Here is a 171,304-nt window from a genome sequence, read left to right as displayed (position 1 = left end):
GAGGACGGACACCCCCCGGCACGGCCCCGACCCACCCACCGAACCGTCGGCGCTACACGCACCCCCACCCACCCCGCACAGGCGCCGCAGGCATCGACGCGCACCCCGTGTGGCGGACACCTCACCCCTCTGCCGCACTCCCCGGAACCGATCCCGCCGGGGGACGCGTCTTGGGGGGCGTGCAGCGTCAAGGCTCCATCGGCGGCAGCGCCGCGATCCGCATCCGTGTGACGGGAGGCGTTCTCCTGGTCGCACACCTGGCGTTCGTCGCCTGGCTCACGCTGCGCCCCCTGGACGTCCCCTGGGTCACCCCCGCCAACCTGCACCCCTTCGCCGGCATCAGAGCCGACCTCGCCCTCGGCTGGCAGGAGGGCGCCCGCCGCATCGCCGAGGGCCTCGCCCTCCTCGCCCCCCTCGGCGTCCTGATCCCGACGGCACACGGCAGCCTCACCGCCTCCCCCCTGGGCTCCCTGGTCCGCACGGTAGCCGCAGGCGCCCTCATCTCCCTCGGCATAGAGCTGCTGCAAACCGGCGTCCCCGGCCAGGTCGTCGACGTCGACTCGCTGCTCCTCAACACCCTCGGCGTGGCCCTCGCCCACGCGGCGATCGTGCCCGCCGCACGCATCCACCTCCGCCGCAGGTCCGAGCGCGCCGACCGGGCAACCACCCCCCAGGATGAGCCCTCTCAGGGTCGCACCCCGACGATTCCCAGGGTCGGGATAGCTCCGTAGAGTGACGCTTTGCCCGGTTCGTCTTCGTAGCGTGGATGTCAGATGAGGCACCCACTCGAAGGCCCCACAAGGGAGGCCTTCGACCGACGCTCGCGAAGGAGCCGCACCATGACCGCGCTCGCCCGACCCACCAACGGCCGCATGATCGGCGGAGTGTGCGCCGCGCTGGCACGACGCTTCGGCACCTCCGCGACGACCATGCGCGTGATCTTCCTGCTCTCCTGCCTGCTCCCGGGCCCGCAGTTCCTGCTCTACATAGCGATGTGGATCCTGCTCCCCTCCGAGGACAAGGCAAAGACCAGCACGGCCTGGTAATCCACCCATCCCCACCTCCGCCCCCGTCTCCACCCCATCTCCGCCTCCACTCCGCACGCACAAAGCCGCTGGGGCGCACCCCATACACAAGGGGTGCGCCCCAGCGACGCGTTCCGACCGGGCACCCCCGGCCGACCGAACTCAGCCGAGCGGAACGCCGTTCACGGGCAGCCCCTGAGTGGGCAGCCCCTGAACCGGCAGACCCTGCACCGGCAGCGCCTCGGCCGTCGGCAGCCCCTGCACCGGCAGCCCGCCGAGCAGCCCGGCGACCACACCGGTCGGCCCGCCGGCCAGCGCCTGCTCGGCAGCCGGCTGCGCGGCCGACAGCCCGGTCGCGAGCGCCTCCTGCCCCTGGGCCACACCCGCCCCGGTCGCACCGGGCGCCGACTGGGCAAGGTTCTCGGCGGGGAGCGTCCGGGTGACGTTGTCCAGCGCCGAACCGGCGGCGTCCGGCGCGACCGGCGCGGCGTTCGCGGCACCCGCGCCCGCGGCGGCGAAGGCGGCACCGAGAGCGGCGACACCGAGGGTCTTGGCAGCAGACTGCTTCATGAAATGCGTCCTCGAAAATTGGTTACGGGGATGTAAGCGGTTCTCGACCGTAAACACGCCCCGCACCCGGCCGCAAACATCGAAATGCGGACGGATTGTGAATGCCGCCCGCATTCCCTGTGACCACAAGACTCCAGGTCAGCCCGACTCTTCCGCAGAACCGCTGGTAGACGCGGTCTGCCGGAACAGCCACTCGGACTTCAGTTCGGCATATCCGGGCTTGATGACGTCATTGATCATCGCGAGCCGTTCATCGAAAGGAATGAACGATGATTTCATCGCATTGACGGAGAACCACTGCATGTCATCGAGCGTGTATCCGAAAGCGTCGACAAGATGCTCGAACTCCCGGCTCATACTCGTATGTGACATCAGCCGGTTGTCGGTGTTCACGGTCGCCCGGAAGTGCAGCCGGCGCAACAGCCCGATGGGATGCGCGACGTACGAGTCGGCGGCCCCCGTCTGGAGGTTGGAGCTGGGGCACAGCTCCAGCGGGATGCGCTTGTCCCGTACGTACGACGCGAGCCGGCCGAGCTTCACGGAGCCGTCGGCATGCACCTGGATGTCGTCGATGATGCGCACCCCGTGCCCCAGCCGGTCGGCGCCGCACCACTGCAGGGCCTGCCAGATGGACGGCAGCCCGAACGCCTCGCCGGCGTGGATGGTGAAGTGGTTGTTCTCGCGCTTGAGGTACTCGAAGGCGTCGAGATGCCGGGTCGGCGGATGCCCGGCCTCGGCGCCCGCGATGTCGAACCCGACGACGCCCATGTCCCGGTAACGGTTGGCGAGTTCGGCGATCTCCAGCGCGCGGGCGGCGTGCCGCATGGCGGTGAGCAGGGCGCCCACGCGGATGCGGTGGCCGTTCTGGCGCGCGAGCGCCTCGCCCTCGCGAAAGCCCTCGTTCACGGCCTCGACGACCTCTTCGAGGCTGAGCCCGCCTTCGAGGTGCTGCTCGGGCGCGTAGCGCACCTCGGCGTAGACGACCCCGTCCTCGGCGAGGTCCTCGGCGCACTCGCGCGCGACCCGGACGAGGGCGTCGCGGGTCTGCATCACGCCGACGGTGTGGGAGAAGGTCTCCAGATACCGCTCCAGGGATCCGGAGTCGGCGGCGTCGCGGAACCAGAGCCCGAGTTTGTCGGGATCGGTCTCGGGGAGGTGGGAGTAGCCCGTGTCGCGGGCCAGCTCGACGATCGTGCCGGGGCGGAGCCCGCCGTCGAGGTGATCGTGCAGCAGAACCTTCGGCGCCCGGCGGATCTGGTCCGAGCTCGGGGTGTTCGCCTTCTGGGCAGTCTCGCTCGTCATTTCCGCACCATAACGCCTACGCGCGTAGATCACCTGCTGAACACCCCATTCTCCCGCTTGTACGAATTCGTCGATACGTAACGGTGACCCCGAGGACGGGTGGCGTACACCCATGCTTCTGACACTGTTCTGTCATGGCACAGCAAGCGACGCCGGTGCGCAGGGTCCGGCTGGGCAAGGCGATCGGGCCGGAACCGACGGCGGTGAGCGGAGTCGTACTCCTGCTGCCCGGAGGTGACGAGGTCTCACATCGCAAGCCGGCGGCGTTGTTGGCGACCTCCTATGTACGGACGCTGGGCCGTCGCCTGATGCGGGCGGGACGCGACGACGGCCTGGCCACACATGTCGTCCGCTACCGCTACCGCGGCTGGAACGGCAACGCCGCGAACCTCGCCAGCGACGCGCTGTGGGCGGCCGACGAGGCCGTACGGCGCTACGGGGACGTCCCGGTGTGCCTCGTCGGGATCGACATGGGCGCCCGGGCGGCCCTGCACGCCGGTGGTCACGAGGCCGTCAACTCCGTGCTGGCGATCGCCCCTTGGCTGCCGGAGGAGGACATGGCGGCCGCACCCGAACCGGTGAAACAGCTCGCGGGGCGGCGCGTGCTGTTCGTGCACGGCACGAACGACGAGCGGACCGACCCCGAACTGTCGTTCCGGCTGGCGGAGCGGGCGAAGAAGACCAACCGGGAGGTGTGCCGGTTCGAAGTGCACTCCGACCGGCACGCGTTGCATCAGCACCGGGACGAAGTCCTCGCACTGGCCCAGGACTTCGTCATGGGGGCGCTGTTCGGCAGGGCGTTCTCGCGGCCGGTGGCCGACGCGTTCGCGGCTCCGCCTCCTTTGGGGCTTCGGATGCCGTTGGCTGCCGGGTTCGGGAAGTCGTTGCGGCGGTAGCGCCGTCGGAGTGCGGGGTTCGTCGGCGCGTGCGGGTTCGTCGTGGCTGGTCGCGCAGTTCCTCGCGCCCCTAACTCGGCAGCAGGTTGCCCCTTCTCGACATGAGGAACTTCTTGAAGGCGGCCACCGGCGGCGTGTCCGGGCGGTCCGCCAGCCATGCGACGCCGATCTCCCGGGCCGCCCTCGGGGCCGTGACCGTCAGTTCCACGACTCCTGGGCGGGGTACGGCCGGCGGGGGAAGGAGCGCGACCCCCAGGCCCGCCGCCACCAGGCCCCGCAGCGTCTCCGCCTCCTCCCCCTCGAAGGCGATGCGCGGCTTGAAGCCCGCCTCCTGGCACAGGTCGTCGGTGATCCGGCGCATGCCGTAGCCGGGTTCCAGCGTCACGAACGTCTCGTCGGCGGCCTCCGCCAGACGGACGCGCTTGCGCGAGGCGAGGCGATGGTCGGCGGGCACGACGAGGCGCAGCTTCTGCTCGTCCAGGCGGCGGCCCACCAGGTCGGGGGCGTCCGGCACCGGGGACGTCAGGCACAGGTCGAGCTCGCCGGACCGCAGCCGCTCGATCATCGCCTCGCCGTAGTTCTGGACCAGGCTGAAGCGGATGCGGGGGTGGTCGGCGCGGAAGGCGTGGATCAGGCCGGGTACCGTCTCGGCGCCCATGGTGTGCAGGAACCCGAAGGCGACCTTGCCGGTGGCCGGGTCGGCGTCGGCGCGGACCTCGTCGGCGGCGCGCCCGATCTCGGCGAGGGCTCGTTCGACGGAGGCGAGGAAGGTGCGGCCGGCCGGGGTCAGCGAGACCGTGCGGCCGCGGCGGGCGAACAGGTCGACGCCCAGGTCCTGTTCGAGGCGGACCATGGCGCGCGAGAGCGTGGACTGCGGGACCCGCATCTCCTGGGCGGCGCGGGTGACGTGCTCGGTGCGGGCGACGCCGGCGAAGTGGGCCAGGCGTGGCGCCAGCAACATCGTCATGTCTTCTGTGTCACTGGATGGTGACAGACGAGCTCGTGACCTCTGCTGATGCTCCATGGGAACGATTATGGCGAATCCATGCATTGGACGGATGAACGCCGCCGTACGTAGCTTCGAAGCATGTCTCCCGCCAGTACCAGGGCGTCCATCACCGTGGACGCCACACCCGCAGTCCCCGTCGTCGACTCCCGTATGGCCCCGGGCGGCCCCGGCTACCGCCGGATGAGCTTCGCCCTCTTCCTCGCCGGCGTCGCGACCTTCGCTCTGCTGTACTCCACCCAGGCCCTGCTCCCGCTGATCTCGGGCGAGTTCGGGGTGGCGGCGAGCGAGGCGAGCTGGACGGTGGCGGCCGCGACCGGCGGTCTGGCGCTCTTCGTCCTGCCCATGAGCGCGCTGTCGGAGCGGTTCGGACGCCGCACCGTCATGACGGCGTCGCTGGCGGTCGCGGTGACGGTCGGGCTGCTGGTGCCCTTCGCGCCGAACCTGACGGCCCTGGTCGTGCTGCGGGCGGTCCAGGGTGCCGCGCTGGCGGGTCTGCCGGCGTCGGCCACGGCGTATCTGGCCGAGGAGGTCCGGCCGAAGGCGCTGATCACGGCGATCGGGCTGTTCGTCGCGGGCAACAGCGTCGGCGGGATGAGCGGCCGGGTGATCACCGGCTGGGTCGCGCAGGAGTGGGGCTGGCGGGTCGCGGTCGGTGTCATCGGCGCGCTCGCGGTGGCCTGCGCGGTGGCGTTCCGCCTGCTGCTGCCGACGCCGCGCCACTTCAAGGCGGGCTCGCTGCGCCCGCGCGTCCTGGCCCGCACCGTCCGCGACCACCTCGCGAACCCGCTGCTGTGCCGCCTGTACGCGATCGGCGCGCTGTTCATGACGGTGTTCGGCGGCGTGTACACGGTGATCGGCTACCGCCTGACCGAGGCGCCGTTCTCGCTGCCCCAGGGCATCGTCGGCTCGATCTTCCTGGTGTACCTGGTCGGCACGGTGTCGGCGTCGACGGCGGGCCGCCTGGTCGGCCGGCTGGGCCGCCGGGGCGCGCTGTACGCGGCGGGCGGCACGACGGCCGCGGGCCTGCTGCTGTCCCTGGCGGACTCGCTCCCCCTGGTCCTGCTCGGCCTGGTCCTGATCACCGGCGGTTTCTTCGCGGGCCACGCGGCGGCCTCCTCGGCGGTCAGCAAGACGGCCACGACAGGCCGCGCCCAGGCCGCCGCGCTGTACCAGTCGGCCTACTACGTCGGCTCCAGCGCGGGCAGCACGGTCGGCGCCATCGCCTTCCACGCGGGCGGCTGGGCGGGCACGGTCGGCGTCGGCCTGCTGGCGGTGCTCGGTGTCGTGGCGATCACCGTCCTCGGAACGCGTGCGGCTCGGGCCCAGCAGCGGCTCGCTACGGCCTGAGCCGCACGTCCCCTTTCCCCCCGACCGGGGTCGGCCGGTCGGGGGGAACGGCTTTTGTACGCCTCTCACCTGGGTGTTCGTCCGCTCCAGGGGCCGTTGTCAGTGGGCTGCGGTAGCTTCCAAGTACTGGGCGCAAAGGCGCGACACAGCACGGCCACAGGGGTGGGTGGACGATGAGCGACGGCACGGTTACCAAGACGACGGACCTCGATGTCAGGCTCGAGAAACACCGCGTCGAACTGACCGGGTACTGCTACCGCATGCTCGGCTCGTCCTTCGAGGCCGAGGACGCGGTGCAGGACACGATGGTCCGGGCCTGGCGGAGTTACGACAAGTTCGAGGGGCGTTCCAGTCTCCGGTCGTGGCTGTACCGCATCGCGACGAACGTGTGCCTGGACATGCTGACGGCCGGCAACAAGCGGGCCCGGCCCATGGACCTGACGGAGTCGACGCCGCTGGCCCAGGCGGCGCTCTCGCCGCGTCCGGACAACACCTGGCTGGAGCCGATGCCGGACAGCCGCGTGCTGCCCAGCACCGAGGACCCGGCGGAGGCGGCGGTCGCCAAGGAGTCGGTGCGGCTCGCCTTCATGGCCGCCCTCCAGCAGCTCCCGCCCAAGCAGCGCGCCGTGCTGATCCTGCGCGAGGTGCTGGCCTGGCGGGCGAACGAGGTCGCCGAGCTGCTCGGCACCACGGTCGCGTCGGTCAACAGCGCCCTCCAGCGGGCCCGCGCGACGCTGGCCGAGCAGCAGCAGCCGGGCGCCGCGGCCACCGTCTCCGACCCGCTGGACGACGAGCAGCAAAAGCTCCTGGACCGCTATGTCGCCGCCTTCGAGGGCTATGACATGACGGCGCTGACGGCCCTGCTGCACGAGGACGCCATCATGACGATGCCGCCGTTCGACCTGTGGCTGACGGGCCACGACGACATCACCGGCTTCATGACGACGCTGGGCTCCGCCTGCGAGGGCTCACGGCTGGTGCCGGTCCAGGTCAACGGCCTGCCCGGCTTCGCCCAGTACAAGCCGGACCCCGAGGCGGGCGGCTACACCCCGTGGGCGGTGCAGGTCCTGGAGATCTCAGACGGCCGGCTCACCGGGTTCCACTTCTTCCTCGACACCAAGCGCTGGTTCCCGCTGTTCGGGCTCCCCCTCCACCTCGAAGCGGAGGCCGACCAGGTCGAGCAGGGCGTGTAGCGCGGGGTCGGGGTCGCGCAGCCTGATCCGCCCCCCGGCCCGCCGCGCGGCGAGCTGGAGCCGCGCCAGCAGGTCCACGACACCGAGCCCAGGCGGTCCCAGCCCACCCACATCGCACACCACGACTCTCGCCCCACCGGCCTCCAGTCGGGCACGTACGTCGTCGCACAGCCCCGCCACCTCGTCCCGGGTGACGGGGCCGGCCAGCACGAGTACAGCGGGTGTCATGGCGTCCACGATCGGTAGACCGGGCGGGGGCGGATAACTCATCGCGGCCGGAGCCCTCCTTCCGATGCGCGCTGCGCGGCTTCCGTGGCCGGCCGGGGTGTCCGCCGACCGAGATCACATTGACCCGGTCCCCTCCTTCCCAGGAGGGTTTGCTGTATGCCCCACGTATCACCTCACCCCCGAATACCCTGCGGACTGCACCCCGCCAAGGAGGTTCCGTGCAAGGGGTGTTGACGGGATTCGCGGTGATCGCGGTCGTCATCGCGGTGGGTTATGCGATCGGCCGGCGCGGCTACCTCGGCGTCCACGGCCGCGAGGTCCTCACCAAGCTGGCCTTCCATGTGGCCTCCCCCGCCCTGCTGTTCACCACCCTCGCGCAGACCGACCTCTCGGTGATCTTCTCCAGCCGCCTGCTGGTGACGGCACTGAGCACGGCCGCGGCGGCCGGGGTCTTCGTCGCGGTGGGTGCCGTACGGCACTGGGGCGTGGGCCGTACGACGATCGGCGCCCTGTGCTCCAGCTACGTCAACTCCGGCAACCTCGGCATCCCGATCGCGGTGTACGTGCTGGGCGACGCCTCGCTGGTGGCGCCGGTTCTGCTGTTCCAGCTCGTCGGCGTCACCCCTGTCGCCCTGACGATCCTCGACCTGTCGGGCAAGGGCGAGAAGGGCCCCCTGTGGCGCCGCCTGCTGACACCGCTGCGCAACCCGATCGCGCTCGGATCACTGGCGGGCGTGGCGGTGTCGGCGACGGGACTGCGGATCCCGGCCCCCGTCCTGGACCCGCTGACCCTGATCGGCGGCATGTCGGTCCCGGCGGTCCTGCTGGCCTTCGGCATCTCCCTGTGCGGCAGCACGATGCCCGGCCGGGGTCCCGACCGCCACCCGGTGTTCCTCTCGGTCGCCCTGAAATCCCTGGGCCAGCCCGCGGCGGCCTGGGCACTGGCGGCGGGCGTCTTCGGCCTGCGAGGCGCTCCGCTGCTCGACGTGGTGGTGACCTCGGCACTGCCGGCCGCACAGAACCTGTACACCTACGCATCGAGCTACCGCGTCGCCGAGCGGCTGGCCCGGGACTCGATCCTGCTGTCGACGGTGATCTCGGTGCCGGTGTTGGTGGTCGTTGCTGCCTTGCTGGGCTGACGGTCAGTCGACCGGGAACTCACCGGTGTCGATCGTGACGTCGAACGGCTCCGGCAGCTTGATAGGGTCGCCGAACTTCACGGCGCTCAACACCCGGTACACATCGCCTTTCGGCTCTCCGAAGAGCGTGGCGGTGGGGCCGCCGGGGGCCCAGCGATCGATCAGCAGGTAGAGCGGGATCCCGGCGGTGGCGTAGGCCGCGGGCTTGCTGACGCGGTCGTGCTGGGCGTTGGACTTGGAGGTCACCTCCACGACGAGTTCGGCCAAGGCTGCCGGGATGTGGGATTCCGCCTCCGCGCACTCCTGCACGGGAGCCACGAGCAGGTCAGGGATGAGCATGCCCAGACGTGACGGCACGGCGATCGCCAGTGTCTGGAAGATCCCCCAGTCCTCGGGGATCGCGGAGTAGAGGCGACGCTGAATTCGTTCCGCGATCACGTTGTGGCGGGATGCGGGAGCAGGTGACACGGTGATGATCCCCTCGATGATCTCCACCTTGCTGCCCTCGGGCCATTCCATCTCCTCCCAGTACCGGACGAGGTCGTCCCAGGTCTGGTCGGGGTCCTGGCTCACGGTGAGTGCGCTCATGGCGATCTCCTATCGGTGCGTCACCGATCCCAGCATGCCGAACGGGACCGGCGGCGGTCCACCGGTCCCGTTCACCCGAAGAGGGAAACTCCAGGTCAGGCGATGCGCTCCAGCACCACCGGCGACGCTGTGAAGTCCGTTCCCGCGGCGGCGATGTCGTAGGAGCCCTCCACCGACTGGAGGGCGTACTCGAAGCGCTCCGGGGTGTCCGTGTGCAGGGTCAGCAGGGGCTGGCCCTGCGTCACCGTGTCGCCCGGCTTGGCGTGCAGTTCCACGCCCGCGCCCGCCTGCACCGGGTCCTCCTTGCGGGCGCGGCCGGCGCCCAGGCGCCAGGCGGCGACGCCGATGCCGTAGGCGTCGAGGCGGGTCAGGACGCCGGAGGAGGGGGCCTTGATCACGTGCTGCTCGCGGGCCACCGGCAGCTCCGCGTCCGGGTCACCGCCCTGGGCCGCGATCATGCGCCGCCAGACGTCCATCGCCGAGCCGTCGGCCAGGGCCTTCGCCGGGTCGACGTCACGAACACCGGCCGCCTCCAGCATTTCCCTGGCCAGCGCGATGGTCAGCTCCACCACGTCCGCCGGGCCGCCGCCGGCCAGGACCTCCACCGACTCGCGGACCTCCAGCGCGTTGCCGGCCGTGAGTCCGAGGGGGGTGGACATGTCCGTCAGGAGCGCGACCGTCTTCACGCCGTGGTCCGTGCCCAGGCCCACCATCGTGGACGCCAGCTCCCGCGCGTCCTCGATCGTCTTCATGAAGGCACCGGTGCCGACCTTCACGTCCAGGACCAGCGAGCCCGTGCCCTCCGCGATCTTCTTCGACATGATCGAGGAGGCGATGAGCGGGATCGCCTCGACCGTTCCGGTCACGTCCCGGAGCGCGTAGAGCTTCTTGTCCGCGGGGGCCAGGCCGTCGCCCGCCGCGCAGATCACCGCGCCGGTCGTGTCCAGGACGTGCAGCATCTCCTCGTTCGACAGGAGGGCGCGCCAGCCCGGGATCGACTCCAGCTTGTCCAGGGTGCCGCCCGTGTGGCCGAGGCCCCGGCCCGAGAGCTGGGGGACGGCCGCACCGCAGGCCGCGACGAGCGGGGCCAGCGGCAGGGTGATCTTGTCGCCGACGCCGCCGGTGGAGTGCTTGTCGGCCGTCGGGCGGGACAGGGACGAGAAGTCCATGCGCTCGCCGGAGGCGATCATCGCGGCCGTCCAGCGGGCGATCTCACGGCGGTTCATGCCGTTGAGCAGGATCGCCATGGCGAGCGCGGACATCTGCTCGTCGGCGACCTCCCCGCGGGTGTACGCGTCGATGACCCAGTCGATCTGCTCGTCGCTGAGCTCGCCGCGGTCCCGCTTGGTGCGGATGACGGAGATGGCGTCCATGGCCATGGCTTTGCTTCCTTCCGAGGGTTCCAGAAGCCGTACGGCCCCTCCGAACCGGTCGCATGGGCGACTCGGAGGGGCCGTACGGGAATTACTTGCGCAGGTGGCCCGGGCCGAAGGCCTGGGGCAGCATCTCCGACAGCGGCAGGATGCCCGCCGGGGTCTCCAGCAGGAGCTCCGGGCCGCCGAACTCGAAGAGCAGTTGGCGGCAGCGGCCGCACGGCACGAGGACGTCGCCCTTGCCGTCGACGCAGGTGAAGTGCGTCAGCCGGCCGCCCCCGGTGTTCTGCAGCTCCGAGACCAGCCCGCACTCGGCGCACAGGGCGAGGCCGTACGACGCGTTCTCGACGTTGCAGCCGGTGATCGTGCGACCGTCGTCGACCAGCGCTGCCACGCCGACCGGGAAGCGGGAGTACGGGGCGTACGCGCGCGACATGGCGTCCAGCGCCGCCGCGCGCAGCTTGTCCCAGTCGACGTCGTGAGCGGCGGGCGACATCACTTGCCCTGACCCTTCCGGTACGGCAGGCCGTCCGCCTTCGGCATCCGCAGGCGCTGCGCGGACAGCGTGAGAACGACGAGCGTGACGACGTACGGCGTGGCGGAGACGACCTGGTTGGGCACCTCGTTGGTGGTGGCATACCAGGTGTACACCAGGGCGCCGACCACCGCGGTGATCATCGACGGGGCGTACTTCTTGCGGACCACGAGCCAGATGGCGCCGATGATCAGCAGGAGCGCGCCGAGCAGCAGCAGGGCGTGGACGTTGGTGGACCCGCCGCGCAGGTTGAGGCTGTCGGTGTAGCCGAACAGGCCGGCGCCGAGGGCGAGGCCGCCCGGCATCCAGTTGCCGAAGATCATCGCGGCGAGACCGATGTAGCCGCGGCCGCTGACCTGGCCCTCCAGGTAGAAGGGGTTGGCCACGATGGAGAGGAAGACGCCACCGAGACCGGCCAGGCCGCCGGAGATGATCACGGCGATGTACTTGTACTTGTAGACGTTCACGCCGAGGGACTCGGCCGCGATCGGGTTCTCACCGCAGGAGCGCAGCCGCAGACCGAAGGCGGTGCGCCACAGGATGTACCAGGTGCCGGGGATCAGCGCCACGGCGATCAGGGTCAGCCAGGAGACGTTGGTGACCAGACCGCCGAGCAGGCCGGCGATGTCCGAGATGAAGAACCAGCCCTGGTTGTTGAGGTCGCGCAGCCCGTCCGACAGGCCCGGCACGGTGAAGTGGCCGAGGGTGTCGACCGCCGGGGACTGCTTGGCGGAGCCGCCCGCGTGGCCCTCGAAGGCGAGGGGCGCGAGGTAGCGGGTGATGCCGAGGGCGAGGATGTTGATCGCCACACCGGAGACGATGTGGTTGACCCGGAAGGTGACGGTGGCGATGGCGTGCAGGATGCCGCCGATGCAGCCGCCGAGGATGCCGACGACGACACCGGTCCACGGGCCCCACTGGAAGCCGGCCCAGGCGCCGAACCAGGTGCCGAGGATCATCATGCCCTCGAGGCCGATGTTGACGACGCCCGCGCGCTCGGCCCAAAGACCGCCGAGACCGGCGAGGCCGATCGGCACGGCGAGCTGCAGCGCGGTGGACATCTGGCTGACGTTGGTGATGCCGTCGGCGTCGGTGATGATGCGGACGATCGAGGTCAGCGCCAGGGCTCCGACGATGACCAGCAGCAGGACCTGCCACGACAGGCGGCGGCCGGTCGGCGCCGCGGGCTGCAGCGTGGGCTGGTTGACGTCGACCGCTGAGGTCTGCGGGGTGGTCATCGGCCGGCCACCTCCTTCTTGTTGTTGTCGGCGCCGAGGACGTGACCGGCGGCCAGTTCGGCGCCGACCCGGCGCTGCTGACGGCGCAGGCCCCACTCGCGGACGGCCTCGTAGGAGACGACGACCGAGAGCACGATCAGGCCCTGCATGATGACCGCGATCTCCTTGTCGTAGCCGTGGAAGTCCAGCTCGGGCGAGGCCTTGTCGAGCCAGGCCCACAGCAGGGCGGCGAACGCGATGCCGACGGGGCTGTTACGGCCGAGCAGGGCGATGCCGATGCCGAGGAAGCCGATGCCGGTGGGGAAGTTCAGGCTGTACGTGTGGGTGTCGCCGAGCAGGATCGGCAGACCCGCCATGCCCGCGATGCCGCCGGAGAGCAGCATGGCGGTGAGCACCATCCGCTTGGGGTCGACACCGCTGGCCGCGGCGGCGGTCTCCGAGGCGCCGGAGGCGCGCAGGTCGAAGCCGAAGCGGGTGCGGTTGAGGACGACCCAGTAGGCGATGCCGAGCAGCACGGCGAGGAAGACCAGGCCGTAGATCTCGCCGGCGTCGCCCATGCCGATGCCGGGGACCCAGCCGGACTCGTGCATCTCGCCGGTGGTGTTGTTGTTGCCGACCTTGACGCCGAAGACGTCGGGCAGCCACAGGTAGGCGATGACGGAGGTGGCGATGGCGTTCAGCATGATCGTCGCGACGACCTCGCTGACGCCGCGGGTGACCTTGAGGATGCCGGCGATGCCGGACCAGAAGGCGCCCGTGCAGACCGCGGTGAGGATCAGCAGCGGGACCTGGAGCGCGGCCGGCAGGTTCGCGTGGGCGCCGACGACGGCCGCCATCATGGCGGCGAGCTGGTACTGGCCGTCGACGCCGATGTTGAACAGGTTCATCCGGAAGCCGATGGCCACCGCCAGGGCCGCGATGTAGTACAGCGAGGCCTGATTGATGATCAGCACCTGGATGTCGGAGTAGCCGAGCTGCTCGAACATCAGGGTGTACGGCTCGACGGGGCTCTTGCCCGAGGCGAGCAGCACGATCGCGCTGAGCACGAAGGCCACGGCGAGCGCGATGACCGGTCCGGCCACCGCGAGGAGCACGCGCTCCTTGTCGAACTTCTTCATCAGCGGGCCTCGTCTTCGCCGGACTCGGGGGACTTGCTCAGGTCGGGAGTCTCGGGGGTCGTGTCGTCGTGCTCGAGGTGCCCGGTCGCGGCACCCGTCATCGCCGAGCCCAGTTGCTCCGGCGTGATGGTGGCCGGGTCGGCGTCCGCGACCAGCCTGCCGTTGTAGATCACGCGGAGGGTGTCGGACAGGCCGATCAGCTCGTCCAGGTCGGCGGAGATCAGCAGCACGGCCAGGCCCTCACGGCGGGCCTCGCGGATGTGGTCCCAGATCGCGGCCTGCGCGCCGACGTCCACACCACGGGTGGGGTGCGCGGCGATCAGGAAGCGCGGCGTGTGGCTCATCTCGCGGCCGACGATCAGCTTCTGCTGGTTGCCGCCGGACAGGGAGGCGGCGGTGACGTCGATGCCGGGGGTGCGGACGTCGTACTCCGTGACGATCCGCCGGGTGTCCTCCTGGGCCGCCTTCGGGTCCAGCCAGACGCCCTTGGCGAGGGGCTTCTCGGTGACGTGGCCGAGGATGCGGTTCTCCCAGAGGGGGGCCTCCAGGAGCAGGCCGTGCCGGTGGCGGTCCTCGGGGATGTAGCCCACGCCCTGCTCGCGGCGCTTGCGGGTGGACCAGGCGGTGATCTCCTCGTCGATGAGGGTGATCGTGCCGGAGTCGGCGCCCTTGAGGCCGATGAGCGCGTCGACCAGCTCGGTCTGGCCGTTGCCCTCGACGCCGGCGATGCCGAGGACCTCGCCCGCGTGGATGGTGAAGGTGATGTCGTCGAGCAGGGCCTTGCCGCCCACCGCCTCCAGGCGCAGCTTGTCGACGGTGATGACCGGGCGGTCGGTGACCGTGGACTCGGCGGTCTCCGGCGTCGGCAGCTCGCTGCCGACCATCATCTCGGCGAGCTGACGCGGCGTCGTCTCGGCGGGGACGGCCGTGCCGACCGTGGTGCCGCGGCGGATGACGGTGATCTCGTCGGCGACGGAGAGCACCTCGCCCAGCTTGTGAGAGATGAAGATGACCGACAGGCCCTCGGCCTTCAGCTCGCGCAGGTTGTCGAAGAGCGCGTCGACCTCCTGCGGCACCAGGACGGCCGTCGGCTCGTCGAGGATCAGCGTGGTGGCGCCGCGGTAGAGGACCTTGAGGATCTCCACGCGCTGGCGGGCGGCGACGCCGAGCTCCTCGACGAGGCGGTCGGGCTCCACGCCGAGGCCGTAGCGCTCGGAGATCTCCTTGATCTTGCGGCGGGCCTTCGCGCCGATGCCGTACAGCTTCTCGCTGCCGAGCACGACGTTCTCGAGGACGGTGAGGTTGTCCGCGAGCATGAAGTGCTGGTGGACCATGCCGATGCCGCGGACGATGGCGTCGGCCGGCGACGAGAACGTGACCTGCCGGCCGTCGATCGAGATGGTGCCCTCGTCCGGCTTCTGCATGCCGTAGAGGATCTTCATCAGCGTCGACTTGCCGGCGCCGTTCTCGCCGACGAGGGCGTGCACGGTGCCCTTGCGGACGGTGAGGTGGATGTCGTGGTTGGCCACGACGCCCGGGAATCGCTTGGTGATCCCGGCGAGTTCGACGGCGGTCACCTGACCGTTGACCGCCGCGCCGGCCGGAGGGCTGCTGGACGCGTTGATGGCGCACTCTCCTGGAGACGGGGGTCGTCTACGCGCGTAGCGCCCCTATGGCCTGAAAAGGGGCCGACGCACCGCGACAACGGGGTACGGGGAAAGCCCATGGAAAGCCTCCCCGTACCCCGTTGAGCGGACGTAACCCCGGGGTTACCGCTGCTCAGGGTGTAGCTTCACTCAGCTAGTCTTGACCTTGATCTCGCCGCTGATGATCTTCTCCTTGGCCGTCTTGATGGCTTCCTGGACCTCGGCGTTGTCCGCGAACTTCGGGTTGGAGTTCGACAGGCTCACCTCGCCGGTCTTCAGATCGCCACGAACGATACCGGTCTCGGGCTTACCGTCCTCGACCGACTTCGCCAGGTTGTAGACCGCCTTGGCGACGTCCTTCATCGCCGAGGTCAGGATGGAGTCCTTGTACTTGGCAAGGGCTTCCTGGTTGTACTGGTCGGAGTCGACACCAATGGCCCACACCTTGTTGGCGGCAGCGGCCTCGATGACGCCCTGACCGGACAGACCGGCGGCGGCGTAGACGACGTCGGCCTTCTTCTCGATCTGACCCTCGGCGGCCGACTTGCCCTTGTCCGGGCTGGCGAAGCCACCCTCCTCCGCGGTCTGCGTGAGGTACTGGGAGAGGACGTTGACCTTGGGGTCGGTGTCCTTGACGCCCTGCTCGAAGCCGGCCTGGAACTTGTGGATCAGCGGGATGTCCACGCCGCCCACGAAGCCGACCGTGTTCGTCTTGGTGGTCTTGGCCGCGGCGACGCCGGCCAGGTACGAGGCCTCCTCCTCGGAGAAGACCAGGTCGGTGACGTTCTTCGCCTCGACGGTGGAGTCGTCGACGATGCCGAAGGTGGTGTCCGGGAACTTCTCCGCGGCGCCCTTGACGGCGGTCGCGTACGCGTAGCCGACACCGATGACGGGGTTGTAGCCCTGCTTGGCCAGCGACACCAGTCGCTGCTCCTTGTCGGCGTCCGTCTCACCCTCGGTGGGCTCGACGTCCTGCGTCGCGTACCCGAACTCCTTCTTCGCCTGCTCCAGACCCGCGAAGGCGGCGTCGTTGAAGGACTGGTCGCCCTTGCCGCCGACGTCGTACGCGATGGCGAGACCCTTGTCGCCGCCCTTCGAGTCCGAGGAGGCCTCGGTCGAGGTGCCGCCGCAGGCGGAGAGCGCGAGGGCCAGAGAGGCGGTCGCTGCGCCTGCGACCGTGATCCGGGAAATCCGGCGCATGTGTGGTGACTCCTGTCGGTACTGGCGGGGCCGGGGAAGTGCGGGTGCGTTCCCGCGTCGTCCGGTGCTTGGCTCTCGTCGTGCCGGACGAAGGTCCTCGTAGCGGAGCTACTAGGGCCTTTGGCCGGTGCGGCGAGAGTGCGTGCCGGGCGGCGTGGGGGCGTGCCTGCACTTCCTCGGGGTCGCCCAGCGCCGGACGGTACAGCTCGGGACAGCTTCACAGCTACGGCGCTGGCTTTCGCCGCAGAGTAACGCGCGTAGACCTCCCACGAAACCCCTTCTGTACACCTTGTTATCCCCCCGTGGCCAAGTCCACTCGCGGCCTTGACCAAGGGCTTGCCGACAGCAAAGGAGGGACGACGGCGGGTGATCCACTGCGACCTGGGAAAAGCCGAGCGGGCGGGCATCCTCGGATGCCCGCCCGCTCCGCGTTGCCGCGACCGCGATTACTCGGTCTTGACCTTGATGGAGCCGTCGATGATGCCTTCCTTGGCCTTCGCCACGGCGTCGGACAGGCCGGCGATCTTCGCGAACTCCGGGTTCGACTCGGACAGGCCCACGCCGTTGACCTTCAGGTCGAACGTCTGGGTGCCCGTCAGCGGCTTGCCGTCCTCGACGGACTTGGCCAGCGTGTAGACCGCGCCGCCGACGTCCTTGAGGGCGGAGGTCAGGATCGCGCCCTTGTAGTTGGCGAGCGCCGCCTGCTTGTACTGGTCGGAGTCGACACCGATCGCCCAGACCTTGGCCTTCGAGGCGGCCTCGATCACGCCCTGGCCGGACAGACCGGCGGCGGCGTACTCGACGTCGGAGCCCTTCTCGATCTGGCCCTCGGCGGCGGCCTTGCCCTTGTCCGGGCTGGAGAAGCCGCCTTCCTCGGCGGTCTGCGTCAGGTACTGCGACAGGACCTTGACCTTGGGGTTGGTGTCCTGGACGCCCTGCTTGTAGCCGGCCTCGAACTTGTGGATCAGCGGAACGTCCACGCCGCCGACGAAGCCGACGATGTTGCTCTTGGTGGCCTTGGCGGCGGCGACGCCGGCCAGGTAGGAGGCCTCCTGCTCGGCGAAGACGAGGGAGGCGACGTTCTCGCCCTCGACGACCGAGTCGACGATGCCGAAGGTGGTCTTCGGGTACTTCTTGGCCACGGCCTCCATCGCCGGGCCGTACGCGAAGCCGACGCCGATCACCGGGTTGTAGCCCTGCTTGGCGAGGGAGGACAGACGCTGTTCCTTGTCGGCGTCCGTCTCGCCCTCGGTGGGCTCGATGTCGGCGGTCTTGTAGTTGAACTCCTTCGCGGCCTTCTGCAGGCCCGCGTAGGCGGCGTCGTTGAAGGACTGGTCGCCCTTGCCGCCGATGTCGTACGCGATGGCGAGACCCTTGGTGTCGCCGCTGCCGTCGCTGCCGCTGTCGCTGTCGCTGCTGGTACCACCGCACGCCGTGGCAGCGAGCGCGATCGACGCAACCCCCACCGCGACACGGGTCAGTTTGGATGTCCGACGCATCGTGAAGTCCCCATTCTCCAAGCCCCGCAGTGGGTGCTGAGTTCGGCGCACATTAACGCGCGTAGACACTCCTGGGAACGGGGTTTCGTCTTGCCGTTATCCATTCGTGCCGATGGCCGGTTACGGCCTTGTGAACCATCGGATCGAAAGGCACGCATGGGGCGTCCGCACCTGAGGTGCCTTCGCCCGGATGACACACAGGACCGCCCGCCATGCGGCCAGACTCCCCCGGCCGTGCGCGAGCCGCAACCGGAACTGCTCCGGGGGTGCGACGCCGCGACGGCCCGTGGCCGCCGGACGACCGCACCCCTGGGGCGGCAGGCCCCGGCTACCCGGCGGCGTCGAGGAGTGCCGCCGCGGTGAACAGCTCCACCCCGGCCGTGATGGCCGACTCGTCGACGTCGAAGTCGCCCTGGTGCAGGTCGCGGCCGACCCGGTCGCCCGGCGTGCGCACCCCGAGGCGGGCCATGGCGCCGGGGACGTGCTCCAGGTACCAGGAGAAGTCCTCGCCGCCCAGGCTCTGCTCGGTGCCCTCGACGGAGTCCGCGCCCCGGCGGGCCGTCATGGCGTCGTGCAGCAGTTCGGTCGCGGCGGGGTCGTTGACCACGGGCGGGACACCGCGGATGTAGTTGATCTCCGACTTGGCGCGGTGCAGGTTGGCGACCTCGTCGATCGCGGCGACCACCAGGTCCGGCGCCTGCCGCCAGGTGTCCAGGTCCAGGCAGCGCACGGTCCCGGAGAGCTCGGCGTGCTGCGGGATGACGTTGGGCGCATGGCCGGAGTCGATCCGTCCCCAGGTCACCGCGAGGCCGCTGCGGGCGTCGGTGCGCCGGGCGACCAGCGCGGGCACGTCGGTGACGACCCGGGCGGCGGCGGTGACCAGGTCGGTCGTCAGATGGGGCCGGGCGGTGTGCCCGCCGGGCCCGTCGAGGGCGATTTCGAGCCGGTCGCAGGCCGAGGTGATCGCGCCCTGCCGCAGGCCGATCTTCCCGGCGTCCACCTTCGGGTCGCAGTGCACGGCGAGGATCTGGCCCACCCCGTCGAGCACGCCGCACTCGATGACGTCGGCGGCGCCGCCGGGGAGCACCTCCTCGGCGGGCTGGAAGATCAGCCGCACGGGGCGGGGCAGCTCTCCGCGCTCGAGCAGGCCGGCCAGGACCAGCCCGGCGCCCAGGACGACGGCCGTGTGGACGTCGTGGCCGCAGGCGTGCGCCCGGTCCGGCACCGTGGAGCGGTACGCGCAGTCACTCTTCGTGTCCGGGATGGGCAGGGCGTCGATGTCGGCGCGCAGGGCGAGCATGGGCCGGCCGCCGTCGAACTCCCCGATGTCACAGATGAGCCCGGTTCCGATGGCGAGCACGCGGGGCTTCAGGCCGGCCTTCTCCAGGCGGGCCTTGATCGCGGCGGTCGTACGGAACTCCTGGTTGCCGAGCTCGGGGTGCATGTGCAAGTCGCGCCGGAACTCGATGAGTTCGGCACGGAGCGCCTCCGGCAGGGCGCCGGGGAGGAACGCTTCCCCTGGTTGATCGGCCTCGGACTCTGGGGACATCAGTTGGTTCACCCTCTGAAGGGTAGGACGCCGAGGTGGCCAACTGACCCTCGATCAACAAAAGTTCAACCCGTTTGGGGAAGAAAATCTGGCCGCCCGACGCATAGGTATTGGTTTGGGTGGGTAAACTCGCCGGTCTTTCCGTCGAGTCGATCATGGAATCGACGGAGAGTGACGATGCCGACCCTCCACACTCCACGGATACCACGCCGCGGACAGAACCGTCGGTTGTGTTCACCTGTCGGGATCGCACACCCCCGGTGAACTCCCGGACGCCCGTCCGCCCGCCGCACTAGGGTGCGCCACGTGACCGCCGAGTACCCCAAGCCTTCCGAGTACGCCGATTTCCTCGAGGCCACCCGTGCCTCGTACGACGCCATCGCCACCGCCTACACGGACCGCTTCTCCGACTGGCAGGCCGACAGCAGCCCCCTGGACCGGTCCCTCGTCTCCGCCTTCGCCGAGCTGGCCCGCGAGCACGCCCCGGCGCCCGTCGCCGACCTGGGCAGCGGACCCGGCTCGGTGACCGCCCATCTGCACGCGCTGGGCACGCCGGTCTTCGGTGTCGACCTGTCGCCCCGGATGGTGGCCCTGGCCCGCCGCGCCCACCCCGAACTCCGGTTCCACGTGGGCTCGATGACCTCACTGGACCTGCCGGACGAGACGCTGGGCGGGATCCTCGCGCTGTACTCGCTCATCCATGTCCCCGACGACCACCTGCCCGCGACGCTCGCCGAGTTCCACCGGGTCCTGCGGCCCGGCGCCCCGGTGCTGCTGGCGTTCCAGTCCGGTGACTGCGAGGACCGTCTGCACCTGAGCGAGCGCTTCGGCCAGGAGATCGCGCTCGACTACCACTGGCGTACACCGGACAGCGTTATCGCACACCTGATCGATGCGGGGCTGCGGCTGTACGCGCGCACGGTGCGGGAACCGGACGGCGAGGAGAAGCGCCCGCGCGCCTTCCTCCTCGCCGAGAAGCCTGCTGCCCCAGGACGCTGACGCGCCCCGCGCCGGCCTCAGACCGCGCTGACCGCCGAGAGGCGGTGCACGTCGCGTGCCGTCCCCGTCACGCCGGACAGGAAGCCCTGCGCCCGCGGCGAGGCGTTCTCCGTCAGCCACGCGGGGTCGATGTCGCAGACCGCGACGCGCACGTCCGTGCCCGACAGGGCCAGCGGCAGGGTGTGCACGACGGTCGACGGGAAGCTCAGGATCGTACGGCCTATGGGGCCCCGGCGGGCGATCAGCTCCAGTGGGAGGTCCGGGCGCACGATCTCCAGGCCGGTCTCCACCGCCAGTTGGTGCAGCTTCTCCGCGCTCTCGCGGCGGTGGGCGAAGTAGCGGGTGGCGCCGTGCGCCTTGGCCAGCGAGCGGACCGCCTCCAGATAGCGGGCGCCGTCGACCACGCCGGTCTCGACGAGGGACGTGCCGACCAGGTCCGCGCCCTTGGTGATGCGGGGCGGCCCGAAGCGTGCGCGGGTCCAGGCGAAGGTGTTGGCGGTGACCGTCACGCCCTCGGGCGTCACGTCCATCGGCATCGAGGAGAAGATCTCGACCCGGCGGCGCTCGCTCGGCGTGAGGCGCTTGCGGGCCGCGGAGGAGACGGGGGCGAAGAACAGGTCGCGGGGGCCGGGGCGGCCGCCCTTGCGGTGCCAGCGCACCAGGCGCTCACCGCGGGCGAGCTGGGTGACGAACTCCATGGTCGCGGTGCCGTCGTCGACGACGACGAGGTCGCGGGCCTTGGTGATGGTGAGCAGGAGCTGGACGTACCGGGAGAACGGGTCGCCGAGAACCACCCGGTCGGCCCTGCGGAGCAGGCCCGCAAGGCCCCCGATGGTGTGGAAGGGCGCGGTCGCGCCGCCCCGCGCCTCCTCCCAGCGCACCTCGTGCCCGTCCTCGCGCGCCAGCTCGGCCATCCGGCGCAACTGGCCTCGGGTCATGGGGTCGATCGGGGAGAGGACGACGAGGGTGAGTCCCGCGCCGAGGTCGTGCTCGCGGGCGTGTGCCCACTCCAGCACGTTGAGGAGCTGTACCGGGCTCTCGACGAAGGCGAGAGTGTGGGGGCCGGTGTTCCCGGCTCGGGGGCTCATCGACGTACGACCTACCCGTCGTAAGGCGCTCATGCGGCGCTCGTATTCAGCTCGTGTGGACGGAGCACTGAGGGGCGCCGAGTCCGAGCGCCCGCGAACGGGGCACTCGGACTCGGTGCACTACTGGAACTCGGTGCGTTCGGGTCAGACCTGAACCGGCTCGCCCGCGGCCGCGGCGATCTCGGCCTCGGCGACCACACCGGCGACGCGGCGCAGCTTCTTCATCGGGCCGAGCTCGGAGTCGTAGACCTTCTTGACGCCGTCGCCGAGGGACTCCTCGATGGTGCGGATGTCGCGGACGAGGCGGGTCAGGCCCTGCGGCTCGACGGAGGCGGCCTGGTCCGAACCCCACATGGCGCGGTCCAGGGTGATGTGACGCTCGACGAAGGTCGCCCCGAGCGCGACCGCGGCGAGGGTGGTCTGCAGGCCCGTCTCGTGGCCGGAGTAGCCGATCGGGACGTTCGGGAACTCCTTCTCCAGCGTGTTGATCGCGCGGAGGTTCAGCTCCTCGGCCTTCGCCGGGTAGGTGGAGGTGGCGTGGCACATGAGGATGTTGTCCGAGCCGAGGACCTCGACCGCGTGGCGGATCTGCTTCGGCGTCGACATGCCGGTGGAGAGGATGACGGCGCGGCCGGTGGCACGCAGGGCGCGCAGCAGCTCGTCGTCGGTCAGGGAGGCGGAGGCGACCTTGTGGGCCGGGACGTCGAACTTCTCCAGGAAGGCGACGGCCTCGGTGTCCCACGGGGAGGCGAACCAGTCGATGCCGCGCTTCTTGCAGTGCTCGTCGATCTGGCGGTACTCGTCCTCACCGAACTCCACGCGGTGGCGGTAGTCGATGTAGGTCATCCGGCCCCAGGGGGTGTCGCGCTCGATGTCCCACTGGTCGCGCGGGGTGCAGATCTCCGGGGTGCGCTTCTGGAACTTGACGGCGTCACAGCCGGCCTCGGCGGCCACGTCGATGAGCTTGAAGGCGTTCTCCAGCTCACCGTTGTGGTTGATGCCGATCTCGCCGCAGATGTAGACGGGCTTGCCGGGGCCGACCTCGCGGGAACCGAAGTTGCGGATGCGGGAGTTGGTGCTCATGGGGGAAGGTTCCTTACTTGGTGAGGGAATCGAGAGAGGGGCCGAGGATCCAGCTGGCGATCTCTCGGATTGCGCCGTCACCGCCGGGTGTGGCCGTGACCGCGCGTGCGGCGCCGCGCACGACGTCGTGGGCGCTCGCGACCGCCACGGGCCAGCCCACGAGGGCGAAGCACGGGAGGTCGTTGACGTCGTTGCCGACGTAGAGCACGCGCTCAGGCGCGATGCCCTGCTCCTCGCACCACTGCTTGAGGGCGAGGTCCTTCCGGTCGATGCCGTGCAGCACGGGAATCTGCAGCTTCCGTGCGCGGGCGGCGACGACCGGGTTCTGCTCCGTGGACAGGATCAGCATCTTCAGGCCGCTCTTGCGCAGGGCGGCGATGCCGAGGCCGTCTCCGCGGTGCACGGAGACGAACTCCTTTCCATCGGCATCGATCAGCACCCTGTCGTCTGTCTGGGTGCCGTCGAAGTCCAGTACGACCGCGTCGATGTCGTCGACGGTCGGGAGGGCGCCGGGACGGTCCGCGTCGAACAGCGGCGCCAGCGCGCGGGCGCGGGCCAGGTCGTGCGGATCGTCGATCTCCAGCACCCGGGCGGGGTCGGTGCGCACGAGTTCGGTGCGGCCGAAGAAGCGGTGCTTGTGCTCGCGGAAACCGCCGGCGTTCATCGCGTAGGCGGCGCCGGTCTCCAGGAAGTCCTGGGGGCGGTCCTGGCGGCGGGGGCGGAAGGACTTGTCGTGGTTGACGCCGAAGCCGCCGCCGGCCGCCGCGCGTTCGGTCTCCGCGGGCTCGTCGTCGCCGTGGCGCCACACGAAGCCGTGGAAGGGCGCGACGGTCAGGGAGGTGTCGGCGCCGTTGGCGACGATCGCCTTGACCACGGCGTCGATGTCCTCGCGGACGATGAACGGGCTGGTGCACTGCACGAGGAGCACGACGTCCACGGGGGCGCCGTGCAGCGTCTCGTGCGCGTCCATGGCGTGCAGCACGGCCGCCTCGGAGGTGGCGGTGTCGCCGGCGATGGCGGCGGGGCGCAGCACGACCTCGGCGCCGGCCTGCCGGGCGGCGGCCGCGATGCCCTGGTCGTCGGTGGAGACGACGACGTCCGTCACCAGCCGGCTGGCCCGGCACTCGCGCACGGCGCGGGCCACCAGCGGTACGCCGCCGACGGGCATCAGGTTCTTCGCGGGCACGCCCTTGGAGCCGCCACGCGCGGGGATCACGGCGAGCACACGGCGTACTGAAGCGCCTTGGCCTGCTTCCGAGTTGGACATGGGCATTACTCCTTGGGCTCCTGGCAGAGGCTTCGGGGCACGTCCCGGCGCCCCGGTCCCCGGATCGGTCGTCGGGTCGCTCACAGCTCCCCCATCCGCCGGATGACGGGGGCCACGCGCTGCACGCCGTGCCGGTAGGCGCCGCGTGCCGCCCGGCGCACTATCTGGCGGACCGGGCCGGGCTCCTTGTCGTGGGCGGGGGCGCCGGGCAGCGGGCTGCCGTCCGGGCCGAGGTGGTGGCGGGCGAGGATGCCGGGCAGATAGCCGGGCGCGGTGGCCGGCGTGTAGTACGGCGTGAGGGCGGGCAGTCCGCCGGGCCGCCCGAGCAGCTTGGCGATGCGCTCGCGGGCCGGGTCGAAGGCGGTGGCGTACGAGCCGTCGGCGCAGACGCCCTGCCGGGACACCCACTCCTCGTCGGGCGTCGGACGGTGTCCCTCGTCGAGCTGGTCCCAGGAGGCGAGGCAGCCCGAGCCCACGAAGTGGTGGTTGCCGAGCATCTCGCGCACGCCGAGGTCGGTGAGGACGACGGTGGGGATACGGCGGTGCAGCGACTCCAGGGCCGCGGTGGAGCTGATGGTGACCATCAGGTCGGTGCGGTCCAGGACTTCGCCCATGTTGCCGTACACCAGTTTGAAGTTGGCCGGCGGCTCCAGCCGCTGGACCAGCTTCTGGTACGGCAGTTCCTCGATGTGCGTGGTGTGCTCGCCCGGCTTGGAGCGCAGCTTGAGGAGCACCTCGCGCTCGGGGTGCTTGCGGGCGTGCTGGATCAGCCGGTTCAGCAGGTACGTACGGTCCCTGCGGCTGTCCGGCACGGACGGCTGGGCCGCGAAGACGACCGTGTACGGGTCGTGCTCGCCGGCGTAGGGCTCCCCGCCGAGGAACGGCAGGGCGACCTCGGTCACCGAGGAGGCGTCGGCACCGACTCCCTCGTACACCGCACGGAAGCGCTCGGCGTCCTGGCGGGAGTTGGCGAGGACGAGGTCCGCGCCGTGCCGCAGCAGCAGGCCGTCGGCGAGCTTCTCGTAGACGACGCCGACGTAGCCGGTGACGACGACGGGTCGGTCGGAGCGGCCCTCCCACACCCGCTTCAGGCCGTGCAGCATGGCCTGCACGCCGCCGCCCACCAGGGCGAGCACCAGGACGTCGTACTGCTCCTTCGCCATGGTGCGCAGGAACTCGACGGCGGTGACCTCGCTGAGGGAGTCGGCGTGCACGCCGACTTCCTGGAGTTGGCGGGCGGTGGGGGTGGCCCGGCCACGCAGGAGGTAGCCGTCCAGACGGATGTCCGAATCCTCCGGAGCGATACGGTTCGCGGTGAGCGCGCCCCATTTCCACCGGGTGTCGGAATCCGCCAGTACGGCCACTCGTCGGGTCTTCATCGCACTTGCTGGCACGTCGATGACGCTAGGAAGCGATTTCAAGGTTCACCCCAACCAGAATGCAACAAACGGTTAACAGCACATCGACTAACGACGAAGCGAGGCTAGAAGTCGTTGAAAAAAAGCCTGGTTCACTGCATCGCCACGTGTCGTTCACCTGACATCAAGCTGCGAGTAAAGACGGATGCCGGACCGACCCCTAACGTCCCTCACGTGGTCAAGCTCTCCGTCATCGTGCCGTTCTACAACGTGCAGCAATACGCGCCAGACACCCTCAAGAGCCTGCGTGCGAACACACGTGAGGACTTCGAGTTCATCCTCGTCGACGACTGCTCGACGGACGGGACACCGGACATCCTCGCGCGCGCGGAGCGCGAGCTGCCGGGTGCCGTGCTCGTCAGACACGAGCAGAACGGAGGGCTGGCCACCGCACGGAACACCGGAATCGAAAAGGCGCGCGGCGAGTTCCTGACGTTCCTGGACGGCGACGACTGGCTCGCCCCCGGTTACTTCCCGCAGCTCCTGTCCGCCATCCAGGAGTTGGGGTGCGACTTCGTGCGCACCGACCATGTGCAGTCCACCGGGCGGGCGCGCAGCATCCACCGGGTGCCGCACGGCCGGCGCTGGACGGTGATGAACCCGCGCGAGGCGATCCTGCCCGCCGACCGCTCGACGTCCGTGGACTACGCGTACGCGTGGGCGGGCATCTACCACCGCCGTCTGGTCGACCGCGGGATCCTGCAGTTCACCCACGGGCTGCGCACCGCCGAGGACCGGCCGTGGATCTGGAAACTGCACCGGGAGGCGGAATCCTTCGCCGCGGTCGGACTGCTCGGTGTCTACTACCGGCGCGGAGTGGCGTCGTCACTCACTCAGATCGGTGACGTTCGGCAGCTCGATTTCATTCGCGCGTTCGACCAGGTAATCGAGGAAACGGCGCGTGACCCGGAGGCAGATAAGCTGCTTCCGAAAGCCGTGCGCACCTATTGCGCGATCATGGCTCATCATCTCGGACAAATCGAGAGGTTCGAACCCGCCGTGGCTCGAAAACTGCGCTCGATGAGCGCCGCCGCCCTGAAAAGAATGCCGCAGGACGTGCTCGCGGAGGTAATGGACTCGATGGACGCGCAGCGCGCGGCCCGGCTGCGGCGGGTGCGCCGCAGGGCGGTCGGGGCCCGAACGGTGGCCGCCTGATGCCTCGCACCACCCAGATCTTCTGCGCCTCGACCCTGTACGGCGCCGCGACGCTCGCCGCCGCCCTGGACGCCGGGCTCTTCGAACCGGCCGACCGCCGGCTGCTGCTGGTCACCAACAACGCGGTCAACCCGGAGATCACCCCGTCCGTCGACGCGATGCCGGGCTTCGCCGAGCTGCGCGGCCGCTTCGACGAGGTGCTCTCCTGGAACGAGACCATCTCCCCGTTCCACCCGAGCGGTTGGTCCCCCCGCGCCGACGACATCCCCATGTGGGAGCGGTACGTACGGCTGCTGTGGAACCTCGGCGACGACGAGATCCAGCTCGCCGTCGAGTCCGTCCAGGTCAATCCGGCGCTCGCGCTGTGCCAACTGTTCACCGGCGCTCCCGTCGATGTCTACGCGGACGGCCTCATAAGCTATGGCCCCACGCGCGACAAGATCGATCCGCTGGTCGGCACGCGTGTCGGCCGGCTGCTGCACCTCGATCTCGTCCCGGGCCTCACCCCGCTGCTGCTCACCGAGTTCGGTGTCCCGTCCGAACTGGTGCCCTCCGAGGTGTTCCTGAAGGTGCTCGGCGAGCTCACCGAGGCGGAGGCCGCTCTGCCCTCGCCGTCCGGGGGCGACCGGCCGGCACTGCTGCTCGGCCAGTACCTCTCCGCGCTCGGAATCCTCACCGACGCCGAGGAGGAGGACCTGCACCTGAGGATGGTGCGCGGTGCCGTCGGCCTCGGGCACCGCAACCTGGTGTTCAAGCCGCACCCCGTCGCGCCGGCCCGCTGGTCGAAGCTGCTTGAGGACGAGGCGAGGAAGCTGGGCGCCGAACTCACCCTGCTGGACCGTCCCGTGCTCGCCGAGGTCGCCTTCCAGCGGCTGCGGCCCGCGCTCGTCGTCGGCTGCTTCTCCACCGCGCTGTTCACCGCCGCCGGCCTGTACGGCCTCCCGGTCGCGCGGGTCGGCACCGATGCGGTGCTGGCCCGGCTCACGCCGTACCAGAACAGCAACCGGGTGCCGCTGACCATCGTCGACGCGCTGCTGCCGGACATCGCGGACGGCGCCGCGGTGAACGGCTGGACGATGCCCTCGCGCGAACGGGTGGACGAACTGGCCGCGCTGCTGGGGGCCGTCGGCTTCGCGATGCAGCCGAAGATCTATCCGGGGCTGCGGGGCGCGGCCGAGGCCTATCTCTCCAGGCATCTGAACCCGCACACCTGGCGCTACTTCAAGCGCAAGCGCCTGACCGCGCTGGCCCTGCCCGGGGCCGTGCCGGCCCAGCTCTCCTTCATCCCGCGCAACGCCACCGTGCGCAAGCTGGCCCGCCGGGCCCGTGCGCTGAAGCAGGTGGCCGGCCGAAGGTAACCAAACAGGGGTGGTCGTTCATCCGGGTGACATCTTTGCGCTCCCTGAGCGTCAGCCGTCACTCACCTTTCACCCGTCCGAGGGACATAGCGTTCGGTCGTCGTATGAAATGGCACCGTCCATCACGTACGACTGAACGCACCTCGAGACTCCCAGGAGAAGGGCCCCAGGATGAGCGCGGCTGACCAGGCCACGGCACCGCCGGTGCCGGCGGCACCCCGGCTGAACCAGGTCCTCGCCGAGCGGCCTCCCGTCCGGCCCAAGCGCGAGAACCGGCTGCGCGCCCTGGACGGTCTGCGGCTGATGGCCGCGCTGATGGTGTGCATGTACCACTTCACCGGCAAGAACGGCGAGGTCGCCAACTCCTGGCACCAGTCCCCCGGGGCGATGTTCCCGACGCTGTCGCAGTTGTCCACCTACGGCAGCCTGGGTGTGCAGTTCTTCTTCGTCATCAGCGGGTTCGTGATCTGCATGAGTAGCTGGGGCCGCAGCCTCGGCGACTTCTTCCGCTCCCGCATCTCCCGCCTGTACCCGGCGTACTGGGTGGCCATCGTCATGGTCACCGGCGCCGCGGTGCTGCTGCCGGTCGTCGTCCACCCGGTCCGGCCCGACGAGTTCCTGGTCAACCTCACGATGATGCAGCAGCCGCTGGGCGTGCCGCGGGTCCTGGGCGTGTGCTGGACGCTGTGGGTGGAGCTGAAGTTCTACGTGCTCTTCGCGCTGTTCGTGATCTGGAAGGGCGTCACCTACAAGCGGGTCGTCACCTTCTGCATCCTGTGGACGCTGGCCGGCGCCTTCGCCCGGGTCGCCGACAACCCGCTCACCGACGAGTTGGTCATGCGCGACCACGCCCCGTTCTTCATCGGCGGCCTCGCGCTGTACCTGATCCACCGCTTCGGCAGCGACCTGCTGCTGTGGGGGATCGTCGGCATGTCCTTCCTGCTGGGCCAGCGCTACTCGGTCATGGCGCTGTGGCACCCGGGCGCGCAGGGCGAGTTCCACCGCAATCCGCTGGTCATCCAGGCCATCGTCTTCTGCGCCTTCGCCGCCGTCGCGGTGGTGGCGCTGGGCTGGACGAGCTGGGCCAACTGGAGCTGGCTGACGGTGGCGGGGGCGCTGACGTACCCCTTCTATCTGATCCACGAGCACCTGGGCTGGTTCTTCATCCGGGTGCTGCACCGGGGGCTTGGGCTCGGGTCCTACGAGACGCTGGCGCTGTCCGTGCTGAGCCTGCTGACGCTGGCCTATCTGATGCACCGGTTCGTGGAGAAGCCGTTCGGGCCTCGGCTGAAGCGGGCGCTGCCGGCGGTGCGGCTGCGGTAGGGCCGTGGGTCGGGCGCGGCTGGGTGGGGGCTGGTCGCGCAGTTCCCCGCGCCCCCGGTGGGGGCGCTGCGCGCCTCCCACCACCAATACACGCGTTCGGCGCCTCTCCCCTTTCGGGGAGAGGCGCCGAACGGCTTTCGGGACCTTTCGCTACTTCCGCGTCGTCTGCCGTAGCTGTCGTACCGCCTTGCGGACCGCCGGGTGTCTGCGCAGGGCCTCCGCGCGGACCGGGCTGCCGCCGGGCAGGCGCAGGCTGGTGAGGCGGCGGCGCTTGAAGTAGTGCTGGTAACGCGCCAGGTTGGCGCCGAGCCAGGCCGCGACCTCGTCGCGCACGGCGTGGTGCTTGCGGGACTGCATGCAGTAGCCGACGCTGCGCACCAGCGGGGCCAGCTCCTCGGCCATGCCGGCGAGTTCGAGCGAGGCACCGATCTCGGCGTTCTCGGCATCGGGCAGGGCCGCGTCGATGATGGTCAGCGGGATGCGGTTGCTGTTCTCGTACGGGGTGATGCGTTCGAGGAGCATGTCCGTGCCGACGCGGGCGACCGGGATGCCGTAGAAGGCGGCGGCGGTCATCAGCGCGGTCGAGAAGCAGCCGATGACGAGCTTGGGCTTGAGGAAGGCGAAGACGGTCTCGGCGAGGACGGGCTCGTTGAGCACGGTGAGGTTGACGCCGAGTTCCTTCGCTACCGCTTCCAGCGACTCGTTGAAGACGGCCGGCGCGCTCGGGTGCGGCTTGAACAGCACGTCCCGGTGACCGGCCCGGGCGGCGGCGCGCAGGAAGCGGATGTGGAGCTGCTCCTCCTCGTCCTGGCTGATCAGCTCGATGGCCGAGAGGTACTGGCCGAGGAGGACGGCGGTGGGCGGGTTGTCGGCCGGGAGGCGCTCGGCGAGGATGCCGGCGCCGGACTCGCCGATCTGCGCGAGGACGTCGACGATGGCCTCGTTCGGGACGGCCTCGGGCTCGACGCCGTACTCGGACAGCAGCATGGGCGTCAGGCCGGGCACCAGGTCCAGGTGCAGGACCCGCTTGATGCGGCTGCTCATGCCGTGCGGGATGCGGTTGCGGGTGGGGCCGTAGCTCATCAGGCCGTCCGCGTACACATGGATGGGGCTGTCCGCGAAGATGTCCGCGACCGCGCGGGAGGGGTTGGCCTGGATCGACTCACAGGCGATCTCGACGGGTTCGTCGCCCAGGTTCCAGGCGAGGCGTACGGCCTTCTCCCACAGCAGGGTGTCCTGGCCCCGGGGCGACCAGCCGGCCGGATGGTGCGGGGAGATGAACTCGTTCCAGGAGCGCACCTCGTCGAACTCGGGGCGCAGTTTCTCGAAGCCGGCCATCCGGTCCAGCGGGGTGCCGACCTCGGGGATGGCGGCGGTGTTGCTGACGACGAGGATGCGGCGGACGTCCTCGCGCGGGCCGAACTGGCCGGCCCGTATGGCGGCGGTGACGGTCGCGGCCGCGTACTGAGTGGCCGAGAAGAAGATCTGGATCATGCCGCCACTCCCTTCATGCCACCCCGTATCCGGCGCAGCATGTACACGCGCTCCTCGCCCATCCCGACGAGGGCTTCCTCCAGCTCGTCCTCCGTCATCCTGCCCAGCGCCTCGGCGGCCATCTGCTTCAGCCTGGCGGCGATGCTGCGTTCGAATCGGCCGCGGCTGAGCAGTTGGTGGGCGATGACGACGCAGTAGTTGCGCAGCGCCTTCTTGCGCAGCCTGCCCACCTCGGGGTCGTCGGCGAGTTCGGCGAGGACCAGGTCGAAGGAGCGGAAGAAGTCCAACTGGCGCACATCGCCGATCTGGGTCAGCGAACTGGCCACGCCCCGGCGGTAGAAGACACCGCGCAGGCTGGCGACGGCGTAGGAGTCGGCCCTGCGGTGCAGGTCCCAGATCCAGGGGCGGTCCTCGGCGGTCTTCAGTCCGTCGTGGAAGCGCAGCATGCCCTTGTCGAGGAGGCGGCGGTGGTAGACGCCGGCCCAGGCGTAGGGGTAGTCGACCATGGTGGTGTCGTCGACCGGGAGGATCGAGGTGCGCGGGTCGAGCGGGGTGTGCCGGCGTCCCTCGGGGGCGCGGTGCACGGTGCGTTCGATGCCCGTGACCTGGACGTGGTCGGTGCGTACGAAATCGACGTCGAGCCGCTCGATGGCGTCCGTGAGATCCGCGAGATAGCCCGGGGCGAGCCAGTCGTCGCCGTCGAGGAAGGTGAGGTAGCGGCCTTCCGCGGCGTCGATGCCGGTGTTGCGCGCGGTGGCCAGTCCGCCGTTCTGCTCGTGCTGTATCACCCGGCTGTTCTTCAGTCTCTTCGTCAGCGTCAGCAGCGCTTCGTACGTCTTGTCCTTGGTGGACCGGTCCTCGACGAAGATGAACTCGAAGTCGTCCCGTTCGTTGTTGACCAGGCTGGTCACGGTCTCGGGCACATATGACTCGATGTTGTAGCAGGGGACGATCACGGACAGTGTCGGGGGGCGGTTGGTCACGCGTACACCTGGGCTCTCTCCGGGGCGGATCCCTGCGACCGTAGGAGACGTTCGACGCCGGACATTGTCCCCCCGGCGGCCATCAGGTGAACGAAAAGTAACGGCCCGCCCTCCTTTTTCGAGAATCAACCACCCGACGCCGCACATACGTCCCCACACATACGATCGTCGATCGGTTGTTCGACGAACATGGGTGACCGATAACGGGATCCGGGGGGATTTTCGTGATCAGGACGGTGTTCCACAGCGAGGACCTACCGGCGGCCGAACGACTGGCCCGCTTCGACGACTTCCTGCGCCGCAGCGACCATCCGATGGCGGTGACGAGCAGCGCACCCGAACTCTTCCGCGCGACGGCCCGGGCCCTGGAACTCGGCCCGGTGAACGTCGCCGAGCTGACCCTCTCCCCCTCCGTCGTCCGGCGCACGGCACGGCTGATCCGCCAGGCCGACCCCGAGCTGTGCTGCCTGGTCTTCGCCCGCCGGGGGACGCTCAAGGTGGCGCAGGCCGGCCGGGAGGCGGCGCTGAGCGGAGCGGACTTCGCGCTCTACGACAGTTCGCGGCCGCTGCGGGTGCGGATCACCGGCCGGGGGACGGCGACGCTGGTGCGGGCCCATGTGCCCCGCGCCCTGCTGCCGCCGAGAGCGAGACGGGCGGACGGGCTGCTCGGCAGACCGTTGCCCGGGCGGGCGGGGGTGGGGGCGCTGCTCACCCAGTTCCTGGACGACGTGATGGCGGGGACGGGCGGGACGCCGTCGGGCGGGACCGCCGCACCGGGTCCGGCCGCCGAACCGTACGCACTCCGGGAGCCCGCCTCCCACCCGTCCGGTGATGCGGCACGGCTGGGCGCGGTGGCCGTCGATCTGGTGGCCGCCACCCTCGCCCATCACCTCGACGACGAGGCCCCGGCGCCGCACCAGCAGGGTCCGGGCGTCCTCCTGCTGCGCATCGACGCGTTCATCGAGGAGCACCTGCCCGAGCCGGACCTCTCGCCACGGGCCGTCGCCGCCGCACACCACATCTCCGTCAGCTATCTGCACCGCCTCTTCCGCACGCGGGAGACCACGGTCACGGAGCTGATCCGCCGTCGGCGGCTGGAGCGGGCCCGCCGCGACCTCGGCGACGAGAAGCTGCGGGACCTGCCGGTGCACCGGGTCGCCGCCCGCTGGGGGTTCCGGGACCACGCCTCCTTCACGCGCGCGTTCCGTGCCGCGTACGGCATCCCGCCCAGGGAGCACCGGCGGCAGAGTTCCGGCTGACGCCACCTTCCGTTCATCTCCGGCCCTCGGTTCGCCCCATACCTTCCCCTGGGGGCAGCAATAGCTGCCTAATTACGCATCTTCACCTGCGCTCAGGAGGGGACACTGTGGGGGATTCATGGGGGGATTGACCGCCCTGTCCGGGCCTCGACCGATCGAGCTCGGCGCGGTGTCGGTGTGGTCGACGCGAACCCGGCCGCTGATCGTCCGGCACCGGCCGACCGCATCGCACTCCGGCCGTGACTACCACCTGCTGCTCCTTCGGGAGGGGGAGGCGATGGTCGTTCCGGCCGGCCGTGCGACGGCCCTGCGCGTGGGTGATGTCTGTGTGCGGCTCCCCGAGGCGCTGTTACCCCTGCCCCGGGGCCGGACCGAGGCGCTCCTGGGCCGCCGCTTCCCATGCCGGGACGGCGTGGGGGTCCTGTTGACCCGGTTCGTCGCACGGCTCACCCGGGACACCGACACCATCCAGCCCCATGACGGACCGCGTCTGGGAACGGTCCTGTGTGACCTGGTCGCGGCACTGTTCACCCGCGCACTGGAGGCCGGCCCCGCCCCGGCGCCGGACACGCGTCGGCGGGACCTGGCGGCACGCGTCGTGGTCTTCGTCCAACGGCATCTGTCCGACCCGGAGTTGACGCCCACGGCCGTCGCCGCGGCGCACGGCATCTCGCTGAGCTATCTGCACCGGCTCTTCCAGGACCGGAACGAGACCGTCGCGGCCTTCATCCGCCGCCAGCGTCTGGAACGCGCACGCTTCGACCTCGCGGACCCCGCGCAGGGCGACACACCGGTCCACGCCATCGCCGCCCGCTGGGGCTTTGCCCGGGCCACCGACTTCACCCGCGCCTTCCGCGCCGCGTACGGCATCCCACCGACGGACTACCGGCGGCACGCCGGCATCTGAGGTGGACGCATTGCCACATGAGTGTGCTCTGCACGCCAACGCCTCAACTGCCGCAGCCGACAAAGCTGTTGCCCGGTTCACTTCCCGCTCCTTGAGAGGTTCGTGATGAAGAAGCTGCGACTTGCCGCCGTCACCGCGCTCAGCACGCTGGCCGTGGGCGCCGGCCTGGTCCTGCCGTCGTCCGCGCAGGCCGCGACCACGTACTGGCAGTTCCACAACGAGCGGTTCGGCACCTGTCTGACCGGCGGGGCCGGGTCGGCGTTCGCGACGATCTGCAACGGCGGCGACCGTCAGGACTGGGACTGGGTCGGCGGGGGCACCTGGAAGCAACTGAAGAACCGGGAGACCGGTCTCTGCCTGATGACCGACAACAGGACGGACGTCAACGCCGTCTGGACGAGCGGCTGCGACAGCTCCGAGAACGGCCAGCTCTTCTACTACACGGCCGACCTCAAGCGGCTCCAGGGCCTGCTGGGCAGCGGGAACGAGTCAATCCTGCGGACGAGCGACGTGAAAGACGCCGTCTACGCCACGGACGGCGGCCAGGTCGCCGCCTCCTACTACCGGTGGACCGGCACCCACAACTGATCCACGAGCCTCACCCGACCCCGTACCGCACCTCGATCCCGGCGATCACGAGGGCAAGGCCCTCCTCGAAGTGCCGTTCATAGTCAGCGAAGATCTCCGCGCCCGCCTGAGCCGACAACGGAAAGTCGGCCATCAGGCGGGCGCGTTCGTCTATGTCGTAGCCCTCACGACGCTCGCCCGGCAGCGGCTCGACGCCCTGTTCCTCGGTGACGAAACCGAGCGTGTAGAGGTACGTCGTCGAGCTCGCGCGGACCGCGTGGGCCAGCGGGAAGCCCGCGGCCGTGAAGACACGCAGGGTGTCCTCCATCTGCTCGGCGTGCACCAGGCCGGTGAAGCGCGAGCCGCTGAAGACCTTGGCCCCGTCGCGGTAGCCGAGCAGTGCCGCGCGCAGTCCGCGGTTGGCCTTGAGCAGCCGTTCCTGCCAGGTGTCGCCGGGGCCGAGGGGCGTTGCGGCGACCATGCGGCGGTACATCTCGGTGGCCATCTCGTCGAGCAGGGCCTGCTTGTCCTTGAAGTGCCAGTACAGGGCCGGCGCCTTCACGTCCAGCTCCTTGGCGATGGCGCGCAGGGTCAGGCCGTCGAGGCCGACCTCGTTCAGCAGGGCGAGGGCGGTGTCCGCGACGCGCCTGCGGTCGAGGGGCGCTCGTCGTTCCGTAGTCACGCTTGACAGCTTAACGGCGTTAAGGGCACTCTCGTGTCCGACGGCACTTAACAACGTTAAGGGGGAATGGCATGAATACGGACGTTATGCACACGGACGTACTGATCGTGGGTGCGGGCCCGACCGGGCTCGCGCTGGGCATCGACCTCGCCAGGCGCGGCGTGGACGCGCTGGTCGTGGAGCGGGACGGGGAACTGTTCCCGGGTTCGCGAGGCAAGGGGATCCAGCCGCGGACGATGGAGGTCTTCGACGACCTGGGTGTGCTCGACGCGATCCGCGCGGCGGGCGGCGGCTACCCGGTCGGGATGATCTGGCAGGACGGGCAGCGGGTGGGCGAGCACCAGATGTTCGACCCCGCCGAGGCGACCGAGGACTCCCCGTACGACGAGCCGTGGATGGTCCCCCAGTGGCGGACCCAGCAGATCCTCTTCGCGCGGCTGCAGGAGCTCGGCGGGAAGGTCGCCTTCGGCCTGGAGGCGGTCGGGATCGAGCAGGACGAGAACGGGGTGACGGTCCGCTTCGCGGCGGGCGGGAGCGTGCGGGCACGGTACGTCGTCGCAGCCGACGGTGGCCGCTCGGCCGTGCGGCGGGCCCTGGGCATCGGCATGACCGGCGAGACGGTGGACCCCAACCCGACGCTGGTGGCGGACGTCAGGATCACCGGCCTGGACCGCGACAACTGGCACATCTTCCCGCCCCGCGGCGAGGGCGACGGCTTCCTCGCGATCTGCCCGCTCGCGGGCACCGAGGACTTCCAGGTCACGGCCCAGTTCACGGACGGCTCGCCGGTGGACGTCTCCCTGGAGGGTGTGCGCAAGGTGGTCGCCGCGCGCTCGCATCTGGCGCCGCAGGACGTGACCGAGGTGCGGTGGGCCTCGAACTTCCGGCCGCGGGCGGCGCTCGCGGACCGGTTCCGCGACGGCCGGGTGTTCCTCGCCGGCGACGCCGCGCACGTCCACTCGCCGGCCGGCGGGCAGGGGCTCAACACCAGCGTGCAGGACGCCTACAACCTGGGCTGGAAGCTGGGCGCGGTCCTGCGGGACGGGGCGGACGAGGCCCTGCTGGAGACGTACGAGGAGGAACGGCGCCCCGTCGCGGCGGACATGCTCGGGCTGTCCACGAGCGTGCACCGGGGTGAGGTGCGACGCGGGAAGGCGACGCGTCAGCTCGGCCTCGGGTACCGCGGGTCGAGCCTGACGGCGGAGACCCGGCAGGCCCCGGCGGCGGTACGGGCGGGCGACCGCGCGCCGGACGGCACGCTGGACGGCGTACGCCTCTTCGACGCCTTCCGCGGCCCGCACTGGACGCTGGTGGCGGTCGGGATGCGGGCGCCGGAGCTGCCCGCCTCGATCGGCGTGGTCCGCGGCGCGGTGCAGGAGTCGTACGGGACGGGCCTGTTCCTGGTGCGGCCGGACGGCTATGTGGGCTGGGCCGGCGACACGGCCGACGGGCTGCCGCGGTACCTGTCGCGCGCCGGCCTGTAGTCAGGAACCGGCGAGCGACAGCTTCACCGCGAACCCGAGGAACAGCGCGCCCGCCGCCGACGTCGCGCCCGCCGACAGGCGCTTGCGCCGCCTGAAGGCACTGGCCAGCTTGGTGCCGCTGAATATCAGCGCGGTGAGGTAGAGGAAGCTCGCGAACTGCGCGAAGGCCCCGAGGACGACGAACGACAGCGCCGGGTAGGCGTATCCGGGGTCGACGAACTGCACGAAGAAGGCGACGAAGAACAGGATCGCCTTGGGGTTGAGGAGGCTGATGACGAAGGCGCGGCGGAAGGGCCGCTCGTCGGTGACCGCGTCGGAGGTCTCCTCGACGGCCTGCTCCCGCCGGGTCCGCCACATCGCCCGGGCGGCCCGCATCATGCCGATCGCCAGCCAGGTCAGATACCCGGCTCCGGCGTACTTCACGATCCCGAACAGCACCGCGTTCGCCTGCAGCAGCGAGGCGACTCCGGCGGCGGACAGGGTCATCAGCACGGTGTCCCCGCACCACACCCCGGCCGCGGCGGTGTACCCGGCCCGGATGCCGCGGCGGGCGGCGACGGACAGCACGTACAGCGAGTTGGGGCCGGGCAGCAGGACGATCAGGACGAGACCGGCCAGATAGGTGGGGAGGTCGATGACACCGAACATGAGATGGAGTGTCGCACGCAGCTCCGACAGTCCGATCCGGTGTCTCAGACCGGGCCCGCCCTCAGAAACTGTCCGACGGGACGTACGTCCCCCACACCGCCCGCAGCGCGTTGCACACCTCGCCCACCGTCGCCCTGGCCCGTAGCGCCTCCTTCATCGGGTACAGGACGTTGTCCTCGCCCTCGGCGGCCTTCTTCAGGGCGGTCAGGGCCGCGTCCACCGCCTGCCCGTCGCGCCCGGCGCGGAGGTTCGCGAGGCGCTCGGCCTGCTGGGCCTCGATGGCGGGGTCGACGCGGAGGGGTTCGTACGGCTCCTCCTCGTGGAGCTGGAAGCGGTTGACGCCGACGACCACCCGCTCGCCGGAGTCCGTCTCCTGGGCGATGCGGTACGCGCTGCGCTCGATCTCGCCCTTCTGGAAGCCGTGCTCGATGGCCGCGACCGCGCCGCCCAGGTCCTCGACCCGCCGCATCAGATCGACGGCCGCCCCCTCCACGTCGTCCGTCATCCGCTCGATGACGTAGGAGCCGGCGAACGGGTCGACGGTCGCCGTCACGTCCGTCTCATAGGCCAGCACCTGCTGGGTGCGCAGGGCGAGGCGGGCCGACTTGTCCGTGGGCAGCGCGATGGCCTCGTCGAAGGAGTTCGTGTGCAGGGACTGGGTGCCGCCGAGGACCGCAGCGAGGCCCTGCACGGCGACCCGCACCAGGTTCACCTCCGGCTGCTGGGCCGTGAGCTGCACGCCGGCCGTCTGCGTGTGGAAGCGCAGCATCAGGGACTTGGGGTCGCGCGCGCCGAACTCGTCGCGCATCACCCGAGCCCAGATCCGGCGGGCGGCGCGGAACTTGGCGACCTCCTCCAGAATCGTCGTACGGGCCACGAAGAAGAAGGACAGCCGCGGCGCGAAGTCGTCGACGTCCATGCCGGCCGCGACCGCCGTGCGGACGTACTCGATGCCGTCCGCGAGCGTGAAGGCGATCTCCTGCGCCGGGCTCGCCCCGGCCTCGGCCATGTGGTAGCCGGAGATCGAGATCGTGTTCCACTTCGGGATCTCGGCCCTGCAGTACTTGAAGATGTCGGCGATCAGCCGCAGGGACGGCTTCGGCGGGAAGATGTACGTGCCGCGCGCGATGTACTCCTTCAGCACGTCGTTCTGGATCGTGCCGGTGAGCCGGTCCGCCGCGACACCCTGCTCCTCCGCCACCAGTTGGTACAGCAGGAGCAGCAGCGCGGCCGGCGCGTTGATCGTCATCGACGTCGACACCTTGTCCAGCGGGATCCCGCCGAACAGCACCCGCATGTCGTCGATCGAGTCGATGGCCACGCCCACCTTGCCGACCTCGCCGTGCGCGATCGGGGCGTCGGAGTCGTGGCCCATCTGGGTGGGCAGGTCGAACGCGACCGACAGGCCCATCGTGCCGTGCGCGATCAGGTCGCGATAGCGGGCGTTGGACTCGGTCGCGGTGCCGAAGCCGGCGTACTGGCGCATCGTCCAGGGGCGGCCGGTGTACATCGTGGGGTACACGCCGCGGGTGTAGGGGTACGAGCCCGGATCGCCCAGCTTCTCGGCCGGGTCCCAGCCGGACAGCGCATCCGGCCCGTAGACCGGCTCGATGGGCAGTCGGGACTCCGACTCGCGCGTCATGGTGTGCCTCCGCGTTGCAGTGCCTGTTGCCGGTCAGTACACCCCCACAGGGTCGGTCACCCCGGTGTCCCACTCCGTCTCCCACCATGCCGCGTAGTTCGCGACGGGTCACGCGAGGGGAACATCTCAGGTGACATCGAGCGGCCGGTCGGGGGGTCGCGATGAGACACAGGGGGGCGGGATGCGTATCAGGGGCATGGCGAGGATGCGTATCGGGGATACGGGGAGGGTGCGTAACAGACGTAGGGGCAGATCCACCGCGGTGCTGGCCGCGGGCGCCACGCTCACCGTGCTCTGCGGCTGCACCGTGCAGGCCTCGGACGGCGAACGGCACTCACCGGTGCACATAGAGCTGCCGAGCGGTGCGCCGTCGCCGAAGTCGGCGACGCCCGACGACAAGCCGCCCTCGACGTCGGCGGGCGCGGCCTCCGTCGTGCTGTGGCAGTCGGGCGACACGGGCCGGGACGTGCGCGAACTCCAGGCGCGGCTGCGGCAGGTCGCCTGGCTCTTCGACGGGCCCACGGGTACCTACGACGACCTCACCGAGCAGGCGGTCAAGGGCTTCCAGGGCAAGCGCGGGCTGCCCGAGACGGGCAGGACCGACCAGGTCACCTGGGAGCGGCTGCTGAAGATGACGCGCGAACCCGGCATGTGGGACCTGTATCTGATGGGCGGTCAGCCGGCCGACGCGCCGGACGCGCGATGTCTGACCGGCCGGGTGCTGTGCATCAGCAAGTCGAGCCGGACCCTGCGCTGGATGGTCGACGGGCGCACGGTCGTGGAGGTGCCGGTGCGGTTCGGCTCGCAGTACACGCCGACGCGGGAAGGCGAGTTCACCGTCTACTGGAAGTCGCGCAACCATGTGTCGACGCTCTATGACTCCCCCATGCCGTACGCGATGTTCTTCAGCGGCGGCCAGGCGGTGCACTACTCGTCCGACTTCGCGGCCCGGGGTTACGCCGGGGCCTCGCACGGCTGTGTCAACGTGAGTGACGAGCGGGCCATCGCGCAGATGTTCGCCGAGGTGCGAAAGGGCGACAAGGTCGTCGTCCACTGGTGAGGCGCGGGAGCGGGGTGCGGATGTGGGGCGCGGGCGGGACCGGGGGAACGTGTCCCGCCCGCGCCGATGCACGAGCCGAAGGTACGGGGGGAACCCCGGCTCTGTGCTAGGCCGATGACCAGTCGGCTCACTCAGTTCAGCGTCGTGGCGGCCGAAAACGTCACTCCTGCGCCGAAGAATTTTCCCGCCATCGCAAAACCGCAGGTCAGAGCCTTGCGTTGGAAGAAGCCCTGCTCAGAGCGCGCTGTAGGACGGGCTGGGTGACGGGAGTGCGGGCGTGGGCAGGGGCAGCCGGGTGCGGTCGGACTCCAGGCCGGTCACGGTCGACGTGGTGCGCGAGGCGCCGTCCTCGAGGCGGCCGTCGCGGTGGTCACGGGAGTGGCTCTCGTCCCGGTCCCTGCCGTGACCGTGGCCCTTGCCTCTGTCCTTGTCCTGATCGTCGTCGCCCTTGCCGTGGCCCTTGTCGTTGCCCTCGTCCTCGTCGCCGTCGCGCTGGGAGCGGGTGCTCTCACCGGCGCCGGCGAGGACGTTCTCGCAGTACTTCCACACGCGGGCCGAACTCCCCGCAGCGCCCTCCAGGGTGCGGCGGCGGTCCAGGGGCAGCGGCCTGCCGTCGCGTACGTCACGGCAGTAGGACGTGACGGCCTTCCACCAGCCGCCGGCCTTCGCCCCGTCCTTGCCGTCCTTGCCGTCCTTCGAGGCCGAGTCGCGGTCCCCGGCGGCCGGGCCGCCGGGTGCCACCGGATTCCTGGGGGAACCGGAAGAGGTGGGGGGCTTTGAGCCGCCGCCGGGCGTGGGCTCGTCCTCGCCGGGCTGCGGAGAGGGCGAGATGAGCGGGTGTTCCGTGGGCACGGGCGCGGAGACCGTGGCGGCCGGGCGAGCCGGTTCGTCGCGGTCGAACGGCGTCGGCAGGACTCCGGTTCCGGCCGCGACCGCGATTCCGCCGACCATGCCGACGGCCAGCGCGGCGGCGAGACCGAGCCGAACGGGACGGGCCCGGCGGGGGCGGCGCGCTGCGCGGGCAGGGCCACCGAGCTGGACGAGTCCCACGTCGGCGGCCCCGGAAGCGGGCCCGCCGGAGCGGTCGCCGACGGTGGCCAAGGCGACGTCCCGGCCCTCGCGCGCCGCACGGAAAGCGGCCAACGCGGCGGCCTCTCCGGGGAGTTCGTCGCTGGTCAGCGCGGGTTCGACGGTCAGGGCCTCAAGCGTCTTGGCGAGGCGTTCGGCCTGGTCGCGGTCGGCCGCGTCGACAGCTTCGAGTGACTCTCCGCGCAGCAAACGCTCCGCCGTTTCACGGTCCAGCCACCTGTACTGCTCGTCGGCCATCACACATCCTTCTGCGTCCGCGAGCGTATATGCGTCACACTCGCGGACGTCACCGCACGGCCGCGCGGTTCTCGCTGGGGAGGCAGGGCGTCGAGCACCCCGGCCGATTCCGGATCGTCGCCGAGCAGCTCGGCGAGCCGCTTCAGACCCCGGTGGGCCGCGGTGCGTACGGCGCCCGGACGCTTGCCGAGCGTCTCCGCGGCCGTCTTGGCGTCGAGCCCCACGACCACGCGCAGCACGACGGCCTCGGCCTGGTCCTGCGGAAGGCGCGCGATGAGGGAGAGGGTGCCGTCGGTGGCCAGGGCCTCCATGGCCTCGCCCGCGGTGTCGGACTCGGCGGCCTTCCCGGTCAGCTCCGTCTCGTCGCCGCCGATCGCGGGGCGGCGGCCGCGCATGCGTATGTGGTCGAGCGCCCGGTTACGGGCTATCCGGGCCGCCCAGCCGCGGAACCGGTCCGCGTCCCCGCTGAACCGCTCCAGGTCACGCGCGATCTGCAACCACGCCTCCGAGGCGACATCCTCGGCGTCGGGGTCGCCGATCAGCGTCCGCACGTACCCGAGCAGCCGCGGGTGCACGGAGCGGTACACAGTCCGGAACGCGGTCTCGTCCCCGTCCTGTGCCGCAAGCACCGCGGCGGTCAGCTCCGCGTCGTCCCCCAGCACTGGATACCTCAATTGGTGGTTGCGGTTCCAAGACCGCAGGTCGTTGCGGTGGTCATACACCCTCCGCGTCCGGCGCGAAAGGCACGTTACGGCCTGAAACCGCTGCCCGTCCATGTCCGTACAACATGCAACTACCCCGGAATCCGGGTTCTGTCCGCCTGGGTGTGACAGAAAACGCAGTCATGGCGCTGTAGAGAGTACGGGCCGCCGCGCGGCCCGTGCCGCGCGACGGCCGGGGCCTCTCCTGTGGGGGGTGGCGGCCCCGGTCGTTGCCTCGGTCAGCGCCTCACGTGATCCCCGTGTTCGCCGGAGCAGTACCTCTGCCTGCTACCGCGCCATACACATGCGCGGCCCAGGAACCCGGCAGATCCGGCTCGCGGTCCGCAGTGGATCGGCGTCAGTCCTTCTTCTCGGCACTCCTGCCGGAGTTCCCGTTCCCGTCCGCGCCCCGGGTCTGCCCGTTGCCGGTGGCAGGGCCCCCGTCGGCTTTGCCGTTCGGCTCGGTGGGCTTCCCGGTCGGGCCGTTCTTCGCCGCCGCCAGTTGCTCGGCGCAGTAGGCGGCCACCTTGTCCGCGCCGCCCGCCGCCGCCACGAGCCGCTGCCAGGCCGTCGCGTCCATGGCCTTGCCGCTGTCCTTGACCTGGTCGTAGGCGCGGCACTTGGCCTCGGTGTCCTTGGCGGTATCCGGATGACCTGACCTGGCGGAGCCGGCGCCGGCCGCCGCGGACGGCTTGGCGGCGGCCCGGTCCGGGGCGCTGCCGGAAGGGGTGGGTCTGCCCCCGCGGTCGGCGGAGTCGTCCGAGAAGCCGGACGTGCCGATCGCGGCGAACGCCGCCCCGCCGAGGGTGAGGCTCGCGACGAACACGGAGAGCGTGGTCTTCACCGACAGCGCCAGCCGCCGCTGCTCGCGGGGCCGCCAGTCGTCGCGGCGCCGGGTGCGGGCCCGGTGCGCGCCCGCGTCGCGGGCCGCCCGGAACGCGGCCACCGCCCGCTGCTCGCCCTCGGCGTCCGGACGGTGTCCGCGCAGCACGGCCGCGGAGAGAAGCGCTTCGAGAGCCCCGTCGTCGAACGCCACGTCCGTGGCGGCAGCCGATCCGAAGCCATGACGGGGGCCGTGACCGGAGGCGAGTCCGTCAGGGTGCACACGCCGACGGCCGGGGGCCCCACCGCCGTTCTGCTGTTCACCCATGTCCGTTTTCCGTCCCTGTCCGACTCACTCGATCGACCTGCGGGCGTGCGTGTCGCACACGTCCCGTCCGGCCCATATGGCTCTCCGGCCCCCACGGTCTCAGTGACCGATGTGGCCTACGTAATCAATGTGACTGCTGTGACTCACGAGTCCGTAGAGCCTGTACGTACGTCAGGCCCGTACGACTCACGCGCCCGTTCGTCGACCGGTCAGCGACGGCTGCTCGGCAGGACAGTCGCCCTGCCGCCGTCGTCACCCACACTGTTCATTTCGATTCCCCCAGCGTTCGGGGGCCGTCATCCGTCACACCTTGGACGCCGAGCTGCTTGGCCAGACGCTTCAGCCCGCGGTACGCGGCCGTGCGGACCGCCCCCGGGCGCTTGCCCAGTACGCGTGCGGCGGACGGGGCGTCGAGGCCGACGACCACCCGCAGCAGCACCGCCTCGGCCTGGTCCCGCGGCAGCCCGCCGACCAGCTCCAGGGCGTGCCCCGTGGAGATCGACTCCAGCGCCTGGTCGTGCGTGCTGTGCGGGCCGGGCAGCTCCAGTACGTCCTGCTCCAGCGCCGACGACCGGGGCCTTACCTTCTGCCGGCGCAAGTGATCCAGCGCCCGGTGCCGGGCGATGGTCGCGGTCCAGCCCCGGAACCCCGCCCCGTCGCCCTTGAACCGCCCGAGATCCCGGGAGATCTCCAGCCAGGCGTCGGACGCCACGTCCTCCGCGTCGTCCCCGACCAGCCCCCGCAGGTACCCGAGCAGAGCGGGCTGCACGAGGCGGTACGCGACCGCGAACGCGGCCTCGTCGCCTTCCTGGGCCCGCGCGACGGCCGCGCCCAATTCCCCGTCGTGCGCGCGCACGCGGCGGGGTTCCCCTCCCTGGCCCAAGAACTGTCCTCGTCCGTACCGGTTCGTGGCGGATCCGCACCTCACGGCGCGGCCACCCTTGCCCACGTCCCTCCACGCTCAACAGCGCCCGAGCTCGCAGAAGTGTCACAGGGCCCGCCCGGAGGCGGCCGCCCTACAACCCTTGCCACCCGTCGCGAGTCAGAGACGCCGTGATGAGGCAGGGGCCTTCGCACAGCCATGTCCCAGCGATGGCATACGATGCCGCCCGCCCCCCGCATAAAGATCACTTAAGAGGATGTACACGTCATGGCAATCGCTGCCCCTTATCGTTCTCTTCGCGGCATATCTGCCGTAGTCGCCCTGCTCGCGATCGGTGCGGTGGGGTGTTCGGACGTCTCGGACGCCGTCGACAGCGCCAAGGACGGCGCCAAGAAGGTGGCTCGCCAGCGCTCGGTGTACTCGCTGGACGTCGGCGACTGCTACAACCCGAACAGCAAGGGCGAGGGCACCGCCTACACCGTCGAGATCGTGCCGTGCGCCGAGGCCCACGAAGGCCAGGTCGCCGGCGAGTTCTCGATCACCGAGGAGAAGGCGTACCCCGGCGACGAGGCGATCTCGGCGATCGCCGACAAGCGGTGCCCGGTCGAGGCGGGGAAGTTCGCCCCGGACACCTGGGCGCTCCCCAAGGGGGTCGCGATCTTCTACTACACCCCGACCAAGGAGAGCTGGGCGACGGGTGACCGCGCCGTGAGCTGCACCTACACCAAGGAGTCGGGCAGCTTCACCGGTGAGCTGAACCCGGACGTCAAGTCCCTGAAGCCGGAGCAGACCACGTACCTGACGGGTTCGAACGGCGTCTACGACGCCCTGTGGGCGACCCAGCCCGAGAAGGACACCGTCGAGGAGGACCTGCCCGGTTACAAGGCGCAGGCCAAGGCCGTCGCCGCCGCCCTGGACACGCACCTCAAGGGCCTGAAGGGCATCGACGGCACGGAGGTCGGCAAGCTCCGCGAGGCGCTGACGAAGACGGCCGATGCCTGGCGCAAGGCCGCGAACGCCGCCGACGCCGACGCGTTCTACATCGCCTACGACTCGGCGTTCGGCGGCATCGACCCGAACAAGACGGTCGCCGCCCGCAAGGAGCTGGGCCTGGCCACCACCGTCCCGGCCGACGACGCCGAGGTCTGGGCCGCCTGACCCACCGTGAGCAGCGGGGCCGGGTCCGGCAAGGGCCCGGCCCCGCTTGCTTGTTGGCGACAAGTGACGCTCTTCGTACGGAACCCGCCCGCGAGTGACGGTTCCCGCCGTCTGTGCGCTGGCTGTATATGCCACCTGTGTGACAGGTGATGCAGTCGTGACCATTTACTAGGGGTGGGACAGTTGAGTCCTCGCAGGACCCATGCGTACAAACCGCTCAGCCTCAAGAGACGTGCGTGGCTGACGGTGGGAGCCGTCGTGCTGAGCGGCGCCGGCGTCGTGACGTACGCCATCGCGGACCCGTCCGCGCCGGGCGACGCCAAGCCGAAGAACCGTGCACCGGCCGTCCACACGCTCAAGCTCAAGGACCGCGGCTCGGGCCGCAAGGGTCTGGCCGAGCAGGACACCGACCGCTTCAGCGCGGTCGTGCTGACCTGGACCGATGCCGAGGCGAAGGCCAAGGGCACGCCCGAGGTGCGCACCCGGGACATCGAGACCGGCGAGTGGTCCGGCTGGCGGAAGGTCACCATCGAGCCGGGCCAGGCGGACGGCGACGAGGGCGCGCGGGCCGCCCTGCGCGGCGGCACCGAGTCGGTGTGGACCGGCGACTCCGACGGCATCGAGGTGCGGGTCGTGAGCGCGGACGGCACCGAGGCGGCGGGCCAGCCCGCCGGAATGGACGTGCGACTGCTCGACCCGGGCACGGACCCGAAGGGCCGGATACAGCCGGCCGCCTTCGCCGCGGAGGAGACCACGGCACCGGCGACCGACACGCCGACGGATACGGCCACCCCCGGCGAGACGGCGACTGCGACTCCGACCGAGACGGCCACGTCCACCGACTCCCCCACGCCCACGGACGCGCCGACGGCCACCGGGACGCCCACCGAGTCCGCGTCCCCGACCGACTCCCCCTCCCCCTCGCCCACGGTTCCCGCGCCCCGCCCCTCGACGGTCGTCAAGCCTCCGGTCATCACGCAGGCCGAGTGGGGCGCGTCCACGGACTACGACGGCACCCCGGAGTACGGCACCGAGATCAAGGCCGCCGTCGTCCACCACACCGGCGAGAGCAGCGACAACACCCTGTCCTGCGGCGAGTCCCGGGCCCGGATGCGCACGATCCAGCAGGCGCACTTCGCCCGCGGCTACTTCGACGTCGGCTACAACTTCGTCGTCGACAAGTGCGGCCAGATCTTCGAGGGCCGCAGCGGCGGCATGGACCTGCCGGTGCGGGGCGCGCACGACGTCGGCTTCAACACCGACACGGTCGGCATCTCGTACATCGGCAACTTCGAGACCGCCAAGCCGAGTCGCGCCGCCATGGACGCGATCTCCCGGATCGTGGCCTGGAAGTTCGGGATGTACGGCATCGACCCGACCGGCAAGGTGACGCTGACCTCGGGCGTGGAGCAGGGCGTCGACGGCAACAAGGTCCCGATGGGGCAGTCGATCACCCTGCCGCGGGTCTTCGGCCACCGGGACACCAACGCGACGGCCTGCCCCGGCGCGAACCTCTACGCCCAGCTCACCCGGATCGCCCAGGTCGCCAAGACCCCGGGCATCTCACACGCCCTCGCCACCTCGGACTTCGACCGTGACGGCATCGACGACCTGGTCGCCGGCACGCCCCGCGCGCTGAGCAACGGCGGCACCCTCACCGTCGTCCCGGGCGGCCTCGACGGCCCCGTCCCCGCCGCCAGACGCACGCTCACCCAGAACAGCGCCGGCGTCCCCGGCTCCCACGAGTCCGGCGACAACTTCGGCGCCGCCACCGCATGGGGCGACGTCAACGGCGACGGCTACGCCGACCTCGCGATCGGCGCGCCCGGCGAGGACGACACCAGCGGCCACGCGGACCGGGGCCAGGTCGTCGTCATGTACGGCCCGGCGCTGAACAGCGGCTTCTCGTACACCACTTCGGGCACGGTCACGGCGACCGGCGCGGGGCTCGGCTCGACTCTCACCGTCGGCGACTTCAACGGCGACGGCAAGGCGGACGTGTTCGCGGCCGGCACCGGCAGGGGCGGCAACTGGAACGCGCGGCTGACCGGTGGCGCGACCGCGTCGGGCACGCTCACCACGGCCACCGGCGCCGTCGCCTACCTGGACGCCGCGACCGGCGACTTCAACCGGGACGGCTACGCCGACGTCGCCCTCAACTACCGCGACACGGGCGGCATCGGCCGCGTGGTCCGCTTCGCGGGCTCGGCGACCGGCCTGACCAAGGCTGGGGTCATCTCCGTCAAGGGCGGCCGTTCCATCGCCGCGGGAGACGTCAACGGCAACGGCTACGACGACATCGTCATCGGCCAGCCCGTCGCGTCGGAGTCGGGCGGCCTGTCGGGCGGCCAGATCACCATGGTCCCGGGCACGTCGACCGGCTTCACCACGACCGGCATGACCACGATCCACCAGGACAGCGCGAACGTCGCCGGCGGCAACGAGTCCGGCGACCTGTTCGGCGCCTCCGTCTCGGTCGGCGACTACAACGCCGACGGCTACGCCGACGCCCTGGCCGGCGTCCCCGGCGAGGACTTCCCGCGCGGCGGCGTCAACCAGTCCAACGCCGGTGACGTGCTGCTGGTCAAGGGCACCTCGTCCGGCCTGACCGGCACCGGCTCGATCCGCGTCTCGCAGGACACCACCGGCGTCCCCGGCTCGGCGGAGACCGGCGACCTGTTCGGCTCCGCCGTCTCCCTGACGGACCTGTCGGGCTACGGCCGGGCGGACCTGACGCTCGGCGCCGAGGGCGAGGACGGCACGGACGGCATCGTGCTGTACCTCCCGAGCAACAGCACCGGCCTCGGCTACGCCCAGGCGGTCATCCACAGCAAGACCGCCCTGGGCACCCCGACGGACGCCCACCTCGGCCAGACACTGACGCCGTAGGGCACCGGAATCATCCGACCCGGCCGGGGCCCCGCCCATCCACGGGGTCCCGGCCGGGTCGTGTCCGGGCCGACCGCCTACGGCAGCGTGGCGTCCCGGCACAGCAACCGCAGCGACCCGTCGCCGGCGAAACACCGCCGGGCCTCGTCGATCGGGTCCCACATCCGCCCGTCGGGCGTACGGATCCAGTGGTCGCCGCCCGTCGTCCACCACTCGGCACCGGTCTGACGGGCGATCACCTCACCGGCGTACGCGCCGAAACCGCGCAGCGTGTTCTCCACGGCGGCGTACGGCGTGCCCTCGCGGCGCAGACTCTCGATCATCCGGTCGACCCGCCACAGGCTCTGCTCCGAGTAGTCGAGCCGCAGCCGCGCTCCCTCGCGCATCGTCGCCACCGCGTCCGCCGCCCACCGCACCGGCCTGGTCGCGGCTGCGGGCCTGGTCTCCGCTTGAGTCGTCACACCCTGGAGAGCGTCTTCGACCTGCGATTCGTCACCCGGATCCGGCGCATTTCCCGGACCCGCGCAGGACCGCCCCACCTCGCTCCGAAGACGGTCACAGGACTCCCTCAGGAATCAGGTTTCGGCGGGAGTGACGCTTCGCCGCTCCCGTGCGCTCCAGTCACTGATGAGCATGTACTTCCATCTGCGCGCGGTCCCGCCCCCGGCACTGCGCAACAGCGCGCCCTGGTTCCAGCGTCTGTTCGAGGACGACTGGGACACCGTTCGGGAGCGGATCGGCCGCCATCGCGAGGAGGTGCTCGACAAGCTGTACGGCGACGTCGAACTCCTCTACTGCGGCCTCCCCCCGAACCACGCACCGGAGGGCCCCCGCACCAACGTGGTGCTCGGCGGCCGCCCGGTCTTCCACGACGACCCGGCCCTGCCGCCCTTCCTGCTGCTCACCGCATCGCAGGTGGGCCGGGTCGCCGGATACCTCAAGAGCGCCGACTTCGACGGTCTGTGGCGCGACGTCCGCCCGCAACTGCTGCGGCCGTACGACATGGCGGATGCCGAGCCCGCGGTGCGCGGCATGTTCGCGGCGACGCACCGCGACCTGACCGCCTTCTACGAGCAGAGCGCCGAGTACGGGGACGCGGTGGTGAAGTGGCTGGTGGTCTGAGGTGCCGGGGCGTGCGGCGGGTCAGCCGCGCCCCCGGGCCCGCCGCGACACGACGGCGCGCAGCACCCGCCGCCCCTCCGTCGACACCTCCAGCGCCCGGCGCAGACCGCCGGCGCCGTGTCCGGCGAGGAGTTCCAGGACGCTGACCTGACGGCGCAGTTCGGCGGCGACGAGCGGCGACATGCCCTGCGGACGGCCCGTGCCGCCCGCCCCGCTCGCCCGGACGGAGGCGAGAGCCTCGGTAGGTGCGTCGGCGGACGCGGTGTCCTCCTCCGCAGGGTCGAGCAGCCGGTGTATCTGGAGGGATGCGACGGAGCAGGCGTCGGCCCAGATCCGCGCCTCGGCGGCGGACCGCACGGCCGGGGCAGCGGCCAGCATCCGCCGGGCGAGCAGCGCGGCCTCGTCCTCGATGTCCGTGTCGTCCACGACCTCCGCGACGCCCAGCTTCCCGCGCACCTGCTCCAGCAACTCGCCCCACTCGGCGGGGTCCCCGCCGCCGGCGAGATTCGCCCAGAGCGGCCGCAGCGCCTCGTCGTCCCCGCCGAGCAGCGGCACGCATCGATCCAAACAAGCCAACCCGCTGGCGGCCAGTCCGCGTTCGTCGGCCTGAGCGATCAGTTCCACCAGGCTCATCCACGCCTCCCAAAGCGGGTCGGTTACGAGGGTCGGGGTCCCCGCACAGGCCCCTGGCAGGCGCCGTCCCTAACGGAGCCCGCACCTCCCCTTACTGCGTGCGACGACCCCGGAGTGTCACAGCGGCACGACGCCGAGCCGGTCGAGCAGCCGAAAGAACAGGTTTTCGGCCAAAGGGTCCGCCTCTGCGGTGAGTACGTCGACCACCGACTCGGCGTTCACCTCGCGCCCGGCCTCGGCGGCCCAGGCGACCGCCCGCTCGGCGGCGTCAGGGGGTTCGAGGAAGTAGTCCTCCAGCGTGAGCCCCTCGTCGGAGGCGCCGATGTACCCGGCCATGGCGGCCCGCGCGAGACAGGTGGTCCACGCCCCGCTCTCCGGCGCCGCCGCCTCAACGACCACCGTCGCGCTGTCCATGACGTAGCCGAAGAGCGCGGGCGCCCCGGTCTCGCCGGCCAGGTCGTTCATGTTGCCGACCTCGCCGTCCCCGCTCGGGTACTCCCACACCTGCCAGCCGTCCGGCGCCTGCTCGCGCAGGGTCATTCCCTCGGCGCCGGCCAGCGCGTCCAGCTCCGCCAGCGGCCGCGCCCCGCGGCCCACGACGAAGTACCCCCAGTAGCCCATCCCGGTTCCCCCTGGCTGATCGGTTCGGCTCGGGCCGAATACACCACAGTCGTACAGGGGTTCGCAGGCATATGGGTCAATCCGGCTCAGTCCAGTCGGTCCGCGAGCGCCCTGAACTCGGCCCAGGTCAATTGGGGCTTACCCGGGTCCCACAGCTTCTGCACCGTCGCCCGCAGCGGCATCCGGATCCCGGCCGCCACCTGGGCCTGCGTCTGGGAGTTCGCCAGGTCGCACCAGACCGCGAAGGACCCGCCGAGGATCTGGGGGTCGTACTTGGCGGGCACCGCCGTCGTCCCCCGCAGGACCCGCGGCGTCCACTGCGCGTAGATCCGCTCGCCGGTCGGGTAGACGAAGGTCTGCGGCTCCCCGAGCACGTAGTAGAGGAACTCGTCGTTGTAGTTGATGACCTTCCGCCCGGTGCTCAGGTACGCCAGCGGCTCCCGGGCCCCGATCTCCTTGCCCGTCCAGTACGCCACCTGGATCTGCTTGTCCAACTGGACGGAGGTGTCGCGGAAGAACCCGTCGTTCCACGCCCGCGGCGTGCGGTCATGGGCGCGGACGGTGTCGGAGCGGTCGTTGAGCCATCCGGTGGCGAGGTCGGCGACGGTGGCGCCGGAGCCGTACGCCTCCCGGGCGGCGGTGGCGAGCTGCGGGTAGGACGCCTGGGGGTTGGCGACGACCAGCGCCTGGTACTCGTCGCCGCCGAGGTGCCACTGGTCGCCGGGGAAGAGACCGGCGTACTCGTTCAGCAGGTCGTCGACGATCTCGGCGGACTCGGGCTTGGAGATGTCGATGGCACCCCGGGTCGCGACCCCGTTGACGTTGCGGAGCTGGAGATCGGGGTGCGCGGCGATGACGGCCCCCAGATGCCCCGGCGAGTCGATCTCGGGCACGATCTGGATGTGCCGGCTCCGGGCGAGCTTGACGATCTTCTGGACCTGCGCCTTGGTCAGATGCTGCCGGGAAACGATCTCGGGATGCGACTTGGACTCGATGCGAAAGCCCTGGTCGTCGGAGAAGTGCAGGCCGAGCTGGTTGTACTTCAGGTCGCCCAGCTCGCGCACCCGGTCCTCGATCCAGCCCGCGGTGAAGTACTTGCGGGCGATGTCGAGCATGAACCCGCGCACCGGCTTGGCGGGCTCGTCGCGCACGACACCCTCCGGCGCCGTACCGCCGTCGTGCACCTCCTGCTTGAGCGTCCGCGTCCCGTAGAAGACCCCGGCCTCCCCGGGCCCGCTGATCGCGACATGCCCGCCGCGCACGGTCATCGCGTACGACTCGGGGTCCGCACCCTCGTCGTCGTTGAGCGCCAGCCGTACGTCCCCGGCGCGCACGTCGTTCTTCTGTCCGGCGTACGTCAGCCCCAGCTCGCCGGCGATGAGCCGTCCCTCGTCGGCGAGTTCCGCGTCGCTGACGACGACCCGCTTGTCGCCGGCGGGGCGCCAGCCGGGCCCGCGGGCGGCGGTGTGGGAGCGCACGGCCGGGATCGTCCGGGGCGCTTTCGACAGCGGGTACGACCGGGTGGGCGACGGTGTCGGAGCGGCGCCGGCTCCGGAGTCGGCGGCCTCGGAGGTCCCCGGCGCGGACCGCCCCTGTTCGGATCCGGACGGTCCTCCGTCGCCGCCCGAGGCCAGGAGACCGAGGCTCACCCCGGCCGCGACCGTCACTACGACCACCGCGACGATCAGGACCCACGTCTGCTTCAGCGCCCTCTTCGGCCGTGCCCGGCGCCTGTGCTTGTGCTGACTCACGGCGCCAACCTAGGGCCTGTGAAGATCAACAACCGTCCACCACACGTTCCGAAACTCTCCCGTTCGGCTGAAATTCGGGCATCCGTCGGACACCTCATGCCCACACTCGGTAACGTGGCGCCACTCCTCCCCCAAATTCCCCTGCCGAAACCCACGTGACGCCCACACACCTTCCCGGCCGAGTGGCCATACCGTCGCTGCCCGAGCAGACCCGCACCGCGCCGTCCCCGAACGCGCTGGAGCGCTTCAACACCGCACCCGCCGACGCGATCCGGCAGACCCTCCTGGCCTGCTTGAACAGCCCTCGCTGGGCCGACCGCATCGCGGACCACCGCCCGTATCCCGACGCCGATTCCCTGCTGGCCGCGTCCGACGAGGCGGCGTACGACCTGACGCCGGGGGATCTGGCACAGGCGCTGGCGGAAGAAACGTTGCCCGTCCTACCGGAAGGCGCGTACTCGGTGGCCCACACGGCACTGAGCGCCGCATCCGCCGCATATGAGGCCAAATTCGGGCATGCCTTCATTATCTGTCTGGACGGCCTGTCGCACGCGGAGACGCTCGACCATGTCCTGGCAGGCATCCGGTCACGATTGGCGAACGATCCGGAGGAGGAGCGGGTGGTGGCGGCAGAGGAACTCCGCCGCCTGGCAAAGGGCCGGTTGATCAGCCAACTCAGGGGCGCGGGGAACCGCGCGACCGGCCACGACGGCGCCACATCCGGCACCGATCCGCGCATCCCGCCCCATTAGCCGCCAATAACCCATCCGCGTGCCACTTTGATCACATACACCGGCCCCCCGTAAGCGCCGCAGGCAACCGTCGCTACGATGCTGGGGGCCGGTGGACCGTACCCGGCCGGGCCCGACCGACAGCACAAGCCGGCGCGGCCCCAATCCCCGCTCCCGGAGGAACTTCCGTGCCGGCTGGAACGCTGTACCGCGGCCGGGAAGGAATGTGGTCCTGGGTGGCTCATCGAGTCACCGGCGTCCTCATTTTCTTCTTCCTGTTCGTTCACGTGCTGGACACCGCTCTCGTGCGTGTCTCCCCCGAGGACTACGACAAGGTCGTAGCCACGTACAAGACGCCGATCGTCGCGCTGCTGGAGTACGGCCTCGTCGCCGCGATCCTGTTCCACGCGCTCAACGGCCTGCGTGTCATCGCCGTCGACTTCTGGTCGAAGGGCCCCCGCTACCAGAAGCAGATGCTCTGGTCCGTCGTCGGGCTCTGGCTGGTCCTGATGCTCGGGGCGATCTACCCCGTTCTCGGCCACGCCGCTCGTGAACTGTTCGGGAGCTGACGCGCATGTCCACCACTGAGAAAACCGCCACCGGTATCGGCCCGGTCGAGGGCGAGTCCCTCTACGACGTCGAGAACCCGGCCCCGTACATCGAGGCCCCGCGCAAGCGCACCAAGAAGACCCCGAAGTCCACCCGTGGCAACTTCGAGATGGCCGCATGGCTGTTCATGCGTCTGTCCGGTGTCGTGCTGGTCGTCCTGGTCATCGGCCACCTGCTGATCCAGCTCGTGCTGGACGGCGGCGTGTCGAAGATCGGCTTCGCCTTCGTGGCGGGCCGCTGGGCGAGCCCCTTCTGGCAGGTCTGGGACCTGCTCATGCTGTGGCTCGCCATGCTGCACGGCGCCAACGGCCTGCGCACGGTCATCAACGACTACGCGGAGCGCGCGAACACCCGGCTGTGGCTGAAGGGCCTGCTCTACACCGCCACGGTGTTCACCATCCTGCTGGGCACGCTGGTGATCTTCACCTTCGACCCGAACATCCGCTAGGCACGGGGCTGAGGCAACCACCATGAAGATCCACAAGTACGACACCGTCATCGTCGGCGCCGGTGGCGCGGGCATGCGCGCGGCCATCGAGTCCACGAAGCGCAGCCGCACCGCCGTGCTGACCAAGCTGTACCCCACCCGCTCCCACACGGGCGCCGCGCAGGGCGGCATGGCCGCAGCGCTGGCCAACGTGGAGGAGGACAACTGGGAGTGGCACACCTTCGACACGGTCAAGGGCGGTGACTACCTGGTCGACCAGGACGCCGCCGAGATCCTGGCGAAGGAGGCCATCGACTCCGTCCTCGACCTGGAGAAGATGGGCCTGCCGTTCAACCGCACCCCGGACGGCACCATCGACCAGCGCCGCTTCGGCGGCCACAGCCGTAACCACGGCGAGGCCCCGGTGCGCCGGTCCTGCTACGCGGCGGACCGCACCGGCCACATGATCCTCCAGACGCTGTACCAGAACTGCGTCAAGGAGGGCGTGGAGTTCTTCAACGAGTTCTACGTCCTGGACCAGCTCATCACCGAGGTCGACGGCGTCAAGAAGTCCGCCGGTGTGGTCGCCTACGAGCTGGCGACCGGCGAGATCCACGTCTTCCAGGCGAAGGCCGTGATCTACGCCTCCGGCGGCACCGGCAAGTTCTTCAAGGTGACGTCGAACGCGCACACCCTGACCGGTGACGGCCAGGCGGCCGTGTACCGCCGGGGTCTGCCGCTGGAGGACATGGAGTTCTTCCAGTTCCACCCGACCGGCATCTGGCGCATGGGCATCCTGCTGACGGAGGGCGCCCGTGGTGAGGGCGGCATCCTCCGCAACAAGGACGGCGAGCGCTTCATGGAGAAGTACGCGCCGGTCATGAAGGACCTCGCGTCCCGTGACGTCGTCTCCCGCTCCATCTACACGGAGATCCGTGAGGGCCGCGGCTGCGGTCCCGAGGGCGACCACGTCTACCTCGACCTGACGCACCTCCCGCCGGAGCAGCTCGACGCCAAGCTCCCGGACATCACGGAGTTCGCGCGCACGTACCTCGGTATCGAGCCCTACACGGACCCGATCCCGATCCAGCCCACCGCGCACTACGCCATGGGCGGCATCCCGACGAACGTCGAGGGTGAGGTCCTTCGGGACAACACCACGGTGGTGCCGGGCCTGTACGCGGCCGGCGAGGTCGCCTGTGTGTCGGTGCACGGCGCCAACCGTCTCGGCACGAACTCCCTCCTGGACATCAACGTGTTCGGCCGCCGTGCGGGTATCGCCGCCGCCGAGTACAGCCAGAAGGCGGACTTCGTCGAGCTGCCGGAGAACCCGGCGGAGCTCGTGATCGACCAGGTGGAGAAGCTGCGCTCGTCCACCGGCACGGAGCGGGTGGCCACCATCCGCAAGGAGCTCCAGGAGACCATGGACGCCAACGTCATGGTGTTCCGCACGGAGCAGACGATCAAGACGGCGGTCGAGAAGATCGCGGAGCTGCGCGAGCGCTACAAGAACGTCTCGATCCAGGACAAGGGCAAGCGGTTCAACACGGACCTGCTGGAGGCCATCGAGCTCGGCAACCTCCTGGACCTCGCCGAGGTCATGGCGGTTTCGGCCCTGGCCCGCAAGGAGTCCCGCGGCGGTCACTACCGCGAGGACTACCCGAACCGCGACGACGTCAACTTCATGCGCCACACCATGGCGTACCGCGAGGTCGGCGACGACGGCACGGAGTCCATTCGTCTCGACTACAAGCCGGTCGTCCAGACCCGCTACCAGCCGATGGAGCGTAAGTACTGATGGCAACCCCCGTTATGGACAAGGTCGAGGCGGAGTCCGCGGCCTCCCCGTACATCACGGTCACGTTCCGGGTCCGCCGCTTCAACCCGGAAGTCTCCGCAGAGGCTGTGTGGGAAGACTTCGAGCTGGAGATCGACCCCAAGGAGCGCGTCCTCGACGGCCTCCACAAGATCAAGTGGGACGTCGACGGCACGCTGACCTTCCGCCGCTCGTGCGCCCACGGCATCTGCGGCTCGGACGCTATGCGGATCAACGGCAAGAACCGCCTCGCGTGCAAGACGCTGATCAAGGACATCAACCCTGAGAAGCCGATCACGGTCGAGCCCATAAAGGGCCTGACGGTCCTGAAGGACCTCGTGGTCGACATGGAGCCGTTCTTCCAGGCGTACCGCGACGTGATGCCCTTCCTGATCACGAAGGACACGAACGAGCCGACGCGCGAGCGTCTGCAGACGGCCGAGGACCGCGAGCGCTTCGACGACACGACGAAGTGCATCCTCTGCGCCGCCTGCACCTCCTCGTGCCCGGTCTTCTGGAACGACGGCCAGTACTTCGGCCCGGCCGCCATCGTCAACGCGCACCGCTTCATCTTCGACTCGCGTGACGAGGCCGGGGAGCAGCGCCTGGAGATCCTCAACGACAAGGACGGCGTCTGGCGCTGCCGCACGACCTTCAACTGCACGGACGCCTGCCCGCGCGGTATCGAGGTCACCAAGGCGATCGCCGAGGTCAAGAAGGCGCTGATCACGCGCCGGTTCTGAGCTGCCGACAGCCGCTTCGGGGCCCTGTTTCCGTCACTTCGGGAACAGGGCCCCACGGCGTTCACGGCCCGCTCGCCTAGAGCTGGCTCAGGATCGTGGGGTCCGTGATCTTCGAGTCGTCGGCCAGCATCATCGCCTTGCTCAGGATCACCGCCAGCAGCCGGTCGCCCTCGTACGGCAGGTAGCCGGACCGCGGGGCGGACGGGTTGGACTTGGGGACGATGCACAAGTACTGGTCGTTCGGGGTTCTGAGGATGTTGCCCGAGCCGAGGTGGATCTTGTACGTGTGGCGGTCGCCCTTCACGTGCAGGAAGCGGCCCTCGATCGTGCAGCGGTCGGCGATGGCCAGTCGCGGTATCAGGCGTTCGAGAAGGGCACGGCGGGTCTCGGCGCTCGCGCCCAGTTCGCCGAAGCCGTACGACGTCCAGTACTCGCGGAAGCGGCCGTCCGGGCCGCCGTCCTGCCAGGTCGGGTCGTTGCCGACGCTCGCCACGCCGACGAACAGGTCGACGTCGCGCAGGACTTCGGACAGGACCAGGGGCGGGGTGTCGGAAAGGGGCAACGGGTCGACCGGGTCCGTGCCGTCGCGCAGCCACATGCGGTACTCACCGCCGTCGCAGTGCGCCCGGTTCTGCGGGGCGTCGATCGGGTAGAAGCGGACCTGGTCGGTGCGCAGGCGCAGGAAGCTGCCGGAGTCGGTGATGTCCTCGTAGTTCTCGCCGCCGTCGCCCTGGACCCAGTACTCGGCGCGCAGCCCCCACTGCGGCAGCTCCCGGACGGCCGGCGGCGCCTCGTCGTCCACGGCCAGGCGCAGCTTGTTGTGCCAGCCCCGGATCGCCGCCAGCGAGTGGAACTGGTGCTGGCGAAGGAAGTGCGCGGCGAAGCGGTTGGAGTACGTCCCCGTCGCGCGCTCGGCGTCGGTCAGCAGGTACACCTCGCGGTGGGCCTGCTTGAAGGGCTGGGTGATGCCGTGCCGCTCCAGCCAGTCCCGCCAGGCGACGACCTCGGCGGGCTCGTGGCCGACCGGATGCCACAGTTCGACGCGGCCGCCCTCGGTCACCGGTGCGTCGGCCAGGGTCCGCAGCTCGCCGTCGGCGTACCCGACGGTCGTGCCGTCGACCGTCCAGAGCAGGCGGCGGGCGAGCGTGCCGACCAGCGGGTGGTCGAGGTAGCGCTCGCGCCAGACGGCGTACGGCCAGGTGCGGCGCGACAGGAACTGGCGGTCCAGACGCTCGCTCTGGGCCGAGAGCATCTGGTCGATGTCCTTGACCGCGGCCTTCAGCTCCTTGAGCTCGTCGGCATGGTCGCGGCGTACGGCGGCGGGCACGCTCCTGACGCCCTTGCCGCCCGCGTTGTGCCAGCTCAACACCGCCTTGGCGCCGCGGACTTCGAGCTGTGCCGTGACCTCGCCGAGCCGGTGCTCCGCGCGGCCCACCTCCGTCAGGCCGTACCCCGGTACGGCCAGCTCCTCGATCTCCTCCCGGCTCAGGCCCATCGCCTCCGCGCGGGCGTCCAGCGCCGTGTTGAGGACCTTGAGTGTGCCCTTGAAGGTGACGCGGGCGGCCAGGCGGGCGAGTTCGGCGAGGGCCGGCTCGTCGTCGATGCGGCCCAGCGCGATGACGGCGGCGTTGGCGACCTTGGGGTTCACCGGTCCGAGGCCCGCCACCTTGCGCAGGGCGGTCCCGACGAGGGCGCCCAGGGTGCGGGCGGTCTCGGGGTGCGCGGGCAGGAGGGAGAGCAGCCAGGTGAGGCCACGCAGCGCGTCGGCGTTGTACGGGTCGAAGGTGGCGTTGGGATTCGGGCCGGAGCGCAGTTCGAGCAGCAGGCTGGTGCGCGGCCTGCCCGCGAGCCGCAGCCAGGACAGCAGCCGCTCCCGCACCTCGTCGGCATCGAGTGCCGCGAGCAGGGCACGGCCGGTCCGGTCCCACTTCGCGGACGGGCGGGCGCTGGTCGCCGTGGCCGCGTGGGCGAGCAGTCGCCGCCAGTCGTCGCCGAGTTCGGCCACCTCGGCGAGGGCGGTGTCGGACCATGCCTCGCCCGGATTCACCGGTGGGCCGTCGAGCCGCGCGACCAGGTCCCCCAGGCGCTTCTTGCCGTCCCACACCGTCAGATACGAGCGGCGGATCACGGCGACGAACTCGGCGGACAGCTCCCGCCCGTCGGCGAACTCCTGATCGGCGAGCCGGACCAGCCCGCTCGGGTCGTAATGGGTGTCCTGGTCGGCGATCAGGCCGATCAGCGCGGCGCGTGTGGCGGGCGGCTGCCCCTCGGCGGCGGCCCGCAGCATCCGGAAGCTGTTGAGCAGGTCCACGATATGGCGGCGCCCGACCGCGCCGGGCTCCAGCTCGTGGTATCGGGCGGCCAGCCCTTGCAGGAGCCGCGCCTGGAAGGCGGTGTCCGCGGCATAGACCGCTTGGGCGACGTCGTGGCCGTCCCGGCGCCACCTGCCGTCGGTCAACTCGAAGAGTCCGAGCAGTTCGGGGACGAGCCGCTCGGCGTCCTCGGCCTCGATCAGTTCGAGGGCCCCGCCGACCAACTGGGCGTGTTCCGGTGTCGAAGCGACCATCAGCCACCCACCAGCGCCACGAGCTTGAGAAACGTGATCTCGGTGCCGAGCGCGAGCTCGATCTCCTCGTCGAGATCGGTGATCTGACGGTCCCCCACGAGGACGAGGAAGCCGTTGCCCGAGAAGGCCTTCAGCGCCAGCTCGGTCTGCGCCTCGGGGTCTATGCGGCGGACCGTACGCATCGCGTAGCCGTTCAGCACGCGCTCGGTGTCGCGGGGCTGGACCAGGCCCTGGAAGACCTCCGGCGTGCGCGCGTTGTACTCGGCGACCTCCTGGAACACCCGGCGCCGGATCAGCTCACGCACGGTGAGCCGCTCCTCGGCGATCTCCAGCCCCCAGCCATCGCCACGGCTCCCGCTTGTCGTCTCGTCGACGAACGTCACCATTCCCATGCCGACGACAGTACGAGCCGGCACTGACAATCACCGATTCCGACCGATCATCGCCTTACTCTGACGGTATGTCAGATGACGAGTCGTACGAACTGCTCGGGTTCGACAACGTACTGCTGCCGGTCGGTGACCTCGCCGAGGCCGTCCGGTTCTACGAACGGGCCGGGTTCGCGGTCGGGTTCCGGCTCGACGAGGCCGGGATCGCACTGCTGAAGGTCGGTGGTGAGACACCGGGCCTGCTGCTGCGACAGGAGGAGGCGCTGGGGCACCGTCCACCGCCGTGGCCGTCGCCCCGGGTGTGGCTGGAGGTGCCGGACGCACGGGCGGCGGCGCGGACGCTGCGCGGCGCCGGCGTCGAACCGATCGACGCGCCCTTCTCCACGGCGACCGGCTGGACCGTCGAGATCGCCGACCCCTGGGGGAACGTCGTCGGGTTCACGGACTACTGCAAGCGGCCGGAACTGGGGCGCAGACCCTGACGACACCCCCGGCGAGGACGTGACGGAGGCCTCACCCCTATTGAGTTGAACATGTTCAAAGGCAGGGCCTACAGTCATCCCTGTCAGCGTTTTGAACGCGTTCAAGAAGGGGGAGGCCATGGACCGCACGGTCATCGCCTACGTCATCTACCTGGTCGTCAGCATCGCCCTGACCGTCTGGGTGGCCCGCACTCTCAGCCACAACGGGAGGATCTTCCTCGCCGACGTGCTGCGCGGGAACGAGAAGCTCGCCGACGCCGTGAACCACCTGCTGGTGGTCGGCTTCTATCTCGTCAACCTCGGTTTCGTCGCGCTGTATCTGAGCGACGACGACACCGTCCTCGACACCCGCGGCATCTTCGAGGCCCTGTCGACCAAGCTCGGCGTGGTGCTTCTGGTGCTCGGCGTGATGCACCTGGGCAACGTCTACGTGCTCAACAAGATCCGGCGGCGCGGGGTGATGGAGCGCGAGCAGGTGCCCCCGGTCGCGCCGCAGGACTGGGTCGCCCCGCCGGCCGGGGCCTGAGCGGGGCCCGGCATGACGGCCGACCCGACGGGCGGCAGGGCGGCAGGGGTCGCGGTCCGCGGCCTCGTCGTCCTGTACGACGCCCAGTGCTCGTTGTGCACCTTCCTGCGCGACTGGCTGGTACGGCAGCCGCAGTTGGTGCCGCTGGAGATGGTGCCGGCCGGGTCCGAGGAGGCCCGGCGGCGCTTCCCCGGCCTGGACCACGGCGCGACGCTCGACGAGATCACCGTCGTCGGCGACGCCGGGCAGGTCTACCGCGGCGGCGCCGCCTGGATCGTCACGCTGTGGGCGCTGCGCGAGCACAGGGGACTCGCGCATCGCCTCAGCACCCCGTCCGGGACGCGGCTCGCCAAGGGGGCCGTGCTCGCCGCCGCGAAGTGGCGCGGGGCGCAGTGGGGCGGGACGAAACGGAGCGACGGCAAGTGGGGCGGGCGGGCCTACCGGCGCGGGGACGGGTGGTCGTACGACCCGAGTTGGGGGTGGACGTACAACCCGCCGGGGTGCGACGACGGAAGTTGCGCCACCTCGCGCTGAGAGTGGCGACAAATGGGGCCGACCCGGCCTGAACGGCGCTCCTCAGAACCCGGGTTCTGGCATGCACCCTTCCAAAACCGCGCTCGGGTTGGCACGCTGCCCCCGGTTCTCCACTCCGCACTCGCACCGACTGTCGGTTGCCGGGCGGCCACCTGGTCGCCCGGTCCCCCCATCGCAGAAGGAGTACGCGTGAGAGGCATACCCCGCGTCATCCGCATACCCCGCCCCGCTCTCGGCGCCCTGATCGGCGTCACCGCGCTGCTCACCGCGGGCGCCCTCGCCACACCGGCGGGCGCCGCGCCGAAGCCCGACACCTCCACCGCCGTCAGCCCGGTCCCGGCCGGAGCGCAGCAGCAGGCCCGCGACTTCTGGACACCCGAGCGGATGCGGGCGGCGGCCCCGCTCGACCTGGTCGGCGTCAACGGCCACATCGACGGTGGCGTAGCGCCCCGCAAGGGCACGGCGACCACGGTCGCGCCCACCTCCGCCACCGCGGCGGTCGGCAAGGCCGTCGCCGACATCGGCCTGATGGCTTTCCCGAACGCCGGCGGCCAGTGGACCGGCGGCGGTGCGGTCGTCTCCACGGCGGGCCGCGTGTTCTTCAGCTACCAGGGCCGTACGGCGTCCTGCTCCGGCAACGCCGTCACCAGCAACAACAAGAGCACCGTGATCACGGCCGGCCACTGCGTGAAGCTGGAGGGCGCCTGGCACACCAACTGGGTCTTCGTGCCCGGCTACCACGACGGGCAGGCCCCCTACGGCCGCTGGAGCGCGTCGAAGACCCTGTCCACACCTCAGTGGACGGCGAGCGAGGACATTAACTACGACGTCGGCGCCGCCGTCGTCGCCCCGCTGGACGGCAAGCTCCTCACGGACGTCGTCGGCGGGCAGGGGCTGGCCTTCAACACCGGCTACAACCTGCGCATGTACTCGTTCGGCTTCCCGGCCGCCGCCCCGTACGACGGCGAGAAGTTCATCTACTGCAGCGGGACCACCAACCGGGACTTCCTGCTGTCGAACGACCACGGCATGAACTGCAACATGACGGGCGGCGCCAGCGGCGGCCCCTGGTTCACGCAGTTCAACGAGTCCACGGGCACCGGCCTGCTGTCCTCGGTGAACAGCTTCAAGTACAACTTCCTGCCGAACCGGATGTACGGCCCGTACTTCGGTGCCGACGCCCAGAACCTGTACCAGACGGCACAGACCTCCTGACGGCCCGCACAAACACCACTCGTTAGGCTCTCGTTCCGTGCCCTCGAAGAACGACAGCCCTGAACAGGGCGACGCGCCCAGCAAGTCCGAGCAGACCCGTGCCCTGATCCTGGAGACGGCCATGCGGCTGTTCCAGGAACGCGGCTACGACAAGACGACGATGCGGGCCATCGCCCAGGAGGCGGGAGTCTCCGTCGGCAACGCGTACTACTACTTCGAGGGCAAGGAACACCTGATCCAGGGCTTCTACGACCGGATCGCCGCCGAGCACCGGGCGGCGATCCGGGACGTCCTGGCCCGCGAGACCGACCTGGAGGCGCGGCTCGCCGGAGTGCTGAAGGTGTGGCTGGACATCGCCACGCCGTACCACGAGTTCGCGGTGCAGTTCTTCAAGAACGCCGCCGACCCCGACAGCCCGCTCAGCCCCTTCTCCGCGGAGTCGGAGCACGCGCGCGTGGAGGCCATCGACATCCATCGGGAGGTGCTGGCGGGCGCCACGAAGACCAAGGTGCCCGAGGAGCTCCGGGACGTCCTGCCGGAGCTGATGTGGCTCTCCCAGATGGGGCTCGTCCTGTACTGGGTCTTCGACCGGACGAAGGGCCGCGAGCGCAGCTACCGGCTCGCCGAGCGCGGCGCCAGGCTGACCGCGCGGGGTGTCTCACTGGCCCGGTTCCGGGTGCTGCGCCCCCTGGTGCGCGAGGTGCACGAGCTGTTCACGGACTTCCTGCCGGGCATGACGAACGCCATCCCGGATCCGGCCCGCAAGAACACCGGCAAGGGGGCGCCCGCCGAGGACGAGCGCCCCTGAAACCGCCTCCGGTGAGCGTCAGTTGACGGCGTCCACGCCGCCCTCGGCCAGCTCGACGTCGTACACGAGCGGCCCGTCCGTCACGACGACCTGCCCGGCCCGGGACCCGTACGACTCGGCGGCCGTCGCCAGCAGATACGTGCCTGCCGCAGGCACCGACACGATGTACGAGCCGTCGGCCAGGGACACCACCCGGTCCAGCTCACGCCCGCCCTTGGTCAGCAGCGTCACCGCCGCGCCCTCGACGGGCGCGCCGTCGGCGGTGCGGACGAAGCCGTGCACGACCGACGTCCGGCCCGCGAGAACCGGCTCGGGCTCCTCGGCCACCGGCTCCTCCTTGGGTTCGACCGCCAGATGCGGCAGCCGCCGCTCCAGCCAGTCCGGCAGCCACCAGTTGGCGTTGCCGAGCATGTGCATCGCGGCCGGCACCAGCGCCGTACGCAGGATGAAGGCGTCCAGAGCGACGGCCGCCGCGAGGCCGATGCCCGCCATCGCGCCCTCCATGTCGCCGCTCAGCACGAACGCGCTGAACACACAGATCATGATCAGGGCGGCGGAGTTGATGACCCGGCTGGTCTCCGCGAGGCCGACGCGGACCGCGCGCGCGTTGTCCTTGGTGTGCACCCACTCCTCGTGCATCCGGCTCACCAGGAACACCTGGTAGTCCATGGAGAGGCCGAACAGCAGGGACAGCATGATGACCGGCAGGAAGGACGTGATCGGGCCCTCCTTGCCGACGCCGATGAGCTCGGTGCCCCAGCCCCACTGGAAGATCGCCACCAGGACGCCGAAGGAGGCGGCCGCCGCGATGAGGTTCATCAGCGCGGCCGTCAGCGGCACCACCAGCGAGCGGAAGGCGACCAGCAGCAGCAGGAAGCCGAGCGCGATGATCGTCGCGACGAAGTACGGCAGCCGGTCCGCCGTCACCGCCGCGAAGTCCTTGAAGACGGCCGTCACACCGCCGACATGGGCCTTGGCCCCGGACTGCGGGATCACGTCGTCGCGCAGCCGGTCGATCAGCCGGTCCGTCTGCTCGGACTGGGGTGAGGTGGTCGGCACCACCTGGATCACCGTGACGCCGTTGGCGGGCGGCACCGCGGCCACCTGGGCGACGCCCTCGGCGGACCGGATGCCGTTCACCAGACCCGTGGGGGCGTCGCCCTCGACGACCACCTGGAGCGGGCCGTTGAAGCCGGGTCCGAAGCCCTCGGCGAGCAGGTCGTAGGCCTGCCGGGTGGTGGTCGACTCCTGGTGGTTGCCCTGGTCGGTGGCGCCCAGGCGCAGCGACAGCACGGGGATCGCGAGGACCGCCATGACGACGACGGCCATCGCCGCGACGGGCCGCGGGCGCCGCTGGACGTACGACGACCAGCGCGCCGCGAGCCCGCTCGACTCGGCCGGCTCCGGTCCCGCCGCGGCGAGCCGGCGCCGCTGCCGGCGGCTGAGCACCCGCATGCCGAGCAGGCCTAGCAGGGCCGGCAGCAGGGTGATCGCGGCCAGCACGCTGAGGACGACGGTGAGCGAGGTCGCGACGACCACGCCGTCCAGGAACCGCATGTTCATCACCAGCATGCCGGCGAGCGCGATGCACACGGTGCCGCCCGCGAACAGCACCGCGCGCCCGGAGGTGTTGAGGGCGGTCACGGCCGCCTCCTCCGGCTTCATCCCGCGCAGGATGCCGCGCCGGTGCCGGGTGACGATGAACAGGGCGTAGTCGATGCCGACGCCCAGGCCGATCAGCGAGCCGAGCAGCGGGGCCACTTCGGGCACGTCCGTGACATGGCTCATCAGCATCGTCGCGATCATGCCGGTGCCGACGCCCGCGACCGCCACGACGATCGGCAGCAGCATCGCGAACAGCGAGCCGAAGGCGAGGAACAGCACGACGGCCGCCGCGAGGACGCCGACCGCCTCCGCGGTGCCCTGCGGGGGTTCCTGCGTGCGGGCGATCGCCTGACCGCCCAGCTCGACCTGGAGTCCGCCCTGTTCGGCGGCCTGCGCCCGGTCGACGACGTCCTCGATCAACTCCTTGGGGACGGCGTTCGCCTGGTCGGTGAAGGTCACCTGCGCGTAGGCGATGCGCCCGTCCCGGCTGATCTGCGCGGCCCCTTGTGCCGCGTACGGGTCGGTGACCTCACCGACCCCCTTCATCCGCCCGATCTCCTGGAGGGCGGGCTCGATCCGGGATCGTACGGACTCGTCCCGTACGGATCCCTCGTCCACCTTCCACACCACCGTGTCGGTGTCGCCGGCACGCTCCGGGAAAGCCTTCTCCATCAGGTCGTACGCGGTCGCCGAGTCCGTGTCCGGGAGGGAGAAGACGTTCGCGTAGTTCGTCCCGGCGCCGGCGCTCGCCGCGCCCAGGCCGAACAGTGCCCCCAACCACAGCAACAGGACCACCAGCCGGTGCCGATAGCACCACCGTGCCAATGCCGCCACGCTCAACGCTCCTTATTCGGTTCGGTCGGTCCCCCAGGTCCTGGGCAACAGCATTGGCGGCGGCACACACGCGTGGGCATGCGAAGGCCATGACTCTCAAGGAACTCCAAAGCAGAACCGGCCCGGTTGTCAGTGGCCCCGCCGATACTGGGGGCATGACGACGGGTTCAGGCACGGTGCTGGTGGTGGAGGACGAGGAGTCCATCGCGGACGTCCTCGCCATCGCCCTGCGCTACCACCGGTTCGAGGTCATGACGGCGGGCACCGTCCGTGACGCGCTCAGCCTCGCCGCGCGCACCCGCCCGGACGTGGCCCTGCTCGACGTCATGCTCCCGGACGGCGACGGCCGCGCCCTCGGGCGCGAACTGCGTCAGCGCCGCCCGGACCTGGCCCTCGTCTTCCTCACCGCCCGCGACGCGCCCGCCGAGATCGTCGGCGCTCTCGGCTTCGGCGACGACTACATCACCAAGCCGTTCGACGTCGACGTGGTCGTCGCCCGCCTGACGGCCGTACTGCGCCGCACCCGCCCCGCCGACGTCCTGCCGCAGCGCCCGCTGCTCAGATACGGCGACCTGGAGCTGGACGAGACGACGTACTCGGTGCGCCGCGCGGGCCGCACCGTCGAGCTCACCCCCACCGAGTACGCCCTGCTGCGCTTCCTGGTGCGCAACGGCGGCCGGATCGTGCCCAAGGACCAGCTCCTGCGCCATGTCTGGCAGTACGAACACACGCCGCCCGAGTCGACCGTCGTGGAGACCTACATCAGCTATCTGCGGCGCAAGCTGGACGCTCTGGGGCCGCCGGTGATCACCACGCGCCGCGGCGTCGGGTACGGACTGGCATGAGGATCCCCTGGATCTGCCGCGTCGGCCGCCCGCGCGCGATCCACTCCCTGCGCGGCAAGCTGACCCTGGCGAACGTGGCGCTGCTGGCCGTCGGCATCGTCGTCGCCACCGCGGTCAGCCTGGTGACGGCGCGGTTCTACCTGCTCGACAAGGTCGACAGCGAGCTGAAGAGTGCGCGCGCCACACTGGGGAACGCCGGGTTCACGCTGCGCCAGATCGAGTCGCTGAGCGAACTGGGCATCGCGCTGGACAAGTTCACCGACGGCGGCGCCCGCGACACGGATCCGCTGCCGAGCCCGAGCATGGTGTACGTCGCGGTCGACTCCGCCGGGCGGCCGGTCGCCCTGGGCCCGCTGACGCCGACCGCCCGCCAGCACGCCCTGGCCGCCGCCGCGAAGGACCCGGTGACCCTCGCGGCGGACGAGGATCCGCGTGACGTACGGGTCGAGGGCGACCGCTACCGCATGGTCGGGGCGCGGTTGTCGGACGGCACCATCGTGCTGATCGCGGTCCCGACCGAGAGCCTGCACGAGGGCATGGGCAAGGCGCTCAGGATGGACCTGGCCGTCGGCACTCTGCTGCTGGCGCTGCTCGGCTGTCTGACCATGTTCAGCGTGCGCCGCCGGATGCGGCCGCTGGAGGACATGGTGGAGACCTCGTCGGCGATAGCCGAGGGCGATCTGACCCGGCGCATCCCCTCCAACAGCGACCCGACCCTGGAGGTCGAACAGCTACGGGTGGCCCTCAACTCCATGCTCCACCAGGTGGAGTCGGCGTACCGCACGCGCGAGCGCAGCGCCGCCCAGTTGCGCCGCTTCGTCGGGGACGCCTCCCACGAGCTGCGCACCCCGCTGGCCGCGATACGCGGCTACCTCCAGCTCTACGACCGGGGAATGCTGCCGGAGCCCGGCGAGCGCAAGCGCGTCTGGGACCGGATGAACGGCGAGGTCGACCGCATGGGCCGGCTCGTCGACGAGCTGCTCACCCTCGCCCGGCTCGACCAGCGCCCCGAACTGCGCTTCCGCAACGTCGACCTGAGCCGGCTGGTGCGCGAGTCCGCCGAGGATCTGCGGGTGCAGCAGCCCGAGCGGCCGATCACGGTCGATGCCGACGGCACGCTGCTCGTGCACGCCGACGAGTCGGGGCTGCGCCAGGTGCTGGGCAATCTGCTCAGCAACGTCCGCACGCACACGCCCGCCGATGTGCCGGTACGGCTGGGGCTGGAGCGGACCGACGGCGTCGTACGGCTGTGTGTCGAGGACAAGGGCCAGGGGCTGGGCGAGGAGGACGCGGCACGGATCTTCGACCGGTTCTTCCGGGCCGGCCGGGGTGCCGGCAGCGGGCTCGGGATGGCGATCGTGCAGGGCGTGGTGGACGCGCACGGCGGCGAGGTCGCGGTGCGGACGGCGCCGGGTGAGGGGCTGGCCGTCACGGTGATCCTGGCGACGGGGACGCCTTCACGGTCGTAACCGTCACGCGGCCGCTCACGGCCCGGCGTCGGCGAGGATCAGCGCCCACACCGTCTTGCCGTGCCGGCCCCGGCTCCACACCCCCCACGCGGCGGCCAGGTTCTCCACCAGGTGCAGGCCGCGGCCGGCCTCCTCCCACTCCCCCACCGCCCGCAGCCGCGGCTCCAGTTGGCTCTCGTCCGACACCTCGATGAGACAGGAGCCGTCGGCGAGCGCGGTGACGGCGACCTCGAACTCGCGCTCCGGCCGGAAGTGCTCCGTGCTCGAAAAGCCCGGGGCGGACCCGTGCCGGACGACGTTGGTGGCCAGCTCGGAGACGAGCAGCACCGCGTCCTGAAGTGCCGGATCCCTCGGTCCGTGCCCCCAGTCGGCCAGATGGTCCCGGACCCGGCGCCGCGCGAGACCGACGGACGCCGGATGCCGGGGCAGCCGGAAGGCGTCGCGTCTCAACACGTTTGCTCCTCACCCCCGCACACCTTCCCCACATGGTGCAGCGGCCGGTGGTCCCCTGCACCACCGCATGGGCGGTCGGGGCGGCGAGATCGCGTCAGATCCAGGTGAGACGCCAGAGCCGGAAGACACCGGTCCCGTCGGAGAGGTACTGGCCGCCGCCGACCTCCTCGCTGGAGACGACGTACTCCTTGGCCTGCCACAGCGGGATCACCGGGACGTCGCGGGCCACGGCCCCCTGAAGCGAGCGGAAGTCCTTGGTGGCCGCCGCGCGGTCCGCGTACTGCTGGCTGGCCGTGATCAGCCGGTCCACGGCCTTGTCGCTGTATCCGGTGCTCATGGTGCCGTTCGTGCCGACGAGCGGGCCCCCGTAGGTGTCCGGGTCGGGGAAGTCGGCGACCCAGCCGACGGCGTAGGCGTCGAGCTTGCCGCTCGCCCAGCGCTTTTGGAAGTCGGTCCACTCGTAGCCCTTGAGCGTCACCTTGAACAGGCCGGTCGCCTCGAGCTGCCGCTTGATCTCCGCGGCCTCCTCGGCTCCGGAACCGCGCCCTGTGGCATAGCCGTAGGTGAAGCGGACGGGCAGGCCGACGCCGGCGTCGGTGAGCAGGGCGCGCGCCTTGGCCTTGCTCAGCTCGGGGTAGGCGTCGAAGAACGACGTGGTGTGGCCGGTGATGCCGGTCGGGATCAGCGAGTACAGCGGGTCGACGGTCCCCCGGTACACCGTCGCGGCGAGCTTCTCACGGTCGATCAGCCAGGCCATGGCCTGCCGGACCCGCACGTCGTGCAGGGGCGAGGCCTTGCGGGTGTTGAAGTAGAGGTTGCGGACCTCGGAGCTGTCGGCCTCGGAGACACGCCGGCCCGGGTCGGAGGCGTTCAGGCCGGCGAGGACCTCGGGCGGCAGGGTGCGCGTGGCGACGTCGACCTGCTTGTCCTTCCACGCCTTCTCCAGGGCGTCGCCGTCGCCGTAGTAGCGCAGTTCGACCGGGCGGCCGGTGCCGCCGAGGGCGCCCTTGTAGTGCGCGTTGGGGGCGAGGGCGGCCTGCTTGTCCTTCGTGTACCCGGTCAGGGTGTACGGGCCGGTGCCGTCGACACCGTTGTCGGAGCGCAGCGCCCTGGCCGGATACTTCTCGCGGTCCACGATCGCGCCCGCGCCGGTGGCCACCTTGAGCGGGAACGTGGCGTCGGGCGACGACAGATGGAAGGTGACGGTCCGGCCGTCCGCGCTCACCGAGCCGAGCGTGTCGAGCAGCGCGGACGGGCCGACGTCCGACTTGATCCGCTTGACCCGGTCGAAGGAGTACTTGACGTCCTCGCCGGTCATGGCGCGCCCGCTCGGGAAGGTGAGTCCCTCGCGCAGTTCGCAGCGGTAGGTGCGCAGATCGGTGCCCTCGAAGCCGCAGCTCTGGGCCGCGTCGGGCACGGGTGTGACGCCGCCCGGCTCGAACGTCAGCAACGACTGGAAGACGTTGCTGAACAGCGCCCAGGAACCGGCGTCATAGGCGCCGGCCGGGTCCAGCGACGTGACGCCGTCCGTCGTGCCGACCGTGATGGTCCTGCTGTCGTCCTGCTGCGACGGCAACAACTGCCAGCCGCCCACTCCCACGGCCGCCAGCACGAGCAGCGTCGCGAGAATCCGCATGCGAACCGAACGCATGGGTGTGCCCTCTCCCCAGGCCCTCGACGGGCCCCCGCATGAGCTTTTGGAATGCGCCACTCCCCTAAGCGGCGCGCACACCTAATCACACGGTTTTCATCAGGGGGAAGAGGATTCTGGCGACATGAGAAAGAACTTACCTACGGGTGTTTCCGGCATGTTTCACAGGCTGTTCACAGATTTCCAGTGGCGACGCGTCCGCCGGGCCGAGGGGCAGTCCGGCGGGCCGAATGGTTCGCGGCGTCAGGCCTGACGGGACGCCAGCTCGATCACCGTGATGTCCGACTCGGCACCCACACGCGTGGGCGGACCCCAGGCGCCCGCGCCGCGGCTGACGTAGAGCTGCGTGTCGCCGTACCGCTCCAGACCGGCCAGGGTCGGGTTCGCCAGGCCCGCGACGAGGTTGCCGGGCCAGAGCTGGCCGCCGTGGGTGTGACCGGAGAGCTGGAGGTCGACGCCGTGGTCGACGGCGTCATGGATCTGGACCGGCTGGTGGGCGAGCAGCACGCACGCGCGTGCTCTGTCGCGGTCGTCGAGGGCCTTTGCGAAGTCGGGGCCCTGCCCCTCGCTCTCACCAGCGATGTCGTTGACGCCGGCCAGGTCGAAGTGGGGCAGTTCGGTGCGGGCGTTCTCCAGCGGGCGCAGGCCCAGGCGGCGTACCTCCTCGACCCACTGCTCGGCGCCCGAGAAGTACTCGTGATTGCCGGTGACGAAGTACGCGCCGTGCCGCGCCCGGAGCCCGGCCAGCGGGGCCGCCGCCGGGCCGAGGTCCTTCACGCTGCCGTCCACCAGGTCGCCCACGACGGCGATGAGGTCGGGCTGGGTGCCGTTGATGGTGTCGACGACCTTCTGCGCGAAGCCCCGGCCCAGGACCGGGCCCAGATGGATGTCGCTGACGACCGCGATCCGGTAACCGTGCGCCGCGCGCGGGAGCTTGGCCAGCGGGACGGTGACCCGCTTGACCTGCGGACCCCGCAGAACGCCGTAGGTGCCGTAACCCACGGTCCCCACGGCGGCCGCCGCCGCGGCACCGGCGATGACCCGGGAGACGAAGAGGCGGCGCGTGGGGGTGGCCAGAGGGCCGGGCGGTGTCGCGGAGTCGGCGGTGAGGTCGGTCGCGGAAGGCGGGGGCGGGTCGGCCGGACCCGCCGCGGGCACGCCGGACACGGGCGTGCGCGGCTGCCCCTGCGCCTGATCGGCGGTCGGCGGTGTGGCCGTCGCCACTCCGGCGGGCACCGGCTCGGGCTCCGGTTCCGGTCGCGGTCCGGCCTGCCCGGCGCGCGCCCGCCGTTCGAGCCATCGCCGCAGCACAGGCCGTACGACCTCACCGGCCAGGAGCGCCAGCAGCAGATACATCGCCAGGGCCAGCCACAGGAAACCCGGCCAGGCCAGGACCTGCTGGAGCCAGAACGGCGCGCCCGTGCGCTCGGCGACCAGGCCGCCGATCGTCAGCGCCCAGCCGCCGGCGATCACCACCACGCCCGCGCGGCGCACGAAGCCGGGACCGCGGGTCGTGTCGCGGAACAGACGACGCCACACCCACCAGTTGCCCGCCACCACGACGGACAGCACAAGCAGCGCGACGAGCGCGAAGACGATGACCACGCGGACGTTCCCTTTCCCTTGCGTGACGAGTGAACGTCCCGAGCCTTGGCCGAGTTCCTATGACATCCGGCGCAGTGCGCGCACTCCACGCAACCCAATGACCCCGACGACCGTCCCCAATACGAAGGAGACGACGGCGAGCACCAAGTGCACCCAGAAGTACGCCGTCGGGTGACCGTCGTCGAACGCCAGCCCGCTGCTGTCCTTGATCAAATTTTTGACGAAAGTGACCCAGATGACCCAGCTCCACACCCCGAAGGCGAGCAGGAACCAGGAGATGGGGCGGCTGAGCTTCATGAGTTCAGTATCAACGCCGCGCGTCGGGTCCTCCGGGCGGGGTGGGGACAGAAGCGGGACTTCCGTGGCGACGGCATGTACGTTCTCCGTCGTGCCCGCACCAAAGAAGACCACCAGGCGAGCCCTGCTGGTCGCTTCCGCCGTCGTGTCGTCCCTCGCGCTGACCGCGCCCGTCTCCCACGCGGCCCCCAAGCCGACACCGAGTACGAGCCCTTCGGCCACTCCCCCCGCGGGCATGTCGACCGTGGGCGGCGAGCGGCTGGGGCAGGCCGGCACGCAGGTGAACCTCGCGAGCGGCGTCCCCGTACTGCCCAAGGATCTCACCGCGCGCTCCTGGGTCATCGCCGACGCCGAGTCCGGCGACGTGCTGGCCGCGCACAACGCGCACTGGCGGCTGCCGCCCGCGAGCACCATGAAGATGCTGTTCGCCGACACGGTGCTGCCGAAGTTCCCCAAGAGCGTCGAGCACAAGGTCGAGCCGTCCGACCTCGCGGACATCGGTGCCGGCTCCAGCATGGTCGGGATAAAGGAGGGCGAGACCTACAGCGTCCACGATCTGTGGCTCGGGGTCTTCCTTCGCTCCGGCAACGACGCCGTGCACGTGCTGTCGAAGATGAACGGCGGAATCGACAACACCGTCAAGGAGATGAACGCGCACGCCGAGGAGCTCCAGGCCCTCGACACCAATGCGGTGTCCCCCGACGGGTACGACGCTCCCCACCAGGTCTCCTCGGCGTACGACCTGACCCTGATCGCCCGCTCCGGGCTCCAGAAGAAGGACTTCCGCGAGTACTGCTCGACGGTCAGCGCGAAGTTCCCGGGCGCGACGTCGAAGAAGAAGGGCAAGTCCGTCCGCGAGACCTTCGAGATCCAGAACACCAACCGGCTGCTGGCCGGGGACAGCGACATCCCCGTGTACCAGGGCATCGCGGGCGTGAAGAACGGCAACACCACGAACGCGGGAGCCACCTTCACGGGCGTGGCCGAGCGCAACGGCAAGGTGCTGCTCGTCACGGTCATGAACCCGGAGAAGAGCGAGCACAACGAGGTCTACAAGGAGACCGCGCGGCTCTTCGACTGGGGCTTCCAGGCCGCGGGGAAGGTGCAGCCGGTGGGTGAGCTGGTGCCGCCGAAGAGCGCGGCGCAGGCCAGCGCGCAGCCTGGCGCGAACGACTCCGGTCAGGCCGGTGGCGCCGGGGACGGCGAGAAGTCCTCGAAGTCGGCGGTGGGCGCCTCGGCGGCGAGCGGTTCGACCGGCATCGGGGTGGCGCTCGGGATCGCCGGCGGGGCGCTGGTGCTGCTCGCGGCGGGCGCGTTTCTGATCAACCGTCGCTGGCCGCTGCCCGACCTGGTGCGCCGCCGGGGCCGCTCCTGACACCCGGTTTCACGGATTCGGCGGCCGGGCCCTCGGTTCCGGCTGCCGAATCCTGTGATCCGGGCGCCGAGTCCTCGCTGTCGTCCTCGTCCGCGGCCTCGACCTCGGTCTCCTTGTTCCCCGTCGCCGTCCATGCGGCGCAGAACACCACCAGCTTCGCGGTGAAGTTGATCCACAGCAGCAGGGCGACCGGCACGCCGAACGCGCCGTACATGCTCTTTGTGGCCACGCCCTGCATATAGCCGCTGAGCAGCAGCTTCAGCAGTTCGAACCCGATCGCGCCGATCAGCGCGGCCACGATCAGCCGGCGGCGTGGCGGCTCGACGCCGGGCAGCAGGGTCAGGACGTAGAGCAGCAGCAGGAAGTTCGCGAGGACGGCGACCAGGAACGCGGCGATCTGCAGCAGGACCCCGCCCCAGCCGCCCTCGTCGAGGCCCATCTGCCGGGTGATCCAGCCGACCAGGGCCGAGGCGACGGTGGACGCCGCGATCGTCACGAGCACGGCGCCGCCGAAGCCGACCAGGACGCCCGCGTCCTTGACCTTGCGCAGGAGGGGGTTCTCCTCGGGGTCGGGCAGCTCCCACACCGCGCGCAGGCACTCGCGCGTGGAGGTGACCCAGCCGATGCCGGTGAACAGCAGAAGGGCGCCCGCGATGAGTCCGACCGTGCCGGCGTTCTGGACCAGGCCGCTGATGTTGAGCTGGTCGGCGATGCCGGGCACCTGGTCGGCGAGCTTGTCCTCGAGTTCGTCCTGCTGCGCCTGGCTGAGCGTCGCGGCGGCGATCGCCGCGGCCAGTGTGAGCAGCGGGAACAGCGCGATGAAGCTGGTGAAGGTCATCGCGGCGGCCAGCCGTGTCCACTTCACCCGGTCCATGCGCTCGTACGACCGCCACGCGTGCGTGGCCATCAGCCGGGTCACCGCGGACCCGACGACGGGAAGTTTCTTCAGCCAGTCCATGATCCGACTCTGCCCTCCGCACCGAAGACCAATGTCCGAGTGCCCCAAAACCGCAGGACTGTAGCCAGCGCCATGCCGATTCCCGCTCCCGAGACGGTATCGGCCCGCTGAGAGGTGAACCCGAGGCCGTAGTGGCTCACGGTGAGGCACAGCAGTTGCACGACCGCTCCGGCGGCGTTCACCGCGAAGAACACGGCGTAGGGGCGCAGGCCCCGGCGGTGGGTGTGGCGGTAGGTGCCGAGCGCGTTCCCGGCGTACGCGACCGTGCAGCCGGCCACGAAGGAGACGGCCTTCGCCGTGAGGGGGTCGAGGGCGGCGGGGCCGCGCAGGCAGGTGAACAGGGCGAGGTCGACGGCGTAGGCGAGGAGACCGACGGCGGCGAAGGCGAGAACTTCGTTGCGGGTCACGCGCGCGTGCCTACCAATTGGCCACCGCCAGGCCGTACATCGCCAGCCACACCACCCCGATGACGGCGAGCGCGCGGTCGCGCAGGACGACCTCCTCCGGTTCGTCCGCCGTGCCGCGGTCGGCGAACACGGCGTAGCGCAGGATCGCGAGGGTGAAGGCGACCATGGACAACTGGCGCCAGGGCAGCAGCCCGGTGTACGGGACACCGCCCTCCTCCAGGGCCCACAGGCAGTAGCCGAGGACGGCGGCACCGGCCGCCAACTGCCATACGAAGCGCAGATATCCGGCGGTGTACTCGGTGAGCAACGCGCGCGTGGCGCCCGCTTTCCCCTCCATCTGCACGGCCTCGGAGTAGCGCTTGGCCGACACCATGAACAGCGCCCCGAACCCGGTCGTGATCAGGAACCACCGCGACAGCGGGATGCCGAGCGCGAGCCCGCCGGCCATCGCCCGCATGAGGAACCCCGTCGTGACGACGGCGAGGTCGACGACCAGGACGTGCTTGAGGCTGACGCAGTACGCCAGTTGCATGCCGAGGTACGCCGTGAGCAGGGCCGCGACGAGGGGCGAGGTCAGCCGGGCGGCGGCGGCCGGCGCGAGGACGGCGAGGACGCCTCCGACGGCGTACGCGAGCGGTACGGGGACCTGTCCGGCGGCGACCGGGCGGTTCCGCTTGGTCGGGTGGGCGCGGTCCGCTTCGGCGTCGCGCGCGTCGTTGATCAGGTAGACCGCGGCGGCGCAGGCGGTGAAGAGCGTGAAGACGAGGGCGAGTTGGATCGCCGCGTGGGTGGAGAAGAGCCGGCCGGCGGCGGCCGGGGCCGCGATGACCAGGACGTTCTTGACCCACTGCTTGGGGCGCGCGGTAAGGGCGAGGCCGCGCAGCAGCGGGCCGGGGCCGCGTTTGCGCGGCGGTGGCGCGGCGCGGCGCGGGGGCGTGCGCTGCTGGTGGAGGGCGGCTTCCCGGATGCGCGCGGCACTCGTCAGGTGCGCGGTCTCAGGCATGGGCGCGCCTCTCCCCTCTGCGCATCCAGCCCGCCCCCACGCGCGCGGTGAGTGCTCCCAGCGCCGCGCCCGCCGCCACGTCCGAGGGGTAGTGCACGCCGACGACCAGACGTGACAGACACATCGCGGTGGCCAGCGGGGCCATCGCGTACGCGCCGAGCGTGCCGAAGGCGACCGCGGCGGCCGTGGCGGATGCCGCGTGGGAGCTGGGGAAGGAGTGCCGGCCGAGGGTGTGCACCCGCGGTTCGACATGCGCCGGGCGCGGGCGGCGCACCAGCCTTTTCACCCCCATGCTGACGAGGTGCGCGCCCGCGGTGAGCGCCGTGCCGCGCATCCAGGCGCCGCGTCGCCGACCGTCCGCGGCGGCCCCGGCGAGGCCCACCGCCAGCCACAGCGCACCGTGCTCGCCCGCCCAGGACAGGGCGTGCGCGGCGGCGGCGACACGCGGGTCACGGCCGCGGGCGTGGACCGCCGAGAGGATGCGTCGGTCCACGCCCCGAAGGCTTCGGTGCTCCATGTCGTCGAGGTGGTCCATGTGGACTCACTGTTCACGCCGACCGAGCCGGAACTACGACAATATTGGGCGACATCCCATTAATCACCCATTTTGGGGAGAGGAGGAATGTTTCAGAACTGATAGGCGGCATACGGACGCTACGGTCGCCGACATGCCTGCCGACACCGTCTCCGTCTGCGGATGGGGCCGCACCGCCCCCACCAACGCCCGCCTGATCCGCCCCAGGACGTACGAGGAGGCCGCGACGGCCGTCCGGGGCTGCGGGGCCCGCGGAGGCATCCCGAGGGGCCTGGGGCGGGCGTACGGGGACGCGGCGCAGAACGCCGGGGGCACGGTGCTGGACATGACGGGCCTGGACCGTGTGCACGCGATCGACGCCGAGAGCGGCATCGTGCTGTGCGACGCCGGGGTCTCCCTGCACCGGCTGATGCAGGTGCTGCTCCCGCTCGGCTGGTTCGTGCCGGTGACGCCCGGCACCCGCTATGTGACGGTCGGCGGCGCGATCGGAGCCGACATCCACGGCAAGAACCACCACGTCTCGGGCTCCTTCTCGCGCCACGTGCTGTCGATGGAACTCCTCACCGCCGACGGCGAGGTCCGCGCCGTCGGCCGCGGCACGCCCCTGTTCGACGCGACCACCGGCGGCATGGGCCTGACCGGCGTGATCCTCACCGCGACGATCCAGCTCCAGCCGGTGACGACCTCGCTGATGTCGGTCGACACCGAGCGCGCGCGGGACCTCGACGACCTGCTGGCCCGCCTGGCCGCCACCGACGACCACTACCGCTACTCGGTCGCCTGGATCGACCTGCTGGCGCGCGGCGGGGCGATGGGGCGCGCGGTGCTGACCCGCGGCGACCACGCTCCCCTGGAGGCGCTCGGCGAGGGCACACGCGCGCGTAGGGACCCGCTCGCCTTCCGCCCGGCCCGCCTGCCCGCCCCGCCCGCCGTCCTCCCGCAGGGCCTGCTGAGCCGCCGTACCGTGGGCTGGTTCAACGAGCTCTGGTACCGCAGGGCGCCACGCGTGCGTACCGGCGAACTCCAGAGGCTCACCCGGTTCTTCCATCCGCTGGACGGAGTGCCCCACTGGAACCGGATCTACGGCCGGGGCGGCTTCGTGCAGTACCAGTTCGTCGTCGGACACGGCCAGGAGGAGACCCTGCGCGCCATCGTGCGGCGCGTCTCCGATCACCGTTGCCCGTCCTTCCTGGCGGTCCTCAAGCGCTTCGGGGACGCCGACCCCGGCTGGCTCTCCTTCCCGGTGCCCGGCTGGACGCTGGCCCTGGACATCCCGGCCGGCCTGCCCGGGCTCGGCGCCCTCCTGGACGCACTCGACGAGGAGGTCGCCTCGGCGGGCGGACGCGTCTACCTCGCCAAGGACTCCCGGCTGCGGCCCGAACTGCTCGCCACGATGTACCCGCGCCTGGAGGAGTTCCGTGCCCTGCGCGCGGAGACCGACCCGCGCGGGGTGTTCGTCTCCGACCTCGCCCGCCGCCTCGGCCTGTAGCACCCGGCAACCGGTTCCCCCGGCCTCTCAGACCTCTAGGAGCTGTCGTGAAGGACGCCTTCGGCATCCCCCAGTCCCTGCTCGTCCTCGGCGGTACGTCCGAGATCGCGCTGGCCACCGCACGGCGCCTGATCGCGCGCCGTACCCGCACGGTGTGGCTGGCGGGCCGCCCGTCGCCCGCCCTGGAGCAGTCCGCGGCCGATCTGCGCGCCCTGGGGGCCGACGTACGCACGGTGGCCTTCGACGCGCTGGACCCCGAGAGCCACGAGACGGTGCTCGGCAAGGTCTTCGCGGAGGGCGACATCGACATGGTGCTGCTCGCCTTCGGGATCCTCGGCGACCAGGCACGCGACGAACGCGAACCGCTCAGCGCGGTGCGGGTCGCGCAGACCAACTACACGGGCGCCGTGTCCGCGGCCCTGGTCAGCGCCGGCGCGCTCCAGTCCCAGGGCCACGGCTCACTGGTCGTCCTGTCGTCCGTCGCCGGTGAGCGGGCCCGCCGGGCCAACTTCATCTACGGCTCCAGCAAGGCAGGCCTCGACACCTTCGCCCAGGGCCTGGGCGACGCCCTGCACGGCACCGGCGTCCACGTCATGGTCGTACGCCCCGGATTCGTGCGCTCGAAGATGACCGCCGGCCTGGAGGAATCGCCGCTCGCGACCACCCCGGAAGCGGTCGCGACGGCGATCGAGGTGGGTCTGCGCCGCCGCTCGGAGACGGTGTGGGTGCCGGGCGCGCTCAGGCTGGTGATGTCGGCGCTGCGGCATGCGCCGAGGGGACTGTTCCGTCGACTGCCGGTATAGGGATGCCGCGACGCAGCGGCGCCTCGCAGGGGCGCGGGGATGGATTGATTCGCGACTGCGCGCGTGGGCGCGATCAGCCACGACGGAGTCGCGGTCGACCGGACGGCACGACCTGGCACCCATCCGCCCTGCGCACCCTGCGGAGCTACCCCGCCGGGATCGACCCGCGCTCCGCACGCCCTGCCTGCGGCGGTACGACCGCGCCTCCGAACGCGTAGTCCCGCAGCTTGCGCCAGACGCCGTCGGCACCCTGTTCGTAGAGGGAGAAGCCGGTGCAGGGCCAGTGGGCCTCGTAGTCGGCGAGCTCCTCGAAGGCGCGGTCCATCGACTCCTCGTCGATGCCGTGGGCGACCGTGACATGCGGGTGGTAGGGGAACTGCAGTTCGCGTGCGACCGGGCCGGAGGCATCGCGGACCTGCTTCTGCAACCAGGTGCAGGCCTCGGCGCCCTCGACGACCTGGACGAAGACGACCGGCGACAGGGGGCGGAAGGTCCCGGTGCCCGACAGCCGCATCGAGAAGGGCCGCCCGGCCGCCGCGACCTCGACGAGGTGGGCCTCGATCGCGGTCAGCAGCGAGGAGTCGACCTCTGTCGGCGGCAGCAGCGTGACGTGCGTGGGGATGCCGTGAGCCGCGGCGTCGCCGAAGCCCGCGCGCCGCTCCTGGAGCAGGCTGCCGTGAGGCTCCGGGACCGCGATCGACACGCCGATCGTTACGGTCCCCACGTCGTCTCCTGTCGTCTCTCTCGTGAGCTCGTCCATCGCGAGAAGCTCGCCTTGGTGTGAGTGAGCTCGTGCCCTGTTGGTGAGCGTGAGCGGCCGCCCGCGCGGCCGCCCGGCTATCGACTGTACGGCCACGACTGTGCTGCGGGCAGGCGCAACCGTAGTGATGTGCAGCGCTGTGCGGTGGCACGGCCGCATTTCGGCCGTGCCGTGGTGCGGACTCAGTGCTTGGCGGGCAGGAAGCCCACCTTGTCGTACGCCTGGGAGAGCGTCTCCGCGGCGACGGCGCGCGCCTTCTCCGCTCCCTTGGCCAGGATCGAGTCCAGCGTCTCCGGGTCGTCCAGGTACTGCTGGGTGCGCTCCCGGAAGGGCGTCACGAACTCGACCATGACCTCGGCGAGGTCCGTCTTGAGCGCACCGTAGCCCTTGCCGTCGTACTTCTGCTCCAGTTCCGCGATTCCCGTCCCCGTGAGGGTCGAGTAGACGGTGAGCAGGTTGCTGACACCGGGCTTGTTCTCGGCGTCGTAGCGGATGACGGTGTCGGTGTCGGTGACCGCGCTCTTGACCTTCTTGGCGGTGGCCTTGGGCTCGTCGAGGAGGTTGATGAGGCCCTTCGGCGTGGACGCCGACTTGCTCATCTTGATCGACGGGTCCTGGAGGTCGTAGATCTTCGCCGTCTCCTTGAGGATGTACGGCTTCGGGACGGTGAAGGTCGCGCCGAAGCGGCCGTTGAAGCGCTCGGCGAGGTCGCGGGTGAGCTCGATGTGCTGGCGCTGGTCCTCGCCGACCGGGACCTCGTTGGCCTGGTACAGCAGGATGTCCGCGACCTGGAGGATCGGGTACGTGAACAGGCCGACCGACGCCCGCTCCGCGCCCTGCTTGGCGGACTTGTCCTTGAACTGGGTCATGCGGGACGCCTCGCCGAAGCCGGTGAGGCAGTTCATGATCCAGGCGAGCTGGGCGTGCTCGGGGACATGGCTCTGGACGAAGAGCGTGCAGCGCTCGGGGTCGAGGCCGGCCGCGAGGAGCTGGGCGGCGGCGAGCCGGGTGTTGGCGCGCAGCTCGGCCGGGTCCTGCGGAATCGTGATCGCGTGCAGGTCGACGACCATGTAGAACGCGTCGTGGGTCTCCTGGAGCGCCACCCACTGGCGGACGGCGCCGAGGTAGTTGCCGAGGTGGAACGAGCCTGCGGTGGGCTGGATTCCGGAGAGCACACGGGGTCGGTCAGAGGCCATGCTCACCATTCTCTCAGGTCTCGCGGGCCGGTTCGGAACTGGTCGGAAACAGATGGGAACCGATCCGTCCCCGGCGGTGTAACAAAGGTGTGAGGACGCGGGAGGGGGGCCGCATCGTCGATGAGGCCGCGGTGATCGCACGCGTACGCGCCGGAGAGCCGGAGGCGTACGCGCAGTTGGTGCGGGCCCATACGGGCATCGCGCTCAGGGCGGCCGCCGCGCTCGGAGCGGGTGCGGACGCGGAGGACGTGGTGCAGCAGGCCTTCGTCAAGGCGTACTGCTCGCTGGGCGGGTTCAAGGACGGCTCGGCTTTCAAGCCGTGGCTGCTGGCGATCGTGGCCAATGAGACGAGGAACACAGTGCGTACGGCGGCCCGCCAGCGCACGCTCGCCGGGCGCGAGGCGGCGTTCGTGGAGGCGGAGCCACTGATACCGGAATCGGCGGACCCGGCGGTCGCCGCGCTGGAGATAGAGCGCCGTGCGGCGCTCCAGGCGGCCCTGGAGAAGCTGAGCGAGGAGCACCGCCTGGTCGTCACCTACCGCTATCTGCTGGAAATGGACGAGTCCGAGACGGCGCAGGCCCTGGGCTGGCCCCGGGGCACGGTGAAATCCCGGCTGAACCGCGCACTGCGGAAACTGGAGCGTTTGCTGCCGGACTTTCAGCCGCGGGAAGGGGGTGATGAGCATGGATGACGGACGCAAGCCTTACGACGACGAAGGCCCGGGGGCGCACGAGAGCGACGCGCCGCGCGCGTACGGACGCGGGGGCACGGGGGGCGCCGAAGGCGCCAGTCGGACGGGGTGGGACGCCGGGGGCGGCGAGGGCGCCGATCGGATGGAGCAGGACGCCGGGCGCGGCGAAAGCGCCGATCGGACAGCGCGGGGCGCCTGGGGCAACGTGCGTGCCGGTGGCCGAGGTTCCGGTGATCGCGGTGGCTCCGGTGATCGCCGTCGGCGTGGGGGCCCGGCCCGTTTGCCGGAGGAGCTGCGGGCGTTCGGGCGTTCCCTGGACCCGCCGGGCGGGGCGGACGGCTCCGAGACGATGGTCGAGCGGGTGCTGGGACAGATCCTCGCCGAGCAGGTACCCGTGCCGGTGGCCGGGCCGACGGGTGCGGCCGAGCGGTTGCGGGCGGTGCGGCGCTGGACGCGGACGCGGTGGCGTTCGCTGACCGCGGCGCTGTGCGGCCTGCTGGCGGTGCTGGTGCTCACGCCCCCGGTGCGGGCGGCGGTGCTCGACTGGTTCGACTTCGCGGGAGTCGGAGTGCGGTACGACCCGTCGGCGGCTCCCTCCCCCGGCGCCGAGGTCCCCGGCTGCAATCGCCCGGTGTCGCTCGCCGAGGCCGGGCGCCGGGCCGGCTTCGAACCGCTGGTGCCGAAGGAGCTCGGCGCCCCGGACGCGGTCTCGGTGACGGGGGAGCCACGAGGACGGTTCCTGGTGAGCCTTTGCTGGCACGAGGACGGGCGCACGATACGGCTGGACGAACGGCGGGCGAGCCTGGACATCGGCTTCGCCAAGACGGTCCGCGAACCTCCTGAGTGGATCCCGCTGGACCCCGGCGCCTCGAACGGCACGGCGGACGACCAGGCCCTGTGGTTCGCCCGCCCGCATCTGCTGACCTTCTGGCTGGTGGACGCGAGCGGGGAGCGTTTCACACGCGAGGAGCGCACGGCCGGTCCGACGCTGCTGTGGACCCACAGCGCGAAGGCCGAGAGCGTGGCGCTGCGGCTGGAAGGGGTGGCGTCGCCGGAGCGGGCCCTCGCGGTCGCTCGGTCGGTCGAGAGGGCGTCCTAGGTCTCCGGAGGTCCGCTCTGAGGCGGCCTCGCAATGGCCGCGCCGGCCTGGGGATGCCTCTGCCCGCAAGGGAGGGGACAGGGCCCAGCGCGGGCGTCGGCGCGGCGGGCGGGGTTCGACCGGCCGCAGGGCCGGTGTGTCCCGCTCGGCGCCCTTCAGGAAGGCCCCGGGAACAGCCCGTCCCGGGATTTCGGTCCGGACCGTGGCCCGGAGAAACGGAGTCCGGAAATAGTGGGTGCGGGGTGGGAACCCAGGCGGGTCGGGCGGTGTACCAGAAGTGACACGCGGCTCGGGGACGGGCCGCACGGGGATCGCTCGGGTTGGGGGTTCGGATGTGCGGACATGGGGTCGGCCGCTGGGGAGATCGGCTGGGGGGACGTGAGACCGGTTGCTCGGGAAAGTGCTCGCGCGGGCGCGGGCGCGGGCGCGGGGTCGGGGTCGGGGTCGGCTGGAGGGGCCGGTGTCGTGAACTCGCGGCGCTGACGGGCGCGTTGGCGGCGGCGTTCGCGTTGCTGCTGTGGGGCGCCGCGGCCCCCGCGTCGGCCGGAGGACCGACGAGCGTGCTCCTGGTCTCCCCCGAGAGCACGGAGACGGCCGCGCTGTACTACTCCGACAAGGAGTACGGAGAGCTGCAGCGACTGCTCGGCACAGCGAGCTTGGGGACGCGTGACAAGCCGCCGGAGGCCGATCTGACGGCGGCCCGCCAGATCAACGTCACGTGGATGGTCCATGACGTCTCGCCCTGGCGCCTCGACCAGGTCTATCCGGTCGACCACGGGAAGGACGTGTGGATCCACACGGCGGCGAACCTGGACACCACGACGAACGGCACCTGGCACCGAGCCCATCAACCCTCCCGGCTGCGCGCCCTGCTCTCGAAGCTGGGCCTGATGGGCAAGGCCTCCGCCGAGGGCGGCGCGGCGATCTTCCCGTCCGGCGAGGAGGTGTCCGGGACTGACGACGGCGCGCAGGACTCATCCGGCGCCGCGGCCGGCGCCCCGGACGAGGGGACCGAAGCGTCGGCCGCGTCGGGGGCGGGTGACGGCACCGGCTGGTGGTGGGCACTGCCGGGCGCGGCCGCCGGAGCGGTGCTCGCACTCGTCCTGCGCCCCTTCGCCACACGACTCCCCCTGGACCGCCTGCGCGGCGAGCCGGGGCCGAGGCAGGAGCTGCGGGACGTATGAGGGCCGACCTGGGCGGAAAGCTACGGCTCGCGCTGCTCGTGACGGCGTCGGCGGCACTGGCCCTGCCGGGAACAGCGGCAACCGCGCGGGCCGCCCCGGCGCAGGCGCGGGACGTCCCCGACGTGGCGATGGTCGTCGCGGGCGGCACGGGACGCACGATGGCACTGCGCTCCGGCCAACCGGGCTTCGCCCGCCTCTGGCAGCTCTTGCAGCCGACATACGTCGGGACGGAGCGGGTGCCGGAGGGCTGGGCGGACGGGCGTCATCCGCCGATACGGATCACGGTGCTCTGGGGACTGACGGGGGTCGGTGGCTGGCCGCAGACGAACCGGGCGCCGGGAGGAGACGTGGCCATGGAGAGGCAGGACCAGCTCTTCGTGGCCTCGGACGGCACCCCCTGGGTGCGGTCGGATCTCGCGCCGGACGTGGAGGACGACGACATCCGCTGGCATCGGGCGCCCCGCTCCGTCTTCGAGCGGCTGGACCTGGCGGCACTGCTCGGCGAAGCGGACGACGAGGTCGCCGAGACCGCCTTGGGCGAGGCGGCCGGGGACCGACCCGGTGCGGTGTCGGGTGGGGCCGGGTGGGCGCTGGCGGGGCTGGCGGTCGGGTTCGCGACGGGAGTCGGCGGCACGCTGCTGATACGCCGCGCGGCGGCCCGGCCGGAAGGCGGACCGCCGCGACAGGAGCCACGCCAGGAGTTGATCGACCTGGATCTGTAGGCCGTCGGCGCAGGTGGCGGGCGTCAGCCCAGGTCGATCTCCGGGTACAGCGGGAAGCCGGTGACGAGGTCGGTGGCGCGGTGGGAGATCTCGTCGGCGACCTTCGGGTCGAGGACGTGAGCGGCCTTGGACGGGGCACCCGACTTGGTCGTGCCGGCCTCGGTCGTGGTGAGGACGCGGTCGATGAGGGCGGCGACCTCGTCCATCTCGGCGGTGCCCAGGCCACGGGTGGTGAGGGCAGGGGTGCCGATGCGGATGCCGGAGGTGTACCAGGCACCGTTGGGGTCGGCCGGGATGGCGTTGCGGTTGGTGACGATGCCGGACTCGAGGAGCGCGGCCTCGGCCTGGCGGCCGGTGAGGCCGTAGGAGGAGGCGACGTCGATCAGGTTCAGGTGGTTGTCGGTGCCGCCGGTCACCAGGGTCGCGCCACGGCGCATCAGGCCCTCGGCCAGCGCGCGGGAGTTGTCGACGATGCGCTGGGCGTAGTCCTGGAAGGAGGGACGGCGGGCCTCCGCGAGGGCGACGGCCTTGGCGGCCATCACGTGCGGGAGCGGGCCGCCGAGGACCATCGGGCAGCCGCGGTCGACCTGGTCCTTGAGGGAGTCGTCGCACAGGACCATGCCGCCGCGCGGGCCTCGCAGCGACTTGTGGGTGGTGGTGGTGACGATCTGGGCGTGCGGGACCGGGTCGAAGTCGCCGGTGAGGACCTTGCCGGCGACGAGACCCGCGAAGTGGGCCATGTCGACCATGAGCGTGGCGCCGACCTCGTCGGCGATCTCGCGCATGATCCGGAAGTTCACGAGACGGGGGTAGGCGGAGTAGCCGGCGACGATGATCAGCGGCTTGAACTCGCGGGCCGAGGCACGCAGCGCCTCGTAGTCGATCAGGCCCGTGGCGGAGTCGGTGCCGTAGGAGCGCTGGTCGAACATCTTGCCGGAGATGTTGGGGCGGAAGCCGTGGGTGAGGTGGCCGCCGGCGTCCAGGGACATGCCGAGCATGCGCTGGTTGCCGAAGGCCTTGCGCAGCTCGGCCCAGTCGGCCTCGGAGAGGTCGTTGACCTGGCGGACACCGGCCTTCTCCAGGGCGGGGGCCTCGACGCGGGCGGCGAGGACGGCCCAGAAGGCGACGAGGTTGGCGTCGATGCCGGAGTGGGGCTGGACGTAGGCGTGGCGGGCGCCGAAGAGCTCGCGGGCGTGCTCGGCGGCGATCGACTCGACGGTGTCGACGTTGCGACAGCCGGCGTAGAAGCGGCGGCCGATGGTGCCCTCGGCGTACTTGTCGCTGAACCAGTTGCCCATCGCCAGGAGGGTGGCCGGGGAGGCGTAGTTCTCGGAGGCGATCAGCTTGAGCATCTCGCGCTGGTCGGCGACCTCCTGGCCGATGGCGTCGGCCACGCGCGGCTCGACGGCGCGGATCACGTCGAGGGCGGAGCGGAAGGCGGTGGACTCGGTGGAGAGGGGCTCGGCGGGCATGGGGACCTCCGGACGTCGTGTGCAGCGATCACGGTACGGCCCAGGCGCACGGCACTCGGTCTGGACTTCGGTCCAGGGGCCGCTCCCCGATGGTTGGTCCATCCCAGCGCGCCAGTCACGGCCCGTCGATCAGCCTACCGGGCGGGCCGGCGCGCCATGGCCGCGCGTCCACCATGCGGGCCACGATAGGAGAGGGCGGCACAGCACGCGTGAGGCAGGAAATGGACAGTGGCCGTGAGCCTCGTGACTGCCAGGACACGAGCCCTCGCGGCGGCGGAACGGAGAGCCCCGTGACTACGTCGAGCACCACCGAAGCGCAGATCGCCGAGATCGACGCGCACAGCGCGCACAACTACCACCCGTTGCCGCTCGTGGTGGCGACGGCGGACGGGGCCTGGATGACGGATGTGGAGGGACGGCGGTATCTGGATCTGCTGGCGGGGTATTCGGCGCTCAATTTCGGGCACGGCAACCGGCGGATCCTGGCGGCGGCGAAGGCGCAGTTGGAGCGGGTGACGCTGACGTCGCGGGCGTTTCACCACGACCGGTTCGCGGCGTTCTGCGCGCAGCTCGCCGAGCTGTGCGGGATGGAGATGGTGCTGCCGATGAACACCGGGGCGGAGGCGGTGGAGACGGCGGTGAAGATGGCCCGGAAGTGGGGGTACCGGATCAAGGGCGTGCCGGCGGAGATGGCGAAGATCGTGGTCGCGGGCAACAACTTCCACGGCCGTACGACGACGATCATCAGTTTCTCCACCGATCCGGAGGCACGGGCGGACTTCGGGCCGTACACGCCGGGCTTCGAGATCGTGCCGTACGGGGATCTGACGGCGATGCGGGAGGCGTTGACGGAGAACACGGTGGCCGTGCTGCTGGAGCCGATCCAGGGCGAGGCGGGGGTGCTCATGCCGCCGGCCGGTTATCTGCCGGCGGTGCGGGAGCTGACGCGCGAGCGGAACGTGCTGTTCATGGCGGACGAGATCCAGTCGGGGCTGGGGCGTACGGGGCGCACCTTCGCGTGCGAGCACGAGGGGGTCGTGCCCGATGTGTATGTGCTGGGCAAGGCGCTCGGGGGCGGGGTGGTGCCGGTGTCGGCGGTGGTGTCGTCGGCCGATGTGCTCGGGGTGTTCGGGCCCGGGGAGCACGGGTCGACGTTCGGCGGGAATCCGCTGGCGTGTGCGGTGGCGCTGGAGGTGATCGCGATGCTGCGGACGGGCGAGTTCCAGGAGCGGGCGGCCGAGCTGGGCGCCCATCTGCACCGGGAGCTGGGCCTGTTGACCGGGACGGGGCGGGTGACGGAGGTGCGGGGCCGCGGGCTGTGGGCGGGGGTCGACATCGCGCGGGCGTACGGCACGGGGCGGGAGGTGTCCGAGAAGCTGATGGACCGGGGTGTGCTGGTGAAGGACACCCATGGAGCGACGATCCGGATCGCGCCGCCCCTGGTGATCGGGAAGGAGGATCTGGACTGGGGGCTCGCCCAGTTGCGGGGCGTTCTCGGGGTGTGAAGCGCGCCGCCGGGTCAGGGGGCCGTCGGGCTCAGCGGGGCGTATGCGGACTGCGCCCGTCCTTCTCCGCCACTGGGATTCCGGGGCGGCGCGGCGCCGGGGGCGGTACGTTCCGTACAGGACGCGTGACGGAGAGGCATGGGCGTCATGGGCGGAGCGGGGTCGGGGTCCGGGGCCGGGGGTGCGGGGCGGGGGCTGCTCTTCCGGGGCAGTGATGTCGAGGAGTTGCACGCCCTTGTCAGCGCGCGGTTCGCGCCGCATCGGCTGACGGTGCTGGACGAGCATCCGGTGGACGGGCGGTTCCGTTGTGTGCAGGAAGGTGGCGTGGCGCTCTATGAGCTGGGGTACGGGGCGGAGGTCGATGTCACGCCGGGTGAGCTGCCGGAGTTCTACAACATCCATGTCCCGCTCGCGGGGGACGGTGTCGTCACGGCGGACGGGGTGGCCCTGGCGTCGTCGCTCAGTGTCGTCAATCCGGGGCAGCGGCTGTCGATGCGGTGGAGCGGGGAGACCCTGAACCGGGTGCTGATCATCCCCCGGGCCACGCTCGACGCGGCGCTCGCGGTGCGGCTGGGGGAACTGCCGTCCGCGCCGCTGCGGTTCGCACCGGTGCTGGATCCGCGGGTGGGGGTGGTCAGGGCGTGGTTGCGGGTGGTGCGGGCGTTCGCCGAGTTCGCCGACTCGGAGTTGGCGGCGCGCTCGCCGCTGGGCGTGGGGCACTTCGAGCAGTTGGTGGTGAACGGGCTGCTGGACGCCCAGCCGCATGTGCTCAGCGACACGGTGGCGGGGCGGGGGCCGGCGGTGCTGCCCAGTGCCGTGCGCCGTGCCGCGGACTTCTGTGCCGAGCACGCCCATGAGCCGATATCCGTGGCCGACATGGCGGTGGCGGCGCGGGTCAGTGTGCGCAGTCTGCGGGAGGGGTTCCGGGTGCATCTGGCCACGACTCCGCTGGCGTATCTGCGGCGGGTCCGGCTGGATCTGGCGCGGCGTGATCTGCTGGCCATCGCGGACGGGCACGGGCTCGGGACGGTCACCGATGTGGCGTTGCGGTGGGGGTTCGCGCATCTGGGGCGGTTCACGGGGCACTATCGGCAGGTGTACGGGGAGACGCCGTCACAGACGTTGCGGCGGAGTTCGGGCTATCCACAAAAGGGTGCGATTCCCGTCGTAAGCGGATAGCTGGACGGTGGGTGCCGGCGCGATGCTGGAGGCCTGCCGCCCGGGTCGTGGACGGTGGTTCGGGGGAGCCGAGCCGGGCGGCAGCACCGACGGCACCTGCCCGAACTCGCCCGGCCCATCGCCGGTGTGCGGGCGTCAGAGGATCACGTGCGGCAGGAAGCGTGCGTACTCGTCCGTGATCAGGCCTGACGACTCGCGGATGCCGAGGCCCGCCGACTCGTCCTCGACGACCCACGCGCCGAGGACGACGTGGTTGCCGTCGAAGGCGGGCAGCGGGGCCAACCGCTGGTAGCAGCAGGGTTCGTCGCGGACGACCGCCTCGGCGCCGGGTTCGTGGATGGTCACGCCCGCGCCCTCGCGGCCCAGCAGGGGCTTGGCGACATAGCCGGTGGTGTCCGCCAGTTCCCGGGGGCCGTCGAGGTACGCGGGAAGCAGGTTCGGGTGGTCCGGGTAGAGCTCCCAGAGGACGGCGAGGAGGGCCTTGTTGCTGAGGAGCATCTTCCAGGCCGGCTCGATCCACAGGGTCGTGCCCGTGCCGCCGCCGTTGTCGAGGGTGTCAAGGACGTGGCCGGCGAAGCGGTCGGTGGTGAGCCACTCCCAGGGGTAGAGCTTGAAGCAGCTACGGATGAAGCGGAGTTGCCGGTCCACGAAGCGGCCCGAGAGCCGGTCCCAGCCGATCTCCTCCATGGAGATCCAGCCGGTGTCCAGGCCCGCCTGTTCCGCGGTCTCCTTCAGATAGGCGACCGTCATCATGTCCTCGCCGAGTTCGTCGGCCGAGGAGTACGCGAAGTGCAGCGGGGCGCCGGGCGGGAGCAGGGCGGCCTGTTTCTTCCAGGCGGCGACGAGGCGTTCGTGCAGGGAGTTCCACTGGTCGGCGCCGGGGAAGCGGTCCTCCATCCAGAACCACTGGGGCGAGGCGGCCTCGACCAGGGAGGTGGGGGTGTCGGCGTTGTACTCCAGGAGCCTGGCCGGGCCGTTGCCGTCGTAGTGGAGGTCGAAGCGGCCGTAGACGGAGGGCAGTTCGGCGCGGCGGCGCCAGGCCTCGGCGACCGCGCTCGCGATGCGCGGGTCGGTGATGCCGAGGTCGGCGAAGCGGTCGGCGGCGACGATGTGCTCCGCCGCGGCGAGGCACATGCGGTGGAGTTCCTCGACGGTCGCCTCCAGCGCCTCGACCTCCGGGAGGGAGAACACGTAGTAGGCGCTCTCGTCCCAGTACGGTCTCAGGGAGTCGTCCGGATGGCGGGTGAGGGGGTAGATGAGGCCCTGCTCCTCGACGGTCTGCTGCCAGTCGGGGCGGGGTTCGATCGTGCGGCGCTGCATCGTGTACGGGTCCTGCTCAGCCGCCGCCGCTGCCGGAACCCGAGCAGCCGAAGCCGCCTCGGTCTACGGCCTGGCTGCGGCTGAAGGTGCCGTAGTCGGCGTAGCCGTCGTCGGTGTCGGCGTCGTAGTACCAGGCGGCGTCGGAGGTGCCGGTCTTCTTCTTGCCGCCCTTGCCGCCATTGCCGTAGGAGGAGCCGGCGCCGGACTTGCAGTTCTTGTCCGCGACGATCTTGTAGCCCTCGTAGGTGTAGCTGTCGCGGTCGACGCAGCGGCGGTCGGGATCGGAGCTGCACGAGGTCAGGGCTGCAGCGATGACTCCCATGCCGCCCAGTACGACCGTGCTCGAGCGCAGTCTGCGTCGTGTTTCCGCCATGTGTGTCTCCCCCGATGTCCGATGAGCCGGTTGCCGGACCGGTTGTCGTCTGGTTGTCCGTGGTTTGTCAGGCGGACAGCCTAGAGATCGGTGAGAGCGCGGCTGTCGGGGGGCTGCCGATCTTCGACTCACCTACAGTCGCTTTGTGCTGTTCGGGATGTTGTGTGCGCTGGGTGCGGCGGTCTGTTTCGGTGCGGCGACCGTGTTGCAGGCGATGGCCGCCCGGACGGCGAGTGCGCAGGGGGACCGCGGTGGCGAGGCGGGGGTTCTGCTGCGGGCGCTGCGACAGTGGCGGTATCTGGCCGGGCTTGGGCTGGACGGGCTGGGGTTCGTGTTCCAGGTCCTCGCTCTGCGGTCGATTCCCATCTACGCCGTCGGGGCGGCGCTGGCGTCCAGTCTCGCGGTGACCGCGGTGGTCGCGGCGCGGCTGCTGCGGGTGCAGTTGCGGCGGGCCGAGTGGGGCGCGGTGGGGGTGGTGGTTGCCGGGTTGGCGATGCTGGGGCTGTCGGCGGGGACGGAGGGGGATACGGGCGGGTCGGACGCGCTCAAGTTCGCGATGCTCGGGGTGGCGCTGACCATACTCGGGGTGGGGCTGGCGGGTGGGCGGCTGCCGGAGCGGGGGCGGGGGCTGGTGCTCGGGCTGGCGGCCGGGTTCGGGTTCGGGGTGGTGGAGGTGGCGGTACGGCTGATCGACTCGTTGGCGGTGCCGGAGTTGCTGGCGAATCCGGCGACGTATGCGCTGCTGTTGGGGGGCGGGGCGGCGTTCTTGGCGCTGACGTCGGCGTTGCAGCGGGGGTCGGTGACGGTGGCCACGGCGGCGATGGTCATCGGGGAGACGGTGGGGCCGGCGCTGGTGGGGGTGGTGTGGCTGGGGGATCGGACTCGGGAGGGGTTGGCGTGGTTGGCGGTGCTGGGGTTTGTGGTGTCGGTGGCGGGGGCGCTGGCGTTGGCACGGTTCGGGGAGGCGCCGGGGGAGGACGGGTGAGCGTTCGTCGTGGCTGAGGCCGGGGAGGTCGCCCCCGCCGCCCCTGCCCTTCCCGTCCCCGGGGACTGCCGCCCCCGGACCCCCGCTTCGGCCTGAACGGCCTCGTCCTCAAACGCCGGACGGGCTGAAGGATTGCGGACCGGCCGTCGTCACACGCCGGACCGGTGGAAGATGCGGACCCGCCCGTCCCCAGATCCAGGACCGCCTGAACCATCCGGACCCGCCCCTCACCAAATGCCGGACCGGCTGACAGCAACCGGGCCGGCGTTGACCGGCGCCCCAGTCCTCACGGCAGCACCCTGCACAGCGCCTCCAACGCCCCCGCCCACGCATGGTCCGGTGGTGTTCCGTAGCCCACGACCAGGGCGTCCAGGGGGGTCGTCGTCGCCTTCTCGTGGCGGTAGGCCGTCAGGCCGTGGAGGGCCAGGCCCTGCCAGGTCGCTGCGCGGAGCACGGAGTGTTCGGTGCCGGGCGGGAGGCGGAGGACTGCGTGGAGGCCCGCGGCGATGCCGGTGACCCGGAGGTGGGGGGCGTGGGTGGACAGGGCGCGGACCAGGGCGTCCCGGCGCCGCCGGTAGCGCAGGCGGGCGGCGCGGACGTGACGGTCGTAGGCGCCGGACGTGAGGAACTCGGCCAGGGTGAGCTGGTCCAGGATGCCGCAGGTGTCCGAGCCGCCCTTCGCCGCAGTCACCTCATCCACCAGTGCAGGGGGCAATACCATCCAGGCCAGGCGCAACCCGGGGGCGAGGGACTTGCTGGCGGTGCCGAGGTAGACGACGTTGTCGGGGTCCAGGCCCTGGAGCGCCCCGACGGGCTGGCGGTCGTAGCGGAACTCGCCGTCGTAGTCGTCCTCCAGGACCAGTCCGCCGGTGCGGCGCGCCCAGTCCACCACCGTCGCACGGCGGTCACGGTGCAGGGGTACGCCCATCGGGAACTGGTGGGCGGGGGTGAGGAGCACGGCCGACTGAGAGGTCAACTCCGCCGGGTTCGTGCCCAGTTCGTCGAAGGGGAGGGGGTGCGTGGTCAGGCCGGCCGCCGTGAGCTGGTTCCAGTGCGGGGGCAGGCCGTACGACTCCACCGCCACCGTCCGCAGGTCGCGCGCCCGCAGCACCCTGCCGAGCAGTTGGAGGCCGTGCACGAAACCGGAGCACACCACGACGCGGCCGGGGTCGGCGCGTACGCCCCGCGCTCGGGAGAGGTAGCCGGCGAGAGCGGTGCGCAGCTCGGCGTGACCGCGCGGGTCGCCGTAGCCGAGGGACCGGTTCGGGGCGGCCAGGAAGGCGCGGCGGGCCGCCCTGAGCCACTCGGCGCGAGGAAAGGCGGCCAGGTCGGGCGTGCCGGGGACCAGGTCGTAGGCGGGGCGCGGGCGCTCGGGGCGAGGGGCGGCGGTCCTGCCCGTCGGCGGGGTCACCGTACGGTCGGCGACCCGGGTGCCCGAGCCCTGGCGGGCGGTGAGCCAGCCCTCCGCGACCAGTTCGGCGTAGGCCTCGGCGACCGTGTTGCGGGCGATGCCGAGGTCGGCGGCGAGGGAGCGGGAGGACGGCAGACGGATGCCGGGGGCGAGGCGTCCGGTGCGCACCGCCTCGCGCAGGGCGTCGGTCAGGCCGCGGCGCAGGCCCGGTCCCGCCGGTTCCAGATGGAGGTCGACGCCGAAAGTGGCCCAAGGTTTCGCCATGGAAGTGGACCATACTCCTGGGCTGCTTCGCTCCTAGGGTCGAGATCATGACGACCACCGAAGAGAGCACGGCGACGACCGTGACGTACGCGACCGAACCGACCCCGCGTCTCGACTGGGCCGCGCTCGCCCCCGACGTGTTCAAGGCCATGGTCCGGCTCGACGCGGCGGCCGGGCGGGGACTCGACCCGGCCCTGCGCGAGCTGGTGAAGATCCGCGCGTCGCAGATCAACCACTGCGCGTTCTGCCTCGACATGCACACCAAGGACGCGCTCGCGGCGGGTGCGAGTGTCGAGCGGATCGTGCAGCTCAGCGCGTGGGAGGAGTCGCGGCACTTCTACACCGAGAGGGAGCTCGCGGCGCTGGAGCTGACGGAGGCGGTGACCGTCCTGACCGACGGTTTCGTGCCGGACGAGGTCTACGAGCGTGCCGCCCGGCACTTCGAGGAGGCCGAGCTGGCGCAGCTCATCGCCGCGATCAGCGTGATCAACGCGTGGAACCGGTTCGGCGTGACGTGCCGGCGGACTCCGGGCCACTACCAGCCGGGGCAGTTCCAGTGACCCGCTGTCGGCCGGGGCGGTTCCGGTGAGCGTCCGCACGAAGCGGCTCGACTCCGGCGTCGCGCAGGCGATGTCGGCGGTCAGCGCCGCCGCGAAGAAGGGGCTCGGCGACCCGGCCCTCGCCGAACTCGTCGTGATCCGGGCCTCGCAACTCAACCACTGCGCCTTCTGCCTGGACATGCATCTGGGCATCGCCCGGGAACTCGGGGTGGGTGACCGGCAGTTGGACATGCTGGCGGCCTGGGAGGAGGCCGGGGACGTCTTCGACGAGCGGGAACGGGCCGCGCTCGCGCTGACCGAGGCGGTCACCGTACTCACTGGGGGCACCTCCCAGGCTTTCGGCTCTGGGGGAGGGTTCGTGCCCGATGATGTGTACGACCGGGCCGCCGAGCACTTCGACGGCCCGCGACTCGCCCATCTCGTCGGGCTGGTCGTCGCCATCAACAACTGGAACCGGGTGATGGTCGCCCGGCGCATTCCACCAGGGGGATACACACCGTGACCGACAGCGTGGGCCGCACCGAGACCAAGGTCGAGACCTTCCGCGTACTGCATCGCCGCAAGGCGCCCGGCGACCCGCTGGTCCTGCCGGGCCCCTGGGACGCCGCCTCCGCCCGCGTCTGCGCCGAGGCGGGGTTCCCCGCGCTCGCCACGCCGAGTGCGGGCGTCGCCGCCAGTCTCGGGTACGAGGACGGACAGACCCCGGCCGACGAGATGTTCGCGGCGGTCGCGCGGATCGTCCGGGCGGTCGACGTGCCGGTGTCGGCAGACATCGAGGGCGGATACGGGCTAGCGCCCAGGGAGCTGGTCGAGCGGCTGCTGGAGACGGGCGCGGTGGGGTGCAATCTGGAGGACTCCGAGCACGGCGTCCTCAAGGACCCGCGCGCACACGCCGACTGGCTCGCCGAGGTACGGCACGCCGCCGCCGACCGGCTCTTCGTCAACGCCCGGATCGACACCTTCATCCGGGCACCCGGTGACACCGACCCCAAGCAGGCGGCCGAACAGGCCATCGAGCGGGCCGCGTCGTACGTCGCCGCCGGCGCCGACTGCGTGTATCCGATCGGCGCCCCGGTCGACGTACTGCCGCTGCTGCGGTCCGGCATCCAGGGGCCGGTCAATGTGCACGGCACCGTGACCGGGGACCCCTCGCCCACCGCGCTCGGTGAACTCGGGGCCACCCGGATCACGTTCGGACCGGGACTCCAGCGCGAGGCCGCGCGGGCGCTGCGCGGGATCGCCGCGGACCTGCGCTAGCCGATCAGGACAGCCACGCCTTCCACGTGGACTCGTGGCTGTCCGCCCACTTCTTCGCCGCCTCCTCGGGAGACAGCTTCTGGTCGGCGATCATCAGGGAGACCTCGTTCTGGTCCTCGGTCGTCCACTTGAACTTCTTCAGCAGGGCCGCCGCGTCACCGCCGCTCTTGGCGAAGTCCGCGTTGAGGTACTTCTGGAGCGGGGTGTGCGGATAGGCGCAGGCGACCTTCTCCGGGTCCGCGTCGCAGCCCTCCTTGTACGCCGGCAGCTTCACTTCGGTCATGGGGACCTTCTTGAACAGCCACTGGGGCTCGTACCAGTACGTCAGGAAGGGCTTCTCGGCCTTGGCGAACTGCTTGATCTGGGTGATCTGCGCGGCCTCGGAACCGGCGAACACCACCTGGTAGTCCAGGTCCAGGTTGTTCACCAGCGCCTTGTCGTTGGTGACGTAGGAGGGCGAGCCGTCCATGAGCTGGCCCTTGCCGCCGCTCTCCGCGGTGCGCATCTGATCGGCGTACTTGTCGAGGTTCTTCCAGTCGGTGACGTCCGGGTGCGCCTTCGCGAAGTACGTCGGGACGTACCAGCCGATGTGCCCGGTGACCCCGAGGTCGCCGCCGGGCACGATCGTCTTCTTGTCCTTGACGTACCGCTCCTCCTGGTCCGGGTGGCCCCAGTCCTCCATGATCGCGTCGACCCGGCCCTGGCTGAGCGCGTCCCAGGCGGGGATCTCGTCGACCTGGACGGTGTCGACGCGGTAGCCGAGCTCGTGCTTCAGGAGGTACTGGGCGACGGCCACGTTGGCCTGCGCGCCGACCCAGGACTGCACGGACAGCGTCACGGTCTTCGCGCCCTGCGCGCCCGCGAAGGGCGACGCCTGCTTGGTCATGTCGGCGGCGCCGCAGCCGGACAGCAGCGCCACGGCGGACACGCCGGCCACTACGGCGGTGGTGGTACGGATGCGCATGTCACGCTCCCTTCTTCGCGCGGCGTTCGGTCGGCTGGGTCACCCGGTCCAGCATCAGGCCCAGGCAGACGATCGCGGCACCGGCCACCAGACCGGTCGCCAGGTCGCCCCGGGCGAGGCCGGCGACGACCTCGTAGCCGAGCGCGCCACCGCCGACCAGGCCGCCGATGATGACGACGGCGAGGACCAGGACCACGCCCTGGTTCAGGGCGAGCAGCAGCGCCGGGCGGGCGAGCGGGAGCTGGACCTGCCGCAACTGCTGGGTGGGGGTCGCACCGAGCGAGCGGGCCGACTCCAGGGCGGCCGGGTCGACCTGGCGCAGGCCCTGGGTGGTGATGCGTACGACGGCGGGCAGCGCGTAGACGACGGCCGCCGCGACGGCCGGGGCGCGGCCCACGCCGAACAGGGCCACCACCGGGATCAGGTACACGAACTGCGGCATCGTCTGGAAGACGTCCAGGACGGGGCGCAGCAGGCGCTCGACGCGGTCGCTGCGCGCCGCCGCGATGCCGGTCGCGAAGCCCAGCACCAGAGTGACGGCGACGGCCGCCAGCACCTGGGAGAGCGTGTCGAGGGACGGCTTCCACACACCGAGCGCGCCGATCGCGGCCATGGCGAGCACGGCGGTCAGCGCGGTGCGCCAGGTGCCGATCAGCCAGGCCAGGGCGGCGACGATCAGCAGGACCGACCACCAGGGCAGCCACAGCAGGCCGTCGCGCACGGGGTCGAGGACCCAGGTGGTGAAGTGGGCGGCCCAGTCCGCGGTGCCGCCGACGACGGGGACACCGGTGTAGAGGTGGTCGGTCATCCAGTCGACGGCGCGGTTGACGGGCTCGGCGATGTTCAGGACCCAGGCGTCGGGCCAGTCGAGGCGGCCGGCGAGACGTCCGGCGACGGCGACGGCAGCGGTGCCGGCGAGGGCGTACAGCCACAGCTTGCGGCCGTTCGGCTGCGGCTCCTCGCCGAGCTTCTCCCCCGCAGCGCCGGTCACCCGGTCCAGGACGACGGCGAGCAGCACGATCGGGATGCCGGCCGAGAGCGCGGCGCCCACGTCGACCGAGGCGAGTGCCTGGTAGACGCGGTCACCGAGGCCGCCGGCGCCGATGACCGACGCGATGACGGCCATCGACAGCGCCATCATGATCGTCTGGTTGAGGCCGAGGAGGAGTTCCTTGCGGGCCAGCGGGACGCGGGCGGTCAGCAGGCGCTGCCGCGCGGTGGTGCCGAGCGACTCGACCGCCTCCAGCACCTCCTTGTCGGCGCCGCGCAGACCCAGGGCGGTGAGGCGGGCCATCGGCGGGGCGGCGTAGACGACGGTGGCCAGGACGGCGGCGGGGACGCCGATGCCGAAGACCAGGACGACGGGCAGCAGGTAGGCGAAGGCCGGCAGCACCTGCATGGTGTCCAGGACGGGGCGCAGCATCCGGTCCATACGGTCCGACAGGCCCGCGGCGAGACCCAGCAGCACGCCCACGACGACCGAGGCGAGGACCGCCACGACCATCAGCGCGAGGGTCTGCATGGTGGGCACCCACATGCCGAGGAACCCGCAGGCCAGGAACGCGACACCGGTGCCGGCGGCGAGCCGTGGGCCGGCGACGCGCCAGGCGACCAGGGACGCGGCGGCGGTGACGCCCGCCCATCCGGCCGCGAGCAGCACCAGGTACACGGCGCGTACGCAGATGACGACCGCGTTGCTGATGTGCCCGAGGAAGTAGAGGAACAGCGGGTGGCTGTCGCGGTTGTCGATGATCCAGTCGCTGACCTTGGTCAGCGGTTCGGAGACGTCGACGGTCAGCGCGCCCGGCCAGGCGCCGCTCGCCCAGCGGGCGTCGGCCAGCGGCACGAGGACCGCGGCGGCGAGCGCGAGCAGCAGCAGCTTGCGGACGACGGGATGCTTGAGGAAGCCGGGCAGGGCCGTGCGCGGGGCGGCGGCGGTGACAGTGGCCATCACACGGCCTCCTTGCGCTGCTCCGTCCCCGCTGTGACTGGCCGCTCCGTCCCGGCCACGACCTGGAGAAGCCGCTCGTGGTCGACCACCCCGAGACAGCGGCCGCCCTCCATGACCCGGGCCGGGGCACCGGAGCGCGCCACGGCCTCGATGGCCTCGGACACGGTCGCGTCCGGCGCGAGGGCGGGGCCGTTGCCGGCCTCGTCGGCCGACGCGGCGCGCATGGCCGTACGGACCGTCAGGACCTGTTCGCGCGGGACGTCACGGACGAACTCGCGGACGTAGTCGTCGGCCGGGGAGCCCACGATCTCCTCCGGCGTGCCGAGCTGGACGACACGGCCGTCGCGCATGAGGGCGATGCGGTCGCCGAGCTTGAGGGCCTCGCTGAGGTCATGGGTGATGAAGACCATCGTGCGGCCCTCTTCGCGGTGCAGTCGGACGACCTCCTCCTGCATGTCCCGCCGGATCAGCGGGTCGAGCGCGCTGAACGGCTCGTCGAAGAGCAGGACCTCGGGGTCGACCGCGAGCGCCCGGGCGAGGCCGACGCGCTGGCGCTGACCGCCGGAGAGCTGGCCCGGCCTGCGGTGCTCCATGCCCTCCAGGCCGACCTTGGCCACGACCGCGGCGGCCCGCTCACGGCGCTCCGCCTTGCCGACGCCCTGGATCTCCAGGCCGTAGGCCACGTTGTCCAGGACCGTGCGGTGCGGGAGCAGGCCGAAGTGCTGGAAGACCATCGCGGCGCGGTGGCGGCGCAGTTCGCGCAGCCGGGTCTTGTCCATGGCGCGGACGTCCTCGCCGTCGATGGCTATGGAGCCGGCCGTCGGTTCTATGAGCCGGGTCAGGCAGCGCACCAGGGTGGACTTGCCCGAGCCGGACAGGCCCATCACCACGAAGACCTCGCCCTTGCGGACGTCGAACGACACGTCGCGGACGGCCGCCGTGCAGCCGGTGCGCTCGCGCAGTCCGGCGGGGTCGAGCGCGGTCAGGTCCGGGTCGGCGGGGACGCGGTGGGCCTTGGGGCCGAAGACCTTCCACAGGCCCTCGACGGAGAAGACCGGCTTCTCGGTCGGGGGCTTGCGGGTCTCGGGCGCCTCGGGCATCTCGGGGGTCGTGGTCCGGGTCGTCGTACTCATCACGCCTCACCTCCAATCAGGTCGACGGCCTTCTCCCCGACCATGAGCACCCCGATCATCGGGTTCACGGCGGTCATCGTCGGGAAGACAGAGGCGTCGGCGATACGAATTCCTTGCAGGCCGCGGATCCTCAACTGCGGGTCGACCACGGCCAGTTCGTCGTCGGCGGCGCCCATGCGGCAGGTGCCGGCCGGGTGGTACACGGTGTGCGCGACCTTGCGCGCGTACTCGCTCAGCTCCTCGTCGCTCGTGACGTCCGGGCCGGGGCACACCTCGCGCTTGAGCCAGTTCGCCAGCGGTTCGGTCTTGGCGATCTCGCGGGCGATGCGGATGCCGTCGACGAGGGTGCGGCCGTCGTAGTCGTCCTCGTCGGTGAAGTAGCGGAAGTCGAGCGCGGGCTTCACGGACGGGTCGGCGCTGGTGAGGTACAGCTTGCCGCGGCTCTTGGGCTTGGGGATGTTCGGGGTCATCGAGACGCCGAACTCCGGGCGCTGGTAGCCGAGGCGCTCGGGGTTGTCCGTGAACGGGATCTGGTAGAAGTGGAACATCAGGTCGGGGCCCTGGTGTTCGGGGTCGCGGCGCACGAACAGGCCCGCGTCGGAGTCCATCGCGGAGTTCTCCGGGATCGGTCCGTCGGTCTCCCAGACGATCACCGACTCGGGGTGGTCGAGCAGGTTCTCGCCGACGCCCGGCAGGTCGTGGACGACCGGGATGCCCAGTTGGGCCAGGTCCTCCTTGGGGCCGATGCCGGAGTGCATCAGCAGCCGGGGCGAGTCGACGGCTCCCGCGCACAGGACGACCTCCTGCCGGGCGCGGATCAGGATCTCCTCGCCGTCCTTGGTCCGCACGTGCACGCCCTCGGCGCGAGTGCCGTTCAGCTCCAGCTTGTACGCCCACGTCTCCAGCAGGATCGTGAGGTTGTCCCGCTCGTCCATCACCGGGTGCAGATACGCCACCGACGCCGAGGAGCGCTTGTTGTCCTCCGGGTGGTAGGCGAGGTCGAAGAAGCCGGCGCCCTCGGTGAAGGGCTGCTTGTTGAAGCCCTCGACGCGCGGGACGCCGAGCGCGCCGAGCGCCGCGTCGACGAAGTCGCGGGCGATGGCGTTGCGGTCCTTCTCGTCGACCGGGACGATGTTGTTCTTGAGCCGGGCGTAGTACGCCTCCATCGGGACCGCGCCCCAGCCCTTGGCGCCGGCCTGCTCCCACTCGTCCCAGTCGGACGGCAGCGGCTTGAAGGCGATCAGCGTGTTGTGCGAGGAGCAGCCGCCGAGCACGCGGGCGCGGCTGTGCCGGATGTGCGAGTTGCCGCGGGGCTGCTCGGTGGTCGGGTAGTCGTAGTCCAGCTCGCCGCCGAGCAGACCCATCCAGCGGCGCAGGGTGAGCACGTCGTCCCGGCCGACGTCGCTGGGGCCTCCCTCGATCACGGCGACGGTGGTGTCGGGGTTCTCGGTCAGCCGGGAGGCGATGACGGAACCTGCGGTGCCGCCGCCGATGACGACGTAGTCGTAGACAGGGGGGTTCTGGGACATGGGGGGTACTCCAAGAAGGATCAGGCTTGCGGGGCGGTGACCGCCGCGCCCCCAAGGGGCGCGGGGAACTGCGCGACCAGCCACAACGGCGCGGCACACGGCCGACGGCCGGTAGCGGCAGGTCCGTAGTCGCGACCTGCCTAGCCGGCGAACCAGCGCACGGGCTTCGGCGCCAGGTTCTGGTACACGTGCTTGCTCTCCCGGTACTCGGCGAGTCCGGCGGGGCCGAGTTCACGGCCCACCCCGCTCTTGCCGAAGCCGCCCCACTCCGCCTGGGGGAGGTAGGGGTGGAAGTCGTTGATCCAGACCGTGCCGTGGCGCAGTCGGCCCGCGACCCGGCGGGCCCGTCCGGCGTCGGCGGTCCACACGGCGCCGGCGAGGCCGTACTCGGTGTCGTTGGCGAGGGCGACGGCCTCGTCCTCGGTGCGGAAGGTCTCGACGGTGAGGACCGGGCCGAAGACCTCCTCGCGCACCACGCGCATGTCGCGGTGGCAGTGGTCGAGGACGGTCGGCTCGTAGAAGTAGCCGCTCTGCGGGCGCTCCTCGGACGGCTCGGGCCGCTTGCCGCCGGAGCGCAGCACGGCGCCCTCCTTGAGCGCGGAGTCGACGTAGCCCTCGATCTTGGCGCGCTGCTGCTCGGAGACGAGCGGGCCGCACTCGACGCCGTCGGCGGTGCCGCGGCCGAGGCGGATCTGCTGCGCGCGGCGGGCGAGTTCGGCCACGAAGCGGTCCCGGACGGACTCCTCGATGATCAGGCGGGCGCCCGCCGAGCAGACCTGGCCGCTGTGGATGAAGGCGGCGTTGAGGGCCTGGTCGACGGCGGTGTCGAAGGCCTCGTCGGTGGCGCAGGCGTCGGCGAAGACCACGTTGGGGTTCTTGCCGCCGAGTTCGAGGGCGACCTTCTTGACGGTGGGCGCCGCTGCCTGGGCGACCTTGGTGCCGCTGATCAGGCCGCCGGTGAAGGAGACGAGGTCGACGTCCGGGTGGTCGGAGAGCCGGGCGCCGACGGAGTGGCCCGGGCCGGTCACGATGTTCGCGACGCCGGCCGGCAGGCCCGCCTCGGCGAGCAGCTCGATCAGGGCGATCGTCGTCAGCGGGGTGATCTCGCTGGGCTTGACGACGAAGGTGTTGCCGGCGGCGAGCGCGGGCGCGATCTTCCAGCTCGCCTGGAGCAGCGGGTAGTTCCAGGGCGTGATCAGCCCGCACACGCCGACCGGCTCGTGGACGACGACGCTGTGGATGTCGGGCGAGCCCGCGTCGACGACCCGGCCGGGGGCCTCGGCGGCGACGAGGTCGGCGAAGTAGCGGAAGGCGTCGGCGACGCAGTCGATGTCGACCCGGCCCTCTTCGAGGGTCTTGCCGGCGTCGCGGCTCTCCAGCAGGCCGAGCTTCTCGCGGTCGCGCACGAGCAGGTCGGCCACGCGGCGCAGCAGGGCGGCACGCTCGGCGACGGGCGTGCGGGGCCACTCGCCCTGGCCGCCGTCGAAGGCGCGGCGGGCGGCGTCCACCGCGAGGTCGGTGTCCTTCTCGTCACCCTCCGCGACCAGGGCGAACGGCGCCCCGTCCGCGGGGTCGAGGATCTCGCGCGTCGCGCCGGAGACGGCCGCGCGCCATTCCCCTCCCACGTGGATGGTGTCGCGTGCCTGCAGTTCCGTACTTTCCGCCATGATCGGTGTTGCCTTCCGTTCCTGTTCAGAGCCCCTGTGTCACATGTGTGCCACTCACGGGACCGAGTGCGCCTGCCCCCGGCATACGGATGCATGCGCGATCCATGGCCGAAAGTGCGCTGTGTCACTGAACCGGCGCCGGATTCCTGGACGCGGAAGGAACCTTTGACTAAAGTCAAAGAAATATGGAGCCAGTATCGACGGACCATGTGACGGCCTTCCGCCGCTTCAACCGTTACTTCACGCGCCGAATCGGCGTACTGGACGACCACTACCTCGGCCAGGACCGCCCGCTCGGCGAGGCACGGCTGCTGTTCGAGGTCGGGGACGGGATGTCCCTGCGCGAGCTCAGGAGCCGGCTCGGCCTCGACGCCGGATATCTGAGCCGGATGGCGAAGGCGCTCCAGGCCCAGGGCATGGTCACGCTGAGCGCGCACCCCCGGGACAACAGGCTGCGCAAGATCGAGCTGACGCAGGCCGGGCGGACGGAGGTCAAGGAGCAGAACCGGCGGGCGAACCTGGTCGTGGCCGGGCTGCTCGACGGCCTCAGCGAACCGCAGCGCGCCGAGCTGACCGGGGCGATGGCCACCGCACAGCGCCTGCTGCGCCTCGCGGGCATCACCGTCGCCCTGGTCGACGGCGCCGCCCCGGACGCCAGGGCCTGCCTGGACGGCTACGCCGCCGACATCGACGAGCGTTTCCCCGAGGGGTTCGACAAGCGCGACCTCGTACAGCCGCAGGAGGTGTCCGGCGACTCCGGCGCGTTCTTCGTCGCCTACGAGGAGGACCGGCCGGTGGGCTGCGGCGCGCTACGGCGCCTGGAACCCGGCGTCGGCGAGATCCGCCACGTCTGGGTGCACCCCGCCGCCCGCCGCCTCGGCCTCGCCCGCCGGCTGCTCGGCGCGCTCGAACAGGAGGCCGTCGCACGCGACTTGACCGTCGTACGCCTCGACACCCATGCCGCGCTCACCGAGGCGCAGGCGATGTACCGGGCGTGCGGTTACACGGCCATCCCCGCGTACGACGACAACGTCTACGCCAGCCACTGGTTCGAGAAGCGGCTGGCGCGCTGAGCGGCTCCGTCAGCTCACGAACCAGCCGATCACGATGATCATGGCGACCACGCAGAAGCCCAGGCCGCCCGCGAGCAGACAGCCCGGCGTGCCGAGCCGGCCGACGATCCTGGCCGTGAACGACCGCGGTGCGAGGGGCGGCGGCTGCTGCGGCGGCGTCATGGGTGCCGGGGCGGTGTGGGGCGACGGCAGGGATTGGCCCCCCGGCGGCGCTGACTGCGGCGGTTTGTCGATCCGCATCAGCGCGTTCGCCAGCAGATGGCTCCACACCACCGGCGGCAGATCGGGGACCCGGCCGTCCGGCGGATCGATGATGCTCTGCCGGAGCCAGTTGCCGGTGGTGGGGTGGGAGTCGCGGCTCAACCGGTACAGCAGTTCCTGCAGTTGGCGCAGATGGCGCTCGTCCCTGGCCAGCGGCGCGACCGCCCATGTGAACAGGCGGGCCGCCCGGGACGCCCGGTCCGCTCCCGACCTGCCGTCCGCGGCCGGCCCGTGCGGCGTGAAGTACAGGCCGTTGTATAGCACTTCGGCACACACCTCGTGCCGCATCTCCAGCGGACGCGCACCGGCCCGGTTCGGCTCTCCCAGTACGTCGAGCAGCAACTCCACCGACTCCAGCGGGAGTTCGCGCGAGCACAGCTCGTGCACCAGCACTTCGTCGCGCTGCCTGCGCAACTCCGCCAGCAACATGTTCTGCCCCATGACATCACCGCGCCGGTGACCGCGGAGGTCCTGGTGCAGGGCGGGCTGGTGCAGGGAGTGCGGAGGGGCGGTGGGGGGAGGCGGTGGCAGGGGGGCGGGGTTCTCATGCGGCTGCGGCTGCGGCGGCGAGTACGGCTGCGGGTACGGGTCCGTGCGCGGCTGCGGCGGCGGCTCCGCGTACGACTCCGTGTACGAGGCCGGATACGACTCCGTGTACGACGCCGGTTTCGAAGCCGGATACGGCTCCGAGGCGACGGCGGCTCGGGCCGGGTCACGGTCCCGCGCGGGAGCCTCCGCCGGCACCTCCGGATCCGCCGGCTCCCCCGCGCGGGGCGTGGGCGCCAGTGCCGGGATCCTCGTGCCGTTCGGCGGTGTGCGGTCGGTGCCGAGGATCTCCTTGAGCCGGGCGCGGCGGCGTTCCCAGTCCAGTGCCGCGCCGCCCCGGAGTTCGTCGGCCAGTTGCGGCACACCGGCGTCCGCCTCCGGGTGGGCGAGCACATGCCGTACGAGTTCGGCGGCCGCCCAGAGTTCGAACCTGGGGTTGGCCGGCCTGCCTCCCCTGACCCGGGCCAGCAGGCCGGAGCCGCCGGTGTCCGGGTCCCAGCGCGGGACGGACGTGAGCCGCAGGGGATGGCTGTCCGCGGTGTCGTAGGTGGCGAAGGTCCACTGCTGCTCCAGCCAGGAGCCGAAGAGCAGGAACAGCCCGAGGTAGACCAGCGGCACCGCCTCCTCGTCGGGCCAGCCGGGGTGCCGCTTCTCCTCCATCAGCAGCGACAGCCGCTGGGTGGGATCGCGCAGCCACTCCGCCGCGGTGAGGGTCAGCGCGTGGTTGACCGACGGCAGCCGGTCCAGCATGTCCGGCAACCGCCTGAGCGCCAGCGCGTCGAGCTTCGCGCTCTCGACCGGGTCCTGCTTCCCGGAGGCCGTCTCGGCCTTCTCCCGGCTGCCCCAGCCGCCGTACGCGAGCCCGAGGCACTGACGCACCTTCAGGGTCCCGCGATCACCGACCAGGACATGGCTGACGGTGCTGGGCCGTCCGCCCCGGTCGGTGGTGGGCCAGCGCTGGACGAGCAGCACGGCGCCGTCGCCGGACAGCGTGCGTACGACGCTCGGCCGGGCGGCCGCCGCACCGGACACCCACAGCAACGGGCCCAGTTCCCGGCCGAGTGCCTCGGCGCGCTCGGCGTCGCAGGAATGGGCGACGGCGTTCATGCCGGTGCCCTGGCGGCCGTGGTTGCCGTCCCAGCGGTAGACGACCTGCTGTACCGGTCCCCGGTCCTGGAAGTCGTTCACTGATGTTCCCCTCCCTCGGACCCCTCGGGCTCCTCGGTCCCTTCCGGCGTCTGAAATCCCTCGGCCTGCTGGGCCTCCTCCCACGGCACCGCCTCCAGCGCGGGCGGCTCCCCGACCGCCAACGCGTCGGCACCGCCCGGCACCTGGATCAGCCCGTGCAGGGCGAACAGCGACAGCAGCGGCTCCAGCACCCGCCGGGGTCCCGCCCCCGCGGGATAGCGGCCCTGGTCCTCCTGGCCGCCGGTGGCCGACGCGACATGCAGGGTGCAGCGGCGGATCGCGTCGAAGGGGCGCAGCCACGCCTGGCCCGCGTGCCGGCGCAGCAGCCCGTACAGGTCGCGGCTCTCCTCAAGGATCAGCGCCGGGTCCAGCGAGGAGGCCGGCGGCCGGGTCAGCCAACGGTCGACGGGCGGCTGGAACCTGAGCAGGTCGGCCTTGCCGAGCACCATCGCGGCCGGCACGTCCAGGTACCCGCCGCTCTTCGGCAGCCGGTCCAGGACCGTGCCGAACGCGAGGTCGCCGTCCCGGTTCACCTCCACGCCCCAGCGCTCCCTGGCGTGGTCGAGCTGCGGCAGCGGCAGGGCCAGCGCCGGGTCGACGACGAACACCAGGGCGTCGACGCCGAGCAGGAAGCGCAGCGCCGCGTCGGTGCGGACGAGGTCCTCGCCGCCGAGGTCGAAGAAGGCGACCGGGCGCACCTGTCCGCGCGCGTCGGTGATCAGCAGCGACTCCACGAAGCGGGCGAAGTCGTCCATGCCAAGGGCCGGCGTGTGGTCCAGGACCTTGCCGCTGCGCAGCGGCTGCACCCGGTCGCGTACGAACCGGGCGTGCTGCTCGGGATTGACGGACTGCCACTTCAGGCCGAACGGCTCAAGCCCGCCGTCGGTGATCGCCGCGATCATCTGGGTCAGCAGATGGCTCTTGCCCGTGGAGGACTGGCCGACCATCGCGACCGTCAGCGGGCGGCCGTACGTCAGATAGGGCACCGGGATGTAGTGCGCGGGGAACTCCGGGTCCGCCGTGCACTTCTGGACGGCGCCGCGCATGATGTCGGTCCGCCGCACGGGGTTGTTGATGCCCTTGAGGTCCAGCGGCTTGTACTGCATCCGGCTGTCGGTGACGAACAGCTTGCCGAGGTCGAGCCGGATGGACTCCAGGCAGTACGGGCAAAGCACCTCGGCGCCGGCCTGCTCGGACTCCGATCCTGCGCGCGGGCGGACGGCGGGGGCCTGCCGTTTGAGCCGCAGTGCCTCCTCGAAGGCGTCGTGGTGCGGGCGGGTCTCGTCCGGGGGCACCGCGAGCCGGACGCGGCGGGCGGCGCCCGGCGCCACCAGGTCGAGCACCTGCGCGGGCGTCGGCCGGTCGGCCGCCCTCGTGGCGAAGGCGTCCCGCAGCGTCTGGTCGAGCTTGCGGTGATCGCCCAGGTCCGCGGGCGGCCGGTCGGCGGGGCCCGGTCGTCCGGTCGCCAGCCGGTACAGCACCTGGGCCGCGCTCCACACCGCGTCCCGGGGGTCGGCGAGCCCCTCGCCGCCGCGCTGTTCGGGCGGGCAGAAGGGCGAGCGGCCCCACGGACGCCTCGGCCGTCCGATCCGGGTCACCGACTCCAGCCCCCACATCTGGACCTTCGCACCGTCCCAGAGGACGGACGCGGGCGAGATGCCGCGCGGCACCAGGCCCTGGCCCTCCAGCAGACACAGGGCCAGCATCAGATCGCGGGTGAAGACCTCCTGGTCGGCCGCGCCCATCACATGGATCCGCGAGACGGCGGTGCCGCGCGGCGGGTCGTACAGCAGGAACGGCTCGGCCGTGTCCAGCTCGTGGCCGATGAGCCGTGGGAAGAGCGCCGCGTACTCCGTGTCGCCGAGCACCTGGAGCAACTGCACGGCGGTGCCCGCCTCGGTGTCCAGCAGGGCGCGCGCCGCCGGGTTCGCCGCGTCCTTGGCGCTCAGCCGTACCTGCACGCACTGCTGGCCCTCGTCGTCGAGCACGGCCTTGCGCAGCAGTTGGGGCAGCAGCCGGTCGCGGCGGAACTCCCGGCCGACCCGCACCGGGGTGACGCGCCGGCGCCCCGACGGCACGGTGAAGCCGAGCTTGTCCGGCGGCGGCCCGCCCGGCCCCGGCGGACGGGAATGCGTGGTGCTGGTCACCGGCGGTCCTTTCGTTCGTGCAGGTGCGGCGGGCCGCAGGGGTCCGTGCGGGGCGGTACGGGACGCGGAGTGCCGATCACCAGCGATCGCCGTCCCCTCGGTCGCCGCCCTCTCGGCCACCGTCCCCGCGCTCGCCGGAACCCGACCAGTCGTCCGAGGCCAGCCAGTCGTCGGAGTCCGTGCGGTCGTACGCGTCCGTCCGGTCGTGGTCGTACGAGGCGGTGCGGTCGTACGCGTCCGTCCGGTCGTACGGGTTCGTCGCCTCGCCCCGGTCGTGGGCGTCGTCCCGGTCATCGGAGCCGCCCCGGTCATCGGAGCCGTCCCGGTCGTAGGAGCCGCCCCGGTCGTAGGAGCCATCCCGGTCGTAGGAGCCATCCCGGCCATCGAAGTCGGCCCGGTCATAGGCGTCGGCTCGGTCATACGCGTCAGGCCGGTCATAGGAGTCAGCCCGGTCGTACGCGTCCGTCCGCTCGTACGGGTTCCCCGTGCCGTACCGCTCCGTCATCCCCGCGTCCGTGTCCGTCCCGTCGGGTCCGGAGCCGTGCCGGGCGCGGACGGTGTGCACCACGCCCATCCGCAGCGGGGTGAGCCGCACCAGGCCGGCGTAGCGGCCCGACGAGGTCCACAGGACTTCCTCCGGGTGCACCGAACCGCTCGCCCGCCAGGACTTCTCGACCTCGTCGCGTACGGCACTCGGGGCGAACCTGAGCCAGGTCGCGGACGCCGGGTCGCGGCTGAGCAGCGTGCCCTGCTCAGGTGTGGACAACTGCACCACCGCCTGCCGGTCGGCGTCCGCGCCGACCAGTTCGGCCAGTCCGTACGGATCCGTGCCGAGCAGGTTCGCCGAGGTGGCGCGGACACGGCGCGGGGCGGCGAACGGGGGCGGGGCCAGCACCCCGTTGTGCCGGAGGTGATGGCGGGCCGTGGACAGCAGCTCGCGGACCCGCTCCTCGGTGCGCCGCACGGCACGCGCGCCGGCCTGGCCGCGCTCGACGGCGCCCCAGTAGTGCTTCATGGCCTCCAGGGCGGCGTCCGTCAGATCGGCGGACAGGGTGGCTACCAGCTCCGGCCCGCCCTCACCGCTCTCCCGCTCCAGCCAGCGCGGCACCTCCTTGGCACGGTCCCCCGAGGCGGTCCCGGAGCCCTTCGCCCGATCCCGGTCCCGGTCGCCCTCCCGGTCCTTGTCCTCCCCGGCCTCGTCCCACGGCTCGCCGTCCTCCCAGGCGTACATGCTCGCCCAGTCGCCGTCCGCGTCGCCGTCCCCGGCGTAGGCGTCGTCCGGTTCCAGGTCGGGGTCGCTGGAGAGCCAGTCGTCGTCGGCGTGCGCGCCGGCACCGGACGCGCCGGACGCCACGCCCGCCGCGAGCCGCGCCGGCTCGGGCACCGCCTCCGCCTCCGCCGCGGCGGCCGTCGCCCGCAGCATCCCGGCGACGGAACGGGCGGCGTCGGCGCAGTACAGGCGCTCCTCGACGGCCCAGTGCTCGCGGACCGCCTCGGCCAGCAGGCCGTCCAGACCCTCAAGGGCCCGGCGCAGCACGGCGGTCGTGTGACCCGGGGCCCAGGCCGCGGCCGCCGCCCGCCACAGCCGGCGTACGGTCTCCACCGCGATCCCGAGTCCGACCAGCAGCCCGATCGTGCCCATCCAGACCGGCGATTCGGTCGCGTACCCCACTCCCGCGCCGAGAGCGGCACCGCAGAACGCCGCGACCCTCGGCGCCACGGCCCAGCGGCCCGGGCGCCCCGCGCCCCGCAGCCGGGCCGCCCCGAGGGTCGCCATGCCGGCGAACAGCAGCGGCACGAGGACCGCGAGGGCGAGGAACGGCCCCGACCACAGCGCGCCGAGCAGGCCCGCCCCGGCCGCGGCCAGCGGTCCGGCCACCGGCAGTCCGGGCACCTCGGTGCCGGCCGCTCCCGCCGTCTGCCGGGTCACCGTCTCGGCGGAGTACGGGGCGAGCTTCGGCAGCAGCGCCGAGCCGGGCAGCGGCTCCACTCGTCCGGCCAGTCCGGTGAAGCGCTGAGCCACCGAGCGCAGGGCGAGCCCCTGCCCCAGCAGCTTCAGGGCGAACTCCCGCAGCCCCTCGCCGATCCGCTCCCCCATGCCCTCGGCCGACGGCACCCGCAGCCCGAGGGCCGCCAGCCGGGTCGTCGACTCGGCGGCGGCCGGGGCCGTGCCGCCGCCGCTGCGCAGGGCCGTGGCGACGAGGTCCCGGTAGTTGTCGAGCGCCTTGCGCGCCTGGTCGACCTCCGCCTCGAACGTCTCCCGGCGGGAGGCCCGCAGCAGGCCGGGCAGGGTCCGCAGCCCGGCCATCGCGTCGTCGGCGTAGTCGAGCGCGTCCGCGCAGGCGCGGTAGGCGTCGTCGGCGATGCCGCCGGGTCCCCGGTGCCCCAGGTCCCGGTCCCTGCGGCCGGCCACCAGCCCCCGCAGCGGCTCCGGCAGATCGGCTCCGGAGGAGGCGGTCAGCACCACGTCCGGTGCCAGGTCGTCGTCCGCCCCGGCGAACCGGGTGAGCGCGTCGCGCCAGGCCCGGTCGCGCACCTCCGGCGGCAGGTCCTGCTCCAGCAGCCGTACGCCGGGCGCGGCGACGGCCCCCGGCAGCGCACGGACGCGGTCCAGCACGCTGAGGTAGACGTCCGGGACCGACAGCACGTCCACGAGGACCGCCAGCGCGTCCGGGTCGTCGGGCTCGGGCTGCTCCAGCGCGGTGCGGGCGGAGCGCAGATCGCCGGCCCACAGCAGGCCGCTGCCCGATGCCCGCAGCACCGAGGGGCGCAGCAGCCGGCGGTCGGGCTGGAAGCCGCCTTCCTCACCGGCGAAGGAGCCGGGCGCGCTGCCCACCAGCAGGACCAGCAGCCGGACCTCGCCCACCGCCCGGTAGCCGGTGAGCAGTTCGTACTGCGTCTGGTGGTCGTTGAGCCCGGCCGGGGTGTCGACCACCAGGAACAGCGGGTCGTCCGGTTCCGGCAGTCCGGCCCGGCCCAGCTCCTGGGCGACCCTGGCCCGCAGGGCCGAGGGGCTGTGCAGCGCCGCCGCCCCGGCGCGCAGGTCCAACTGGATGACGGTGCGGAAGGCCTGCGGCGTGCTCACTGCGCGTCACCGTCCCAGGGGTTGTTCCGGCCGGCGTCGCCCGGGCCGTCCTCGGCACCCCAGGTGCTGCTCCGGCGCGGGTCGGACGGCTCTTCGTCGTCCCACGGCGTCCGCCGCCTGCCGCCCTGTCCGTCCCGCCCGTCCGCGCCCCTGCGGTCGTCGAGGTCGGGATCTACGTAGTCGTCGTGCCGACGGTCACCGCCGGAACGCCCGAAGCCGTCCCGGTCACCACCGGAACGCCCGAAGCCGTCCCGGTCACCACCGGACCGGCCATAGTCCTCCCGGTCACCGCCCGAGCGGCCATAGTCGTCGCGGTCCTCGTGCCGGCCCGGCCGGGGTCCGGTCGCGCCGTCGCCGCGGTCGGTCCAGCCGTCGCGGCCCTCCGGTTCCGCCGCGCCGCGTTCGTCGCCGTACGGGCGGTCGGAGCCGTACGGCCTGCCCTCGCCGGACGGCCTGCCCTCGCCGGACGGCATGCCGTAGTCGTCTCCGCGCCCCCGGCCGCGCGGCGGGACCGGTGCGGTGCCCCAGTCGTCCTCGTCGGGTGCCGGGCGCCGGGGCGGCGAGTAGTCCTCGCGGGTGCGGGGGTCGGCCGGGGTGCCGCCGCGGACGTGTTCCAGCAGGGTGCGCAGCGTCGGCTGGACGGCACGCTGGTCGCCGAACTCGGTGTCCAGCGCGGCGGGCAGGGTCTCCGCCCAGAACTCCCGCAGCGGGCGCACCCAGCCCTCGACCCGCTCGCCGCCCTGCTCCCGGCGCTCCGCCAGCAGTTCGAGCTGGCGCGGGGCGACCTTCTCGACCAGGTCCACGAAGAGCGGATGCGGCTCGCTGCCGGCCCGGGCCAGGCCCACCGGCTGAGCCCCCATCAGCTCACGGCAGTAGTCCTCGACGATCCGCTCGTCGTCCAGGACCGTCCAGCGCTCGTACGACCGCATCAGCTCGGCCCAGCTCGACACCCCGCCGGGGAAGTCCCCGAGCCGCAGCCGTACGCCGGGGACGTGCGTGCCCTTCTCGGGGTGCAGCCGCAGCCGGATCCGGTCCGGCGAGGCCGGGTCGCCGTCGACGACGTCCACCTGGCCGTTCCACATGCAGCACAGCAGGCGGTGCAGGATGACGCGCCGGTCCTCCTCGCTGCTGACCATCCAACTGTCCCGGTAGCCGAGCCGCTGCCGCCATCGCAGCACGTCCTGGGCCTGCTCGGAGTCCTTGGCCCGGGCCCACTGGCGCAGCACCTTGCGGGCCTCGGGCACCTGGGTGAGGCTCATCTCGCTGCGGAAGAGGACGACGGTGATGGAGTCGCTGTCCACGCCCCGGTACTCCACGGAGTTCTTCGCGTCCGAGGGAAGCCGCAGCGTCTTGCCGAGGAACTCCTGCACCTCCTCCACGGCCTGAACCCGCGGATAGGTGACCAGGACGCGGAGAAGTCCGGTGCCCTCCGGGGTGAACCCGACCGGCAGCAGCCCGGTCAGCTTGCGGCCGAACAGGTCGAGGGCCTCCTTGCTGACCTGGTCCTTGGCGTCCGCGTCACCCGCCGCCGCGGCCAGCAGCGTGCCCATGGACGGCAGCAGCGGCCGCTCCTCCAGGTGTGCCCCGCTCTCCGCGAACAGCCGGGTGATCCGGGCCTCTAGCTGGCCCTTGACCCGGGCCACCGACCCCTCGGGGTCGCGCCGGCTGAGCCCGTGGACCTGCCGCCAGGTGTCGCCGTCGACCAGCTTGAGCAGCAGCGCGGCCTCGTCGTCGTTCTCGCGCAGCCCCTCCCGGCGGATCAGCCGGGTGACGACGTCCTCGTAGAAGTGGTTGAGGGTGCGCTGCGGCGGCAGCAGATACGAGATGCCGGTGCGGTCCTCGTACAGTTCGAGGCCCTTCTGCTGGGCGGACTTGCGCTCCTGGTCGCTGTGCCGGCGAAACGCGCTGACCAGGCGGCCGAGGTCGGTGCCGGCCGCGTCGGCCTGCGGCTGCCAGTGCAGTTGCTGTTCGCGCCAGGCCTCGTGCCACACCAGCCGGCAGCGCCACTGGTACCAGAGGTTCTGCTCCTCGATCGCGGCTTGGACGTCGTCGTCGCCCCAGCGGGCCGGCGCCAGGCCCCCCAACTGGCCCTTGATCCGGGGGATCTTGGGCGGCTGTTCGGCCACCCCGGGCGGGCGCTGCGGGGTACGGGCGCGATGGTCCAGCATGCCGAGGAAGCCGAGCCGGGCGATGGGTTCCTCACTGTCCGGGACGCCCCTGACGATGCGTTCGGCGAGGAAGGGGTCAACGGTCTGGAGCAGCTTGTCGATGGCGGGGCGCGGGGCGAACCGGTCGGCCATGGCGATGGCCGCGCGCTCCGCCTCGGAGCGCAGGTCGGACAGCAGCCGTTGCATGTCCGCGATGCGCTCGCCGAGCGCCTGCTCGATGCTGCGGCCCCCGCGCGGCAGCGGATCGGGCTCGGGCACCGGCAACTGCCTGCGTTCCCACAGCTCTTCGAGGTGGGAGTCGGCGAAGAGCTGCCGGATCATCGGCACCGCCTCGTCCCGCAGGGCCGCGCGCGGCGCCTCCACGAGGTCGGTGACCGCGAGCCGCAGCAGCCGCCCGGCCACCAGGTCCGCGAGCTGGTCCATGGGGGCGGTCATGGAGGCGACCAGGCTGGTGGACACGCCCTGCCGGCCGATGCCGGTCGGCGACACGGCGCTGCGTTGCACGCCCCGGTTGATGAAGCTGGCCGCGAAGGTCTGGAAGTCGTCGTCGGCGGCCATCTTCCGGCCCCGGGCGCGGCCGTCGCCCAGCTCGGTGCCGATCAGCGACATCACCAGGGAGACGATGGAGCGGCGCAGGTCGTCGGCGCGGATGCCGGCGGTGGGGCTGAACAGGAACGCGGTGGGCAGGATGCCGGTGCGCAGCCGGATCGGGGTGGTGCCGGGGTAGCGGACGCCGAGCCCGAGTTCCTGGTCGAGATCGCCGATCTCGTGGCCCTCGGAGGGCGCGTTCTGCGTGTCCACCAGCCGGAACAGGTCGACCAGGGACCGGGCGGCGTTCAGCTCCGCCTCGCGCCCGCCGCCCGTCGCCGCGGAGAACGACGACGGCATGACGACCAGCGGGTAGATCTTCACGCCGTCGAAGCGGCGCAGTTGGAAGGCGTGGTTGATGAGGTGCAGATAGTCGAGGAAGATCCCGGCGCCGGTGCCGCCGGCCACCGAGAAGGCGACGAACACGTCGCAGCCGTTGACCTTGCCGCCGCCGAGTTCGCTCAGCTCGCCCGCCGACTTGGCGATCGCGTCGATCGCCTGGAGCAGCGGTTCCAGGACCGGGCCGAGGCCGTGCCGGAGCGTGGCGAACAGGGCGGCCCGGCCGACGGTCGGCAACTGGCCGGCGCCGGCGTGCAGCGGGGTGACCTTCGGCTCGTCGATGCGCGGCGGCAGCCAGTCGGCGACCTCGTCGCGCAGCACCGCCCGGAGCATCTTCGTCACCTCAGGGGAGGCGTCGAAGTTCGGCAGCAGGTTGTGGGTGGCCCGGGAGGTCCGGGCGTACGCCGCCCGCAGGGACGGGTCCACGTTGAACTGCGGCAGCCGCTGCAGGTCGCTCTCGCTGTAGTCGGCGTACACGAACTGGAGGCAGTCGGGCAGTTGGAACGGGGCGTGGCCGCTCTGCCGGTGCAGCGCCATGCCGTCGGGTCCGCACAGCTCGGCGCGCAGTCTGCGTTCCAGCTCGGCACCGACCAGTCCGCCGGTGCCGCCCAGGCCGACGAAGAGCATCGGCTGGAAGATCTTCATGGTTTCCTCCCCGCTGTACGACCGGCCGGCGGCCGCAGGATTGTGCTGGGTACGTCCGTGGTGCCGCGCGGCGGGCCGGCCGTGCGGCGGTGCGTTGCGGTGGGGCAGGTGAGGGCGGGCCGGGGGTGCCGGGTCCGGCCCGCCCCTCGGATCACAGGAAGTCGTCGTAGGCGCTGCCCGGGGCCGACGGCCTCGGATCGGTGCCGCCGGCGAAGACGCCCTGCGCCGGGCGGGGCCCCTGGCCGGGGGTCCCGCCGAGCGCGAGGCTCAGCGTGTCGGTGAGCTGGATCTGACCGTGGCTGGGCAGCGGGATGCGGCTGCTGCCCTTGCGCACCACCGCTCCGCCTTCCCGCCTGCGCCGGACGGCGTACGGGCCGTGCGCGCGCCGCTCGATGCGCGGGCTGCGGTGGGCCTCGGCGACGGCGAACTCGTACCACTGCTTGTTGTTGCCGTGCCCGGCCCTGTGCTCGTTGAGGACGGTTCCGTCGGCGGAGACCAGTTGCAGGATCAGCCCGGACGGGTCGCGCCGGCGCCTGCGCAGCCCCAGCCAGGCGACGACCGCGACGACGGCCAGCGCTCCCGCGACGGCGCCGAAGACGAACGCCCACCAGTACTTGTCCCAGATCCCGGGCTCGGGAGTGACCCGTACCGAGACCGGGGCACGTTCGAGGGTCCGGCCGTCGTCGGTGGTGTCGACGACGGTGAAGGTGCCCGAGAGGTCCAGCCCGTCGCCGAGGCGGTCGCCGAAGGCGCTCTTCGGGGAGACCCGGACCGTGATCTCGCGGGTGCCGTGCTCACCGGGCTTGATGGTGATCTGCTTCGGCTCGACGGAGAGCAGCCCGTCCTTCACGTCGGCGACGGACAGCCGCAGGGTGTGCGGGGCGTCGGTGGTGTTGCTGACGTCGACCGTGCCGGTGACCGTGCCACCGGGGTGGGTGCTGCCGTCGGGCAGTTCGAGCGGTGCCTTGACGGGCAGTTCGCCGGGTGCGACCTGGCCGGTCTCGCTGCGCGTGTCGGCGCTCAGCCCCGCGGCGGTCAGCGTGGCGCTCACCGTGAGCGCCCCGTCGGCGTCCTGAGGGATGGTCACGGTGCCGGTGAAGGAGCCGTCGCTGGCGTCGGGGTCGGGCCCCTTGCCGTTGTCGGCGAGGTCGAGCGTGAGCGCAGAGAAGCCGTCCCCGGTCAGCTCGCTGCGCACGCGCAGCCCCTCGTAGTCGCGCGGGTCCTTGATCTCGTAGCCCTCACGCGTCTGCAGCCGCATGGTCACCGTGACCTTCTCGCCGGCCTGCGGCGAGGGCGGGTCCATGGTGATGGCGCCGCGCAGCTCGCCCTGCCAGAGCACGCTGACGGCGACGGGCAGCGAGCGGTGCCCCTCCGGGGCCTCCGCCTTCACCTTCCAGATGCCGGGCAGCGGGTCGACGATCTTCAGCGCCTCGACGGTGCCGGTGCCGCCCGCCAGCTCGAAGCGGGCTCCCTTGTAACGCCCGGAGGTGGTGGGGATCTTGTCACCGGCCGGGTCGATGTAGGTGATCTTCACCTCGGGGTCGCCCTTGTCGACGACGATGCTGCCGACGGTCGCGAGCGGCGAGATGCCGATCTCCAGGGTGGCCGGCGGCCGCTTGCTGGGGCCCTCCTCGTGGCGCAGGCAGTGCGCGGCGGCGAAGATCCGCTCCAGCGTGCTGCCGACGTCCTTCGCCCCGTCGACCTTGTGGGCCTTGGGAGTCGCGGAGGGCAGTTCGACGCAGCCCTTCTGGTAGCCGCCGGCGGCGATCTGGTCGAGCTGCCTCTTGTCCGGGTCGGATCCGAAGCCCAGCGGCCAGATCTGGACGTTCTGCGCGGCGGCCTCCTTCAGCGCCGCCTTCAACTGCCGTTCGCCCTCGGCCGCGCGGTGCGCGGGGTCGCCGTACTTGAAGCTGTCCTCGACGTCCATCTTCCCGTCGGTCAGCAGGAACAGCACTCGGGGCGCCGAGGCGTCGGAGCCGTCGGTGAGGTCGTCGACGCCCTGCCGGATGGCGGTCGGCAGGTCGGTTCCGGTGCCCTCGCTCTTCTTGCGGCCGCGCAGTTCGTCGACGCAACGGCCGACCTCCTCGCGGCCGGCCGCGTCCAGCGTGGTGCGCGGGCACACCGGGTCCACCACGCGCTGGCCGGCCTTCTCCGCGGCGGCGAAACCGAACACCGTGACCTGCGAGGACGACGAGACGTCGCCCAGCGCGATCCGCTTGGCGGCGGCCTTCTCCGCCTTCATGTCCTCAGGTGCGAGGCTGGCCGACTCATCCACGGCCACCGCATAGTTGACGGCCGGGAACGCGGGGGTGGAGTCCGCCGCCGGCACCGGAGCCTGACCGGCCGGCGCCAGCAGGGACACGAACACCGCGGTGCCGCCGAGCACCGAGGCCGCGGCGCGGCGCACCGGTGGCCTTCCTGTCTGCCGTCTTCCCGTGACTCTTCCCACGGCCGTCCCCTTGGTCTTCGACATACGTGCGTGAAGTTCGTGCTGGAGGTTCTTGGTTCGTTTGTGGCGTGTACGTGGTGACGCGTGTGCGCCGCCGCTGGTGCGCGTCGGTGCCCGGCGCGGCGGTGCGTTGGCGTGTGCGCGGTGGTACACCGGTCGCGCGTGCGCCCTGTGCGATCAGCCCGAGGTCATTCCCCAGACCACGGCCAGCACCGCCGAGGGGGCGAGCGCGCCCACCCCCCAGCGGATGGCCCGGTATTTGGCGGACAGGATCGAGCTGACGTCCACGGCCTGGACGAGCAGCCACCTGGCCGGGTCGCGCCCGGCCTCGCCGACCCGGGCGGACAGCCGCGCGAGGTCGTGGGAGGCCACCAGGTCGCCGAAGTACGTCACCCCGTCCCCGGCGCGGACCGTGCCGGTGCGCGGCATCAGCGCCGCGACCAGCGCGGCCACCGCGACGGCCCAGAGCACACCGGACAGGACCAGCGTCACGTCGGCGAGCCCGTCCCAGCCGGGAGTGCCGCGCCACCCGGCCAGGAACGCGGGCAGCGCCAGCGTCCCCGAGAGCAGCACGGCCGCCTTGGAGTCGGCGCGGCCGAGGTCCTCCCGCACGGTCGCCAGCAGCCGCTCGGCGACGATGCGCTCCCCCGCCCGGTCGTTGCAGTGCCGACCCCCGTCCGGCACAGGCACGACCGGGTCGGGGGAAGTCCGTGCCCCGCCCTCGGCGCTCATCGGTCCTCCTCCGCCCAGGACCAGCCGTCGTCCTCGGCACGTCTGCGGCGACGCGAGCGCTCCCACTCCCGCTCGTCGTCCGGGTAGTACGGCTCCGGCCGGTAGGTCCGGGGCCGCTCACCGGAACGCGGCTCATCCTCCGGCCCGTCGCCGGGGACCGGTCCCGCGGAACCGAGCTCCGGCCGCCGCGGCAACCGCCGTACCTCGACCTCGTCGTCGGGGCGGTAGGGCTCCGGCCGGTAGGTCCGCCGGCGGTCCCGATGGCGCGACTCGTCGTCGTGGTCCGCGTAGGCACCCGGCCGGTGGTTCCGGAGCCGGTCGCCGGTATGCGGCTCCTCGTCGTGGTCCGCGTACGCACCCGGCCGGTGGTTGCGGGTCCGGTCGCCGGTGCGCGGCTCGTCGTCGTAGTCCGTGGACGGACCCGGCCGGTGGCCCTGACGTCCGTCCCGGGAGCGCGGCTCGTCGTCGTGATCCCCGTAGGGGGCGTCGTACGGCTCCGGACGGTACGTCCGCCGGCGGCCTCCGGCACGGGGCTCGTCGAACCCGGCGTCGTCACGCGCGTCGTACGCCTCGCCGCGGTCGGGACCGCCCCGTCCGGGCCCGCGCCGGTCGGATCCGTACCGATCGCCTCCGTACCGGTCGGATCCGTATCCGTCACTTCCGTACCCGTCGGGCTCGCCCCGGCGCGGTGCCGCCCGGTGGGGACGTCTCCTGGGCGGTTCGTCCGACGCCCAGTCCGGGTTGAACGGCCGGCCGGGGGACTCCTCCAGCTCCCGGGGCCGGCGCGCGGGCACGGTCCCGATGGGCCCCACCATGGGCCGTCCGTCGCCCTGGTTGAGCAGGTTGAGGACCTGCGTCTCCACGTCCACGGTGGCGAGTTCGCCCCGCTGGGCCATGGCGAAGAGCCGGGCGACCCGGTCCTTCTCGTCCTGCCTGCCCTCCTGGCGGATCTTCTCCAGGAAGTCCTTCGCGCCCTCGGGATCGGCCGCCAGCATGAAGCTGAGCTGCTCCAGCTCGCCGCCCTGCAACATGCGCCGGTACGAATCCTGCCGCAGCCGGATCACCTTGGCCTGGGCGTGCGCGTCCCGCTCCTCGTCGGCGTGCTCGATGGTCCGGTCGTCCACCCGCAGCCGGACGTACAGCCGTACCCGCAGGCCGAGTTCGGAGCCGAGGTCGGCCCAGCGCCCGCCCGCGCACTCGCGGGTGATCGCGCGGTTGGCCTGCTCGGCCTCGGTCACCCGGTAGGTCGTGGTGACCTCCCGCAGCCGTTCGAGGACCGGTGAGGTGAGCCGGTTGGCGACGTCGGTGACGACCTCCAGGGCGGCCAGATGCGGATCGGTCACCGACCACTCGATGTCCACCTCGGCCTTGAAGAAGGTAGTGCCGCCGGCGGCCGGCAGCTCCATCGCCAGCGGTGTCACATACGTGCCGAGCGCGATCTCGCAGATGCTGTGCGGCCGGGCCAGCACCGGCTTGTCGACGTGCTGGACCCCGGAGGCCCGCTTCACCGTGTAGCCGCCGTTCCGGTAGAACTGCACCACCGCCGAGCGCGGACTCACCCGTGGATAGCCGTCCGTCAGCGGGTTGAAGTCCCGCACGAACGGGCCCGCGGGCGCCGTCGACTCGGGGCCCTCCGTCTCCTCCGACTCGAGCGCCCGGTCCTCGTTCTCAGCCATACCTCTCCTCCTCCCGCGTCCTCACCCGACGCGGCCCTGCCTGGCGCGGCCTGCCCTCCGGCTCCACGGCGAGCCACCACAGGTCGCGCGCCTTCGGCTCGGGGAGCGGCTTCTCCGGGTCGTTCATCATTCGGCGCAGCAGCCAGTCCAGCCGCCGCCGGTCGTGCTCCTCGGTCGACAGCGCCGGCAGCAGCGCCGCCAGCCCCGGCCGGGTCCACTCGGCGCCGCTCTTGCGCTCGGCCGAGCGCAGCAGCTCCTCCAGCGAGTCCATCGCCACGTCCTTCGACCGCGCCGTGTTCAGCGCGGTCCACATCAAGTCGGCTATCGCGGGCACCAGTTCGGGCCGGATGGCGGCGAGCGCGAGCAGCACCGGCCAGTCCCCGCGGTCTCCCCAGGGGGAGTCGCTGTCCTCGACCAGCGAGTCGGGGTCCATCAGCAGTTCGTCGACCGTGGTCAGGGCGAGCCGCACGGTCGCCGCGAGCCCCAGGTCCTGGTACGGCTCGCGCTTGTGGTGGGTCCACTCGGCCATCCGCTCCAGCACCTCCGCCGCGTCCGGCAGCACCAGCAGCCGTACGACGTTGTGGGAGGCGACGCTGACCAGTTCCCCGTCGTCGCGAACCCCGATCCTGGCGAGCGCGTCGAGGGTGTCGTCGGTCGTGGCCGCGGCGTTGCCGTAGCCCAGTGCCCAGGCCGCGGTCCAGCGCTGGGAGGCGGTGCCCTTCCTGCTCCAGTCGCCGACCAGCTTGTGCACGGCCTTGCGGTGCGAGTCGTGTCCGGCGGCCTGGTCGAGTGTGGTGGCCGCGAAGATCAGCCGGCGGTTCGTGGTGGCGTCGGCGAGCGGGCGGACCAGCTCGGTGTAACCGTGGTCGAAGTCCCGTACGCACAGCTCTCCGGCGGCGACCGCGGCGCGCATCCACACCTGGGAGCGCGGGTCGTCCGCGAGCAGCCGCAGCCAGCGCACCACCGGCGCCCGGACCGGGAAGTGCCGGTCCCACAGCTCGGTCAGCACGGCGGACGGCAGGGCGGAACCCCGGTAGAAGATCAGCCGCGCGGGCACGTCGTGGCCGTCCACCTCGACCTTGCCGTCGGTCAGTTGGGCGCGCGAGAGCGCCACGTCGGCTTCCGGGTCGTCGCAGAACAGCGGGCGGGCCGGGGTGTTGTCCGGATCGGACTGCACCGACAGTTCCCAGGTCAGCAGGTGGGCGGCGGCGGCCACGGCGCTGTGCGAGGCGCCGCCGAGGACGGCCAGCGCGATCCGGAAGGCCACCGGGTGGAACAGGGTCGCCGTGCCCGAGCGGGCGCGGACCCGGTCCGGCCGCTCCGGCTCGGCGGGCGGCGCGGTCAGCGCCCGGTCCACGCCGGCGAACCACTCCTGGGCCTGCTCGGCGGCGATGCTGCGGCAGCCGGACAGCAGATCGTCGTAGGAGACGTCGCCCAGCACATGCCCGGCCAGCAGCGACGCCAGCAACTCGGCCTCGGCGGGCCGCAGATCGGTCAGCCCGACCGCGTCCGTGACCTCGTCCCGGGCCGCGAGGTCCGCCGCGCGGGCCAGCAGGTCGTCCAGGGACGCGTCGCCCTCCCGTGCCTCGGCGGTACGTTCCTCCAGGCGCTCGCGCAGCCGCGTGGTGAGCAGTTCGTCGGTGGGCGCGGGCGGGCAGAGCATGCCGTAGCGCCCGGCGAGCAGCGGGTTCGCCGCCGAGCCGACGGTGACGACGATCACCGCGAAGGCGTCCCGGCGGGCCAGTGCTGCGGCGAGCTCGTCGAGGTCCATCTCGTCCGGGGGAAGCGCGCCGGGCCGGTTCAGCGACAGCTCCAGCAGATGGCCGGTGCCGTGCCAGGCCTCACCGCCCTCGCCGTCGAGCGTCTCGGCCAACTGCCGGATGCCGCCGTCGGAATCGACCCGGCGCAGGCGGGCGGCGGGCTCCTCGTCGGTGCCGTTCGCCGCGGAGTTGGTGACCTCGTCGAGCAGGGAGAGCGCCGTGCTCGTACGTCCCGTGCCGGGCGCGGCACCGAGCACCAGCAGGCGCCGGGCGCGCAGCGTGTTGCGCAGCCGTACGTACCCCTCCGGCGGCACATGTGCCCGGCGCAGCCTGCGCAGTTCCTCCTCGGGGACGGGACCGCTGCGCATGCCGGCGCCGGGGCGGCGGGCGCCCAGCATGAGGTTGATGTTGTCGCCGATGTGAGCGCTCTGGAGCCGCGAGTGGGCGAAGCTGATCAGGTCGCGGCGGACGTCGAAGAGCTGCCGGGTGGCGCGCCGGGTGCGCGCGGCGGCGGCGAGATCGGTGGGCCCCTCCTCGCCCTGGTCGTCGGCGAGCGGGTCGCGGGTGCGCTCCTTGAACCGACCGGCGGCGCGCTCGCGTTCCTTCTCCCGCTCCTTCTCCTTCTCCGCTTCCTCGTCCTCGGCCGCCTTCTCCTCGTCGGAGCCGTCCGCGTCGTCCCGGTCCCGGTCTTCGCGGTCCTGCTTGCGGTCGTCGCCGCCCTTCTTGCCGTCCCGGTCGCGCTTGCGGTCGTCGCCCTTCCTGTCGTCCCCGCCCTTCCTGCCGTCGTCGGACGACCGTCCCCCGCCAGGCTGCTCGGGGGCGTCGTCGGCCGCGCCGCCCTGCTCGTCGTCGCTCACTCGGCTCAGCCCCTCCCCTTCTCGGTGGCCTGGTTGCCGGACCCGCCCATCTGCACGGTGCCGTGGTAGACGTTGTGTTCGTTATGGAAGGCGTCGCGCCTGACGTTTTGATGAATGCCGACGTGACCGGCCCGATGGCCGTCCATGTCCACGGCCTCGAACTCGTCCTCGTCGCCTTCGCCGAGGTCGTCGCCCCCGGCGGGCAGGGGAGCTTCGGCGGGCGACGGCTCCGGTGCGGGCTCGGGGATCGCCGGGGCGGGCCGCCCGGGCAACTGGAACCAGGCGGTGACCTCGCCCTCCTTGAGCTCCAGTCGGGCCGGGGCGTAGTGCGCGGGCTCGATGAACTTGCCGCCGGCGCTGACCACGTCCTCGTACAGGGACTGCGAGGTCACCAGCACGAGGTCGGCCTTCTCGGCGTCCAGCAGTTGCCGGGCGACGGAGGAGTCGGCCAGCCGGCAGGCGAGGTCGACGGCACGGCCGCTGATGCCCCGCTCGTCGTGCCGGACCGGGCCGACGTGCATGCCGATGCGCAAACCGAGCGGGACGGCCAGGTCGCGGTTCTCGTCCCGCAGCTTCTCGTGCACCTCGACCAGCCACAGGCCGAGCAGCCTGCTCGCCGCGATCCGCCCGGCGACCGACACCAGCACGCCGTCGCCGCGGTCCTCCAGGTGCAGGGCGTCCCGCCCGACCTTGGCGTGGGTGAAGGCCGTCTCGAGGACCCGGTAGATCCGGGCGCGCATGCGCGGCTTGTCGACGTCGTCGTACTCGCCGGAACGTCTGGCGTCGACGCTGATCACCAATTCGTAGTGCGCCTCGGTGAGTTCCGGTGCGTCGTGGTTCACCCGTGCCCCCTGCATGATCTGTTCGCTTGCCGAAGAGGTGGTTCGTGCTGCCGATGAGGTGGTCCGCGCGGACGGCCTCGGAGATGGTCCCGGCGACGGCCGTCCGGACGGTCCGTGGCGGATCGTCCGCGGAAGGGTCCGTCCCCTCAGGGTCGGCCCCGCGAGAAGAGGCGTCTGTAGCCGTTTACACACGGCGGGGCGTGGGTCTACTCCTGATGACCGTCCGCGAGGAGGGCGAGCAGCGCGGGGTCGAGGATCTCCACCATCCGGTTGCCGGTGCGCACGATGTTCTGGGTGCGCAGCAGCCGCAGGGCCTTGGCGACGGCTTCGCGGGTGGCCCCTATCGTGGCGGCCAGCTCGTCCTGGGCCAGTTGGACGACGGCGCCGGAGACGGCGGTGCCGCTCGACGGGGCCGCCGCGGACGGGGCGTAGGGGCCGGAGGTGTCGACTCCGGACAGTTCGATGAGCCGGCCGGCCAGGCGTTGGAGCACGGTGAGCGAGGCGAGCGCGGACCGCTCCTGGTCGGCGCTGCGGAGCCGGAAGGTGAGCTGGCGTATCACCAGACCGCTCACCCGGGGGTGCAGGGCGAGAAAGCGGCGGAACGCGTCCCCGGATATGACCTGGGCCTCTATGGGACCCAGCGCGCGCACGGTGGCGCTGCGGGGATGCTGGTCCAGCGCGGCCATCTCGCCCAGCAGTTCACCCGGGCCGCGCAGGCCGAGTATCAGCCGGGTGGCCCCACGGTCCGTCGCCACGGACACCGTCACCCACCCCCGAATGATGATCACGACGTGACTGGACCGGTCGCCCTCCGTGAGGAGGTGGGCATCGGCCGGATAGCGCTTGTGGTGGCCGAGGGCCATGACGCCCTCGTGCTCCTGGGGAGTCAGCGTCTGTGCGAACGCCAGCTCATTTCCGAGCAGCCCCATGGCCAGTCCCCCGCCGCAGTCCTGACGCCTGGATTTTCGATGGGTGTCGATGGTGGCAGGGTGAAGGTCCTCGCCGAGCGGATTGCGCCATACCGGGGGTACTGGCCGGTAGTTGCGGAATGCCAGGTTGGTCGCCCCGTCACCACGCTCCTCCGCCGCACCCCACCCCCGGACGACCACGGCGGATCGCGCCCGCCAACTCCGCACCCGGGGGAATGACCATGAGGTCAGACCCGACGCTCGAACAAGGGGCCGCCTCGACGCCGGGATTCGGTCAACGGATGGAGAGTTGGCGAAAACTCGGGTTTGGGGTGTGACAGCGGTGATGGCGTGGTGGTGGCGAGGTGAGGGGACGGTGAGTCGGTCGGGGGGCATGGGACGGGAAGGGTTCGAGGCCTTCACGGCTGGGCTCCGGTTCACGGCTGGGCTCAGTGCGTTCGGTGCCGTCAGCATTCCGGGGTGGAGAGGAGGGAATGTTGAGGAAACCTGTACGCGCAGGTCGCGCGCGCTGGACCATGGCCGGTCGGACAGCAGGGCGGTGACGGAGGGACGGGCCGGTGGAGATCCGGTTGCTGGGACCGGTGCAGGCGTGGGCGGACGGCATGGAGGTCGACCTCGGCCGGCCCCGTCAGCGATGTGTGCTGGCGGTGCTCCTGATGGAGGCCAATCGCGTCGTACCGATCGAGACGCTCATCGACCGCGTGTGGGGCGAGGAGCCGCCGGCCTCGGTGCGCAACGTGCTCTACGGCTATGTCGGCCGCCTCAAGACCGCGCTGCGCCGGGCGACGGACCCGGGGACGAGCGGCGTACGTCTGGAGCGGACCTCCGGTGGCTACACGCTGCGGACGCCGCCCGAGCGGGTGGACCTGTACCGGTTCCGCGAGCTCGTCGAGCGGGCCCGCACCCAGGAGGCCGGGCGCACGGCCGACGACGACCGGGTCGCCGGACTCCTGGAGAGCGCGCTGGAGATATGGCGCGGCGAACCGCTGACCGGGCTGACCGGAGCATGGGCGCGGGCGGCCCGTGACACGCTGGCGAGCGAACGCGTCGTCGCCCTGCTGCACTGCCACGAGGTGCAGTTGCGCCGGGGGCGCCATGCGGAGATCCTCCCCCGACTGCGCGAGCTGGCCGCCGCCCATCCGCTGGACGAACGGATGGCCGGGCAGTTGCTGACCGCGCTGTACCGGTCCGGTTTACAGGCCGAGGCCCTCCTGCACTACGACGGCATGCGCAAGCGGCTCGCCGAGGACCTGGGCGTCGATCCGGCGCCGGAGCTGCAAGCGCTCCACCGGCTCATCGTCACCAACGACCCCACGGTGGCCGCACCTTTGCCGAAACGTTCCGCGGCGCCCGCCGAACTGCCGCACGACGCCGCCGGTTTCGCGGGCCGGGCCGACGAACTCGCCCGACTGCACGCACTGCTGCCGCCCCAGTGCGACCCGGTACAAGGGGAGGGGCAAGGTCCGGCGCCGGGCAGCACGGTGGTCATCTCCGCGATCGGCGGCGCCGCCGGCATCGGCAAGACCGCGCTGGCGGTGCGCTGGGCCCACCAGGTACGGGCCCGCTTCCCGGACGGCCAGCTCTACCTCAACCTGCACGGCTTCGACCACGACCGCCCGCCCCTCGCATCCGGCGAGGCCCTGGAGGCGATGCTGCGGAGCCTCGGCCTGGAGGCGTCGGAGATCCCCCTGACCGACGAGGCTCAGGCACGCGCCTACCGCAGCCTGCTGGCCGGCCGGCGCCTGCTCGTCCTGCTGGACAACGCGGCCTCGGCGGAGCAGGTACGTCCGCTCCTGCCGGGCAGCCCGTCCTGCTGTGTCGTCGTCACCAGCCGCAACCGGCTCGGCGACCTCGTCGCCCGCGACGGCGCACACGCCCTGGCGCTGGACCTGCTGCTGCCGGACGAGGCCCGCGCACTGCTGAGCGAGGCAGTCGGCCCGGACCGTCTCACCGCGGAATCGCCGGCGGTGGTCGACGAGTTGATCCGGCTGTGCGGCAGCCTGCCGCTGGCCCTGCGCGTCGCCGCCGCGAGACTGGCGGGCGATCCGGGCCTGCGCCTGGCGGACCTGGTCGCGGAGCTGACCGAGGGCGACCGGCTGCAGGCGCTGACACCGGAGGAGGAGGAGGGCAACTCCCCTTTGCGCACGGCGTTTTCGGCGTCGTACCGAGTCCTGTCGCCGAGGGCTCAGCGGCTGTTCCGGCTGCTCGGACTGTTTCCCGGGGCGGACTTCACCGTGGAGGTGGCGGCGGCTCTCCTGGAGGTACCGCTGTCGCAGGCCCGACGCCTGCTCGGAGGGCTGGCCGCCGCGCATCTGATCGAGGCCGCGTCAGCGGGCCGGTACCGGTTCCACGATCTCCTGCGCGAGTACGCACGGGAGATGGCGCAGGTGGAGGAGACGCCCGCGAGCCGCGAGGCCGCGCTGGAACGAGTCCTGCTCTGGTACCTGCATGCGACCCGGGCCGCCGCCGAGACCTGGCCGTTCACCGAGCTGCCCGCCGAACTCGACCGGGGCAGCCGCCACGGCATACCCTCGGCCGCCGACGCCCCCGGCTGGCTGGTGGCGGAGCGGGCGAATCTGCTCGCTCTCATCCACCACGCCGGACGGCATGGTCCCCGCCCGGTCTCCTGGCATCTGGCCGCCGCGCTGTTCGGCCACTTCTGGGTCCATCTGCCGCGCGCGACATGGCAGGCGGCCGCGCAGGCGGCGCTCGACGCGGTCACCGTCGAAGGCGACCCGCGTGGAGAGGCGGCCATGCATCTGTCCCTCGGCGTGATCCGGTGGGACTGGGGCCAGGCCAGGGAGGCGTTGGAACATCACGCGCAGGTGATGGGCATCGGCCGCCGACTCGGTTGGTCCGGAGGCGAGGCGGCGGGGCTGGGCGGCAGGGGCTTCGTGCACTGGAGCCTGGCGAACCTCGACCGGGCGCACACGGACCTCACCGCCGGCCTGCGGCTCAACGGCCCGTCCGGGAACCGGAACGTCGAGGCGTTCGCACTGCTGGGGCTCGGTATGACCTGCCGGGACATGGGACGGCTGAGCGAGGCCGCCGATCATCTCGAACGGGCCCTTCGCCGCAACCGGGAGCTGAGCTGGTGGGACGACAGCCTGGCGCTGCAGTTCCTCGGGTGGGTCTACTGGGAACTCGGCCGGCTGGCCCACTGCCTCGACGTCATCGGCCCCCTGGTGACCGCGCACGGCAGGGGCGGCTATCGCAACGGCCGCGCCATGATGCTCGACGCCGTCGCGAAGGTCTCCATCGAACTGGGCCGGCCCGACGAGGGACTGATCCAGGCCGAGCGTGCCTTCGCCATGGTCCAACCACCGGGACGCCCCTGGATCCAGGCCGGCGTCCTCAACACGATCGCCACCGCCCACCGCCGGCTCGGACACCTCGACCGCTCGCTGGAGTACGACAGCCGGGCGCTCGCCCTGGCCCGGGAAGCCAGGCACCGGCGCCACGAGGCCGACAGCCTGCTGGGCCTGTCCCTCACCCACGGCCGACGCGGCCGGCACGACGAGGCCGCCGCCCGTGCCGAGCAGGCACTGGGCCTGGCCCGCGGCCACGCGTTCGGTGTGGTGGAGGGCCAGGCCCTGACCGCCATGTCGGCGACCGCGGCGGCACAGGGGTCGCATGCCGAGGCCGCCGCCCTGGGCCAGGAGGCCCTGGCCGTGCACCGCCGCACCGGCCACCGCCTCGGCGAGGCCCGCACCCTGCTGCTCCTCGGCCTGGGGCAGGAGGCGCGGGACATCTTCACGGACGTCGGCGTGCCGCCCGAGGAGTACGAGAACCCCGACCGGTGAACGAACGGCCGCGGGCCCCGTACCGGAAGGAACCGGAACGGGGCCCGCGGCTGACGCAGGTGGCTCAGATGAGGCCGAGGGCGCGGACCGCCTCGCGCTCCTCCGCGAGCTCCGCGACGGAGGCGTCGATACGGGTGCGGGAGAACTCGTTGATCTCCAGGCCCTGGACGATCTCGTACGTGCCGTCCTTGGTGGTGACGGGGAAGGAGGAGATGAGCCCCTCCGGCACGCCGTAGGAACCGTCGGACGGGATACCCATCGACACCCAGTCGCCGTCGGCGGTGCCGTTGACCCAGGTGTGAACGTGGTCGATGGCGGCGTTGGCGGCGGAGGCCGCGGAGGAGGCGCCGCGGGCCTCGATGATCGCCGCGCCACGCTTGGCGACGGTCGGGATGAAGTCCTCGGCGAGCCACTTCTCGTCGCTGACGACCTCGGCGGCGTTCTTGCCGGCGATGCTGGCGTGGAAGATGTCCGGGTACTGGGTGGCGGAGTGGTTGCCCCAGATCGTCAGGCGCTTGATGTCGGCGACCGTCGAACCCGTCTTCTTCGCGAGCTGGGTCAGCGCGCGGTTGTGGTCGAGGCGGGTCATCGCGGTGAAGCGCTCGGCCGGTACGTCCGGCGCGGCGGCCTGCGCGATGAGCGCGTTGGTGTTGGCCGGGTTGCCGACGACGAGGACCTTGATGTCGTCCGCGGCGTGGTCGTTGATGGCCTTGCCCTGGGGCTTGAAGATGCCGCCGTTGGCCTCCAGCAGGTCACCGCGCTCCATGCCCTTGGTGCGGGGGCGGGCGCCGACGAGGAGGGCGACGTTGGCACCGTCGAAGGCGACGTTCGGGTCGTCGCTGATGTCGATGCCCTGAAGGAGCGGGAACGCGCAGTCGTCGAGCTCCATGGCCGTGCCCTCGGCCGCCTTGAGCGCCGGCGTGATCTCCAGAAGTCGCAGCCTGACCGGCACGTCCGCGCCGAGCAACTGGCCGGAGGCGATGCGGAAGAGCAGGGCGTAACCGATCTGGCCGGCCGCGCCGGTGACGGTGACGTTCACGGGAGTGCGGGTCATGGCGTTCTCCGTATGACAGCGGGCTGTGGGGCGTCTCTGCCCCCGGGGTGCGGGACGTAGAGATGATCGATCTCTTGGCGTCGAGAGATCCACCGGTCAGGCTATCGCGCCTCCGGGATCCCGCACGGCCGGGTCCGTGTGGCCCACCCCACAGAGCGACCGCGGGTGCCGCAAAAGGAGGCGGCCGCCCGGTTCGGGAGAGGAAACCCGGGCGGCCGCCTGGTGGGGGTACCGATGCCGGACTCCCGTGGGGGTACCGTGCGCGTGCCCACTTTGCGCGGCCCCATTCCTGCCCCACCGGAATTCTTTTCGCCGGCTCGTGAGGGCTGCGGTGATGGGACGGTGAGCGCGCCGGCGCCCCGTGGACGTCCCGGAACGAAAACGGTGACCGAGGGGGCGTGCCCCCTCGGTCACCTCATCATCGGCCTCCGCCTCGGCGGCGGCGCGCTACTGCGTGCAGCCCTCCGTGCCCGCGGCCAGCGTCGCGCAGGCGACCGCCTCGCCCGCGTCCTTCACGGCCACCATCGGCGTGTACGCGATCGTGTCGCCGACGGCCGTGATCGACCCGGTCTCCTTCGCCTTGCCGGCCGTCACGGCCACCTCGTCGCCCTGCGCGGCCTGCGTGATGCGTCCCCACGCCGCGCCGCACGTCTTGCTGTAGCGCACCTCGACCACGGCCGTGCCGACGGTCGCGGTCTTGGCGGTCGTCACGAGGTCACCGCTGCACCCCATGGCCTCCGCGTCCTTGCCGGTGCAGGAGGCGCCGCTGCACTTCACGCCGGCCGGCAGGTCGGTGTCGGCCGAGGCGGTCGGCGAGGGCGACTTGGCGGCGTCCTCGCCCTTCTTCCCGTTGCCGCCGTCGGTGAGGTAGAACACCGCCGCGATCACGACGAGCACCCCGACGACCCCCGCGAGGAACATCGTCAGCCGTCGTTTCCCGCCGCCCCCGCCGGAGGACCCGGCCCCCGCACGAGGCCCCTGCGGCGGCTCGCCGTACGGACTCGGCGTGCCCGGCGTCCACGCGGCCCCCGACTCCGCCGCGGAGGGTCCGGACACACCGGACGCCCCGGACGTGCCGGACGCGGCGGACGCCCCCGTCGCACGGCTGCCGCTGCCCGTCGGCGCCGGCCCCCGATACCCCGCCAGGCCCCACGAGTTGCCCCCGGAGTCCCGGACGTCACCCCCGCCGGCACCTCGTACCGGAGCATCGCGGACCGCGGAGTCGCGCGTCTCCGGCGCGGTGGGCTGCGCCGGCACGGAGGGCGGCATGGTCGGCGCGACACCGGCCGGACCCGCCACTCCGGGCACGGGCGCGGCCGTGGCGCTGCCGCCGCGGTGCGCGCCCTTGGCCGCCTTCGCGCTGCCCTTGGCGTTCGCCGGGGGCGCCCCGAACTCGCTCAGTGCCGCGCGGGCCTGGGAGATCCGGATCGCTTCCATGGTCATGTCGTGGCGCATCTCCGAACGGCTCCACGCACGCTCGGCGAGCTCCCACATGGTCGTCAGATGCACCGGATTCGTGCCGGTGACCTCGGCGAGCGCCACGATCGCACCCTTGGGTGCGAGCAGCCGCCCGTTCAGATACCGCTCCCACGACGTCTTGCTGTATCCCGTGCGGTCGGCCAGCGCCGCGATGCTCAGACCACTGCGGTCCACGAGCCGACGCAACTGGCTCGCGAACTCCCTGACCTGCGGATCGAGTTCATCCGGCAAGGCCCTCCAACGAGGCATTGCTTCCCCCCTCTTCCCCCCGGTTCGTGCTGGTGTTTCTCGCGTTCCCCCGCGCGTGGTGCCCTCTGCCGAGTCCCCGATGTGGCTACCCAAAGGGATGCGCCCAGTAAGGATCTCAGTTCCCGGGGTGGGGGCGCACGGGAGCATTGGGACCGTGGGCATGCACCGTTGCACGCCCGTCGGATCGCGTCCAGTGTTCCACCGGCCTCCCTCGCCGGCAGACACAACCCTGGCAGTAAGCCCTTACAGACCAGCGGGACGCCCCGGACGCCCCGATCGACCACGCTAGCCCGGCTACTGAACGAATTCCTTGCAAATCCGCGAACTTGTCAACACATCGACACACAGAAAGCACATAAACGAGCACTCACGCCACTTACGCCATATTCGGGCAAGTCAGACGCGGCGGCCCCAGCGGGCTCACCCCAGCGCAACGGCCCCGATCACCGCCGTCAGCACCAGCGCCAGGACGAGCACGACGGCCACCATCAGCAGCTTGCGCGACGGCGGCCCCGACGCCTTGGGCGGCGCGTCCCACCACGGCAGGGTGGGATCGTCCTCGTACTCCTCGTGCTGCTCGTACTCCTCGCGCCCGTCGGGCTGTCGGCGATGCTCCCCCGCCTCCCCCGCGCCGCCGTGTGCCGCGTCGTCCGGCTTCCCCGGCACCGTGACCTGCTTCGGCCACGCGTGCACGGCCAGTTCCCACCGCACCCCGAAGCGTTCCGCCTCGTCCTTGCCGATACCCGCGACCCGGCACAGAGAGACAACCGCCTGCCGGGGCGGGGGCTGGGTGGCGTTGAGGTAGCGCTGCCAGGAGGACTTGCTGTACGCGGTGCGCGCGCCCAGCGCGACCAGGCTCAGGCCCGTACGGTCCTTGAGCTGCCGCAACTGCTCCACGAAATGCCGCACCTCCGACGGCAGATCGTCGGGCAGCGGCTGCCACGCACCCATCGTTCACCTCCGAACCGGACCCGATCGGGTGACGACACGACACGGCGCATTGGTTCCCCGACGTTCCCGACGTAGCGGAACGGTCACTTCCGTGCCACAGCGCGCTGACAGGCGTTGAACAGCGGCTTCGCCGTGCCCGAGGGTTGACGCAGACGGCGGTCCGTCCTTCCTCGGGGGAGAGGACGGACCGCCGTCACGCGCAAGGGGCAGAGCCTGCCCCGGTTCTCCGCGGCTGTTCTAGTTCTCCACCGTGAAGTGCAGCGCGTCCTTCAGGAACGGCAGCGTCAGCAGCGGATCGGGCTGCGCCATCAACGCCAGCAGCACGATCGTGAGGCCCAGCACGCCGTACGTCACGATGTCCGTGAAGCGGGACCGTACGGCGAGCATGCCGACGCTCGGCAACAGCCACCGCATAACCGCACCGACGAGCAGGGCGCCGCCGATCAGCAGCGTGCCGGCGCGGAACACGTCGAGCGCGGTGACCAGCAGTCCGGCACCGGCCAGTCCGAGGACGACGAGGACGGGCCACTGCCGGGCGGGCGCCGGCAGATCACCGGACGCCGCGCGGCCTCCGCCTTCGGGGCGTGCCGTGTCACGGGTGAACAGCGGGAAGCGACGGGTGGTCCGCCGGGGCCTGCCCTCCGCGTCGGGCGCGCTCACCGGATCCCGGACCTCGATTTCCTCGATGTCCTCGGTCTCCTCGATGTCCTGGACCTCCTCCGCCTTTCCGTCGCCCCGCTCAGCCGACACTGCGCTCCGCCGCCTCGACCACGTTGACCAGAAGCTGCGCCCGGGTCATCGGGCCCACGCCACCGGGGTTCGGGGAGATGAAGCCGGCCACCTCGGCGACACCGGGGTGGACGTCGCCGACGATCTTGCCCTCGGCGTTGCGCGAGACACCGACGTCGAGGACGGCGGCGCCGGGCTTGACGTCCTCGGGGCGGACCAGGTGGGCCGAGCCCGCGGCGGCGACGATGATGTCGGCGCGGCGCAGGTGCGAGGCCAGGTCACGGGTGCCGGTGTGGCACTGGGTGACGGTCGCGTTCTCGCTGCGGCGGGTCAGCAGCAGCGGCATCGGCCGGCCGATGGTCACGCCGCGGCCGACGACCACGACCTCGGCGCCCTTGATCTCCACGCCGTACCGGCGCAGGAGGGTGAGGACGCCGTTGGGGGTGCAGGGCAGCGGGGCCGGCTCGTTGAGGACCAGACGGCCGAGGTTCATCGGGTGCAGGCCGTCGGCGTCCTTGTCCGGGTCCATCAGCTCCAGGATGCGGTTCTCGTCGATGCCCTTGGGCAGCGGGAGCTGGACGATGTAGCCGGTGCAGGCCGGGTCCTCGTTCAGCTCGCGGACGACGGCCTCGATCTCCTCCTGGGTCGCCGTGGCGGGCAGTTCGCGCTGGATGGAGGCGATACCCACCTGGGCGCAGTCGCGGTGCTTGCCGGCGACGTACTTCTGGCTGCCGGGGTCGTCCCCGACGAGGATCGTGCCGAGTCCGGGCGTGACGCCCTTCTCCTTCAGCGCCGCCACGCGGGCGGTCAGGTCCGACTTGATCGCGGCTGCGGTGGCCTTGCCATCGAGAATCTGGGCGGTCATGACTCCCATCTTCCTGGATGACGCCCTCCGGGTTCCAATCCGGGTCCCACGTGGCCCGCGTCACCCCATCTACGCCCGTATCCACCCATGATCAGCGATGTTGCACTTGCACAACACATAGGGAATGCGGCTGGACAAGTAAGAGCCGACTAAAGAACGATGTGACTGCAGTGCCGCGGGCTGTACCGGGGGGACGAACCGCATCGAGTCAACTCTCCTCCGCACCGTGCCGCGCGTCCCCGCACTCGGACAACGGAGGAAAGACCGCCATGAGTTTCGGCGACCCGAACAACCCCTACGGCCCGCCTCCCCAGGGCCAGCCCGGTTACCCGCAGCAGCCTCCGCAGGGCCAGCCCGGTTACGGCTACCCGCAGGGCGTTCCGCAGCAGCCGCCCGCCTACGGCTACCCGCAGGGCCAGCCGGCGTACCCCGGCTACCCGGGCGGCAACATGATGCCCGTGCAGATGCCGGGCCTGATGAAGACGTCCCGCGTCCTGCTGTTCATCCTGGCCGGCTTCCAGATCCTGTTCGGCCTCATCACCGGCATCGCGGTCGGCGCCGCCCAGGACGTCTCCAACGGCGTCGGCGCGGGCGACGACACCGACACGCTGGCCGGCCTCGGTTTCCTGGTCGCGGCCCTGCTGCTGGCCCTGGGCGCGCTGTCCATCTTCCTGGGCGTGAAGTTCAAGAACGGCGGCAGCGGCATCCGCATCACGACGATCGTGTACGCGTCGCTGATGATCCTCGGCGGCATCGTCAACATCGTGAACGGCGCCAACGGCTCCGCCACCTTCGGCGGTCTGATCTCCCTCACCATCGCCGGCATCATCCTCGCCTCGATGGTGAACGGCGCCGCGTCCGCCTGGTTCAACCGCCCGCGCTACTGACGCACACCGGACCTTCACGGAATCCGCAGTAGCCGGGGCACAGTTTCACGCCAATAACAGCCGAGGGCCGTGTCTCACCTGTTCGAGTGGGGCACGGCCCGGCTGCGTCGTCCTACTCTGACGTGGGTAGCCGTCAGGCACGGGGAGACGCACCTTGTACAGCATCATCGTGGTACCTCCGCCGACCACGGAGGACGAGAACCAACGCAGCCAGCACAGGCTGGCGCCCGGCGAGCGGCTCGGCTTCGGGCGATCCGTTTCCGACAACGATCTCGCGATCGTGCACGACGGGGTGTCCCGCAGAGCCGGTGAGATCACCGCGCAGGGCGCCTTCTGGATACTCAGCAACCTCAGCCGGGAGCAGACGTACGTCGTCGAGAACCCGGAAGGCGCGGGCGAGCACATCAAGGTCGGGCCGGGGCGCCTCGACGCACCGATCCCGTTCGAGTTCTCGCGGATCGTGCTGCCCGCGGCCGGCGATCTGCTGGCGATCGAGGTGTGGGCACCGCGCCACGACTACCTCAGTTCCGAGGGCAGCCCGGACGGGGCGACCACCGCCCCGGCCTTCTCGGTGGACCGTACGAAGCGGTACTTCGCGGTCCTCGCCGCCCTGTGCGAACCCCGCCTGCGCGGCGAACCGCACGCCGCGCTGCCCACCGTCGACCAGGTCGTCGACCGGCTCCGCCCCACCTGGCCGGCCGCCTCGCGCACCTCGGTGCAGTGGAACATCGACTACCTCGCCGTGAAACTGCGTCTCAAGCCCGGCCCGGAGACGGCGGACACCGGTCCGCGCCTCAACGGCAAGAAGGAGTCACTGGTGTCGCTCGCGCTCCGGTTCGATCTCGTACGGGAGGACGATCTCGTCGTGCTGAGACAGGCCGCGTCCGGCCGGGTGGTCCGGTGACCGAGCCCTACGCCGTGCCCGTGCCCAGGGGGTACCGGGTGGGCGAGTGGGAGGTACGGGAGCCGATCGCCACGGGGGCGTTCGGGAGCGTGTACGAGGCCAGACGCGCCGGGGCAAACGAGGACCTGCCGAGGACCGCGGCCCTGAAGTTCCTGCCCACCGGCACCGGAACGCCCCGCCAGCTCACCCACCTGCGCGAACTAGTCGAGCGCGAGGTCGAGTTGCACCGCCGGCTGAAGCAGCCGCGGCTGATCCGGATGTACGACACCCTCACCGTCGACGACCCGGCCCACCCCCCGCTCGACGGCGCCACCGTCCTCGTACTGGAGAAGGCGGAGGGCTCCCTGTCCACCCTGCTGGCGGCGGACCCGCGCCCCGCGGCCGGGCCGGCCCTGCTCGCGCAGATCTGCGAGGGTCTCGCCCAGCTCCACCACGCGGGCTGGGTGCACGGCGACCTCAAGCCGGCCAATGTGCTGCTGATGGCGGACGGTTCGGCCAAGCTGGCGGACTTCAACATGGCGGCGGAGCTGGAGGGCACGCACGCGTACACGCCCGCGTTCTCCACGCCCGACTACACGCCGCCGGAGCTGCTGTGGTCGGAGATCGGCGAGCGGGGGCGCCGGATCCGGCCGTCGGCGGACGTCTGGGCGTTCGGCGTCCTGGCCCATCTGGTCCTCACCGACTCCTTCCCGCTGCCCGGCGCCACGCCGACGGCCCGCCGCGACGCGGCCGCCGCCTATGCGCGCGGCACCGACGAACTGCGCCTGTCCCCCGAACTGCCGGACGCCTGGCGGGAGATCGTCCGCGACTGCCTGACCCGTACGCACGAGGACCGCGTCGCCACCCAGGACCTGCTGCGCCGGGTCGAGGCGGCGGCCGGCACGGGTCGCTCGCCACGCCTGCCCCGGGCCCTCCTGCGCCGCCGCTCGCGCCGCACGTCGGTGCTGGCCGCCGCGGCCGCCGTGCTGGCGGTGTCCGCCGGCGGGTACGGCATCAGCTCCTGGGCCGACAACGGCGGCGACGGGACGCCGGGCGGCGGGAGCACGAAGGTCACGGCCGCCACGTACGGCGCCGCCGAACTCCGTACGGACAAGGGCATCCCGGTGTCCTACCGGCGTCTCATCGTCGACTCGGCGCACGACTGCGTCCAGCGGGAGGTCACGCCCGCGCTGATCGCCGCCCTGCTGAAGGCCGAGAGCAACTTCGACCCGGATCTCTCCGACCCGTCCGCGGGCAAGGAGGGCGAGTACGGCATCGCCCGCTGGACGCCGAGCCTGCTGCGCTGGTGGATCCGTTCGGACGGCGTCCCGGCGGAGGCGACCCCGCGGCCTCCCCTCACGCCGGCCGAGTCCATCCCGGCCGTGGGCCGCTACCTCTGCTACATGGAACCGCTCCTGCACCGGACCGGACTGTCCGGCGACCGCCAGGTGCTGTTGGCGGCCGCCTACCGCACGTCGACCAAGGTAGTGAACAACGCGGGCGGAGTTCCCCCGAAGTACCGCGACTACGCCACCCGCGTCGCCCACTACCTCAAGGAGTACACGCCGCCGGGCAAGAAGTGACCCTGAGAGGTCTGAGGTACCGCTCCCGAGGGCCGGACTCCATCGTGGCAGGACCGGTCTCCGGTTCGCTCGGGGGAGTACCGGAGGCCGTTCACCCTCCACAACACGCCGAATTTTGCCTGCCCTTGGGCGTTTCGCGCCCGCGCTTCCTACCCTGGCCCCAGTTTCCGCAGGGGGACGAATCGGGGGAGGAAGCCGCCATGCACAGCATCATCGTCGTGCCCATGGACAGCACATGCCCGGACGATCACATTCACCTCGACCCCGGTGACGCGCTGCGCTTCGGCCGTACGGCCCGACCGCGCGGCCCGCACCTGACCATCGCGCACGAAGGCGTCTCCCGTGAGGCGGGCGAGATCACCGCCGCGGGCGCCTACTGGCGGCTCAGCAATCTGAGCGGGGCACAGACGTACGTGGTCGAGAACCCGGAAGGCGCCGGTGAGCACATCAAGGTGCCGCCGGGCCGGCTCGACGCCCCCGTGCCCTTCGAGTTCTCGCGTGTGGTCCTGCCGGCCGGGAGCGACCTGCTGAGCTTCGAGGTCTGGGCCCCGCGGCACGACTACCTGGACCGCCCCGGCCCCAGGGACGGAGTGCCCACCGCGTCCGCCTTCCCGCTCGATCGCAGCAAGCGGTACTTCCAGGTCCTGGTCGCTCTGTGCGCCTCCCGCCTGCGCGACGAGCCGCACGCCGCGCTGCCCACGGCCGAGGAACTCGTCGAGCGGCTCCGCCCGTTCTGGCCGTCGGTCACCCCCGCGTCGGTGGCGTGGAACATCGACTACCTGGCGGTCAAGCTGCGCCTCAAACCGGCTCCGGACACGGTGCCGGGCGGCGGCCCTCGTCTCAACGGAAAGAAGGAACGGCTGGTTTCCCTGGCCCTGCGCTTCGACCTCGTACGGGAGGACGATCTGGCGCTGCTGACCGAGCGGGCCGGGGCCGTCCGGTGAGTGCCGGTCCGTCGCACGCCGTGCAGGTACCGCGGGGCTATCGCGTCGGCGCGTGGGAGGTCGGGGAGCCCATCGCGTCCGGCGCGTTCGGCAGCGTCTACGCCGCCCGGTGCGCCGAGCCCGCCGAGGGACTGCCGGCCGAGGCCGCGCTGAAGTTCCTGCCGACCGGCACACAGACCCCGCGCCAACTGCGCCACCTGCGCGAACTCGCCGAGCGCGAGACGGAGTTGCTCCGCAGGCTGCGACGCCCACGCCTGATCCGGATGTACGAGGCGCTCACGGTCGACGACCCCGCCCGGCCCGGTCTCGACGGCGCCACCGTCCTGGTGCTGGAACGCGCCGAGGGCTCCCTCGACCGGCTTCTGGAGCAGTTGTCGGCCCGGTTGCGGGGCCGTGGAGGCGAACCGGGCGGGCATGCCGTCGCGGTCCCGGGCGGGCCGTCACTGGTGGCCCAGATCTGCGAAGGGGTGGCGCATCTGCATCACGCGGGCTGGGTGCACGGCGACCTCAAGCCTGCCAACGTGCTGCTGATGGCGGACGGTTCGGCCCGCCTCGCCGACTTCAACCTCGCCGCCGAGCTGGACGGCACGCACGCCTACTCCCCGGCGTTCACGACCTCCGACTACACACCGCCCGAACTGCTGTGGGCGGAGGTCGGCGAGCGCGGGCACCAGACCCGTCCCACCGCCGACATCTGGGCGTTCGGCATCATCGCCCATCTGGTGCTGACCGGTTATCCGCCGTTCCCGGGGACGAATCCGACAGCGCGCCGCGAAGCGGTCCAGCGCTACGCCAAGGGCCGCGACGAGCTCCGCCTCTCTCCCGAACTCCCCGATGTCTGGCGGCAGATCGTCACCGACTGCCTCGCCCCCACCCACGCCGAGCGGGCCCCGCACTCCGCGCAGGCCCTGCTGCGCCGGGTCGAGGCGGCGGCCGGGGCGGCCCGCTCCCCGCGGCTGCCCCGGCTGAAGCCGAGGCGGGGCCCGCATCCGGCCGTGCTCGGCTCGCTCGCGGCCCTCACAGCCCTGTCACTGGCCACCGCCGGCCTCCTCGCCCTGCGCGACCCGGCGCCCCAGGGGTACGCCCGCTGCGACCGGGGCGACGTCTGCTTCTACTCGCTGCCGGACGGGCAGGGCGAGATGTGCTCCTGGTACGACTACGAGGACGACTGGTTCGGCGGGATCATCACCTGCGACTGGGCGAGGACCGTCAAGCCCAGGTCGGTCTTCAACAACGGCTACGACGGCGACCCGCACGACGACGTCCAGCTCTTCGGCGCGGTCAACCGCAAGGAGCCGATCGGCTGTGTCCAGGCCAACGAGAAGGTCGACTTCTCCGCCCCCGGCGGTCTGCCGGTCCGCTCCCACGAGTGGGTGCCCGCCTGCTGAGCGGGCACCCTCGAACTTTCGAGGTACCGCGGCCACGACCGCGATCCGATGCTTGTCCCGACCGCAACGAAGCACGACAACGGGGAGACAGGCATGAAGACAAACGTCCTGGTCCGACGCCGCAAGGCGGCCGCGGCCCTCGCCGCCGGCGCACTGGCGCTCTCGCTCGGCGTGGAGTCCGGCGCCACGGCGGCACCGGCCAAGCCCAAGTTCCAGATGCCGTTCGCCTGCGACACGCACTGGCGGCTCGACACCTACGGCAGCAACCACAACCCGGCACTGGACATCGTGGTGAAGAACAACACCGGCTCCTCGGGCAAGGCGGTGTACCCCGGCTACAAGGGCAAGGTCGCCCGCACCTTCTGGGACCGCGGCGCCGGCAACGTCATCATCGTCAACCACGGCGGCGGCTGGTACACGGCGTACTACCACCTCAAGGACAAGCACGACAAGTACGTCCAGAAGGGAGACAACGTCCGCGCGACCACCAAGATCGGCCGTATCGGCGCGACGGGCAGCAACAGCGGCGACTGGGCGCACCTGCACTACGAACAGCGCTACCGGACGAACGGCATCCCGACGGAGGCCGACCGCGAGGCCGTGCACTTCAACGGCAAGAAGTACACGGGCGCGGGCAAGACGTGGAAGGACGTCGTCAGCAAGAACTGCTAGGCCCGGCAACCACGGGTGCACGCACCTACGAGTCCTTGGCGGGCCGCCCCGGGAAGGGGGTGGCCCGCTCCTCGCACGTCAGGCCCGAGCCCGCGATAGCCTCTCGTCGACCGGGGTGAACAGCCCCGTGTGTCGGGGCATCGGTACATCGGGGGTTCCATGTCGGAGCAGCGGCCCACGCCGCCACACTCTCCCGCGTCGGCGGACGCGGCCCTGGAGCAGGCGGGGGCCACCCCGCTGAAGGCGGCCGACCTCGGACGCATCGGTCCCTACGTCCCCCTCGGCCTACTCGGCAGCGGCGGCATGGGCCATGTCTACCTCGCCCGCCCCGCCGACAACGCCTCCGGGCTCGCGGCCGTCAAGGTGATCCGTCCCGAGTACGCCGAGGACGCCCGGTTCAGGCGGCGCTTCGAGCGGGAGGCCGCCGTGCACTCCCGGGTCCACACCCCGCGCACGCCGCAGTTGCTCGGCACCGGGTTCGACGACTCGCTGCTGTGGATGGCGACGCAGTACCTGCCCGGCCTGAACCTCGCCGAGGCGGTCCGCGAGTGCGGCAGGCTGGAGCGCGTCGGGGTGTGGCGGCTGGTCGCGGAGCTCGGCCAGGCCCTCGCGGCACTGGCCGCCGCCGACGTCGTACACCGCGACCTCAAGCCGTCCAACGTGGTCCTGTCCCAACAGGGCGTGTACGTCATCGACTTCGGCATCGCCCAGGCCGCCGACGGCAGCGCCATCACCTCGACCGGGAGCCGGGTCGGCACGCCCGCCTTCATGGCGCCGGAGTATCTGCGCGAGGGCCACTGCGACACGGCTTCGGACGTCTTCTCGCTGGCCGGGAGCCTGATCTACGCCGCCACCGGGCACGCCCCGTTCGGCGACGGCACGGGCGTCGATGTGATGCACCGGGTGGCGTTCGAGGAGCCCAAGCGGGACATCATGGCCGAACTGACCGCCGTGGACCCCGCGTTGGCCGCCCTGATGTCCGCCTGCCTCGCCAAGGATCCCGCCGCCCGCCCCCTCCCGCGACAGCTCATCGAGGCCGCCACGGCCGCCGGACACACGCACGGCACCGCACCCGCCTGGCACGAACCGCTGGGCGCCCGGCTGCTGGCCCGGCAGCAGGCCTGCGACGTGCTGGAGCGGGTCGCCGTCCAGGAGACCGTGCAGTTGCGTACGCCGGTCCAGCAACCCGCGTTCGGCGGCCCCGTGTTCGGGCCGCCCGCGCCGCCGGCCCCCTGGCAGCACGCCACACCCGCCCAGACGCCGGCCCCCGAGGGCGGCGGCACGCGGAGGAAACGCCGGGCCTACCTCGCCGTCGCCGCGGGTCTCGCCGTGTGTGCCGTCGCCGCGGGTGCCTTCTTCCTCACCCGTCCCTCCCAGGACGACACGGCCCCGGCCGCGGCGACCGCACCCGGCAGCGCCGCCCCCGGCGCCGCGCGTGCCTCCGCCCTCCCCGGCTCCTCCGTCTCGCCCTCCGACGACAAGAAGAAGGAAGCCGGCCCCCGGGAGTCGGCGTCCACACCGTCGCAGACCTCGACCACCACGTCCGGCAGCGACGCGGACGGAACGCGGCCCACCCCCGCCGAGGAGGCCACCGCCACATCCGGCGGCGACGACAGCGGCGGCGGCAGCACCCCGTCCGCCACCCCCACACCGGCGGCCCCCACCACACCCGCCACCCCGCCCTGGATCTCCCAGTGCACGTACTACTCCGGTACCGAGCAGACCGACTACGGCGACAAGGGCCAGCGCGTGGTCCAGGTGCAGTGCATGCTCACCCAGCGCGGCTACAGCGTCGGCTCGTCGGGCGTGGACGGCGAGTTCGGCAGCGCCACCATGGCCGCCGTCAAGCAGTTCCAGGGGGCCAAGGGCCTTGAGGTGGACGGCGAGGTCGGGCCCAACACCTGGGCGGCGCTGCGCAGTTCGACATGATGTGGGGCCCGCCGTTCACCGAACGACGGGCCCCACAACAGGTACGGCTCAGTGGAAGAAGTGCCGCGTGCCGGTGAAGTACATCGTGACGCCCGCCTTCTTCGCGGCCTCGACCACCAGCTCGTCGCGGACCGAACCGCCGGGCTGGACCACGGCCTTGACGCCGGCCTCGGTCAGGATCTCCAGGCCGTCGGGGAAGGGGAAGAAGGCGTCGGAGGCGGCGTAGGAACCTTGCGCGCGCTCGGCGCCGGCCCGCTCGACCGCCAGCTTCGCGGAGTCGACGCGGTTGACCTGGCCCATGCCGACGCCGACCGAGGCGCCGTCCTTGGCGAGGAGGATCGCGTTGGACTTCACGGCCCGGCAGGCCTTCCAGGCGAAGGCGAGCTCGGCCAGCTCCTCGGCGGACAGCGCCTCGCCCGTCGCCAGCGTCCAGTTGGCGGGGTCGTCGCCGTCGGCCTGGAGGCGGTCGGTGACCTGGAGGAGCGCGCCGCCGTCGATGGGCTTGATCTCGACGGGGTTGCCGGGGCCCTCGGGGCAGCGCAGCACGCGGATGTTCTTCTTCTTGGCGAGGGCCTCGAGGGCGCCGTCCTCGTAGTCCGGCGCGACGATGACCTCGGTGAAGATCTCGGCGACCTGCTCCGCCATCTCCTTGCTGACCGGGCGGTTGACGGCGATCACGCCGCCGAACGCCGACAGCGGGTCACAGGCGTGCGCCTTGCGGTGCGCCTCGGCGACGTCCGCGCCGACCGCGATGCCGCACGGGTTGGCGTGCTTGATGATCGCGACGGCCGGCTCGGCGTGGTCGTACGCGGCACGGCGGGCGGCGTCCGTATCCGTGTAGTTGTTGTACGACATCTCCTTGCCGTGCAACTGCTCGGCCTGCGCGAGACCGCTCCCGCTGCCGTCCACGTACAGCGCGGCCGGCTGGTGCGGGTTCTCGCCGTAGCGGAGGGTGTTCTCGCGCTCCCAGGTGCCGCCGAGGAACTCCGGGAACTGCGAGTCGTCGAGCGGGGCGTAGGAGGAGGCGAACCAGGAGGCCACCGCCACGTCGTAGGCGGCGGTGTGCTGGAAGGCCCGCGCGGCGAACAGTTTGCGCAGTTCGAGGGTGAAACCGCCCTCGCGGACCGCCTGGAGGACGGCGGCGTACGCGTCCGGGTCGGTGACGACCGCGACCGACGGGTGGTTCTTGGCGGCGGCGCGCACCATCGACGGGCCGCCGATGTCGATCTGCTCGACGCACTCGTCGGGGGTGGCGCCGGAGGCGACGGTCTCGCGGAACGGGTAGAGGTTGACGACGACCAGGTCGAACGGCTCGACGCCCAGCTCGGCGAGCTGCTCGCGGTGGCTGTCCAGGCGCAGGTCGGCGAGGATGCCCGCGTGCACGCGCGGGTGCAGCGTCTTGACGCGGCCGTCCAGGCACTCGGGGAAGCCGGTGAGCTCCTCGACCTTGGTGACCGGGACACCGGCGGCGGCGATCTTCGCGGCCGTCGAGCCGGTGGAGACGAGCTCGACGCCCGCCTCGTGCAGGCCGCGCGCGAGGTCTTCCAGACCGGTCTTGTCGTAGACGCTGACGAGCGCCCGTCGAATGGCCCGCTTGTTGCTCTCGGCGGTCACTGGATAACTACCTTTCGTCCCTCAATGCGATAGCCGTTACGGGCGAGCCGCCCCACGACCTCGACGAGCAGCCTTCGCTCGACTTCCTTGATGCGCTCGTGCAGAGCGCTCTCGTCGTCCTCGTTGCGGACCTCGACCACGCCCTGAGCGATGATCGGCCCGGTGTCGACGCCGTCGTCGACGAAGTGAACGGTGCAGCCGGTGACCTTGGCGCCGTACGCGAGGGCGTCACGCACGCCGTGGGCGCCGGGAAAACTGGGGAGCAGGGCCGGATGGGTGTTGACGAACCGGCCGCCGAAGCGCGCGAGGAACTCCTTGCCCACGATCTTCATGAACCCGGCGGAGATCACGAGGTCGGGCTCATGGGCGGAGACCGCCTCGGCGAGGGCGGCGTCCCACTCCTCGCGGCCGGCGTGGTCCTTGACCTTGCACACGAAGGTCGGCAGCCCGGCGCGCTCGGCACGCGCCAGCCCCTCGATGTTCTCGCGGTCGGCCCCTACGGCCACGATCTCGGCGCCGTACGCCTCGGGACCGACGGAGCCGATCTCGTCGAGGAGCGCCTGAAGGTTGGTGCCGGATCCGGAGACCAGCACGACGAGGCGCTTGGCCACGGGCTTGGCGGCCACTGTGGGGCCCTTTCTCGGGGGTGCGTTCTTCGTGCGGCCGGCGCTTGTATATTCGTACGAATGCATCACGCCCCGGGATACGGGGAAGTCTACGAAGCGGCCGACCGTCAGCAACGATACCGGCACTCCCGACAGCCCCCACGGGACGGGGGCGTGGCCGGAAGGTAGCGTGCGGGGGGAGCTGGCCCGGGAACGCGGTTGTGGTGCCGTGCGTTCACGAAGTGACAGCTCTTGTCGGATCAGTCGCTCACCAAGGGGAAAGACGCTCACTTGATGCCGGACCGCAGCTTGCGACTCCTCACGCTCCCCCAGCAGTCCTTGCAGGGAGGGGAGCACAGCGGCGTGCTGCTGCGGGAGCGCCCCTCCTCGCCGCCCGACGCGCCCTCCGGCGGGCAGAACGGCGACCAGCAGGACAGTGCCGGCCAGGGGCAGGACGACAACCCCTTCGCACCGCCGCCGGAGGGCACCCCGGACCGCCCGTGGCAGCCGCGCCGCCCCTCCGGCGACGACGGCTCACAGGGCTCCGACCAGGGCAACGGCAACTCCCCGTGGGGCAACCAGTGGAGCGACCGCCAGCCGGGCCGCTCCTCCGGCGGGTTCGGCGACAGCCCTCGCGGCAGCCAGGACGGCCCCGGAGGAAACGGCGGGCCGGGCAGCGGCATGCGCTGGGACCCGACCGACCCCACCCAGCGCCGGGCTCGCTACGCCCTGCTGTCCGGCATGTGGGCCTTCTTCTTCGCCCTGTTCAGTTGGCCGTACGTTGCCCTGCTGCTGGGCGCGCTCGCTCTGTACTGGGGCATCAGCAGCCTCCGGGCCAAGCCCCGCACCCCGGACCCGGACACCCCGGCCCCCCAGAACAACGGCCGTCCCCAGACGACGGCGGCGGTCAGCGGCCTGGTCACGGCGTCCCTCGCCATCGCGGTGGTCGCGGCCGGGTTCACGGCGCAGGTGGTCTACAGCGACTACTACTCCTGCCGCGACGACGCGCTCACCAATGAGGCGAAGCAGTCGTGCAACGAGCATCTGCCGAAGGAACTGCGGGGCATCCTGGGCGCGGAGAGCTGACGCCGACGCGGCGGGCGGTGGGGTGGCGGAGCGCCGGGGGTGGCCTTACGGGCCGTCCGGTGAGTCCGGAGTGTCTTGTGCGGCTGGTTCCGGGACCGGTTCCGTTGTCTCTTGCGGGGCCGGTTGCGGTGTCTTGTCCGCGGTCGGTGCGGTCGCCGTCTTCTCCGGGGCCGGTGGGGCCGGGGTCTGTTCCGTGGCGGGTGTGTCCGGCGCATCGGGTGTGTCCCGCGTGTCCGGCGTCTTCCTGATGACCGGCTGCTTCTGATCCTCCGGTGCGTCCGACGGGGCCGGTACGTTCGGCGCGTCCTCCGCGCCAGATTCCCCGGCCGGCTCCGTCGGCTTCGACGCCTCCTCTTTCGGGGAGGGCGGGGGCACCAACGGTGGGCCGGTGGGCGGGAAGTCGTCCGGCTCGAAGGTCGTGTCGTGGTCGTAGGTGGCGTAGGGGATGTCCTGGGTGAGCGCCTCGTACCGGTCGCCCTCGCCGTACGCCGCGGCCTGAGCGCCCTTGTCGTCCCCGCGGTCCGCGCCGCCCTGGTCCGGTGCCGACGCCTTGAACGGTGTCTTGCGACTGTGCGCAGCAAGCCTCGACTTCGAGTCGGCCGGCCCGCCTGCGCCCGACCGACCCGACTCCGCCGCCCCCGACAACCGCCCGCCACCCGACTCCGCCGCCCCCGACAACCGCCCGCCGCCCGACGGCAACCGGTCCCGCGGCGAGCGTTCCTCCGCGGCCGGGCCGTCCTCCCCCGGCGCCCCCACCCGAGGCTTGCCGATCCGCGCGCCCTGCGTGTCACTCACCGGCTCCGCCCGGTGCCGCCGCCCCGTCCAGCACCGCCGGCCGCGCACCAGCACCGCCACCGGGACCGCCACCAGTGCGACCCATCCGAACGTCGCCGCCCCGGTCTGCCACCACACCGGCCCGAACCTCGCGAGCGCCCCCACCCCCAGCGGCCCGCCCGACAGCGTGGCCAGCACGGCGACCGCCAGGGCGCAGAACGCGGCCGCCAACAGGGCCGTGCCGGCGGTCTGTCCGGGCGACCAGGTCACGGCGGACGCCGGCCCGCGCCCCGAACGGGCCGCCGCGGACGCCTCCCCGACCGGGAACCGCCCCGTCGAGCCCCCCTGCCCGACCCGGGCCCGGCCCGTGGGCGGCACCTGTCCGGCCCGGGTCCGCCCCGTCGGGGGATCCTGCCCGGCCCGGGTCCACCCCGTCGGGGGGTCCTGCCCGGCCCGGGTCCACCCTGTCGAAGACTCCTGCCGGACCCGGGTCCGCCCTGCCGGGGGGTCCTGCCCAGCCCCGGTCCGCCCTGCCGGGGAGTCCTGCCCGACCCGGGTCCGACCCGTCGGGAAGTCCTGCCCGGCCCGGGACCGGGCCGTGGCCGACGGGTCCCCGCCGGTGGGCCGGTCGTCGAGCCCGTCGCCCCAGCCCGCCGCGAACCACCCCACCACCAGGCCCGCCAGGATCGGCACCACCGCGACCCCCCACCGCAGCGGCCCGGCGACGGCCGTCTCCGGTACCGCCTCCAGCAGCGGGAACGGCGGCAGCAACGGCACCGGCGCCGAGGACAGCGGCGCCACCACATGCCCCGACCCGAGCGTGAACCCCGGCCCGAGCGCGTATGCCGCCGCCCACATCGCCGCGTTCGGCACGAGCGCCGCACACAGCAGCAGCACCGCGAACCGTCCCGACCACCCCTGCGTCAGCTCCAGGAAGGACCCCCGCACCGCACCGCCGTGCCACACCAGCGCCCCGCCCATCAGCACCGCCCCGCCACCGGCGAGCGCCGCCACCCCGGCCCCGGCCGCCCGGGCAGCGGTGCCGACCCGGGCGCGCCCCTCCGCCCCGGGCACCAGCCGGCGTACCCGCGCCGGCAGCACGACCAGCAGGCCGTCCACCGTCTCGGGCCGCCGCTCGCACGCCGTCCACACCCCGACCCCCGCCGCCACCATCGCGACCAGGGGCACCCGCACCGCCGTCCACAGCCAGGACGGCCGCAGCTCGCCCCCGGCCGAGTACACCGCGGCCGCCAGGCCGACCCCGAGATACCCGAGCACGACGCCCGCCCACGCCGTACGGATCGACGTCAGCGGCACCCCCTCGCCCCCGTCGGCCGCCGCGTCCCGTGCCGCCCGGTGCACCAGCCACACCGGCAGCGCGAGCAGCAGCAGCGGGGTGACACCGACCGGCGCGGGGACACCGGAGAGCGTGTCGGTGCGGACCAGTTCGGCGCCGTGCGCCAGCAGCCACAGCACGGAGGCGATCCGCAGCGCGCCACCCGGTCCGCTGTCCGGGTACGGCGAGCTGATCCACAGCGCGATCACCACCACGGCGAACACACCGAGCCCCAGTCCCGCCGCCACCGCGCCGCTGAAGAGGCTGGCGCCGAGGCCGGGCGTTCGGCGGCGCAGGCGCGTGAGCAGGGGCGTTCGACGAGCGGTCATCTCGATCACGACCGCCATGCTCCCAACGACACGCGCTTTCCCGTCGTAACAGGCGAACCTCCGATGTGTCGCCCAATATATGTTTATGTACTTTTTCGTACGAAAGGGCGCCCGGTGACGCAGACCCCCGCAGCCCAGCTACCTCCGCCCGAGGAATGCCGACGCCTGCGCGAGGCCCGTTCGTTGACGCAGGCTCAGGTCGCGGAGCGGGTGGGTGTCAGCCGCGAGACGGTACGCGCGTGGGAGAGCGGCCGCACGACACCGCGGGGCCGAAGGAGGGAGGCGTACGCACAACTGCTGCGGACCATCGCCGACGAGACGGGTGGTCAGGAACCCGAGGAAGTACATGAGATGACGGCACATCAGCCCGAGGGACGCCTCACCCCCGCCCAGGCCTTCGACGCGCTCTACGCCTTCTGCGCCCCGGCCCTCGTACGGCAGACCTTCCTGCTCACCGGGCGCCGCGAGCTCGCCCGTGAGTCGGTCGAGCGGGCCTTCCAACATGCCTGGCAGCGCTGGCCGGAGGTGGCCCGCGACCGCGATCCGGCGGGCTGGGTGCGGGCGACGGCGTACGACTTCGCGCTCTCCCCCTGGCACCGGTTCCGCCCCCGCTACCGGCACCCCGAACCGCCGCCCTCCGACGCCTTCGACCGCGCCCTGCTGGACGTGCTCCTCCGGTTGCCGCCGACCCAGCGCCGCACGCTCGTCCTCTACGACGGTGTCGGCCTGGACCTGCCCGAAACGGCGGCCGAGACGGAGGCGAGCACACGGGCCGCCGCGAACCGTCTCCTGCACGCGCGCACCACGGTGGCCGCCCGCCTGCCGGACCTGTCCGACCCCGCCCAACTCCACCGGCGCCTGGCCGAACTGGCCTCCACGGAGCGGTTGCGCGCGGCCAAGCCGGTGGTGGTACGCGACGGCAGCGAACGCCGGGCGCGCTTTTGGACGCGGGCCGCCATCGCCTTCACCGTGGCGCTCATCGGCACGACCGCACTGACACTGCGGACGGCTCCCACGCAGTACGAGCCACCGGTGCCGCCGGGGGCGACGGTGCGGGGGGTGCCGCCGAGGATGGCGCCGGGGCCGTTGTCGGAGAAGGAGCTGGAGCTGCGGGAGAAGCTGCGCGCCCAGATGCAGTCCGGCCCGGAGCGACTCGTACCGGGTGTCACTTGACCGCCGTGGCCCGGGGTGGACGAAAACGCCGGTGGGCCCGCCCCCACAGAGGGAACGGGCCCACCGGCCTACGGCTGACAGCCGTGACCGTACTCAGCCGCCCAGGATCTCGCGGGCCAGCTTCGCCGTCTCGGTCGGGGTCTTGCCGACCTTGACGCCCGCGGCCTCCAGGGCCTCCTTCTTCGCCTGCGCCGTGCCGGAGGAACCGGACACGATCGCGCCGGCGTGACCCATGGTCTTGCCCTCGGGCGCGGTGAAGCCCGCGACGTAGCCGACGACCGGCTTGGTCACGTTCTTCGCGATGAAGTCCGCGGCCCGCTCCTCGGCGTCGCCACCGATCTCGCCGATCATGACGATCAGGTCGGTGTCGGGGTCGGCCTCGAACGCGGCGAGCGCGTCGATGTGCGTGGTGCCGATGATCGGGTCGCCACCGATGCCGACGGCGGTCGAGAAGCCGATGTCACGCAGCTCGTACATCATCTGGTACGTCAGCGTGCCGGACTTCGAGACCAGGCCGATACGGCCCGGCTTGGTGATGTCGCCCGGGATGATGCCGACGTTCGACTGGCCCGGGGTGATGATGCCGGGGCAGTTCGGGCCGATGATGCGGGTCTTGTTGCCCTTCTTGCCGGCGTACGCCCAGAACGACGCCGAGTCGTGCACGGCGATGCCCTCGGTGATCACGACGGCCAGCGGGATCTCGGCGTCGATGGCCTCGACGACCGCGTCCTTGGTGAACTTCTCCGGCACGAAGATGACGGAGACGTTGGCGCCGGTCTTCTCGATGGCCTCCTTGACGGTCCCGAAGACGGGTACCTCGGTGCCGTCGAAGTCCACGGTCTGCCCCGCCTTGCGCGGGTTCACGCCGCCCACGACCTCGGTGCCGTCACCGAGCATGAGCTTGGTGTGCTTCATGCCGGTGGCGCCGGTCATGCCCTGGACGATGACCTTGCTGTCCTTGTTGAGCCAGATAGCCATGGTGTGTTGTGTCCTCGTCCTGAGTGCTTACTTGGCGGCGTTGGCCAGTTCGGCGGCCTTGTCGGCGGCGCCGTCCATGGTGTCGACGCGCTGGACCAGCGGGTGGTTGGCGTCGGTGAGGATCTGTCGGCCGAGCTCGGCGTTGTTGCCGTCGAGGCGGACGACGAGCGGCTTGGTGACGTTCTCGCCGCGGTCCTCGAGGAGCTTCAGGGCCTGGACGATGCCGTTGGCGACCTCGTCACAGGCGGTGATGCCACCGAAGACGTTGACGAAGACGGACTTGACGTCCGGGTCGCCGAGGATGATCTCGAGGCCGTTGGCCATGACCTGGGCGGAGGCGCCACCGCCGATGTCCAGGAAGTTGGCCGGCTTGACGTTGCCGTGGTTCTCACCGGCGTACGCGACGACGTCCAGGGTGCTCATGACGAGACCCGCGCCGTTGCCGATGATGCCGACCTCGCCGTCGAGCTTGACGTAGTTGAGGTTCTTCTCCTTGGCGGCGGCCTCGAGCGGGTTGGCCGCGGCCTTGTCGTGCAGCTCGTCCCAGTCGTGACGGAACTCGGCGTTGTCGTCGAGCGACACCTTGCCGTCCAGGGCGAGGACGTCACCGGAGGCGACCTTCGCGAGCGGGTTGACCTCGACGAGGAGGGCGTCCGACTTGATGAAGGTGTCCCACAGCGTGATGAGGACGTTCACGACCTTGTCCGCGACCTCGGCCGGGAACTTCGCGGCCTCGACGATCTCGCGGGCCTTGGCCTCGTCCACGCCGTCGATGGCGTCGATCGCGATCTTGGCGACGGCCTCCGGGCGGGTGGCCGCCACCTCCTCGATCTCCATGCCGCCCTCGACGGAGGCGATGGAGAGGAAGGTGCGGTTGGCACGGTCGAGGAGGAAGGAGACGTAGTACTCCTCCAGGATCTCCGGGGCCGTCTCGGCGATCATCACCTTGTGGACCGTGTGGCCCTTGATGTCCATGCCGAGGATGTCCGTCGCACGGGCGACGGCCTCGTCCGGGGTGGCGGCGAGCTTCACGCCACCGGCCTTGCCGCGGCCGCCGACCTTCACCTGGGCCTTGACGACAGACTTGCCACCGAGGCGCTCGGTGGCTGCGCGGGCCGCCTCAGGCGTGTCGATGACTTCACCGGCCAGCACCGGTACATCGTGCTTGGCGAAGAGGTCCCTCGCCTGGTACTCGAACAGGTCCACGCGCTTCCGTCCCTATCAGTGATCTCGCGGTTCGTTGGATGCGTGGGCGTGCCGCGAAGGGCAACGTGACGTCCGCTGTCACAAGGGAGGCGCACACGGTGTCCGAGCGCGCGGCATGTCCGTCTCGCAGGTTATCGCTGCTTGCGGAGGGCCCCTAAATCGAGGGTCACACCTGAGCGGTGATACCTGTCACATGATGCCGCGAACAGGGGTGATCACTGGCACGGCGTGCCGACTGTGAGGTGCCGGCGACAGAACGGGCAAGGACCTCACCGGGCTGGGGTTGACCCGGTGAGGTCCCTTGAACAGCCCGAAGGGGCACGAATGGGCCGCCCCTGTGGGCTCTGGGCGGGTGGCCCCCACCCCAATGGGGACCACCCGTCCGGTCCGCGAGGTTCCGGCCGGATGAGGCCGATGGCTTTCGGCCGTCCGGGTCCGGCTGCCTCGCGGTGCTGTCGGTCGCCGGGGCGGTGATCACCGGTGGTGACCACTGGTGGTGACCACTGGTGGTGACCACTGGTGGTGACCACGCCCCGGCGGCTGGGGTGTCGTACGACCGGGGGTGTCCGGCGGACGGGGTCCGGTCGCCGGTCCGGTCGATGGGTGCGGTCAGATGCGGTAGGCGCCGGCGTCGTGGCCGAGGTCCTGCGCGTATCCGGGCGTGACCGACCGGGCGACGCCCTGTACGCCGGTGACGGCGTTGCCCGCGAGCGGGCCGGCGGAGTCCCGGACCGTCCCGGTCAGGTCCTCGGCGAACGGCACGGCCTGCCCGGCCACCCCGTGCGCGAACGGCCCGACCTCGCCGACGACACCGCCCGCGAAGGGACGGACGTCGTCCGTGACGCCGTACGCCAGGGCCGTGGCGCTGCCGCCGACGCCGCCCACGACCGGCTGGACGGTGTCCACGACCGTGTCGACGACCGGCTGCACGGCACCGGTGACGCCGTATGCGAACGGCGTCACCTCCTCGGCGACGCCGCCGGCGAAGGGCACGGCCTGCCCCGCCACCCCGTGCGCGAACGGGCCGACCTCGCCGACGACACCGCCCGCGAAGGGACGGACGTCGTCCGTGACGCCGTACGTCAGCGAGCCCGCGTCGGCGACGGCCTGCCCGGCGACGGGCACGACGCCGTGCACGGCCGCGTCGGCGGCCGGCGGCAGGACCGAACCGGTGACGTCGCCGCCGACATGGCCGACCAGACCGGTGGCGTACGGGGGCATGTCGGTGGCGACGCCCTGCACGACCGGCTGCACGTCGGCGACGGCGCCCGAGGCGACGGGACGGACGTCGGCGACGGTGCCGTCGGCGAGGTGCCGGACATCGCCGACCGCGCCATGGGCCACCGGCGGCACGCCCTGGACGACCCCGCCGGCGACCGGCTGGACCCCCTGGACGACCCCGCCGACCACCGGCTGCACGCCTGCGACGGCACCGGTGGCAACCGGCTGGACGTCGGCGACCACGCCGTATGCCAGCGCGGTCGCGGCGTCGACCGTGTGCCCGGCGGTGCGGCCGACCCCGGCGACGGCACCGTGGGCGACCGGAACCACGCCGTCCACCGTCTGGCCGACGACCGGCGTCACCCCGTTCACGGCGCCGTCGGCCACCGGCCGGACGCCGTCCACCGCGTGCCCGGCGACCGGGGCCACCCCGGCCACGGTGCCGGTGGCGGCGGGGACGACACCGGCGACCGCGTGCCCTGCGGCCGGCACGACGCCCCCGACGGCGCGGCCGGCGACCGGGACCACTCCGTGCACGGCCTCGGTGACGGCCGACGGGACGACCGCGTCGGCGGTCTGCGCCACGACCGGGGTGACCGTGCCGGGGACGGTGGCGACCGTGCCGACGACCTGCTGCTCCACGCCGCCGACCGTGCCGGTGACATGGCTCGGAACCGCGGAGACGGAGGCCTCCGCGGCGGCGGTGACGCCGCCGACCCGGCCCGTGGCGACGGACCCTGCGGTCGTCGCCGTGTCCGCGACCCTGCCATCGGCGTGGGCGACGGCGGCGTGCGCGACGTCACCGGCACCCGCCGCGGTGCGACCCGCGCCGGCGACTGCGTACTGCGCCTTCGTCCGTACGACGCCCTCGACGCCCTGCGCCTGCGAACGCGCCGCCGCCTGCGCGCCCTGCACCTTCGTCTGCGCGGCGGCGAGCGCCTGCTCGAGCTCGGGTGCGAAGGCGGCGAGGGGGCCGAAGAGGTAGTCGATGGTGCCGGGGTGCTGCGGGGTGTTGTGGGGGAGGTCGCGGACGTCGCTGACGGCCGCGGAGACGTGGGCCTCGGCATGCGCCGTGGCCTGCGCGGTCGCGTGCGCCGCGGCCTTGTCCGCGCGGGCGGCCTTGGCACCCTGGATTGCGTGCGCCGCACCCTTTGCCTTGCCGGCGGCCGAGGTGGCGGTGTTCGTCGCGGACGGGACCGTGACGTCGGCGTCGACGTAACGGCGGGCCTGGTCGGCGGTGTTCGCCGGCGTCGTCCGGGCGGTGTCGGTGACCTCGCCGGTGGCGTCCTCGGTGACGCCGGTGACGGTGTCCGTCACGCCGGAGACGACACCGTTGACCGTGTCGGTCACGCCGCCCAGGAGGCTGGGGGCGTCGGCACTGTCGGCCGTATCGGTCACGTCGGTGGCCTTGTCCGGGACGGAGAGGGTGGAGGCGGGCAGCTCGTCGGCGCTGGCGACGGTCGAACCGAGCGCCCAGGCGCCGGTGACACCGGCGGCTATGACGATCGAACGGCGGATGTTCTTGTTCATGCGTGCGTCGGATCCCTAGATCTCGGGGGTCCGAAGGCCCCCGGAGCAACGGAGAAGTGAAGCTCCGGGACTTCGGACGGGTTTGGGGACATTCCGGCGCCGATCACGGTCGCGGTCCGGGAAGTCGGGGACCAGCGGGACCGGGTACGGCTCCGGCGGCTTCCGTCCGGGGGATGTCGCGGGACATCCGGGAACTGGGGGTGTCCGGACGGACGGGCAGACCTGTTTCCGCCCCCGCGCGACAGGTCTACGGCGGGGAAGGCGGCCTACGGCCTAGCGGCTCAGAGGCCTAGGCGGGGGAAACCGGAATGTCCCGGTGCCTGTCCTGGATCGCGTCCGCTTCCGCACGGGCGGCGGCGCCGGGCACCAGCCGCAACGCCACACGCCGACTCAACGAGACCGCGTGCGCGTCCCCGTGCCTCGGCGTACCGCTGTCACCCGCCGCGTGGTTGCCCACCACACCACCCGGGTGGTCGGTCGGCACCTGGTGTGCGGGGGCGTAGCCGGAGGGCGCGGTGCGGTGCGCGTGGCCGGCGGCAGGAGTGTGGGACGCGGTGCCGTCGGCGCCGAAGCGGGGGCCGTGGACGGCGGCCGCTTCCTTGCCGGTACGTCCCTTGACTCCGCGTCCGTCGCCCGGGCCGGGCGCGTTGGAACCCGACCCCGGCTGCGGCGTCCCGGTGACGGGAGCCGGCAACGTCTGCCCCGGCAGCACGGGCACATCGGCGCCCGGCAGGTCCGGGATCCCGGGAATGGCGGGCAGCTCCCACCCCGGCCAACTCGGCCACGTCGTCTCGGGTGCCGTCGGCAGCGAGGGCAGCGACACCAACGGCGGCACCGTCGCCTGCATCTCGGCCAGCCCTGCGGCCAGCTCCCCGGTCGACGTCCGCACGACCTGGCCGCCGTCGGCCTGGCCGACCTGCTCGGTCACCGGGGTGAGGATCTGGTCGTGGGTGGCGGGTTGGGGGGTGTAGGCCCGGGGTGCTTGGGCCTGAGAAATCTGAGGGGCCTGAGGCTGAGGTGCCTGGGGCCTCTGGGGCCGAGGAATCCGGTCCTCGGGGGCGGGAGCCCGGGGAGGCGCCGGCTTGGCGGGCGGCGCCGTCGACTCGTCGTGCGCGCAGGGCTTGGCCTGCGCGTCAGGCGAAGTGGGGGTGGTGGGCGGGTTCAGGAGGTGCTCGACCGTGCCCTGCGCCGATGACCGGAATTCGTCTGACCGGAGTTCGTCCGACACCGGGGTCGACGCGGACGCCACTGCCGACGCCGCCGACAGCGACGAAGCACCCACCGGCACCCCGTCCGACCCGTCCGCGGCATACGCCCGCTCCCCGCCGAGGAGCCCGATCGCGAGCAGACCGCCCGCCACCAGCACCAGTTGCAGCGCACGCCGCCCGGCCGCGATGCGCAGGACGCGCACAGCGGCACCGGGCAAGGTGGCTGGCCAGGTCAAGACGGGCTGGTCCCTCCGTGGGGCGGAACGAAGTACACGTGACGAGCGTCGAGTCGACTGGACGCGGTACGGACGGGCGGCGCGACGGCGCACCACCGAGCAGGCGTTGATCCTTGCACGCCCCTCCTGTCGTCGCGCAAGCCCCCCGCTACCGATGCGCACTCATGTCCGTTTTGCTGGCGGAAGTCGGTCATCGCTTGGTCGACAAATCACCAGTAACTCCGCGCCATTGCATCCTCGGAGCCATGCCGCCCTCAGACGGCGTCCGGCACCGGAATCGGCCGCTTCTCGATGGCCGCCGCCATCACCTCCGGAAACAGGTCGGGCGTACACGCGAAGGCCGGAGCGCCCAACGCGGCGAGCGCGGCCGCGTGTTCCCGGTCGTACGCCGGCGCCCCCTCGTCCGACAGCGCCAGCAGCGCCACGAACTGCACTCCCGACGCCTTCATCGCGGCGACCCGCTTGAGCATCTCGTTGCGTATGCCGCCCTCGTACAGATCGCTGATCAGCACGACCACCGTCTCCGCGGGCCGGGTGATCTGCGACTGGCAGTACGCGAGCGCCCGGTTGATGTCCGTGCCGCCGCCGAGCTGGGTGCCGAAGAGGACGTCCACGGGATCGTCGAGCTGGTCGGTGAGGTCGACGACGGAGGTGTCGAAGACGACCAGCCGCGTGTTGATGGACCGCATCGACGCCAGCACGGCCCCGAACACCGACGCGTACACCACCGACGCCGCCATCGAGCCCGACTGGTCGATGCAGAGGACGACCTCCTTCTTCACGGACTGCGACGCCCGCCCGTACCCGATGAGCCGCTCCGGCACGATCGTCCGGTACTCCGGCAGATAGTGCTTGAGGTTGGCCGCGATGGTGCGGTTCCAGTCGATGTCGTGGTGGCGCGGCCGGCTGATCCGGGCACTGCGGTCGAGAGCGCCGGTGAGGGTGGCCCGCGTGCGGGTGGCGAGCCGCTTCTCCAGGTCCTCGACGACCTTGCGCACAACGGCGCGTGCCGTCTCCTTCGTCGTCTCCGGCATCGCCCGGTTGAGCGAGAGCAACGTGCCCACGAGGTGCACGTCCGCCTCCACCGCCTCCAGCATCTCCGGCTCCAGCAACAGCGTCGACAGCCCGAGCCGGTCGATGGCGTCCCGCTGCATGACCTGGACGACGGAGGACGGGAAGTACGTCCGGATGTCCCCGAGCCACCGCGCCACGGACGGCGCCGACGCCCCGAGCCCGGCGGAACGGTCCCTGCCCGACTGCGTCCCCTTGTCCCCCTTCCCGTACAGCGCGGTCAACGCCCCGTCCATCGCGGCGTCCTTGCCGGCGAGCGCGCACCCGGTGCCGTCGGCGTCGTCCCCGCCGAGCACCATCCGCCATCGCCGCAGCCGCTCCCGTGCCGGGTCCATCGCCTCGGTCGTCATCGGCACGCTCACTTGCGAGGCCGCTCCCACAGCGGCAGCACCGGCACGGTCGTCGTCAACGGCCTCGCGTCCTGCGCCGCGAATGCGTGCGGCTGCCTCCCGGCGCCCGCCGCCACGGCCCGTTCCCTCGGCTCCGTCACCACGTCGGTCGTCATCCCGTCGCCCCCACAAGGTTGTTGTCCCCGAGGCCGCCGTCGGCGCCCTCGCCCGTCTCCGCCTGGTCCAGCCCCAGCAGCAGCCGCACCAAAGGCACCACGGCGTCCGCACGCTCGACATCGAAGTCGGCGGCGAATCCCGGTATCCCGGACCCACCGATCCCCGCGCCGGCCCGCTCCCCCGGCCCCCGCCGGACCAGCTCCCCGAGAGTCCGCCGCACTCCCGGCTCATACGCCGAGAAGGTGCGCCGCAGCAGCGGCAGCACATCCGTGAACGCCTCCGCCGACACCCCCGTCAGCCACGCGTCGACCAACCCGAGCAACCGCTCGTCGTGCACGAGCAGCATCCCGCCGCCCGAGCCGCCCCCGACGAACCCTTCGATCCACGCGGCCGCGTCCCCCGGCGGCGTCCCCGGCGACAACGCGAGCCCCATCGCCCGAGCCGCCTCGTCCTGCGCCAACTCCCCGTCGTCCAGCAGCAATCGCACCGCGCGCCCCCTGATGACGCCGGGCACGGTGTCCCGCCCGGCCAGCACCCGAAGCACCGCGTGCCAGCGCTTGCGCAGATCCCCGTGCCCGAGGGCGGGCGATCTCCCCGAACCACCACGCCCTGCCGACGCCTCCTCACCAGGCACACCGCACCCGACCCCGGCGGCCTGATCCTCAGGACCATGCCCCGTGCCGGCGGCCTCACCCTCGCCGCCACGCCCGGCGACGTCGCCCTCGCCACCACGACCCGACCCGCAACCCACCTCTCCCTGACCGGAGCCGGGTCCACCCCCGCCCCCCGCATCCCGCCCCGAGGTCGCAGCCTCGCCCAGCAGTCCGACCGCGCCATGCACCGCGTCGACATGGCGCCGCATCTCCTCGGCCGCGTCCGCGTCCAGTGCGGCGCAGGCCGGGGGCAGGCCGACGAAGACGCGCTCGGCGAGCCCCGCGGCGACCTCGGCCAGCGCCCCGGTGTCCGTGCCGCGCACATCGCCGTACCGCAGCGAGCGGACCAGCGCGGGCAGGGCCTGGGCGAGATGGCCGACGTCGGCGTCGAGTGCGGCCCGGTCGGCGAGGATCCGCATCACCGTCGGCAGCGCGTCCGGCAGTTCGGCCAGGAGGCAGCGCTCGGCGAGGGCGGTGACATCGGCGAGGCCCGCCGCGGAGACGGCGTCCGCCTCGGCCTTGGCGGTCGCCGCGGCGAACACGGTGGTCCCCCACACCCCGGCCTCGGCGACCCGCACGGACAGCTCCGGCTCCCACCGCAGCCGCCATGTCTCCCGGAACGTCCCCGTGCTGCCCCGCGACGCGACCGGCTCGCCCCACTCCACGCGCAGCAGCCGCAGCCGGTGCAGCAGCCTGCTGCGCTCGGCGTCGTTCTCCTTGCGCAGGTCGAGCTCCAACTCCCGCTCCAGCGCCTCCGGCTTGAGCCGCAGCCGCCGCTGGATCCGGTCGAGGTCCCGCTGCAACGGCACCGCCGGCGCCGATCGCGGCACCTCCCCCAGCACATCCCCCACGACCAGCCGGTCCTGCACCAGCGCCAACGGCACGTCCGAGCCCTCGCACATGACCGCCCGCACCGCGTCGGTCGTCTCGCTCAGCCCCGGCAGCGGGCGTCCGCGCATCGCCGCGAGCGTCTGCGCCAGCCGCACCGCCTCGATGACATGCGCGGAGGACACGATCCGGTCCTCGTCCCGCAGCAGCCCGGCCACCTTGGTCATCCACCGCTCGACCGGCCGGTCCGGCGCGCTGAACAGGTGCCCGTACCACCCCGGCGAGTCGATCCCCGCCCCGTACCCGCTGACCCGCGCCAACCGCCGGTTCGTCCACGGCACCCAGGTCATGTCGGCCCTGACCTTGGCCAGCCCCTTCAGCAGCGCCCTGTCGGCGGCGACGGTGCTCTTCTGCCGCAGCGCGGGCACATGCCAGGCCCCGCACACGACGGCCACCTCGTCGCCGAACTCCCGCTGCGCCGCCCGCATCTGGAGCCGCATATGGGCCTCGCGTACGAGATCCCGGTCATGTCCCCCGCTGCCGTACGCCTCCCGCAACGCCGCCATGGCCTCCTCGAGCCCCAGGAACGGCGCGAACGCATCCCCGTCCCCCACCCCCCGGTGCTCGACGACGTCCTCCCACCACCGCTCGGGATCGTCGTAACCGGCGACTTCGGCGAGCACGGCGAGGGGGTCCACACGGACGGCGGCACCAGGATCGCTTTCCTCGGTCCGGGAGCCGTCCGCGTCGTCACCGGATTCGCCGGCGCCCGCGGCCGGCTCACCCCCCTCGCCCGCCTCCGCGTCCAGCGCCGTCTCGTCCTGCTTCCCCCACGCCAACGTGTGGGTGGCGGGCAGGTCGATGAACCGGGCCGGGACCTGGTGCTCCAAGGCCCAGCGGATCGCGACCCACTCCGGGGAGAACTCGGCCAGCGGCCAGAAGGCCGAGCGGCCGGGCTCGTCCACGGCGTGGGCGAGGAGCGCGACCGGGGGCCGCATGGCCTCGTCACCGGCGAGCGGGATCAGCGCGTCGGCCTCCGGCGGCCCTTCGATCAGCACAGCGCGTGGCGCCGCCGCGTCCAGCGCCGCCCGCACCGCACGCGCCGACCCGGGCCCATGGTGCCGTACCCCGAGCAGCAACGGTCCCGACGGCCTCGCCACGGAACGGGCTGTCGCCGAGCTGCTCGACTCCGTGCGCTCATCGCCCGCCGCGCCGGTGACCGCGTCCATCCCCCGACTCCCGGTCCTCTCAACGCCGTTCACATCGCCCCCCTGCCCCACAGCCGTCCGACGCCATCGCCCGCCGCCTCGTCATCACCCACGCCTCCCCGCCGTCGCCCGGCGTTCATCCGGGTCCAGCTCCCGCGGTCCGGCGGCCCCTACGTCGGGGCCGCCGGACCGCACCGCCCCCCTCAGCCCCTCGGCCACCCCGAGTCGTCGCCAGTCACCGTCCCGGCCTCCCCCCTGCCCACAGCCGCCACGGACCCGCTTCCACCCGAGCCCCCACGCGGGCGCCCCCAACCGAGGTCGTCCTCGTCGTTCACGCGCTCACCTCTCGGCAGGCCCGGTAGAAGTCCGTCCAGCCGTCCCGTTCACGCACGACCGCCTCCAGGTACTCCTGCCAGATGACACGGTCGGCGGCGGGGTCGCGGACGACGGCGCCGAGGATGCCCGCGGCGACGTCGCCGGGGCGCAGCACTCCGTCGCCGAAGTGCGCGGCCAGGGCGAGGCCGTTGGTGACGACGGAGATCGCCTCGGCCGTCGACAGCGTGCCGCTGGGCGACTTCAGCTTCGTACGGCCGTCGGAGGTGACCCCGTCGCGCAGCTCTCGGAAGACGGTGACGACACGGTGGATCTCGTCGATGCCGTCGGGCACGGCGGGTAGGTCCAGGGACCGGCCGATCTGGTCGACGCGGCGGGAGACGATGTCCACCTCTGCCTCGACGCTCGCCGGCAGCGGCAGCACGACCGTGTTGAAGCGGCGGCGCAGCGCGCTGGAGAGGTCGTTGACCCCTCGGTCGCGATCATTGGCCGTGGCGATGAGATTGAAGCCGCAGACCGCCTGCACCTCCTGTCCCAGCTCCGGTATCGGCAGCGTCTTCTCCGACAGGATCGTGATCAGCGTGTCCTGCACGTCGGCCGGAATACGGGTCAGCTCCTCGACACGGGCCGTCATGCCGTCCGACATGGCCCGCATGACGGGGCTCGGCACGAGGGCGTCGCGGCTCGGCCCGTGCGCGAGCAGTTGCGCGTAGTTCCAGCCGTAGCGGATCGCCTCCTCCGGTGTGCCGGCCGTGCCCTGCACCAGCAGCGTCGAGTCGCCGCTGACCGCCGCGGCCAGATGTTCGGAGACCCAGGTCTTCGCGGTGCCGGGCACGCCGAGCAGAAGCAGGGCGCGGTCGGTGGCCAGCGTGGTGACGGCGACCTCGACCAGTCGGCGCGGTCCCACGTACTTCGGTGTGATCACCGTGCCGTCCGCCAGCGTGCCGCCGAGCAGATACGTGGCCACGGCCCACGGCGAAAGCTTCCATCGGGCCGGACGCGGACGGTCGTCCTGCGCGGCCAGCGCGGCGAGTTCATGGGCGAAGGCATCCTCGGCATGCGGTCGCAACGCCTCGGTCGGTTCCGTCTCCCCCGCCTCGGCGGATGTCGCCTCTACGGACACAGGCATGGCAAAGTCCCCCTCCAGCTCGGCCGGTTCAGCCGTTTCGGATCTGGCAACCACGTTGCACCACGCCACTGACAATGCGTTCCGACCTGCGCAAACGCCGTCACGAGGCCACCGCCGTGTCCGCCGCCCCGGCCGATTGTCAGTGGTGGGATCTACCTTCGATGACATGACTCAGCAGGGGGTGCGCTGGACTGCGGACCAGGTGCTGGCACTGGCGCCTGACGCCGCGTCACGCAAAGCGGGCAGCAAACTCGGAGCGGCGGGGCCGTGGTCCGAGGCAGGGAGTGCCGACGAAGGGACGGTGTGGGGGCTGTGCAAGGGCAGTGGCAGCAAGCCGTATCAGACGGTCATCGACATCGCGGACGCGTCCGGGCCCGCGTACAAGTGCAGTTGCCCGAGCCGGAAGTTCCCGTGCAAGCACGCACTCGGGCTGCTGCTGCTCTGGGCGGGCGGGGACGGCGCGGTGCCGTCGGCGGCGGAGCCGCCGGACTGGGCGGAGCAGTGGATAAAGGGGAGAAGGCAGCGGGCCGAGGAGAAGCGGACGGCGGGCCCGTCCGGTTCCGAATCGGCGTCCGCTGATCCGGAGGCGGCACGACGCAGGGCGGAGCGCCGGGCCGTGCGGGTCACCGCGGGGGCGACGGAGCTGGAGCAGCGCCTGACCGACCTGCTGCGGGGCGGCCTGGCCGGCGCCGAACAGGCGGGGTACGGGCTGTGGGAGGAGACGGCCGCCCGTATGGTCGACGCCCAGGCCCCGGGGCTGGCGGCGCGTGTGCGGGAGTTGGGGGCGATCCCGGCGTCCGGGCCGGGCTGGCCGGTGCGCCTGCTGGAGGAGTGCGCCCTGCTTCATCTTCTCGACCAGGGCTGGCTGCGCCGCGAGGGGCTGCCCGAGGGCCTGGCGGACACGGTCCGCTCCCGCATCGGCCTGCCCGCATCGGCGGACGGCCCGCCCGTGCGGGACCGCTGGCTGGTCCTAGCCCAGTACGACACGGCCGACGTGAAGCTCACGACGCGCCGGATCTGGCTGCATGGCGCCGACTCGGGCCGTACCGCGTTGCTCCTCTCTTATGGCGCAGCCGGCCGCGCCCCCGAGCTGACGCTGCCGGTGGGCCTGGCCCTGGAGGCGGAGCTGGCGGCATACCCCGGGGCAGGCCAACTGCGGGCGAGCCTGGGCGAGCAGTTCGCTCCACCCGCACCCGCGTCGATGCGGCCACCCGGCCTGACGACGGCCGAGGCGGCCGCCCGTTACGGCGATGCGCTGCGCGACGATCCGTGGCTGGACTCCGTTCCGGTGACCCTGGACCGGGTCATACCGACGCCGGACGGCGACTCCTGGCAGTTGGCGGACGCCGACGCGGACACGGCGCTGCCGCTCACCCCGGCCGCCCGCGCCCGTCCGGGGCTGTGGCGCCTGGTCGCGCTGTCGGGCGGCGCTCCGGTGAAGGTGTTCGGCGAGTGCGGCCACCGCGGCTTCACCCCGCTCACGGCCTGGGCGGAGGGGTCGGGCGAGGCCGTGCGGCTCTGCTGAGCGCCAGGCGCCGTCTCTCTCCCCGCCCCTTCCCCCGACCACGAATCACGCCACGGCACCCAGCACACGAAGGCAGAGAGGAACGAACCTCATGAACAGTCCCTCCGTTCCCGTGGATTCGCCCGCGCCGAGCGCCTGGGAGGAGCTCGTCACGGCGGCGCTGCTCGGGACGGACCGGCGTACGCCGCCGGGCTGTCCGCCGGGCCGCCGGGCGCCGGTGGCGTTGCTGGACGCGGCGGCCGTGGAGACCGTGCGGCGGCGGGCCGGGCTGCTACCGGCACGGGCGGCCGAGCGCCCGCACCCGGCCCCCGAGGACGAGCGACCGGCGCTTGCCCCTGCCGCCGCCCGCAGGCTGGCGCTGCTGCTGGCCGACCGTCCCGGCACAGGCGGCGGCGGACGCAGAGGCACGGCTCCGGACCTCGTGGAGCTGCTGCCCGAGTGGCTCGCGCGGGCGAACGACCGGGGTCTCGCACCACCTCCCGAGGTGCTGCCCGCGCTGCTGGACGCGGCGCGCGGACGTACGGATCTGCGCCCGGCGGCGCTGACGTTCGCGGGCTCGCGCGCGGTGTGGCTCGCCCGGCTCAACCCGGACTGGCGCTTCGCCCTGCGCGCGACCCCGGGCGGGGGTGCGACGCTGCCGCATCTCGACGACCCGGCCAAGGTCCGACAGCTCTGGCAGGAGGGCCTGTTCGCGGAGCGGGTCGCTCTGCTGTCCGCGATACGCGCCCGTGAGCCCGAAGCCGCGCGTGAGCTGCTCACCACGACGTGGGCGACGGAGCGGGCCGAGGACCGGCTGATGTTCCTCGACTCGCTGCGCATGCGGCTCGGCCCGCAGGACGAGCCGTTCCTGGAGCAGGCGCTGGCCGACCGGAGCCGCAATGTCCGCGCGACGGCGGCGGAGTTGCTGTCGGCGCTGCCGGATTCGGCGCTCGCGGCGCGGATGGCGGTGCGCGCCGGTGCCTGCGTGGCGCTGGATCACACGGGTGAGGCACCGACGATCGGCGTCGAGGCACCGCACGAGTGCGACGCGGGCATGGAGCGCGACGGGGTGGTGGCCAAGGCTCCGGCGGGTCGGGGCGAACGGTCCTGGTGGTTCGGCCAGTTGGTGGAAGCGACACCGCTCGGCACCTGGGCGAGGCGGCTCGGCGGACGTACGCCCGGGGAGATCGTGGCCCTGCCGGTGACGGACGACTGGCAGGCCGAGCTGCACGCGGCATGGTGCCGGGCGGCCGTACGGCAGCGGGACGGCGACTGGGCCAGGGCGCTGCTCGGCTCGCCCTCCGCGCCGGAGGCCGGCGGTCCGGGGGCGGTGTCCCTGGCCGAGCGGGCGAAGCTGCTGGGCACGCTGGGCGCGGCCGAGCGGGCCGAGTGGGTCGCCGGGTTCATCGCGACGCACGGTCTGTCGGAGGCGTTTCAGCTACTCGGGGTGTGCGCGGTGCCGTGGGCCGCACCGCTGGGGCGGGCGGTCGTGGACGCGCTCAACATCGCGCGGGACGCGGGGAGTTATCCATGGAGTTTCAGCGGAGTGATGGGCCTGGCCGAGCGCTGCCTCGACCCGGCCGAGGCGAGCCGCCTGGACGGCCTGCTGGCGGTGCCGGACGAACCGGAGGACGCGTCGCCGGGGGCCGGGGGGTACTGGGCGGAGGCATTCCAGCGGCTGGTGACGACACTGCGGATGCGGGCAGCCATGATCAAGGAGCTGGAACCGTCCAGCACGGCTGGGGATACCCCCTCCGGACGAGTTTGAGGACGAGGCCCGTTCAGGGCCGAAGCGGGGGTCCGGGGGCGGCAGTTCTCAGGGCCGGCCACCCTCGCTCACCCGCGCCGAACAGCGACCTAGGCCCCTGCCGGCTGACGCACGTTCGCCCGGACCCAGTCCACGATCGCCTGTGTGGTCGCGCCCGGCGTGAAGATCTCCGCGACACCCTTCTCCTTCAGCGGGGCGATGTCCGCCTCGGGAATGATCCCGCCGCCGAAGACGAGGATGTCCTCCGCGTCGCGCTCCTTGAGGAGGGCGATCACGGCGGCGAAGAGGGTGTTGTGGGCCCCGGAGAGGATGGACAGACCGATCGCGTCGGCGTCCTCCTGGATCGCGGTGTCGACGATCTGCTCGGGCGTCTGGTGAAGCCCGGTGTAGATGACCTCCATACCGGCGTCGCGCAGCGCCCGCGCGATCACCTTGGCCCCACGATCGTGGCCGTCGAGTCCCGGCTTGGCCACCACCACGCGGATCGGACCGGCTGCCACACCCATCACTGCCTCCATGAAGCGACTACATCCATCCGTACCGACAAGCACTGCTCATGCATGAGTCATGCCGCACTCACCGCATATGTCATACCCGCACATGCCATACATGGTGCGCCTATGGCACATTTCCGCCGCTCACCGCACCGGACGCGCCCACTCGGCACGGATGCCCCGGGCCACGCTGCCCGGAGAAGTGAACGAACGTTATCGCCAGCATCCCGCAACCGGCAGTTTCGCGGTGCAGACCGAGGGGGAAATCACACGGTGGGACACGTTCGCCGCGCACCGTTCCACATCTCTGCGGCACACGGGCCGCAGCAGCCTGCGGCACACGCGTCGCAGCGGGACCAAGCGCAACGGGAGCCGCAACGAGGTCGCCGCACCACCGCGCCGCAGGCCGCGCGACGTGGCGGTGCGGCGGGTCGACGGTGGTACGAAGGGCACGTAGGGCAGGTAAGGCACGACAGCGGGGAAGCCTCGTCGCCACACCGGCAGGGAGCCCCGCCAGGTCATCGGCGCACCACGGCCACCAGGGCCGCTCCGCGCAGCGCGCGCCTCGCTCGCCCCACGGGCCCTTGCCATACCCCGCCGACCGCCTCGGCCGCGACTTCCCACGAAGGCACACGGGGGCCGGAGCCGTCCTCCTATGTGCCACAAGGAGGTCGGCCATGAAGGTCACCGGGGCAACACTCCCCTTTCTCCCGCTCTACCGGCGTCTGCTCCCGAGCAGGCTCGCCGGCCTCTCCCTGGCCCTGCTGAAGGCGACCGCCCTGGAGATCGCGATCCTCGCCGGACATCTGCTCCTCTATCCCTCCGGCATCACACAGGAGCGCCGCACCACCCCCGCGCTCCCCTCCCTGGACACCGCCCAGCTCCCGACGGAGACCGATCCCCCCGTCGTCCTGCTGCACGGCTTCATAGACAACCGCTCGGTCTTCGTCCTGCTGCGCCGAAACCTCGCCCAGCACGGCAGGCACCAGGTCGAGTCGCTCAACTACTCCCCCCTGACCTGCGACATCCGCACGGCCGCCGAATTGCTCGGCCGGCACATAGAGGGGATCTGCGAGCGCACCGGCAGCAGCCAGGTCGATGTCGTCGGACACAGCCTCGGCGGGCTGATAGCGCGGTACTACGTGCAGCGCCTCGGCGGCGACCACAGGGTCCGCACACTCGTCACGCTCGGCACGCCGCACTCCGGCACGCGTGTCGTCCCGCTGGCGAACGCGCACCCCATCGTGCGTCAGATGCGCCCCGGCTCACCCATCCTGGAGGAGCTGGCCCGCCCCGCACCGGGCTGCCGTACGCACTTCGTGAGCTTCTGGAGCGACCTCGACCACCTGATGGACCCGCTGGAGACGGCCTGCATCGACCACCCGGACCTGTTGGCACAGAACGTCCGCGTGAGCGGCGTCGGCCACCTCGCGCTGCCGGTGCACCCCGCCGTGGCGACCGGGATACGGCAGGCCCTGGACTCCGCCCGCACCGGAGCCGCGGCCGTCACCCGGACCGACGGCATGACGGTGGCCTGACCGCCCCGCCGCCCCCGCCGCCACCCCTCGGTCACCCCGCGAGCCGCCTTCACACAGCCCGATGACAGCGGTCCAACATCGAACAATCTTCGAACACAAAGCCAACTTCGCGCCCGCAGTCCGCCAAAACACGGCCGAATGCCCGTTTCCTGCGAGCGCGAAACCTGCCGAAGATTGTCGTGCCCGCGTACTGCCGGGTACAGTCGCCGCACTGCTCTGGCAGCCCCTGTTGTCGAGGCGAGAGAGAAGTTGGTGAACGATCGTCACCCGTCGGGGACCATGACGTCTCCGACTCCGGCTCCCGACGCCGCCTCGGCGCACTACGCGTCGTACGGCACGCAGGACGCCCAATACGGTGACTCCACCACCTACGGCACCTACGACGCCACAGGTTTTGCCACCACCGGTCACGCCGCCCCGACCTTCGACGCCGACCCCTTGTTCGGCAGCCTCCCCGGCGACGCCACGGGCGCGTACGACGCCACCCAGTGGTCCACAGGCAGCCATCAGACCGCGCACTACGACGGCTACGCGGCCCAGCACCAAGCCGCCTACGACACCGGCGCGTACGAGACCGCGGCCTGGGGCACCGACCACGAGCGGCTCGCCTTCGTCCCGCAGCAGGCCAACGGCCATGACGTCTCCGGCCAGTGGGACGCGAACGCCTGGCTCCAGCCCGATCAGGCCGGCGTCCAGACCGACCAGACCCAGCACTGGGAATGGGGCACGGCGGCCTTCGACACCGGGGCGTACGACGCCACCCAGTGGAACTCCGACGGCAGCGCGGCGCAGGCGACCGACGGCTTCGAGCAGTCAGCAGAATCCTTCGACCAGCAGGCGACCGCGCACTTCGACCAGATCGAGCACGGCGCCGCCACGGCGTACGACGAGCACACGCCGTACGACGAGCACACGGCCTACGAAGAGCACGCGGGCTACGACGAGCACACCTCGTACGACCACACCCCGTACGACGACCCGGCCCAGCACGAAGCCGAGTTGACCGCCACCGGCGAACTCCCCGCCGCGGCCCCGCTCCTCGACGACCAGGAGGAGACCACTCCGGCCCCCTCCCCTCGCACCGGCTCCCGCAGCGGGTCGCGCTCCCGCCGCCGTACGCCCCCGAAGCGCTCCGCGCTGCTGACGGTCGCCGTGCCCTCGGCATGTGTGATGGGCGTCGCGGGGATCGCCGCCGCCTCCGTCGGCACCCTGACCGACGACAAGGACGCGTCCACGCTGGCCTCCGAGGGCGAGGCCGTGAAGCCGTCCACCGCGAACAACAAGCTGGACTCCCAGCTCGAGAGCCTCTCGGCCGGCGCGGACGACTTCGCCGACCGGGCCAGCCGTACGCAGGAGCGCATCGACCTCAAGGCGCAGCAGGCGGCCGAGAAGCGCAAGGCCGCCGAGGAGGCGGCCCGCAAGGAGCGGCTGCGTCCGAAGTTCGCGGTTCCGGTCGCGCAGCACGGCCTCAGCGCCTACTTCGGTCAGTCCGGCATCAACTGGATGTCCGTGCACACCGGCATCGACTTCCCCGTGTCGTACGGCACGACGGTGATGGCCGCGACCGACGGCACCGTCCGCACGCAGTGGAACAGCGCCTACGGCAACATGATGATCGTGACCGCGAAGGACGGCACGGAGACGTGGTACTGCCACCTCTCCAGCTACCGCGTCGCCTCCGGTACGACGGTCAAGGCCGGCGACCCCATCGCCTACTCCGGCAACTCCGGCAACTCGACCGGCCCGCACCTGCACTTCGAGGTACGCCCCGGCGGCGGCTCGGCGATAGACCCGCTGTCCTGGCTGCGCAGCCACGGGGTCGACCCGTCGTAGGCGACGCCACCACGACCTGAGCACGCGCCCCCGCCCTGCAACGGCAGCGGGGGCGCACTCGTCGGTGCCCGAGCTTCGCCGGCGGCGCTAGAGCTTCTCCACCGGCGCGTACCGCAGCAGCAGCCGCTTCGGCTTGGTGTCCCCGAAGTCGACCGTCGCCTCGGCGTTCGCGCCCGTGCCCTTAACGGCCATCACGGTGCCGAGCCCGAACTGGTCGTGGGTGACCCGGTCCCCGACGGCCAGTTGCACGACCGGCTTCTCGGAGGTGCGGCGCGTGGCGAACCCGGACGCACCCGAGGCCGAGGAGCGCGAGCGGGACGAGGACAGCGAGGCGGCGACTCCGGACGCGGGACCGGAGGGCACCGGCGAGGTCGCACCCGTGCGCTTCCAGTCCACGTGCTGTGCCGGGATCTCCTCCAGGAAGCGGGACGGCGGGTTGTACGACGGCTGGCCCCACGCGCTGCGCATCGACGAGCGCGTCAGATACAGCCGCTCACGCGCGCGCGTGATGCCGACGTACGCGAGCCGCCGCTCCTCCTCCAGCTCCTTCGTCTGGCCGAGGGCGCGCATGTGCGGGAAGACGCCGTCCTCCATGCCGGTGAGGAAGACGACCGGGAACTCCAGGCCCTTGGCGGTGTGGAGGGTCATCAGGGTGATGACGCCGGAGCCGTCCTCCTCGTCGTCCGGGATCTGGTCGGAGTCGGCGACGAGCGCGACCCGCTCCAGGAAGTCCGAGAGCCCGCCGGCGGCCTCGCCCTCGGCCGACTCCTGCTCGAACTCCAGGGCGACGGCCGCGAGTTCCTGGAGGTTCTCGATCCGGGTCTCGTCCTGAGGATCGGTGGATGCCTGCAACTCGGCGAGATAGCCGGTCCGTTCGAGGACGGCCTCCAGGACGGTCGCCGGTCCCGCGCCGGACTCGACGATCGTACGGAGCTCCTCCATCAGGGTGTTGAACCGCTTGACGGCGTTGGTGGACCGCGCGGCCATCCCGTACGCCTCGTCGACACGCTTGAGCGCCTGCGGGAAGCTGATCTTCTCCCGCTGCGACAGCGCGTCGATCATCGCCTCCGCACGCTCACCGATGCCCCGCTTGGGAACGTTCAGAATCCGCCGCAGCGGCACGGAGTCCTCGGGGTTGGCCAGCACCCGCAGGTAGGCCAGAACGTCCCGGACCTCCTTGCGCTCGTAGAAGCGGACCCCGCCGACGACCTTGTAGGGCAGCCCGACGCGGATGAAGACTTCCTCGAAGACACGGGACTGGGCGTTCGTACGGTAGAAGACGGCGACATCGCCGGCCTTCGCGTCCCCCGCGTCCGTCAGTCGGTCTATCTCGTCGGCGACGAACTGCGCCTCGTCGTGCTCGGTGTCCGCGACGTAGCCGGTGATGCCGGCGCCCGCGCCCGCGTTGGTCCACAGGTTCTTCGGACGGCGGGACTCGTTGCGCTCGATGACCGCGTTGGCGGCGGTGAGGATCGTCTGCGTGGAGCGGTAGTTCTGCTCCAGCAGGATCGTCGTCGCGTCCGGGTAGTCCTCCTCGAACTGGAGGATGTTGCGGATGGTGGCGCCCCGGAAGGCGTAGATCGACTGGTCGGCGTCACCCACCACGCACAGCTCGGCGGGCGGCAGGTCGTGCTCGCTCGGCGGCACGTCGACGGGGTGCTCGCCGGTCCCGACGAGCTCGCGTACCAGCGCGTATTGGGCGTGGTTGGTGTCCTGGTACTCGTCCACCAGCACATGGCGGAAGCGCCGGCGGTAGTGCTCGGCGACGTCCGGGAAGGCGCGCAGCAGGTTGACCGTCGTCATGATCAGGTCGTCGAAGTCGAGGGCGTTGGCCTCCCGCAACCGCGACTGGTACAGGGCGTACGCCTGAGCGAGGGTCTTCTCGAAGCCGTCCGTCGCCCGGGCGGCGAAGTCCTCCTCGTCGATCAGCTCGTTCTTCAGGTTGCTGATCTTGGCGCTGAAGGACTTGGGCGGGAAACGCTTGGGATCGAGATCCAGATCACGGCACACCAGCGCCATCAGCCGCTTGCTGTCGGCGGCGTCGTAGATCGAGAAGGACGAAGTGAACCCGAGCTTCTTGCTCTCCCGTCGCAGGATGCGCACGCACGCGCTGTGGAACGTCATCACCCACATCGCGTTCGCACGCGGGCCGACGAGCTGCTCCACGCGCTCCTTCATCTCGCCCGCGGCCTTGTTGGTGAAGGTGATCGCGAGGATCTGCCCCGGATGCACGTTCCGCTCGGCGAGCAGGTGGGCGATGCGGTGGGTGAGCACACGCGTCTTGCCGGATCCGGCGCCGGCCACGATGAGCAGCGGGGTGCCGGAGTGGACGACGGCGGCGCGCTGGTTGTCGTTCAGCCCTTCCAGCAGCGCGGCGGCGTCGATGACCGGTCGCGGGGCACCGTCGCGGTAGTGGCCGTCCCGGTCCGGTGGCACGTCGAACTTCCCACCGAACAGATCGTCCGGAACCGGTTCCGGAGCGTGATCGTCCTCGGGCGGCGGCGGGTGCTCTTCCTCGTGGGCCCGAGGGGCCTGGAGGTCCGCCAGGAAGCTGTCGTCAAAGAGGCTGCTCATCGCTCTCCGAGTCTAGGCCGCCCCACTGACAGCCCGCCCCCACCCTCGAAACATCACCGCCCCCAGAGCCCGACGATCTTCCGCCACACCCCCATCACCCCAAGCAAGCACCCCACCACAACCCGCAACCGACCAGGCCGGCCCGCCCCCCACCTCCCCCAAATCAAACAAATGCCCTAAACAACCGCCTCCGGCACAAACAGCCGCACACTCCCCCGAACCGCCGACCGCCCGCAACGTTTAGGACCAAGGTCACGAAAATGTATCGGGCATATCGAACATCAACCTTCACAGGGGCCACACGAGTTGGCTACGGTGCCGGACAGGCCGTACGACCCCCACCGGCGAACGACGCCGGGCCGCACGGCCTCCGCCGAGTCCGGCGCGCCTCATGGCGACCGGAGCCGGGGACCCACCGAACTTGGGGTGAATCGGCCCGACTCCCCTCCCGGGGACAGGCCGTAGGGCAACCCTTCCGAACCACCCGCCCGAACCCGACAGCTAACTCGGTAGGCGGATTATGGAAGGAGTCGCCTCCCTTGGCGTCGCACCGCAAGTCGCGTCCCGCCGGTACGCGCGTAGCAGGCATACGCACCCCTGCCCTGGCCACGGCCGCCCTCACCTCCGTGGCCCTGCTGTCCCAGACGGCCAACGCCAGCCCGTCGACGGACGACAAGCCCAGCCTCGAAGAGGTCGAGAAGAAGGTCGACGACCTCTACCGCCAGGCGGAGTCGGCCACCGAGAAGTACAACGCGGCCAAGGACAAGACCGCGAAGCAGCGCAAGCGCGTCGACACCCTCCTCGACGACGTCGCCCAGCGCACCCAGAAGCTCAACGAAGCCCGCGAGGAACTCGGCCGCTCCGCAGCCGCCCAGTACCGCACCGGCGCCGCCGCCCCCGACACGGCGACCTTCCTCCTGGCGGACACCCCGCAGGACTACTTCGACCAGACCCAGTTGATGGACCGGATGACGGGCCGTCAGAAGGAATCGGTCGACGACTACTTCACCGAGCAGTCCGAGACGATGAAGAAGCGTCAGGAGGCCACCCAGAGCCTCGAGACGCTCACCGACTCGCAGAACGACCTCAAGTCCGCCAAGGCCACCGTCCAGCAGAAGCTCTCCGACGCACGCGAGCTCCTGTCGAAGCTGACGGCCGAGGAGAAGGCCCGCCTCGCCGCGATCGAGAAGGCCAAGCAGGAGGAGGCGGCCCGCAAGGCCGCCGAACTGGCCCGCCAGCAGGCAGAGGCCGAACGCCGGCGTCAGGAAGCCGCCGCCCAGCAGCAGGAGACCACCGAGCCCCCCGCCGACTCGGGCAGCTCGGACTCATCGGCCTCGGACTCCTCGTACGCCACCAAGGCCGAGAAGGCCCTCGCCTTCTCCCGCTCGCAGATCGGCAAGCCGTACGTCTGGGGCGCCACCGGCCCCGACTCCTACGACTGCTCCGGCCTCACCCAGGCCGCCTGGAAGGCCGCCGGCGTGGACATCCCCCGCGTCACCTACGACCAGGTCAACGCCGGCACCACGGTCCCCCTCTCCAGCGCCCAGCCCGGCGACCTGGTCTTCTTCTACGACGACGTCACCCACGTGGGCATCTACATCGGCAACGGCATGATGATCCACGCCCCCAAGCCCGGCGCGTACGTCCGCGAGGAGTCGATCTACTACGACGGAGAGTCGGCGATCCACAGCGTGGTCCGCCCGGCCTGACCCAGCACCGAACACCTCACGGGCACGCACACTCGCGTCCGGCGGCTGCGGGTCCGTCGTGACCGGTCGCGCAGTTCCCCGCGCCCCTGGGGAGTTGCAGCCGACCTGCGCCACGAGGGGACCGCGGGCGTCGGCCACGTCCGGTGGCTGCGGGCCCGTGGGGGCTGGTCGCGCAGTTCCCCGCGCCCCTAAGGGGGTTGCAGGCGGCCTGCGCCACGAGGGGGCCGTGGGCGTCGCCCGCGTCCGGTGGCTGCGGGCCCGTGGGGGCTGGTCGCGCAGTTCCCCGCGCCCCTGGGGAGTTGCAGCCGACCTGCGCCACGAGGGGACCGCGGGCGTCGACCACGTCCGGTGACTGCGGGCCCGTGGGGGCTGGTCGCGCAGTTCCCCGCGCCCCTGGCGGGGTTGCAGGCGGCCTGCATCAGGACGTGGCCGCATCCGTGTACGGCGGCTGCGGGTCCGTCGTGGCCGGTCGCGCAGTTCCCCGCGCCCCTAGCGGGGTTGCAGGCGGCCTGCACCGAAACGCACCCGCGGCCGCCCACGGCGTAAGGAACCGTGCCGGCGCTGGCGCAGCACCCGCGTACGGCGTAAGGGGACGTGCCGGGGGGTGTCCGCCCGCAGCGGCGGGCGTCAAGAGACGGCGGCCTCCCTGCCCGAC

At 71.7% G+C, this 171,304-nt stretch carries 139 protein-coding genes, 1 pseudogene and 2 riboswitches; of the genes and pseudogenes, 59 read left to right on the top strand and 81 right to left on the bottom strand.

All coding sequences use genetic code 11. The features are described 5' to 3' along the window. Positions 1–179 precede the first annotated feature (179 nt). Together ACZ69Q_RS40230 and ACZ69Q_RS40225 are read left to right on the top strand one after the other, a co-directional pair. Positions 180–731 (top strand): VanZ family protein, encoded by a 552-nt coding sequence (locus ACZ69Q_RS40230; protein ID WP_471052443.1) that lies wholly within the window; start codon positions 180–182, stop codon positions 729–731. A 108-nt stretch (positions 732–839) separates the two neighbouring features. After that, on the top strand, positions 840–1,046 hold the full coding sequence (locus tag ACZ69Q_RS40225) for a PspC domain-containing protein (protein ID WP_471052441.1): 207 nt from the start codon (positions 840–842) through the stop codon (positions 1,044–1,046). 141 nt (positions 1,047–1,187) lie between these two features. Here ACZ69Q_RS40225 and ACZ69Q_RS40220 read toward each other — a convergent pair whose 3' ends face one another. Then, positions 1,188–1,595, bottom strand: coding sequence for an ATP-binding protein (locus ACZ69Q_RS40220; RefSeq protein ID WP_471052438.1), 408 nt, complete (start codon positions 1,593–1,595; stop codon positions 1,188–1,190). Positions 1,596–1,733: 138 nt separating this feature from the next. Then, positions 1,734–2,897, bottom strand: coding sequence for an adenosine deaminase (locus ACZ69Q_RS40215; RefSeq protein WP_471052435.1), 1,164 nt, complete (start codon positions 2,895–2,897; stop codon positions 1,734–1,736). A 134-nt stretch (positions 2,898–3,031) separates the two neighbouring features. On the opposite strand from ACZ69Q_RS40215, the gene ACZ69Q_RS40210 reads away from it, so the two are divergent. After that, entirely contained in the window at positions 3,032–3,793 is a 762-nt protein-coding gene (locus ACZ69Q_RS40210) for an alpha/beta hydrolase (RefSeq protein ID WP_471052432.1), read from the top strand. Between the two features lie 70 nt (positions 3,794–3,863). On the opposite strand, the gene ACZ69Q_RS40205 is transcribed toward ACZ69Q_RS40210, so the two are convergent. Further along, positions 3,864–4,817 (bottom strand): LysR family transcriptional regulator, encoded by a 954-nt coding sequence (locus tag ACZ69Q_RS40205; protein ID WP_471052429.1) that lies wholly within the window; start codon positions 4,815–4,817, stop codon positions 3,864–3,866. A 63-nt stretch (positions 4,818–4,880) separates the two neighbouring features. On the opposite strand from ACZ69Q_RS40205, the gene ACZ69Q_RS40200 reads away from it, so the two are divergent. Together ACZ69Q_RS40200 and ACZ69Q_RS40195 are read left to right on the top strand one after the other, a co-directional pair. Next, a complete protein-coding gene (locus ACZ69Q_RS40200; RefSeq protein ID WP_471052426.1) occupies positions 4,881–6,149 on the top strand; it encodes an MFS transporter in 1,269 nt (422 codons plus the stop codon). 173 nt (positions 6,150–6,322) lie between these two features. After that, entirely contained in the window at positions 6,323–7,342 is a 1,020-nt protein-coding gene (locus ACZ69Q_RS40195) for a sigma-70 family RNA polymerase sigma factor (protein WP_471052424.1), read from the top strand. Here ACZ69Q_RS40195 and ACZ69Q_RS40190 read toward each other — a convergent pair. Continuing rightward, positions 7,226–7,612, bottom strand: a complete 387-nt coding sequence (locus tag ACZ69Q_RS40190) for an STAS domain-containing protein (RefSeq protein ID WP_471052422.1) — start codon at positions 7,610–7,612, stop codon at positions 7,226–7,228. The genes ACZ69Q_RS40195 and ACZ69Q_RS40190 overlap by 117 nt on opposite strands. A gap of 176 nt (positions 7,613–7,788) precedes the next feature. On the opposite strand from ACZ69Q_RS40190, the gene ACZ69Q_RS40185 reads away from it, so the two are divergent. Beyond that, complete coding sequence (locus ACZ69Q_RS40185; protein ID WP_471052419.1) at positions 7,789–8,709, top strand: AEC family transporter; 921 nt, start codon at positions 7,789–7,791, stop codon at positions 8,707–8,709. A 3-nt stretch (positions 8,710–8,712) separates the two neighbouring features. Here ACZ69Q_RS40185 and ACZ69Q_RS40180 read toward each other — a convergent pair whose 3' ends face one another. The 9 genes from ACZ69Q_RS40180 to ACZ69Q_RS40140 form a co-directional block, all read right to left on the bottom strand. Continuing rightward, on the bottom strand, positions 8,713–9,297 hold the full coding sequence (locus ACZ69Q_RS40180) for a Uma2 family endonuclease (RefSeq protein ID WP_471052416.1): 585 nt from the start codon (positions 9,295–9,297) through the stop codon (positions 8,713–8,715). A 95-nt stretch (positions 9,298–9,392) separates the two neighbouring features. Then, complete coding sequence (locus tag ACZ69Q_RS40175) at positions 9,393–10,676, bottom strand: thymidine phosphorylase (protein WP_471052413.1); 1,284 nt, start codon at positions 10,674–10,676, stop codon at positions 9,393–9,395. Positions 10,677–10,761: 85 nt separating this feature from the next. Next, positions 10,762–11,166 (bottom strand): cytidine deaminase, encoded by a 405-nt coding sequence (locus ACZ69Q_RS40170; RefSeq protein ID WP_471052410.1) that lies wholly within the window; start codon positions 11,164–11,166, stop codon positions 10,762–10,764. Beyond that, a complete protein-coding gene (locus ACZ69Q_RS40165) occupies positions 11,166–12,443 on the bottom strand; it encodes an ABC transporter permease (RefSeq protein ID WP_471052408.1) in 1,278 nt (425 codons plus the stop codon). Before ACZ69Q_RS40165 ends, ACZ69Q_RS40170 begins: the two co-directional genes overlap by 1 nt. Continuing rightward, the gene (locus tag ACZ69Q_RS40160; protein WP_471052405.1) at positions 12,440–13,561 is read right to left on the bottom strand and encodes an ABC transporter permease; all 1,122 of its coding nucleotides are present in this window, start codon (positions 13,559–13,561) and stop codon (positions 12,440–12,442) included. The genes ACZ69Q_RS40165 and ACZ69Q_RS40160 overlap by 4 nt, the downstream gene beginning before the upstream one ends. Then, positions 13,561–15,138: an ABC transporter ATP-binding protein gene (locus ACZ69Q_RS40155; protein ID WP_471052401.1), complete on the bottom strand. Its 1,578-nt coding sequence runs from the start codon at positions 15,136–15,138 to the stop codon at positions 13,561–13,563. Before ACZ69Q_RS40155 ends, ACZ69Q_RS40160 begins: the two co-directional genes overlap by 1 nt. A 219-nt stretch (positions 15,139–15,357) precedes the next feature. Continuing rightward, a complete protein-coding gene (locus ACZ69Q_RS40150) occupies positions 15,358–16,407 on the bottom strand; it encodes a BMP family lipoprotein (protein WP_471052398.1) in 1,050 nt (349 codons plus the stop codon). A 446-nt stretch (positions 16,408–16,853) separates the two neighbouring features. Continuing rightward, on the bottom strand, positions 16,854–17,906 hold the full coding sequence (locus tag ACZ69Q_RS40145) for a BMP family lipoprotein (protein WP_471052395.1): 1,053 nt from the start codon (positions 17,904–17,906) through the stop codon (positions 16,854–16,856). Between the two features lie 328 nt (positions 17,907–18,234). Further along, on the bottom strand, positions 18,235–19,455 hold the full coding sequence (locus ACZ69Q_RS40140) for a M20 family metallopeptidase (protein ID WP_471052393.1): 1,221 nt from the start codon (positions 19,453–19,455) through the stop codon (positions 18,235–18,237). Positions 19,456–19,761: 306 nt separating this feature from the next. Here ACZ69Q_RS40140 and ACZ69Q_RS40135 point away from each other — a divergent pair, with 306 nt between their 5' ends. Further along, positions 19,762–20,454, top strand: a complete 693-nt coding sequence (locus ACZ69Q_RS40135) for a class I SAM-dependent methyltransferase (protein WP_471052390.1) — start codon at positions 19,762–19,764, stop codon at positions 20,452–20,454. A 17-nt stretch (positions 20,455–20,471) separates the two neighbouring features. On the opposite strand, the gene ACZ69Q_RS40130 is transcribed toward ACZ69Q_RS40135, so the two are convergent. The 4 genes from ACZ69Q_RS40130 to ACZ69Q_RS40115 all read right to left on the bottom strand — a co-directional run bounded on the left by ACZ69Q_RS40130 (position 20,472) and on the right by ACZ69Q_RS40115 (position 25,286). Next, positions 20,472–21,542: a hypothetical protein gene (locus tag ACZ69Q_RS40130; RefSeq protein WP_471052467.1), complete on the bottom strand. Its 1,071-nt coding sequence runs from the start codon at positions 21,540–21,542 to the stop codon at positions 20,472–20,474. A gap of 144 nt (positions 21,543–21,686) precedes the next feature. Then, positions 21,687–22,625 (bottom strand): N-acetylneuraminate synthase family protein, encoded by a 939-nt coding sequence (locus tag ACZ69Q_RS40125; RefSeq protein ID WP_393516802.1) that lies wholly within the window; start codon positions 22,623–22,625, stop codon positions 21,687–21,689. Between the two features lie 13 nt (positions 22,626–22,638). Further along, a complete protein-coding gene (locus ACZ69Q_RS40120) occupies positions 22,639–23,892 on the bottom strand; it encodes a cytidylyltransferase domain-containing protein (RefSeq protein WP_471052386.1) in 1,254 nt (417 codons plus the stop codon). A gap of 80 nt (positions 23,893–23,972) precedes the next feature. Continuing rightward, positions 23,973–25,286 carry a DUF6716 putative glycosyltransferase gene (locus ACZ69Q_RS40115; protein WP_471052383.1) on the bottom strand — a complete coding sequence of 438 codons (1,314 nt, stop codon included), beginning with the start codon at positions 25,284–25,286 and terminating at the stop codon, positions 23,973–23,975. Positions 25,287–25,484: 198 nt separating this feature from the next. Here ACZ69Q_RS40115 and ACZ69Q_RS40110 point away from each other — a divergent pair, with 198 nt between their 5' ends. The 3 genes from ACZ69Q_RS40110 (at position 25,485) to ACZ69Q_RS40100 (ending at position 29,146) form a co-directional block, all read left to right on the top strand. Next, complete coding sequence (locus tag ACZ69Q_RS40110) at positions 25,485–26,465, top strand: glycosyltransferase family 2 protein (protein ID WP_471052464.1); 981 nt, start codon at positions 25,485–25,487, stop codon at positions 26,463–26,465. Beyond that, entirely contained in the window at positions 26,465–27,823 is a 1,359-nt protein-coding gene (locus ACZ69Q_RS40105; RefSeq protein ID WP_471052380.1) for a polysialyltransferase family glycosyltransferase, read from the top strand. The genes ACZ69Q_RS40110 and ACZ69Q_RS40105 overlap by 1 nt, the downstream gene beginning before the upstream one ends. 171 nt (positions 27,824–27,994) lie before the next feature. After that, complete coding sequence (locus ACZ69Q_RS40100; RefSeq protein WP_471052377.1) at positions 27,995–29,146, top strand: acyltransferase family protein; 1,152 nt, start codon at positions 27,995–27,997, stop codon at positions 29,144–29,146. A 150-nt stretch (positions 29,147–29,296) separates the two neighbouring features. Here the strand turns inward: ACZ69Q_RS40100 and ACZ69Q_RS40095 are convergent, their stop codons facing one another. Both ACZ69Q_RS40095 and ACZ69Q_RS40090 read right to left on the bottom strand, forming a co-directional pair. Then, positions 29,297–30,640: an alpha-2,8-polysialyltransferase family protein gene (locus ACZ69Q_RS40095; RefSeq protein ID WP_471052375.1), complete on the bottom strand. Its 1,344-nt coding sequence runs from the start codon at positions 30,638–30,640 to the stop codon at positions 29,297–29,299. Further along, a complete protein-coding gene (locus ACZ69Q_RS40090; protein ID WP_471052372.1) occupies positions 30,637–31,623 on the bottom strand; it encodes a glycosyltransferase family 2 protein in 987 nt (328 codons plus the stop codon). Before ACZ69Q_RS40090 ends, ACZ69Q_RS40095 begins: the two co-directional genes overlap by 4 nt. 224 nt (positions 31,624–31,847) lie before the next feature. Between ACZ69Q_RS40090 and ACZ69Q_RS40085 the strand changes: the two genes are divergently transcribed. The 3 genes from ACZ69Q_RS40085 (at position 31,848) to ACZ69Q_RS40075 (ending at position 34,377) form a co-directional block, all read left to right on the top strand. Beyond that, complete coding sequence (locus ACZ69Q_RS40085; protein WP_471052370.1) at positions 31,848–32,882, top strand: helix-turn-helix domain-containing protein; 1,035 nt, start codon at positions 31,848–31,850, stop codon at positions 32,880–32,882. Positions 32,883–33,000: 118 nt separating this feature from the next. Beyond that, the gene (locus ACZ69Q_RS40080; RefSeq protein WP_471052368.1) at positions 33,001–33,789 is read left to right on the top strand and encodes a helix-turn-helix domain-containing protein; all 789 of its coding nucleotides are present in this window, start codon (positions 33,001–33,003) and stop codon (positions 33,787–33,789) included. A 105-nt stretch (positions 33,790–33,894) separates the two neighbouring features. Further along, positions 33,895–34,377 carry a hypothetical protein gene (locus ACZ69Q_RS40075; RefSeq protein WP_471052365.1) on the top strand — a complete coding sequence of 161 codons (483 nt, stop codon included), beginning with the start codon at positions 33,895–33,897 and terminating at the stop codon, positions 34,375–34,377. 10 nt (positions 34,378–34,387) lie between these two features. Here ACZ69Q_RS40075 and ACZ69Q_RS40070 read toward each other — a convergent pair whose 3' ends face one another. Continuing rightward, the gene (locus ACZ69Q_RS40070) at positions 34,388–35,038 is read right to left on the bottom strand and encodes a TetR/AcrR family transcriptional regulator (RefSeq protein ID WP_471052362.1); all 651 of its coding nucleotides are present in this window, start codon (positions 35,036–35,038) and stop codon (positions 34,388–34,390) included. Between the two features lie 86 nt (positions 35,039–35,124). Between ACZ69Q_RS40070 and ACZ69Q_RS40065 the strand changes: the two genes are divergently transcribed. Beyond that, entirely contained in the window at positions 35,125–36,522 is a 1,398-nt protein-coding gene (locus tag ACZ69Q_RS40065) for an FAD-dependent oxidoreductase (RefSeq protein WP_471052461.1), read from the top strand. Here ACZ69Q_RS40065 and leuE read toward each other — a convergent pair whose 3' ends face one another. Both leuE and ACZ69Q_RS40055 read right to left on the bottom strand, forming a co-directional pair. Next, on the bottom strand, positions 36,523–37,170 hold the full coding sequence (leuE, locus tag ACZ69Q_RS40060) for a leucine efflux protein LeuE (protein ID WP_471052360.1): 648 nt from the start codon (positions 37,168–37,170) through the stop codon (positions 36,523–36,525). Positions 37,171–37,231: 61 nt separating this feature from the next. Then, on the bottom strand, positions 37,232–38,812 hold the full coding sequence (locus tag ACZ69Q_RS40055) for an acyl-CoA mutase large subunit family protein (RefSeq protein ID WP_471052357.1): 1,581 nt from the start codon (positions 38,810–38,812) through the stop codon (positions 37,232–37,234). 205 nt (positions 38,813–39,017) lie between these two features. Between ACZ69Q_RS40055 and ACZ69Q_RS40050 the strand changes: the two genes are divergently transcribed. Continuing rightward, positions 39,018–39,872: a L,D-transpeptidase family protein gene (locus tag ACZ69Q_RS40050; RefSeq protein ID WP_471052355.1), complete on the top strand. Its 855-nt coding sequence runs from the start codon at positions 39,018–39,020 to the stop codon at positions 39,870–39,872. A gap of 234 nt (positions 39,873–40,106) precedes the next feature. Here ACZ69Q_RS40050 and ACZ69Q_RS40045 read toward each other — a convergent pair whose 3' ends face one another. The 4 genes from ACZ69Q_RS40045 to ACZ69Q_RS40030 all read right to left on the bottom strand — a co-directional run bounded on the left by ACZ69Q_RS40045 (position 40,107) and on the right by ACZ69Q_RS40030 (position 43,932). After that, positions 40,107–41,198 carry a hypothetical protein gene (locus tag ACZ69Q_RS40045; RefSeq protein ID WP_471052353.1) on the bottom strand — a complete coding sequence of 364 codons (1,092 nt, stop codon included), beginning with the start codon at positions 41,196–41,198 and terminating at the stop codon, positions 40,107–40,109. Then, positions 41,198–41,860 (bottom strand): RNA polymerase sigma factor, encoded by a 663-nt coding sequence (locus tag ACZ69Q_RS40040; RefSeq protein ID WP_471052351.1) that lies wholly within the window; start codon positions 41,858–41,860, stop codon positions 41,198–41,200. Before ACZ69Q_RS40040 ends, ACZ69Q_RS40045 begins: the two co-directional genes overlap by 1 nt. Positions 41,861–42,257: 397 nt before the next feature. Further along, positions 42,258–43,049, bottom strand: a complete 792-nt coding sequence (locus ACZ69Q_RS40035) for a hypothetical protein (RefSeq protein WP_471052348.1) — start codon at positions 43,047–43,049, stop codon at positions 42,258–42,260. Positions 43,050–43,314: 265 nt separating this feature from the next. Next, complete coding sequence (locus tag ACZ69Q_RS40030) at positions 43,315–43,932, bottom strand: RNA polymerase sigma factor (RefSeq protein ID WP_471052345.1); 618 nt, start codon at positions 43,930–43,932, stop codon at positions 43,315–43,317. A gap of 267 nt (positions 43,933–44,199) precedes the next feature. Between ACZ69Q_RS40030 and ACZ69Q_RS40025 the strand changes: the two genes are divergently transcribed. Both ACZ69Q_RS40025 and ACZ69Q_RS40020 read left to right on the top strand, forming a co-directional pair. Next, on the top strand, positions 44,200–45,090 hold the full coding sequence (locus ACZ69Q_RS40025) for a septum formation family protein (RefSeq protein WP_471052342.1): 891 nt from the start codon (positions 44,200–44,202) through the stop codon (positions 45,088–45,090). A 258-nt stretch (positions 45,091–45,348) separates the two neighbouring features. Next, the gene (locus ACZ69Q_RS40020) at positions 45,349–47,979 is read left to right on the top strand and encodes an N-acetylmuramoyl-L-alanine amidase (protein ID WP_471052341.1); all 2,631 of its coding nucleotides are present in this window, start codon (positions 45,349–45,351) and stop codon (positions 47,977–47,979) included. A gap of 77 nt (positions 47,980–48,056) precedes the next feature. Here ACZ69Q_RS40020 and ACZ69Q_RS40015 read toward each other — a convergent pair whose 3' ends face one another. Then, positions 48,057–48,440 carry a hypothetical protein gene (locus tag ACZ69Q_RS40015; protein WP_471052338.1) on the bottom strand — a complete coding sequence of 128 codons (384 nt, stop codon included), beginning with the start codon at positions 48,438–48,440 and terminating at the stop codon, positions 48,057–48,059. Between the two features lie 130 nt (positions 48,441–48,570). Between ACZ69Q_RS40015 and ACZ69Q_RS40010 the strand changes: the two genes are divergently transcribed. Further along, positions 48,571–49,101 (top strand): DUF1877 family protein, encoded by a 531-nt coding sequence (locus tag ACZ69Q_RS40010; protein ID WP_471052336.1) that lies wholly within the window; start codon positions 48,571–48,573, stop codon positions 49,099–49,101. Positions 49,102–49,122: 21 nt separating this feature from the next. Here ACZ69Q_RS40010 and ACZ69Q_RS40005 read toward each other — a convergent pair whose 3' ends face one another. From ACZ69Q_RS40005 to ACZ69Q_RS39995, 3 genes are all read right to left on the bottom strand, one after another. Further along, positions 49,123–49,734 (bottom strand): hypothetical protein, encoded by a 612-nt coding sequence (locus ACZ69Q_RS40005; protein ID WP_471052333.1) that lies wholly within the window; start codon positions 49,732–49,734, stop codon positions 49,123–49,125. Positions 49,735–49,851: 117 nt separating this feature from the next. Beyond that, positions 49,852–50,355, bottom strand: coding sequence for a hypothetical protein (locus ACZ69Q_RS40000; protein WP_471052331.1), 504 nt, complete (start codon positions 50,353–50,355; stop codon positions 49,852–49,854). Positions 50,356–50,441: 86 nt separating this feature from the next. Further along, positions 50,442–52,061, bottom strand: coding sequence for a beta-N-acetylhexosaminidase (locus ACZ69Q_RS39995; protein ID WP_471052458.1), 1,620 nt, complete (start codon positions 52,059–52,061; stop codon positions 50,442–50,444). Positions 52,062–52,261: 200 nt separating this feature from the next. Here ACZ69Q_RS39995 and ACZ69Q_RS39990 point away from each other — a divergent pair, with 200 nt between their 5' ends. The 5 genes from ACZ69Q_RS39990 (at position 52,262) to ACZ69Q_RS39970 (ending at position 56,432) form a co-directional block, all read left to right on the top strand. Then, the gene (locus ACZ69Q_RS39990) at positions 52,262–52,858 is read left to right on the top strand and encodes a 2-oxo-4-hydroxy-4-carboxy-5-ureidoimidazoline decarboxylase (protein WP_471052328.1); all 597 of its coding nucleotides are present in this window, start codon (positions 52,262–52,264) and stop codon (positions 52,856–52,858) included. A gap of 167 nt (positions 52,859–53,025) precedes the next feature. Further along, positions 53,026–53,406, top strand: a complete 381-nt coding sequence (sdhC, locus tag ACZ69Q_RS39985; RefSeq protein ID WP_078504082.1) for a succinate dehydrogenase, cytochrome b556 subunit — start codon at positions 53,026–53,028, stop codon at positions 53,404–53,406. A gap of 5 nt (positions 53,407–53,411) precedes the next feature. After that, entirely contained in the window at positions 53,412–53,894 is a 483-nt protein-coding gene (locus ACZ69Q_RS39980) for a succinate dehydrogenase hydrophobic membrane anchor subunit (RefSeq protein WP_471052325.1), read from the top strand. Positions 53,895–53,916: 22 nt separating this feature from the next. Next, complete coding sequence (gene sdhA, locus ACZ69Q_RS39975; RefSeq protein WP_471052322.1) at positions 53,917–55,671, top strand: succinate dehydrogenase flavoprotein subunit; 1,755 nt, start codon at positions 53,917–53,919, stop codon at positions 55,669–55,671. Further along, positions 55,671–56,432 carry a succinate dehydrogenase iron-sulfur subunit gene (locus ACZ69Q_RS39970; protein WP_030951271.1) on the top strand — a complete coding sequence of 254 codons (762 nt, stop codon included), beginning with the start codon at positions 55,671–55,673 and terminating at the stop codon, positions 56,430–56,432. Before sdhA ends, ACZ69Q_RS39970 begins: the two co-directional genes overlap by 1 nt. A gap of 76 nt (positions 56,433–56,508) precedes the next feature. Here the strand turns inward: ACZ69Q_RS39970 and ACZ69Q_RS39965 are convergent, their stop codons facing one another. Continuing rightward, entirely contained in the window at positions 56,509–58,998 is a 2,490-nt protein-coding gene (locus ACZ69Q_RS39965) for a DUF4132 domain-containing protein (protein ID WP_471052318.1), read from the bottom strand. Beyond that, entirely contained in the window at positions 58,998–59,390 is a 393-nt protein-coding gene (locus ACZ69Q_RS39960) for a hypothetical protein (RefSeq protein ID WP_471052315.1), read from the bottom strand. Before ACZ69Q_RS39960 ends, ACZ69Q_RS39965 begins: the two co-directional genes overlap by 1 nt. Before the next feature lie 68 nt (positions 59,391–59,458). On the opposite strand from ACZ69Q_RS39960, the gene ACZ69Q_RS39955 reads away from it, so the two are divergent. The 5 genes from ACZ69Q_RS39955 (at position 59,459) to ACZ69Q_RS39935 (ending at position 62,952) form a co-directional block, all read left to right on the top strand. Then, positions 59,459–59,869, top strand: coding sequence for a VOC family protein (locus ACZ69Q_RS39955; protein ID WP_471052312.1), 411 nt, complete (start codon positions 59,459–59,461; stop codon positions 59,867–59,869). A gap of 118 nt (positions 59,870–59,987) precedes the next feature. Then, positions 59,988–60,395 (top strand): hypothetical protein, encoded by a 408-nt coding sequence (locus ACZ69Q_RS39950; RefSeq protein WP_471052309.1) that lies wholly within the window; start codon positions 59,988–59,990, stop codon positions 60,393–60,395. A gap of 12 nt (positions 60,396–60,407) precedes the next feature. Continuing rightward, positions 60,408–60,929, top strand: coding sequence for a thiol-disulfide oxidoreductase DCC family protein (locus tag ACZ69Q_RS39945; RefSeq protein ID WP_471052307.1), 522 nt, complete (start codon positions 60,408–60,410; stop codon positions 60,927–60,929). A gap of 189 nt (positions 60,930–61,118) precedes the next feature. Next, a complete protein-coding gene (locus ACZ69Q_RS39940) occupies positions 61,119–62,144 on the top strand; it encodes a trypsin-like serine peptidase (RefSeq protein ID WP_471052304.1) in 1,026 nt (341 codons plus the stop codon). 37 nt (positions 62,145–62,181) lie between these two features. Next, positions 62,182–62,952, top strand: coding sequence for a TetR family transcriptional regulator (locus tag ACZ69Q_RS39935; RefSeq protein ID WP_471052301.1), 771 nt, complete (start codon positions 62,182–62,184; stop codon positions 62,950–62,952). An 18-nt stretch (positions 62,953–62,970) separates the two neighbouring features. Here the strand turns inward: ACZ69Q_RS39935 and ACZ69Q_RS39930 are convergent, their stop codons facing one another. Then, positions 62,971–65,382 carry an MMPL family transporter gene (locus ACZ69Q_RS39930; protein WP_471052456.1) on the bottom strand — a complete coding sequence of 804 codons (2,412 nt, stop codon included), beginning with the start codon at positions 65,380–65,382 and terminating at the stop codon, positions 62,971–62,973. A 164-nt stretch (positions 65,383–65,546) separates the two neighbouring features. Here ACZ69Q_RS39930 and ACZ69Q_RS39925 point away from each other — a divergent pair, with 164 nt between their 5' ends. After that, positions 65,547–66,236 (top strand): response regulator transcription factor, encoded by a 690-nt coding sequence (locus tag ACZ69Q_RS39925; protein ID WP_471052298.1) that lies wholly within the window; start codon positions 65,547–65,549, stop codon positions 66,234–66,236. Then, entirely contained in the window at positions 66,233–67,705 is a 1,473-nt protein-coding gene (locus tag ACZ69Q_RS39920) for a sensor histidine kinase (RefSeq protein ID WP_471052295.1), read from the top strand. Before ACZ69Q_RS39925 ends, ACZ69Q_RS39920 begins: the two co-directional genes overlap by 4 nt. 15 nt (positions 67,706–67,720) lie before the next feature. On the opposite strand, the gene ACZ69Q_RS39915 is transcribed toward ACZ69Q_RS39920, so the two are convergent. From ACZ69Q_RS39915 to ACZ69Q_RS39900, 4 genes are all read right to left on the bottom strand, one after another. Further along, positions 67,721–68,158 carry an ATP-binding protein gene (locus tag ACZ69Q_RS39915; protein ID WP_471052292.1) on the bottom strand — a complete coding sequence of 146 codons (438 nt, stop codon included), beginning with the start codon at positions 68,156–68,158 and terminating at the stop codon, positions 67,721–67,723. A 94-nt stretch (positions 68,159–68,252) separates the two neighbouring features. After that, positions 68,253–69,809 (bottom strand): ABC transporter substrate-binding protein, encoded by a 1,557-nt coding sequence (locus tag ACZ69Q_RS39910; protein WP_471052289.1) that lies wholly within the window; start codon positions 69,807–69,809, stop codon positions 68,253–68,255. 243 nt (positions 69,810–70,052) lie between these two features. Further along, positions 70,053–71,414, bottom strand: coding sequence for a metallophosphoesterase (locus ACZ69Q_RS39905; protein ID WP_471052286.1), 1,362 nt, complete (start codon positions 71,412–71,414; stop codon positions 70,053–70,055). A 57-nt stretch (positions 71,415–71,471) separates the two neighbouring features. After that, on the bottom strand, positions 71,472–71,711 hold the full coding sequence (locus ACZ69Q_RS39900; RefSeq protein WP_471052283.1) for an SCO4848 family membrane protein: 240 nt from the start codon (positions 71,709–71,711) through the stop codon (positions 71,472–71,474). A 91-nt stretch (positions 71,712–71,802) separates the two neighbouring features. Here ACZ69Q_RS39900 and ACZ69Q_RS39895 point away from each other — a divergent pair, with 91 nt between their 5' ends. Further along, on the top strand, positions 71,803–73,086 hold the full coding sequence (locus tag ACZ69Q_RS39895) for a D-alanyl-D-alanine carboxypeptidase family protein (RefSeq protein ID WP_471052280.1): 1,284 nt from the start codon (positions 71,803–71,805) through the stop codon (positions 73,084–73,086). Here ACZ69Q_RS39895 and ACZ69Q_RS39890 read toward each other — a convergent pair. From ACZ69Q_RS39890 to ACZ69Q_RS39875, 4 genes are read right to left on the bottom strand one after another with little or no spacing between them, the layout of a single operon-like run. Further along, complete coding sequence (locus tag ACZ69Q_RS39890) at positions 73,034–74,044, bottom strand: YihY/virulence factor BrkB family protein (RefSeq protein WP_471052277.1); 1,011 nt, start codon at positions 74,042–74,044, stop codon at positions 73,034–73,036. The two genes, ACZ69Q_RS39895 and ACZ69Q_RS39890, sit on opposite strands and share 53 nt — an antisense overlap. Then, a complete protein-coding gene (locus ACZ69Q_RS39885; protein WP_471052454.1) occupies positions 74,032–74,469 on the bottom strand; it encodes a GtrA family protein in 438 nt (145 codons plus the stop codon). Before ACZ69Q_RS39885 ends, ACZ69Q_RS39890 begins: the two co-directional genes overlap by 13 nt. Next, positions 74,462–75,454, bottom strand: coding sequence for a decaprenyl-phosphate phosphoribosyltransferase (locus tag ACZ69Q_RS39880; RefSeq protein ID WP_471052274.1), 993 nt, complete (start codon positions 75,452–75,454; stop codon positions 74,462–74,464). The genes ACZ69Q_RS39885 and ACZ69Q_RS39880 overlap by 8 nt, the downstream gene beginning before the upstream one ends. Next, positions 75,447–75,989, bottom strand: coding sequence for a phosphatase PAP2 family protein (locus ACZ69Q_RS39875; RefSeq protein ID WP_471052271.1), 543 nt, complete (start codon positions 75,987–75,989; stop codon positions 75,447–75,449). The genes ACZ69Q_RS39880 and ACZ69Q_RS39875 overlap by 8 nt, the downstream gene beginning before the upstream one ends. A gap of 133 nt (positions 75,990–76,122) precedes the next feature. Between ACZ69Q_RS39875 and ACZ69Q_RS39870 the strand changes: the two genes are divergently transcribed. Both ACZ69Q_RS39870 and ACZ69Q_RS39865 read left to right on the top strand, forming a co-directional pair. After that, positions 76,123–77,478: an FAD-binding oxidoreductase gene (locus ACZ69Q_RS39870; RefSeq protein WP_471052269.1), complete on the top strand. Its 1,356-nt coding sequence runs from the start codon at positions 76,123–76,125 to the stop codon at positions 77,476–77,478. Between the two features lie 47 nt (positions 77,479–77,525). Beyond that, positions 77,526–78,281 (top strand): decaprenylphospho-beta-D-erythro-pentofuranosid-2-ulose 2-reductase, encoded by a 756-nt coding sequence (locus ACZ69Q_RS39865; protein WP_471052266.1) that lies wholly within the window; start codon positions 77,526–77,528, stop codon positions 78,279–78,281. A gap of 145 nt (positions 78,282–78,426) precedes the next feature. Here the strand turns inward: ACZ69Q_RS39865 and ACZ69Q_RS39860 are convergent, their stop codons facing one another. Continuing rightward, positions 78,427–79,005, bottom strand: a complete 579-nt coding sequence (locus tag ACZ69Q_RS39860) for a 2'-5' RNA ligase family protein (RefSeq protein WP_471052263.1) — start codon at positions 79,003–79,005, stop codon at positions 78,427–78,429. Positions 79,006–79,223: 218 nt separating this feature from the next. Further along, positions 79,224–80,237 carry a tryptophan--tRNA ligase gene (gene trpS / locus ACZ69Q_RS39855; RefSeq protein ID WP_471052260.1) on the bottom strand — a complete coding sequence of 338 codons (1,014 nt, stop codon included), beginning with the start codon at positions 80,235–80,237 and terminating at the stop codon, positions 79,224–79,226. A gap of 89 nt (positions 80,238–80,326) precedes the next feature. Between trpS and ACZ69Q_RS39850 the strand changes: the two genes are divergently transcribed. The 4 genes from ACZ69Q_RS39850 (at position 80,327) to ACZ69Q_RS39835 (ending at position 83,934) form a co-directional block, all read left to right on the top strand. After that, a complete protein-coding gene (locus ACZ69Q_RS39850) occupies positions 80,327–80,929 on the top strand; it encodes an RNA polymerase sigma factor (RefSeq protein WP_471052257.1) in 603 nt (200 codons plus the stop codon). Between the two features lie 142 nt (positions 80,930–81,071). Then, positions 81,072–82,028 (top strand): hypothetical protein, encoded by a 957-nt coding sequence (locus tag ACZ69Q_RS39845; protein ID WP_471052451.1) that lies wholly within the window; start codon positions 81,072–81,074, stop codon positions 82,026–82,028. Between the two features lie 560 nt (positions 82,029–82,588). Continuing rightward, positions 82,589–83,212, top strand: a complete 624-nt coding sequence (locus tag ACZ69Q_RS39840) for a hypothetical protein (protein ID WP_471052255.1) — start codon at positions 82,589–82,591, stop codon at positions 83,210–83,212. Next, positions 83,209–83,934 carry a hypothetical protein gene (locus ACZ69Q_RS39835; RefSeq protein WP_471052253.1) on the top strand — a complete coding sequence of 242 codons (726 nt, stop codon included), beginning with the start codon at positions 83,209–83,211 and terminating at the stop codon, positions 83,932–83,934. Before ACZ69Q_RS39840 ends, ACZ69Q_RS39835 begins: the two co-directional genes overlap by 4 nt. Positions 83,935–83,957: 23 nt before the next feature. Here ACZ69Q_RS39835 and ACZ69Q_RS39830 read toward each other — a convergent pair whose 3' ends face one another. Beyond that, the gene (locus ACZ69Q_RS39830) at positions 83,958–85,406 is read right to left on the bottom strand and encodes a glycine hydroxymethyltransferase (RefSeq protein ID WP_471052250.1); all 1,449 of its coding nucleotides are present in this window, start codon (positions 85,404–85,406) and stop codon (positions 83,958–83,960) included. 31 nt (positions 85,407–85,437) lie between these two features. Beyond that, a riboswitch (ZMP/ZTP riboswitch) is annotated at positions 85,438–85,535 on the bottom strand. Positions 85,536–85,696: 161 nt separating this feature from the next. On the opposite strand from ACZ69Q_RS39830, the gene rocD reads away from it, so the two are divergent. Both rocD and ACZ69Q_RS39820 read left to right on the top strand, forming a co-directional pair. Next, the gene (gene rocD / locus ACZ69Q_RS39825; RefSeq protein ID WP_471052249.1) at positions 85,697–86,911 is read left to right on the top strand and encodes an ornithine--oxo-acid transaminase; all 1,215 of its coding nucleotides are present in this window, start codon (positions 85,697–85,699) and stop codon (positions 86,909–86,911) included. 138 nt (positions 86,912–87,049) lie between these two features. Beyond that, complete coding sequence (locus ACZ69Q_RS39820) at positions 87,050–88,090, top strand: AraC family transcriptional regulator (protein ID WP_471052246.1); 1,041 nt, start codon at positions 87,050–87,052, stop codon at positions 88,088–88,090. Between the two features lie 135 nt (positions 88,091–88,225). On the opposite strand, the gene ACZ69Q_RS39815 is transcribed toward ACZ69Q_RS39820, so the two are convergent. Together ACZ69Q_RS39815 and ACZ69Q_RS39810 are read right to left on the bottom strand one after the other, a co-directional pair. Further along, the gene (locus tag ACZ69Q_RS39815) at positions 88,226–89,410 is read right to left on the bottom strand and encodes a glutathionylspermidine synthase family protein (RefSeq protein ID WP_471052243.1); all 1,185 of its coding nucleotides are present in this window, start codon (positions 89,408–89,410) and stop codon (positions 88,226–88,228) included. A gap of 16 nt (positions 89,411–89,426) precedes the next feature. Continuing rightward, on the bottom strand, positions 89,427–89,783 hold the full coding sequence (locus ACZ69Q_RS39810) for a hypothetical protein (protein WP_471052240.1): 357 nt from the start codon (positions 89,781–89,783) through the stop codon (positions 89,427–89,429). A 157-nt stretch (positions 89,784–89,940) separates the two neighbouring features. Here ACZ69Q_RS39810 and ACZ69Q_RS39805 point away from each other — a divergent pair, with 157 nt between their 5' ends. Beyond that, entirely contained in the window at positions 89,941–90,768 is an 828-nt protein-coding gene (locus ACZ69Q_RS39805) for a DMT family protein (protein ID WP_471052237.1), read from the top strand. Positions 90,769–91,054: 286 nt separating this feature from the next. Here ACZ69Q_RS39805 and pdxR read toward each other — a convergent pair whose 3' ends face one another. Continuing rightward, positions 91,055–92,443, bottom strand: a complete 1,389-nt coding sequence (pdxR, locus tag ACZ69Q_RS39800; protein ID WP_471052235.1) for a MocR-like pyridoxine biosynthesis transcription factor PdxR — start codon at positions 92,441–92,443, stop codon at positions 91,055–91,057. 47 nt (positions 92,444–92,490) lie between these two features. Between pdxR and ACZ69Q_RS39795 the strand changes: the two genes are divergently transcribed. From ACZ69Q_RS39795 to ACZ69Q_RS39785, 3 genes are read left to right on the top strand one after another with little or no spacing between them, the layout of a single operon-like run. After that, complete coding sequence (locus tag ACZ69Q_RS39795; RefSeq protein ID WP_471052233.1) at positions 92,491–93,003, top strand: carboxymuconolactone decarboxylase family protein; 513 nt, start codon at positions 92,491–92,493, stop codon at positions 93,001–93,003. A gap of 25 nt (positions 93,004–93,028) precedes the next feature. Next, positions 93,029–93,505, top strand: coding sequence for a carboxymuconolactone decarboxylase family protein (locus ACZ69Q_RS39790; protein WP_471052231.1), 477 nt, complete (start codon positions 93,029–93,031; stop codon positions 93,503–93,505). Further along, a complete protein-coding gene (locus ACZ69Q_RS39785; RefSeq protein WP_471052229.1) occupies positions 93,502–94,260 on the top strand; it encodes an isocitrate lyase/PEP mutase family protein in 759 nt (252 codons plus the stop codon). Before ACZ69Q_RS39790 ends, ACZ69Q_RS39785 begins: the two co-directional genes overlap by 4 nt. Before the next feature lie 4 nt (positions 94,261–94,264). Here ACZ69Q_RS39785 and ACZ69Q_RS39780 read toward each other — a convergent pair whose 3' ends face one another. The 5 genes from ACZ69Q_RS39780 to ACZ69Q_RS39760 form a co-directional block, all read right to left on the bottom strand. Further along, positions 94,265–95,224 carry an ABC transporter substrate-binding protein gene (locus ACZ69Q_RS39780; RefSeq protein WP_471052227.1) on the bottom strand — a complete coding sequence of 320 codons (960 nt, stop codon included), beginning with the start codon at positions 95,222–95,224 and terminating at the stop codon, positions 94,265–94,267. A gap of 1 nt (position 95,225) precedes the next feature. Then, complete coding sequence (locus ACZ69Q_RS39775) at positions 95,226–97,175, bottom strand: ABC transporter permease (protein ID WP_471052225.1); 1,950 nt, start codon at positions 97,173–97,175, stop codon at positions 95,226–95,228. Continuing rightward, positions 97,175–98,308, bottom strand: a complete 1,134-nt coding sequence (locus ACZ69Q_RS39770; RefSeq protein ID WP_471052222.1) for a quaternary amine ABC transporter ATP-binding protein — start codon at positions 98,306–98,308, stop codon at positions 97,175–97,177. Before ACZ69Q_RS39770 ends, ACZ69Q_RS39775 begins: the two co-directional genes overlap by 1 nt. Beyond that, the gene (locus ACZ69Q_RS39765) at positions 98,308–99,837 is read right to left on the bottom strand and encodes a GMC family oxidoreductase (RefSeq protein ID WP_471052219.1); all 1,530 of its coding nucleotides are present in this window, start codon (positions 99,835–99,837) and stop codon (positions 98,308–98,310) included. Before ACZ69Q_RS39765 ends, ACZ69Q_RS39770 begins: the two co-directional genes overlap by 1 nt. A 140-nt stretch (positions 99,838–99,977) precedes the next feature. Continuing rightward, positions 99,978–101,504 (bottom strand): aldehyde dehydrogenase family protein, encoded by a 1,527-nt coding sequence (locus ACZ69Q_RS39760; RefSeq protein WP_471052216.1) that lies wholly within the window; start codon positions 101,502–101,504, stop codon positions 99,978–99,980. Between the two features lie 185 nt (positions 101,505–101,689). Between ACZ69Q_RS39760 and ACZ69Q_RS39755 the strand changes: the two genes are divergently transcribed. Beyond that, positions 101,690–102,577: a GNAT family N-acetyltransferase gene (locus ACZ69Q_RS39755; RefSeq protein WP_471052214.1), complete on the top strand. Its 888-nt coding sequence runs from the start codon at positions 101,690–101,692 to the stop codon at positions 102,575–102,577. 9 nt (positions 102,578–102,586) lie between these two features. On the opposite strand, the gene ACZ69Q_RS39750 is transcribed toward ACZ69Q_RS39755, so the two are convergent. From ACZ69Q_RS39750 to ACZ69Q_RS39705, 10 genes are all read right to left on the bottom strand, one after another. Further along, complete coding sequence (locus tag ACZ69Q_RS39750; protein WP_471052211.1) at positions 102,587–104,572, bottom strand: hypothetical protein; 1,986 nt, start codon at positions 104,570–104,572, stop codon at positions 102,587–102,589. Then, positions 104,569–106,719 (bottom strand): serine/threonine-protein kinase, encoded by a 2,151-nt coding sequence (locus ACZ69Q_RS39745; RefSeq protein ID WP_471052208.1) that lies wholly within the window; start codon positions 106,717–106,719, stop codon positions 104,569–104,571. Before ACZ69Q_RS39745 ends, ACZ69Q_RS39750 begins: the two co-directional genes overlap by 4 nt. A 76-nt stretch (positions 106,720–106,795) precedes the next feature. Next, the gene (locus tag ACZ69Q_RS39740; protein WP_471052205.1) at positions 106,796–109,804 is read right to left on the bottom strand and encodes a hypothetical protein; all 3,009 of its coding nucleotides are present in this window, start codon (positions 109,802–109,804) and stop codon (positions 106,796–106,798) included. Next, complete coding sequence (locus ACZ69Q_RS39735) at positions 109,801–113,544, bottom strand: tubulin-like doman-containing protein (protein WP_471052202.1); 3,744 nt, start codon at positions 113,542–113,544, stop codon at positions 109,801–109,803. The genes ACZ69Q_RS39740 and ACZ69Q_RS39735 overlap by 4 nt, the downstream gene beginning before the upstream one ends. A 151-nt stretch (positions 113,545–113,695) precedes the next feature. Then, entirely contained in the window at positions 113,696–115,951 is a 2,256-nt protein-coding gene (locus ACZ69Q_RS39730; RefSeq protein ID WP_471052199.1) for a VWA domain-containing protein, read from the bottom strand. A gap of 219 nt (positions 115,952–116,170) precedes the next feature. Further along, positions 116,171–116,725, bottom strand: a complete 555-nt coding sequence (locus ACZ69Q_RS39725) for a Pycsar system effector family protein (RefSeq protein WP_471052196.1) — start codon at positions 116,723–116,725, stop codon at positions 116,171–116,173. Further along, positions 116,722–118,401: a hypothetical protein gene (locus ACZ69Q_RS39720; protein WP_471052193.1), complete on the bottom strand. Its 1,680-nt coding sequence runs from the start codon at positions 118,399–118,401 to the stop codon at positions 116,722–116,724. Before ACZ69Q_RS39720 ends, ACZ69Q_RS39725 begins: the two co-directional genes overlap by 4 nt. Further along, a complete protein-coding gene (locus ACZ69Q_RS39715) occupies positions 118,394–121,018 on the bottom strand; it encodes a hypothetical protein (protein ID WP_471052191.1) in 2,625 nt (874 codons plus the stop codon). Before ACZ69Q_RS39715 ends, ACZ69Q_RS39720 begins: the two co-directional genes overlap by 8 nt. A 5-nt stretch (positions 121,019–121,023) precedes the next feature. Continuing rightward, positions 121,024–121,860 carry a nucleotidyl cyclase domain-containing protein gene (locus ACZ69Q_RS39710; protein WP_471052188.1) on the bottom strand — a complete coding sequence of 279 codons (837 nt, stop codon included), beginning with the start codon at positions 121,858–121,860 and terminating at the stop codon, positions 121,024–121,026. Positions 121,861–122,066: 206 nt separating this feature from the next. Next, positions 122,067–122,789, bottom strand: a complete 723-nt coding sequence (locus ACZ69Q_RS39705; RefSeq protein ID WP_471052185.1) for a Crp/Fnr family transcriptional regulator — start codon at positions 122,787–122,789, stop codon at positions 122,067–122,069. A gap of 557 nt (positions 122,790–123,346) precedes the next feature. On the opposite strand from ACZ69Q_RS39705, the gene ACZ69Q_RS39700 reads away from it, so the two are divergent. Continuing rightward, positions 123,347–126,592, top strand: coding sequence for an AfsR/SARP family transcriptional regulator (locus ACZ69Q_RS39700; RefSeq protein WP_471052182.1), 3,246 nt, complete (start codon positions 123,347–123,349; stop codon positions 126,590–126,592). 64 nt (positions 126,593–126,656) lie between these two features. Here ACZ69Q_RS39700 and ACZ69Q_RS39695 read toward each other — a convergent pair whose 3' ends face one another. The 5 genes from ACZ69Q_RS39695 to ACZ69Q_RS39675 all read right to left on the bottom strand — a co-directional run bounded on the left by ACZ69Q_RS39695 (position 126,657) and on the right by ACZ69Q_RS39675 (position 131,919). Further along, a complete protein-coding gene (locus ACZ69Q_RS39695) occupies positions 126,657–127,646 on the bottom strand; it encodes a malate dehydrogenase (protein ID WP_471052179.1) in 990 nt (329 codons plus the stop codon). Positions 127,647–128,093: 447 nt separating this feature from the next. Continuing rightward, positions 128,094–129,374, bottom strand: a complete 1,281-nt coding sequence (locus ACZ69Q_RS39690; protein ID WP_471052176.1) for a helix-turn-helix domain-containing protein — start codon at positions 129,372–129,374, stop codon at positions 128,094–128,096. Between the two features lie 420 nt (positions 129,375–129,794). Beyond that, the gene (locus ACZ69Q_RS39685; protein WP_471052173.1) at positions 129,795–130,325 is read right to left on the bottom strand and encodes a helix-turn-helix domain-containing protein; all 531 of its coding nucleotides are present in this window, start codon (positions 130,323–130,325) and stop codon (positions 129,795–129,797) included. Positions 130,326–130,562: 237 nt separating this feature from the next. Next, on the bottom strand, positions 130,563–131,030 hold the full coding sequence (locus ACZ69Q_RS39680; RefSeq protein ID WP_471052449.1) for a DUF3017 domain-containing protein: 468 nt from the start codon (positions 131,028–131,030) through the stop codon (positions 130,563–130,565). Positions 131,031–131,064: 34 nt separating this feature from the next. Next, the gene (locus tag ACZ69Q_RS39675) at positions 131,065–131,919 is read right to left on the bottom strand and encodes a bifunctional methylenetetrahydrofolate dehydrogenase/methenyltetrahydrofolate cyclohydrolase (protein WP_471052170.1); all 855 of its coding nucleotides are present in this window, start codon (positions 131,917–131,919) and stop codon (positions 131,065–131,067) included. Positions 131,920–132,188: 269 nt separating this feature from the next. Here ACZ69Q_RS39675 and ACZ69Q_RS39670 point away from each other — a divergent pair, with 269 nt between their 5' ends. The 7 genes from ACZ69Q_RS39670 (at position 132,189) to ACZ69Q_RS39640 (ending at position 140,205) form a co-directional block, all read left to right on the top strand. After that, positions 132,189–132,806, top strand: a complete 618-nt coding sequence (locus tag ACZ69Q_RS39670) for a hypothetical protein (protein ID WP_471052167.1) — start codon at positions 132,189–132,191, stop codon at positions 132,804–132,806. 154 nt (positions 132,807–132,960) lie between these two features. Beyond that, positions 132,961–133,710 carry an FHA domain-containing protein gene (locus ACZ69Q_RS39665; protein WP_471052165.1) on the top strand — a complete coding sequence of 250 codons (750 nt, stop codon included), beginning with the start codon at positions 132,961–132,963 and terminating at the stop codon, positions 133,708–133,710. After that, entirely contained in the window at positions 133,707–135,272 is a 1,566-nt protein-coding gene (locus ACZ69Q_RS39660) for a protein kinase domain-containing protein (protein WP_471052162.1), read from the top strand. The genes ACZ69Q_RS39665 and ACZ69Q_RS39660 overlap by 4 nt, the downstream gene beginning before the upstream one ends. 200 nt (positions 135,273–135,472) lie before the next feature. After that, entirely contained in the window at positions 135,473–136,216 is a 744-nt protein-coding gene (locus ACZ69Q_RS39655; protein ID WP_471052159.1) for an FHA domain-containing protein, read from the top strand. After that, a complete protein-coding gene (locus ACZ69Q_RS39650) occupies positions 136,213–137,604 on the top strand; it encodes a protein kinase domain-containing protein (protein ID WP_471052156.1) in 1,392 nt (463 codons plus the stop codon). Before ACZ69Q_RS39655 ends, ACZ69Q_RS39650 begins: the two co-directional genes overlap by 4 nt. Before the next feature lie 93 nt (positions 137,605–137,697). Continuing rightward, entirely contained in the window at positions 137,698–138,276 is a 579-nt protein-coding gene (locus tag ACZ69Q_RS39645; protein ID WP_471052153.1) for a M23 family metallopeptidase, read from the top strand. A 159-nt stretch (positions 138,277–138,435) separates the two neighbouring features. Next, entirely contained in the window at positions 138,436–140,205 is a 1,770-nt protein-coding gene (locus tag ACZ69Q_RS39640) for a protein kinase domain-containing protein (RefSeq protein WP_471052151.1), read from the top strand. Positions 140,206–140,253: 48 nt separating this feature from the next. Here the strand turns inward: ACZ69Q_RS39640 and purH are convergent, their stop codons facing one another. Both purH and purN read right to left on the bottom strand, forming a co-directional pair. Continuing rightward, entirely contained in the window at positions 140,254–141,819 is a 1,566-nt protein-coding gene (gene purH / locus ACZ69Q_RS39635; protein WP_471052148.1) for a bifunctional phosphoribosylaminoimidazolecarboxamide formyltransferase/IMP cyclohydrolase, read from the bottom strand. Then, positions 141,816–142,445 (bottom strand): phosphoribosylglycinamide formyltransferase, encoded by a 630-nt coding sequence (gene purN, locus ACZ69Q_RS39630; protein WP_471052145.1) that lies wholly within the window; start codon positions 142,443–142,445, stop codon positions 141,816–141,818. Before purN ends, purH begins: the two co-directional genes overlap by 4 nt. A gap of 273 nt (positions 142,446–142,718) precedes the next feature. Here purN and ACZ69Q_RS39625 point away from each other — a divergent pair, with 273 nt between their 5' ends. Continuing rightward, complete coding sequence (locus ACZ69Q_RS39625) at positions 142,719–143,510, top strand: hypothetical protein (RefSeq protein ID WP_471052143.1); 792 nt, start codon at positions 142,719–142,721, stop codon at positions 143,508–143,510. A gap of 45 nt (positions 143,511–143,555) precedes the next feature. Here the strand turns inward: ACZ69Q_RS39625 and ACZ69Q_RS39620 are convergent, their stop codons facing one another. Both ACZ69Q_RS39620 and ACZ69Q_RS39615 read right to left on the bottom strand, forming a co-directional pair. After that, entirely contained in the window at positions 143,556–144,662 is a 1,107-nt protein-coding gene (locus tag ACZ69Q_RS39620) for a cell division protein PerM (RefSeq protein WP_471052446.1), read from the bottom strand. A 273-nt stretch (positions 144,663–144,935) separates the two neighbouring features. Then, positions 144,936–145,967, bottom strand: a pseudogene (locus tag ACZ69Q_RS39615) (cell division protein PerM); the annotation flags it as partial. A gap of 96 nt (positions 145,968–146,063) precedes the next feature. Here ACZ69Q_RS39615 and ACZ69Q_RS39610 point away from each other — a divergent pair. Then, positions 146,064–147,122: a helix-turn-helix domain-containing protein gene (locus tag ACZ69Q_RS39610; protein ID WP_471052141.1), complete on the top strand. Its 1,059-nt coding sequence runs from the start codon at positions 146,064–146,066 to the stop codon at positions 147,120–147,122. A gap of 93 nt (positions 147,123–147,215) precedes the next feature. Here ACZ69Q_RS39610 and sucD read toward each other — a convergent pair whose 3' ends face one another. The 8 genes from sucD to ACZ69Q_RS39570 all read right to left on the bottom strand — a co-directional run bounded on the left by sucD (position 147,216) and on the right by ACZ69Q_RS39570 (position 159,229). After that, the gene (gene sucD, locus ACZ69Q_RS39605; RefSeq protein ID WP_471052139.1) at positions 147,216–148,100 is read right to left on the bottom strand and encodes a succinate--CoA ligase subunit alpha; all 885 of its coding nucleotides are present in this window, start codon (positions 148,098–148,100) and stop codon (positions 147,216–147,218) included. Positions 148,101–148,127: 27 nt separating this feature from the next. Next, complete coding sequence (gene sucC, locus ACZ69Q_RS39600; RefSeq protein WP_471052137.1) at positions 148,128–149,306, bottom strand: ADP-forming succinate--CoA ligase subunit beta; 1,179 nt, start codon at positions 149,304–149,306, stop codon at positions 148,128–148,130. A gap of 609 nt (positions 149,307–149,915) precedes the next feature. Continuing rightward, on the bottom strand, positions 149,916–152,057 hold the full coding sequence (locus ACZ69Q_RS39595) for a hypothetical protein (RefSeq protein WP_471052135.1): 2,142 nt from the start codon (positions 152,055–152,057) through the stop codon (positions 149,916–149,918). A gap of 289 nt (positions 152,058–152,346) precedes the next feature. After that, the gene (locus ACZ69Q_RS39590; protein ID WP_471052132.1) at positions 152,347–153,501 is read right to left on the bottom strand and encodes a hypothetical protein; all 1,155 of its coding nucleotides are present in this window, start codon (positions 153,499–153,501) and stop codon (positions 152,347–152,349) included. A gap of 254 nt (positions 153,502–153,755) precedes the next feature. Next, positions 153,756–154,922 carry a VWA domain-containing protein gene (locus ACZ69Q_RS39585; protein ID WP_471052130.1) on the bottom strand — a complete coding sequence of 389 codons (1,167 nt, stop codon included), beginning with the start codon at positions 154,920–154,922 and terminating at the stop codon, positions 153,756–153,758. 8 nt (positions 154,923–154,930) lie between these two features. Then, positions 154,931–155,077, bottom strand: coding sequence for a hypothetical protein (locus ACZ69Q_RS39580; RefSeq protein WP_471052127.1), 147 nt, complete (start codon positions 155,075–155,077; stop codon positions 154,931–154,933). Beyond that, positions 155,074–157,788: a DUF5682 family protein gene (locus tag ACZ69Q_RS39575; RefSeq protein WP_471052124.1), complete on the bottom strand. Its 2,715-nt coding sequence runs from the start codon at positions 157,786–157,788 to the stop codon at positions 155,074–155,076. Before ACZ69Q_RS39575 ends, ACZ69Q_RS39580 begins: the two co-directional genes overlap by 4 nt. A gap of 310 nt (positions 157,789–158,098) precedes the next feature. Next, positions 158,099–159,229 carry an ATP-binding protein gene (locus tag ACZ69Q_RS39570; protein ID WP_471052121.1) on the bottom strand — a complete coding sequence of 377 codons (1,131 nt, stop codon included), beginning with the start codon at positions 159,227–159,229 and terminating at the stop codon, positions 158,099–158,101. 166 nt (positions 159,230–159,395) lie between these two features. Between ACZ69Q_RS39570 and ACZ69Q_RS39565 the strand changes: the two genes are divergently transcribed. Together ACZ69Q_RS39565 and ACZ69Q_RS39560 are read left to right on the top strand one after the other, a co-directional pair. Then, positions 159,396–160,754, top strand: coding sequence for an SWIM zinc finger family protein (locus ACZ69Q_RS39565; protein ID WP_471052118.1), 1,359 nt, complete (start codon positions 159,396–159,398; stop codon positions 160,752–160,754). Positions 160,755–160,845: 91 nt separating this feature from the next. Then, positions 160,846–162,501, top strand: a complete 1,656-nt coding sequence (locus tag ACZ69Q_RS39560) for a DUF5691 domain-containing protein (protein ID WP_471052115.1) — start codon at positions 160,846–160,848, stop codon at positions 162,499–162,501. Positions 162,502–162,590: 89 nt separating this feature from the next. Here the strand turns inward: ACZ69Q_RS39560 and ACZ69Q_RS39555 are convergent, their stop codons facing one another. After that, complete coding sequence (locus ACZ69Q_RS39555) at positions 162,591–163,007, bottom strand: cobalamin B12-binding domain-containing protein (RefSeq protein ID WP_471052112.1); 417 nt, start codon at positions 163,005–163,007, stop codon at positions 162,591–162,593. A gap of 665 nt (positions 163,008–163,672) precedes the next feature. Here ACZ69Q_RS39555 and ACZ69Q_RS39550 point away from each other — a divergent pair. Next, the gene (locus ACZ69Q_RS39550) at positions 163,673–164,533 is read left to right on the top strand and encodes an esterase/lipase family protein (protein WP_471052109.1); all 861 of its coding nucleotides are present in this window, start codon (positions 163,673–163,675) and stop codon (positions 164,531–164,533) included. 279 nt (positions 164,534–164,812) lie between these two features. Continuing rightward, complete coding sequence (locus ACZ69Q_RS39545; RefSeq protein WP_471052106.1) at positions 164,813–166,366, top strand: M23 family metallopeptidase; 1,554 nt, start codon at positions 164,813–164,815, stop codon at positions 166,364–166,366. A gap of 87 nt (positions 166,367–166,453) precedes the next feature. On the opposite strand, the gene pcrA is transcribed toward ACZ69Q_RS39545, so the two are convergent. Then, the gene (pcrA, locus tag ACZ69Q_RS39540) at positions 166,454–168,940 is read right to left on the bottom strand and encodes a DNA helicase PcrA (protein ID WP_471052104.1); all 2,487 of its coding nucleotides are present in this window, start codon (positions 168,938–168,940) and stop codon (positions 166,454–166,456) included. A gap of 361 nt (positions 168,941–169,301) precedes the next feature. Further along, positions 169,302–169,472, top strand: a riboswitch (cyclic di-AMP (ydaO/yuaA leader). A 7-nt stretch (positions 169,473–169,479) separates the two neighbouring features. Here pcrA and ACZ69Q_RS39535 point away from each other — a divergent pair. After that, positions 169,480–170,649: a C40 family peptidase gene (locus tag ACZ69Q_RS39535; RefSeq protein WP_471052103.1), complete on the top strand. Its 1,170-nt coding sequence runs from the start codon at positions 169,480–169,482 to the stop codon at positions 170,647–170,649. Positions 170,650–171,304: the final 655 nt, after the last annotated feature.

The organism is Streptomyces sp. NPDC036764 (genome assembly GCF_055609385.1).
Note: the sequence above shows the minus strand (reverse complement) of the source record. Positions and strands in the feature narration are given on the sequence as shown.

Excerpts from the sequence above, each read along its gene's own strand:
- ACZ69Q_RS39725 (WP_471052196.1), bottom strand. The coding sequence starts at position 116,725 with ATGAGCGCCGAGGGCGGGGCACGGACTTCCCCCGACCCGGTCGTGCCT.
- ACZ69Q_RS39810 (WP_471052240.1), bottom strand. The coding sequence starts at position 89,783 with ATGGCGGAAACACGACGCAGACTGCGCTCGAGCACGGTCGTACTGGGC.
- ACZ69Q_RS40215 (WP_471052435.1), bottom strand. The coding sequence starts at position 2,897 with ATGACGAGCGAGACTGCCCAGAAGGCGAACACCCCGAGCTCGGACCAG.
- ACZ69Q_RS39970 (WP_030951271.1), top strand. The coding sequence starts at position 55,671 with ATGGCAACCCCCGTTATGGACAAGGTCGAGGCGGAGTCCGCGGCCTCC.
- ACZ69Q_RS40190 (WP_471052422.1), bottom strand. The coding sequence starts at position 7,612 with ATGAGTTATCCGCCCCCGCCCGGTCTACCGATCGTGGACGCCATGACA.
- ACZ69Q_RS39770 (WP_471052222.1), bottom strand. The coding sequence starts at position 98,308 with ATGAGTACGACGACCCGGACCACGACCCCCGAGATGCCCGAGGCGCCC.
- ACZ69Q_RS40180 (WP_471052416.1), bottom strand. The coding sequence starts at position 9,297 with ATGAGCGCACTCACCGTGAGCCAGGACCCCGACCAGACCTGGGACGAC.
- ACZ69Q_RS39870 (WP_471052269.1), top strand. The coding sequence starts at position 76,123 with ATGCCTGCCGACACCGTCTCCGTCTGCGGATGGGGCCGCACCGCCCCC.
- ACZ69Q_RS39545 (WP_471052106.1), top strand. The coding sequence starts at position 164,813 with ATGACGTCTCCGACTCCGGCTCCCGACGCCGCCTCGGCGCACTACGCG.
- ACZ69Q_RS39550 (WP_471052109.1), top strand. The coding sequence starts at position 163,673 with ATGAAGGTCACCGGGGCAACACTCCCCTTTCTCCCGCTCTACCGGCGT.
- ACZ69Q_RS39900 (WP_471052283.1), bottom strand. The coding sequence starts at position 71,711 with ATGAAGCTCAGCCGCCCCATCTCCTGGTTCCTGCTCGCCTTCGGGGTG.
- ACZ69Q_RS40095 (WP_471052375.1), bottom strand. The coding sequence starts at position 30,640 with ATGATCCAGATCTTCTTCTCGGCCACTCAGTACGCGGCCGCGACCGTC.
- ACZ69Q_RS40165 (WP_471052408.1), bottom strand. The coding sequence starts at position 12,443 with ATGACCACCCCGCAGACCTCAGCGGTCGACGTCAACCAGCCCACGCTG.
- ACZ69Q_RS40200 (WP_471052426.1), top strand. The coding sequence starts at position 4,881 with ATGTCTCCCGCCAGTACCAGGGCGTCCATCACCGTGGACGCCACACCC.
- ACZ69Q_RS39775 (WP_471052225.1), bottom strand. The coding sequence starts at position 97,175 with ATGGCCACTGTCACCGCCGCCGCCCCGCGCACGGCCCTGCCCGGCTTC.
- ACZ69Q_RS39720 (WP_471052193.1), bottom strand. The coding sequence starts at position 118,401 with ATGGCTGAGAACGAGGACCGGGCGCTCGAGTCGGAGGAGACGGAGGGC.
- ACZ69Q_RS40000 (WP_471052331.1), bottom strand. The coding sequence starts at position 50,355 with ATGGGCTACTGGGGGTACTTCGTCGTGGGCCGCGGGGCGCGGCCGCTG.
- ACZ69Q_RS39845 (WP_471052451.1), top strand. The coding sequence starts at position 81,072 with ATGGAGCAGGACGCCGGGCGCGGCGAAAGCGCCGATCGGACAGCGCGG.
- ACZ69Q_RS40210 (WP_471052432.1), top strand. The coding sequence starts at position 3,032 with ATGGCACAGCAAGCGACGCCGGTGCGCAGGGTCCGGCTGGGCAAGGCG.
- ACZ69Q_RS39585 (WP_471052130.1), bottom strand. The coding sequence starts at position 154,922 with ATGACGACCGAGGCGATGGACCCGGCACGGGAGCGGCTGCGGCGATGG.
- ACZ69Q_RS39920 (WP_471052295.1), top strand. The coding sequence starts at position 66,233 with ATGAGGATCCCCTGGATCTGCCGCGTCGGCCGCCCGCGCGCGATCCAC.
- ACZ69Q_RS39735 (WP_471052202.1), bottom strand. The coding sequence starts at position 113,544 with ATGAAGATCTTCCAGCCGATGCTCTTCGTCGGCCTGGGCGGCACCGGC.
- ACZ69Q_RS39760 (WP_471052216.1), bottom strand. The coding sequence starts at position 101,504 with ATGGCGGAAAGTACGGAACTGCAGGCACGCGACACCATCCACGTGGGA.
- ACZ69Q_RS39890 (WP_471052277.1), bottom strand. The coding sequence starts at position 74,044 with ATGGACTGGCTGAAGAAACTTCCCGTCGTCGGGTCCGCGGTGACCCGG.
- ACZ69Q_RS40140 (WP_471052393.1), bottom strand. The coding sequence starts at position 19,455 with ATGTCCCCAGAGTCCGAGGCCGATCAACCAGGGGAAGCGTTCCTCCCC.
- ACZ69Q_RS39555 (WP_471052112.1), bottom strand. The coding sequence starts at position 163,007 with ATGGGTGTGGCAGCCGGTCCGATCCGCGTGGTGGTGGCCAAGCCGGGA.
- pcrA (WP_471052104.1), bottom strand. The coding sequence starts at position 168,940 with ATGAGCAGCCTCTTTGACGACAGCTTCCTGGCGGACCTCCAGGCCCCT.
- ACZ69Q_RS39670 (WP_471052167.1), top strand. The coding sequence starts at position 132,189 with ATGAGTTTCGGCGACCCGAACAACCCCTACGGCCCGCCTCCCCAGGGC.
- ACZ69Q_RS39960 (WP_471052315.1), bottom strand. The coding sequence starts at position 59,390 with ATGGGAATGGTGACGTTCGTCGACGAGACGACAAGCGGGAGCCGTGGC.
- pdxR (WP_471052235.1), bottom strand. The coding sequence starts at position 92,443 with ATGGCGAAACCTTGGGCCACTTTCGGCGTCGACCTCCATCTGGAACCG.
- ACZ69Q_RS39560 (WP_471052115.1), top strand. The coding sequence starts at position 160,846 with ATGAACAGTCCCTCCGTTCCCGTGGATTCGCCCGCGCCGAGCGCCTGG.
- ACZ69Q_RS40150 (WP_471052398.1), bottom strand. The coding sequence starts at position 16,407 with ATGCGCCGGATTTCCCGGATCACGGTCGCAGGCGCAGCGACCGCCTCT.
- ACZ69Q_RS39965 (WP_471052318.1), bottom strand. The coding sequence starts at position 58,998 with ATGGTCGCTTCGACACCGGAACACGCCCAGTTGGTCGGCGGGGCCCTC.
- ACZ69Q_RS39595 (WP_471052135.1), bottom strand. The coding sequence starts at position 152,057 with ATGAACAAGAACATCCGCCGTTCGATCGTCATAGCCGCCGGTGTCACC.
- ACZ69Q_RS39765 (WP_471052219.1), bottom strand. The coding sequence starts at position 99,837 with ATGTCCCAGAACCCCCCTGTCTACGACTACGTCGTCATCGGCGGCGGC.
- ACZ69Q_RS39945 (WP_471052307.1), top strand. The coding sequence starts at position 60,408 with ATGACGGCCGACCCGACGGGCGGCAGGGCGGCAGGGGTCGCGGTCCGC.
- ACZ69Q_RS39580 (WP_471052127.1), bottom strand. The coding sequence starts at position 155,077 with ATGACGACCGACGTGGTGACGGAGCCGAGGGAACGGGCCGTGGCGGCG.
- ACZ69Q_RS39675 (WP_471052170.1), bottom strand. The coding sequence starts at position 131,919 with ATGACCGCCCAGATTCTCGATGGCAAGGCCACCGCAGCCGCGATCAAG.
- ACZ69Q_RS39910 (WP_471052289.1), bottom strand. The coding sequence starts at position 69,809 with ATGCGTTCGGTTCGCATGCGGATTCTCGCGACGCTGCTCGTGCTGGCG.
- ACZ69Q_RS40120 (WP_471052386.1), bottom strand. The coding sequence starts at position 23,892 with ATGTCCAACTCGGAAGCAGGCCAAGGCGCTTCAGTACGCCGTGTGCTC.
- ACZ69Q_RS39795 (WP_471052233.1), top strand. The coding sequence starts at position 92,491 with ATGACGACCACCGAAGAGAGCACGGCGACGACCGTGACGTACGCGACC.
- ACZ69Q_RS40045 (WP_471052353.1), bottom strand. The coding sequence starts at position 41,198 with ATGGCCGACGAGCAGTACAGGTGGCTGGACCGTGAAACGGCGGAGCGT.
- ACZ69Q_RS39575 (WP_471052124.1), bottom strand. The coding sequence starts at position 157,788 with ATGGACGCGGTCACCGGCGCGGCGGGCGATGAGCGCACGGAGTCGAGC.
- ACZ69Q_RS39955 (WP_471052312.1), top strand. The coding sequence starts at position 59,459 with ATGTCAGATGACGAGTCGTACGAACTGCTCGGGTTCGACAACGTACTG.
- ACZ69Q_RS40195 (WP_471052424.1), top strand. The coding sequence starts at position 6,323 with ATGAGCGACGGCACGGTTACCAAGACGACGGACCTCGATGTCAGGCTC.
- ACZ69Q_RS39755 (WP_471052214.1), top strand. The coding sequence starts at position 101,690 with ATGGAGCCAGTATCGACGGACCATGTGACGGCCTTCCGCCGCTTCAAC.
- ACZ69Q_RS40065 (WP_471052461.1), top strand. The coding sequence starts at position 35,125 with ATGCACACGGACGTACTGATCGTGGGTGCGGGCCCGACCGGGCTCGCG.
- ACZ69Q_RS40055 (WP_471052357.1), bottom strand. The coding sequence starts at position 38,812 with ATGACGCGCGAGTCGGAGTCCCGACTGCCCATCGAGCCGGTCTACGGG.
- sdhA (WP_471052322.1), top strand. The coding sequence starts at position 53,917 with ATGAAGATCCACAAGTACGACACCGTCATCGTCGGCGCCGGTGGCGCG.
- ACZ69Q_RS40035 (WP_471052348.1), bottom strand. The coding sequence starts at position 43,049 with ATGGGTGAACAGCAGAACGGCGGTGGGGCCCCCGGCCGTCGGCGTGTG.
- ACZ69Q_RS40075 (WP_471052365.1), top strand. The coding sequence starts at position 33,895 with ATGAAGAAGCTGCGACTTGCCGCCGTCACCGCGCTCAGCACGCTGGCC.
- ACZ69Q_RS40050 (WP_471052355.1), top strand. The coding sequence starts at position 39,018 with ATGCGTATCGGGGATACGGGGAGGGTGCGTAACAGACGTAGGGGCAGA.
- ACZ69Q_RS39690 (WP_471052176.1), bottom strand. The coding sequence starts at position 129,374 with ATGCCTCGTTGGAGGGCCTTGCCGGATGAACTCGATCCGCAGGTCAGG.
- ACZ69Q_RS40175 (WP_471052413.1), bottom strand. The coding sequence starts at position 10,676 with ATGGCCATGGACGCCATCTCCGTCATCCGCACCAAGCGGGACCGCGGC.
- ACZ69Q_RS39565 (WP_471052118.1), top strand. The coding sequence starts at position 159,396 with ATGACTCAGCAGGGGGTGCGCTGGACTGCGGACCAGGTGCTGGCACTG.
- ACZ69Q_RS39830 (WP_471052250.1), bottom strand. The coding sequence starts at position 85,406 with ATGCCCGCCGAGCCCCTCTCCACCGAGTCCACCGCCTTCCGCTCCGCC.
- ACZ69Q_RS39805 (WP_471052237.1), top strand. The coding sequence starts at position 89,941 with ATGTTGTGTGCGCTGGGTGCGGCGGTCTGTTTCGGTGCGGCGACCGTG.
- ACZ69Q_RS39780 (WP_471052227.1), bottom strand. The coding sequence starts at position 95,224 with ATGCGCATCCGTACCACCACCGCCGTAGTGGCCGGCGTGTCCGCCGTG.
- ACZ69Q_RS39925 (WP_471052298.1), top strand. The coding sequence starts at position 65,547 with ATGACGACGGGTTCAGGCACGGTGCTGGTGGTGGAGGACGAGGAGTCC.
- ACZ69Q_RS39880 (WP_471052274.1), bottom strand. The coding sequence starts at position 75,454 with ATGCCTGAGACCGCGCACCTGACGAGTGCCGCGCGCATCCGGGAAGCC.
- ACZ69Q_RS39950 (WP_471052309.1), top strand. The coding sequence starts at position 59,988 with ATGGACCGCACGGTCATCGCCTACGTCATCTACCTGGTCGTCAGCATC.
- ACZ69Q_RS39705 (WP_471052185.1), bottom strand. The coding sequence starts at position 122,789 with ATGGGGCTGCTCGGAAATGAGCTGGCGTTCGCACAGACGCTGACTCCC.
- ACZ69Q_RS40100 (WP_471052377.1), top strand. The coding sequence starts at position 27,995 with ATGAGCGCGGCTGACCAGGCCACGGCACCGCCGGTGCCGGCGGCACCC.
- ACZ69Q_RS40225 (WP_471052441.1), top strand. The coding sequence starts at position 840 with ATGACCGCGCTCGCCCGACCCACCAACGGCCGCATGATCGGCGGAGTG.
- trpS (WP_471052260.1), bottom strand. The coding sequence starts at position 80,237 with ATGGCCTCTGACCGACCCCGTGTGCTCTCCGGAATCCAGCCCACCGCA.
- ACZ69Q_RS40105 (WP_471052380.1), top strand. The coding sequence starts at position 26,465 with ATGCCTCGCACCACCCAGATCTTCTGCGCCTCGACCCTGTACGGCGCC.
- ACZ69Q_RS40145 (WP_471052395.1), bottom strand. The coding sequence starts at position 17,906 with ATGCGTCGGACATCCAAACTGACCCGTGTCGCGGTGGGGGTTGCGTCG.
- ACZ69Q_RS39980 (WP_471052325.1), top strand. The coding sequence starts at position 53,412 with ATGTCCACCACTGAGAAAACCGCCACCGGTATCGGCCCGGTCGAGGGC.
- ACZ69Q_RS39640 (WP_471052151.1), top strand. The coding sequence starts at position 138,436 with ATGTCGGAGCAGCGGCCCACGCCGCCACACTCTCCCGCGTCGGCGGAC.
- ACZ69Q_RS40205 (WP_471052429.1), bottom strand. The coding sequence starts at position 4,817 with ATGGAGCATCAGCAGAGGTCACGAGCTCGTCTGTCACCATCCAGTGAC.
- ACZ69Q_RS39645 (WP_471052153.1), top strand. The coding sequence starts at position 137,698 with ATGAAGACAAACGTCCTGGTCCGACGCCGCAAGGCGGCCGCGGCCCTC.
- sucD (WP_471052139.1), bottom strand. The coding sequence starts at position 148,100 with ATGGCTATCTGGCTCAACAAGGACAGCAAGGTCATCGTCCAGGGCATG.
- ACZ69Q_RS39655 (WP_471052159.1), top strand. The coding sequence starts at position 135,473 with ATGCACAGCATCATCGTCGTGCCCATGGACAGCACATGCCCGGACGAT.
- ACZ69Q_RS39570 (WP_471052121.1), bottom strand. The coding sequence starts at position 159,229 with ATGCCTGTGTCCGTAGAGGCGACATCCGCCGAGGCGGGGGAGACGGAA.
- ACZ69Q_RS39695 (WP_471052179.1), bottom strand. The coding sequence starts at position 127,646 with ATGACCCGCACTCCCGTGAACGTCACCGTCACCGGCGCGGCCGGCCAG.
- ACZ69Q_RS39875 (WP_471052271.1), bottom strand. The coding sequence starts at position 75,989 with ATGGACCACCTCGACGACATGGAGCACCGAAGCCTTCGGGGCGTGGAC.
- ACZ69Q_RS40005 (WP_471052333.1), bottom strand. The coding sequence starts at position 49,734 with ATGAGCCTGGTGGAACTGATCGCTCAGGCCGACGAACGCGGACTGGCC.
- ACZ69Q_RS40125 (WP_393516802.1), bottom strand. The coding sequence starts at position 22,625 with ATGAGCACCAACTCCCGCATCCGCAACTTCGGTTCCCGCGAGGTCGGC.
- ACZ69Q_RS39685 (WP_471052173.1), bottom strand. The coding sequence starts at position 130,325 with ATGGGTGCGTGGCAGCCGCTGCCCGACGATCTGCCGTCGGAGGTGCGG.
- leuE (WP_471052360.1), bottom strand. The coding sequence starts at position 37,170 with ATGTTCGGTGTCATCGACCTCCCCACCTATCTGGCCGGTCTCGTCCTG.
- ACZ69Q_RS40170 (WP_471052410.1), bottom strand. The coding sequence starts at position 11,166 with ATGTCGCCCGCCGCTCACGACGTCGACTGGGACAAGCTGCGCGCGGCG.
- ACZ69Q_RS40160 (WP_471052405.1), bottom strand. The coding sequence starts at position 13,561 with ATGAAGAAGTTCGACAAGGAGCGCGTGCTCCTCGCGGTGGCCGGACCG.
- ACZ69Q_RS40025 (WP_471052342.1), top strand. The coding sequence starts at position 44,200 with ATGGCAATCGCTGCCCCTTATCGTTCTCTTCGCGGCATATCTGCCGTA.
- ACZ69Q_RS40130 (WP_471052467.1), bottom strand. The coding sequence starts at position 21,542 with ATGAGCCCCCGAGCCGGGAACACCGGCCCCCACACTCTCGCCTTCGTC.
- ACZ69Q_RS39820 (WP_471052246.1), top strand. The coding sequence starts at position 87,050 with ATGGGCGTCATGGGCGGAGCGGGGTCGGGGTCCGGGGCCGGGGGTGCG.
- ACZ69Q_RS40080 (WP_471052368.1), top strand. The coding sequence starts at position 33,001 with ATGGGGGGATTGACCGCCCTGTCCGGGCCTCGACCGATCGAGCTCGGC.
- ACZ69Q_RS39815 (WP_471052243.1), bottom strand. The coding sequence starts at position 89,410 with ATGCAGCGCCGCACGATCGAACCCCGCCCCGACTGGCAGCAGACCGTC.
- ACZ69Q_RS40220 (WP_471052438.1), bottom strand. The coding sequence starts at position 1,595 with ATGAAGCAGTCTGCTGCCAAGACCCTCGGTGTCGCCGCTCTCGGTGCC.
- ACZ69Q_RS39835 (WP_471052253.1), top strand. The coding sequence starts at position 83,209 with ATGAGGGCCGACCTGGGCGGAAAGCTACGGCTCGCGCTGCTCGTGACG.
- ACZ69Q_RS39625 (WP_471052143.1), top strand. The coding sequence starts at position 142,719 with ATGCCGGACCGCAGCTTGCGACTCCTCACGCTCCCCCAGCAGTCCTTG.